The sequence below is a fragment of the Bergeyella cardium genome (assembly GCF_003614945.1).
Taxonomy (GTDB): domain Bacteria; phylum Bacteroidota; class Bacteroidia; order Flavobacteriales; family Weeksellaceae; genus Bergeyella_A; species Bergeyella_A cardium.
In genome coordinates this window covers 1579202-1809887 of record NZ_QYCZ01000001.1, presented here as the reverse complement: position 1 = coordinate 1809887, position 230686 = coordinate 1579202, and the positions used below count along the sequence as shown (strand labels likewise).

Here is a 230686-nt window from a genome sequence, read left to right as displayed (position 1 = left end):
ATTGAGGCTACCGAGAGGGATTGTTTCATTATTGACATCTGAAAACCCAGATTTGGAGTTGATATACAGATCGGTCTTATAATTAACTCCACCAATATCCTTATACTGAAAGCCATTAACGGCATAGTCTAATAATCCATCGTGGTTGAGGTCAAAGCTCTCTATATTCCCGCGAATTCTTCCATCACTTATATTATCTAATACGAAAGCATCACCAGTATTTTTCCATCTTAAAGTACGGTGTTCATCAGATGAAAGCCCCGTAGCTACGAGATCTAATAGCCCGTCATTATCAAAGTCTATAAACTTAGCATCTCCGAGGTAGGCAGAATTTTCTCTAAAAGACTGTAAGGGAGAGAATGTACCATTTGTATTTTTATAAAATGTATTAAAAGAGTAATCAGGAAGGTTGTTATTATTCTCGTCTACGGTTCCAGTAAAGAACAGATCTTTATAGCCATCATTATTAAAGTCTGCTATGGCTGCCCTTCCAAAGAAGAAGTTTTTAAATGCTGGAGGCATTACTTCTTTGAATTGCTGTGCATTTATACAAGCAAATACACTAAGGCATAGAGGAAGGTAGACTTTTCTCACTGTATATAATTTAGAATAATTAAAGTTGAATACTCGGCAAATGTATATTTTTTTTAAATAAAGAAAATAGCTTTAATCTATGATATTTATCATAAAAAAGCCACCTTTAAACTATAAAGATGGCTTAAGGATTCGTATTTCTTAGTATTTATTTCTCTAATAGGAGGCTGCACCACTCCTCTCTTTGTTGTTGGTGGGTTAGTTTGAGCCCTTGTTCGTTGCAGACTTGAAGTATATCCTCTACATCGAAGAAGCAGAGACCAGAGAGAAGCAGTTGCCCTTTATCTTTTAGTACGGATACATAGGTTGGGATATCAGAAATCAGAATATTTCGGTTGATATTTGCCAGTATAATATCATAGCTTTCTGCTCCGAGGCTTTCTGCGGTACCTTGTGAAATATTCAGCTGTACGCTGTTTCGCTCAGCGTTTTCTATGGAGTTTTCTACGGACCATTCGTCTATATCTATTGCGGTTACTTCGTTTGCGCCTCTTTGCTTGGCATAGATTGCCAGTACGGAGGTTCCACAGCCCATATCAAGGACTTTTTTATCTGTGAAGTCCATATCGAGCATTTGCTGAATCATCAGATGGGTAGTAGGGTGGTGCCCCGTACCGAAAGACATCTTTGGTTGGATGATGATTTCGTGGAGATCTGGGCGAGGCTCGTGAAATTCTGCCCGTATAAGTACTTTTTCTTCTATATTAATAGGAGAGAAGTTTTTTTCCCACTCTTCATTCCAGTTGATGTTGGGCATTTGCTGATAGGTGTAGCTTATTTTTACCTCTGGAGCACTCATTAGAGGTAGGCTTTTTAGGCTGTTTTCGTTGAAAGATTCTTCGGGTATATAGCCTAAAATCCCATCAAGCTCTTCGGTAAAGCTATCAAAACCTATTTCTATAAGCTCTGCCATTAGGATTTCGCTCCACGGCTGTAGTGGGGCTATCTTAAAACTAAATTCTAAATATGCTGTCATTATATAGCGTACTGATGAGTTTAAAAAAGAGGCTTAGTTAAAAGCCTCTATGATTTTAGAAAAATCTCCAATTTTAAGCGCTGCACCTCCTATCAGTCCGCCATCTATATCGGGTTGAGAGAAGATTTCTTTTGCATTTTCTGGTTTTACGGAGCCACCGTAGAGTATGGATATTTCATCTGCTACTGCCTTACCGTATTTCTCCGCGATGAGTTTTCTAATGTGTGCGTGTATCTCCTGTGCTTGTTCTGGTGTAGCTGTCTCTCCTGTGCCGATTGCCCAAACGGGTTCGTAGGCTATCACTACTTTCTGTATCTCCTCTGCCGAAAGCCCGAAGAGTGCAGTTTCTGTCTGCTCTTTTACTATGTCAAGGTGTTTGCCTGCTTTCCTCTGCTCCAAAGTCTCTCCATTGCAGTAGACAGGTGTAAGCCCAGCATCTAACAGCGCTTTTACTTTTTTACCTGCGCTAATGTCGGTTTCCCCGTGGTATTGTCTTCTCTCGGAGTGTGCCACAAGGCTACCATTCACTCCTATCGATTGCAGCATACCTGTGGAAATCTCTCCCGTATAAGCACCAGAAGCATGCGCAGATACATCCTGAGAATACACCTCTACTTCATTATTAGCAAAGATGCTTTTTGCTGTGGTCAGGTAAAGGCTTGGAGGAGCTATATAGACCTCACACTGGGTTTTGTGGTTCTTTTTGTAGTCTGCCAATTCTTTCATCAGGCTTTCTGCCTCTTGGAAGTTTTTGTTCATTTTCCAGTTTCCGGCTACGATATTTTTTCTCATAGTAGTGGTATTGATTATTTATTGTTTAATAGCTCACAAATTTAAAAAAATAAAAGCAGTAGGCAAGTGGCTTCTGGCTATTAGCTATTGGCGGTGTGTGGTTAGAATAATCGTATAACTCGCTATGATAGAGTTGTTAAATTGTATATTGCTATCCTCTTTGGGCGATTAGAAAAGCGAGACGACCTCGCCCACTCGGGCGAAGGTATCTCGCTCTCTCGGGCGAAGGTATCTCGCCCACCCGAGCGATACTCATTAGCTAAGCCAGCCTATTAAACTTAGATAACGAGTAAGCTCAAGAATGAGCAATAAAATCAGCGATGGATTAAATACTTCAAATGATAAAAAAGAAATAGAAACCGAGCGATATTATTATTGAGATTAAGAGATGACGATGAAGAGTGGGGCACATCGTGCCCCTACTACTAATCATTTTTTTTTAAGGAGGCCACCCTTCCTTCTTAGCAATAGGCTTTAGGCAGTAAGCGGTGCACGGTTAGTTTATGGTAAGGAGCTTCTGGCAGTTGGCTTTTAGCAGATAGCTTGTCCTATGTGCTCCCCACGCTGTGATTAAATGCCTCCCGTGCTACAGGTGTGTCCCACACAGTGGGTGCCTGCCCTGCGAAGGGTCTAAGTGCCTGCCGTGCTACGGCTGGCATAGGATTTGATAGAGGGGAGCAAAAAAAATATATAAATGAAAAAAATGATGTTGCCTTTGCTATGTGCGGGGCTTTTATTAGCGGCGTGTAAGAAATCTGAACCGGAATCTGTAGAAACTCCTGTGGAGGACAGTGCTTCTGCATCTGATGAGTTGCCGGCAGATGCAATTCCTGTAGCGAGTGAAGAGCTCGGTGCTATTGCAGGGACTTACGCAGGTGTGCTTCCGTGTGCGGATTGTGAGGGTATAGAGGAAACATTAACCCTAAATGCCGACGGAAGCTATGTGAGAGAATCTAAGTATCAGGGGGAAAAGGCAAAAGATGCCACTCCTGATAAGTTAGAAGGTAAGTTTAGCTACGACTCTGCTACCAAAAAAGTAACTTTGGAGGGAGTAAAAGAAGGCTCCTCTCTGTATGAAGTAGATGGCGATAAACTCTACTTCTTAGATACAGACGGTAAGAGAGTGGAAGGAGAGCTTGCTTCGAATTACATCCTTACGAAAAAGTAAGCGAAAGCACATTTTTAATGATTTCTATCCCTTTAATCGCATTGGTTAAAGGGATATTTCATTATCTATATCATAAAATATAAATTTGCAGTCTTTTTAGATTTATAATGATTTATCAGGAAGAAAAGCATACAGACAGCAACGGATACGCCTATACTACCGTAGCAAATGATGAAAACAAAGTACGAACTTATACCTTGAAAAATGGGCTTACGGTATTCCTTGCACAGAATTTTGATACACCAAAGATACAGACCTACATTGCCGTACGCACGGGCAGCAACCGAGACCCGAAGGATAATACAGGGCTTGCCCACTACTTGGAGCATATGATGTTTAAGGGGAGCTCCAAACTCGGAACATTAGACTGGGAGAAAGAAAAACCCCTCCTCGATACCCTCGCTCTGCTCTTTGAGGAGCATAAGGTAGAGAAAAACCCCAATAAGAAAAAGGAAATCTATAACGAGATAGACAGGCTCTCTCAGGAGGCAAGCAAGTATGCATTGGCAAATGAGTATGACAAGGCGGTCTCTTCACTCGGAGCGGTGGGAACTAATGCACATACTTGGATAGACGAAACCGTTTATAAAAACTCCATCCCTAAAAACGAACTGGAAAAGTGGCTGAGAATAGAGCGAGAGCGCTTTTCGGATTTGGTGCTAAGGCTTTTCCATACCGAGCTGGAAACGGTCTATGAGGAGTTTAACCGCAGCCAAGATAACGATGCCCGTACCGTAAATGAAGCACTGATGGAGCTCCTCTTCCCGACCCATCCTAATGGTCAGCAGACTACTCTTGGCAAGGCAGAGCACCTTAAAAATCCATCTATGAAAGCAATTTATGAGTACTTTTCTACTTATTATGTGCCCAATAATTATGCTTTTGTACTCGTGGGGGATATTGACTTTGAGGAGAGTATTAAACTCATTGACCAATATTTTGGAAGTTTGGAATACAAGGCTCTCCCCTCTCAGGAAGATATAATAGAAGAACCGATGACTCAGGTGGTCAGCAGAGTGATTAAAAGCCCTACTATCCCCAGAGTGCAGCTCGCTTGGCGCACCGATAGCTACGGCACAAGGGAGTCTATGCTGGCAGATGTAGTTGCCAATATTCTGAGCAATAGGGGAGAGGCTGGGCTTATGGATTTGAATATTAACCAAAAGCAAACGGCACTTTATGCACAGGCATATTCCGTAGGGTTTAAGAAATATGGATATCTCTCGGCAGTCATTGTTCCAAAAGATGGAGACTCGCTGGAGGCAGGTGTAGAAATGATTAAAGAGCAAATTAATCTCATTAAAAAAGGAGATTTCCCAGATTGGTTAATCCCTGCCATTATTAATGATTTTAAGTTTCAGCGATTAAAAGCCTTAGAAACCGCGAATGGACTGGCATCAAACCTCTATGATGTCTATATAAAAGGAAGGAGCTGGAAGGAAGAGCTGGAAGAGTTGAGCCTCTATGAACAGATTACTAAAGCGGAAGTAGTAGCTTTTGCTAATAGCTTCTTTCAGGAAAATTATGCCGTAGTCTATAAGGAGCAGGGAGAGAATACTCACCTTATACGGGTAGAGAATCCGAACATTACCCCTGTACAGATTAACAGAGAGGAAGAGTCTGCATTCTTAAAAGAAATCCTCAATACAGAATCTGAAGATATAGAACCAGAGTTTATAGATTATCAGAAAGCAATAAAGCAAGATGCAGTACAGGAGAGGAGTTTCAGCTTTGTACAAAATGAATATAATGATATAGCACAGGTACATTTTCTATTCCCTTTCGGCTCGGATCACGATAAAGAATGGGTGCTTGCTGTGCAGCTTTTGGAATATCTCGGTACGGAGCATTACCTTCCGCAGGAGCTCAAACAAGAATTTTATAAAATAGGTGTGAGCTATCACCTTAAAACCTCTAATGAGCAGGTGCATATTCATCTTATTGGTTTAGAGGAGAATATTCAGAAGGGCACAAAGCTCCTCTATGAGTGGTGGGAGAAAGTGAAACCTGATACAGAAATATACGCTACTCTTGTGCAATCGATATTGGAAGGGCGAGAAGCACAGAAAAACGATAAAGGGCGAATAATGAAAGCCCTAACGAACTATGCAAAGTATGGTACGCATTCCAGATTTAGGAATATTATCTCGAAGGAAAGGCTACTCAGTATCAATATTCAGGAGCTTACCGATAAAATCAAGTCTCTTCAGGACCTACCTTATGAGGTCTTCTACTATGGAAAGAATAAAGCAGGTTTTAAATCATTCATCGCTGGGTTAATGAAACCCATTACAAAGGAAATCCCCACCCAAGAAGCCTTTAACCAGCCCGATACTCAGGAAAAAGTATTCTTTACCGATTATGATATGGTACAGGTAGAGATGTGCAGAGTAGCAAAAGGGCTGGAAGTAAATAAAGACAACTTTGGGAAGATTAGCGTTTTTAATGAATACTTTGGGAGAGGGTTGTCTTCCGTAGTCTTTCAGGAGATGAGGGAGAGCAAGAGCCTTGCGTATTCTGTGTATGTTTCGTATCAATCGGCAGAGGAGCTCTATCAGTCAGATTATATTACCTCTTATATCGGTACCCAGCCAGACAAACTCTTTGTGGCAATCAGTACTTTAGATGAGCTTATGTCCAGCTTTCCGAAGTTTCAATCGCAGTTTGATACTGCAAGGAAATCAGCTCTTAAGAAAATTCAAACGGGCAGGATAAAGCGTACGAATATTTTCTTTAATTATCATCATCTCAAAAAGCTCGGCATAGATTACGATATCCGAAAAGATATGTATAATGAAATTCTTTCTCTCAATCTTGATACTTTGGAGGCTTTCTATAATGTTTATATAAAGAACCAAACCTATAATACCGCTCTGCTTGGTAATAATCATTCTACTTTTACAAGTTTTAGCTCTTTTGAGCACCTTACAAAGGAGCAAATCTTTAATTTTTAAGAAAAATAATAAAAATATTTTGTATTAAATGAAATTTATCTATATTTGCAATCGATAAAAACAAATGTAAAACAAAAAATTATTTTTTATGTCAGAGCAAAATTTAACAAACGGTCAAGAAAGTAAAAGAGTAGTAGCTGGTGTTTTAGCAATATTACTTGGTTACTTAGGGGTTCACAAATTCTATTTAGGTTATAAAAAAGAGGGTATTATCCAGCTTGTTGTAGGTCTTATTACTTGTGGGGCTTCTGGTATAGTGTCTATTATAGAAGGTGTTATATATCTTATGAAATCTGATGAAGAATTCGTAGAAACTTATCAGGTGAATCAAAAACCTTGGTTCTAAAAAGATAAAGCGAGAGTAAATAAATACTCTCGCTTTTTTTTTGATTTAAAGATAAAAATTTCCATAATTTAAAGTTTTAATAAGATTAAATCTTCCCCACTGCAAGAGTAGTGGGGCTTTTTATGGTTTAATGTGGCTCGCTTACAGCCATTATGCGGTAGGTAAAAATGATTATCTTTGCCGAAATTTTTAGAAAAATAAATGACAAAGTCAGGGAAAATAGAATTAATGTCTCCTGCGGGTGATTTTATCTCATTGCAGGCAGCATTAGATAATGGAGCAGATTCAGTATACTTTGGTGTGGAGCAGCTCAATATGAGAGCAAGAGCCTCTATGAATTTTACGATTGATGATTTACAGGAAATAAGCAGAAGATGTAAAGAAAAAGGAGTGAGAACCTATCTTACCCTAAATACAATTATCTACGACCACGACCTTTCCATCATCAAAACACTTTTGGATAAGGCGAAAGAAGCAGAACTCACCGCTGTGATTGCAATGGATCAGGCGGTAATAGCCTATGCAAGACAAATCGGTATGGAGGTGCATATCTCTACCCAGATTAATATCACGAATATAGAAACAGTGAAGTTTTATTCACTCTTTGCCGATACTATGGTAATGAGTCGAGAGCTGAGCATCAGCCAAGTAAAGAAGATTTGCCAGCAAATAGAAAAAGATCAGATTAAAGGTCCTTCGGGCAACCTTGTAGAGATAGAGCTATTCGGTCACGGAGCTCTTTGTATGGCGGTTTCTGGTAAGTGTTATCTGAGTTTGCATTCTCATAATTCATCTGCCAACAGAGGGGCTTGTAAGCAAAATTGCAGGAAGAAATACACGGTGATAGATCAGGAAAGCGGCTTTGAAATAGAGCTGGACAATGAGTATATGATGTCTCCGAAAGACCTCTGTACGATAGATTTCCTCGACCAAATAGTGGATGCCGGTGTAAAAGTACTGAAGCTGGAAGGTAGAGGTAGAGCTCCAGAATATGTGGCAACTGTAACCAAATGCTACCGCGAGGCGATAGACTCCATAGCAGACGGAACCTATACCAGAGAAAAGGTAGCCGACTGGATGAGTAGATTAGAAACAGTGTATAACAGAGGCTTTTGGTCTGGGTATTATCTCGGTCAGAAACTTGGGGAGTGGTCTCCAAATCCAGGTTCCAATGCTACACAAAAGAAAGTTTATATCGGTAAAGGGCAGCACTTCTACCCTAAATCTAATATTGCAGAGTTTCTAATTGAAGCCTTTGACCTTAATGAAGGCGATAAAATATTAGTACAAGGACCTACAACGGGCTCCCAAGAGCTGGTTGTAGAAAATATGATGGTAGATACCAAACCAGACCATAAGAAAGCAGTAAAGGGCGATGTCATTACCTTTAAAACAGATTTTAGGGTAAGACCGAGCGACAAGCTCTATAAGATTGTGAAGAATGAGCAGATGGTAAAATAACCAAAGGCTATAAATATGGTTATCATTACACTACAGCGGGATAAATGTATCGGGTGCAACTACTGTGCGGAGTTTGCACCTGAATATTTCCGTATGTCTAAAAAAGATGGTAAATCAGTCCTCTTAAAATCTGTAGAGAAGAAAGGCTTTCATACGGTAAAAACCCCTTTGCAAGATGCTTTTGAACCTTGTGATAAAGCTGCTAAAGCTTGTCCTGTAAAGATTATCAGTGTAAAAGAGATATAAAAAAATGCTTAAGTCTGAGCTGAGAGAAATTTATCTTAATAGAAGAAAATCCCTGTCGGATGATGAGGTAAAGGAGCTTTCATACCAGATATTTCAGAATTTTATTTCAGAATTTAGTCTTAAAGAGGGGCAGAGCCTACATTGTTTTCTCCCCATTCAAAAGTTTAAAGAGATAGATACTTTTTTATTTATCAACCATTTTTGGGAGATAGGGGTTAATGTATTTGTCCCTAAGGTTGCCGGAAATAGTTTGTTATCCATACCTTTTACTTCGTCTACCCTTTTAGAAAAAAACAAATGGGATATCCTTGAGCCAAAGGAGAACGAGGAGGATATTTGTCATTTTGATATGGTTCTTACACCTCTTTTATACTGCGATGAGAAGGGAAACAGGATAGGTTATGGAAAGGGATTTTATGATGCTTTCTTCAAGAAGATAAATGCCGATTGCCTAAAAGTAGGGCTGAGCTATTTCCCTCCGCTTGAGAGCATAGATGATGTTTTTTCCACAGATGTTCCTGTGGATTATCTCGTTTCTCCTTCAGGTATACTGTCATTCTTCGGTAAGAGGTCCTGATAAAACTTAAGAAAGAAAAATTTAAATTCTTTACTCTCTTTGTTGGGTGTTACAAGAATATACTGAGCACTTCTATTAAACTCACCAATTCTCCTGTTATTTCTATCAAAATATTCTACACTGAATTTTGCCATATCCAGTGTATCAGTGTCTTGTATATCTTTAAATACTTCGAGGTGATTTACTTTTGCAGATTTTACTCTATGGTCTTGCAATTCTTTGAATAAAGGCTTAAAGGTTAATGAATCAGGCTGATAGAAATAAGCCTGCATTTGCTTGAAAATAGCAGAATCTATTTGTGTATCTTGATTTCCTTCAAGGTATAAGGCAGAAAGGTCAATGATTTCCTGCACTTTTTGTTTGGTGATAGAATTAATTGCTTGTGCGCTATCCATCTGCACTGCTGGATAGCTTTTAGTGTTGGTATTGGAGCGAAGGATGTCCAAATCGCTTACCTTGTCTAATTTTTTAGAGCAGGAAGACAGAAAAATTATTCCAATAGCAAAGATTGATATTATATGATTAATTCTTTTCATTGTCAGTAATTTTAAATTTGATAGAAATGATTTTTCCTTTTTCGTTTCTTTTCATTTCTAATAGATTAAGGTTTTTAAGCGAGGTTGTTGGCGTAGTTACCAGCGTTATATATTTCTCCTTGCTGATGGTTTCTACACCATAAATATCACTGTCATATATCTGTTTTATAATGGCATCATCGCTAATTCTGTTTTCAAGTTCCTTTCTTTTTTGGCTGATGAGGTCTTCTGCTGTATTTCCAGAGATGTCTTTCCGCGAAAAATAATAGAAAGCAAACTTATAATCATCAGGTTTTAGGTCTATATTCTCCTCTTTTGGGGCATTTTCTAAATTCCTTGTTACTTTTAGATTTTCATAAAAAGGAGAAGTTATTTCCATAACTAAATTTTTATCTTTTGTATGATATATAAAACAGTCTCCAGGCTTTATTTTGTATATAAGAGGAGATTCATCTTGTTTAAAGACCTTTACTTCAATAGTAGAGAGCACGCCAGAACTTCTGTCAGCATCTGTAAAGCAGTAAGTAAAAGTTCTTCCAAAGATTAAATCTTTAAACCCTAAAAGGGTAGCACATACAGCTAATATTACGGAAAGCCCTATCCAAGCATATTCTTTTGCTCTGTGTCTTTTATTTCTATGTTGGGTTAAGCTCTCTTTTTGGTTATTTCTTTGGTTTTCAATATCTGATTTTTGTAAAACAGATTCTTGGATAAGATTTTTTTCTGGAGTATTTGGTGCTTTTTGCTCTTGTTTTGGGGAGGTTATTGCTGTGTTTTCTGTTTTGTTTTTACTACGGTTCTGAACCTCTTCGATAAAGCCTTCTGTCTCTTTGTGTTGTTTTTTAAACTCAAACCAGGAGGCATATCCCGCATACAGAGACAGTAGATTTAGCATATCTATTCTTGGCAACTTGTTTATTGTGGTGCTTTTGAAATATGTATAGAAAGATTTTTCACTTATATTGCCCTTTGCAATCTTCCTTAAATCCTCTTGGAAGTATATAATATCAATCCCCTTCCATTTAGAAATATCATCGTATGAAGGGGTGTGGTTCTTTAAATATTGAGCCTGAATTTCCTTTTTTAATTGCTCAAAATGTAAAAACTCTAAATCCACTGATTTTATAAAATATAATTAAATTATTGATTTGTAAGTGTCTTTATTTGTAAATCAACATTTGCAAATGTATTACAATTATTTTTTATGGGCAACACTACCTAAGTATAATACTTTTGCTTCGTTCAATTGAGGAACAGAGAAGACGCAGAATATTTTAAAGCTCAAATTAGGAATGATGAAGAAGTCATTATTTATAGTAGCTCTTGCGGGTTTTGCTCTTGTGGCTTGCAAAAAAGAAGCCTTTATATACGAGGATGTAACCGCCGAAGCACAAGATTCTTTATCCACAGAGGATATGATGCTTATGCAGAAAGAAGCACCTGAGGTATCAGATTCTCTAAAAGCAGAGGCAGAGCAAGAATTAGAAGAGGAGGCTCACAAAGCAGCTCACTAATTAGTAAAGAAAGTAATTTTTTAATTTTTAAATATTTTTTATATTATGAAAAAGTCATTATTCGTAGCAGCTGTAGCTGCTCTAGCTCTTGTAGCTTGCAAAAAAGAGGCATCTGCTGACGCTGATGCAAATGTTGATTCTACTGAAGTAGTTGTTGAAGAAGAAGCTCCAGCTACTGAAGAAGCTGCTCCTGCTGAGGAGGCTGCTCCTGCTGAAGAAGCTGCTCCTGCTGAAGAGGCTGCTGCTCCAGCTCAAGGTGAAGCTGCTGCTCCAGCTGAAGGTGAAGCTGCTGCAAAATAATTTTGTAAGTAGATTAAAATTAAAGGAAGGATTTCTAAATCCTTCCTTTTTTTGTTTGCAACCTACTCAGAATCTTTCTCCCGCATAATTTTATTCAGGCTTTTGAGTATGGAGAGCCCTATAATAAAGGCTACGATCAGCAGTGCAAAATTTACCAAAAAGAAATTCGCTTTATCTTCGTAGTCATACCACATACTTGCGAGTATCCCAGAGAGTTTGTTCCCGATAGACACCGCAAGGAAGTTCCCGCCCATCATAAGCGCCGTAATCCTCGGTGGTGAGAGCTTGGAGACAAGCGAAAGCCCCATAGGCGAGAGGCAGAGCTCTCCAATCGTAATTACTCCGTAAGACGCTACAAGCCAAAGCGGTGAGACTTTTACCTCCCCGTTGCCACTCGCCACTACCGCAAAGTACATCACAAGGCAGGAGAGCGACGAAATGAATATCCCCAAGATGATTTTACTCGCCGTAGTGGGTTCTTTGCCCTTTTTTCTGAGCAATGAGAAAAAACCGACCACCACTGGCGTAAGGGCGATGACCCAAAATGGGTTGATCGACTGAAACAGCTCGGGGTTGTAGAGAAAGAGTTTCGGTTCGGGTGATTTTTCAAGCTGGGCACGCTGCTCACGACCTATATTTTTAAAATAAACATCTTTTCCTGTTTCCTTTATATCGTTTTTGTTCTCATCTTTTTGGGCGCGGAACTGCTCATCATACACGGGAACTTCCTGATCCTTGTATTCCTTTACCTCTACGAGATAGATGCTCTCCAGCGGCCGTTCCAAGCTCTTCGGTACGCTCCTGTCGGTGTAATATTTCGCCCATCGGGTGAGGGCAGTTCCATTCTGCTTAAACACTGCCCAGAACATTATCCCCACAGCAAAAATCGCGAGCAGCGCACCTATGGATCGCTTGTCCTCTTTATTCGAGCGGAAGTAGAGGTTCAAGTAAAAGCCTACGATAGGCAGGCAGGCGAAGATAAAGGCATCGGTAGAGTCGCTACCAAACAAATTCCCAGGAATCATCCACCCCAATACGCCTATCGCAATTGCAGGTACGAAAACCTTCATAATGATGCTTCCCAAACCAATATCGCCCTCTTGTTTTGGCTTCAAAACATTGGCGTGTCTTATGTGTTTTAGCCCAAAACTAAACACGATGAGCCCCACATACATCCCTACGCCAGCGGTGATGAATGCCTCGCTCCAGCCGAATTTATTCCGCATAAACGCCGCGATAATGTTGCAGATAAACGCACCGAAATTGATCCCCATATAGAAGATATTATAGCCCGCGTCTTTGTATTTCTTGTAGGGCTCTTCGGTGTAGAGGTTGCCGAGAAGCGTCGAGATGCTCGGTTTGAAGAAGCCATTACCCAGAATAATCAGCGCCATAGAGAGGTAGAACATTGGCAGCTCCTGTGAGAGCCCGAGGCTGATGTACCCAAGCCCCATCAGCGCACCACCGATGTAGATCGCTTTGGTATAGCCCAAAACTCTATCTGCCAAGAACCCACCGAGGAAGGGCGTAAGGTAGGTGAGGGCAATAAAAGTCCCGAAGATATCGTCTGCAGCCTTGTCGGGGATCGCCAGACCTCCTTTGTCGGTCGGGTCTATCATATACAGCACAAAAATCCCGAGGATGAGATAGTAACCAAACCGCTCCCACATCTCTGTAAAGAAGAGAAACGGCAAACCTTTAGGATGTTTCATCATATAAAAAATATTTTTTTTGTTAAGCCTCCCAAAAATACTTTTTTTTTTATTAATTGATGGCAGATGTATTAAGGGATTGAATGATGAAGATTAAAAATCATCTGTCTGCGTGCACAGATTGCATCAAACAAAACTCATTTGCCTCATTTGCGATGGTGAAAACGCTTTTGCCTCCCAAAAATACTTTTTTTTATTAATCGGCAATAGATATGTTAAAAATCATATTGAATTAAGTTAATTTTATCATAAAGTTTTTATATATTCGCGCAATTTTAAGAACGAAAGTATTGTTTTTCTTTATGGATAAGGCTTGAAAATTTTTATAAAGGCCTCTATTTGTGATGAATTAATGAAAATACTATTTGTGATAAGAAAAATATTATAGAATTTATATATTATATAGAAATGAGAAAAGTTTTATTAGTGGGTGCGTTAGCAGCTTTTGGAGCACTAAGCGCACAACAGAAGAATTCGGTCAAGGCTAATCCGTTTGCTCTTTTAGGGGGAACAGACTTGGTAAATTATGAAAGAGCTATCGGAGAGCATTCATCTGTGGGTGGAGGTCTTGGTTTAGGTGGTTTTAAATTCGGAGGGGCTAAGTATAGCAGCTTTGGAGCTAACCTTGCATACAGATACTACTTTGAGGAGGCTCTTAGAGGCTGGTACGGTTTAGGGATTGTATTCTACCAAGGAGGGAGTGTAAAGTTAGAGACTCCTAATTTCTTTGGAGGACCTGTTCAAGAAGCAAAAAGCGACTTTAATGCTTTTGGTCTTGGAGCAAGAGGTGGTTACCAATGGATTTGGGATAGTGGATTTACTTTAGACTTAAGTTTAGGATTTACTTATTCCTCATTTAGCTATAGCGGTGATACGAATAGCCAAACTTTAGATTTGAAAGGAGGAGGTGTACTTCCTTCATTCGGAGTAGCACTGGGTTACTCTTTCTAATTAGATAGATTTATTTAATTAAACAATAGTTAAAATGGATTATGGCAAATGCTGTAATCCATTTTTTTGATAGCTTTGCCAATAAAAATAACGATGAAGTTCAAACAAAAACCACTGAAAACAGTCTTTATTGGAATAATTTTATTCTTTTTTGGGGGGGCTAATGATTGTTTTTCTCAGCTTAAGTCCTATAATCTGAGTGATATAGAGCGATTGAACCAAGAGCAGAGGAGAATTACGGTCGTTTTTCTGCATACGGACTGGTGCCAGTACTGCAAAGCGATGCAGAGGACTACTTTTAGAAACAAAACGGTGGAGGCGCTGCTCAATGAGAATTTCTACTTCGTCAGCTTTGATGCGGAGAGCAAGGATGAAGTTCAGTTTGCGGGGAAAATCCTCAAATATCGCCCAAGGGGAAGGGGGGCGGGGGAGCATCAGCTTGTGGATTTGCTGCTTGGAGATGAGGAGCGGGTGTATCCGCAGATGGTTTTCATCAACTCGAAGAACGAGGAGGTGTATCGTCTTAATGGCTTTGTGCGGGCAAAGGAATTAGAGAAAACGCTGAGGATACTTGTCCAAACGGGAAATGAATAGAAAGAGAACCCCCACTGCGGCTTTGCAATGGGGATTTTTTTGATTAAGGGATAGGATAAAATTAATTAGAATAACTGAAAAGTTCTTCTTTCTTGCTGTTGTAGAGCCTAAATTCTAAGTATTTGAACGAGTCTCTCGGAATGATGGATACCCATTTTTTGTATTTTAAAAACCAATCTACTCGTGTACTTTTTACACCTTTTGTAAGATAGGCTTCTACAAAGGGATGTACATGGAGAAAGAGTTTCCCTCTCTCGGTTTGGATGATGTTTTTTATACTCTCTTCTATTCGCTCTATAATGACAATAGGTGCTATAATCTCCCCACCTGCATTTGGATTTTCTTCCTGTGTTTTAATATTAATCTCTGGGCGCACTCTTTGTCTGGTCATTTGTATGAGCCCGAATTTACTTGGTGGGAGTATTTTATGCTTCGCCTTGTCCCGCTTCATCTCTTCGCGGAAGTGGTCGTAGAGCTGTCTTCGTTGTTCGGGGAGGGGCATATCTATAAAATCAATCACAATAATGCCTCCCATATCTCTGAGTCTTAGCTGGCGTGCGATTTCTGTAGCCGCTATTTTATTTACAGTGAGGGCATGTTCCCTATTAGTAGTGCCAGAGACTACATTGTGCCCAGAGTTCACATCGATTACATGGAGGGCTTCTGTGTGTTCAATAACCAAATAGGCTCCTTTGGAACCAGGGATGTTTACATGCTTCCCAAAGCTCTGCTTGAGCTGCTTCTCTACATTGTAATACTCCGTGAGGGGAATATGAGAGTCATAAAACTGAACGATGTTTTTCCTTTCAGGAGCAATGACTTCCAGATAATTTTTCATATCATCAACCATTTTTTCATCATCGCAAATGATATTTACGAAATCTTGGTTGAAGTTGTCCCTCAAGATAGACGATGCTAAATCATCTTCACTAAGGACTTTTGATGGTACTTTATGCCTTTGTATGTTTTTAAATACATTTTCCCACTTGGAGATGAGTGAGTACATATCATTATGGAGGTCAGCAGCTTTCTTATTTTCTGCTACGGTTCTGATGATTACTCCGAAGCCTTCGGGTTTAATACTCTCGATTAAAGTTCTGAGCCTGTGTTTCTCCTCAGAGTTCTTGATTTTTTTTGATATTGAGATTTTATCATCAAAAGGGATGAGTACCATAAATCTGCCTGTAATGGAGATTTGAGTAGAAATCCGTGGACCTTTGGTAGAAATAGGTTCTTTGGTAATTTGAAGGAGGACGATATCGTCTTTTGAAAGGACTTTGTCTACCGTACCGTGTTTGTCTATTTCTTTTTGGATTTCAAAGTTTTTAAGGCTGGAAGTGTTTTGCCTTTTAGAAAAAATATCGTTGATATACTTTTTAAAGCTCAAATAATCAGGTCCCAAATCCTGATAATGCAAGAAAGCATCTTTTTCGTATCCTATATTGACGAAAGCCGAATTGAGGTTCGGTGCCAATTTCCTTATCCTTCCCAGAAATAAATCTCCTACTACGAACTTATTTTTGCCCTGCTCTTCGTGTAGTTCAAAGAGTCTACCATCTTCTAGTAGGGCTATTTTTGTGTGTCCGTCTTCGTGAGATACGATGAGTTCTTTTTTCATCTTACTTACTGGAAATTAAAAATTATACATAAATAAATATAGTCAATGATAAAATTATCATTAACTATATTATGCTATCAAATAAAGAGCACTTATTTTTTCTTGTGTCTGTTAGCTCTTCTTCTTTTTTTTCTTTTGTGCGTCGCTACCTTGTGTCTTTTTCTTTTCTTTCCGCTTGGCATAATTTACAATTATTTATTATTAATACTCAGTTAACTCAATTACTTCACAGGGACTTTTGTTTTTACTTTCTCTACAAATGTTTTCGCTGGTTTGAAAGCTGGAATGTTGTGCGCCGGGATTTCAATCGCTATGTTTTTAGAGATATTTCTACCTGTTTTAGCTGCTCTGGTCTTTACGATGAAAGAACCGAAACCTCTTAGGTACACATTGTTTCCATTATATAGAGAAGCTCTGATTTCTTGCATAAACGCTTCAACTATTCTCTGTGTTTCGTTTTTTTCAGTCCCCAATTTGCTTGAAATTGCGGCTACTAATTCTGCCTTTGTCATTTCCTAATTTTATTTTTAATTTTGGACTGCAAATATAATATTTATTTTTGGAAACATACAAACAAAACCCTGATTTTCTTAACATTGGTAGGAAGCTATTAGATTGGTACTCGGTTTATGGTAGAGATTTGCCTTTCAGGAAAACGAAAAATCCTTATAAAATCTGGATTTGCGAGGTTGTTTTTCAGCAAACAAGAATCGCTCAGGGAATGTCTCATTACCTTAATTTTATCGAAAGATTCCCAGATATAAAAAGCCTTGCCGATGCTTCTACTGATGATGTCTTGCTCCACTGGAAGGGGCTTGGGTATTATTCCAGAGCGATGAATATCCACAAAGCAGCAAAGCAAATCGTAGAGGAGTTTAATGGCGAATTTCCTTCAGAGTACCGAGATATACTCAAACTTAAAGGTATTGGGAAGTATACCGCAGCGGCAGTTTCCAGTATTTGCTTCGGGGGGGATTATCCTGCCATAGATGGTAACTTTTACCGAGTGATTTCTCGTCTTTTTGCTGATGATTATGATATTTCTAAGTCCACCGCCTTTCAGTATTTCTCAGAAATATCAATGAAAATTATCCCTGAAAACCGTACGGGAGATTTTAACCAAGCGATGATGGATCTCGGTTCAGAGATTTGCAAGCCTAAGAATCCTGTGTGTATTATTTGCCCTGTGAATGAGGATTGCTTGGCATTCTCTACTGGAAAAACGAATCTGTTTCCCGTAAAAAAGAAAAAAACAGAGGTTAAAGACTTGTCCTTAACCTATTATTTTGTGTCGTTTGAGGATAAATTCCTTATTCGCAGGAGGGGAACTGACTTTATCTGGAAGAATCTCTATGAATTTCCCGTTTCTGTGCCAGAGGATTGGGAGCAGTATATCGCTAAGCACACAAATGTGAAGTATAAACTCACCCATAGAAACTTAAATATAGATATATACACCGTAAATCTGCCTCATCAAAATCTTTTTGAGGACTTTGCCAGTGAGGGTGATTTTATTATTTCCTCTTTTGAGGAGTCTCAGAGCAAGTCTTTCCCAAAACCATTAGAAAACTATATAAAACACAGCGCAGTTGGTGAGGCATCTTTCCATTGAGGGAGTTATTGAGCTCCCTTTTTATCAGGAAAGTATAATTTCTTTCTATGATGCACGCTCTACAGTTGCTTAATAGCAGATTTGAGTGCAAATTCTTCAGCGATGCCTCTCATCCAGATTGCGGTGTCTTCTTCATTGGTTGCTCTTTCGTAGGTATCTGCAAGAGAGAGAAGTATTTGATGATAGAAGCGTTTCATATGCTCTACCTGCATATCTTTTGTCCAGAGGTCAAGGCGTAGGGCTTCCATTTTTTCATCGTCCCATACGGAAATCATTGCTGCTTTTGTTGGTTGCTTGTCTATTCCACCATCTTGTGCGTACCAAGCCATCTTTTCAGGGATGTGGTTCTCGTCAAGCTCTACTTCTACGGTAATATTCGTTTTTCTCATTATATCTCTTTTTTAAAATTCACTTATTTTCTATTTTCCATTATACTTGGATTCTTTAAATATCTCTTCGCCTTTTATTTTCAGGAAATCTTGAAGGCTGATGTCAGGTTTTGCCTTTAAAAAAGCTCTGCATATTTCCCAACCGATAAATGTGCCTACTTGTGGTGAGGACTCATTATCTATCTCGGTATAGAATTTTGAAAATGGAGCGGGGGCTATAAACCTCTCACTGAGCCTTTGGTCATCACTGAAAACCAAGTCGTTTTCCACAAAGAAGTTCCAGATATTATTTTCATAGGTAGAGCACCAGTCGTATTGCTCCTGCGTATAATTCATTTTCAGGTAATCGGGTTCATTGGGTAAGAAGGCATCTTGTAGCGTCAGGAGCTTTCCTTCATAAATCATCCTGCTGATGAATGTCCTGTCGTTTGGCGAATAAGGCACAAAATACTCCGCAAAAGCATACGAAATTTTTGAGAGCAGATTACTCGGGTTCATAGACTTCTGGAAGTAGAGTTCTAATCCTTTGTAGTGAGCATTATCTTTACCCATAAAGCCTGATATATCTATAAAGAGCAGGTTTTCAGCAGGGATGTAAGCTATCGGGTTTGTAGCGCTTTGCAGAGCCGATGAATACAAAAATACCTTTGGCTGTTTAAAGTCTGGGAAGTAATATTTTATATGGCTAAAAAGCCCCGCAAGGTCTTTGGACAGCTTTTGAATATTGAGTTTGGATATTGCATCTTCATAGATTTTTGCTTCTTCTTTATCTTGCCTTCGTTCTTCATACTCAGCATCGGGTACTGTCCCTTGAAACCAAGGGTATTTCGCCTTAAACTCCTCTAATGGAATCTCGGTATTATAGTATTCCTTAGATATATCTATAATTTCCACTTTTGCTGAGGGTTCTTTTATTTCTACTTGCCAGCGGTTTGCTTCTTCCTTTTTGCAGGAGACTGCTAGGGTACTAAGAGCAAGGGAAATCAATATAATTCGCTGAAAATTCATCATTCTTAAAATCCAAAATAGGCTGGCAAAAATAGTATTTTTCGGTTTATCAGAGTTTGAATTCTAATTTTAGATTAAAGAACCTCCCTGTAAGCCTTACGGGTACGGCATAGATGCTGTTAGAATTCACATCGGAAATCCATTGGTTGGCTACGGTATTATTGATATTAAATGCATTAAATATCTGCACCCCGAGGCTCAGCTCCTTAAAGTGATTCCAAAATCTATTCTTTGCTTTAAAGTCTTTTTGGTCTATAAATACTTTTGTAAGGCCTATATCCACTCTCTTGTATGCGGGCAGGGTTCTCTGGTAGCTGTAGGCAGAGGTGTAGTCGGGCTGTCCATCGGTGTTGAGTTGTACTGGCGTTCCTGTGGGCAGTCCGCTGGCATAGACTAATGTCAGGCTTACTTTCATACTTGGGAATTTCGGCATATAATCTTGGTAAAACATAGAGAATCTGAATCTCTGGTCGGTGGGTCTGGGGATATAGCCTTTGTTGTTGATATTCTCGAATACCCTTGCGTAGCTTGCAGAGATAAATGAATCTACTCCAGGCACAAATTGCCCGAATAGCCTTGCATCTATACCATAAGAATAGCCTTTTGCATTGTTTTCTCCACCGTATCGGGTGCGTACATTGTCTATATAATAAGGTATAAGCCTGTCCATTTTCTTATAATAGACTTCGGTTGTGAGTTTAAAGGGGCGGCTGACCATACTGAATTCATAATCATTCCCCAGTATGAGCTGATAAGACCTTTGTGCTTTTATTTTCTCGTTAAAATCTCCACTAAGGTTCTTTATTTCCTTGTAGAAAGGTGCCTGATAATACACTCCTCCTGCCAGTCTGAAAAGAATATCGCTTTCCCAGTCTGGTTTCAGTGCCAGCTGGATTCTCGGGCTTATGAGTGTCTCTTTATTAAAGCTCCATTGCTGTGCTCTTACCCCTGCATTGATGAATACTTTATTCTCTCCCCAGAAGAATTTATGAGAGAGCTGTGCGTATGCTGATATTCTGCTTGGGCTTACTTTATTATTTCCCCAGATGTGGTAATTCATTTTCAGTGGGTCGCCGTTCAGCACTCCTGGTATTGTACTACTCGGTGGGGTAGAGTAGCCTTGATAATCTACAAACCGCCATTCATTGGTAAGGTCTTGTATCTCCTCTTTCTCGTATTTGATGCCTGTTTCTATATCGGTATTTACGCTTGGTGAGAATCTCGCTCTTAGCTGGGAGCCAAAAGTCCTTACGAAAAGGTCGTTTCTCGCGTGTTCTATTTGTCCACCGAGGTCGTAGTTCGGTATAGGGATTCCTGTATTTGGGTCAAAGGTCTGTATTTTATAGCCAGATGAGATATGGTAATACTCTCGCTCTCTGTTTTGGTAGGCAAAGTTATCGAGGATGATATTCCACTTTTTGTGGGGTTTATAGTTAAGGGAGAGTACTCCCATCATATTCCTGTATTCATCTTTTTCTTTTCCAGAATATCCTATTGAGACCTGTATGGGTTGGTATATTGTCCCAAATTCCACTGTCTTTTGTCTGGGAATCATCTCATATTTATTTTGAGAGTAGAATCCGAGGAAGGAAAGCCTTATTTTATCGCTGATATCATAGTTAATATAGCCTTGCAGGTCGGCATATTGAGGGTTAAAGTCAGTATCTTCATTCAGAGTGTTGAGGACAAGATTGGTATTCCTGTACCTTGCCGAAACTATTGCCGATAGCTTTTTGTTCTTCGTAGCAAGTGCTGTCGTTAGTCTTCCTCCGATGAGGCTTGCCTCTCCGCTGAGCTCATTTTTCGTTGGTTGGCGGTAGTAGATATTAAGTGCAGAAGACATTTTATCTCCATATTTCGCTTCAAAACCTCCTGCCGAGAAGCTCACCACATCTACCATATCAGGGTTAATGATACTCATCCCTTCCTGCTGAGAATTTCTTATCAAAAAAGGGCGATAAATCTCTATATCATTAATGTAAATCAAGTTTTCATCATAATTCCCTCCTCTTACCATATATTGAGACGAGAGTTCGGTGTTAGAGTTCACACTTGGGTGGGTTTTCAGTATTCCTTCCACTCCTCCCGATAGCGTAGATACTGCTTTTACATCGCTTGCAGATACTTTTACAGCGGTCAGGTCTGTTGGTTTCGTAAATCTCGTTTTCTTTTGGAATACCACTTCCTTTATCCTTTTTTCTCTAATCTCCGTAGAGTCTTTTTGTGCAAGGCAAAACAGCGGCACTAAGGCTATAATAAATCCAGATACTTTTCTCATTGTCTTTGGGGTAAATATACTCCTTTTTTAGTGGAGACAAATATAAACAAATACCCCACAGATAGAAAATTTATCACACCGAGCTTTGCTCCTTTCATTTTTTTGGCATAATACTCGCTAATACCCGTTCAAATTTTAATAAAATGAAAAAGTCCTTTATACTTTTATTTGCGTGTGTATCTTTTTTAGGCTTTTCTCAGGAAATCGGTTCTGCGGGTAAGCTCTTTAAAAACGAAAACCGATCCTCCGAACGCATCGAGCTAATGCCAAAAGAAAATTACAGATGGTTTATGCCGTACGACTATGGCTATGCCGAAGTCTTCGTAAGAATCCCCGAAGTCGGCAGGTTTACCGTAAGCGTCGGCGATCAGCAGATTACCAATTCCAATGGCGTTTTTCGGTTTTTCGACCTCTCCGCTCGCCCTCAGCAGCTCACCATCTCCTATTCCGGCATCGTCCTCTACCAAGTAAGCCTTCGCCCGAGAAATAATCACCGTATGGTCTTCGATTTCTTCTCCCGAAAAGGCCTCTTCCTCCTCGAAGATCTCGATTTAAGAACCGCCAACCAAGCCTACTACGGTAGCCAGTGGAATGATTTCTGGAACGGATACTACGGCGGCATCGGCAGGATGAAAAACTCCGAATTTGAGCACTTCTTCACCCTCTACAAAAAAGAAATGTTCGATAGAGAAAAGCTCAGCTTCTTCCAAATGCAGCGCGATGTTACCTCCTTCACTACCGACCAAATCGCTATGCTAATGTCCGACCTCTCCTTTGATGATTCCAAGCTCACCCTCGCCAAAGAGGCTTACGCTCTCGTTGCCGATCCGCAGAATTACTACAAGCTCCGCGAGACTTTCTCCTTCGAGAGCGGCAAAGAGCGCTTCACCCATTTCCTCACCCAAATTCGCAAAAGATAGCCCCAAATCTCAAGGCTCATAATTGTAAATTTTATATATTAAATTTTTTAGCCCTGCACTCCAAAAGCACAGGGCTAATTTTTATGGGGTAAGACAGTTTTTAATGTACTTTAATGCCATTAGCTTACTGCCTCTCGTATCCGCACAAGCTTTTCGAGCAGTGGCTCGAGCAAATCGAGCTTCAGCATATTCGCTCCATCTGATTTCGCTACGGATGGCTCAGGGTGGGTTTCTATAAAGAGGCCATCTACACCTACTGCTACTCCTGCTTTGGCTATTGTTTCTATCAGCTCAGGCTTTCCACCCGTTATCCCACTGGATTGGTTGGGCTGCTGTAGAGAATGCGTTATGTCAAGTATCGTTGGCGCATAGTTTTGCATCACTGGAATCCCACGGAAATCCACAATAAGGTCGGTATAACCGAATGAGTTCCCCCGCTCAATAATTCCTACCTTGTTATTACCAGAATCTTTCACTTTTTGTACGGCAAACTGCATTGCTTCTGGCGAAAGGAACTGCCCCTTCTTCAGTGTAACGGTTTTCCCTGTCTTTGCTGCTGCTGCCACAAGGTCTGTCTGCCTCACGAGAAAGGCTGGTATCTGTAGCACATCTACATACTCCGCTGCCAGTTCAGCATTGGCCACCTCGTGTATGTCTGTCGTCGTCGGCAGGTCATATTTATCCCCGATTCGTCTGATAATCTCCAGCGCCCTCTCATCCCCTATGCCCGTAAAAGAGTCTATCCTTGAGCGGTTTGCCTTTTTAAATGAGCCCTTAAAGATATACGGTATTTTGTATCGGTTCGAGAGCTCCAGCACCCGCTCTGCAATCTCAAAAGCTGTCTCTTCATTCTCGATCGCACAAGGTCCCGCTATCAGGAAGAAGTTTTTCGAGTCCGTGTGCTTCATTTTATCCACTGTTAATAGCATAATATATTATTTTTAATTGATTTTACTTAATGAATCTCGTATTGTCTATCGCGTCTAATGAATTTTCTTCAATAAATATAGCAAAATACTTTTCTTCTAATGATTTTTATTTAATGCATACCCCAAAATCTTTCAAATCTAATTGATTTTATTTAATGAATAAATGCCCACACAATAGCGGGCATTAATTTCCTCCGATGAATAATAAATAACGGCTCTCCGCCCATCACATTCGCCCTGCTACTCATCGCCTCAAGCCTGCGGCCTACAGCTTACTGCCTACTGCCTGCCGATTTTCTCTCATACAGGTTATAATCCGTCCCTGAGGGCTTCAGCTGATAGATTTTTTCAAGCCATTTGTTCTCACTGCTCAGGTGTTCTTTTATTCGGAACTTCCTCAGCAGCCTGTAATGTTCCTTGTAGAAGTCTGCGTGGGGCTCTTCATTCAGGTCGGTATAAGATAAAATGTATTTTGGCTCTCGTTTTCGTATCGTGTTATACTTATAGTTCTCTCGGTCATTGATGATTTCCTCCTGCACCTCCTTATCCACCAGCCCCACCTCGTCTATCGTCCTCAGGCCAGAGAAATACGGCACAAATCCTGCGGGTTCTAAGAATATCCACTCCTCTTTGTCCGTCTCGTACCCCTTTAAGTACAGCCCGATGCCTCTTCGGTAGTTCCATTCACCGTTCCCCGTCGCTACGGAGTGTATCATTTGGAAGAGGAGCATCGGCAAGATGTAGAATACACTCAAACTCGCCACCCACAGCCCTCTTTTTACCTTTTGTTCAATCACAAATATCAATACGGGAACGAAAAGTAACACCTGCGGAACCCAATAATACCAATCGAAATAGCTCCTCTGCGAGAGGAACACCACCTGCTTCACCCATCCGAACGAAAACAATGCAATGATGAAGAAATTCCTCTCTTTCCTCTCTCTGATGAGGTAGATGAAGCACAAAAGTTCAAATGCGAGAACCAATATCGTGAATGGGTTAATGCTCATCGGCAGCTTCAGCATCCCCCAGAAGTTCCCGAGGTTGATCCAAAACAAGTGCAAGTGCTCATTAAAGCTCAGGCTCTTCTCATACGCCAAGCTTTTCGCCTTTATCGTGTTGTTTATAACCTCATCAAAGTAAAGAAGGTTGAAGGATAATGCCGCGCCTACTCCTATCACTCCTCCGAGCACAAACCACCACTTGATTTTCTTCCTCCATAACACATCAGCAACGAATATAATCCCCAGGAATATCACCGTGTCTATCCGCGTAAAGAGAATAAGCGGCGGCAGTACGATTAGCGCCCAGTTTCTCGCCTTATAGAAGCCGTAGTACAGCAAACTCATCTCAAGGAAGAAGAGAATCCCATATTCCATCCCAAGAATCGATACCTTGATAGAAGGAGGCAGCATCCCGAATATCAAAATGAATAATGCCCTTTGCTTTTCACTCTCGAGGAGCATCTTCGCCAGCAGGTAAGAACCTATTGTGAAGAGTGTAGAATTAAAAATAAGAATTGGGTAAATGAAATTCTCCTTCCCCAATATCAAATTAAACAAGTAAGATACGAATACATACAAGTGGGTAGTAGATGCCGAGATTTTCGTATCACCATTAAAGCCTATCACACCATAATCGAGCAGGTTCTGAGCTACTCTCCAAGTGATGAAGGCATCTTCCTGTATGTGGTGTGTCAGTAGAAATGGCAACTTTATCAGAACGACGAAGACTACTGCGAGTACCGATAGTTTCTGTTTCATTATTGCGTTACTTTCATTATCTGGTTGGTTATTTGGTTCAGTTTTTCCTCTTGGTAGGTAGAGTCATACGGCTTCATTACCTCAAACAAGAACTGGTAGAAAGGCGCAATCTTCTGTATATTGTCCGCCTCTCTCATCGCTTTCTCTTTGCCCATCTGCTCAAGGTCTTTTATAAAGTTTTCATACCTCTTGTCTATCGGCTCTATGGATTTCACAAGGTATTGATAGCCTTTATCCTCTTTCCCCATCTTTTTATAGGCATCTACTACGGCACCCACGACTAATGAGTACTCAAATGGCTTCGAGCGGAGGGTTTTCCCTGCAAACTTCTGCTCATAGGCAGACAGACCTGCATAATAATCATATTCCTTAAAGATTTCTCCTTTCAGGCTTTCTGCCAGCTTTAGCCCTTTCCCTTCTTGACCAGAAATAATATAACCATAGACTATGGAACTCAAAGAACGAGGGTCGTTATACTTGCTCACAGGGATTTCCCTATTGGCAAGATCGAGTATTTCCACTGCTTTTGCCTTTTGCCCTTTGCTTGCGAGTGCATCGGCAGCCCGGCTGGCAGAGCTCCTGTAGCTTACGATGTTGGAGGTACAGGTTTCATCAAAATGCACACTCAAATCCTTGAAATTCCCCCAGCGATAGTTCTTCACAATGCGGTAGAGGTCGTCTGCCACTACTCTTCCCATCTCGCCAGACTCCTTTTCCTTTGTTTGTATCGGTACGAGGCGATAGGAGAAGCCATCGAACTGTAAGTAATCATTTAAGAAGAAGATATTTTCATCTTCATAAATCCCTCCAGAGGAGAAATTAATCGTTCGTTTCCAGTCAAAATGAGCGAGGATATCCATCAGCATAAGTCCGTTTTTAAACATCGTTTGTGGCTTGTAGGTAATCACAAGATTATCCACTGTATTGGGCAAATCTTCCTTGCGAATGATTCCTGCCTTTATCGCGTTTGATTTATTTACAGGAATGTACATTTTATTACAAGGGATGAAGTTAAATCTCTCGTATCTGGTATCTCCAAAGTAGAATTTAAGTATCTCGTCTTTCTCCGCAGATTTAATTTTGAGGAATCTCAAGGCATCTTTCACCGAGATAGAATCCATCGTAGCATATTTTCTAAGACTTGGGAAAGCATCTTTGTGGAAGCCATTTTCTTCAAGGTTGTCGAAGAAGTTTTTCCATCTTTCTTTTGAGAAAACCAGAATCTGGTCATTTGTCCCGTCTCTGTAATCCTCGTGCTTTAATGACGAAGGCACTGGCATTGAGTTATAGGTTCGCCTTTTAATCTGGTCAAGGTACCAAGGGGTCTGCGCAAGGGTGAAATTAACCACCTTTACATCATCTCGGAAGCCTTCGGTTTCTTGTATAGCCCAAAGTGGGTAGGTATCATTATCTCCATAGACAAAAATAATGTTGTCTTTATTCAATGATTTTAATACCGAATAGGCATAGTCATACGCTGCATATCTTTTGCTTCTGTCGTGTGGCGTATAGTTCTGGAAGCCCATCATCATTGGGATAAAGAGCAGTACCACACCCGTTAAAATGACGGATGAGTTCTTATTAAACTTCCTCTGGATAAGGTTTAAAATAGCCCCAGCTCCCAGACCTATCCAAATTGCAAAGGCGTAGAAAGAGCCTACCATTGCATAGTCTCTCTCTCTCGGTTCAAAGGGTTTTACTCCTGTGTAGAAGATAATCCCCACACTTGTTAGTACGAAGAGTGAGAGTAGGGCGTAGAACCTCCCGAAGTCTCTTTTCACTTGGAAATAGAAGCCTATAAATCCTAAGATAAGCGGTAGGAAGTAGAATTTCACGGTACTCTCATTAGAGTACATCTTTGGCATATCCTCTTGGTTGCCCAGCAGAAGATTATCAATGAAAGAGAAGCCCGAAATCCAGTTTCCTTTGGTGTTTTCCATATGCCCTTCTAAATCATTCTGCCTTCCTGCGAAGTTCCACAAAAGATATCGAAAGTTATAATACCCATTCTGAAAGCTGATAAAGTAATCGAAGTTCTGCCAGAAGGAAGGCTTTTTTACCTTAATAAGATTATATTTCTTTACTTCCAGATAGTCATCAAGGGTTATGCTCCCATCTTCGTATTTTGCTCTAAGCTCATCAAATGCCTGTTCTGCCTCCGGGCTTTCTGTTATATAAGGATTATCAAAATTAAATTCAAAATCAGGAGCTCCGTACATAGAGATGTAGTTACTCATTACATCATCACTTTCATTAAACATACGGGGCATAAAGCTGGTGTGGGCTTTAGCATATACATAATTAAACCGCTCGCCTACCTTTCGGTACTCGCCTGTGGTATAGTCGGGCTCATAGACATCTCCAAACTTCAAGAGTCCATCATCTTTTACGGTTTTATAGCTTCCGTCATCGTTTCGTTCTATGCCGTAGTTATCGAGCTGTGCGGTGTAGTTTTGTCCGTATATCGTAGGCCAGTCGCCGTATTGCTCACGGTTGTAATAGTCCAGCATCCCAATAGCAGTATTGGGGTTGTTGAGGTTCATTGGTGGGTTAGCATTCGCTCTGATGGGGATGACCAGCCAGCACAAGAAACCGATAATCATAAAGATAACCGAGAGTGCTATCGTTTGGTTCAGGCTTTTCTTTGATTGGATGGCAACCTTTAATCCAATAAGGCAAAGCATCACCAAGATAATAAAGGCAATCGCTGTTCCCGAGTTGAAAGGCAGTCCCAAGCCATTGACTGCAAAGATTTCCGTCTTCCCAAATAAAGACATAATCAATGGGAATATAAACTTAAAGACAAGGGCTAATATCAATAGCGTAACCCCATTTGCGATGAGGAAAGACTTCCAGCTAAATTCATATTTCTTAGCATAAAATATAAGGCATATCGCAGGTATTGCCAGCATACACATCATATGTACCCCTACCGAAAGCCCTATGATAAAAGAGATAAGTATCAGCCACCGCTGATGGTGTGGGGTATCAAACTCCCGCTCCCATTTTACGATGAGCCACAGCAGTAATGCGATAAACATTGATGCCATAGCATAGACCTCGCCCTCCACTGCCGAAAACCAAAAGGTATCTGAAAAGGTAAAGCTCAGTGCTCCGATAACTCCTGCAAAAAGCACAGCGATATCGCTGCTTTCAGTCGCTTCGCCATTAGATTTGATAAAGATATTCCTCACCAAATGGGTAATCGTCCAAAACAGGAAGAGTATCGTAAAAGCACTAAACAGTGCTGAAGTTGCATTAATAACCAATGAATAATACTCCCCATTCCCCAATGCAAATATCCCCATCACTGCACCTACCAACTGAAAGAGTGCGGCACCAGGGGCGTGGGTTACTTCGAGTTTCACTGCTGAGGAAATATACTCCCCACAGTCCCAAAAGCTGAAATTAGGCTCTATCGTAGAGAGATAAGTAAGGAGGGAAATTCCAAAAACTACCCACCCTGTAATCGTATTCCACTTTTTGAAAGTTTGGTTATCCATAAAACAACAAAATCTTTTTTCGCCCCCAAAAGTAAGGTTTTAAAAATAAATACACCGTAGCCGGTGGGGCACACTTAGGACAAGATAACCACGCACCCATTAAGCTAACAGCCAAAAGCCAGCAGCCAAGAGCCAACTGCTATCAGCCTCTTATTATAAGCGCTTTCTATCTTGAGAAGGATAGACTATCTATCATTATAAGAATAGACATCCTATTACGCTCGTAATAGACACTCTATTACGGTAAGGATAGACACTCTATTACGCTCGTAATAGACTCCCTATTGAGGGAGGTGCTATCCTACAACAACTTGAGAGCACACCTTAGCGGGTGAGGCACTTACCACAAACTTCCCCCCCCCACAGCCTACTGCTTATTGCTTATTGCCTTTTTTATAAACCCCATTTTTATGTATTCGTAGAGGGAGTGTCGGCTAATGAGTAGGGAGACTACAGAGGAGATAATTCCTGCGAGCATCAGATGGAAGATGAGGGAATGCCTGTCGGTCATCTCCAATACGATAATGGCAGAGGTAAAGGGTGCACGGGTAATCCCCGTGAGGAAAGCGACCATCCCAGAGAGTATCACCACATTGGTTTCGGCAGGAGAGAGGTGGATAAGGTCAGAGAATACCGCACCTATGCTTGCACCGATACTGAGGGCAGGAGCAAATATCCCCCCTGCAGCACCAGAAGTGAAGGAAAGAGCACAGCCTATCATTCGTATAAAAGGGGTGTACCAGGCTTTTTGTTTCTGTTCGGAGAAGAGAACATCTTCTATCAGACCTTTACCCGAGCCTAATATATCTGAGCTGAGAAAATAAGATATAGAGGCAATCACAAGAGCAGAAAGGATGAGAAAGAGGATGTTTGAGCGGGTGCTTTTAAGTTTGTCTTCTTTCCATCGGCTGAGTTTGAGGATGTAGATAGAGAACTGGCTGGCGAGGAGCCCTGAAATCCCAGAAACGAGAATGACAGGTAGCATTACGAAAAGGGTAATGTTTTGCGTCTTAGGATAGCCGAGGTAGAGATAGCTCCCTGCGAGGGTTTGAGAGGTGAGCCCAGCAATGATTACCGCTGTGAAGAGAGCGGTTTTAAAGTACTTAATATGGGTTTTGGCAAGCTCTTCAATAGCGAAGACGATTCCTCCCAAGGGTGTATTAAACGCTGCGGATAGCCCTGCGGCAGCACCCGTCATAATCATATTTCTTTCAGAGATTTTTACCCACCATTTGGGCAAGTATTTATTAATAGTGGTGAATACGGAGCCTGCAATCTGAATGGTAGGACCTTCACGCCCAACGATACCTCCACCCATTACCATTAGCATAGACGAGAGGATTTTAATGATGAGAACTTTGATGTTGAGCAGTCGGTGTACCTTTTTACCATTGGCAGGTGTGGCGAGGTCTATGGATGCCATTACCTGCGGAATGCCACTGCCTTTTGCATAGGGAGAGAAGCGCTTAATGAGCCACCACGAGGCAACGAAGCACACGGGCGTAAGGATAAATATCAGGAGGGGATGAATGCCGAGAATCATTTTTAGAAAATCCTCTGCCCAATGGAATGCTTTTGCATAGAATACCGCTAAAATCCCTGTGATGACTGAGCCTACCCAGAAAGGTATTGCCTGTAGTACAGATTTCTTTAGCTTGTCGTTATAGTTTCTGTCAAAGTAATATTTGAGTTTTGCCCTTATGCGCTCTGCCCATTTTTTCATTCTGCAAAAATAATAAAGCCATTGAGAATAATCACCAAATACCCACCCTAAACCCAAAGGAAGTTTAAGGTATTTTGTATTTTCGCGATTCATTAATAATAATCAGGTCAGATGAACTATATTTCGGCAGAGCATTTATCAAAATCCTATGGTGTAAAGACCTTATTTAAAGACATCAGTTTTCATATCAATGAAGGGGATAAAATAGCTATTGTAGCGAAGAATGGAAGTGGGAAATCTACTCTGCTCAAAATTTTAATGGGTAAAGAAATTGCCGATGAGGGTGAGGTGAGCATTAATAAGGATATTCAAGTGGTGTTGTTTGACCAAGAAATTAGCTTTGACCCCAGCTTAAGCGTAGAGGAGTTTATGATGAGTTTAGACTCCCCACCTATTGCAGCACTTAGGAATTATCATCGAGCATTGGCGTCTAACAGTCCCCGAGAGATGGAGCTCGCCCTTGCGGAAATGGAAAGCCAAAAGGCGTGGGACTTGGAAAATGAGATGAAGCAAATACTCTCTCAGCTCAAAATAACCGAGCTCTCAACAAAGATGGGGCAGCTCTCTGGTGGGCAGGTCAAGAGGGTCGCGCTGGCAAAGCTCCTTACGGAGACTCGAGCGGAGCACAGGCACACTTTACTTATTATGGATGAGCCGACCAACCACCTGGATGTAGAGATGGTAGAGTGGCTGGAGAACTATCTGAACAAGGCAAAACTTACTTTACTGCTGGTGACCCACGACCGATATTTCCTCGATTCAGTCTGTGATATTATCTGGGAGATGGAGGATTACACCCTCTACACTCACCAAGGGAGTTATGCCACCTACCTTGAAAATAAAATGATTCGTGAGGATAACCTCAATGCTACTATTGATAAAGCCAATAACCTCTACCGTAAGGAGCTGGAGTGGATGAGGAGGCAGCCAAAAGCACGGACGACCAAGTCTAAAAGCCGTATAGATGCCTTTTACGAAACCGAGAAAGTGGCGAAGACCAATACTAAGAAACAATCTCTGGAGCTGGACTTTGAGATGAAGAGATTAGGCAAAAAGATTCTGGAGCTCAAGCATATTGATAAGAGCTTCGGAGATAATGTTCTGCTTAAGGACTTCTCTTATCAGTTCCAACGGGGCGAGAAGGTAGGTATTGTCGGTAAGAACGGAGCGGGAAAATCCACCCTGCTCAATATTATTCAAGGACTGGAGCCTTATGACAGGGGAGAGATAGAAACAGGCGAAACCATTAGATTCGGCTATTTTTCCCAAAAGGGACTTTCATATAATGAAGATGAGCGGGTGATAGATTTCATCCGAAATATCTCTGAAAACTTTCCTTTGGCAAATGGGAAAACCATCTCTGCATCGCAGTTTTTAAGGCTTTTCCTCTTTGATGACTATACTCAGTATTCGCCCATCGTCAAGCTCTCGGGAGGGGAGAAGCGCAGGCTACACCTGATGTTTGTACTCTACCAAAACCCGAATTTCCTCATCTTTGATGAGCCTACGAACGATTTGGATCTCCCAACACTCACCGTGCTGGAGAATTTTCTTATCAACTTTCAGGGTTGCCTCATCATAGTCTCTCACGACCGCTATTTTATGGACAGGATTGTAGACCGCATACTGGCATTTGAGGGTGAGGGTAAAGTGAAAAATTTTACAGGGAACTTCTCCCAATACAGAGAGATGAAGGCACAGACTAAGCCCAAAGCAGAGCCACAGACCGAGCGCAAAACTCCTGATGAAAGAAAGCCCGAACCTCAGATATCTGCCGTAAAAAGAAAGCTCTCCTTTAAAGAACAGCGAGAGCTGGAACAGATAGAAAAGGACATTCCCGAGCTCGAAAAGCAGAGAGACCTTATCCTCCAGCAGCTAAATAATGAGACCGATTATACTAAAATATCAGTGCTCTCTGCCGATTTAGAAGCGGTATCTGAGAAATTAGAAACGGCAGAAATGCGGTGGTTAGAATTGCAGGAATAAGACGAATAAAGAATAAAAGATTACCACCCATCAGTCGATGATTTTTCTTTATGCCAATAGGAAAAAAATAGCATCAGTATCCAATCGAAAAAACATAGTGATGAAAAAAAATTTCATCACTATGAAATTAGGAAAACATAGTGATGAAATTCCAAAAACATAGTGATGAAAAAAAAAATCATCACTATGAAATTTTTTTTACATAAAAAAGAAAGATTTTTTCTAAAAGTAGGGGAGGGGAGAGGCTCTACTTTGCCCCTTTTTTCGTCTCTGGTAAAGCCCTTGAGGATTGGGTGTGAAAAAGAAAAATCCTCCCTGCTGAGGAGGGAGGAAATAGGGGTGATTTTATATTATAAATCCTTTTTGTTAAACTTAATCAAGCTGAGAAAGAGAGGGATGGCTATCCACACGCAGAGGATAAGCAGCGAGACTCCCATACCGCCTCCGCTACCGAAAATCTCCTTGAATATCGCCCCTGTTGCCCCGAGCATTGCAGCTACATCTAACTGCAAAAGCACAAAAATACGGGAAAGACCTATTGGATTGAGCGCTGTGAGAGTTGCCATTGTACCTTCGATAGGATAATCTGACAGCTGGAAAATGAGAAGAAGCAAGATGCTATCATATACCAAACTGAAAAATATCCATATAAAAATAGAAAGCCCAATACCCTTTGCTCGGTCTTTTGCGGAGATGGACATCAGCATAGCGAAAGCAGTGAAGATGACCGATAGGAAGCAGCCCGAAATAATGAGCGAGAAGCCCGTTTCCAATGATGAATAAAGGAAAATAGGCAATGCACAACCGATGAGGAATGCCGCGATAAGCGCTGTAGAAATTCCAATAAAAATTCCGAGCCAGATGCGAGTTCGTGCGACAGGCTGGCTTAGGAGCAGCTCGATGAACTGGCTACTGTTATACACATAAATCGTAGAAAAAATAACACTTACCAGTGGTACCAGCAAAATGACTACATTGAGAAGGCTGGCTGTAGCTTTGGAAGAGTTTTCTTCCAAACCGAGAAGCGCCCACGAGATGAGGAACAAAATGGCAGTATATACCAGTACGATTTTATTTTTTAGGATATCAAAAATGATAAATTTAGCTGTATTATTCATCTTTCATCTGTTTTAGGATACTCACAATAGCGTCGGAAATCTTTTCTTTACCTGTGGTTTGTTGCAATTCTTCCACTGGTTGATGCACGAGGATGCGTCCCTCATTCATAAAAACAATCTGCGTAATAATCTCATCGAGCTCACTTAAGAGGTGGGAGGTAATTATAATCAGTTTGCCCTTATCTTTTTCTTTGATGATTTTGTTCTTTAAAATCTCAGAGGCAAGAGGGTCTAAACCAGCTGTAGGCTCATCGAGAATAATGATTTTGGGGTTAAACATAAACGCAAGTACTGCACTTACTTTCTGAGTGGTACCACCGGAGAGGGTACTCATTTTCTTATGATACATTTTTTCCAGCTCGAAAGCCTCCAGAAGCTCGGTGTCTATCTGGTCTTTTGGATACTTCCTAATGTCTTGTATCATCTTGATGGTCTGCCCAATCGTCATATTTTCAGGGTATCTTCCTATTTGTGGCATATACCCGATGTGCTCGCGGTACTGGAAATCATCCCGTACATTTTTTCCATCTACTACAATACTGCCTTTTTCTATTACATTAAGCCCCAGTATACTCTTGATGAGGGTAGTTTTACCACAGCCATTGGGACCGATGAGAGCAATGGATTGGCCTTCGCTGAAATTCAGGTTAATATCGTTCAAAGCACGAAACTTCCCAAAATTTTTTATTAAGTTTTTTATCTGAATCATATTTGTCAATCTTCGTTTTTATACACTGAATAAAGGGATGTTTTCCTTTGGTTTTATTTTCTTGTATTTTTCTTCATCATTGGTTCTTTATCTACGAAATTCTCCGGCGTAAGGCTTGGAACTATTTTTTCGGTCTTTTCCAGCAGGTCTACAAAGAAGGTTTTGTAGAGTAGCATTACTGAGGGGTTCTTTTCCGTAAGTACGGAGTAGAGGCTTAGAGGGTAGAAAGGTACATCTCCTATGCCGTCTTTATTGAGGTCGTAGCCTTCGTATTTATCCCAGTAATTGTACTTAAATTCATTCATCATTGTACTGCCATTGGTACTGATATCAAAGGTATTATTGATGAAATTGTTATAAAAGAGCTTGCTGTCTCTACTGTTAGCATTAATCTTAAGCCCCCAGCCGTTGTTTACAAAGGTATTTCGTTCTATTTCCATCTCCGTAGCACCGTCTACCAATACTGCGGTGGTATTACTTCTGAAGATGTTATTTTTTATTTTGCTGTACTGTATTTCTTTTAATAGCAGTCCGTATGCGGCATCTCCCCAGTTGTCCTCAAAGATATTGTATTCCATATCTACATTTTTAGTGTACATAACGGCTACGCCAGCAGAGTTGTTTTTGAAGGTATTGCCTTTATAAACATTGTTGTGGGAGAACATAAAGTGGAGCCCATAGCGCATATTCTTATAAGAGTAATTCTTATAGATGAATGAAGAGCGCACCCGTTCTAAATAGATACCGTCTTTGTAGCCAGAGATATAGTTATTCTTGATCCAAATCTCATCGCATTGCCAAGCGTGGATACCGTTGCCACTCTGCTCTTGGTTGGTCGTTCTATTAGAAATAAAGCGGTTGTTTTTTATCAAACATCTGAAGCCTCTTTGGATATAAACTCCGAAATAATTATTCTGGAAGATATTGTCTTGAATGGTGGTAAACTTACTGTCGTATAACCTTATAGCACCGATGTTTTTAAACTCATTCTTCCCTGAGTTGATAAGTTTAAACCCTTTGAGAATAATATGATTCGCTCGGAAGGACATAATCTCGTATTTCATTTCGCCATCGAGCACAGGCCTCCCCTCGCCAATAAAGGTTAATGACTTTGTTACATTGATATTCCCTTCCTTATAATGCCCTTTTTTTACCAATATAGTGTCTCCGTTTTTAGCGGCTTCCATAGCTTTTTTAATGGTTTTGTATTCTTCGTTTGCACCGACTTTATATACTTTGGCAAAAGCAGAACTGAAAAATAAAAGCAAGAGGATTGAAAATAATAATCTCATTCGTATTAGATTAAAATGATGATAGGTCTGTACTATAAAAAATATTGCAGCCAACTGATGCCAACTGCGATATTCATTTCGAAATCAATATTTTAATGATTTCGTTTAGTGATTGTGCATACTGTGAGGGTTTTCTTCCCCTCCTTCATTGTGATGGTGATCCTCAGTAGAAGACTGCTGAGGTTCTGAACTTGCACCGAGTTTTTCTGCAAATTTTGTAGCCTTAGTCTTGTCTAAGAAAGCGGCTCTATTGCCTCCCATAGGGCTTCTAAGTTCTCCGCCATATATAAATGTTGCTTTTTCTACTGGGATAAGCTCGTGGCTCTCAAAGTCTGAAACATAATGTTTGGAGTCTTTGGTTTTATCAGAATGTTCTTCATTATAACCTTCCAAGCAGGTAATGTCGTCAAACTTATACACTCGCCCTTTAGATGTAATAAGCTCAGCACCGTATTTATTATCAGTAATGGTCATCTGGCAGTGGTCGCACTGATCTTTTCCATAATTGATAGGCTGTGGCTCATTATTAGACTGGCAAGCTGTGAAAGCGATTGCAACAATAGAAAAAGCAACTTTATTATATAACTTCATAATTCAAGTGTTTAGGAGACAAATATACTTAAATTTTGATATTGAGCAATATCTAAGGCTGTTTTAGGATTCTTTTTTTGCGCTTTTAAACTCTTTTACTGATATCAGAAAAAGTAAAACTCCTACTGCAAACATAATAGAACCTCCTAAATGTGGCCAGGATGCTGCTTTAAAATTAAGTAAATCTTTCGGTCCAATGAGTGGTGGCTGGTAGCTCATACCAGGGATTTTAATAGCGGCATCATCGGCTAAGGTATGTCCATAGTCATACTCCCAATACCAGAAGTCAGTCATAAAACCGATACCGAATAAAAGGAACAGAATCATAACAAAATACAGAAAACTTCTTTTCTTGATGAATGCTGCGAGAATACAAAGAATGCCATAAAAAGCAAGAATATAATTCATATAAGTAAATTCCCAGAAATCGCTGGCATTAATCTTTTTCATCCCGATATAGTGGTTTAGAGGATTAATTTTATCCAAATCTCCTGTTATTTGATCAGAGTAGAGATACATATTCAAGCCTTCTGGATATTGTGGTGCCCATAAATAGATCCACCATATAGGAACAAACATACAAACGAAAAGACCGATACCACTAAGGATAAGGATTGTTTTGGACAACCCACTAATTGTATTAGATTTCATTATACTTTTTTATTTAAAAAGGGCGGTTGTACCCGCCCTTTAGATGATTAATAAAAATTATTGATTCATCGGTTAGAGCTTTTATTACTTTTACCGGATTTTCAAAGTTTAGTTTTTATTATTTAAACTCCACTTAAGTTCTGGATTGCTTCCCGCAGGAGATACTCTGATGTAACCTTGCATCTCTTGGTGAAGAGCAGAACAGAAGTCTGTACAATACATAGGGAATATACCTACTCTTTCAGGGTTCCACTTGTAAGTAACTGTCTCACCTGGCATAATAAGAAGCTCAGCTTGGTTTCTCGCTCCTTTAATAGCGAATCCGTGAGGGATATCCCAGTCTTGCTCGATATTGGTTACGTGGAAGAATACTTCATCACCTACTTTAATTCCTTCAATATTGTCTGGAGCTAAGTGGGAACGAACAGTTGTTAAGTATACATGTACTTTATTGCCTTCTCTTACTACTTTAGTGTCTTTCTCACCTCTTGCTACATAAGGGTGGTTGTTCTTAGCAATGTCATAGAACTTAGGCTGATCTTTCTTGATAAGATCTGCTGGTGCAGCTTGTGCATAGTGAGGCTCACCGAAAGTAGGGAAGTCTAATAATAACTGCATTTTATCGCCAGAGATATCAAATAATTGTGCTGATTGAGTAAGCTCTGGACCTGTTGGCAGATATCTGTCTTTTGTAATTTTGTTGTATGCTACTAAGTATTTACCGATTGGTTTAGCAGTATCACCCATAATAGTCATTAAGTGACCAGTAGCATAGTAAGTAGGTTGTCTGTCTAATACTTTAAGGTCTTTGATGTTCCATTTTACAACTTCTGAAGAAAGGAACATAGAAGTATAAGCATTACCGTGTGCATCAAACTCAGTGTGAAGAGGACCAAGACCTGGTTTCTCTACTTCACCGTGAAGTACAGATTCGTATTTCAATACTGGAACACCATCATAATCTCCGATAACATCATTCTTCTCAATAGCTTTTTGAATTTTTGTAAAGCTGAATACTGGGATAAGAGCAGCAAGTTTACCAGAACCGATGATGTACTCTCCTGTAGGGTCTACATCACATCCGTGTGGAGATTTAGGGCAAGGCATAAAGTAGATGCTTCCTTTTAGATCTTCGATAGAAAGCATAGTAACTTCTTCTCTAATCTCAGATTTTCCAGTATGAGTTTCTTCATCCCATACATTGTGTGCATATTTTGTTTTAACTTTTCTTCCTTTTCCTGCTTTAGCAAGTTCAGCCGCTTTTTTCCAGTTGATTGCCATTAAGAAGTCTTTATCGTTCTGAGAAGCATTTACTTCAAGAAGGGTATTTGCTTTTTCAGAGTTGTAGCAAGAGAAGAAGAACCAGTCTTTAGAAGGACCTTTACCTGCGTGAGAAAGGTCAAAGTCAATACCAGGAAGTTGGATTTGGAAATCAATATCCATAGCTCCTGTTTTAGGGTCTACTCCGATGAAAGAGATAGCACCTTTAAAGTTTTGTCTGTAGCTATCCAATGGGATATCTCCGTTTTCATCATCAAATGGTATGGAGAAACGGGTACCTGCTACCACATACTCAGTGTTTCCAGTGATGAATGGAGAAGAGTGGTTACCCGCAGAGTTTGGAAGTTCAATAATCTCAGCAGTTTTAAATGTTTTAAGGTCTACCCTTGCCACACGAGGAGTGTTATTTTCGTTACAGAAAATCCATCTTCCATCTACTTCACTGTTGGTTTGTGAAAGTTCTACGTGGTGAAGGTCTCCCCAAGGAATAAAGCCGTGAGAAGTTTCAAGCATTGGTTTAGTTTCTTCACTATAACCATATCCATTTTCTGGATTTTGGGAAAACACAGGAACTACTTTTAGAAGTCTTCCACTTGGTAACCCATAAATGTTCAATTGTCCGTTAAAACCACCAGACACGAAGTTATAGAACTCATCGTGCTCACCTGGTTTTACATAGACTCTCTCTGCAGCGTCTCCGCTTACAGCATCTCCTGTTCCTTTCGGCTTACAGCCTGTTAAAAGGAAACCTGTCGCTAGGGCAGCCAACCCTAATTGCTTACATAGGTTTTTCATAAAACAAGTATTAAATGTTAATTAAAATTTTATTCAATTTTTTGACGATGGTAGTAAATAAGGGATACCGTATAACAACTTTTTTGTTTAGTACTATATTATAAAGGTATCCCTACTTTTTAGTTTAAAGATGATTATTATTTTTTACCATCAATTTCCCTCATATACATATAGATTGCCTTAGCTTCATCTTCTGTAAGATTTTGATTTGGCATCGGAGTGAGGTACTCTTCAAATAATGCTTTAGCCTGAGGGTCATTCTCTATCATTGGTTGAGGGTCAGAGATAAAGTTGAGAATCCAAGCAGCCGTTCTTCTATCGGTTACGCCTTTCCAGCCTGGTCCTACTTTCCTTACATCATCATAGTTGTGGCAAGAGGTACATTTTACTTCTGCAATTTCCTTTCCGTGTGCAGCTACAGCAGCATCAAAATCGCCTGCTGTGAAGTTTTCAGAGGTATACTTGCCAATACCATCTTTGGAAGCCTCTCCAGAAGCACCTCCTGCTTCGGTAGCAGTTGCATCTGCAGATTCTTCTCCACTTTTCTTGTCGTCACCACAAGAGATTGCCATTACAGCAACCATAGCCATCGCTAAAAATTTTAGTTTTTTCATTCTTTTTTAATTACAATTACGGGGTCAAAATTAACACTTTTTAGTATTCGTGCAAATGTTTTATTCTCGTAATATCTGTTTGGGTAATTTGTTTTATTTATATTGATTTGCTGGATTTTTTAAAATATTTAGCAAATATTTACCTGATTTATTGAAAGAAATTTTCATAAAAGATGTTTTAGTCTTTTAATGATTAATAGTATAGCGATGGATATATTGACAAAAATCATATCAATACTCTATATATGAAGTTTTTCTAAATAAAGGCTGTTAAGCATGATTGTAGAACACTTGTTTTACGATGAAAAGAGTAGTCAAAATGATTTCTTATAAAATAAATATAGCTTTAATCTATTGAAAATATTTTTAGTTCATTGACTTTCTCTATACATTTGCACCAATAAAAAATCGAACAAATGAAAAATTCAGTAATAATCGGGCTAAAAGAAGCCGATTGCGTAAAAATCACAGAAAAACTTCAAGTATTATTAGCAAACTACTCTGTATTTTATCAGAATACGAGAGGGGCACATTGGAATATAAAAGGAGACCAGTTCTTCACGCTTCATCCAAAATTTGAGGAGTTGTATGACAACCTTGTTCTTAAAATTGATGAAATCGCGGAGAGAATCCTTACCCTTGGCGGTACTCCGAATCATAATTATTCCGATTATCTCAAGCTCTCTACCATAAAAGAAAGCACAGAAGTAAGCGATGCTACTAAATGCGTACAAAACATCATCGATGCGTTTCAGGTGTTGCTAGGGCTTCAGAGAGACTTGCTTGACATTGCTGGTGAAGCTGGAGACGAAGGTACAAACTCCCTGATGAGCGACTATGTTACCGAACAAGAAAAAGAAGTATGGATGTATAACTCTTATTTAGGAAAATAACTTTTTTCATTGCTTAAAATATATTTAATTTAAGAAGTCGTCTTCACAATTGTGGAGACGATTTTTTATCTCGCTGCATACCGCTTACGGCTGAAAGTCTGCCACAGCTTGCCCCACAAAATACAGTGCCTTATTTTTGCGCCGTAATACGATAAAGATGAAGAAAACGATAATCATTACAGGGAGCTCATCGGGGATAGGATATTCTCTTGCGGAGTTTTTTGGCAAGAAGGGCTATTCGGTTTATGGGTTTAGCAGGAAGGAGGTGAGGTCGGCATATTTCACTACAATCCCAACCGATATTACCGATAATGAGCAGGTGAAAGCCTCAGTTGCAAAAGTTATAGAGCGCGAAGGCAGAATAGACATCCTTATAAATAATGCAGGAATGGGGATGGTAGGTGCGGTAGAGGATGCTACGAAGGACGAGATAAGCCGGCTTTTTCATCTCAACCTCATCGGGGCGGTGCAGATGATTTCTGCCGTGATGCCCTCGATGAGGGCGCAAAGGAGCGGGCAAATCATCAATATTTCAAGTATAGGTTCTGAGATGGGGCTGCCGTTTCGTGGGTTTTATTCCGCTTCTAAATCGGCATTGGATAAGGTAACCGAAGCCCTCCGCTATGAGGTAGCGCCTTGGGGCGTGCAGGTTTGCGCCCTCCATCTTGGGGACATAAAAACGAATATCGCAGACCATAGGATTAGAACATCGGTTTCGGTGCCGTATGAGAGCGTATTTTCTAAGGTCTATCCGCTGATGAACGCCGATGTAGATAAGGGCATAGCCCCAGAAGCGGTTGCCATTTATACCGAAAAGCTCCTTGCAAAGCGCAGGTGGAGGTCACATTATTACTTCGGGAAAATCGGTCAGAAAATCGGTGTGCCATTAAAGTGGCTCCTCCCTCAAAACCTCTACGAGTGGCTGATGAAAAAGTACAGCGGCTTATCATCTCATTAAAAAATTATGGCAAACTTCCTCAAAATCCTCCTTATTTTAATCTCTGTGCAAGCCTTTTCTCAGGGCAGGGGCTTTGTGCTGGTCGATCACCAAAGCAAAGCGGAATACAGTAGGAAAGACTCAATCTCTGCGGTGAAGTTTCTCGATTCTTTGGTGGAGAACAATTATTACTTTACTAAGATTGTAAAAACGGAGGATTTGGGAGGCAAAATCCGAATAACCTTTGATAAGGGGAGGAATTTCAATCGTGCGCTGGTAAGGTATGATGCCGTTTTAGCAAAGGAGATGGGGGGGGCTCAGCCGTTTTTTACCAACAATCTGGACTCTCTTCGGGCGAGTATTCATAAGGCGTATGCCGAGAAAGGTTTCGCTTTTAGCCGAGTGAAAACCCAATATCTCGGCATAAAAAACGATCTTCCGCAGGTTGAGATTTCGGTATTGAAGAACCAGCAGAGGCGCATCACAGGCATTGTTTTGAGGTCGCATACCCAAGTGCCCCGCAGGTTTGTGAGAAACATAGAAAAAGACTTTGTGGGCAAGGTGTATAGCGAAGGTGCGCTCTCCGAGCTCTATCGCAGCTTGCAAAATCATCGTTTTCTCAGCTTGGAAAAACCTCCGCAGACCCTCTTTACAAAGGATTCTACGCAGATTTTCCTCTTCTTCCAAAAGAAAAAAACCAATACTTTTGATGGCATCATCGGTTTTGGGAATGATAAAACCGAGAAATTCACCTTTAATGGGAGCTTAAACCTCGCTTTTCGGAATATGTTCAACGGCTTTGAAGACATCAGCCTCTACTGGCAGAGGAACCCCGATAGGGGGCAGACCTTTGACCTGAAAACAAGGATTCCCTACCTCTTTACAACCAATATAGGGCTGGATGCCCAGCTCAATATCTATAAACAGGATTCTACTTTTGCTACCGTAAAGGCGCAGCCCAGCCTGTTTTATAACCTCTCCGAGCGCCAGAAAATCGGGCTTAGGGCGAGTTTTGAAGTCTCCACTGTGCTCGATAGCCTCTACACCTCGGCGAAGGACTTCTCCCGCTCGGGCATCGGTCTGTGGTACGAGTACCAGCAGCCCACCGAGGTAGAGCTCTTTCTCTACGGCTCAAAAATCCGTGCGGAGGGCGATTATTTAAAGACCCTTTATCCGAAAGACGGCAGTGCCGCCCTCCTCCGATATACGCTCTATGCGGAGAAAAATTTCCACCTCTCGGGCAGGCATTACCTCAATCTAAAAGGCGAGTCGGCAATGCTCAGCACCCCCCTCCCGCTTTCGGTGAATGAGCTGCTGAGAACGGGCGGCTGGAACAGCTTTCGGGGCTTTAATGAAAACGCCCTTATTTCCGATTTCTATGCCTATACAGGCGCCGAGTACCGCTACCTCGCCAGCGATACCGCCTTCTTCGATGTCTTTGCACAATACGGCTTGCTGAGAAACAAAACCCTCGGCATCCGCCCGAAATTCTATAGCGTAGGCTTGGGCTTTAATTTCTCCCTGCCGATGGGATTAATAACTTTTCAGGTCTCTAATGGTGCGCAATCTGGCGAGCCCTTCCGCTTCAAAGAAACCAAAATCCACTGGGGAATTTTATCTAAATTCTAACACAGCTTCCAGCTGAGGGACTTAGCCACTCGCGTGGAAAGCACTGAGCTATTAGCCAAAAGCCAGAAGCTAAAAGCAAGTTAAGGCAGCTTTTTTTTATGGTTAATCAGATATAAATCTGCGAGGATAAAGGCGGTGAGGGCTTCTACTATTGGAATAGCGCGGGGAACTACACAAGGGTCGTGGCGGCCTTTACCTTCAAGGATGATGGGTTCGCCGTTTCTGGTAAAGCTCTCCTGTGGCTGGAGAAGGGTGGCAACGGGCTTAAATGCCAATCGGAAGTAGATATCCATACCGTTGGAAATCCCGCCCTGTATCCCGCCAGAGTGGTTGGTCTGGGTTGAGAAATCAGCATTGAAGAGGTCGTTGTGCTCCTTACCCGTCATTTTTGAGCCTTCAAAACCGCTTCCGTACTCAAAGCCTTTGCAGGCATTGATGGAGAGCATTGCTTTTGCCAGCTCGGCTTGTAGCTTGCTAAATACAGGCTCGCCCAGCCCCACAGGTGCATTCCTGACAACGCAGGTAACGGTGCCTCCTATGGTATTGCCTTGCTTTTTCACTTCTTTTATCCGCTCGATCATCTTTTGGGCAGTGGCTTCATCTGGGCATCGTACGATATTGCTTTCGGTTTGGGATAAATCCAAGTCGTAGTAAGGCGTGCTACAATTAATCTCACCGATGGAGGAGGTATAAGCCTGAATTTGAATATTGGGAAGGAGCTGCTTTGCAAGGGCACCCGCTACCACCCAGTTGAGGGTCTCGCGAGCGGAGGCTCTGCCCCCTCCTCTGTAATCCCTAATACCGAATTTCTGCTCATAGGTATAGTCGGCGTGGCTTGGGCGATAGGCTTGGGCAATATGGTCATAGTCCTTGCTTCGCTGGTTTTCATTTTCTATGATGAAGCCTATGGGAGTGCCCGTAGTTTTCCCCTCGAAAATACCTGAGAGGAATTGTACGGTATCGCTTTCTTTTCGTTGAGTAACGATGCTGGACTGCCCGGGTTTCCTTCGGTTGAGCTCGTGTTGTATGGCTTTGAAATCTACCTCCAAGCCCGCAGGAAAATGGGTAATAATGCCTCCGTAGGCTGCTCCGTGGCTCTCGCCAAAACTGCTAAGGCTAAGGAAATTTCCTAAATTATTCATAATTCAAAGATGATTAAAGGTGATACATTATATATAAGGCATGGAAGCTATTCCGAGAAGAATTTTAAGCCGGCAATAGAGCCAATAAGCGTAGAGACGAAGAATAATCGCCAGAAAGTAGCAGGCTCTCTGAAGATAAAAATCCCAACCAGTACTCCACCCACAGCACCAATACCCGTCCAAATAGCGTATGCAGAGCCTATGGGTAGCGCCCCAATACCAGAAACAGCTCTAAACATCAGATACATAGAGATAGCCAAACACGCGAGGAAGCCCATCCACCAATAGAGGCTCTCCCTGCCTGTGCTCTCCTGTGCCTTGCCGAGGCAGAGGGTAAAACCTGTTTCAAAAAGTCCCGCTATAATGATATAAAGCCAATTCATCGTTTATTCTTTCTCAGTTGTATTTAATGCCTGCAAAAATATCCAATTTTGGAGAAATAATTTTTTAATTGAGTTTTCCACATAGAAATCTTTGTATTGATAAACTTTGAGGGGGCGTTTATCATACTTATCCACATTCTCATTGAGGGTTTATGTTTCCGAGATTATCAAACAAAAATTATCTTTGCCGTATGGTTCAGAAAGAAGAAATAAAACCCCTTAGCAGTAGGGATTATACTCAGGAATTATCACTCGCACAAGGTAAAATACCGCCCAATGCCGTAGATGTAGAGCGATTGGTTCTCGGTGCCTTTCTGGTCGATAGAAAGGGGATAGATGAGTCTATAGACCTTATCACTCCTGAGGTTTTCTATGACCCAAGGCATCAGATTATATTTTCTGCCATTACAAAGCTCTATCATAATACTCAGCCTGTGGATCTGATGACCGTAATCCAAGAGCTGAAAAAGGAAGAGAAACTCAATATCGCAGGGGGCGATCAGTATATTATAGAGCTTACACTTTCGGTTTCTTCTGCTGCCAATATAGAATATTATGTGCGCATTATCCTCGAGAAATTCATTCTGAGGAGCCTTATCAATATCTCAGCAAATGTGATAGACAGCTCGTATAAAGAGAGTACAGATGTCTTGGAGCTCCTCGACAAAGCGGAGCAATCTTTCTTTGACATTACCAATGGAACCATAAAAAAAGGTTTTGATACCGCAAATTCCTTAGTGAGACAGGCGATAGACAGTATCGTGGCGCTCAAAGATAAGCAAGGGCTTTCGGGAATTCCTTCAGGATTTAAGGATTTGGATAGAGAGACAGGAGGCTGGCAGAATTCTGACCTTATCATCATTGCTGCTCGTCCAGCAATGGGTAAGACCGCCTTTATCCTCTCTATGGCGAGGAATATCGTGGTGGAGCACAAGATTCCATTGGCATTATTCTCTCTTGAAATGGCTTCGGTACAGCTCATCACAAGGATGATAGCTTCTGAGACTAAAATTTCATCTGAAAAACTGAGAAAAGGAACCCTCACCGATGAAGAGTGGGAAAGGCTCTTTACCAATGTATCAGAGCTGGAAAACGCACCGCTCTATATAGATGAAACACCTTCGCTTTCGGTGTTTGACTTCCGTGCTAAATGCCGTAGGCTGGTAATGCAGCACGGTGTGAAAATCATTATGGTAGATTATCTCCAACTAATGACCGCTGGGAATGCAGGAAAGGGCGCAGGAAACCGCGAGCAAGAGATAGCAACCATATCCCGATCCCTTAAAGCAATTGCTAAGGAATTGAATGTTCCCGTAATTGCGCTTTCTCAGCTTTCCAGAACGGTGGAGTCCAGACCAGGTAAGCGCCCACAGCTCTCCGACCTTAGAGAATCTGGTGCTATAGAGCAGGATGCTGATATCGTTTCCTTTATCTTCCGACCAGAATACTATAAGATTACCCATTGGGATAATGACCCTGAAGGTGAGCAGACAGCTACTGAGAATCAAGCGGAAATTATTATTGCAAAGCACAGGAATGGAGCTACTGCAGATGTTCGTCTCTCTTTCCTTAAAAACTTCGCAAGGTTTGGGGATTTAGATGCTTTAAATGCCGAGTTTGATTATAACATCACTTCTCAATCTAATGAAAACGCTTTTGATAAGATTCGTACTACAATAGACCCTTCTGCAGCATTTGGTATGCCTTCTTCTCCTGATTATTCTGGGCTTTCCGGCTCTTCTATGAATGATGAAGATTTTGATGATATGCCATTCTAATGATTAATTAGAGAAAATGACAATTGAAATTTTTACAGATGGTGCTTGCTCTGGCAACCCTGGCAGAGGAGGATATGGTATTCTTATGCGCGTACCAGATGTGGGCTATCAAAAGACATTCTCTGAGGGGTTCAGGAAGACAACCAATAATCGTATGGAACTCTTGGCAGTTATCATTGCTCTTGAAAAAATCAATTCTGAAGGGCATACAATTCATATCTATACAGATAGTAAATATGTCTCCGATGCTATTAATTTAAAGTGGCTCTTCGGCTGGAAAAAGAAAGGCTTTACGAAAATAAAAAACCCGGACTTGTGGAAAAGGTTTTATCCGCTTTATATAAAATATAATCCCCAGTTTCATTGGGTAAAAGGGCATAATGGTCATCCAGAGAATGAGCTTGTAGACCAGCTTGCCGTAAAAGCTGCTCAGCAGGCTAATCTAAATGTAGATGTCTTTTTTGAAAATCAAAATCAGGGAGGATTATTTTAAAATCAAATCCATTCGGTGGATAGTAAGTTGAAATATTTTTCTCATTAATAAATTAAAAAATTAGTTTGCAATGAGTTTTGTTGTTTCAATAAAAATATATACTTTTGCACCTCAAAAATAAAAAGCAATTAAATGCCTACTATTCAACAATTAGTAAGAAAAGGAAGAGCCACACTTGCCAAGAAGAGCAAATCGGCTGCCCTTGATGCATGTCCACAGAGACGAGGAGTATGTACGAGAGTATATACTACTACACCTAAGAAACCGAACTCTGCACTTAGAAAAGTTGCAAGGGTAAGACTTTCTAATGGTAAAGAAGTCAACGCTTATATCCCGGGCGAAGGACATAATCTTCAAGAGCACTCGATAGTATTGGTAAGAGGCGGAAGGGTGAAAGACCTACCGGGAGTTCGTTACCACATCGTAAGAGGTGCATTAGACACCGCAGGTGTAAATGGAAGAACACAAAGAAGATCCAAGTACGGTGCTAAGAGACCAAAACCAGGTCAGGCAGCAACTAAAAAGTAATCATTAAATTGTAAGAAACGAAACAATGAGAAAGACAAAAGCTAAAAAAAGAGCGTTGTTACCGGATCCGAAATTTAATGATCAATTGGTAACAAGATTTGTAAATAACCTAATGCTTGATGGTAAAAAATCTATCGCTTTTAGAATTTTTTATGATGCATTAGATGTTGTAGAAACTAAGAAAGGAGATAACGAAAAAACATCTCTTGAAATTTGGAAAGATGCCCTTACCAATGTAATGCCTCATGTAGAAGTGCGTTCAAGAAGAGTAGGTGGAGCAAACTTCCAGATTCCTATGCCTATTAGAGCAGATAGAAAAATCTCTATGGCAATGAAATGGTTAATTAAGTATGCTAAACTAAGAAATGATAAATCAATGGCGCTTAAACTCGCTGCTGAAATTATCGCTGCTTCTAAAGAAGAAGGTGCTGCTTTCAAAAAGAAAACAGATACTCATAAAATGGCAGAAGCAAACAAAGCATTCTCACACTTTAAATTTTAATTGCTAAAATGAGTAGAGATTTAAAATACACAAGAAATATCGGTATCGCTGCACACATCGATGCTGGTAAGACTACAACTACCGAGCGTATCCTTTTCTACACGGGAAAAACCCATAAGATTGGAGAAACTCACCAGGGTACATCTCAGATGGACTGGATGGAGCAAGAAGCTGAAAGAGGTATTACCATTACTTCTGCAGCTACTACTTGTAACTGGAACTTCCCAACAGAGCAAGGTCAAAACCTTCCTGATACCAAAGGATACCACTTTAATATCATCGATACACCGGGGCACGTAGACTTTACCGTAGAGGTAAACCGTTCCCTTAGAGTATTAGATGGCTTGGTATTCCTCTTCTCCGCTGTAGATGGAGTAGAGCCTCAGTCTGAAACCAACTGGAGACTTGCGGACAACTATAAAGTTGCTCGTATGGGATTCGTTAATAAGATGGACAGACAAGGTGCCGACTTCTTAGGCGTATGCCGTCAGGTAAAAGAAATGTTAGGTTCTAATGCAGTTCCTATTGTATTACCTATCGGTTCTGAGGAAGACTTCAAAGGGGTAGTTGATTTGATTAAAAACAGAGCAATTATCTGGCACGAAGAAACTCAAGGTTCTACATTTGATATCGTTCCGATTCCAGATGATATGAAAGATGAGGTTCTTCAATTCCGTCAAAATCTCGTAGAAAATGTTGCGGAATATGACGAGTCTCTAATGGAGAAATTCTTCGAAGATCCAGATTCTATCACAGAAGAAGAGATTAACGAGGCATTGAGAAAAGCTACGATAGATATGTCTATCATCCCAATGACTTGTGGTTCTTCATTCAAAAATAAAGGGGTTCAGTTTATGCTAGATGCGGTTTGCCGTTATCTGCCTTCTCCTATGGATAAAGATGATATCAAAGGAACTGACCCTAATACAGATGCTGAAATTACAAGAAAACCAGATGTAAAAGATCCTTTCGCAGCGTTGGCATTTAAGATTGCTACTGACCCATTCGTAGGTCGTTTGGCATTCTTTAGAGCTTACTCTGGTAGGTTAGATGCTGGTTCTTATGTTCTAAACACCCGTTCTGGAAACAAAGAGAGAATCTCAAGAATCTATCAAATGCACGCGAATAAGCAAAATCCTGTTGAGTACATTGAGGCAGGAGATATCGGTGCAGCAGTAGGTTTTAAAGATATCAAAACAGGGGATACTCTCTCTGATGAGAAAAACCCTATCGTTTTAGAATCTATGATTTTCCCAGACCCAGTAATCGGTATCGCAGTTGAGCCAAAAACAAAAGCTGACCAAGATAAGCTCGGTAATGCTTTGGCAAAACTTGCAGAGGAAGACCCTACTTTCCAAGTGAAAACAGATGAGGCTTCTGGTCAAACCATCATCTCCGGTATGGGAGAGCTTCACCTTGATATCATCGTAGACCGATTGAAGAGAGAGTTTAAGGTAGAAGTAAACCAAGGTCAGCCACAGGTAGAATACAAAGAAGCTCTTACCCACACTACAAGCCACAGAGAGGTGTATAAAAAACAATCGGGTGGTAGAGGTAAGTTTGCGGACATTATCTTTGAAATCGGCCCTGCTGATGAAGGTAAAACAGGTCTCGAATTCATCAACGAAATTAAAGGTGGTAACATTCCAAAAGAATTCATCCCTTCTGTAGAAAAAGGTTTCAAAGAGGCAATGAAAAATGGTCCTTTGGCTGGATTTGAAGTTGATGCAATGAAGATTACCCTTAAAGATGGTTCCTTCCACGCGGTAGACTCTGACCAATTATCCTTCGAATTGGCTGCGAAACTCGGTTTCAAAGAAGCGGGTAGAGCTGCTAAGGCTGTGATAATGGAGCCTATTATGAAACTGGAAGTAGTTACTCCTGAGGAGTATATGGGAGACATCGTAGGAGACCTCAACAGAAGAAGAGGTACTGTAAATGGTATGGATGACAGAAATAATGCAAAAGTTATCAAAGCATTCGTCCCTCTATCCGAAATGTTTGGTTATGTAACTTCACTCAGAACCCTGTCTTCTGGTAGAGCTACATCTTCTATGGAGTTCGAGAAATACGAGCCGGCTCCGCAGAATATCGCTGAAGAAGTAATCGCAAAAGCAAGAGGTTAATTTTAAAATTAGATTAAAATGTCACAAAGAATCAGAATAAAACTTAAATCTTACGATTACAATCTGGTGGATAAATCTGCTGAAAGAATCGTAAAAACAGTAAAGGCTACTGGTGCGGTTGTAAACGGACCTATCCCATTGCCTACGCATAAGAGAATCTTCACTGTGTTGAGGTCTCCACACGTAAATAAGAAGTCAAGAGAGCAATTCCAGCTATCTGCACACAAGAGATTGATGGATATCTACTCTTCATCTTCTAAAACGGTAGATGCGTTGATGAAACTTGAACTTCCAAGCGGAGTTGATGTAGAAATCAAAGTATGATAAATTAAGATTAATCATAAAAAGTTCCCTTCCAATATTTTGGAGGGGAATTTTATTAAGTGCCCTCTATAAAAAAAAAAGTAGAGGATTTTTTCAGCAAATCGTGAAATCCACTATAATAAATAGGCAGCTATTTATATTAATAAGTAAATCCTTCAGCTGATACTAAGGTAGGGATTTAGTATCTTTGGGGGCTTAAAATTCAGAATACAATGATTTATTCACTCAGGGGTAGAGTTCAGGAACTGGCACCTACTTATACCGTAGTAGAAGTGGCAGGTGTGGGTTATTATGTAGGGATTAGTCTTCAAACCTCGCAGAGGCTCGTTTTGGGCGAGGAAACGCTGCTCTACACTCAGCAAATTTTTAGAGAAGATGCCCAGCTGCTCTATGGTTTTAGCAGTCTTTTAGAAAAAGAAATCTTTAATCTCTTAATAAGTGTGAATGGTGTGGGAGCGGTTTCGGCACTAATCCTCCTCTCGTCGCTCTCGCTGGAAGAGATTCCGAATGCAATACTCTCGGGCAATGCCGCCCTCCTCCAAAAGGTGAAAGGTATAGGTGCAAAAACCGCAGAGCGCATTATTGTAGACCTTAGAGATAAGATGCAGAAATACGCTATTTCGGGCGAAAATATTTCTCCTCATTCGTATAATAAAACCAAAGAAGAGGCGTTATCTGCATTAGAAGTTTTGGGCATACCGAAACGCAGCAGCGAGAAGATTGCCGATAAGTTTTTAAAACAAAACCCAGAGCTCTCAGTAGAAGATTTGGTAAAGCAAATTTTAAAAAGTCTTTAACTTTTTCTGATGAAAATCTTCGTGCAAGAACAATTTTAAACTCATTTTTTTTGATGAAATATAGACTTTATTATCTCGTATTATGTTTCTTTTTTGCATTTAGTACTTTAAATGCTCAAGTAAAACCCTCCGACAGTTTAGATATAAGAAAAGAGTATTCCTTGCCAGACCCTACGATTTATGAGGCGTATTATGATGTCTCTCTGGGCGTCTATCTCCTCTATCCGAAGATAGGAAATGTAGTCGTGGGAGCTCCTGTGGCGATGTCTCCTAAGGAGTACGGCAGATACATTACCACCAATCAGCTTCGGGCGTATTATCGGGAGAAGTCTAATGCGGCAAACCTCGTCCATAGAAAAGATAAAACCGATGCACAGAAGAAAGGATTGCTACTCCCCTCTCTCACCATAAAGAATAAAGTATTTGAAAGTATTTTCGGCGGAAATAAAATAGAGCTCATACCTCAAGGTTTTGCTTCATTTGATGTGGGTGCGCTTTATCAGAAGATAGATAATCCGCTTATTCTTCCTCAGAATAGGAAGAATTTCAGTTTTGATATTCAGCAGAGAATACAGCTGAGTTTGCTAGCAAAAGTAGGTGAAAACCTCCAATTGAAAGCGAATTATGATACCCAAAGCGGTTTTGCCTTTGAAAATAAAATGAACCTTACTTGGCAATCAAAAGGTACTTGGCAAGACCTCCAGCAAAAGCTCCAAAAAAAAGTACAGCAAGGTAAGGAGCTCCTCAACTCCAAAACCGTAGAAGCTCCCGTAGATGGCGGTGAGGATAGAATCATTAAAAAAGTAGAATTTGGTAATGTGAATATGCCCCTTTCTACCAGCCTTATCCGTGGTTCAGAATCTCTTTTTGGTTTGAAAACGGAGTTTCAGCTCGGTAAAACTCGAGGTACGGTAGTTCTCTCCCAACAGCAGGGAGAAGCCCGAAATGTAGTGGTACAAGGGGGTGGAGCGCTTCAAACCTTTAAACTCAATGCCTACGATTATGAGGATAATCAGCACTATTTCCTCGGGCATTACTTCCTTAATCAATATGATAATGCCCTTGCGCAGTATCCGCTCATTAATTCTAAAATTAATATTACCCGATTAGAAGTTTGGGTATTGGAGCAGGGTTCTGGTAACCTTTCTGAGCAGAAAAGCATACTCGGTATCCGAGACTTAGGCGAAGGTGCCGGCTATCCTCAGAATGACCAGAATAATCTTTACAACAGTGTAAATGCGCTTGGAGCCTCTATCAGAGATGTTTCTACAGCGTATAATACCATAAAAGGTCAGTCTTTCCCCAATGCTAATGGTACGAATGAAACCTATCAGGATGGTGAGCAGTTTGTCTTCAACCGAAGAGCAAGAAGGCTTAATTCTAATGAATACACCCTACAGCCTCAGCTCGGATATATTTCATTAAACCAAAGGTTGAGCGATAATCAGCTCCTCGCGGTATCCTACTCCTACACCCTTGCAGGAGATACACAAGTATATAAGGTAGGTGAATTTTCCGAAGAGAGCCCAGTAGTGATTACCAAGCTCTTAAAACCGAATAATGTGGTGAAAACCACTTCTCCTATGTGGGATTTGATGATGAAGAATATCTATGCTCTCAATGCAAACCAGATTTCTTCAGAAAACTTTATGCTCAATATCTACTACCGAAATCCTAAAACGGGAGGTAAGATTAATTATCTTCCAGTAAATGGGATGCAAGACCAAACCCTCTTGAAATTATTTAACTGGGATAGGCTTAACCAGAATAATGATACCCAAAATGACGGCAGTGGAGGCTTGGGAGATGGGCTCTTTGACTTTGTACAAGGGATTACCATCAGCCCAGATAACGGGAAACTTATCTTTACTAAAGCTCAGCCTTTTGGTAAGTATCTCCAAAATATACTCGGTTCTAATGACCCGCAGTATGTATTCTCTGAACTCTATACCCAACTGAAAACTGTGGTAGAAAACAACTCCAACCTTGCACAACGATATACCATTGAAGGGCGATACAAAGGAAGCCAAGGCAATGGTATCTCACTTGGGGCAATCAACATCCCACCAGGTTCAGTAAAAGTTACGGCAAATGGAGTTCAGCTTACAGAGGGGCAAGACTATACAGTAGATTATATGCTTGGGCAGGTGTATATCATTAACGAGCAAGTGAAAAACTCAGGACAAGCGCTCAACATCTCCCTTGAAAATCAATTGATATTTAATACCCAAAGACGAAGGTTCTTAGGGCTCAACCTTGAAAGGAAGTTCAATGAAAACTTAATGATAGGTGCTACTGTGGTTAATTATTCCGAAAGACCACTTACCCAGAAAGTCAACTTCGGGCAAGAAGCCGTAAATAATACGATGACGGGCTTTAATATGATGTACAATAATGAGCTGCCATTCCTTACCCGAATTACCAATAAACTCCCAATGGTAAAAACCGATGCACCGTCTAATCTCAACTTTAAAGCAGAAGCGGCATACCTTATACCTGGTCAAAACAGCGGTATAGATGGGCAAGCATATATAGATGACTTTGAGCAAACCTCCTCTAAAATCTCACTGAAAGACCCAGCCTTTTGGAGCCTTGCATCTAAGCCGGAGAATAATAAACTGCCTCCTTATAATATCAATTCTGGTCTTAATGACGATATTAAAAATGGATATGGCAGAGGGCTGCTCTCTTGGTATAATATAGACCCGAGATTCTATGGTATAGGAGGGAAAGCTCCTGCGGGTATCAATCCAGAATCTGTATCTAACCACGCTTCCAGAAGGGTGAAAATGTCCGAGCTCTTCAATAACAGAGATTATGTAGCGGGAGAGCAAACCTTTACCAATACTTTTGATATTACCTATTATCCTACCGAGAGAGGCCCTTATAACCTTAATACCAATCCAGAAGCTCCTTCCAGCCGATGGGCAGGGCTTATGCGGTCTATCTCTGTAAGTAACTTCGTAAGTGCGAATATAGAATATGTAGAGTTTTGGATGATGGATCCTTATGCCGATGGCAAATCTCTCGGAGCGAGTCCTAAACTGAGATTACAGCTCGGGAATGTATCCGAAGATGTTCTAAAAGACGGAAAGCTACAGTACGAAAATGGTTTGCCTACTTCTAACCAGCCTAATTCTACTTCTACGACCAATTGGGGCTCACAGCCGAATCAGTTCCCTGTGCTCTATGCCTTCTCTACCGAAGACGAGCGCAGCCAGCAGGATGTAGGTTATGATGGTCTCAATAACGAGCAGGAAGCTCAGAAGTTTGGAACGAACTTCATCAATCCTGTTACAGGGAATTTAGACCCTGCGTCTGATGACTTTGTATTTTATCTTTCAACGGCTTTCCCGCCTCCGTTTGCTAATTCCGTTATAGACAGATACCGATATTTCAGAAACCCAGAAGGCAACTCACAGGCAAACAGTTTGGAAGTGGCTACTCAGCTCCCTGATGCAGAAGATATCAACCGGGATTATAACCTCGACCAGACGGAGCTTTATAATCAGTATACCATCGACCTCGACCGCGCGAGCCTTTCCTTAAACCAGAATTTCATCGTAGATGAAAAGGAAGTAAGCGTAAGGTTTGAAAACGGGCAAACAAGTAAAAATAAATGGTATCTTTTCCGAGTTCCTGTTTCTCAATTTGATAATAATGTAGATGGCTCATCAGAAGCTATACTTAATAATGTAAGGTATGCGAGGATACTCCTCGATGGTTTTGAGGAGACTTCCACTCTTCGTTTTGGTACTTTTGATTTGGTGCGAAGCGATTGGAGAAAGTATAACAAAACCCTCGCAGTAGCAGCTAATGATGTAGAAGGAGTAGGCAACCCGAGCAATGAAAACTTCTTCGTAGGAAGTGTAAATCTCGAAGAAAATGCCAATGGAAACCCGCCTTATGTACTCCCTCCAGGTATAGAAAGGCAAGTGCTTAGTGGCAATGCCGGGGTACAAAGACAAAATGAATCTTCACTCTATCTTAAACTCAGCACACTGCCGAAGAGAGAAGCAAGAGGTGTAGTGAAGAATACTAACCTCGATATGAGGAGATATAGAAACTTAGAGCTCTTCGTACACGCAGAAGATTTGAGAAATCTAACCAATGCAGCATTAGACCCTGAGGCGAAGTTCTTCATCCGTTTCGGTAGTGATGTTACAGACAACTATTATGAATACGAGACTTCCCTTAAATATACCCCGCAGAATGCTCGCTCTCCTATGGAGATATGGCCTTCGCAGAATACCATCAATCTTGAGGTTCAGAATTTCGTAAATGCGAAGATGAAGAGAGATGCGCTCAACCAGCCTAATATAATGCAGACCCGCTACCACTATGCAGACTTTGGAGATGCCGATAAAAAGGTATTCGTAAAAGGTCGCCCAAGTTTGGGAAGCATCACGACTATTATGATTGGGGTGAGAAATACTTCTGCTACTACCGATAAAGATATGGTCGTTTGGGTAGATGAAGTAAGGCTTTCAGGTATTGAGAATAAAGGAGGCTATGCAGCAAATGCAAGCATTGACTTTAACCTTGGAGACTTTGCTATGCTCAATGCCAATGCTTCTATCTCTACCGTAGGTTTCGGAAGTATAGACCAAAAGCCCGCAGAGAGAGCCCAAACCGAGAAGCTCGCATTTGGAATTAATACAACAATAAATGCTGATAAATTCCTCCCAGAGAAAACGGGAATGAAGATTCCTGTTAATTACTCTTATTCTCAAACGATAGAAGACCCTAAATACAACCCGCTTGATAATGATGTAGAGTTTAAAAATGCACCGAATAGAGCAGAGCTTAAACAAATAGCGCGAACTTATACTCAGCAGAGAAGTATTGGTGTGGTGAATATGCGAAAGGAAAGGGTAGATTCTAAGAAGAAACCTAAGTTCTACGATGTAGAAAACCTCTCTGTAACCGCTGTGTATAATGATGATTATTCACGAGACATTTACACAAGTAGAAACTATGCTCAGTACCTAAGGGGAAGTATAGATTATAACTTCACCTTTAAACCTTGGGTGGTAAAGCCTTTCAAGAATATCGTAAGCGATACCGCTAAGGCATATAAGTATCTGAGATGGGCAAAAGAGTTTAACTTCAATCCTGTGCCTACCAGAATCTCTTTCAGAACAGAGATAGACAGGAATTATAACGAACTCCAATACCGAAATATAGAAGCTATCCTTAGTGGTAACCCAGGCTCCGAGTTTGATGTTATCCGAAACCGAAACTTCTACTTCGGCTGGCAGTATAATTTAGGCTTCAACTTTACGAAGTCCTTGAAGATGGAAATCAATTCCGCTACCAGAACCTTAAACGACCACGCGAATGTGAATGCGATGAATTCAAATTCTATATTTAATCATCCCTTCCGAGCTGGGCGCCCCGTATTGTATAACCACAGGGTACAGCTCAATTACAAATTCCCGTTTGAGTACCTTCCGTACCTTGACTTTATGAGGGCAGAGTTTGGTTATGGTGTTCAGTACAACTGGAACTCCCGCTCATCTGCCATAAGAAACTCACCAAATGGTAACCTTGGTAATATTGCTCAGAATTCAAATAATATCACGGCTACTTCTTCCGTAGATATTCCGAAGCTCTTCAGCAAGTTTAAATACTTTGCAAAGATTAATGATGTGATGACCAAGAGACGGCAGGAGATAGACTCACTGAATAATGTCTATGAACAAGCCCTCCAAAAGAAAGGGAAGAAAGCAGGCTTCAAGGCTTATAAGTTTAAGAATAAGCTCACCTCATTGCAGAGTATAGCCTATGCGCTTACCTCCTTCAAACAGCTTGATATCAATTATAATGAGACCAATGGCTCCACACTTCCAGGCTTGCTCTCTGCACCGAATTGGTACGGTTATGGGCAAACGATTGGTGGGCCTACTGTAGGTTTCCTCTTCGGTTCGCAGGCAGATGTCAGAAGAATCGCCGTACAAAATGGCTGGATTTCTGGTTCAGACTTAATGATAGACCCTTACTTGCAATCCAATACCAAGTCTCTTGATATGAACTTGCAGGTAGCTCCTATCAATGATTTGAGAATAGATATCACGGCTAATAATAAGTACAACAGAAACTATACTCAGTCGGGCTTCAACTATGTGAATACCGCTACGAATTATGTAGGGTATAGAGATGCCTTTGCTACGGAGACCATTACCCAATCTCGCTCCGCGTGGATGATTTCTACTGCATTTAAAGACCCTGATGAGGTTTATCACAGGCTTCAGGTAAATGCCAGAATACTTTCCCAGCAGCTCGGCGACCCATCTACTACCAATGCTGCAGGATTTACAGAGGGCTATAATATTACCAATGCCTATATCCTTATCCCTGCCTTCCAAGCAGCGGTAGAGGGCGGTTCTGTAAAGGCTATGAAGAGCCCTAAGAAGATGCAAATCCCACTTCCTAACTGGAAACTTACTTATTCAGGTTTAAGGAATATACCGTTCATTAACCATCAGTTTAGCAAGTTTGATATCCTGCACGGCTATACTGCAACTTATACGGGGGGAGGCATACAGTCTAGCACCGAGTATTTCAACAACAGGTTTGATGTCTCTGCACGAGATCTTAATGGCAACAGGTACAATCCGTATTCATTCAGCCAAGTGGGCTATGTAGAGAGCTTTGCTCCGCTCATTGGTGCTGATGTAACGATGAGAAATAATATGCAGTTCAGGGCTCAGCTCAATAAAGACAGAACCTACCTGCTCGGTCTGGTAAATAATACCCTTACCGAAGACCATTCCAATGAATACATCGTAGGCTTTGGCTATATCATTAAAGATTTGAAGATGAAGCTGAACTTTAAAGGAAAATCTACCACCATTAAGAGTGATTTAAACCTAAGGGGCGACCTTTCCCTAAGAAATTCTAAGACCCTTATCAGGAATATTCTCCTTAATGATTCTCAGATTACGGGTGGGCAGACGCTACTCAGTATTAAGATTTCTGCGGACTATAATATGTCTCAAAACCTTAATCTCCGCTTCTTCTACGACCAGATGCTTACCAAGTATAAAATCTCTACGGCATTCCCACTCTCTACTATTAGGGCGGGTATCTCTGCTACGCTTACTTTTGGTGGGGCAGGAGCGGGAGCGACGGACTTCTAATTCAAAATTTTACTAAATAAGTTTGAAAAGAGAGAGAGGATGCCCTCTCTCTTGGTTTATCATAAGATTATTGTGATGCGTTTTCTACCCAAAAGAGGGTGTTTTTTTAGTGGAAATTTGGTAGTTATAAAAAAGTTTCTACCTTTGTCATTCACGACTGTGGAAATAAAATAAAGTAAAAAAACACTCAAAAATTTGCATAGATGAAAAATATTTATAAACACACATCTCCTTTTAAACACAAAGAAAATAACGCTATTGGCGTTCTATGCCCATTAGTTGAGTGTTATAGACACCTGACTAATGGGTATTTTGTATTGAATATATGATAGAGCTGGTTTTAACTGAGAAGTTGAATATACTATTAGAACAAAAGAAAATAAAAAAAATACTAAATATTAACATTAAAATAAAATCGTATGAAGCAAAAATTATTTTTTGCAATGTTGCTAACAGGAGTATTAGCAAGTGCACAAACAGATTATCAAGGGAAAGTAGGAATAAACACAGAGGAACCAAAGGCTACTTTGGATTTAAATCCTTCTAAAGAGAATGCTGCGGTAAAAGCCGATGCGAGTAATGAAGGCTTACTTATCCCAAGACTGAGCAAGGAAAGATTAGCAAAAGTAGCTCCAGCCAATCTGCAAGAATCTACGCTGGTTTATGTAAATGATGTAAGCTATACAGGAGCTGAAACCACAGTGAAAAATGTAAAAAACAAAGGTTTCTATTTTTATAATGGTACGGAATGGACAGCCGTAATAGGAGCAGGAGCATCATCTGTAAAAACCCTTTATACAGACGATGGTGAAATCTCAACAGACAGAACGGTAACGATAAAAAATGCTGGAAGCCTTGTGTTTAAACGAGAGGCAGGGAATAATAATGAAGCAGTAGATGTTCAGGGAATGCTGAAAGTAACATCTATTGATATGAATTCGGATAGGAGATTAAAGAGGGAGATACAGCCCATAACCCAGCCAAATAGCTTAGCTGCGCTTCGCCCTGTGTCTTATTACTGGAATGTAGAGGGAGAGAAAAGAGGAGGAAATAAAGATTTGCAGTACGGCTTTATTGCACAGGAAATAGAGCAGGTATATCCACACTTAGTAAATACAAGCTCCGATGGTTATAAATCTGTAAACTACATACAGGTAATACCATTACTTGTAAAAGAGTTGCAAGAATCACAAGCAAAACTAAAGGACTTAGAAGGGAGATTAGAGAAACTGGAAGGGAAAGGCTCAAAGGCAAACAAAAGCAAAAAGTAGTAAGATATGAAGAAGAGATTATATATACTACTGGGCTTATTGGTCAGTGGGCTACAGTATTTAACCTTTGCCCAGTCTACACCACAGCAATCTATAACTTGTAAGTTCGGTTCTCCACAAATCACTTTAAAAGCAGGTCAATTAAAGGTAGCGACTTGGGGAGGAACATACCTTTTTGGCTGTATTCCTAATCAATTGGATCCTAGCAGTACAAATGGGCAATATGTAGCTTTAGATGAACATGCGCAGAATGTAGCCGAAGCTCCTACTGAGAATGGAAAAATAAAATATACTCCTACCCATGGAAGTGTAATTCGTTTGGAAGATCAAAATAGACCTCTTAGGAATAGAAATTTTACTCCTGTAGGTTTTCCAAATAATCCCCATTCTCATAAGGTAGGGAAGATTATCTATTACTTAAATCACTATTGGGAAGGAGTAGAAGGAAATAAATGGCATTTATTGGATAATGCAATCATATTTGAGGTGTATCCCGAAGTTCTTACATTAGATTATAACGCAGGAAGTACTACTATTAATGTTTATTCAAATGGATCTTGGACAAGTAGCGGATTGAGTATAGCGGGAGAATCATTAACTCCAAGTTCATCAAGTGTAAATGGTCATACACCCGTTACTTATAATTATCCTGAAAATAATACAGATAGAATTTCAAATAGAACTATCTATTTTAAAAGAGAAAATTTAAATTTAACAAGAACTGTAAAGGTAGTACAGAACTATAAACCAAAATATTTATACTCAAATATTTTGGATGTATATGGTAAGGAGCTGAATGGGGATGTGCCAGCAGTCTATAAAAGTAAAGTAAATCCTGGTCCAGAGCGTTTTTTTGCTTGGGTAACTTCACCTACCAAATTTAGAATGAGGATTAAGTATAATGGAGGACCTATAGGAAGCTATACCCATCCTGACCCTGTACTTGGAGATTATGATTATGAATATGATGGGAAAGGGGATATAATAGCCTACGAATATCAGCTAAAAGAAAACCTTACCAATGCAGATCGAAAAATTGATTTAGAGATTTCTTTTCAAAAAGCAAATGGGGACTGGGAGCCTTGGGAAGATGTAGGCTTAAAGAACTCTAATAATACAGCCGTAACCCAATCTCACCTGCAGCACAAGGCAAGAAGAAGATGGAGTAAAAAATATATAGGGGCTACCGAAGATGCAAAGGATGTCTCTTATGTATATCAACGACTGGATCACTATAAGAGTCTTCCTTCATCTTATTATAAAGAACAAGCAGGAACTTGGACGACAGGCTTAAAGAATGATAATCCTTTGGTTACAGGATATACGGAAGCAGGTGTAGGCAGTGGCTGGAAAGTTCCAGATGAGGAAGATCTGAAAGATCTAAAAATAGCAGGGTTTATCCCGAACAGGCCGTTTCTCTATACATATAACAGTCCTACTCGTATACCAGCAGCAGATACTAAGTATAATAATTGGGCAATTAATAGTTCTAATACTGTACTCTTAGATTCAGAAGTATTTTCTAAACAAAAATATGGTTATGGTAATGCTTTTTATCTGTATGATAAAACAGGTTCTATGGTATGGTTTCCTATAAATGGAAGAATAGAATATTATCGTCAGAGCTTTTTCAATCTTACAGAATATAGTATAGATCACAAAATAAATCTATTAGGAACTCATATATCAAATAGTTCTTCTACGACGGAAACGACACATTATGATAGATATGCAGATTATGTAACATGTCGTAGAACTGATCAAAGTGAAGCTCAGCACTATTTAAAGTATTCCGTTGATACGAGAAATTTGGGAAATAAATTTAAATTGGGTATTATTTCTACTCAAAATGGAGTAGATATAGACGACCAATATATATCAAGTTATAGTCTTACCGAAAGCTATGGAAAGAGTAGAGAATGTACTGTTACTTCTTCTTGTTACAATAATGGTCCTGTTTTTGGTCCTGCGCCTCCGGCAATTCAATGTGGGAGTTGGAAGGATTTTTATGATTATTATTCTTTTACTAAGAATTATCAATATACCTACCGCCTCACCCACGATTAATAGAGGTGTAAGGTATCAAAAAGAATATAGAACCCCTCGTACTTATGTACAGTGTGTTTTTATAGTTGTTAGTATTTTGTTATGTTTAGCTCCCCAATTGGGGAGCTAATTTTTTGAGAAAATTGAAGTTTGTTTTTTTATAGACAGATTTTCGTATAGTAGGAGTAAAATTTCCAATCATCGGTGTGGTGGGAATATTTTTCTTCTTTTTTTATAGAATTAGGGTTATAAAAATAGCAGATAGCAATTGGCTTCTGGTAGCTGGCTTTTGGCAATTGGCGGTGTGCGGTTAGTTTGTGGTAAGTGTCTGCTGTACTAAGAGCCTCATCTGCAAGGTGTGCAAGGTGTAGCTAAAAGCTAATAGCCAGAAGCCAGCCACTTCTTAAAGCCAATAGCCAGAAGCTAACAGCCAAAAGCTAACTGTGGCTTCTTGGGTGGAAGTTGAGGATGGTTGCGTGGAGCTCTTCGGTTTGGAGGTGGGTATAGATTTCGGTTGTGGTAATGCTAGAATGCCCTAGCATTTCTTGGATAAAACGGAGGTCGGCACCGTTTTGCAAAAGGTGGGTAGCAAAGGAATGCCGAAAGGTGTGCGGGGAGATTTTCTTTTGGATGTTGGCAAGCAGGGCATATTGTTTTATAAAGGTGAAAATCATCACTCGGGTGAGGGGTTTGCCCGTTCTTTCGCTCAGGAAGAGGTAGTCGGAGCAGTGGGGTGCTATTTTTATGCTTGCTCGTATGCCGTTGATGTAGTCTTTTATCAGTTGCAGGGTATAGTCGGCTATGGGTACGAGGCGCACCTTATTGCCTTTGCCATTTACTTTTATAAAGTTTTCTTTGAAATTGATATCGGAGATTTTGAGGCTTATCATCTCCGAAACCCTTAGCCCGCACCCGTACAAGACCTCTATGATGCAGTAGTTTCGCTTGCCGAGGCTTGTGGAGGTGTCTATGGCGCTGAGCAGCTGGTCTATTTCCTCTTGTGAGAGGCTGTCGGGCAGGTAAATCCCTTGTTTGGGGGAGTCGAGCAGGGCAGAGGGGTTGTCTTCGCGGATTTCATCTTCTATCAGGTACTTAAAGTAGGCTTTTATGGAGGATACCCAGCGGGCTTGTGAGCGTTCTGACCAGTCCTGCTTAGAGAAATGGTAGAGGCATTCTTGCAATTGAGGATAGGAGAGCGTCTCGGGGGTAGAGTCTGGGAGGTAGTGCTCGGCGTAGGCTTGCAGTTTTTTAAGGTCTCTCTCGTAGGCGAGCAGGGTGTTTTGGCTTAAATTTCTTTCAAACTTTAAGTAGTGGGCAAAATCTGTTATGCTTTCCTGCCAAGTCATTATTCGGTGTGGTCTGAAATGATTTTCCAGCCGTGATTAAATTTCTGAAAGATGAGGGAGAATATCCCTTTTAGCTTTGTCTCTGCTCTCTGTATTTCCCATTTTCCTGTTACGAAGGCGTATTTCCTGCCGAGGGGTTTTACTTTAATGTTGGAAAAACTGAGGATGCCCATTGCTTCTTTTGTCGGATAGCCTTTTTGGTAGCTGGTGAGTGTGTTTTGCCAGCCGTAGCTCACCTTTCCTGCCCCGATGAACATTAGCGAATCGCTCTTGTGGTAGCCTTGCATATAGCCCTCTATGTCGGCACTGTTCCAGGATTCCTTTTGGGCATTTAGGACTTTTAGAATCTCCTTTTCCTGCCCGAAGCAGAAAGCGGTGAGGAGGATAAGGCTAAGCAATAGTATTTTTTTCATCGGGGTAAAGTTCTTGTTTTGAAATTCTCATCACCTCTATCCCTCCTCTTTTTAGCAGATTGATGCCCTCCATATCCTTGTATTCTTCTATATAGACTACCCGCGTGATGCCCGATTGCAAGATGAGTTTGCTGCACTCCTTGCACGGCGAAAGGGTGATGTAGAGCGTAGCCTCTTTTGCGGATTGGGTGGAGCTTGCGAGTTTTAGAATAGCGTTTGCCTCTGCGTGGAGTACATACCATTGGGTGTTCCCTTCGCTGTCTTCGCAGCAGTTTTCAAAGCCAGAAGGCGTACCATTAAACCCATCGGAAATAATGGTTCTGTCTTTTACGATAAGGGCACCCACTTGCCTCCTTTCGCAGTAGGAGAGTTTTGCCCATTCTAAAGCCATTTTCAGATAGGCTAAATCAAATTTATTATGCTTCATTTTTATTTTTTTTCTACCGTCGGTTAATTAACCGCTACTTATTTTTTTATTTCTGTCGGTTAAATAACCGAAACCTGCTTTTTTATTTCGGCGACCAATTCACAACTATTAATTGCTTATTTTTTTATTTCGGCAACCAATTCACAACTATTAATTGCTCATTTTTTTATTTTGGCGACCAATTCACAACTATTAATTGCTCGTTTTTTTATTTCGGCAGCCAATTCACAACTATTAATTGCTCATTTTTTTATTTTGGCGACCAATTCACAACTATAATCTATAATAAGTGCCTCGCTGGCGCCGGCGCTACTAAATAGTAATCGCCCTCTTAGTGGGTTTTAGGGTGGCTTCCGTTTGCAGAGCTCATTATACTGGCGTCTATATCTATTCCGAGACCGAGGGCTACCTTCATCCCCAGTTCTATATTTGCACGGAAGAAGTGGCAGAGTTGTCGGTTAATGATTTCCTCTCTTCTCTCTCCACTAATGCTCTTCATACTGCTTACGATGTTTTGAATGAGGATTTCCTTTTCATCTGTACTCAGAACTTTGGAGTAAAAAGTCCCCGCTTGGGTATAGTGGTCGCTATCGGTTTCATTCCTCTCAAAATGGAAGGGATTAATGCCATTGCTGTCTCCGTAAGAAGGCTCTTGTGTAAAAGGGTTTTTATTCACTTCGATCTGGTAGGCGCTGTTGCCCAGTCGGTACCTTTGAGCATCAAAATAGGTAGTGATACGCCCTTGCAGTACCCTGTCTGGCGAGAAGCTGATGCCTTCAACTACATTGCTCGGTGAGAATGCCGACTGCTCCACGCTGGTAAAATAATCTTCAGGTATTTGGTTGAGCTCTAGTACTCCCGCTTCTATTAGTGGGAACTCCTCCTGAGGCCATACTTTGGTAACATCAAATGGGTTCCATCGGAAGTCCATTGCCTGTTCATCGGTCATTACCTGTATGTAGAGCGTCCATTTAGGAAAGTTTTTGCTCTCAATAGCACGGATGAGGTCTTCTTGTGAGAAGTCCGGGTTTTGAGCTTTTATTTCTTCTGCTTCAGCATTACTGAAGTTCTTTATTCCCTGCTGAGTTTTCAGGTGAAATTTTACCCAAACCCTCTCATTATGCTGGTTAATTATAGAAAAAGTATGCCCCCCATAGCCATTCATATATCTGTAGCCATAAGGGATTCCTCGGCTGGACATCAGGATGAGAACTTGGTGCAGAGACTCTGGATTTTGAGACCAGAAATCCCACGCCAAAGCAGAGGATTTCAGATGGGTTTTAGGATTTTTTTTCTGCGAGCGAATCAGTGCAGGGAATTTTTTAGCATCCTTTATATAAAACACTGGCGAGCTACTGCCGACCAAATCCCAATTGCCCTGCTCAGTATAAAACTTTATTGAAAACCCTCTTATATCCCTTTCTATATCGCTACTGCCCGCCTCCCCAATCGTAGGAGAAAAGCGAGCAAAGACCTTACAGCTATTCCCCACCTTTGAGAAAATTTGAGCTTTGGTATACGGGCGAATATCTTGAGTAACGGTAAAAGTACCATAGGCTCCTGAACCTTTTGCATAGATGATTCTCTCGGGAATAATCTCTCTTACAAAGTGCGCCATCTTCTCATTAAGAGCAAAATCCTCAATAGAATGAGCGTTTAGAGGTTCAGAAGAGGTACTTTTATTATACATACTTTCAAAAGAGTCAATTGTTTTATCTCTTTTCATTTTTTAGACTTTAATTCCCACAAATTTAATGTAAAAAAAGGGATTGAATACAAAATCTTCTATATATTTGTGAGCTACAAAACTAAATAATATGAACATCCAACAGTTAGAATACCTTATAGCAGTAGATAAGTACAAACACTTTGGAAAGGCTGCACAAGCGTGTTTCATTACTCAACCTACCCTTAGTGCGATGATTCAGAAATTCGAGGAAGAGCTTGATGTAAAAATCTTTGACCGCACTTCTCATCCTATCAGAACTACGGATATGGGTGAGCAAATAATCAATCAGGCAAAGCAGGTAATAGATTCAGTAAATGAGCTGAAAAATAAAGCCATTCAGCTCAATAATGTTTTAGCAGGGAATCTGAATCTTGGGGTAATCCCTACCGTATCATCCTTTATTGTCCCGAATGAAGTTTTTGATTTCCTCAGAAATAATGAACGGATTACCTTTAATATTAAGGAAATGACTACTGAGAATATCATCAAGTCTCTTAAAAGTGGGGAACTGGATGCTGGGATTATTGCTACTCCATACGAAGCCGCTCGGGAATTCTACGGAGATGTTCTCTTTAATGAAGAGCTGATGCTCTATTCCTCCAATGATTTGGTAAGCGACAGGTTTGTAGCTCCTGAGGAAGTAGAAGCCGATAAAGTATGGCTACTGGAGGAGGGCAATTGCCTGCGTGTACAGTTTGAAAATATTTGTCACCTGAAAGAAAACGCTCTGAAACCAAAAAATTTGGAACTTTCTCCTTCTAATATTGGTACAGTAGTTCAGATGGTGGATAAGGTTGGGGGTATTTCCATTCTTCCAGAGCTTGCTGTAGAGCAGCTATCGGATAAGCAAAGGAAAAAAGTAAGCCGTTTCCGAAAGCCATTCCCTTATCGAGAGATGAGTATTATTTATTATAAACCCACTTATAAGCAGAAGATTATTGATGAGTTTGTGAAGTTTATTAGAGAATCTGTAGGCAATAAGCTCAATTATAATAAGATGCCACAGGATTATGTGAATATAGAACCACAATAGTAAAATATATTAAAAGATAGTTTTTGCTATTAAGAATATAGTGTTTAAATTTGCCAGAAATTTCTTGGAGGAAAAATTTGGCTGATTGCAACCTCAATAAAAAATGCTAAAACAGATTTTCTCTTTTAGCATTTTTTTATAGTGTATTTCTCCTTTTTTCTTCTTGTTTAAAAATAAAAAAATGTCGTATTTATTTACATCAGAGTCCGTTTCAGAAGGGCATCCTGATAAAATTGCAGATCAGATTTCAGATGCGTTGATAGACCATTTCTTGGCTTTTGATAAGAAGTCTAAGGTCGCTTGCGAAACCCTTGTTACCACAGGTCAGGTAGTGCTTGCAGGCGAGGTAAAGTCTCAGGCTTACCTCGATGTACAGACCATTGCAAGAGAGGTCATCAACCAGATTGGTTATACCAAAGGTGAGTATATGTTTAATGGTGATTCCTGTGGGGTAATCTCTGCTATCCACGAGCAGTCCCCTGATATAAACCAAGGGGTGGACAGGCTTACAGGAGATTCTTTTGAGGAAAGAGCCAATGCACAGGGAGCGGGCGACCAAGGGATGATGTTCGGTTATGCAACCAATGAAACCGAAAACTATATGCCTCTGGCATTAGATTTAGCCCATTCTATATTGAAGGAATTATCTGAGCTTAGGAAGTCGGGCACCATTCCATACCTACGCCCAGATGCTAAGTCTCAGGTTACGATTGAGTATTCCGATGACCATAAGCCTGTGCGGATAGATTCCATCGTTGTCTCTACTCAGCACGATGATTTTGCCAGCGATGAAGCGATGCTCGCAAAAATCCGAAAAGATATTCTGGAAATTCTCATTCCAAGAGTAAAAGAAAAGCAAAAACCAGAGATTCGAGACCTCTTTAATGAGCAGATTAAGTATCATATAAACCCTACTGGTAAGTTTGTTATCGGTGGTCCTCACGGAGATACAGGGCTTACAGGTAGGAAGATTATCGTAGATACCTATGGTGGTAAGGGGGCTCACGGTGGTGGTGCTTTCTCAGGGAAAGACCCTTCAAAAGTAGATAGAAGCGGTGCTTATGCTACTCGCCATATTGCTAAAAATTTAGTAGCTGCTGGGGTAGCAGATGAGGTTTTGGTTCAGGTTTCTTATGCTATTGGTGTAGCAGAGCCTTGCGGTTTATATATTAATACTTATGGTACTTCCAAAGTAGATTTAACTGATGGGCAGATTGCAGAGAAAGTAAAGGCTTTGTTTGATTTAAGACCTTACGCCATCGAGCAAAATCTTAAATTGAGAAATCCGATTTACCAAGAGACCGCTTCCTATGGTCATATGGGTAAGGATTATTATGTAGGCAGTAAGACTTTCCACAAGAATAATGGTGAGAAAGTTACGATAGATAACCTTGAATTTTTCACTTGGGAAAAACTCGATAGGGTGGAAGATATCAAGCGAGAATTCGGTTTATAAAATGAAATACATTAGGGAGTGGTGCTTCATCATTCCCTAATTTTAGAATTACAAACACACTTATGAAAAAGATATTTGCAATTATTGCCCTCGTTTTGGGTCTTCAGGTTTCTTTTGCTCAGCTGAGTCGGTATGAGTTTGCCAGTCTTGGCTATCAGTACCAGAATCAATCTTTTGTAGAGGTAGGAGGTAAGTTGGTTTTTTTTCACGGTAATGATGATCTGCTTTACCGCATTGGTGCTTCGGCTCTTTTGGGTTCTGTCAATTCTTCTTTCCGTGCTATTCCGAAGGTAAATGCAGATATTTTATTCAATTTTGAAAAAGATGTATATATTAATCATCCTTATTATTTCATTGGCTCTGCTGAATTTACTCCTAAATACATCGCTCCGAAATTTGGTATTAGCCTTATAGGAATTATAGATCTTACCGCAGGTTATGCTTTTTCTATTGATAAGGATGGGGTTAATGGCAAGGAATTACAAGGTTTTAATCTTAATTTTTCATTAAATATTCCTCTTTATCCTTTTTTTTCTTGTCCTTCTAGACAGTGATAGATATATTTGTCTTATTTAAGAATTTTATTTTCTTAAAAAGTATTAATTGTTTATAAAATATTATTAACTTTGTCGCCTAATTAAGATTAAAATCAAAGCTTATAGGAATAAATCTCTACTCAGTATTATTTAAATTTAATGTCTATACAGATAAAGATCCATAGGTCTTTATCAAGATTTAATGCGAAAAGTATGAGTGTAAAATGTGATAAGCTATTGATTACTGAGTATCAAAATGGCAATGAAGCAGCTCTCGCTTCTCTTATCAAAAAGTATGAATCTGAGCTTTTCTCTTTTATCTATTATAAGCTAATGGATGAAGAACTTGCTAATGATATCTTTCAGGATACTTTCGTTAAGATTATCATTACCCTAAAAGAAGGTCGTTATAATGACGAGGGCAAGTTTATCGTTTGGGCGAAAAGGATTGCTCATAATCTCATTATAGACCATTACAGGTTAAAGTCTAAAAACAAAAAAATCTCCGAGACTACTTTTGAGAATGAAGAATTCTCCATCTTTGATATTATCCGTGAGCCTTCTGATAATATAGAAGACCAGCTCGTTACTGCACAGATTTTTCAGGATCTTCATAAGATGCTCCACCTCCTTCCTGCCAATCAGCAGGAGGTCGTAAAACTCCGATTTTTTGATGGGCTTAGCTTTAAAGAAATCGCTGAACATACCGAGACCAGTATCAATACCACACTTGGCAGGGTGCGCTATGCTCTTATTAATCTTCGTAAGATAATGGACGAAAAAAATATTATACTCACTAGATAATATTTTAAAATCATCGGCGTTTTTATTATTGACTAAAAAATCATAAGCCGATGGGTAAAATTTATATTTTTAAGAAAGGAAATCTGAAAGCAAAAAAGCAAACCATTAAGTTCCTTTTGGATTTCTCTAAGAGCTTAGAAACTATAACAGTAGGAACTAAAAAGTTTAGTGTTGCTAAGAACTAATTTAGATTTGTTTTTTATGTAGGCACCTTAGAAATAAGGTGCTTTTTGTTTTAGAAATCTTTACTATAAGACTGGCTTGCTGCTCTGTAGCCTATATCATAGATTTCGTTTAGCGTTTCGGGTTTTCGTTCAAACATACCGTATCTGGAGAGTTCTTTTGAGGTGATAAACCAGTCGCAATGCTTGAATTTATACCGCTCTACTCGATAAGAGAGCAGGTCATACGAGCGGGAGACTACTGATTTTATTGTTTTCAGATCGTTGAGTTCTACATCTTGTAATGGTGAGACGAATACTCCAATCATCTTATTACAATCTCCCTTGATAATATCCGCGGGGAAGTTATTCAGAATCCCTCCATCGCTATACATTTCCTGCCCCACCACATACGGAGTAGAGACTCCAGGTACCGAGCAAGAGGCGATAATCGCATCTACCACTTGGAAATCATCATTAAAAATAATCTGCTTTCCACTTACGAGCTCCGTTGCTACTATTCGCACTTCCTTTTGCAGTTCGCCAATTTTCATATCTCCAAAAATAGGTTTCAGATAAGTTCTGAATATTTTTGAGGAAATCAATCCAGGTTGATTAAAAGCAAAATGCTTCCAATTGAAAAAGTAAATGGATTTAAAAAATTCTACAATCTCATCAGGGCTTTTCCCAATGGCATAAAGACTTCCCACGATAGACCCTGCACTGCAACAAGCGAGTATTTCGGGTGTTATTTCTTTTTCTTTTAAGAATTGAAGTACTCCCGCGTGTGCTACGCCTTTCGTTCCTCCTCCCGAGAGTACCAGACCTGTTTTTTCAGGCTTTTTTACCTTTAATTCTTTTTTTGTCATCAGTTGTTGTTTTCAGTTTGGAGGCTTTCTCAGTCTTCGCACTGTAAAAGTATCAAAATCTACTAATCTATCTGCAAGTATTTATAAAATTTAACGTTTCTTATACTCTGGCACCAATAGTGTAGGCAGTAGAATGGAGCTTTATTTAGGTAAGAGTGAGAAAAACGCACCTAACTTTTTAGAAAATTAAGCTCTGTTTTTTTAGGAAGACAGTCAGCCTCTAAAAAAACTCAGTCAGTTTTTTGAAAAACGGAGTCAGTCTTTTGAAAAACGCAGTCAGTTTTTTTGCTTTCTCTATGGTTTTGAATATCAATAACTTATAAGGGGGGGGGATTAAATAGCTTATAGCGGTTAGTTTATAGTAAGTGTGCCACCTGTAAAGTGCTCCCCACGCTAGTGGGTTTCAATGTTTAGGGAGAATGTATTGCTGAGTATAATTTTACCTTCGGTTTTGTTTTCTGGGGCTTCTGTAAAGCCTTTTAGCTTTGTAGTTTTTCCTTTTTCTATGAGGGTGAGGAGTTGTTTATCGGTAAGTTTCTTGCCAAAGATAATGAAGGGGATTTTAAATCCACAGTTCTTAAAATCGGAGCATCCGTAGGCAGTTTTCCCTTTTATGATTTTATGGGTTTCGCATTTTGGGCAGAGGATTTCATCTATATTTTTAGTCTTTTTAGGTTCTTTTTTAGTCTTTTCATCACTCTTTTCTTGGAAAGAGACTGCTTTCCCTTTGCTGTAAATCACTTTTTGAGTGAGGGCAGTAACCATCTCTATCAGTTCGTCTTTAAATGCACTTGCGGGGTAGTCTCCTCGTTCTATTTTTCTTAGTTTAAATTCCCATTCGCCTGTCAGTTCGGGGCTTTTGAGGAGTTCATCATCAATGGTATCTATTAAATCAATCCCCGTAGCGGTTGCGATGAGGTTTTTCTTTCGCTTCTCTATATATTTTCTCTTAAAAAGTGTTTCTATAATATTTGCTCTTGTCGATGGCCGACCGATTCCGTTATTTTTAAGCATTTCACGAAGTTCTTCATCTTCTACTTGCTTTCCTGCGGTTTCCATCGCTCTTAAAAGGCTGGCTTCGGTATAGAATTTAGGCGGCGTAGTCTTTCCTTTATGGATGTATGGCTGATGCTCGCCCTTTTCCCCAATCGTAAATTCAGGAATCTCCTGCTCTTCATCTTTTTTGGACTTCTCTTTCTTTTCGTGGGCATAGACTTCTTTCCATCCAGGCTTGAGGGTCTGCTTTCCACTTGCCTTAAAGGGAATAGAGCCCACCTTACCCTCTACCAGAGTATTGGAAATCTTGCATTCCGGATAAAATACCGCGATGAATCTCCTTGCTACAAGGTCATAAATCATCTTTTCTTCTTTTGGTAATGACGAGCTGGGCGCTATTTCGGTTGGGATAATGGCGTGGTGGTCGGTAACTTTTGTATCGTCGAAGACCGCCTTTGTTTTTGGGATGGGTTGGATGAGTAGGGGGGCAGTAAGCTCTGAATAGAAGTGCATACTCCTGAGGATTCCCTCAATTTTAGGGTGCAGGCTCTCGGAGAGATAGGTGGTGTCTACCCTTGGGTAGGTGGTGTGCTTTTTCTCGTATAAAGATTGGATGTAATTCAGCGTTTGCTCGGCAGAAAAGCCATATTTCTTATTTGCTTCTACTTGTAGAGCGGTGAGGTCAAAGAGGCGTGGGTTCTTTTCTTTCCCTTCCTTTATCTCAAAATTGATGATTTCAAAAGGGTGGAGTTTTAGGTAATCAAGTCCTTTCTCTGCTCTTTCCTCTGTTTTCAGTCGGTCGATATCAGCATTGAAGATAACCTCTCTATACTTGGTTTTGAGCTCCCAGTATTCCTCTGTTTTAAAGCTGTTGATTTCCTTTTGCCGCTGTACAATCATTGCGAGTGTTGGCGTTTGCACTCGCCCAATAGAGAGTACAGCTTTATTCCCGCCGAATTTCTTTGTGTATAGTCTCGTTGCATTGATACCGAGAAGCCAGTCTCCAATTGCTCTTGCATTGCCTGCCAGATAGAGATTCTGATAATCTTTCTCGGGCTTGAGGTTTTCAAACCCCTCCTTTATGGCGTCTTCCGTCAATGATGAAATCCAAAGCCGCTTTACAGGCTTGCTACATTTTGCCTTTTGGAGTACCCATCGCTGGATGAGCTCTCCTTCCTGCCCTGCATCACCACAGTTGATAACTTCTTCGCAGTCCTGCACCAGCTTTTCAATAATTTTGAACTGATTTTCCACGCCCTTATTGTCAATGAGTTTAATTCCAAAGCTCTTGGGAATAATCGGCAGACTGAAAAGGTTCCAAGCTTTCAGGTCAGGAGAATAATCGTGTGGTTCTTTAAGCGTACACAGATGCCCGAAAGTCCAAGTTACCCAATACCCATTCCCTTCCATAAAACCATTTTTGGAAGTTGTAGCACCTAGAACCTTTGCTATATCTCTTGCTACACTGGGCTTTTCGGCTATGCATAGTTTCACAGTTCTTCAATTTTGAGGAAGGCAAAAATACAAAATAAACCTGCGAAAACTTTTTATTGCTTTCAGGAAGGTGTTTTTCTTATTATATATTAAGGAGTTTTTTTTATTAAAACTTAAAAAATAATCATTGTAAGGAGAATTAATTTCCTTTCTTTTAAAATTTTTCATAGTTATAATCAGTTGTTTATATGGGGGGTGTGGGAAAGTATTTGTTAGATAAGGGTGATTGTTCTTATTTTTGCGGTCCCATTGAGGGGGGAGCAGGAGTGATATTTGATATAAGGCAGGTTTTATATACTACATAGGTGGTATTTTGGGGGCGATTTTTAGGGCTTTGGAAAAAAGTTTTAAAAAAAGTTTTGAAAAAATTTGCTAGTAAATAAAAAAGTATTATTTTTGCACTCGCAAATCTGGAACGGGATATAGTTTTTGGGATTTGTAAGGAATAGAGATCATTGATAGAAAACAGATACAACCAAGTAAGGAAAAACTAGAGCGTACATACGAATAGTATGAGAACTTTGAGTGAGTCCAGGTTAAAAAACTTTACAATGGAGAGTTTGATCCTGGCTCAGGATGAACGCTAGCGGGAGGCCTAACACATGCAAGCCGAGCGGGAGTTGTTTATTAGCTTGCTAATGAATAATGAGAGCGGCGTACGGGTGCGTAACACGTGTGCAACCTGCCTTTATCTGGGGGATAGCCTTCCGAAAGGGAGATTAATACCGCATAATATATTTCTGGGCATCTGGGGATATTGAAAGCTTTGGCGGATAGAGATGGGCACGCGCAAGATTAGCTAGTTGGTAAGGTAACGGCTTACCAAGGCGATGATCTTTAGGGGGCCTGAGAGGGTGATCCCCCACACTGGGACTGAGACACGGCCCAGACTCCTACGGGAGGCAGCAGTGAGGAATATTGGACAATGGGTGGAAGCCTGATCCAGCCATCCCGCGTGAAGGACGACGGTTCTATGGATTGTAAACTTCTTTTATATAGGGATAAACCTACTCTCGTGAGGGTAGCTGAAGGTACTATATGAATAAGCACCGGCTAACTCCCAGGAGGTCAAGGGTTCGACTCCCTTATTCTCCACAGGAGCTCAGGGATTAAGAATTTTAATTTTTGGGTTATAAGCTAGAAGTTTTAGGAAAAACAGGGACTAAGTATGAGCATACAGCCTGTTGCTTAGAATGGAAGGCGAGAATACAGATCATTGACATTTACGGTAAAGACATCACAAAGAGAAAACCGAGCACTTATAAGTGCTTGAGTAACCTTAAAAGAGGAAAGAAATCGTTAAGGGCGTATGGCGGATGCCTAGGCTTTCAGAGGCGAAGAAGGACGTGGTAAGCTGCGAAAAGCTACGGGGATTGGCACACACGAAATGATCCGTAGATATCCGAATGGGGCAACCCAATAAGTTGAAGACTTATTACACCGTAAGGTGAGCGAACCCGGAGAACTGAAACATCTAAGTACCCGGAGGAAAAGAAATCGAAGAGATTCCGTAAGTAGTGGCGAGCGAAAGCGGATTAGCCCAAAAGCATATATATGTTTAATAGAATATTCTGGAAAGGATAGCCATAGAGGGTGAAAGCCCCGTATATGAAAGGCATATATAAGTGAATAAAAGAGTAGGGCGGGACACGTGAAATCCTGTTTGAATAAGGGGGGACCATCCTCCAAGGCTAAATACTCCTGAAAGACCGATAGTGAACAAGTACTGTGAAGGAAAGGTGAAAAGCACTTCGAATAGAAGGGTGAAAGAGAACCTGAAACCGTACGCCTACAAGCGGTCGGAGCAGCATAAGCTGTGACGGCGTGCCTTTTGCATAATGAGCCTACGAGTTAATTTTACTAGCGAGGTTAAGGTATTAAGTACCGGAGCCGAAGCGAAAGCGAGTCTGAATAGGGCGAATAGTTAGTGGGATTAGACGCGAAACCTTGTGATCTACCCATGGGCAGGTTGAAGCTTTGGTAACACAAAGTGGAGGACCGAACCGGTTGACGTTGAAAAGTCTTCGGATGACCTGTGGGTAGGGGTGAAAGGCCAATCAAACTGGGAGATAGCTCGTACTCTCCGAAATGCATTTAGGTGCAGCGTCGATGATAGTTTATTAGAGGTAGAGCTACTGATTGGATGCGGGGGTTTCACCGCCTACCAATTCCTGACAAACTCCGAATGCTAATAAATGTTGGTCGGCAGTGAGGGCATGGGTGCTAAGGTCCATGTCCGAGAGGGAAAGAACCCGGACCACCAGCTAAGGTCCCCAAATATATGCTAAGTTGAAGCAACGCGGTTGAACTGCATAGACAGCTAGGATGTTGGCTTGGAAGCAGCCATTCATTTAAAGAGTGCGTAACAGCTCACTAGTCGAGCGGTTCGGCATGGATAATAATCGGGCATAAGCATATTACCGAAGCTGTGGGATGATATAAATCATCGGTAGGAGAGCATTCTATCGGCGCAGAAGCATTACTGTGAGGTAATGTGGAGCTTATAGAAAAGAAAATGTAGGCATAAGTAACGATAAAGCGGGCGAGAAACCCGCTCACCGAAAGACTAAGGTTTCCTCAGCCATGCTAATCAGCTGAGGGTTAGTCGGGGCCTAACGCGAACCCGAGAGGGGTAGTGGATGGACATAGGGTTAATATTCCCTAACTTGCTCACGGTAAAAGTGACGGTTCAGCCAGGATACTGAAGACTGACGGAATAGTTAAGACCTAGCCTACGGGCGAAGTTGTTGTATAGTAACTGGATCCAAGAAAAGCGAGTGAAGCAACCCGTACCAAAACCGACACAGGTAGTCGAGGAGAGAATCCTAAGGTGCTCGAGTGAGTCGTGGCTAAGGAACTAGGCAAAATAGTCTCGTAACTTCGGAATAAGAGACGCCCTCCTCTGGGAGGGCCGCAGTGAAGAGGCCCAGGCGACTGTTTATCAAAAACACAGGACTCTGCTAAATCGAAAGATGCTGTATAGGGTCTGACACCTGCCCGGTGCTGGAAGGTTAAGGGAGGTGCTTAGCGTAAGCGAAGGCATTGACTGAAGCCCCAGTAAACGGCGGCCGTAACTATAACGGTCCTAAGGTAGCGAAATTCCTTGTCGGGTAAGTTCCGACCTGCACGAATGGTGTAACGATCTGGGCACTGTCTCAGCCACGAGCTCGGTGAAATTGTAGTATCGGTGAAGATGCCGATTACCCGCAATGGGACGAAAAGACCCTGTGAACCTTTACTATAACTTCGTATTGACTTTGAGTAAGTAATGTGTAGGATAGGTGGGAGGCTAAGAAGCGGGCACGCAAGTGTTTGTGGAGCCGTTGTTGAAATACCACCCTTTGCTTACTTGGAGCCTAACTTCTGTATGGAAGGACATTGCGTGGTGGGTAGTTTGACTGGGGTGGTCGCCTCCAAAAGAGTAACGGAGGCTTTCAAAGGTACCCTCAGCACGCTTGGTAACCGTGCGTAGAGTGTAATGGCAAAAGGGTGCTTGACTGTGAGACCTACAAGTCGATCAGGTGCGAAAGCAGGACATAGTGATCCGGTGGTTCCGAATGGAAGGGCCATCGCTCATAGGATAAAAGGTACTCCGGGGATAACAGGCTAGTCTCCCCCAAGAGCTCACATCGACGGGGAGGTTCGGCACCTCGATGTCGGCTCGTCACATCCTGGGGCTGGAGAAGGTCCCAAGGGTTGGGCTGTTCGCCCATTAAAGTGGCACGCGAGCTGGGTTCAGAACGTCGTGAGACAGTTCGGTCTCTATCTATTGCGGGCGTTAGATGTTTGCGAGGGCTTGACACTAGTACGAGAGGACCGTGTTGAACAAACCTCTGGTGTATCAGTTGTACCGCCAGGTGCACCGCTGAGTAGCTAAGTTTGGAAAGGATAAGCACTGAAAGCATATAAGTGCGAAACCTGCCTCAAGATGAGACATCTTTTAAGGGTCGTTAGAGAAGATGACGTAGATAGGTTACAGGTGTAAAGGTGGTAACATCATAGCCGAGTAATACTAATTACCCGTAGATTTATAGCCTTGGTTGTTTGGGTATTTATAAGTGCGATAGTAGGTTTTGTCTTTGTGGTTGTTTTTACTGCTAAAATAAAGGTATTTAGGGTGGTTTTAGCAGAGGGGCTCACCTGTTCCCATTCCGAACACAGAAGTTAAGCCCTCTAGCGCCGATGGTACTGCGTAAGCGGGAGAGTAGGTCGCCGCCAGTTTTTATAATTATTTTAAGAGGTTCTTTATCGTACGATAAAGAACCTTTTTTTGTTGGTAGGGTCAGAGGGGGCATAGACCCTTTAATTATTAAATAATGGGGCTGCAGTGGTTTTCTTAGCGTTGATTTTTGGATTTTTAGCTTTTAGGATAACTACTTCACCAAAAACTGACAATAGTTTACCAAAAAGGTAAACTACTTCACTAAATACTGACAATAGTTCACCAAAAAGGTAAACTACTTCACCAAAAAGCTGAACTAATTCATCAAAAAGCTGAACTAATTCATCAAAAACTGACATTTCACATTTCAGATGGTAGAATAGTTTCGTTTAATCTTTTTGTGAAAAAGTAAGATTTTTAGTGTTTTAATTTTATACTTTTCAAGAGATAAAATGGGACTTACAAAGTCCCATTATCAATAAGTTGTAGATCGAAATCTTTCCAGTATTTTTTAGGAAGAAGTAGAGTTTTGGTATCAGCTTTTGCATAGAAAAAGACGAATAACTTTTGGGGAGTTCTCAGTGCAACGCTCATTTCTTCAGCAGAATAATAAATGCGCATCTCCTTTTCTTTGAATTTAAAGAAAGGCTTGGAGCTCTCTTTGGAGGTGTAGAGATTAAATACAGAATATTCACCCTCTTTTTTGGGTCTGATGACAGGATAATCGGAAAGACCTCCTATTGCCACAGCGGTGGGGTATTCTTCTTCGATAATCTCTATATTAAGTCGCTTCAAATAGCTTTGAATGTTTTTGAAGCCTTTAAGGGTTTTATTTATGGAGGTTATTTTATCCAAATGGTCGTCTAAAAAGAGGGTGGAGTTTCTTTGATGAACCACATAAATTCTATTGCCTTTTTTGGTTTTGAAATTTTGTATAATATCTTGGGTTTTTACAGATTTTTTTATTTCAAAATCCTTGATAGAGATGAATTCAAGATTATGATTATCCAAAAAAGCCGTTAGGTATTCGCCATCTTTTCGTACTGTTTTATATTTTTTTGGAAGGCTAATTCGCTCGTCTAAGTCAATATTATTTAGAAGAAAACCTCCTTTTTCATTGTAGGCATAGAGATATTCTTTATTATCTAAATCAACTAAATAAGTGTCTTTGAGATAATCAAATTTTTCTGTTTTCCCTGTTTGGGTATTGATGATTAAAGCGCCGTTATAATCGCTATTAAGCGAGATAAAATGAGACTCTTGCCCTAATGTATAGGATTTCCATTCGTATGTGGGAGCGATGATTTCGTTTCCTTGTTCATCTACAATTCCGTAGTGATTATTCCAGCCGAATTCGTAGTATTTTTGCTGGGCAGAGATTGAGAGAGTGAATAAAAACAGGATGAAAGTTGTGAGGTTCTTTATCATAAGAAGTGATTTTAGGGCTAATTTATAACATTCGTATTTATTCATAAAAGAGAAAAATTACAAATTCAAGTCTCGTTTTGGATTGAAAAGGTAGATGATGAAGAGGAAGAAAATAGAAACAGCCAGAAAATACTGATAGTAATGCTCGGTGTTTTGGGATTCTATGATGATGGACGAATTGCCTGCTCTGTTTTTTATATTACTGATGATTTCTGAGCTGGCAGTAGCCCTATTATTTCCATCTATATAGGAGGCATTGGTCTTCTTGGCGATATTTTTTAGGGCTTTTTCCTGTCTTTTACTGATGACGGTCTCGCCATAGAGGTCGCTTTTGTAGCCCATTAGCTGCCCGTAGAAGTATTCTGGGATTGGAGCACCTTCGGGAGTACCAATTCCTACAGTCGTAACCGAAATTCCCTCCTTCTGTGCAAGTGAGATGGCAGAATCTTCATTCCCCTCGTTGTCCTCGCCATCGCTGAGGAGGATAATATGCCTTGAACCTTTGGGAATATCGTGGAATTTAGCTGCTGCGGTCTCGATTGCCTTTAGAAAATCGGTTCCCTGTACTTTTATTATAGAGGATTGGATGCCGTTAATATAGTTTTCGGTAGCACTGAGGTCGGAAGTAAGGGGCATAATGGAGGCAGCCTCACCTGCAAAGACAACTAAGCCTATTCTACTACCAGAGAGACTTGGAAGGGTACTACTGATGATGTCTTTTGCCATTTCTAACCTGCTTGGGGGGACATCTTCAGTATTCATAGAGTTGGAAACATCTAAAACGAAGATAATATTGCTCACTTTCTGTTTGCTTTCCACCTTTTCCTCACCTGCGACCAGGTCTATGATGGAGAAAATCAGAAAAAGCAGACTAAGAAGGTAGAAATAGGGTATAATCCTACTGAACCTATGCTCTCCACCAAATATATTTTTATGAAAAGAGCTTTCAGCAAAGATGTGTTTTCGGCTTTTTTTCCACCTGATGTAGCGGATAATGATGAGCCCCATTAGTGGAAAAAGGAGAAGGAGTAAAAGATAGGTGGAGTTTCCTAATATCATTCTGAATATGGCTTTAAATAAGGTGAAATAAATATTTTTGGTTTTTTATAATGCCAAATTTAATTAATCATTTTAAAAAGTACCCAACGGAGGAGTGCATCGGTGAACAGCAGTAAGAGAGCTATCCATAAGAAGTACTGAAAGTATTCTTCGTACTGATAGAGGGTTTGGATTTTAAGCTCAGACTTTTCAAGGGTGTTAATGGACTCATAGACCTTTGCGAGGCTCTCGTTGGATGTAGCGCGGAAGTATTTACCACCTGTATTTTGGGCAATTTCTCTGAGAACAGGTTCGTCTATAGTAACCTCGGTCTCACTAAAGATAAGTTCACCGAAGATATCTACAGAAGTGGGCATCAGGGCATAGCCATTGGTACCGATACCGATGGTATAGACTTTTATATTATTATTGCGAGCGAGCTCAGCAGCTGTCATTGGAGGAACACCGTTAAAAATAGTATTAACGCCATCGGTCATTAGAATGATAACTTTGCTTTTCGCCTTGCTATCTTTTAAATGAGAAACAGCAACTGCAAGCCCATCACCAATGGAGGTGCCTGGCTCGAGTTCAGTAGGGTTGAGGGCTGCGAGTTCTTCTTTTAGAACTTTATGATCAAAGGTTACAGGGACTTTTGTAAGTGCTTCTCCAGAATAGGTGACCAGCCCAATACGGTCACTGGGCCTTTGGGAGACGAAATCAATAGCAATTTTTTTCAAGGCTTCTAATCTGTCGGGTTCTAAATCCTTCGCAAGCATAGAAAGAGAGACATCTACGGTGAGTATGATGTCTATGCCCTTAGTATCATCTCTATTTTGGGAGACAGTGAAAGTACGAGGTCTTGCCATTGCAAGAATAAGAGCGGAAAGAATAAGATATTTGCTGAACTTGAGCAGTGGAATAATGATTCTGATGCTTCGGCTGGGAGAGCTACCCGCCAAAGAGGGAATTTTCACTCCTGATGATCTCCTGCGCACTACATCCCGAATAATCAAAGGTATAAACAGGATGAAGAGGAATAAAAATACTGGTGAATGAAACTGAAAATTAGCTGTCATTGTCTTTTATGAGTCTCTTTTATTTTTAATATTCTGATCTAAACCTCTTTCCTTAGGTTCTCAAACTCTATATCACTTATTGATTTTTTTACGATATGCGTTAAGTCATTGAGGTCAATAAGCATTTGCTCTTGCTCGGGATAGGCTTTTGCAAACTTTGCAGCATCACCCCGAAAGAAGATTTGCTCTAACAACTGCTCTGTTTCGGTGGGGATGGCGTTAATTTTCTTCATCAGGAAGATAAGATCGTCGGTGAGGAGGATATTTGCGGGTATTCTGTATTGCTTTGTGAGGAAATCACGGGTGATTTCTATGAGCTCGACATAGAAGGAGCGGAAATCATTGTTTTGTATGTATTTTTTCTTGCGCAAAGTGTCTAATCTTTTGAGTGTGGTATTGGTAATTTGAGCAGGAGAGGAGTGTTTTGCTTTGCTGTATCTTATAAAATAGAGGATGGCGAGGGTGGCAGCGATAATGAGGATGCCGGCGAGGATAAAGTTCTTGTAGAGGAGCCAATAATCGGTGAGGGAGAGCTTTATTCCTTTATTTTTCATTATATCGTGGATTTGTTCGCCTTTTTGGGAGGAATTGAAGACCTCGATATCGTAGGAAATGGTTTTGAGGTTTTTTTCTCCCACCTTGATGTCGTAGGAGGGGATTTTGAAGTTGCCCTCCTCTAAGATGCTGAATTCTATAATCCTTTCGTAGATATCGGACGACTGGCTGATGCTGTCGCGAATGACCTCAAAGTGGAAAGGCAGGAGCTTATTCTTCTGTGGAATGGAGATATTTTGGGAGTTTAGCCCCTCGATTCTTAAAGTGTAAGTGGCGGGCTCGCCGAGGGAGAGCTTGCGCTTATCGAGCTGAGTGCTGAGGGTCTGAGAATGGATAGAGATGCCCGAAAAAATAAGGAGTATATGAAGGATTTTCATTCGTAATTACCTTTTGAAATAAGTTCTTAGGCTCTTTACATAGTTGTCGCCTGTGTTTAGATTGATGAGGGCTGCTGATGCGCTTTCAAAGTCGGTCTTGAGGTGGTGGAGTTTTTTCATCCTTGCCTCTCGGAAGTTGTATCGCCAGCGGGGGCTGGAGGTATTTGCCCAGATTTGCTCGCCCGTTTCGGAATCGGTGAGGAGGGCGATTCCGATGTCTGGGATTTGATTGTCTTTTTCATCGGAAATTCTTATCCCGAGTAGGGAATTTTTTTTGGCTGCGATTTTTAATGATTTGGTGGAGTATTTTGCTTCGAAATCGGACAAGATGAAGAGCAAAGCTCTCTTTTTAAAGGCATTCATTACATATTCTAGGGCATTGTCTATGCTGGTTTCGGCGGGGATATAGCTTGCCGAGAGAATGCTGGAAATTACGGCTAAGAGGTGCTTTTTGCTTTTCTTTGGAGGGATGACTTTATAGACTTTGTCGGCAAAGAGGATGAGGCCTACTTTGTCATTATTACCAACAGCGGAAAGCCCGATGCTTGCACATATTTCGGCTACGAACTCCTTTTTAAGGGAGATGTGGGTGCCGTAGTCCATAGACGCTGAAATGTCTACTAAGAAAATTATGGTGAGCTCTCGTTCTTCTTCCATCACCTTTACGAAGGGCTCTTGGAAGCGAGCGGTTTTATTCCAGTCGATTCTTCGGATTTCATCGCCGAACTGATAAGGGCGTACCTCAGAAAAGGTCATCCCCTGCCCTTTGAAGGCAGAGGAATGTAGACCTATGAGGGAAGTATTGGTCTTCCTTTTTGATCGGATTTCGATCTGTTTTACTTTTTTTATAATGTCTTTTATCATTATGAATAGTGATAATGTCTCAACTGATGCTCTTTTTGCCTTGCATTACTGAAGCAAGATACGCGTTTTAGGTAACCGATAACTCGGGTGGCGTGGTCTATATTGCTTGAGTGGCATTTGCTGCATTCGTAGAGGGTTCGCTTGTCGATATGGTTGCATTCATTGCAAATCGTGATACGAATATTGAAGCAGAAATAATTACAACCCGAGAGAGCAGTGGCGTTTAGAAGTTTGATAAAGCCATCTTTGCTCGGTGTTTCTTCTAAGTTCAGGTGGAGAGCAGAACCGCCATCTAAATATTGGATAATCTCTTTTCCGTGAAGGATGATTTTATCTAAGACATTGATTCTTTCGTCTTCCACAGGGTAGAAGTAAGAATTGTAGCAATCACGAGGAGAGAATAGGCCGTCTTTCTGATCCCAAGAAGCATTTTTTACCCCGAGGTTTTCGGCTGGGACAAATTCTGTGTTGAACATATAACCATAGAGCTGTTTTGCTTTCTTGTTCTCATCATAAATTATTTTAAGATGATGGCTTACGAAGTTTTTATAGTCATCGTTATTGCTTGCTTCTATACCGAGATATTCGGCAGCTTCTACCATTCCATTAATTCCTATGGTGAGGAACTGCTTATCTAGAGAGATAAAGCCTGCATCATAGACTGGAAGTAAGCCCGCTTCTTTGTATTCTTCTACTAATTTTCTGAAAGCAACTTGGTACTTATGTATTTTCTGAACTTCTTTTTGAAGGTCTTTTTTCTGCTGAATCAGTCGGTTTATATTTAATGTGATGACATTGATAGAGCCCGTAGCTACCCCACCTGCTCCCAAAGAATAGCTGAAGGTATTATCACTGATTTCATTGCGGAGTCGGCAGCAGGAAGCGAGGCTGTCGGCACTTTCGGACTGATAGACGAAGAATGAATTGCCTTCGCTGAGCTCTTCTGCACACATTTCGGCAAAAGTGCTATCCACAGGCTTGGTGCCATCGGTAAGCATAGCCGCGGTAACGACAGGGAAAGTAAGAACGGCTTTAGTTCGTTCTTTATTAAACCACTTCATAAAGAACCTTTGGAAGCGAGAGAAGCGCTCCCAGACAGGGCGAGACATATCAGGGAAGACGAACTCACCAAACATACTGTCAAAGTAAGGCTTATCATAAAGCGAAATATTCCAGAATACGGACTGATATCCACGCGCTGCAGCTGGTTGGTTGATGGCATAAACCACATGCTGTAGGTGATTTTCAACGGCTTTAGTATGGGTTTCTAAGTAATCTTCACCATAGTCTTTTGCAGCAAAATGATCAAAGTATAAGAGGAATTCTACCGTAGCCAAAGCCCCAGCGAACTGCGAACTAACGGCAAAAACCAAGTTTACGAACTCTCCGCAGAAGCTCTCCAAGTGCTTAGGAGCTTTACTTTCTCCACCGATTTTCAGGAGACCATCGAGTAGGAAAGGATACATACTGATAGAAACGCAATAAGGCTTGAGTGAGGTTTCGTCGTGAACATAGATTTCGTGATTTTCAATCTGACGAATGTACTCGCTTGCAGTTTCTTCATCAAAGAGGGTTGCAATCTTTCTGCGTACCAGTTCGCGGTTAATCTGGATATTGATATCCTTGTTGATTTCCGCTTCCATTGTCGCAATATTTTTGGAAGTTACATTGGCATTAGCATCTACGGATGAAGCAGATGCAGCATTTCCTGCTTTGATGTACTTGTCGATAAAATCAATCTTTTGATTGATCTGGTTAGGTGTTAAACGAATCATAGTGTTGAATTTTTATTGTTAAAATAGTAATTTAAAATCTCGTTGGTTTCTACATTAATAAATTTTTGATTGGTTTTCGGACTGTCTAATCCACCTAATTCTTCTATCCAAGGTCCTACTTTAAGCCATGTTAAATATTTTTTTATTTCATCTGATACATCATCCAAACCTGTATAAAGGCAGGTGTTTAATCCTCTATCTATCGCTATTTTTAGTTTCTCTATTAAATCTTCTTCCTCCCATTCTCCTCCCATAAAGAGGATACAGGAAATCATACTTTGATATTTGTCTATAAGGCTGATGAATAATTCATCGGTTAGCAGATTTCCGCTACCATTTTTCCACAGAAAAGGCGAGTGGCAACCTTTACAGCGCAGAGGACAGCCTGTGATACTGAAACAGAGCGTAATCTGACCAGGAACCTCTTGCAAAACAACCTGTATGTTATGGTATCGGAGCATTTTATTATTACTTTTTACACGATTAAGGTGCTTGTATCTTGTTTAAAATTTTGTCTATTATCTCTTCTGCGGTGATGTTTTCTGCCTCTGCTTCAAAGGAGAGCCCTATTCTGTGACGGAGAACATCTTTTGCTATACTTTTCACATCTTCTGGAATTACAAAAGCTCTATTTTTCAGGAATGCACAGGCGCGGGATGCAATTGCCAGATTAATGGATGCTCTTGGCGAAGCACCGAAATCGATAAAATCTTTCAGCTCTACCAGTCCGTATTTTTCTGGGTATCGGGTAGCAAAGACCATATCAAGGATGTATTTTTCTATTTTTTCATCAAGGTAAATTTGATTGATAAGCTCCTTTGCTTCCTGTATGTGTTCCAAAGATATTACCTGCTGTATTTCGGGGTGATGAGCCGTTGAGACCATTCGCATTACTTTTCTTTCATCTTCAAAATCGGGGTAGTCTATGGTGCATTTTAGCATAAAACGGTCGCTCTGTGCTTCTGGCAGTAGATAAGTACCCTCTTGATCTATTGGGTTTTGTGTAGCGAGCACGAGGAAAGGTTTAGGAAGAGGCATTGTTTCATCACCTATTGTTACCTGCTTTTCTTGCATTGCCTCTAAGAGGGCGGATTGCACTTTTGATGGAGCTCGGTTAATCTCATCTGCTAAGACAAAGTTTGCAAACACGGGGCCTCGCTTTATCAGGAAGTCGTTTTCCTTTACATTATAGACCATTGTGCCTATAACATCGGCTGGGAGCAAGTCGGGAGTGAACTGTATCCTTGAAAAAACGCCATTTACCGCTTCGGATAAAGTTTTTATTGCTAATGTTTTTGCCAAACCGGGTACGCCTTCGAGGAGGATGTGTCCATTTCCTAAAAGCCCTATCAGAAGCCTCTCCACCATATATTCCTGCCCTATAATGACCTTGTTGATTTCTTGCTTTAGTAGCGTGAAATGGTAGCTTTGAGCCTGAATCTTCTCTGTTAAAATTTTTATTTCCTCTGCTTGATGCATCTTTTGTTATAATTTTTTTAATTAAATGAAAAATATAATGTATTAATAAAAAATCCTTCAATAATTGAAGCATGTAATGATAGTTTGCAATGGTTTAATTGCAGCATTTGAACCACAAAAGTATAAATAAATCGCCTCGTAAAACCCTTGTGTGTATAAAAGTTTTCCACAGGATTAGGAAACTACGATAGACAAATACAAAAAGAGCTATAATTCTTATTTTTCCTCTGTTTTTAATTAAACAATATAGTGTAAAGTGTTTATTTTAAATGAAATATAATTAATCACTCTTGATGGCTTGGAAAAGGATTTTAATTTTTTATCATTGGAATCTTATATTTTTTGGAAGGCTTTTGTTTTTTTACTCTTCTTTGGATTTTATGCTGTGACTCTTCTCTTTTTTATGTAAAATTTTTCCTGTAATGGGAATTTTATTTCTATCTAAATCAATAAATTATTTTAAGATATCCGCAGGCAAATGATAATATAAGTTAAAATTTTAGCTATCATTATATTCTTCAGCTTTGTTTTTTGGTTTGATCCAACTAAATGAACTACTTTTGGGCGTTTAAACAAATCTGTGATGAATTATCATTTTCTAGCCCATCGGCAGGTGAGGGAAAATCTGCAGGAAATCCTCCGCAAAACTTCTCTTGAAGAGCTTACAATGATACCTGATGGCTTTAATAACAACATATTTTGGAATATTGCTCATTGTGTAGCTACTCAGCAGCTTTTACATTATTACCTCAGTGGAAATGAATTCGTCATTGATACCGTTTGGATAGAAAACTATAAAAAAGGAACGCTTCCTAACTTGGATATATCGCAGGAAGATGTGCAGAATCTGGACTTTATTCTCATTGAAACTTCAAAGGTTTTGGTAAAGAACTATGATGAGGGTATATTCTCAGACTATAGACCTTACAGCACGAGTTTTGGTTTAGATTTAAAGAAAATTCAAGATGCCATTATTTTTAATAATATGCACGAGAGCCTGCATTATGGCTATGTGATGGCACAGAAAAGAGCAATTTTAGGAGAGAAATATTAATCAGGGCTTGATAGAATGAAAGACGATTTTATATTTGGGCTTCGCCCCGTGATGGAGGCGATAGAAGCAGGAAAAACCATAGACAAAATATTTATACAGAATGGATTACAGGGAGATATTGTAGCTGAGCTTAAGAAACAACTTTCTAAGGCGGGTATTCGTCCGAATTATGTTCCAGTAGAAAAGCTCAACCGTATCACTCGAAAGAATCACCAAGGCGTAGTGGCTTTTACTACCGATATTGCTTTTTATAAGATAGAAGACCTCGTTCCTCAGCTATTTGAAGAGGGGAAGACACCTTTCCTCCTTGTTTTAGATAGGCTTACCGATGTGAGAAATTTTGGAGCGATATGCCGAACAGCGGAGTGCGTAGGTGTAGATGCTATTATTATCCCAGATAAGGGGGCGGCACCTATTAACTCAGATGCGATAAAGACCTCCGCAGGAGCGATTTATAATGTGAAAATCTGTAAAGAGAAGAATCTTGCTCATACGGTAGATTATCTTCAGCAATCGGGTATTTTGGTCTTTGCTTCCACTGAGAAAGCACAGAAGACGGTCTATGAAACCGACTTTCGAGAGCCTTGTGCAATCGTTATGGGAAATGAAGAGACGGGCATTTCCAAAGAAGTTCTGCACCATTCTGATGAGAAAATAAAGCTCCCAATAGAAGGCAAGACACAGTCCCTCAATGTATCTGTAGCCTGTGGAGCTGTACTCTATGAGGTTTTAAGACAGAGAATAATCAATTAAAAAAAATAACAGAATAAATGATAAAACTGAGGCTAAGCCTCTTTAATTGAAATAAAAAGATGAAAAAAATAAGTATTGTAGCAATCGCTGTATTAACGATGGTTTCCTGTAATAAAGATAAAGATGCAAAAACAGAGAAAGCCACAGAAAATAAAACAGAAACTACAGCCACAGAGTCCGCAGAACAAGAAAGAGAAGAGGCAGCACCCGTAAAGGAAATCCTTGCGATAGATATAGATTCCGCAGGGGCATACAAGCAGTCTTTCCTTTTGGAGAAAGGGCATACTTACCCATTCACTACTTTGCAGAAAGATATAATGAAAATCACGGCTCCGAATGGGCAATCAGAAAGCATTACGAGTGAAAGCTCCGATGAAGTAGCCTTTACCGTAGATGATATTAAGGACAATGTCTATGAAATCACCATCAATTTTGTGAGTAAAAGGTCTTCACAGTCCAATAAAGGAAAATCCGTAATCGTAGATACCAAAGCCTCTGCACCGAAAGAAGAGGGGCTTAAGAATAAATGGACGGTAGATAAAGCCCTCACAGGAAATCAGCTCAAAATGAAGATGGAAACCTCTGGGAAAATCCTTTCAATCTCTGGCTTTGAGCCTATCTATACTAAAATATCCACAACTATTGGTACATTAACCAAAGATGCAGAGGTAAAGAAGCAGCTCCTTGAGCAGACGAAAGCAGGCTTTAATGAGAAAATCCTAAAAGACCAGTTCTCCAAGAATATTTTAGTTCTCCCCGAAACAGGAGCAAAAGTAGGAGCTAAATGGACGAAGTCTGAGAACATCTCCCCTGATGGAAAAGTGAAAATCACCACTGCTTATACTTTAAAAAGTGTAGAAAATGGAGTTGTAACCATCAGCATAAGTGGAGGAATACCAAAGCAAACCGATAAGCAATCTCAGAATGGGCTTACGCATTCTCTAAGCTCGGAGCTGCAGCAGTCGGGAACGATATCATTTGACCAGAAAACAGGCTGGATAAAGAACCAAACCATCAGTGTGAAATCTACTCAAACCGAGTCTATGACCGATGGTAAGCAAACCGAGTCTATGTCCTCAGTAACCAACTCTACCATCTCCGTTAATCCTTAGTTTAATAGGGATACGGCTCAACCAACAAAATAATTTGAAGATACAATGTGGCTTTTAAAACTCATCCTCTCCACGATTATTATATTCTTTGTGTGGAACATCCTCAAAAGGTTATTCTTTAATAGCTTTTATAATAAGTATCCGCACCAGAAGAAGTGGAATGAAGCTCCGCAAACCCAGAAAAAGAACAATCCAAAAAGTGAGAACCTTAACTGGGATGCCGAGACCGTAGATTACGAAGAGATAAAAGAGGAAAAGTGATTTCCTCTTTTTGTTATAGGACTTAATATTATCATTTAAAAAGAATTAATTATGCTTGGGAAGTACAAAAACCTCATATACATCATTGCCAGTCTTGTGGTATTTATCATCATTGCTTTTGTTTATGCTCATCCTGTGCTTACGGGCAAGGAGCTGTATCAGCCAGACATTGTGCAGTACAAAGGCGGAGCAAAAGAGCTCCTCGATTATAGAGCCAGCCAAGATGAAGAGACTTACTGGTCAGATGCTATGTTTGGCGGTATGCCTACCTACCAGATGGGGGCACAGTTCAGAGGAGATATTATTAAGAAGATAGATGGCTTGTTCAATATCTTCCCAAAGCCTGTTAATTACTTATTCCTCCTCTTTTCAGGCTTCTTTCTGCTCGGTATGGTATGCTTGAAGAACAACTGGAAATACGCTCTGCTGGGTGCTTTGTTCTTTGGGTTTTCTACCTATTTCTATATCATCATCGGGGCGGGGCATAATGGTAAGGTACATACCATTGCCTACTTCGCACCGCTTGTAGCGGGCATTCTCCTGATTTATATTCGGCAGAAATATGCGCTGGGCTTTATCATTACCTCCTTGTTTATGGGCTTGCAGATTGCTGCCAACCACCCGCAGATGACTTATTACCTCTTCCTGGCGCTCGCCTTCCTTTTCATCTCCGAGCTTATTAGAGTAGTGATGAAGAGAACCCACCTTAAGCACTTCCTTATCTCCACAGGATTGGTTGGTTTAGCTTGTGTTTTAGGGGTGGGGATGAATTCCCAAAGGATAATGGCAAATTCCGAATACATAAAGGAAACCGTAAGGGGGAAGCAGCTATTAAATAATGAAAAGCATACCGCCGAGAAATCGGGGATGGATAAAGAGAGCATCCTCGCGTGGTCCTATGGAAAGGCGGAGACTTTAAACCTCTTTATCCCAAGACTAATGGGAGGGGCGAGCAATGAACAAGGCGCAGAGGAGATTACCGAAGGGCTGAAAGGGCTATTAGAGCAAAATATTACCGATGAAGAGGACTATAACCGAACGATGAAGCAAATCTCCAAAGGTCTGGGGAGCATTACCTATTGGGGGGATCAGCCGATGACTTCTGGGCCTGCCTATCAAGGGGGGGTGGTTGTCTTTCTCGCGATACTCGGGTTCTTCTTCGCACCAAAGAAATACAGGTACTGGGTACTCGGAGCATCTGCACTGAGCATAATGCTGGCGTGGGGGGCAAACTTCCTCTTTCTCTCCGATTTCTTTATAGATTTCGTGCCGTTTTATAACAAGTTCAGGGCGCCATCATCCATCCTCGTGGTGGTAGAGCTCCTCTTCCCACTGATAGGGATAATCGGCCTGTATCAAATCCTCAATAGAAAGGATGAAACCTCAGCCGAAAGCCATTCATCAGCTATAAAAAAGCTACTCTACATCACGGCTTCTGTGGTGGGGGCTACCCTCATTCTCCTCCTCTTGGGGAAATCTATTCTCGGGTTCAGTACAGCGAATGAAAACGCCTATCTCCCACCCTATATAGTAGATTTCTTGGTAGATGCCCGATACAAAATGTTCAGGGAAGATGCCATAAAGGCGATAATCTTCGTACTCCTCACCGCTGGGGCGATTTACTTTGCATTAAAGAAGAAAATCAGTACGGATGTAGCCCTGCTCATCATCGGAGTGGTGAGTGTGTTTGACCTATGGACGGTCAATAGGCGATACCTCAACAGTGATAATTTCGTAGATAAAGTCTTTGCGCAGAACCCCTTCCAAACCGAAGTTACCGACCTGCTCATAGAGAAAGCAGGGGAAAACCCTAACCTCCAGTCTATGCTCCGTGCGGCGAATCTCAACAAGACTTTGGAGACGATTGCCGAGAAGGATAAGGGGCATTACAGGATTTTTAACCAAACGCTCGGTGCATTTAGCGAGACCAATACCTCTTACTTCAAGTCCTCCATTGGGGGCTACCACGCTGTAAAGCTCCGCCGCTATGATGACCTTATCAATGAATATTTCTACTCTGAGAATAGCCTTAGGCAGCAGCAAATCCCCGAAATCCTCAATATGCTCAATGTAAAATATATAGTCGGAGGTAGCCTTGCGGAGCCACAAGTGCAGATTAACCCGCTCTCCAACGGTAATGCGTGGTTTGTCTCCGATCTTAAGTTTGCAAAAACGCCTAATGAGGAGATTGACCTGATTGGGAAGACGATTACCAAGCGCCAGGCAATCATCTCCAAAGAAGATAAAAGCTACTTCAAAGGTAAGCCCCTGAAAGCCGACAGCACCGCAAGCATCGAGCTCATCAGCTATCAGCCGAATGCTATGGAGCTAAAAACCCAATCCCAAACCCCACAGCTGGCAGTCTTCTCCGAAGTGTATTACCCTCACGGCTGGACAATGCTCCTCGACGGGAAGGAAGTGCCCTACATAAAAGCGAACTACCTCCTCCGTGCGGTCTATGTACCCGCTGGCGAGCACAGCCTGAAAATGACCTTCGCACCCAAAGTAATAGAAACAGGGAAAACCCTCTCCCTAATCTCCTTTATCCTCTTTCTTGTGCTTTCTGCGGTAGCGATAGGCATAAGCCGCAGGCTTTAGGAAGTGAGTTTGTGGCAAATGCCCCGCCAGATATGGTGCGCCTGCTCTGCTACAATTGCCTTTGCGGGTGGTTTTATATAAGCGTAGATAATGAAAATTCTTGTTTTTGATAATTATGATAGCTTTACCTATAATCTGGTTCAGATAATGGAGCAGATTACAGGAAATGGGGTTGATGTCTTTAAGAATGATGAAATCTCAATAGAAGATATCGGCAGGTATGATAAGATTGTTTTATCGCCTGGTCCTGGTGTTCCGAATGAGGCAGGAATTTTACTGGAGGTGATTAAAACTTACGCACCTATTAAGTCTATTTTGGGCGTTTGCCTTGGTCAGCAAGCCATTGCTGAGGCATTTGGAGGGAGTCTTATTCATCTTTCGGAGATTTATCACGGCGTAGCTACCCAGACTTATCAGATAGAGGAGGATTATATTTTTGATGGGCTTCCAAAGGTCTTGGAAGTGGGCAGGTATCATTCTTGGGCAGTAAATCCAGAGGGCTTTCCAGGGGAATTGGAAGTTACATCGGTAGATGATAAGGGAATTTTGATGTCTTTAAGGCATAAAGTTTATGATCTGCACGGGGTACAGTATCATCCTGAAAGCATTTTAACTCCGCGGGGAAGGGAAATCCTTTCAAATTTTTTGGTGAGATGAAAACTATAACTCCATTAGCCAAAGTCAATCCTTAAAAAGAAAGATTGACTTTTTTTTGTGTTAATACTCATCACTTATACAAGTGATTACAGGGTTATTTATACCACTGCTATTGGCAGTTTCTTTCATATTAGCATTAAATTTATTAGTTTTGCCTAACTTTTTAAATTTATAACAATGAAAAAAATACTTCTTTCCTGCTTATTGACACCTGCGGTGTTTTACAGTCAAGAGACAAAGACTGATAGCTTAAGTAAATCAAAATTTATAGATGAGGTCGTAATAACAGGTACGATGAAGTCTGTAAAAAGGTTGGATAGCCCTGTTCCCGTAGAGGTTTATCCAGCAGGATATCTCAGAAAGAACCCCACCCCCAGCTTGTTTGATGCCCTCCAGAATGTGAATGGCGTACATCCGAAACTCAACTGTGCGGTATGTAACACGGGGGATATCAGAATCAATGGTCTCGATGGCCCTAATACGATGGTGCTTATCGATGGGATGCCTATCGTAAGCTCATTGGGGGCGGTGTATGGCTTTTCGGGGATACCGAGTGCGCTTATCGACAGGGTAGAAATCGTAAAAGGTCCTGCATCATCTCTTTACGGGAGTGAGGCTATGGGCGGGCTTATTAACATCATCACTAAAAGTCCTAAGAATGCGCCTACTGTATCTGCGGATTTCAGTACGACGACTTGGCTTGAGAATACTGCCGATCTTGGCTTTAAATTCAATATAGGCAAAAAGGTAGATGTACTTACGGGGATCAATTATTTCAATTTCCAGAACAGGGTAGATAAGAATAACGATAATTTTATGGATGTAACCCTCCAAGACCGAATCTCCGTATTCCAAAAGTGGAATATCCATAGGAAAGATAACCGCCTGTTTAGCATTGCGGGAAGGTATCTTTATGAAGACAGAGTGGGGGGAGAGATGAACTGGAAGAAAGAGCACCGCGGTGGGGATGAGGTCTATGCCGAAAGCATTTATACCAATAGAGCGGAGATTCTCGGTAACTACCAGCTCCCTTTGGAAGAGAAAATGTTCCTGATGTTCTCTTTTAGTAACCACGAGCAAAACAGTTTCTATGGCGACAGACCTTATATGGCTGATCAGAAGATCGGATTTGGGCAGCTCACTTGGGATAAGAAGCTTGGTGCTCACGATTTACTCTTTGGCGCTGCGCTTAGATATACTTATTATGATGCTACTGTGCAGGCTACGGATGTACATACGGGTGATCCAATTATCGTGAATGATCATCAGAAAATATGGCTTCCGGGCGTCTTCGTTCAGGATGAAATCAGCTTTAATGACAAGCATAAACTCCTACTTGGGCTGCGGTATGACCACAATAATGTGCACGGGAATATCCTCACCCCAAGGCTCGCCTACAAATGGAAGTTTGGGGAGACCAACCTCCTCCGTTTAAATGCTGGTACGGGCTATCGCGTGGCGAGTATCTTTACTGAAGAGCACGCCGCGATGACGGGCGGTAGAAGAGTAGTCTTCAAAAATGATATAAAACCAGAGAAATCTTACAGCGCAAACCTTAACTATAATAAAAAGATTTATTTTGATTCTGGTTCTATCCTTGGGCTCGATGCTACGGCATTTTATACCTTTATCAACAACAGTATCGTTCCTAAGTTTGATGCTTCAAACAACCTTCTCATCTATGATAATGAGAATACTACCTCCCTCAGCAAAGGGCTGTCCTTTAATGTAGATCTTGCGCTTGCTAATGGGCTTCGTATGAATCTTGGCGTTACTCAAATGGAGAATACCAAAACCGAAGACGATGTAACCACCCGAATAGAATTCTCGGAGAAGTTCTCTGGAACTTGGACGGTCTCTTACGAGATAAAGCCCATCCACCTCAATATCGCTTACACGGGTAATGTATACAGCCCGATGAAGCTCGCCCTTGCTGGTGATGATGACCCACGCCCGCAATACTCTCCTTGGTTTAGTCTTCAGAACATAATGTTTACTTACGAGGGCATTAAGAACTGGGAGATCTACGCAGGGGTAAAAAACTTGCTGGATTGGACGCCTGCTAAGAACCTTCCGTTCCTTATCTCCCGCGCAGAAGACCCGTTTGATAACCGAGGCGTACCTAACCCATATGGTTTAGAGTTTAGCCCAGATTATATCTATGCCCCCAATCAAGGTATCCGAGGTATGCTCGGGTTTAGGTTTAAGTTTTAGCGGAACTTATCAAGTAGGGATGTGGAGGTAATCTACATTCCCGTGTGAGAGACTCCCACATTCCCGTGTGAGAGACTCTCACATACTCGTGTGGCGATACCTCACATTCCTTAGTCTTATTATCTTGTTTATTTTATTGGCTCGGTATTGATTGTATTGATTTTCACCGAGTCATTCGTTTTATATAATTAGGTTAAAAGAAACTACGATAGGTCTAAAATCGCCCCTACCAAGCTAGGGAGAGCTTAGTTAATATAATTCTCCTACTCTTTTGAGATAAAAAAAAACGAGCCGAAGCGAAAGCTTTGGCTCGAGGGTTTAGGCAATGCCTCTTTTAAAGATATGCTTCTATTGGATTGCAGGTGCAGATGAGGTTTCTGTCGCCATAGGCATCATCCACACGAGATACGGAAGCGAAGACTTTGTTCTCCCTCACCCATTCGAGAGGGTAGGCTGCCTTTTCTCTGCTGTAAGGCTTGTCCCAGCGGTCGGAGATGACGATCTGCTCGGTATGAGGAGCATTTTTGAGAACATTATTCTCCTTATCAGCGGTGCCGTTGGCTATTTCATCAATCTCTTTCTTAATATTGATAAGGGCTTCTGCAAATCGGTCGATTTCGGCTTTGCTTTCGGATTCGGTAGGCTCTATCATTAGGGTTCCTGCCACTGGGAAACTCACCGTAGGGGCGTGGAAACCGTAGTCCATTAGCCGTTTTGCTACATCGCCCACCTCTATTCCATAAGATTTGAACGGTCGGAAATCCACGATACACTCGTGAGCTACTCTGCCTTGCTCATTGGCATAGAGGATAGGGAAGTGCTCGGCGAGAACTTCTTTCAGGTAGTTGGCATTGAGTATTGCGTGTTCGGTAGCCTTTTTCAGCCCTGCTGTGCCCATCATTTTGATGTAAGCGTATGTGATATTGAGCACGAGAGCAGAGCCATACGGTGCTGAAGAAATGGCACTGATGGCATTTGTGCCGCCCACTTTAAGATTAGGGTTTGATGGGAGGAATGGGACGAGGTGTTTTGCTACGCAGATAGGCCCCACGCCTGGTCCACCACCACCGTGAGGTATTGCGAAGGTCTTGTGAAGGTTGAGGTGACAGACATCTGCCCCGATATATCCAGGACTTGTGTAGCCCACCTGTGCATTCATATTGGCACCGTCCATATAGACCTGTCCACCGAGCGAATGTATGAGGTTGATAATATCCTTTACATTAGAATCGAAGAAACCGTAGGTGGAAGGGTAGGTAATCATCACCGCAGAGAGGTGGTCTTTGTGCTCTTCTGCCTTTGCTTTGAGGTCTTCAAAGTCAATTTCTCCTCTTTCATTATTTTTTACTACGACGACTTTCATTCCTGCCATTATGGCGGAAGCGGGATTGGTTCCGTGCGCCGATTGTGGGATGAGAACGATATTTCTGTGCTCATTTCCTTGCGATTTATGGTATTCTCTGATGACCATTAGACCGGCATACTCGCCTTGTGCCCCAGAATTAGGCTGGAGAGAAGCACCAGCGAAGCCTGTAATTTCGGCGAGGTCTTTTTCCAACTCTTTAATGAGCTGTTGATAGCCTCCTGCCTGATCGGTAGGGACAAATGGGTGGATGTTTCCCCATTCGGACCACGAAAGAGGGAGCATTTCGGTAGCGGCATTGAGCTTCATTGTGCACGAGCCGAGGGAAATCATAGAATGCACAAGCGAGATGTCTTTCCGCTCTAATTTTTTGATGTATCTCATCAGCTCGGTTTCTGTATGGTACTTGTTGAACACCTCCTGAGTGAGGATTTCATCATTCCTTAATAGATCGGATGGGATGTTGCTCTCATTTTCTTTTAGTGCTAATTTAAACGCCTGTTTGTTGAGGTGGCTGGCCAGTACATTGAGCAGTTTTTGCATTTTATCCAAAGTGGAGGTTTCATCTAATGCAATGCTGACCACCCCTTCGGAGAAGAAGTTGAGGTTGATTTTCTGATCTCTCAATGTTTGTTGCAGGCTGAATTTATCCTCTTCGGCTATTTTGATTTTTACGGTATCAAAAGTTGGCTCATCTACCACATTATAGCCTATGGTTTTTAGAGCATCGGCAAGCGTTCTGGTTTTATAATGAATTTGGTCAGCGATGAATCTTAATCCATCAGCACCGTGATAAACCACATACATACCTGCCATTACGGCGAGGAGTACCTGCGCTGTACAGATGTTGGAAGTAGCTTTCTCTCTCTTGATGTGCTGCTCACGAGTTTGTAGTGCCATCCGAAGAGCCCTGCCACCGTAAGCATCTTGAGATATTCCGATGATTCTTCCAGGAATTTCTCTTTTATAATCTTCCTTGCAAGCGAAGTAAGCAGCGTGCGGACCTCCATATCCCATAGGAATCCCGAATCTTTGGGTGGTACCCACCGCACAGTCTGCCCCCATAGAAGCAGGGGATTTGAGTTTTACAAGGGAGAGGATATCACAAGCCATTGCCACCTGCAAATCGAGGGTTTTTAGCTTGGAAATAATCTCTGAATAATCAGCAACCACTCCATTCTTGCCTGGATTTTGGAACAGTGCACCGAAGTAGCTTTCATCAAATGTGTGCGTATGGTGGTCTCCTGTAATAATCTCTACTCCCAAGCCCTCGGCTTTGGTTTTGAGCACGGCAAGCGTCTGAGGATATACCCATTCGGAAACAAAGAATTTATTAGCATTGTTCTTCTTTTGCTCTCGGGTTCTACTACCGAGGAACATATGCATGGCTTCGGCGGCGGCTGTACCTTCGTCTAATAAAGAAGCATTTGCCAGCGGGAAGCCCGTAAGGTCGGCTACTGCAGTTTGGAAATTGAGCAATGCCTCTAATCTCCCTTGCGCTATCTCTGCCTGATAAGGGGTATAAGCCGTGTACCAGCCAGGGTTTTCAAGGATATTCCTCTGTATAGCCGATGGCAATATAGCACCGTAATACCCATAGCCGATATAAGTATCATAGCTTTGGTTTTTAGAGGCTAAATCTTTGGAGTGGAGGAGCATTTCATACTCTGAAAGCGGAGTACTAAGCTCCAAATCTTTCTGTAAGCGAATAGCTGAGGGGATGGTTTGAGAAAGGAGTTCTTCGGTATCCTTTACACCGATTTTGTTGAGCATCTCTCTTTTGTCCTGTTCATTCAAAGAGATGTGACGGTTTACAAATTCTGTTGTATTCATAAAATAATTAGATTTATTTCTTTATTTTTTCTGGTGCGTAAAAATAGGTGTTTTTACTGGAATATGGAAGAGAGAGAAATAATGTGGATATACTTGCTTTTAGGAAATAGTATCTAGCTGTTTGCTATTGAAAAGATGTAGCATAGTGTGTATGATGTTGTGCTCGTCGAATAATATTTCTCCGAAGGCTATGTATTCTGTGTGTTGGGAGACTTTTCTGTATTGTTTAGTAAAAATGGTCAGGGTGGTAGAAGAAGATGTTTTTTTCACGGATGCCATTAGGGATGAAGCCAAATCCACCTTGTGCGGTATCTGGGGGTGGCTTGTGGTCGTAGGTGTGGGAGTGTTTTTCTGTCATAATGGCAGTTGATTTTTTTAGGGAGTTTCTCTTAGGTAGGTCTTACATCGCTCTTACCTTCCTCTTACCTCTTGCTTTATAAAATTTCTTGTTTTTGTGACATAATGGCAGGGGTTTCATAGGCTCTTAGTATTTTAAAGAGTGCTGGTCTTGGGGGGTAGGGAATTGTATATATAAGTTATAGAGGGACTACAAAGTTATTTTTTGAATTTCTTTTGTACTACTATAGATATAGAGGGTATTATTTATTAGGTGGTTAGGTGAAATGGAAAGGTTTTCTTTTAATTTTTTGATTGTCCAAGTTTTTCCATAGTCTTGGCTATAGATTAAATCATATGATACAAAAGGTCCACTTATATTCCCTATAAAAGCAAGGATTAAGCCTTTATTATTTGATTGTAGATAATTTACTATAGTATAGTTATTTACTTCTTTGATGACTTTATTTCTACCTGTATTTATGTTATGGTTTATAAATTTTACTTTTGATGTATCTGACTTATCATTTCCTGCTAAAAGAATATTATCAGAGTTTATTTGGATAATATTTTCAGGATAAATAGAAAGATTTATTTCGTTTGCAAATCCTTCTTTATCAATGGTGTATAAGTGCTTGTTTCCTTTATTAGAATCTCTACTTATTGTATAGGCTGTATTATTAATTACTATTCCTTCTGAGAAATTTAGGTTAGTATTTATACTATCAATTATTTTAAAATCAGAATTATAGAGAATTATTTTATTGTTTTTGTTATTTCTGTTTGAGGTAGATGAGTAAATAGCATCCTTATCTCCTTCTAAGAAAGTGAAGAAGTCAAATTCTAATTTTTTACTGCTAATTATTTTACTCTCTTCAAAGGAAAAAATATCTATAAAATTGTCATTTCCAGTTATGTTAGTGGTGTTTATATAAAGATTGTTATGATTTATAATGGCATTATCTCCATAAAAAATTCCATCTTTGATTGAAATTTTTGCTACTTTTTTCCAATTATGCCCTCCATCTGTAGTCTTATAAACATTTCTTTCATACTTTATTTTTGAAGGGGTTTTAGGATTTTTTATAGCTTCATCAAGATTTAGATACTCTTCATAAGTTCCGAATAGATAGCCCTCATATTCATTTTTAAAATACATATAAGAGAAAGACTGGTTTGTACTGGGAATACCGTTTGTGTTGTATATCTCAATATTCTCATACGAGTAGGAACAACTTGCTACTATCAGGAAGAGAGTGTAATAAACTAATGTTTTTATGAAATTCATTTTTCTGTTGATATTGTTGGTATAAAGTCTGAAAATTTAGGGATGAGTCTTTCTAAATGAGCTCGCGTTTCATTATAAACTTTATCAAAAGTGCCTCCTCCGTTGCGTACTTGTTTTTCTACATATTCATTAATCATTATTTTTATTTTAAAAGCATTAGCTCCTAGTTCAAAAAATCTTTTAGCTCCTACTGAAGGATTAGATGTCCAGTGATCTAATAACTTTTCTCCTATTTTTACTGCTTGCTCTATACCCTTGCTACTTGCTAGGTGTTTTATATCAGGAGTTAGTCCTATATTTACTAAATCAATAATATTTAGATCCTTTAAGCCAGCATCCCAATAGGCTTTTACATGTGTATTCATAGCAAAATCTGTAAATTTACTATCATTAAATTCTATCTCTTGTCCATTTTTTGTTTGAAGTATATTTTCAATAGGATCTTGTAACTTATCTCTAGCAATAAGTAACCATTGTTGTCCTTTTTTGGATAGTTTTGAAAAAGTTTCATTAGTAAATTTTCTTATATTATAATCCCCATACTCCATATAATAAGAAGGTGCTTTTTTTCCAGGATTTCTTTTTTCAAAGTCTTGAGCTCTAAATTTATAATAATCAATAGTATGCAAATATTTTCCTGCTTTAGTAGGTGGATCCTCTCCTTCCATCCCCGTAGGGTCAATAAGCATTACGGGATTGTTATTGGCATAAGCATAAGGTTGCATAGTTTTCTCTGCCAGCGGATCTACATTGAGCCATAGGGAGGTCTTACTATCCAAATACCTTGCTCCATAGTAGTATAATCCTGTTTCTTGATCTAATTCTTTGCCATTAAAGAGGTACGGCATAGTGTGTTCACTAGAATGCTGGTCGAATAATATCTCTCCGAAGGCGATGTATTCTGTGTGCTGACTAACCTTTCCGTCTTGCCCAGTGATGTAGGAGGAGCTACCGAGGTGGTCGGGGTGGTAGAAGAAGATGTTTTTTTCACGGATGCCGTTGGGAATAAAGCCAAAGCCACCTTGTGCAGTATCTGGGGAGATAGGTTCGCCGAACGGTATGTATTTCTTTATAGTGGTTTCTGTCATAATGGCAGTTGAATTTTTTAGTGGGTTTCTCCTATGTAGCTCCTACCTTCCTCCTACCTTCCTCCTACCTCTTGTTTTATAAAATTTCTTGTAGTATATCTGGAAGGATAAAACTGTCATCATCTATTTTCCCACTATAATATAAGTCTTCTCCTTTTGGAGAAGCACTTGTAACTACCCATAAATCATCATTTGGTCTTTCCCAAGCCGATGTTTCTATTACTAATTTTAAAGCCTTCTTTTTTGGTATTTTTATGAATTTATTAGGGATTTTCCAATTTTCATAGAATAAAGATATATAGTCATTTTCTATATAAAATAGCAATACCTTCTTAGCAATACTAAGATTTATATCATATTTATCATTAATATCATTATAAATATCTGGTAAAAGGTGTAGTAACTTAGTATAATCTTCTATTGCAGCCCATAAAACAGCTTTGAATATTCTCTTTTTCATTATTATTAAAGCTCATTTATTTTTTTTTCTAATTTTTCTTTAAAATAAAGAATATTTATTGGGGATACTTCAAAGCAAAAGTTTACGGAGTTAGAATAAGTATAATCCATTAAAAAACCTTTTATAAATATTTCCCCATTGTCATTTTCAAACTTTATTTTTAAATAATCATCATTATGTTGAAAATAAAGAATTTTTAGCTTATTAGAATATAGAAGATCTAAGTTTTTTATGAGCTCTTCTAAGTCACTTAATTCAATAGTTATCTCTTCAAAAGAATTAAAAAGTACAGTTGTTATATGTACTCCCATTAGAATAGATATAGGTTCTTCATTACTAATTTTTCTTGGATTGATAAATTCAATTAGTGAAGAATTTTCTTTACTGTTTAGTTTCATAATGTTATTTTTTTTATTTGGGATAAAATTTCTATGAAAAATTTTATTTCCGTGAGTTATACCTATTTGATAAGTTCCTTTTGTCCCATTAATACTTCCTGATATCTCGTACCAATTTGCTCCATCCTTTATTCTTTGTGCCCAAGAACCATTATTTATAATGTAGTTGTCAAAGCTTAGTGGAAAATTATGAAATAAATCTATTTTTGATGATAAACTTATATCATAAGAAACAGTATTTGTAACGGGAATAGATTTAAAGCTTGTTTGTACTCCCAAGCCATTTATTCCATCGCTAGCGATTGAACTTCCTGACCAAGATAATTTTGTGGCTAATCCTATTTTTGCTAAAGCATATTCTGTTGCTATACCTGTGGTAGCTCCTTTTAATCCTTCTAATCCAGCTAAAGCGAGGCGTCCAGAAGGAGTACTCATAGCATATTCTGGAGAATTAGTATCTGGAGTTCTTCGTATTGTTGGTATCTTTGAATGGTCAATAATATGTAAATATGGATTTTCGTGATACCCAGTATATGTTAATTGCTCAATAAAGCCCATAAAATGCCACTCTCCATTGTCTCCCAGTCTCACAGGAGCTCGCTCATTGAAAGATTTCTGAGCCATATAAACATAGCCAGGTTGAGCATAATCAATATATCCAGCTTCTATAGCTTGATAACGCGCTTTAATATCTTCCCTCCAAACCCAAGATGTAGACCCATCTTCATTTTTCCTTTTTACCCAATCTTCAGGTTCTTTTCCCGTAGGGTCAATAAGCATTACAGGGTTATTATTAGCATAGGCGTAAGATTGCATAGTTTTTTCTACTAATGGGTCTACATTTACAAATATACTTACTTTAGGGTCATAGTACCTTGCGCCGTAGTAATATAATCCCGTCTCTGTATCCAGCTCTTTGCCATTAAATAAATACGGCATGGTCTTGCTTGTGCTGTGTTCCTCAAACAACACCTCCCCGAAAGCAATATACTCTGTATGCTGGGTTATTCTTCCCTCTCTATTACTCCTCGCCGTGAGCCATGCTAAAACCCCACAACTACGGCTGTGGGGTATCCGCTGCCATCTCTCACGCAACCTACTTTGTGCTCCTATTTTTATGCTTTCAATGAACTTCTATTCTTCTATTTTATTCAATCCATAGGGAGTTGTGAATTTTTAATAATGAAAACAACACTTCTTGAATGTCTATATTGTGATTTTTATATTATTATGTTAGTTCTGTTTATCAGATAGTTATATATTATTTATAATTAAAACAACACATCTGGAACATTACCCATTTGAAACATTACCTACCATTCCCAAGCAAAGGGATATGTATAGTATGGATTTTCATTATATTCTTTATCTGAAATTTTCTTTGGTTTCAGATTTCTATAAATATTAAGAATATCTTTATATTTGATTTTATTAAAGTCTATTTTATTATCATCTATCAAAGCAAATTTTATTTTTTTATTTCTAACATCATGGGTGTACTGATATATCCCTAATTCTCGTATAGCATAGAGAGGAATTAAGTTTTCATCTAAAAATATTAGTTCTTCTATTCCATAGGTAAATTGGTCTTTAGAGTTAAATATAATATCAAAATTATTGGCTTCATTAGTTTTTATGCAGAGTATGATATTTTCTCTTTTATCCACTAAAATTTTTATTTTTTCATTATAATGAAACAAGCTATAATTCTCATCATTATATTCCATCACAAAAGGTTTTCCAAAGTTATAGTGCTCATTATCACAGATTTGTTTATTAGAACTCATTATTTTTATGTCCTTAGGAAAATCCAAAATCTTTATATTTTTACATTTGTCTTTACATGCTACTAATAATATTATTATTAATAAATAATGCAGTTTCATTTTTTTACTTTTTTATATTCAATTGGGTTTTTATCTTTATTAGGGTATACAACAGGGCTTCTAAATATTCCTCCTGAGGAGTTTACTGATATATTATATAGCTCTTTACTTTTTGTTCCAGATCTATATTGGACAAAACCACCATAATTATCTCTATGTAAATTTCTGTTAAAAATAAATGCTTCTCCTCCTGATGTTATTTTTCTAGATGTAGATTTTGCCAGGTTCAAAAATAAACTTCTATTTGTACCTTTAACAAAAAAATCTGAGTAATTCCTTTCTGTTTGTTTAACTTGTTCTTCATTTCTTTTATCATTACATAAAACTATATTACAAGCTGTCATTACAACATTTGCATTATTACTTAAATGATTTTCAATAAATTTAAGACCTAAATTACTATTAGGATTAGATACTAAGCCTTGTCCTTCTGTATTATCTAAATCTGCTCCCCGACCTGTAACTCCATGACTTCTAATAACTAATCTCTCATATTCAGGAATATTTTTACCATAATGATCAGTGAGTACTTTCTGAACTTCATTTATATTGTCTACCGCTATAAAATCAAATTTTCCTGCTTCTTTTTTCATTACTTCTGCATCAGTTTTAACATTTTTTTCATTTATATAAATCAATAAGTTTTTAGATCCAGTTAATTTTTTTACAGGAGGGTCTTCACTTGCCATCCCCGTCGGGTCTATCAGATTTATCGGGTTATTATTCGTATATGCATATGGTGTCATGGTTTTTTCTGCCAGAGGATCTACATTCAAGAAAATGCTTACTCTCGGGTCGTAGTATCTCGCTCCGTAGTAGTAAAGCCCCGTCTCTGTATCCAGCTCCTTTCCATTAAACAGATACGGCATGGTCTTGCTTGTGCTGTGTTCTTCAAACAACACCTCTCCAAACGCAATATACTCTGTATGCTGGGTTATCCTTCCCTCTCGGTCTGTAATATACGAAGAACTTCCCAAATGGTCAGGATGGTAAAAATACAAATTTTTCTCTATTATTCCATTATCTATGAAGCCATACCCTGCTTTTACGGTCTGTGGCGTAATCGGGTCTCCATACTGCACAGGAGGATCTGGGACATATAGACTATTTTTTCATAAATTTTTCTAAATCATAATGTTTAAGACCTAATTCATCTAACGGAATGTTAAAAACTTCTGCTTGTTGTTTTATAATATCTAAAATATTATAACACTCCATTTGTACTCCTAAATCAAACTCTGAACATTCTTTTTTTATTGTATCTTCTAATCTTTCTTTTAATATAGTTACTAAATCTTGTAAATATAATTTATACTTTAAATTTTCCATTATTCTTTATTTTTTTTCAATTCTTTTAAAATATTTATCTGTTCTTTAGCCCTTTCAATATCCTTAGGCCATTTATTTTTTATAAGATTTTCTTTTTGTTTAGGATGAAGCTCATCCCAATTTCCTTTTCCATATTCTTTAAGATACTTTTTAGGGTCTTTTATTAAGTTTGAGTGTTCTACTATATTTTTCTCCATAGAAGAAATACTTTTTTCAATTTCTTTTTTAGAAAGTTTTTCCATATTCTTAAGCCATCCCGAATGTTTTCCACCTGATAATGCGATTGTATAAGCATTTACTTTTTTGTAGTATTTTTCATAGATAATTTGAAGTTCTTCTAGTGATATTTTTGCTACTTTTTGAGATTTATCCACTTTTACAAATACATATTCTTTTAAATCTACCATTAAAATATCAGTTATTTCATTATCAATATTTTTTTCTTTAGGAGAAATAGAAAAATCTCGAATACTTTCAATTGAAAACAACTCTGTGTTACTATCATAAGATATTAATACTAGTAGAAATAATAATTTTAATACTCTCATATTTATTCAGGATTTTTATTATTCTATTTTTTGAGTATTATTATATCTAAATTCTATATTAAATATTGATTATCTTTTTATTATATATATCTAATTATTTTTTGATATTTGTTCTGATAATCGCCTAATTAAATAGCCATATAATTTACCATCAATTGGCGGTGGTAATGTATATACTGGTAAGCGAAACTCCCCATATCTTTTTCCACATTTATCTTTTATAACAAAATATGAAGAATAGCCTCTCAGATATTCTGCATCAGGTATATTGGTTATAAATTCCGAATGATACTTTTGTAATTTAAAAGGATTTAGTTGAGACAGTTCTTTGTTTTCTCGCTTTGTTTTTTCTAAAAGGCGAACTTCTGTTATTTTACCTAAACTATCTGTTGTGAGGTAATATTCTTTATATTCCTTTTCGTCTTTAATCAAAACATAATAATTCTTATCTAAAACAGAGTATAAGAGCTTAGGAGATTTTAATGTGTCAAAATATATCAGTACTTTATCTGCCTTAGCTCTACTAAGCATAGCTAATGAGTCGGACATTTTTTTCCAACTACTTTGTGCCCAACAAAATGAAGAACACAAAACCAAAAATAATATAATAACCTTTTTCATCTTATTCAGTAATTGGTAATTTCGTAGGTTCCGTTATATGACCTTGGTCAAATCCTCCGTGGTTACTCCCATCACGCTCTGGCATACCTAATAATCGCCTAATTAAATTATCTGTTCGGATTGCATTTGCATTATTTGCTTTGGAACTAAAATTCTTAGCAGAAGGAATCCCGTGCCCAAAAAGCTCATGTCCTGATGTAACAGCTCTTTCATTTCCTGCTACTCCAGAACCAATGAAAGAATGTGAACCATTTTTTGTTGGTACATTTAGTCCACTTCCAAAACCATCAATAATACTAGCGCTTAATTTTCCCTCTGGAGTAAGCATTATATCTCCAACACCTGCTTGTGTTTTATTCATGTGGTCTTTAAAAGCCATTGCTCCTTCAGAAGATGTAAAGTCCCCACTTAAATATTCTACTTTATGTACCTCTTTTGAGTTAATAGTATTTGTTACCATATCAATATAGGCTTTTTCATCAGTACTAAGGGAAACTCCATCTAAAGCTGCACCTAATGCTTTTGCATCAATGCTTTTAAATGTTGAACCTTTTACATCTATCAATGCTCTAACACCTGCAAATTTTTCATCTGCTAAAACTCTATGAATATCCTCCTTAAAGGTCTGTGCATCTTTTTTAGTTATCCCTACTATCTGTCGCCCATTAGGGTCAATATTACCTATAGGATTATTAGCTACATAGGCATAAGGAGAGATATTAGGATATTTTTCTACTAAAGGATCTACATTTAGCCATAGGGAGGTCTTACTATCCAAATACCTTGCGCCGTAGTAGTATAGTCCTGTTTCGCTGTCTAGTTCTTTGCCATTAAAGAGGTATGGCATAGAGTGTTCACTAGAATGCTCGTCGAATAATATCTCACCGAAAGCTATGTATTCTGTGTGTTGGGAGACTTTTCCATCATTACCAGTAATGTAAGAGCTACTACCGAGGTGGTCTGGGTGGTAGAAGAAGATGTTTTTTTCGCGGATGCCATTAGGGATGAAGCCAAATCCACCTTGTGCAGTTTCAGGTTTTATAGGTTCGCCGAACGGTATGTATTTCTTTATAGTGGTTTCTGTCATAATGGCAGATGTTTTTTTTAGGGAGTTTCTCCTATGTAGCTCCTACATCGCTCCTACCTTCCTCCTACCTCTTGCTTTATAAAACTTCTTGTTTTTGTGACATAATGGCAGGGATATCGTAGGTTCTTAGTATTTTAAAGAGTGCTGGTCTTGGGGAGGGTAAAGGTAGGGAAGTATTTGATAGATATAATAAATATGATATCTGTTGATGGATGAAATTTTTTGTTATTTATTTGAAATTCACATTGGATAAAATATATTTATCATAACATATTTTTTTCTTGAATGGTCTTGTCCTACAATCTCGTTGAAAAAAAATAGTGTCACCCTTTATGTCACCTTGTTTTCTAATATAGTTTCCAGAATTTGAACAGGAAAAATATTCTGTTTTAATTTTATTTCGTTCCATCCTCCAATAACCAATTGCAGGAGCATTATTCCATGTTTTATTGATTATATCCTCGATTTTTAATGTCAGACCATCTTTTGAGTGCACATATATAATTCTTCCATCGGGATAGAAACCATAACCCATAGCATTAGTTTTATCATCAGCTATATAGATTTTATTAAATGCTAATAAGTCCGAGTCTTTAAAAGGGATTTTTGTTAATTTAAAATTAGGGTTTTTAGGACGGCATTGCCCATTAATCATTCTACCTTCATGCACAAAACAAGATGTACAAAATAATATCAAACCTATTGTTAATAATATACTTTTCATTGTCCGATAGTTGCATTTACATTCCCTTGATTATTATAGATGTATGTCCCATCATTTGAAACATTCTTATGAATCAATCTAAAGATAATCATTTTTTCGTTCCGTTCCAGTAAACTTTCCGTCTCGATGGAAAAATTTTTCCATCCCGATAGAAATTTTGCTTCGTAGAGAAGCTTAGCTATTCAAATGACATGTCTGATAATACATATCGCTCTTCTCGAACTTCTTTATAAAAGGGATGATAAAAATTTTGATAAAAAACAATAGTGTCTCCTTTTATTTCTCCTTGTTTTCTTTCATAGAAACCACTATCACCACATAAAAAATATTCTACCTTGATTTTATTGTCTTCTACTCGCCAATAGCCAATATTAGGAGCGTTTTCCCAGCTTTTATTAAAGGTATCGCTTGGCTTTATCGTGAAACCATCTTGAGAGGTAAAGAAGATTAGTCTCCCATCCGAGTAAAACTTAAGAGCAAAAGAAGTAATCGACTTTCCCAAATAAGTCTTATCAAATACAAGCAGATTGGTCTCTTTAAATGGCGTTTTGAGCAGTTTAAAATTCGGATGCTTCGGTCTGCACATTCCGTTTCCCCATGTTCCTTTGTGTATAAAAAAACATGAATTACACAGCGATAATAAACTAAATAATAATACTAACTTTTTCATTTTCCTGATGATATATTTACATTTCCTTGATTGTTATAGATGTATGTTCCATCATTTGAAACATTCTTATGAATCAATCCAAAGATAATCATTTTTTCGTCCCGTCCCAGCAAACTTTCCGTCTCGATGGAAAAATTTTTCCATCCCGATAGAAATTTTGCTTCGTAGAGAAGCTTAGCTATTCAAATGACATGTCTGATAATACATATCGCTCTTCTCGAACTTCTTTATAAAAGGGATGATAAAAATTTTCATAAAAAACAATAGTGTCTCCTTTTATTTCTCCTTGTTTTCTTTCATAGAAACCACTATCACCACATAAAAAATATTCTACCTTGATTTTATTGTCTTCTACTCTCCAATAACCTATATTAGGAGCATTTTCCCATCTTTTATTAAAGGTATCAATTGGTTTTATAGTAAAACCATCTTGAGATGTAAAGAAGATTAGTCTCCCATCCGAGTAAAACTTAAGAGCAAAAGAAGTAATCGACTTTCCCAAATAAGTCTTATCAAATACAAGCAGATTGGTCTCTTTAAATGGCGTTTTGAGCAGTTTAAAATTAGGATGCTTAGGTCTGCACATCCCATCTCCCCATCTTCCTTTGTGTATAAAAAAACATGAATTACACAGCGATAATAAACTAAATAATAATACTAACTTTTTCATTTTCCTGATGATATATTTACATTTCCTTGATTATTATAGATGTATGTCCCATCATTGGACATATTTGATAATGCAGATTATTTTAATTAATAGTATCAACTTTAATATTATATTCATATATATGTTCAGGTATTTCTATAGGATAATTATATTTCTTAGGAGTACCTAAAAATTTTATAGTAATGGTATTATTTTTTAAAGTAAAATCCTTGATATTATGAGCTTCACAAATTGTATCTATTCTATTGTTTTTTTTAATGATAATGTAATCAGGAAAATCTTGATCAAGAGTACCAATTAGATCTATCCACTCTATTTTTGTTTCATTTTGAGTAACTTCCTTTAAAATCTCTTTTTTAGGCTCAAAGCTGGGGAAACAGTTTTGTAATAGTAGCAGTGTTAATAATTTTATTTTTCTCATTTTTTTATTTATAAAATTTTCCAAAATAACCATAATAAATATAACTTCCTGAGTAAGTATGCTCTCCGTAAAAAGGATGTCCAGAATTATAGCCATTTCCATTATTTTGTCTTTGATTATATTCTCCTACTTTTTGCATAACTTGATTATAATACCATTTAGTGCCTAAGAATGCAGGTTTTGTACTTTTCATATTTGCTCCAAAAACCATATTCCCCATAGCTCTAAGAGTGGTAATGATAGGAAGCTTATCTTGTGAAGTTCCGGCTTTTATAGCTGTATAAGGATTAAGTCCTAAACTTTTTTTAAAATCTAATGGAGCACCATTTGCAGACATCTCTCTTAATATTTCTAATTTTCCATAGAATGTAGAAGGAGCTAATCTTTTAACTTCATTGTTATACAGTAATTGCCCCCAGTCTAATAATTCTTGGGCATTGGCATTTCTAATTGAAGCTTCTGTATATTTATTGAGTTTGACTTTTCCTGAAACGGTTAGATCAGTTAGTTTAAATGTAATATTTATGTGTCCATCAAAGCTACCATTACTATCATTCGTTTTCATAAAATCATATGGTGTCATTGTTTTACCAATTTTTTTACTACTATTTATATTATAATTTCCATTTTTATCCACAAGATATATACCATTATCACCATCATTTTTAGCACTTACTACAGTATAAGAACCATCTTTATTTTGCTTAACCCCCGTACTATCAGAACTCTCTCCTTCCATCCCCGTAGGGTCAATAAGCATTACAGGATTATTATTAGCATAGGCATAAGGTTGCATAGTTTTCTCTACTAATGGATCTACATTTACAAATATACTTACTTTTGGATCATAGTACCTTGCACCGTAGTAGTATAGTCCTGTTTCGCTGTCTAACTCTTTGCCATTGAAAAGGTATGGCATGGTCTTGCTCGTGCTGTGTTCCTCAAAGAGCACCTCTCCAAACGCTATATACTCCGTATGCTGGGTTTATATTTTTCTTAAAGATCTGCTTCTCTTTTTATGGATTTGATAATTTACATTCTACTCTCTCCCTTCGGTGTCCCTTCGGTAATCCTTCGGTGAAGGTTCGGTGTCCTCTCGTTTATGGCTTTTTAATTATTTTATGGTTTTATTGTGAATTTTCAATAATTAAAATAACTCATCTGGGACATTACCATATTACCTTAACATACTACAAACGAAAAGTCTAATTCTATTTCTTTCATTTCTTTTATTAAATATATAATATATGAAGGCAGTCTAAAACCTCCATGATCATAAGATGATATAATAGAACAATATATATTTCCTTTTTTAATATTAAATTTTTTACATAATTTAATAATTGTGTAAACATCTTCTTTCCGATTAATATCTATAATAATGTTTCTATACTCTTCATTAATCTCAAAGTCTAAGTCTAAACTCACAATAAAATGTTGTATCTCAATAAACTGGTCGAAATCGATATTTAACATTCTAAAAACACAATTTATCTCATCAATACCATTTTCTCTTTGTATATCCATAGTAAAATTATTTTTCGCTATATTTCTTCGCTATATCTTCTAATTCTCTCCAACTATAATTATCTGCGCCTCCTCTTCCTTCATTCTTTTTTAATTTTTCTATATATTTACCAAATTCTTTTCTATTTATTTTATATTTTCTAGCAACATCATCTATTTGTTTATTAGCTTGTGTGTTAGTCCCCATTTTATCACCTGATTTTGATTTCTTAGAACCAATACCTCCTCCTTTTTGGGAGTTAGCTTCATATAAATCTATTCCTAAATTGCCCAGCTCAACTATTGATTGAGCTAAATCTACAGATCCTGTAAGTGCTACACCCCCTCCATATGCTGCAGTTCCACCACCGACAATAACACCTACACCTGCTGTTTCTGCTCCTGTTGCCAGCGCTACACTACCACCTGTAGAGGCTATTTCTCCACCTTTTAAAATCATTGCTATATCTGCAATTGCTCTACCAGCATAATATGAAATTAAATATTCTTTGGTCATCCCTTTGGGTGGTTCAGTTAAATTAAATAGATCTCCTAGTCCCAGAGAAAATGCAGATGCAACGGCATGAGAAGCTCCTAATCCAGCAGCAGAAGAATGAGTGATTAGTTTTTCTGCTTTTTGTTTGATTGCAAAATAATTTTGCTTCCCATTAGGATCTATGTATATTATAGGATTATTATAAGTATATCCATAGGTATTATGGTTCATTGGATTAAACACCCCATTATTATGCTGTCCGTCTATATAGTGCTCAGTCTCTTGTATAGGATTATAACCACTGAGTGGGTCAGTGTTTAGCCAAAGGCTGGTTTTCATATCCAGATACCTTGCCCCAAAATAGGTTAGGTTGGTTTCTTGGTCTAGTTCTTTGCCGTTGAAAAGGTACGGCATAGAGTGCTCGGTATTGTGTTCATCAAAGAGGATTTCTCCGAAGGCTATGTACTCTGTATGTTGGGAGACTTTTCCGTCTTGTCCAGTGATGTAGGAGGAGCTACCGAGGTGGTCAGGGTGGTAGAAGAAGATATTTTTTTCACGGATGCCATTAGGGATGAAGCCAAAGCCGCCTTGTGCAGTTTCAGGTTTTATAGGTTCGCCGAACTGTATAGGAGGGCCGGGTACATCGCCAGGAGGGTTGAATTTAGGAGGTCGAGGCCATCCTTCTGGTGGTTCTTGGTTTTGTGAGATCTCTTTCCAATCGATGGAAGGGTAGGGCTGCCCAGTATATTCGGGGGTGGCGTAGATGCCGTGCTGGGTAGGCGGACCAGGGGGTACGCCAAGGCTTTGGATGTATTTATCGCGTGCTTGCTGCATAAGGGCGGACTGGCGAATGAAGTTGATACCCCCAGCATTGATTTGTGCAGGTTGGGTAAAGGTGCCCTCACCGAGTTTTGAGACAATTCTGCTGGTTCCCTCAAAATAATGTTTGGTAAACCGCCCTTTATTCACCACAAAGTAAGGGCTGATGTATGCGGTGTAGTTATCGGTATGATTGATGATAGCTGAGGTTTGCCCATTGATAACGACTTTGCTGGACTCACCGCTGCTTTTGAGTGCCCGCTCTCCTTTGTGGTCGTAGGTGTAGAAGTGCAGTCGCCCATTATCATTAATCCCGAGTAGTCTGTTTTCCTCATCCCAAGTCATAGATCGGAAGGACTTAAACTCGTCGTAGTAAGTAGGGTTACCATTTCCATCGTAGGAGTAGGAGCGAGGTTTTGGCTTGCCGAGTTCTTGGATAGAAGACGGTGCATTCGGGTGGTTTTTATCGTTATAGAGATAGCTGAGCGTATATCCTTTTGGTGTGCCATTGAGATTATGGTTTAGCGCCTTTTGTGTAATGCCACCGAGCTTGTTATAAGTCATTTGTAGGCTGTAGTCTGCCTGCTGGATTTCTCCTGAGAAAGAACCTTTTGCATTGATAAGCCTGTTGAGCTCGTCGTACTGATAGGAATATGAGCTGGCACCACCGAGCAGGTTGTGAAGAGCAGGAGCTTGATTATCAACTTTGAGGATATTGCCCACAAGGTCGTAGGAGTAAGTATTGTTTTGGAAGAGTATAGGGTTTTGCCCCTTTTGTATGCTTATAGACTTGAGAGCGGATAGCCTGCGCATTATAGGGTCATAGGTATAATGGGTTTCGGTATTATTACCAAAGAGACGATATACTTTTTGCTCAAACTCGTCATACCCCTGCTGTTTAATGTAGATGTATTCTTTGTCGGTATCTTGTGGCTGGCTACTTCCTGCTGGTGGATTTGTGCCTGCGGATTTATTCCCTGGGTCTTTAAACCCAATGAGAGACTGGAGGTTCCCCGCGCGGTTATAGTGGTAGTGGAGTACCTCGCCATCAGGATATACCATTTTCTGAATACGATTCCAGGAGTCGTATTCGTATTGAGTGATGTAGGTCTGAATATCGGTAGGCGTAATTCTTATGGTTCGGATTTCTTTGGTGATTTCTCCGAGGCTTCCATAGAAATATTCCACACCTCCGGAGGCATCTTCTACGAGCCAGAGCCTACCTCTTCGGCTTGGAGATTCGGAGGCTTTTCCGTAGTGGTATCGCACATTGTTTTCTGGGTGCTTAGGGTATTTTATTTCTTTAAGTCTGTTAAAATCATAGTGATAGGTAATGGCTGCATCTGGCATTTGCTCCCGTATTTGGGAAGTTTGTCTTTTGATGAGGTTTCCAGCAGGGTCGTATTGTAGAGTGGTAGTCCCTGCATCTGGATGGATGAGTTTGGTTCTCCTACCGAGCAGGTCATAGAAACTTTCGGTAATATTTCCGTGGGCATCGGTTACAGAGCGTAGTTCTCCGATAGCAGAGTATTTATAGAGGGTTTCGATACCCGTAGGTTGAACTTGTTTCAGGGTTCTTCCCTGTACATCGGTAAAGGAAGCAGAAGACCTGCCGAGAGCATCGGTAATAGTGGTTTTAAGCACTTTTTCATTTGCCCCTAAATGTTCTATGGTAGCGATTTGATATTGGGTTTTGATGGAAGACTGGTCAGGGAGAATTTGCTCTATAACGCGGTCTTTTTCATCATAGATATTTTTTGTTGGAGGCTGGGGAGAGGTTACACTTTCAAAGTTTTCGGATATAGGTGCAGTAGTAGGGTAGTAGGATTCTGTAACCCTTCCAAGAGCATCATAGATTTGCTTTCCAGAGATGATGTGCTTGATGTCATCAGGAGTGTCTTTAGCTTTAAATATAGAAGCAGTTTTCTTTACTTGAATTACTCTACCTAATCCATCAGAATAGGTATAAGTTTCTATATTGGCATTATGCTGAGAGTCGTAGTTTAAGGTTTTAGCATAAGGTACTTTTTCGAGAGGATAATACTCATAGGCTACAGTGTAAGGTTTCCCAGCTTTAGCTTCCTTAGGTGCGAGAATAGAAGCGGTACGCCCTTTATCATCAAGTGTATAGAGGATGCTCTCGCCATTTCTGTCGGTAGTTTTAACAGGAGTATTAAAACGATAATCATACTCTATAGAGGAGGTATAACCGAAGTGGTCAGTAATTTTAGTAATATGGCTATGGGTAGGCTCATCATACTCATAAGATAGGGTAGATTGCTCGCCTTTATAGTTTTGAGCTCCAATGATTTTTGAGAGGTTTCCATAACTGTCATACGAGAGTTCGGTAGAAGAAGTGGTACTTGCATCTGAGAACTGTGTGATACGGGTAACTTCTGCAGTTTGAGGGTTGATTTCTGCGGTTCGTTTTCTTACAGTGCCGTAGATGTCTTTTACTTCTAAAGACTTAGGGATACCGCCAAAGTAAGGAGAAGCACTTTCGTGGTACTCAATTTCTGCGGTGATTTTGGAGGTATTGGTGCCATTACCATTATCGGTATAGGAGATGATGTTCCCGTGGCTGTCGTATGATTTTTCAATGCTTGTTTCGAGGAAATCTGGACCTTCATAGACTTTAGAATATTCTTTTACAGGGGCTATAAAGAGCGATGGAGTATTAGCCATCAGCCAGGCTGAAGAATCAAGATTCGCAGCAGAGAGCGGATTTGAAGTCTCTACTTTGCCTGTGGAGGTATTCACCGGGAGGATGATGTACTCATTGTGAGCCTCGGATATGAGTTTATTGTTTTTATCAAAAGTAGATGTTTTTTTGAGTAGCCCTTTGCGGTAGAAGTCTTTATTGAAATACTCCTGTAATGAAGACCTTAGGACTTTGGATGTTTTAGGGTCTAAGACTTCTTGTTTTACGGTTTCATATCCATAGAAAGCTCTTTCCCAACGGTCGTAGTAAGGGTTTTGATAAGTATATTGAGTAATAGAGTAGTCTTCTCCATCTCCAGTATGCCCATCGAATGAAGATACTTTTGCAAGTTTCCAATGAGAGTTTGGGTTTTGATAGGTAGGGGGCGTCCAAGAGTAATCGATTTCAAAAGTACTTCCTGTAGCATTGGAAATGGACTTGAGGAAGTTGGTACGCCCGATATTGGATAGCGCCACACGCAGGTCATCTTCATTTTCAGAGATGATATAGTCTAAATGCCCATCTCCATTGATGTCCATAAAAGTAGCTTCGGAGCGGTTGGTATTTGTACCGTATGACCCTCCTGATGTAATGCTGAATCTAATAAACCACAGACTAAAAGGAATAGAGAAATCAGCACTACCACCATAACTTACAGATACGCTTTCAGTTGATTTTTCTATAGGGATGGTAATGGGGTTTTCACTCCATTTATTTCCAAGATTCGGATAGATGAGGATTGTGCTTTCCTTGTAGATAACCTTATCTACAAGCCCATCTCCTGTAAGGTCTAAGAGCTGGTTTTGCATTTGGTTATTAGATCGGGTATAGTTGAGCCCACCTTTAAAGGAACCGGCATAGGCGGAGTATCCTAATCCAGCAGAAAAATTAGATGTATATCCAGCATTAATTTTTTGAAGATTAATTTCTTTATTTTGAGAGAAGGAATACCCTAAGTTATAGCTCACATTATTTTGAGAGATACGGTCTGTAAGTCCATCGCCATTAATATCGGTGTGGGTGTATTCCGAATGGTCATTCCCTCCAGATAGCCCTCCGGATATAGAGACTGAGTTTTTTGTCTTATTGGCGTCTTGGTTACCTGAAGATTTATAATTTACAGTGATGAGAGAGGATTTGGGCTCTCCATGCTGGAAACCGCCATTAAAAGATTTACCAGTAGTAGTGGTCTTAGATGAAGCAAAGTTGCCAATATTGGTTGTTTTCGAGGAGAGATTTCCTTTTGGAGCGGTAAACTGTACATTATTTCCGCGGATAAAATCGGGAAATCTATCGCCATTGAGGTCAGCCATTGTTTGGGTAACGAAAGCATCGCCTAATGAATGAGATGCGTTTAAATTATCACTTGAGAAAGAATGACTTTTGCTTTCATTAATCATTGCGAGAGCAAGCCCCATTCCTCCTTGGATATTGGGGAGGGAGAAGTCAAGGTACTGTTCAAGGTCATTTTCTCCTAATCTGGATGGTGACATTAGCTCTGGTGCTACAAAGATGTCATCTTCAAGTCCAAAGTGTTTTTTTAGAGGATAGTTAGCCGTAGTTCTTATAAAGTAGGCTTTGGAGGTTTCCATTCCAGAGTTAGAACTTATATCAGGATTATTTTCGTCTATATTAGGTTTTCCATCATCTGTATCGTCATAGTTTCCTTTGTGGTCGGTGAGCCTTGTTCTATCGATAATCTCATTAGCCAAGGTACCATTGAGTATGAAAGAGCCCCAGTTTCGGAATTCTTTTCCAAAGAGAGTTTGGGTGTATGGTTCTTCAAAAGGCTCATAGATAGCATATTTTTTGTGTTTTTGCTCTGTAGTAATGATTTCATATTTCTCATTTGGATAACGAGGGTCGTTACTCGGGATTTTAATAGAGTCTTTAATTTGGAGATTAATAGCTATTTCATTGTTTTTAAGTATTCTGGCAATGCCTTTATCTTTGTTTTTGTTCCAAATACTTACTTCTAAAAACAAATCTTTATTTGCTACGATAGAGTCTCTGATAATTTCCTGCGGAGGTGTAATATTGGAAATGCTACCGTTATTAATAGAATATTTACGGCGAGACATTACCTTCCCGTTTTGCTTAGCGGAGAGGAGTACTTCTCCCTCAAGGCTAGAGAGTAGCGCTGTATCAGGAATATCTAAGGAAAGCCTAAGTTTTCCTTTTTGCTGAGGCGTTACAAGAACAGGGAAATAGTGCTCATCAACTTTATTAAATATACCGAAGTTAACATTAAGTTTTACTGATGTGTTTTGATTTTGATTAGATGAAGAGGAAAAAGAGATTTCTGGAGTGAAATCAATGTCTTGCCAATTGATTTCAGTAGGGCTGTCAACTCTGATTTCTATAGACTCTCCAGCCTCGAAAGAGCCTATATTAAGGGAGCTTATATCCAGAGAGCCTTCATCATCTGAAAATGTTTTTTCAAAGAGTGTAGTTTTTTGTTCAAAGGTAATATCGTATTTATTAATCCTTAGAATGACTTTATCAGTAGTTCTTTTTTTCTTGAATATTCCTTTGAGCTTAGGCTGAGAAGCTTCTGTAAATGTATAAACTTTAACGGCCGAAGAAAGGCTGTCGCTAACGGATGAGTAGTTTTTTAAGTCAAGACCATTATAGTCTTTTTGGTCGTTGATTAGTGAGTAGGATATTTGCTGCGTCCAAGAAGTCAGGTCATAATTGCCATCATATTTTGATGACAATCTGAAAAATAGAGTTTCTCCTTTTTCTATTTGGAGAGAATCTTTTCTGGTTTTTAGGGTGTAGTCATCTGCTGAGATATCTTCTTTCCAAAGAAGGGAGTCTTTGTGCTGTACAAATAATCTTACTCCATCAGCTTTTGGGGAGCCATCATTTTTCTTATATTTTTGTCTTTCTTGAGAATGGTTTTCTAAGAGTTTATATTGATGTTTAATTTTAATAAATCCAGAATGGGGAGCCGTCCAAGTTCTTACAACATCGTGTAGAGGATTGATAAGTTTCAAGCTGTCTTTATCTATCGAAGTGTGCCCACCAGATGATAGAGGAGCACTGCTTGCATTAATAGGGAAAGGAGTTCTAGTACTGCTGTTTTCAAAGTGAGGAACACCATTGATGAGTCTATTATAATAAACGATGCCATTATTCGCGAAATCTACGAGACCATCTCCATTAAAATCCATAAAGTAGCTTTCAGTTCTGCTTCTGGATATTTGCCTGTCATACCCTACATTTACCGCTATTTTTCCGTTAAGTTGAAGGCTGGCTCCGAAATTATAGGTGTTAGACTTGGTTTTCCCCAAGTGAGGGAGATTTATTTGTATGCTTTCGGTAGAGAATCCATTTTTCCCAGATGCGGATAAATTTTTATGATAATAGACTTTATCATCTTTTATAAAGATTTTATCTGGCAGATTGTCTCCATCTATGTCTTGGAGTATTACTTTGGCATCAGTCTTTCCCCAGGCACTTCCTCCGTGTCCTCCTATGGTATTTTCATTAAATTTTCCAATACCTGGTATTCCTATTCCCAGTCTAAAGTTTACACCCCCACTTTCAGATCTTGATGTTCCTGCCAAGGTAGGCTTGCCCGAAAAGCCATCAATACCCAAGAAAGTATACTTAAGGTCATCCTTTGGTGTTTCCCATTTTTGGATATCTGAGAAGAGACCTTTTTCTTTTACATCATCGTAGTAGTCGAGTTTATGGGAGTAAAAGAGGTTATTTTTAGCATCGAGAGATTTAATTTCTGTGAGGAGTGTTTTATGGAATTGCCCTTCTTTGTATACAAATTCATAAGCTCTGATGAGCTGATCTTGATATTTAATTTCAATTCTTTTCAGGAGTTTATTAAATTCCTGCTTAAATCCAAGTCTTCCAGAGATTTGTACATCTTCTCTTCCTCCTTCGGTAATAAAATGAATGGAGTATGCACCTTTATCACCAGCTTTTCCTGTGTAGTAGATGGTTTTAGGGTAGAGGGCACCGTTTTCCTCAATATATTCATAGGAGATGGTATTTCCTTTAAGATCTTCCTGTTTGGCTATAGCCCAGTAGCCGATATTTCCAGAGGCATCTTTGAGTTGTGCCCCATTTCCACCATAGGTAGTTGTAGCTCCAGATTTTGAGTTAATCAGCCAAAGATAGTTTTGGGGAGAGTTTCCTTTTCGTATGATTTTATTAAATCCTCCTTCGTGCCTTGGGAAAAATTGTTTGTCGGAGGTTCTGTCTTCCCAGTCCTGTCTATGAGCATTAGGTAGGAGTTCTTCACCAGAGAGGGTATAAGATTCAGTTTCTTTTTGAGTATCATATCTCGGCACTCCCCACCGTGTATCTATATTAATGGAAGGTAAAGAAAGATTCCAGCCTGTACCGAGCCAGGAATGTCCATTTTCGTGCCCATAAGAGAGGGTGAGTGAGGGTTGCATTCCTGCTCTCCCTTTAGGAAGGAGTATATTAAATGAGGTGCTTGCACTTCCTTCTGAGTTTGCTGTAGGTGGAGCAATAGTTTCTATACCCACGAAAGGTTCAGAGGCTTTTAGTCCGCTAATGCTTGTTGGTGTGAAGCCTGAGGTATCGGGAGACTCAGGTTGTTTAATAATCCCAGCAATAAAGTCAGAGAAACCATTAGTTTTTGCACTTACTCTGTCTGAACCTGCTTCTATTTTATCCCTTTGAAGTTTTTTCCAGTTTTTAGTTTCTTTATCAAAGATGAAAATATCAATATCTTTTTCGGTATATCCATCGGGGATTTTGGTTTTATCATAAGAGATAGCGACTTGAATCTCTTTTTGGAGTTTGATATTTTGAGGAAGAATCCGATAGCCAGCAGCCTCTTTTGTTAGATTAACAATATTAGGAGGGAGATGCAGATTACTTTCCATTAGGTTGATAATAGAAAGTCTAAGGTCTCTCTTGATAGCATATTCGGGTATGTTGATGGATAGTCCTTTGTAGTTAATAGTATTAGCAGACTTTCTAAATATTTTTTGCTGAAAATGAGTAGCAGATGGGTGCTCAATATCATTAATATCTCCAGTGTATTTTTGTTTATTATTTGGAGTTTTCTCGCCTTTGATAAGGGAGAGGAGAGTAGGGTTTTTATCAATATTGGAAAGCACAGACTTTGCCCAAGGGGTTGCGACCAGCCCGCTGGTAAAGAGGAGAAGAATGATAATATATAGAAAGGCGTTTTTTTTCATCTTTTAGTTTATGATTAGTTTTTTACTGATTTCTTGGTAAGTGGTTTTTAGTTTTATAATATATACTCCTGCGGTAGGCAGATAGCCAGAATATTGGTATTGAGACTCATTATAGAAGTCTTTGCTATAGACTATTTGCCCAGACATCGTATAGATACTTACAGAGCCACTGGTTCTTTTGGGGAACTGAGCAAGCAGAGTAAAATGCCCATCTGTACTTGGGTTAGGGTAGAGTAATATTGGGCTATCAGTAGTATCAGAATGTGTATAAGCAGTAAAATAATTTACTGAATGGCATCCGAATTCATTGGTTAATCTGAGTTCATAATCCCCCGCCTGAGAGAGTAGAAACTCTGGATTCTGAGAGATGAGATTCCCGTTATGATACCATTCATAGAAGTAATTTCCTTTTGGGAGGTCTTTCTGCGGGCTTAGGAGCAGTGGTTTTTTTATGAGATATTCTGTATTTAGTTGAGGGTTAGGAGCATCTTCATCGGTGAGATAGACCTCGTTTGAGTAGCTGTTCTTTTCAGCATCAGTAATGGTATACTGGTACTTTCCTGATGCGAGGAGAGTTTCTTTTTCTCCTTTATTTTTCAGTTCAGTCCATTGTTTTTGGAATGAAGGTTTTTCAGTATTGATAAGATGAATATGATAAGGTGCTTTACCTCCTATAAGGTTGAATTTCATTTTTCCCAAGTCTGAGGATATGCATTTTGAAGGCTCTAAGGAGAGGTGAGCAAACATTTTAGGAGCTTGCCAAATGCTAAATATTAATGGCTTGTTACTTTTCAGATTCCAATCTTCAAAAGATACAGGCTGGCTTGATGGGGTAGCGCTGGCATCTCCTAACTTGATATACCGTGTTTCCTCAGCGGAGAAATCCCCAGTTCCAGAATCATCAATAGCGAGCCAATAGAATTGAGAGTTTTCTTTTTGTTTATTTTTTTGATGAATGATTTTATGCGTGTCAAAGATAGAGAATACCTCAGGAGAAGCAGAGCTATGAGTAGATGAAGAATTTATAGGAGCATATTGGAGTTTCCATTGTCTGGAAACACCATTAGGCTGTCCTTCTTTTTGTTTTTTTATTTCTAGGCTTTGACCGTTATCACTCCAAAAAATAAAAGTTTGGTCTTGTAGATTCTCAGTTTTTTTTAAACCTAAGGAAAGGATTCCTTCATCGTTTGAGTTTTGACTTTTGATTTGGAGGAGGCTTCCTTCGCTATCTTTTCCAATAGCTGTGATATTCTGATTAAAGGCTTTGTTTTCCTCAAAATCCCAAATTTTTTGTCCTTTACTGTTATAATAATTTTTAAATTCTGTTTGTTCTAAGGATATACCGTATTTTATTGCAAGATAAGAGGCTATTCGCTGCATTTCCAGAGGGGAGAGCACCCTGTCATAGATAAGAATTTCTGCAAAGTTTCCACTAAAAAGATGAGGGGGAAGCTCAGCTGTTTTCCCACCAATATTAAAGGTATAAGAATCTTTTGGGGTGGGATTTTCACCTTGAGATTTTTGTTTTTCTATGGCTCTTTTGGAAAGAGATTTAGAATGCTGATAATAATGGATTTTAACTTTCTGATTTCTGAAATATTCAGAAAAAGAGCGATACTGATGCTCGGCAAGATTCGCTAAACGATGGGTTGTAGCGCTAATGATAGGGGAGGAAGACTGAGCATCAGATAGCGTCCAAAGGTTTTCTTCTACTGGATTTGATGAGTGTTGATGCTGAGTATTGTCTTTATAAACGATAAATAGCGAGTAGTTTTCTGCTTGGGAAAGACTTAGATTTTCATTGAGCCCATTATTACTTTTATCGTTAGATAATGAAAGCTTAAAGGAAGGATTCTCATTAATCAAATGAGCAGGCGAAAGTAAATGCTCTAAGTTTTTGTTTTTTCTAACCTCCATAATCTGAGTTTGATTATACTTGGTTTCTGCTTTAATCCAGAGATAGGGCTCGGATACTCCTGCGGGATAAATTTCTTGTGCCATAGCAATTCCACTATGCCATAAGAAGAAGAGAAATATAGATTTGTGAAATTGTTTTGGCTTTTTCATAAGTTTCAGTAGTATTAGAAGTTATTATGCCCATCAAAGGAGAATCTGTACCCTATTTGCAAAGAGAAGGCACTGACTTTATTATTGGTATTCTTAAATCGATGACCATTTTCCTGAGTTTCCAATGCATCGCTAAGCCCTAGATGATATCTAAAGCCAATATTAAGTCCATTATAAAATTCATAACCTATCGCAAATGCAGAATGGAAGTAGTCCTTACCTTCAAAAGATTCTTTGAGTGTTTTTTGAACTACAGCATCGGGTTCAAAATAAACTCCCGATTGTCTTGACAGCTCTTCAGCATTTGAAGTATAGGTTAGCGCATCTTTATCTAAGCTAAATGTGAAGAAAGGCCCTGCACCGATGTAAAATCCATCCGTAAAATAGTATTTAAGCAAGAAGCCTAAATTGAGATTATGAAATGGGAACTTTATATTGTAGTTGAGCCCATTTTTATCATTGTATTTAAAGTCTGTCGACTGTCTGCTGTAGTAGAGCTCGGGTTGTACACTGATTTTTTCAGTAGGGTATTTCCAGTTAAGGAATACACCTCCTGCAGCACCAAATTTTGCATTTTCTGAGGTAGAATAGTTCTGATAAACTCCTTGAGGAATAATCATAGGTTCCAAATTATTCATTTGAGAATAAATAGCTCCAGCCGAGACTCCGTAGGTGATTTCTCTTACCAACTGAGCATTGATGAGGCAGGTACTCAAAATAGAGGTGAATAAAAAATATTTACGCATAAGTATTACCAGTTATGAAAGCTATATCCTAAGGATAGTGCGAGGAAAGAATTACGATTGGTATTTTCTGTAAATTGAAAGGAAGTACTTCGTGTTCCTATCGCATCGCCTATTCCTAAATAATATCTTAAATCAAAATGAAAATCATTTTCAAGTTCATATCCAACATTAAAGCTCAAATTAAAGTCATCTTTTCCTATAATTCCATCTCGGTAGAACTGTCGGTAGTTGGTATCGTGTCGTCCATCAAATTCATTAGAAGAATATTCTATATTATGAGGAGTTAAGTTTTTAGCATAATGCACTCCTATACCAAAGTTTAGTCCTTCATAGGGGTATATTTTGTAAATGCTTCCTAAAATGAGGTAGGAGTATTTAAAATCAATATCATATTCCTGACCCGACTGGCTATTATGGTAATGGAGTTTCTCTCCGCCTTTTCGGTAGATTAGTTCGGGCTGTATTGCTGTTCTGGTATTGGAAAATTTATAATTGACAAAAAATCCGCCCTCTACGCTATACACTCCTTTTGTTTTCATTTGGAAGTTTGTAAGATTATGCTCTCTCCCGATGAGCATTTCTGGGATATTGGTGGTTTTAGAGTGTAGAGCCGCTACTTTCAGTCCATACGACAAGTTATCATTATATTGAGAAAAGCAGAGTGCAGATGATATAAAAGCTATGAAAGAGTAGAATTTTATCATTGAAAATAATTATTTTGGAGCTAAAACCTTATCATTGTCCGCAAAACTATTTATTTTAAAGTAATAAATTTATAAATAATGATAAATATCATATAAACACGAGGATAGCTATAGCCTCTTTCTCAATAAATCACAGATAAACCCATAAAAAAAATCTTTGCAAAAATGTATTGCAAAGATTTTTATTATTGGTAGACTCACAGGGATTTTATTTATATTATAATAAACCACCATAAAGTATCATTTTGCTCAAAATCAATGAATTATATCAAATTGTAATTGTGATAAATTATCATAAAATACCATAGACTAACCCTAAAAAAGTCCCTGTTTTTTTAATCAGGGACTCTCTCTATTTTTGAGACTTTTTATTTTTAAGTTCCCAATTCTAATTGATTTTTTATTAGATTATAATATTCTCCTTTCTTGGAAACTAACTCTTTATGATTACCTTGTTCTACTATTTGTCCTTTTTTTAGTACAATAATTTGGTCTGCATTTTTAACTGTTGATAATCTATGAGCTACTATAATTACTGTTCTACCTTTAAAAAATGATTGTAGATTATCGTGTATAATTTTTTCATTTTCAGCATCTAAAGCACTTGTTGCTTCATCAAAGAAAATATAATGGGGATTTTTATATACTGCACGAGCAATTAAAATTCGTTGTTTTTGACCTCCTGATAATCCATTGCCTGAAGCCCCTATTTTAGTTTTTAAACCAAGAGGCATTTCTTCTATAAAATTTCTAATATTTGCTATTTCAACAGCTTTATTAAGTTTATGATAATCTATTCCCTCATCTCCTGTAGCAATATTTCTTTCAATGGTATCTGAAAAAATAAAACCATCTTGCATTACCACTCCACTAATCTTTCTTAAACTTAGTGGTGATATGTTTTTTAAATCTTCATCACCATAATAAATATTTCCTATAATTGGCTCATAAAATTTCAAAAGAAGTTTTACCAATGAAGTTTTACTACTCCCACTTGATCCAACAATCGCTGTTATTTTTCCTTTTGGAATATGTAAATTTATATTTTTTAAAATATATGGTGACTTTGGTCCTTCATATTGAAAAGAAACATTTTCTATTTTTATATCTTCATTTTCCTTTAAAGGTATCATTTCTTTTTGTTCTTCTTCTTGATTGGTTTGAATCTCATTAAGCCTCATCAAACTGAGCTTGGCATCTTGCAAAGATCTAAAAAAATGAACTATTTGATTAACAGGTTGGTTTAACTGTCCTAAAATATATGATACAGATAGCAACATACCTAGTGTCATTTGATTTTTGACCACAAGTAAAGCTCCCAAAAAGGTTACCAGAATATTTTTCAATTGATTTATAAATTCAAATCCTGAAATCTGAATTTGCTCAACTTTCAAAATACGAATATTTATATCAAATAACTTATGCTGTATTTTTTCCCATTCTTTTCTTTTAAACTCTTCATATTGGTTAAGTTTCATTTCAGAAATACCATTGATTATTTCATAAATAATATCCTGGTTCTCAGTTTGTTTTTGAAACCTAAAATATTCTAAATATTTTCTTTTCTTCAACCAATATAGAGCCCAAAAAATAGAAAATACTGTTAAAAATGAGTATATTACTAATATTGTTAAATTATAGTATCCCAATACTCCAAATAAAACAGAAAATACAATAATTGAAAATATAGTTGATAAACCATCCGAAATAATAAACTTCTCTATTTTTTCATGATCCTGTATTCGCTGAGTAAAATCACCTAGCAGTTTAGTATCAAAAAAACGAATAGGTAGACTTAATAATTTTTTTAAAAAATCTGCAATAATATTGATGTTTATTTTAGCTCCAACAAAAAGTAATATTTTGTTTCTAATAACATTAAATAAGATACTTCCTGTAAAAAAAACTATTTGAGCAAGTAGTATATATATTATTAAAGATAAGTTTTTCTTGCCAACTCCTTCATCTATTAACTTTTGTGTTAATACAGGAAATACTAAGGTTGTTAAAGTTCCCAATAATAATAAGATAGTAACCCACAACATTTGGTTTTTATAAGGCATTACATATTTTAGAATATGCCTTATATTCATTTTTTCTTCTCTTTGTGATATCTGTTGAAAAAAAAACTCTGTTGGGTCTAAAAACAATGCTATACCTCCATCCTTTTGACAATACCAAGAGTACATAAAATTCTTTTCAGATAAAATGATTTTTCCATGTGCTGGATCAGCAATAGTATATCGATATTTTCCTGTGAAGAAACTTTTAGATATTTTATACAGTACTACAAAATGATTGGCATTCCAATATAGAATAGCTGGTAGAATGTCTTTATTTTCTTTAAGCTCTTCAATATTAAGTTTAACACTTACCCCCTCTATACCTAAAAAAGAAAGACCTTCTTTTATTCCTAATAAACTTGCTCCATTCTTACTAATATATGTTTTTTCTCTTAATATGGAATCTGTGAAATTTTTACCATAATAGTTAGTTATCATTTTTATACAAGCTATTCCACAATCTTTCTCATTTAGTTGAGGAAAAAAAACAAACTTCCTTTTCATTATTTCCCTGTTCTATTTAGCAAGTCATCTATGCTGGTGTCTCTTATGTCATTATCAAATTTCTTCCCTGTTTGGAATTGGTAGGAGAATTTTATAGAAATTCCGCGAGAATTATTTTTAGTGTAATTATAAGTATAAATTCCGTTGATATCCGAATATCCTTTCGTTCTGTTGGAATTGAAAACATCGGAAATATTCAGCGTTAAATTCGCTTTATTTTCAAACAATGGAATTCTCAGATTCAGGTCTGTATAAAAATTGGAATAATTATAATTAAACTTCTGTCTGCTGGGTGTAGAGTAATTCACAGAAACATCTAATTTCACTTTTTTGAACAAATCAAAACTATGAATGCTCTCCAAAGTCGCATAATAAGAGTGGGTTGAAAGATTATACTGCCCAGCTTTGAAACTGCTGTGAGAAAGGTTTATTTTATTGGTCGTATTCCAGAAATCAGCAATTTTTACAGGAATATTAATATTAAAAAGAAAGGTATTCTGATATCCTGCATTTTCAAGTTTTGAAAATAAAACTCCGTTGTTCAAGAGATTAGAAACATTGATAATATTATTTTCTGAATAAAGATAACGAAACACAAAAGAATATTTTTTCATCAAAACATATCCTGCCTGTGAGATAAAATAATCCATTGGTTTCAAGTGTTGATTTCCAGAACTCCACACATCGGTCTGCTCCACCATAATGGTAGGGTCATAGCTGAAAAAAGAAGGTCTGGTAAATCGTTTGGAAGCGTGAAGATAAAAAGTGTGGTTTTTATCGTGAGTGTATGTAACTGTTGCCGAAGGTAGAAATTTATTATAATTCACCTTGCCGTCTAATCCTTTATTCGTTTGAAAATCAGCAGCAGTATATTCATTTCTTAATCCCAAATTATACTTTAATTTTCCTTTGGACAAAGAATAATTGAGATAAGCAGAATATATATTTTCATTGAAATAAAAATTCTGTGAACGGCTGTCTATAAAAGTATCAAAACTATAATAATCAGCCGTATTTCTATTGTCACTATTGGAAAATTTTACTCCAAATGAGAGTTTGTTCTGCTCGTTGATTTTTTTAGTGTAATCTGCTGAAGCTGTAAAGATTTTATAATCTAATCTGCCGTTTTGAGTATAATTTTCTGAATTTAAAAATATACCATTTGTATAAAAATCATTATAACTCCTGAACGGATTATAAAACTTCTCCAAAGCATAGTCGGCATTGATAGTCAGCTCATCATCTTTATCTGATGAAAAGTCATACTGCAAGGAAAAAGTATGCGTTTTATCCTTGGTTTCAGAAAAATTATTAATAAAAGAAGTTCCCGAACTAGATAAAGTCTGAGTTTTGTAGTGATAAACATAGTTTTTATCCAAATCCATATCGGCTGTATAGTTGTAAAGGAAACTCAACTTATGCTTATCATTAAAATCATAATCCAAATTAAAGGTTGCATTATTCCCAAAACGCTTGGTTTTGCCTCCATATTCGCCCTCTCTGGTCAGCTGGTCAGTCCATTTTTGAAGGGAATTTCCTTTCGCTTCAGAATATTTTATAAAATAATCTCCAGATGCATAAACTCTGAGCTTCCCAAAGGTTGCCATATAGTTTGCATTGCTGTTATGCCCAAATTTATCGTTATAATAAACACCTGTTCCCAGCCCAAGAACCTGCCCTTCCACTTTTTTAGTAGTAATGATAATCTGCGCTGTATAACGACTGTCCATAGAAGCATCTGGAGTATCGTTTATCTCTATACTCTTTATGGTTTTGGCGTCGAGAGAAGACAGAAAAGTATCAAACTGGTCAGGGTTTATTTTGACTTCTTTTTTGTTAAGAATGATTTGTATTTTATCACTTCCCAAAATTTTCAGTCCGTTGGAATAACTGACATTTGGAGAAAATTTTATAATCTCAGAAACATTTTCTTTCTGCTCCAGCATTGTCCCTGAAACATTCAGTTGGTATCCTTTTAAAGTCTGTGCTACAGGCTGTTTCTTTATTATAGAAACTTCTTTTATCTCTGTAACTTTCACAGAATCTTTTTTCTCCTGTGCTAAAAACACAGCAGGAAATACCCCTAACAAAAAAACTACTCTTTTCATACTCTTATCTCTTTATTCAAAATATGTTATAAACTTTGGTGCTGGTGCTTTTGGACATTCTGGAGCAGGAAAATCCCAATTATTTTTATCATATACAGAGATGACATCACTATAACATATACCTGCACCCATTCTACATTTTTCAAAATTATAGCAAGTTTTACAAAAGCTATCATCAGAAAACATTTCCCTACTCAAATTATTAAAGTTTACTGCTTTGTCAGAGTTCCATATTTCTTCCAATGTATTGTGTATTACATTTCCCATTATAAATTGGGGATGCCAATATAGTTCTTCACACCCTGTAACTTTTCCATCAGGTAAAATACATATTTGTCTTATCCCTGCAGTACATAAAGACCTCTGCTCAAATCGTTCTTTTTTAACTTTTGGGTCTGCATAAAAATCTTCCTTTCTAGTATATCCTGCTAATTCTAATTTAAAATTAAAATTATTTCTATTTTTTATATAATACTCTTCTATTTTATTTATATCATTCAATAAAGTCTTAAAATTAGCAAATTCTTCTTCTGTTTTATAAACAGATGTTTCTCCTATGTTTATAGTTACTATCTCTATATTACCAAACTGATTCAACTTATTTAACATAAAATCTATTCCTTCTATTGTAGAATTATACTTAGTAATAACTGTATTAATTGCTACATTTAATCCCGCTTCCTCTATCTGTTTTAAAGTCTTTAAAATTTTCTCTGAATAAGAAGTTATCTTAAATTTATCTACTTTCTCTACCTCTTCATCTATAAGGCTATCTATAGAAATTTGAATATCCTTGATACCAATCTCTATCAGCCTGTTTATTATCTTTTCCCCTATCGGTATTTTAGTTGATAAATATGGGTAATATCCATTATGGATTAAATTTTCCACCAAAACATCCCAATATTTATATAGAAAAATCTCTGTTCCAGCAATATCAAAAGTTGTAACTCCCAACTTTTTAGACTCTTCTATTAACTCAACAATTCTTTCTATTGGAATTTTACAAGTATCTTTTACCCTTCTATCGACATAACAATAGATACAATCAGAAGCACACTCTGTATTCACTAATATCCTAATTTCACTAGGGCTTGTTTTTAATCGTTGTGTTTTAAAATCATAGTCTTCAGTGTCTAAATAAAAATCATAAGGATTATAATTAGGTCTTTTTTTCTCCTTATAATCATCTATTTTTACTAACATTTTCTTAGGAAATCCAAAAAAATTATTTTCATATTCAAATGTTATCTCATCCTCATTTTCTATAAACACATCCGTAATCTTCTTTATTGTTTCTATATTTTCTGAGAAATCATTCGCTATCTTCTCTATGGTTTTTTCATAACTTAATTCACCATTAAAATATGATAATATAACTGCGTATATAGGATGTATAAAAGATATTATGCCATCTTCTGCTTTTTCTTCTGGTATTTTAAATCCTGGGGAATTCATCAACAATACTCTGTCTATATCCTTTTTTAAGGTATAATATGGGTTAAATATATATATCATTATTGATCTTTATTATAAAGGCTGTTTTTTATAAAAAAACAGCCAAATTTGTTAAACTATTGTATCAACAACTATTATTGGTCCTCCTCCACTCTTTTTACCTTGCGAGCAAGCTTTCTTACAAGATTGACTACAAGATTTACAATTACCTCCTAAGAGAGTTCTCATCTCTTTATCTGTGAGAACTTTCATTTTATCTAAATTTTTAAATTTCATAATACAAACTTTTTTAAAATTACTATTACAAAACTATATATTACATTGTATATAACCTATACTATAAATTTCTAAAATATACTATAAACTTCTATTCTAATAAATCATTAGGAAGCACAATATTTTGCTGTTCAAGATATCTAATTAAATACCTGATAATCACTAAATTAACAAAATTAACCCTACATTATTTTTTACAGGTAGTGTGGGATACCCTACATTATTTTTTACAGGTCATCGGTTAACCTTACACTATTTTTTACAGGTGGTGTTGGATACCTTGTATTATTTTTTACAGGTTATGGGTTAGACCTTGCACTATTTTTTACAGGTGGTATTGGACACCTTACACTATTTTTTACAGGTTATTATTAGGCTCTACAAATACTGATGTTATAAAAATAAAAATAATAACATTTTTTATATTGATTATCAGTAGATTAATCTATTTCAATGGTTTAATGTGTTATTTTTTTTAATAAAATTAGCATTTTAATAAAAAATATTATATACATTTATTCCCACAAAGAATAAAGATGCATCAATAATTTTTTGTGAGTGTAAAAAAATAAGTATTCATTTTTTAAATCTTAAAAAAATGAATTTAAACGAATTAAAATCAACAGGTGTAGAGATTCCAAGAGAAAATCTAAAATCATTTAAAGGTGGACACTCATGTCGTGGAGAAATAAACTTAGGTATCGTTAGTATTAGAATCGGTAAAAGAGGTTGTGCAAACGGAGATGCAGTTCATTGGTTCTGGGAAGACTAACTAAAAACAAAGGCTATCTTGAAAGATAGCCTTTATAATCTTTTTCTTTAGAAATGAAAAAATATGAATATTAAATATATTACCTTATTTATTTGTGCATTTATTTCTTCTTTTTCTTTTTCGCAGGTAGGAGAAAAGAAAATAGATGAAGTTAATATCATTAAGAAAAGGACTGCAAGAAATGTAATTGATTTAGTGCAAAAAAAGTTTGTAAATAATTATAAAAAGAAAGACACATTAACCTTTTATACAGAATTTTCCAATAAGGAGGAAAAGTTAGGAACAATCTATCAATTGGAAGGGAATTTGGATTTGTTTTTTGATAAGTATTTAGAGTATATTAATCATTATTATGACTCTTTTATTTATCAAGATACAAAAATTGTTAACAATGCTGATAAACTATTGGATAGTAAAAAAGAAAATTACCCAACATCTTTTAGTAGGTATATCTCTCCTGAAATCATTTATGAGATTATTAAAAGAAAAAAACAATATTCATTTTCATTTTTGGAGACTAATCATGAAGATGTTTATACGATTAAATTTTTCCCTACAAATTCTAAATCATTTATGTATGAGGGATATTTGAATGTAGATAAAAAAACTTTTGCAATTTTAAATTTTCAGACTACTCTTATAGAACATACTGGAAATTCATTTATATCTATGTTTGGAACCAAAAATGATTCTTACAGAATAGTGTCTCATCAACTACAATGTTCATTTAAAAAAAATGAGAAGAGTTTTTATCAATTAAATGAATGTAGCACAACTTCTGATGTTCACCAAAAAGATAATTATAATAGAAAATATTATATTAGAGGTAATATAAAGAATATAATAACCCCTGAAAAAGAAGAAAAAGTATTGTTTGGAATAGATGGATTAGATAAATATAATGATAAAGTAAATAGATAAAATTTTATAGTATAAACATGTCTACTTTTTTATTCTATGAATTAATCAGATTAAATAATTATCAAATAAAAAAAGAAGATTTTGATAATGAATTTATGTCTCACCCTGACTATCCAAGTTTATCTGCGGTAAAAGATACTTTGGATAAATTTGATATAGAAAATATCATTGCGGAATTTAATAATTCTCATTTCAATAAATTGCCCAATACTTTCATTTCTTCATTAAAAGAAAATTCAGAGTTAATATTAGTAAAGAAAAAAGAAAGTAGTGTATTGATTACTAATAATTTCCAACATAAAAAGGAAATAGATATAAGTATTTTTTTAGAGAATTGGTCTGGACTAGTAATTGCGGTTGAAAAACAAAAATCAACATCAAAAATTAATATAGATATTGACAATATTATTAAAAAATCATTTATCATTGTCATAACCCCCTGTGCTAATAAAACCTGTTCCACCTCCCACACTTTCTATTAAATCTCGTTTATCAAAACTCGTTTTTGAATAGGGCGTAGGAGAAAAATTATATGTCCCTCGTGAATGTTCGGCGAAAGAATTCGCAATCGTGCTATTCCCCTGTGCGTGGGAACTTGTCCCATCTGCAATCGTATTATATCCTTCCGAATGAGAAGCCCAGCCACTTGCAGTGGTTACTTGACCCTCTGCGTGAGAGGCAAAGTTAGTGGCTTTTGTTCCTATTCCTCCAGCATAAGAATATCCCCCTGTGGCAAATGCCCTTTCTCCGTGAGCAAAAGAATAACCGCCACTTGCTATGGTATGTGTTCCAATAGCAAATGAGGCTTTACCTGTTGCCCCGTATTGTTCTCCTGTTCTACTTGTTGGGACTTGTGATAGAGAAAAATCTACTGCATACTCTCCAATAGTATCATAATTATGAGGATTATTCAACCTATAAGGAAGTCCCCAGCCGTATCTGTTCGTATTGGTTTCAATACGCACAAGTTCTCCATCTTTACCTTTTAATGGTCTCCAAGTCGTTCCATTCCAATAGTAGTATCCTTGTGTTCTGATAAACTGATTTTGATGATTGTAAATTCCCTCAGAATTAGTTGCATCAGTAATGTAAATCAATGCTCCTGTCTGATGATGATTATAATTTGTTTTTGCTGTAATTTGAGTAAAGGTAATTTTAGGAGGAATAAAGCCATCTATGACTTCTGTATCGTTAGGGCTACCTTTAACTTCCAATGTCGCATTGGGAGTTTCTGTATTGATACCTACTCTTCCGCTATAATCTTGCGAAAAACCTAATGTCGTTCCTAATAATGCAAATAATGTTATTTTGTGTTTCATTAGAATATTTATTGGCAAAAATGTCTATTTCATCATATAATCACAAGGCTTTGTATCTTTGTTAGGCTATTTTATATTCTTTTAGACTATATTTTATACTATTGCTACAAAAGATAGATTATTCTTTTCTATTTTTTTGCAACTTTATAATAAAAAATGTGTGTATGGTTCAGAAGTAAAAAATGATGATTAAAAGTAAGATATTATACCAAATGAAAGTAGAGTAGATATATTGGCTGGTATGATTAGAAAATAAAAACAGGGACTTTGACATTATCAAAGTCCCTGTTTTAGTCCCTCACACCTATAACTTACTGATTTATAGATGAAATTGTAGACCCACAGGGATTCGAACCCCAACTAAATGAACCAAAATCACTTGTGCTACCGTTACACCATGAGTCTGTTTCGTTTTTCGTGGTGCAAATATAATAGCTTTTTCGGAATATACAAGCCCCGATGATGAAAAAAGTTATATTTTTACGCAAAATAAATCAGGGGTTATGCTTATAAATAGAGTCAGTAATCTAAAAATTAGTTTTTTAGGCGTTAGTAAAGAATTCGAAAAAAAACTCTTTTCTTTTATAGATGATTGGTTTTCTTTGCAGGATACGGTAAAGGTGCAGACTTCGGGGTCAACCGGGGTGCCTAAAATATTTGATGTAGAAAAGCAAAAAATGATCAATTCAGCGGTGATGACTACCGATTTCTTACGATTAAAAAAGAATGATACCGCACTCCTTTGCCTCCCGATTGAGTATATTTCTGGGAAGATGATGTTCGTCCGAGCTCTTATAAAAGAAATGAAACTAATGGCCACCGAACCCTCCACAAAACCCCTCGAAAGGCTTGAAGAAACCATCGATTTCTGCGCAATGACGCCCCTACAAGTAGAGCATTCACTCCACAAAATACACCTCATAAGAAACCTCATCATAGGCGGTGCAGCCGTCTCCGAAAGCCTTAAAAAGAGATTACGAGAGCAGCTATCCCTCACAAAAGCGGAGAGCAGAGTTTTCGAGACCTATGGAATGTCCGAAACCCTTTCACATATCGCTTTGAAGGAGATTTATCCCCAAGAAGAGGCGTATTTCTCTGTGCTCGGCTCCATCCAAATCTCCCAAGATACAAGGGGTTGCCTTAGGATTAATGCCCCTTTGCTCAATAGCGAAATCTTACAAACCAATGATTTAGTAGCGCTCAAAACCGATAAAAAATTCAGATTTCTCGGTCGCGCAGATCATATTATCAATTCGGGCGGAGCGAAAATATTCCCAGAAGAATTAGAGTGCCTCGTAAAGAAACAAATCGATAACGAAGCTGTTTTCTTAGGCCTGGAAGATGAAGTCTTGGGGCAGAAATTAGTTCTTATCATAGAGGGCGAGCGTAGCGAGCGCCTCATCAGCAGCCTCTCGAGGGTAGAATACACAAAATCTTTCCACAAACCAAAGGAAATACGCTTCGTACGAGCCATCCCACGCACACCCAATGGAAAAGTAGACCGGAACCAACTAAAAACCCTCCTTAGCACGGATATCCATACCTAAAACAAAAGCCATCGCAAGTTTAGAATGTTATTTCATCTAATAAATTGTTATTAATTCAATAAATAAAAATAGAGATTATTAATTATTCCTTAAAATTTTTTCGTGATTAATCGAGGTAGAGGAGGTATTTCTTTCGAATTTTTTGGAATTTTTGTAGGTCGGCAGCCCAAGACTGTCGGATTTCTTCCTCTGGAGTATCATTTTGTATTTGTTTTCGCAGCTCATCGCTCCCCGCGAGTTTGTCGAAAAAGAGATTGCTCAGGAAGAAGTCCGCTTTTTGTTTGTCATCAAAGTTTTTATAAGCACTGATGAGCCATTTGAGTTCTAACTGGGTAGGGTGGAGGGCTTCGTTTTGCAGATTTTCTCCGTAGCAGCGTTCGCCGTTTAGGAATGGGCTTTTAGCACCATAGGTAGGCTTTGGGGTGAAACTAAATGCGGTGGGTTTTAGGTGCGGACTGCCATAGATCTGAAAGGGCTGGGGTGTGCCTCTTCCTACGGAGATTGCCGTGCCTTCGAAGAAGCATAGCGATGGATAGAGGCTGATGGCGAGGGCATTCGGGAGGTTAGGAGAGGGTGGTTTTAGGAGGGAGTACCTCTGCTTTTTGTGGTAATTTTTTAGTTTTATGACGGTGTATTTTGCTTTCATTTTATTTTTGAGCCAGCCCTCGCCATTTACCATCAGTCCGTACTCACCTATGGTGAGCCCATAGACTACGGGTACGGGGTGCATCCCGACGAAGCTCGCCCACTGAGGTTTTAGTACCGGGCCGTCTATGTATCCGTCGTGCGGGTTTGGTCGGTCAAGGATAATGACCTCCTTTTGGTTCTCGGCAGCTGCTTCCATTACGAGTGCGAGGGTAGATATATAGGTGTAGAAGCGGATGCCCACATCTTGTATATCAAACAGGATAATATCGAGGTCTTTCAGCTGGTCGGCGCTCGGCTTTTTATTCTTCCCATAGAGGGAGATAATGGGCAGCTGCGTTTGTGTATCGATTCCGTTTCGGACGGATTCTCCTGCGTCTGCATCACCTCGGAAACCGTGTTCTGGGGCAAAGACTTTCTTTACATTAATTGCATTTTTCAGGAGAAAGTCCACGATGCTGAGGGAGTCTGTTCTCATCGCTAATCTGCAACCAAGCCCACCGGGAGCGGCATTGTATTTCGTTTTGACCAAGACGAGCCCCGTTTGGTTTGTAACAACCCCTACTGCTTTTCCTTTGAGGAGGGGGAGGTAGATTTCTGGCTGGTCGGCTCCGGTTTTAAATTCATTAGACTGAGCAAAAAGGCAGGTGGAGAAACAAAAAATTAGGCTCAAAGAGACTAAATTTTTAATTTTGGCAGCTAAATTCATAAGGTTTGAAATTTCCATTTTATTTTTCGAGAAAAATTGCGAATTCCAAAGATAATAAAAATAATCTCTCGCGAGTGATTATCTTCATCGGAAGGCTGTCGGTAGCGCTTGGGATTATCGTTTCGCTCATCACTATTTCTACAGGGCTCGGTTCTAAAAAAGCGATTAAGCAAAGCCTTGGAGACTTTGGGGGGGAGGTGAGCATTAAATCTACCCGATCTAATGCGTCGTATAACTCCTCAGTTCTCAGCCGTGAGGGATTAGATTTGGAGCGGATAAAAGCCCTGCCTTCCGTAGCCGATGTGCAGCAATTCGTAACCATAAATGGTATCCTGCGAACCGAAAACAGCTTTGCAGGAATCGTATTTAAAGGGGTAGGAGAAGATTTTAATGCAAAGCGATTCAGTAAATTTTTGGTGGAAGGCAGCATTCCTCATTATGATAATCATCAGCTGAGTATGGATGTCATTCTCTCGAAAGAGATAGCAGATGGCCTCAATAAAAAGCTAAACGACAGCATCGTGGCGGTGTTCTCTAAGGAAGACCAGAAACCGCTCTACCGCAAGTTTAGGATTGCAGGCATCTACAAAACTGATATTAAGATGCTGGATGAGCTCTACATCATCGGGAGTATAAGTAATGCGAGGAAGGTACAAGGCATCGGTAAAGACGAAATAGGAGGTTTGGAGGTGTTTCTACACGATTTTGATGCCGTAGATACTGCTACGAATGAGATTCAGAATTTTATTGGGTACAAGAATTTCCTCCTCCCCATCACCGAACAATTCCCCGTCATCGTAGATTGGATTAATATCTTTAACATCAATGTTGCGCTTATCATTAGTATAATGCTCATTGTTGTCATTATTAATATTATAATGGTTCTTCTCATTCTGATTATCGAGCGCACGAACTCAATCGGAATTCTAAAAACAATGGGTGCGAATAATGTACAGATTCGGATGATATTCATCAATTACACCCTTTATATTATGATTCCTGGCTTGCTTATCGGTAATCTTATTGGGCTTGGTCTTTTGCTGGTGCAGAAATTTACAGGCGTGATAGAACTTAACCCCGAGAACTACTATGTAAGCCAAGTACCTGTGGAGCTCAATCCGCTTTACATCTTTATGATTTCTTTCGGTATGCTGGCAATTTCGGCAGTGGTGCTCATCCTCCCAAGCTATCTGATTAGTAAAATCTCACCAATAAAAGCGATTAAATACCATTAGAGTGGTATATTTTTTCTTGGGAAATGATGAAAAAATGATGGTGTCAATAGGCTAAAAAGCGTAATTGATTAAATCAATAGTGATGCACAATCTCTTGGGCGCGCAAATCTTTATATTTGCACATATTTTATGGAAAATCAATTTTTAGAAGAGCTGTACTCAGGCTATTGCAATAGAACATACGACCTCGATAAAAAGAAAATAGAGGAGTTTATCGATAAATTCTTCCATTTTGTTTTCTTTTTGGAAAGCCAGAGATGTACTTCAAAATCTGAAATAAATAAACGACTGGAGGGGTTTAGAAAAGAATTTGCGAGCATTCTCTTTTCAGTGCTGGGAGATAAAATGCTCTGCCGAGAGAAAAGCGCCTACTTTTTTGAGCATTTTTCAAAGATTTATCACTTGCTTACAAAGGATTTGGAAGCGATTTATGCCAATGACCCTGCCGCAAAAAACAGAGAGGAAGTGAGCTATTCCTATCCTGGTTTCTATGCTATTGCGATTTATAGATTTGCGCACGAATTGTATAAGGAAAATGTTCCGCTTATCCCCCGAATCTGGACGGAGCTTGCCCACAGCAAAACGGGGATAGACATACACCCAGGAGCAGAGATCGGTGAGCATTTTTTTATAGACCACGGTACGGGAATCGTAATCGGTGAGACGGCTGTCATCGGTGATAATGTAAAGATTTATCAAGGCGTTACACTTGGAGCATTGTCCGTATCAAAAGAGATTGCCAATGTTAAAAGGCATCCAACCATAGAAAATGGAGTAGTGATTTATGCTAATGCTACTATCTTGGGTGGTGAAACGGTTATAGGTGAGGGGAGTATTATTGGAGGAAATGTGTGGATTACTCAATCCATCGCTCGCGATTCTATCGTCTTCCACAAAGGTCAGGTTACCATTAAAAATAAAAAATCAGGTGATGAACCGATTATTTTCGTGATTTAATCAAGAAAAAACGAAGCAGAAATAGTAAAGAAATTATTAAGTTAGAACAAAAAACAAAGGAATATTATGAGATTGAATAATGTATTAGAAGCTATTGGAAATACTCCAGTGGTGAAGATTAATAAAATCTTCGGTAGTGAGGCAGAGGTTTATATAAAACTTGAAAAACAAAACCCTGGCGGGAGCCTTAAAGACCGAATAGCACTTGCGATGATTGAAAGAGCAGAGAAAGAAGGAAAAATTAATAAAGATACTGTGATTTTTGAGCCTACATCGGGGAATACGGGTGTGGGCTTAGCGATGGTTTGTGCTGTTAAGGGGTATAGATTGGTTCTTGTACTTCCAGAGAGTATGAGTGTGGAGCGTAGGAAGCTGATGTCTGCATACGGAGCGGAATTTGTCCTCACACCAAGAGAATTAGGGACTTCTGGAGCGGTGAAGAAAGCATTGGAGCTCGCAGAAAAAACACCAAACTCGTGGGTAGCTCACCAGTTTGATAACGAAGCAAACCCAGAGATACACAGGCTTACGACTGCACAGGAAATTCTCTCTGATTTCCCAGAGGGTTTGGATTATCTGATTACAGGCGTAGGCACTGGTGGGCATATTACTGCCGTTACAGAAGTTCTAAAACAGTCTTTCCCTCATTTGAAATCGTATGCAGTAGAGCCAGTGGAGTCGCAAGTTATTGCAGGAAATCCGCCAGGACCACATCCTTTGCAAGGGATAGGAGCGGGCTTTGTTCCGAATGTGCTGAATACTTCCATTCTTGATGGGACGATTGCGGTAACTAAGGAGCAAGCATTTGAATATGCAAGACGATTAGCAAGAGAAGAGGGGATACTCGCAGGCATCTCCACTGGTGCTTCTTTGGCAGCAATTGCTCAGAAATTAGAAGAGCTACCCAAAGGAGCAAGGATATTGACCTTTAATTATGATACTGGGGAGAGGTACTGGTCGGTTTCAGACTTATATCAAGAAAATCCTTCATCATTAGAATAGAAGTGATTTGCCAGATATGAAAAATAGGCGTACATTTGCCGCCGTTACATAAAAATCATTTAAAAAATATTCGAATGTACTTAACATCAGAGAAAAAAGCAGAAATTTTCGCAGAATACGGGAAATCTGCACAGGACACAGGAAGTGCTGAAGGACAAATCGCACTGTTTACTTACAGAATTAACCACCTTTCAGGGCACTTGAAAAACAATCACAAAGATTTCAATACTGAAAGATCTTTGGTGAAGTTAGTAGGTAAGAGAAAAAGATTATTAGATTATCTTAAAAATAAAGATATCGAAAGATACAGAGCAATTATTGCTAAATTAGGATTAAGAAAATAATCTCCTAAACAGAATAAAGCCTCCGATTCTAAAACAGGATTGGAGGTTTTTATTTGCCCTTTCTTTTTCATACTAAATGCTGATAAAATATTTTAACTCCATATAAAAGATGGAGGATTTACTTTTATAGCGTATTAAATTAGTATAATTGATAAATTTTGTTATTTTTGCACACCTAAAATTTCGATTAATGAACGTTACAGCTCAAAACCACGACGAAGTAAGTGCATTACTTACAGTAACACTAAACAAGTCTGACTATAAAGACAAAGTAGAAAAACAACTTCACAACTATGCAAAGACGGCACAAGTACCAGGCTTTAGAAAAGGAAAAGTTCCTTTGAGTATGGTGAGAAGGCAGTATGAAGCGCCTGTTGCTTTTGAAGAAATTAACAAACTTGTATCAGAGGCTTTGAATAATTATGTAAACGAAAATAAACTGCGATTAGTAGGGCAGCCCGTACCACAGCCAGTAGATAATTTTGACCATAATGCAGAGCAAATCACCGTAGCTTTTGAAGTGGGTTATGAGCCTGCCTTTACCGTAGATCTTTCTAAATACGAAGCTCCTCTCTATAAAGTAGAAGCATCTGAAAAAGAAATCGGTCAAAGCATAGAAAATATGCAAAAGAGATTCTCCACAAGAGAAGAACAGGATAAGTTAGGAAAAGATACTTTTGCTAGTTTATCCATTACTCAAATCGTAGAAGAAGATGCAGAAGGAGAGCACCATCATCATCCGAAATTTGCTACAGTATCCAAAGACCAGAAAGCAGCTTATGACTTAGTGAAAAAATTAAAGAAAGATGAAAGCCTAAAAATTACTAAAGAGCAGTTAGTAGAAAATGAAGAGCTTGCAAAACAGCTCGGTTTCTCAAAAGAAGAGGTAGAGCATCTTCATCATAATGAGCTTGAAGTAAAAGTAACGGATATTTACAAACTCAATCTTCACGAGCTTAATCAAGAATTGTTTGACAAGGTTTATGGAGAAGGGAAAATTAAATCAGAAGAAGAACTTAAAGAAAAAGTAAAATCTGAATTAGACGAATACTTCCAACAAAATGCTGATGTATACTTCGTAAATAAAGTATTAGAGCAGATTAATAAGAAAGAAGAAGTGCAGCTTCCAGAAACTTTCTTAGTGAAGTGGTTGGTATTCTCTAATCAAAATATCACCTCCGAAGAGCAGGCAAAAGAAATCTTAGAAGCAGAGAAAAAGCAGATAAAATATCAAATCATCGAAGGTAAATTGATGAGCGATAATGATATTAAGATTGATTATGCAGAGGTATTGGCTCAAGCAGAGCAGTTGGTAAGAAATCAGCTTGCGATTTATGGCATACACCACCTTTCCGATGAAGAAATTCAGAAGTATGCTGTAGAAATGCTAAAAGATCAAGAGCAAGTAAGACAGGTTTCTTCCGAAGTGGCGATGACTAAACTTAAAGACATCATCTTAGAAAAAGCTACTAAAAAGGAAACTAAGATTTCTCACGACGAGTTCTTAGAAGTCATTAAAAAGTAATAAATAACAAGCAATACTTAAAAATCTCCTGCAATGTGTAGGAGATTTTTTATATCTAAATTTGGAGGGAATAAATTCTCAATTGTCTTTACCAGTAAAGTAATTATAGTCTTGAAGTACTTTTCTGATGAACTGCTGCTCGGTGTATTCCTGTGTATTTCGCTTGATGGAGGTTACGCTTTCAATCTTTTCGGAGAGTTTGCGGATAACGGCAGGGTCGTAAACCTTGATTGCTTTCTGGAAGTTCTCTTTGATGATGCGAATATCATTATCCGAGAGTGCAATAACCTGTGGAAAGGCTGGAGTATAGTCTGTGCTGATGTTTTGAAAGATTGTATGAGAGATATTGATATTATTTTTTGTGGAGATAACCGCCGTACCGCTGATCATCCCTCCCAATCGCTGATTATTTTTAGAAATGATGATGGATAAGACGCCCACAATCCCGCCATTAGTATAAATATCAATGATACAGAATATCCACCGCGTGAGATAGTCTCCGAAACTCGCCTGATAGCCATCTATCTTCACAACTTTTAATCCGAGCAGCATCTTCCCGAATGTACGCCCCTCAAACATCATTTCGCAAATGAGAGAGTAGAACCAAATGGGGCTAAACAGAAGCAAAATAACTGTGATATAGACCCATTCTTCTACGATTCTTGAAAACTCATATATCATTTCGCCAAAGAAATAGAAGAATACGGTGGCATAGAGCCCTTTAATCAGTATATCTATGATGAAAGCGAGTATCCGCTCACCGATGCTTGCTGTCTTAAACTTAATATTAACATTCTGTGAGGTATTTATTTCTATCTCATTCATAGAATACTCAATTATCTGCTTATAATAGAGCACAAATATAATGCATTAAAGTATTTGTTTGATGAAATATTAAAAAAAATAGATGAAATAAAGAATATTTCCGAAAAAGCATTAATTTAGCGGGCAAGAATAAGCCAATGAGAGAGGTAGCCTTTATAAAACAAAATCTTGAGAAATGGAAAGAGGTAGAAAATCTAGTCTATAAACGAGTGAAGAAAAACCCAGATGACTTGTCCTCTATCTACATCAATCTAATCAATGATTTATCCTTCTCCCAGACTTATTACCCAAAGAGCAAAACTACGGCTTACCTTAATTTCTTAGCATCGGAAGTCTTCCAGATGATTTATAAGACGCGAAGGACGGAAAAAAGCAGAATCATCTCTTTCTTTAAGACTGAAACCCCTTTGCTGATGTACCGATACAGAAACTATCTCGTGTATTCTTTTTCTCTCTTCCTTTTATTTACGATTATCGGTGCTTTTTCAGCTCATTATGACGAAGAATTTACCAATCTTATCCTCGGTGATGAATATGTGTATATGACGATTGAGAATATAAAAAAGGGAAATGAAGTCGGCGTTTATCAAGATGAAAATGCACTCATAATGACTTTTATGATTATCATAAACAATTTAAAAGTGGGTGCTTATCACTTTGTATCAGGAGTATTTATCGGCTTGGGAACGGCTGTAGTTCTAATGCATAATGCGATAATGCTCGGTGCATTTCAGTATTTGTTCTTCCAGTATGGTGATCTAAGTACTTTGGCGAATAGTGCAAAAGGAATTTGGATACACGGCGTCTTTGAAATCTTTGCAATGATTATAGAAGCTGCAGCAGGGCTTATCCTCGGGGCTTCGGTGCTCTTCCCAAAGACTTATTCTCGTTTTAATGCCTTTAAACTTGGAGCTAAAGATGCTATAAAAATCTTTCTGAGTACTGTGCCATTCACTATTGTAGCAGGAATCTTTGAGAGCTTCGTTACAAGACACGCTCTCGTAATGCCATTATGGTTGGATATGCTGATTATATTCGGCTCTTTGGCTATTGTGATTTTTTATTATTGCATATACCCACATTTTGTCTATAAAACACTAAAAAAAGATGATACAATTCTATAAGAAAAGGACATTGGGAGAGATTGTCTCCGATACCTTCAACTTCCTGAAAATCTATGGCAAGAATTTCTTTAAAAACTATTTAGTCATTAACGGATTACTCCTTATTCTGATGATGGTTCTCTTCGTTGTAGGTTTAAGGGATATTATCGGAAGTTTTATGTTTGGAGAAGGGCCAGAAGGAAATTATATTGAGGAGTATATCACACAAAATCCAGAGCTTATAGTAGCCGTCGTAGTACTTATGTTTCTCATTTTTATGGTAGCGATGGTTATTAATTACTCTTATCCCGTGCTCTATATCAAGAGGCTTTCTGAAACAGGAGGACCGGTACAGCTTCAGGATATTTTATCGGATATTAAGAAGAATACGGGGCGTATTTTTATCTACTTTTTAGGTATCACCTTTATTGTCTTGCCCTTTGCGTTTCTTGTAATGGCAATTAGTTATATACTGATACTTATTCTGATAGGGCTATTTCTTATGATGATTGTAATGCCGTTTATTATGAATGTTATCAACCTTACGCTCTTTGATTATCTCAATACCCAAAAGGGCTTTTTCAGTAGTTTGAGCTATGGCTTGCGTTCTCAGTTCTCGTACCAGCATCATCGTGATGGCTCTCCTTTCTGGAAGTATATCGGTTCTACTTTGGTTATCTATATAATAGTGCAGATTGTTGCCTCAATATTCACTACTATTCCTATGATATTTATTTTTGGATATAAAATCATTTTTCCTACTTATGATTCCATAGAAGGTGAAGAATCAATGTTTGGATTAATGGTGTTAATCTTATATTCAATTGCTTTAATCATATCTTTTATCATTAATAATATTATATATATCGCCACAGGTTTTATTTATTACGATAGCAGGACGGATCTGCACAAGAAAATAGACCTTTCCGAAATAGAAAGCATAGGAAAAAATGAAGATTAACCTCCTTATATTCTTTTTGATACTTCTCTCCTCTCCCGTATTTGCACAGCAGGAGGAGGAAGATAATGAAATCCCTTTTGATGGCTATACAGAAGTTCTTCCAAAAAATGATTCTATTGGCGGAGTGCCTGTTTATTCTGCGGATTCTCTCCTTCAAAAGGGAATAATAACAGATACCCCTCTTAAAGAAAGAAATCTCTCCACCGATATAAAAGATAAATATAAAAGTGAAGATTTTGATTACTCTGCCAATAAACCCAAAACCTCTTTCTTAGAAAAATTAAAGAAGAAATTAAGGCGTTTATTAGATCGTCTTTTTAGTGATACCGACTTTAATAAAATCTCCAAATACGAGCATAATATTATTCGCCTTGTAGGGATTATCGTCTTGGGGATTCTGCTCTATTTCGTTATTAAATATCTGATGAGGAAAGACGGCAACTGGTTCTTCGGAAAGAAAAATCAAAAGATTAATATCCCAAGTAATGATATCGTAGAGAATATTCACGAAATCAACTTCCGAGAGATGATTTCCAAAGCCGAGAATCAGCAGGATTATCGCTTGGCAATTCGCTATCATTTCTTACGGATGCTAAAAACCCTTACAGATAAAAATCTCATAGACTGGAATCCTGAGAAAACCAACCGAGATTATATCTCCGAGATAAGTGCTTCCGAGCTCAAAGAGCAGTTCAAAGATGCCTCCCGAATATTTGATTATGTTTGGTACGGAGAGTTTAGCATAAACGAAACCGAGTATAAAACTTATAAGGATAAATTTAATTAATCGTATGAATAAGACATTTAAGATATATGGAATTATCCTTGCCGTTGTTTTAGTACTCCTTGCGCTATTAGAAGTGAATAAAACAGAGGTCGTAAGCTGGAAAAAAACTTATGGAATAAGCGATAAAAACCCTTTCGGACTTTATATTTTCTCTCAGGAGATAGACGCTCTCTTTGGCAGCAGTTTAGAAAAGGAAAGTACCGCTCCTTATATCTATTATAATAAAGAAAAAGAGCCTCATAATATTATCCTCATCCAGCAGAAACTGGATAAGGAATCTTGTAAAAAAATCCTGAAACAGGTAGAAAAAGGTTCAGATGCCCTTATCTTTTCAGATGAGGTGGATTACTTTTTAGCAGATACCCTCCATATCGGTACTTCGTGGTATGACTTTGATGGCGCTTCTTTGCACTTTACCGATAAGAAATTAAAAGATAAAGCCATCATAGACAAGCTCCCTTCAAGAGAGAGAATTAATTACATCACAAAGGAGCAGCAGATTTTAGGCTATGCTACATTTGAAGGCAAAGAAACGGGCGTCAATTTCATTAAAGTTCCTTTTGGCAAGGGGAATATCTACCTCCATACCGAGCCGCTCGTTCTTACCAATTATTCCCTCTTAAAAGGAGAGGCAAACAGACAATATGTAGAGAAAGTCTTCTCCTACCTCCCAGAGAGGAAAACCGTTTGGTTTATGGAGAGAAAGCTCTTTAATGAATCCTCTTCTCCTCTTCGTTTCATCCTTGCCAATCCGCCGCTCAGGTATGCTTGGTGGCTATTTCTCGGTGGGGTATTTCTCTTCCTTTTCTTTAATGCCAAGCGGAAGCAAAGAATTATCCCTATTATAGAACCGAAAAAGAATAAATCGGTAGAGTTTGTAAAAAGCATTGGCAATTTATACTTAAACGAAGGCGATTTTCAGGATATGATGAGCAAAAAGGCACAGTACTTCCTTAATAGAGTTCGTACCGAATTGCTAATAGACACCCATCATTTAGATGAGCATTTTGCGAAGAGGCTGCATCTGAAAACAGGAAAACCCCTACAAAAAATTACGGAGGCAATAGCCCTTATAAAGAAAGCGCAGGACGAATATGCCTATCTAACCAAAGAAGATTTAGTAAAAATGAATGAAATCTTAGACGAAATCCTAAGATAATTAATCATAAAATACAAGTATAAAATTTGAATATAATGGAACATACAGAAAACACAAATCCCGTTTCCTCTTTCCAGTCGAGGATTGATATGACCGAGCTGAGAGACGCCTTGGACAGAATAAAATCCGAAATCTCCAAAGTCATCGTAGGGCAGGAGTCTATGGTAGAGCATCTCCTCGCGGCACTCCTCTCCAATGGTCATATCATTATAGAGGGCGTACCAGGCGTAGCGAAGACCATTACCGCAAAACTCCTCGCAAAGACCATTGATGTCGGTTTTAGCAGGATACAATTCACTCCCGATCTGATGCCCTCCGATATACTCGGCACATCGGTCTTTAATATCAAAACCTCCGAGTTTGAGTTTAAAAAAGGGCCAATATTCTCCAATTTTATTCTGATAGATGAAATCAACCGCTCGCCAGCTAAAACCCAGGCAGCACTCTTCGAGGTAATGGAGGAGCGGCAGGTTACGATGGACGGCACTCGCTACGAGATGTCTTCGCCTTTCCTCGTTGTTGCTACTCAGAACCCTATCGAGCAGGAGGGTACTTACAGATTGCCAGAGGCACAGCTCGACAGGTTCCTCTTTAAGATAGAAGTGAAGTATCCGAACCTACAGCAGGAGATAGAAATCATCAGAAAACAGCACGAAAGCAAATCCGAAAATAAAACCGAGAGCATCCGTACAGTGATTACGGGCGAGCAGCTCGTCAGGTTCCAGACCCTTGTAAAAGAGGTGCTCGTAGAGCCTCATTTAATAGAGTATATCGCGAAAGTCATCATCGCCACTCGCGAAAATCAGTTCCTCTATCTGGGCGCATCGCCGAGGGCAAGTTTGGCACTCCTCAGCGCTTCCAAGTCTTTTGCAGCGCTTCGGGGCAGAGATTTCGTAACGCCAGAAGACATCAAAGAAGCCAGTTTTGCAGTCCTCAGACACAGGGTAGTTGTTTCCCCCGAGCGCGAAATGGAAGGGCTTACAGCAGATGAAATCATCCAACAGATTTTAGAGGGAATAGAGATTCCAAGGTAGTTTTAAAAATAGCTTATGCTCAAGCATCTTTATCTAAACTCCCGATTGTTCTTCATCCTTTTCATCATCGGGGTTTTATACATCCTTTCGTTTTTCTTCGGCGGGCTTATGCCTTTTGCCCACAGCTTTCTCGCGCTTTTGCTCCTCACTTTTACGGTGGATGCTATGCTCCTTTTTAATCAGAAAAAAGGCATAGAAGCACAGCGAATATTGCCCGAAAAGCTCTCCAATGGAGATGAGAACGCCATACGAATAGACCTTAAAAACAATTATTTCTTCCCGCTCAGCGTACAGGTGATTGATGAAATCCCTTTCCAATTCCAAGTGAGGGATTTTATGATTCAGAAGCGCCTCCCCGCAGGAGGTAGCCGAATGTTTGAATACAAGCTCACCCCAAAGGAGAGGGGAGAATACAGCTTCGGGGCGCTCAATATCTATGCGAGCTCCGTTTTGGGGCTTGTTGCCCGCAGATTTTCCTTCCAGAAAGATGAAAAGCTCCCCAGCTACCCTTCCTTCATCCACCTCAGAAAGTACGAGCTGATGGCGGTTCAGAATGAATTCCTCCTCGGAGGTATCAAGAAAATCCGAAGGCTAGGGCATACAATGGAATTCGAGCAGATAAAAGAATATGTACAGGGTGATGATATCCGCACCATCAACTGGAAGGCGACCAGCAAGCAGAATAAACTGATGGTAAATCAGTATCAGGACGAGAAATCCCAGCGAATCTATATGCTCATAGATAAAGGTCGCACGATGCAGATGCCTTTCAATGGGCTTAGTTTGCTCGATTACTCCATCAATGCTGCGATGGCGCTCTCCCACATTATCCTGAAAAAAGGCGACCGTGCAGGGATGATGACCTTCTCTAAGAAAACCGAAAACCGAATCTCTGCCGAGAGCAAATCTGGGCAGCTCAAGAAAATCTCCGAAGCACTTTATAAGGTGCAGACCAACTTCTTCGAGAGCGATTTCAGCCGCCTCTACCAAGATTTGAAGACCACCATCACCCAGCGCAGCCTGGTGCTCCTTTTTACCAATTTTGAAACCCTCGATGCTGTACAAAGGCAAATGAAATACCTGAGAGGCATCGCCAAGAACCACCTCCTCGTCGTTATCTTTTTTAAGAATTCGGAGCTCCAGAACCTCATTCATTCCCAGCCCGAGACCATACAATCGGTCTATGATGAGATTATCGCCGAGAAGTTTGAGTTTGAAAAAAAGCTCATCATCCAAGAGCTGAGGAAGTACGGCATCTATTCCGTTTATACCCTTCCAGAGAACCTCAGCATAGATGCCATCAACAAGTATTTAGAAATCAAAGCGAGAGGAATACTCTAAGCAGAGGATTTTTTTCGATTCGAAAAAACTTCCGAAGTCTCGCGCAAAAAGAAATACCCCTTAGCAGGGGAGGCACCCACTGCGTGGGGAGCACTTATTTTTAAGTGCCTCACTGGCTACAGTGTAAGTGCCCCTCGTGCTAACGAGTGCCTCGCCGGCTACGGCGTGATAAAAATCATGTGGGAAATAATTTGGTTTAAATACAAATTGGGATATTTTTGCACGAAATTTTTAAATAAAATAAATAATGAAGCAATTTTTATTATCGTCTTTGCTCACGGTATCGGTGGCAAGCGTTGCGTTTTCGCAGGATTATGACCCTTATTCCAATGCGGGAATTTCTCCGCAAGACCACAAGTATCTCCTCCAAAAGGAGTGGGAAGAAAATGTAGATGGAAGTAAGTATTATACAGGCTATATCTATAATGATGAGAATACGAGGCTCCTTAAAATAGAGTATTATACTCAAAATGGAGGCAAGAAATACATTTTGGAATATGCCGAATTAGAATACGATGCTAAGGGGAGAATTAAAGCTAAAATCGCCTATCAGCGAGACCCGGAATCTGAAGAAGACCCAGGCTCGGAGGCTATTCCTTTCGTACCAGAATCCAGAATTACTTATACTTATAATGAGGCTACCAACCAGCTTATCAGCCTTTATATAGAGAACTGGAAACCTGATGATGACGGCTCAGGGAAAGGCGAATACCTCCCACACAATAAGTATGAATTAGAATATTCGGAAGGTTTTTCTAAGCCTACTAAAATCAATTATTATATCAGAGTGGCCCAAGGCGGAGATGTGCAGTACCTCTACACAGATACTTATACTTATGTGGAGAAGATTGAGAAAGTACTCACCGTAAAGAGAGATGGTAATAATTTAGATGACAAAATAAAGAACAAGAGAACTTATTATTACCAGGGAGATAACCCTACCACCGGCAAATGTACCCACTATATAGATGAGAAATTTAATGGAACCGACTGGGAAGACTTCCGAAAAGTAGAATATACTTATGATGGGAATGATAATGTTAAAACCCAAGTGAATTCCATAATAAAAAGAGGTGCCTGGACGCTCAACTTCAAGTATGAGTACGACTATGATACCAATAAACTCCACGACGAGGTTTATACCTTTAAGGATTGGACATTTTATGGCGGCCTCGAGGAGGTTTATCAGTCTAAGAATGTTGCCATCAGTAAAAAGGTAAATGATAATTCTGATTACCTCAAGACTTTCTATTGGGAGCAGTCTCCGAATGCTTCTTTCCTCGCTACGACAGACTTTGTTGCTAAGCCTTCGCTTTCCGTTCAGCTGTACCCGAATCCTGTGGTAGATTATTTCAGTCTTCAAGGTTTGGATCATCAGTCTGCAAACCTCTTCATATATGATAGAGCAGGTCGTGTAGTGAAACAAACTACTACCGATTCTGAGGGTAGATACGATGTTCGCGACCTAAAAGCAGGAGTATATTTTGTGGTAGTAAAGGCAGGAGCTCTCTCTAAGAGCATTAAGCTAATTAAGAAATAATCACGGCTTAATTCAGTAGACATATCTTTATTATTAAATAGTCATAGCTTTATTTTAACCTCTGAGGAAAATCTTTCTCAGAGGTTTTTTTGATTGATGCTAAGTGCCCCACCGGCTACGGTGTAATTGCTTGCTCCCTTCTAAATAGTTATCTTTGCTGGCGTAAAAAAAACTTATGGAATTTATAGACCGTTACGAGGAAGTTATAGCACAGGCAGTGCAGAAGTATATGTTTAAAAACCAACCTTCGGAGCTTTATGAACCGATGAATTATATTATCTCCCATAGAGGGAAAAGGCTAAGACCGATAATGGTTCTTATGGCAAATGAGCTCTTTGGCGGAGAGATGAGCAAGGCGATAAAACCAGCGCTTGCCATTGAGTATTTCCATAATTTTACCCTCATCCACGATGATATAATGGATGATGCTCCCCTTAGGAGAAATGTACCTACAATCCATACTTTGCACGGGATTAATACGGCAATCCTCTCAGGAGATGGGCTTCTGCTGAAAGCGTACAGCTTCTTTGAGGACTTGGAACCTAAGCTCTTCAAGGCGTGCGTCAGAATTTTTACCCATACGGGTATCCTCCTCTGCGAGGGGCAGCAGTATGATGTAAATTTTGAAACCCAGAAAGATGTAACCTATGAGGATTATATCCGAATGATTACCTATAAGACGGGTATTCTCGCTGCGGCGGCATTTGAAATCGGAGCCATTATCGCAGGAGCAAATACCGAAGAGGCAAAGGCTATTTTCAACTTTGGGAAGCATATCGGTATTGCTTTTCAGATTAAAGATGATTACCTTGATGTCTTTGGTAATATGGAGCAGTTTGGTAAGAAGCACGCAGGCGATATCTTTGAGAATAAAAAGACCATCCTCTACCTGCTGGCAAGGGAATATGCTACCGCTGAAGAGAAAAACGAACTTGAATTTTGGTATGCCAAAAAGACCAATAATATAGACAAGATTTATGGTGTAGAAAAGATTTTCAGGCGAACGAAAATTGACCAGAAAGTACTTGCCCTTATCCAAAAGCATAATGAAATTGCACAGGGCTATCTTGATAAAATCAATGTTTCTGATGAGAAGAAAAAGCCGTTTATCGAGCTTGCAAATTATTTATTGAAAAGAGAATCTTAAAAAAAATATCAACCACCCAATGCAGTTTAGAACAGAGGTAGAAATTCCCCTCTCTGATAAGAAAATCACTCTTGGAGATTCCTCGTTTTTCATCGGTTCCTGTTTTGCTACAGAGATGGCCAACCTTATGGCAAGTGGGCAGATGAAGACCCTTTGTAATCCTTTTGGGACGATTTTTAATCCGTATTCTATCAACTATGCGCTCAAGCGCCTCCACTCGGGCGAGCCTTATACGGAAGCAGATCTGATAAATTACGGAGGGGCTTTTATCTCATTAGACCATTATTCGGGTTTTAATACGCCTTATGCCCACAAAACCCTTGCGAAAATCAATGAAAAGCTGGAAGAGGCAAACTTTTTCCTACAAAAAACGCAATGGGTTGTTATCACCTACGGCACTTCTTTTATCTACGAGTTTCTTCCGCAGGGCAAGCGGGTTGCCAATTGCCATAAAATTCCTCAAAAGTTCTTTACAAAGAGGTTGCTCACCACTCAGGAAATCATTACTTCAATAAAAGAGAGTATTGAGTTGATAAAGGATATTTGCAAAGCAGAGGTTCAGATACTCTTTTCCCTCTCGCCCGTTCGTCATACCAAAGATGGCTTTCCTGAAAACCAATGGAGCAAAGCGAGGCTGCTTAATGCTCTCCACGAGGCGATAGATGATGAGGTTAATTGCCATTATCTCCCCATTTATGAGCTGATGATGGATGAGCTCCGAGACTATCGCTTCTATAAAGAAGATATGATACACCCCACGCAGCAGGCGGTACATTACATCTTTGAAAAGTTTGGAAATGCGTATTTCTCTGATGAAGTAAAGGCTTTTATCGCTGATAATTTTAAGATTCTTCAATCTCTTAACCATCGCCCGAATGATGAGAAAAGCCCCCAATACATTGAGTTTAGAGAAAGGCTTCGCCAGAAAATTGCCGAGCAGCAGAAGAAAGTAAAGCACAGAATATTCACTCAGTATTAAACCCTAAATCTTATGATAGATACCCATACTCACCTCTATTCAGAGGACTTTGATGCCGATAGAGCAGAGGTGATCCAGAGAGCCTTAGATGCAGGCGTTACCGAGTTTTACCTCCCTGCCATCAATTCTACTACTCATCAAAAAATGCTCAGCTTAGAGGCAGAATACCCACAGGTGAAAGCAATGATAGGCATCCACCCCTGTGAAGTAAAGCCAGAAACTTGGGAGCAGGAGCTCCAAATCGTTGAGGAATATCTAAAACAGAGAGCGTTTCCTGCGATTGGTGAGATTGGGATTGACCTCTATTGGGATAAATCTACGCTGGATATTCAGGTAAAGGCATTTGAAAAGCAAATCGATTGGGCGATAGATTACGATATTCCTATCGTCATTCACGGGCGCGATAGTTTTGATGAGGTCTTTGAGGTCTTGGATAGGAAAAAACATACTAAGCTCAGAGGGATATTCCACTGTTTTGGTGGGAGCCTCGAGCAGGCAAAAAGGGCTATTGAGCTCGGTTTTATGCTGGGGATTGGCGGCGTTGTTACCTTTAAAAATGGGAAGATAGACCAGTACCTTAGCCAGATTCCTATTGAGAATATCGTCTTGGAAACCGATGCCCCCTACCTCGCTCCTGTGCCCAATAGAGGGAAAAGAAACGAAAGTGCTTATCTCAGCTTTATCGCAGGAAAATTGGTTGATATCTACGGCATCAGCTATGAGGAAGTGGATAGGATAACCACCCAAAATGCCAAGCGAATTTTTGAGCCTTCTTCGGCAAAGGTTTAGCAGCGCTTTTATGCTTTCCATTCATTGGTGAAAGAAATAAAATCCTCTACCGATAGCTCTTCCGCTCGTTTTTCGAGGAAAGGATGGCTTTTTAAATGCTCGGGTATGCCGAGTGGTTTCAGCGCATTGGAGAGTTTCTTCCTCCTTTGGTTGAAGCCCGTTTTTACAATACTTTTAAACAGCACCTCATTTCCTTCTAAGCCTTCTTTGGGGTTTCTCTCGAGCCTTATCACACCAGATTTTACTTTTGGAGGAGGGTTAAAGACATTCTCGTGAACCGTGAAGAGGTACTTCACATCGTAGTATGCCTGTACCATCACTGAGACTATTCCGTAGTCTTTCGTTCTCGGCTGTGCTGCCACTCGCTCGGCAACTTCCTTCTGAAACATCCCTACCATTTCGGGGATTTGGCGGTAATGCTCTATAATCTGAAAAAGAATCTGAGACGAAATATTATAAGGGAAATTCCCGATAACCGCTACTTGCTCATCTCCCCAAAAGCTAAAATCCATTTTCAGGAAATCGCCTTTAAAATGTGCATCCGAAAGTGTGGAATAAGTGTCTTTAAGGTAGGAGATAGACTCCTCATCAATCTCTGCAAGGAGCAATCGCTCTGGTTTTGCTAAAAGGTATTTTGTGAGTACGCCCATCCCTGGACCTACTTCCAAAACATAGGTAAATCCCTTTCCCGATAGGCCTTTTACAATCTTCTCTGCAATATTTTCATCCGTCAGAAAGTGCTGACCGAGGTGCTTCTTTGCTTTTACCATTCTCGCCGATTATTTATTTCTGCAAAAGTAAATCTTTTTGGTCAGTAAGAGGCGTCTGGCGTCTGGCTTTTGGCTATTAGCTAAAAACGGCAAACAAATTAAGAGTCTCACTGGCTACGGTGTAATTGCTCCCCACGCGAGTGGGTGCCTGCCCTACTAAGAACTCGGGGTGCCCCGACAGGATAATTGCTTGCCCTGCTAAGGGCTAATTGCTCTCCACGCGAGTGAGTGCCCCACCGGCTACGGTGTAAGTGCTTCCAATGCGAGTGGGTTTTTATTATTTTTTTGTATTTTAGCCAAAATTTTCAACCGATGGCTAAGACAGCAGATGATTTTAATAGAAAGAGGCTTCGTTCGAGCAACATTACGGTGGTTATTTCCATTGCATTGGTGCTCTTTCTTTTGGGGTTGATGGGTTTGATTCTCATCAAGGCTCAGAAGTATTCGGATTATATCAAGGAGCAGCTTGTGGTGAGTGCATATTTTGATAATGATTATGATGAAAAGGATTCTCTTAAAATCAATCAAATGGAGCAGGAGGCTTTGGAGAAGATTCAGCAGCTTCAGCCTGTGAAAAGGGCGAAATATATTAGCCGAGAGATGGCGGTTCAGGAAGCGAAAGCAGGCTTGGGAGTAGATTCGGATGCGCTGTTTGAGAAGCTCATTTATCCGTCATCTGTGGAGGTTACCCTAAAGCCAGAATATATAGACCCTGTTAAGATTAATGCTGCTATTAAGCAGATTTCTGCTGTGAAAGGTATAGTGGAGGTTAAGAACGACAGTACCCTTATGATGGAGGTTTATAATAATTTAGACCGCATTTTGAAGTGGATTTTTGGTTTTTCTCTTCTGTTTTTAGTCCTTGCCATTGTGTTAATTAATAATTCTATTCGCCTTAAAATATTCTCAAAGAGGTTTATCATCAAGACGATGCAGCTCGTAGGAGCAAAGAGGAGATTTATCTTAAAACCATTTGTAAAGGAAGCGGTGGTTTTGGGGTTTATCGGAGCTATTATCGGTACGGCAGCACTCTTTGGTGTGTGGTATTACTTCACATTGCAGATTGGCGAGAGGTATTCTGAGCAGGACATTACTCAGTATTCTTACCTCATCCTCCTTATCTTCTGTATTGGTGTTTTCATTACGGTACTCAGCACTGTAATTGCTACTTGGAGGTTCCTTAGAACGAGCGTAGATGAGCTCTACTATAACTAAAAACGATTTTAATGAGGCATAGGAACGGGTCTTATGTCTCTTTTTCTATTAATATCTTGGTAATGAAAAATGATAAAGCTATTTCCAAAGAGGCTAAGGAGAGCCAAAATCAGGGCTTCTATTTTGGGAGGGAGAATTATAAATGGATGCTGATAGGGCTGGGGCTGATTGCTCTTGGGTTTTTATTAATGCTGGGCAATGATGCCAATACACAACCCGATGGTACGCTTAATCCCAACTATTGGAATGAGGATATTTTCTCTATCAGGCGGATTAGGATTGCGCCTCTGCTCGTTATTTCAGGATTTATCGTGGAGGTTTATGCTATTCTCAAAAAGAAATAATTTATCGTAAAAACAAAAACTGATAATGGATTTACTCAAATCAATTCTCATTGCTATTGTAGAGGGGCTTACCGAATATCTTCCGATTTCTTCCACCGCGCATATGGGCTTTGCTGCAAATATGATGGGAATGGAGGAAACAGAATTTCTCAAGATGTTTCAGGTTTCTATTCAGTTTGGGGCTATTCTCTCTGTGGTAGTGGCTTATTGGAAGAAGTTTTTTGATTTAAACAATCTTCAGCTTTATGTAAAACTCACCTTTGCGGTTATCCCCGCTTTAATTCTCGGCTACCTCTTCGATGATAAAATAGAAGCTGTTTTAGGGAATCAGATTGCCATTTCATCGGCTTTGGTTTTTGGGGGAGTGGTATTGCTTTTTGCCGACTCTTGGTTTAAAAATCCGAAGATAGAAGATGAAAAGCAAATGCCCATTAAAACCGCTGTGGCGATAGGTTTCTGGCAATGTCTCGCAATGATGCCTGGTACCAGCCGCTCCGCAGCATCTATTATTGGGGGGATGGTGCAGGGCGTTACCCGAAAGGCGGCTGCAGAGTTCTCTTTCTTTTTGGCAGTTCCTACAATGCTTGCTGTTACCGTTTATTCGGTTTTTGTAAAAACTTGGGGAAAAGAAACCCCAACTCCTATGAAAGGCTATGAGATGATTCTCTCTTCTTCTGAAAATATTATGGTCTTTATCCTTGGGAATGTAGTGGCATTTGTGGTAGCGCTTATTGCGATTAAAACTTTTATCAGCCTGCTCAATAAATATGGTTTTAAACCTTGGGGCTGGTACAGAATCTTTGTTGGCATCGCTTTATACATTTATTTCTACCTGAAACAACAGGTTTAATGCTTAAAAAATCAAAATGCAGATAGAAGATATACAGGCGGGCAAGGTGCTGTTGGTAGATAAACCATTGGATTGGACGAGCTTTCAGGCAGTGAATAAGATAAAGTTCAAGCTGAAAAGGGAGTTCAAGCTGAGAAAGATAAAAGTAGGGCACGCAGGTACGCTAGACCCTAAGGCTACGGGCTTGCTTATCGTCTGTACGGGTAAAGCTACTAAGCAGATTCCCCTCATCCAAGATGCGGAGAAGGAATATCGTGCAGAGATAAAAATCGGAGTACAAACCGAGTCTTATGATACTGAAAAACCTGAAATCCTTCACCGAGATTATACTCATATTACGGAGGAGAATATCTCTGCTGCATTAGGTAAGTTTATTGGGGAGATAGATCAGCGGCCACCAGTATTCTCTGCGCTTAAAATAGATGGCGAGCGGGCGTATGACCTCGCAAGGGCAGGGCAATCCATAGAGATGAAAACGAGGAAAACAACTATACATTATATAAAGGATGTGGAGATTAGCCTTCCGCTGGTGTCTTTTACTGTTGGTTGTTCTAAGGGTACTTATATCCGCAGTTTGGCTCACGATATCGGTCAGGAGCTCGGGGTGGGGGCATATCTTACTGCTCTTAGGCGCACCAAAATTGGAGCGTATTCAGTAGAGGAAGCGTCATCGGATTATCTAACCAATGATTTCCTTTTCTCCGAAGCAGAGTAGAGCTTTACCTAATTGGGAATGATGTAGAGCTTCATTCTCTGCTCGTATTCTGGTTTTAGTTTAAGGAGTTTCCATATCTTTTTTTCGTCGTTTGTAGAGATACGGTAGTAGATGATTTTATCTGCGGAGTATTTAAAGTACGGGTGGTCTTTTAGCCAGTCTTCTGGTGCATTGAGTAGCGAATATTTCTTTACCGAAGAATCATCGAGGTAACAGGTAGAGATGAGTTTTTCGGTCAATGCTTTATCTATATTATAGGTGTCTAAGATTTGCTTTTTATCGGCAAAGCCACCGAGTTTCCTTCTAAAGCCCAAGTAAGAGCTTGCTGCTCTTTTATCAAACCCGAACTCTATAAGCTGGTCAAAGCTAATCTTATTTAAATCCACTTTTGTGAAATCGGTCTCTGAAATCTGAGCTGGAGCTATGCTTTCAGTTGTATTTTTCTGTGGTTTTAGCCGGATGAAAGGCTTTAATTCTTCAAACTTCTGTTCGGAGATAACGAAACAGTTTCTAATGTCTTCCAGTGTTTTGAAAGCACCACCGAGTTTTTTGTTTTTATAATTAATGATAACAGCAGACTGCTTTTCGGAGAAGCCAAGCTTTTGCCAGTCTTCTTGGCTCAAGTCATTTGGGTCAAAGTTTTGAAGGGTAATCTTCGGTTTTTCATTTTTAGATTTTTGGAAATTTTCGGGAGTTTTTTCGGGTAAGATGAGGTAAGGCGAGAGCTTTTGATAGTTTTCATCACTGATGATGAAACATTCTTTAAACTTCTCTTTGCTCACAAAACTGCCTCCCAAGTAGTCCTTATATTTTAAAATTGCCATTGATTGCTTTTCGGAGAAGCCCATTGCTTCCCAATCTTTTTGGCTGTAGTGGTCAGGGTTGAACCTCCCTTTGATACTCAGCTCTCTTGACCTTTTTTTGTAGGTATTATTGTTGTATTGAATTTTTTCGGGCAGGAGGATGTAGTCCTTCAGTGCGTTGTATTTCTCTTCGGAGAGGGCATAGCATTTCTTGAACTGCTCTTTGGAGCGAAACTCACCGCCCACTATTTCCTTATATTTAAGAATGGTTTGGGTTTGTTTCTCCGTAAAACCGAGCTTTATCCAATCTTCTTTATCCAATTCATTGGGATTAAATTCGGAAAGGTTTTGGGGAATATTTTCAGTCTCAGGGTTAATGAATTTCAGTGCAGGTATCTCAGTCTTTGATGAGTTTTGAAACGCCCAAAAACCAATTTGTAGTAATCCTAGAATGGTAGCAAGACTTATCAGCCAAACTAACTGTTTGAGCCTGACGGAAAGTGATAGTGGTGTTTGCATTTATTGAGGGTTTTATTCGGGTTTATCAACTAGAGATTCTTTCAGTTTGATGAGCTCTGCCCTTACAAAATTGAGCCTATCAATCATAGAGACGGTCTCGGAGAGTTTTGCATTGGTGGTGAGGGCTATCCTCGCGCCGTCGAGTGTATATTCTTTCTCCTTTACGAGGTAGTAGATCATCTTCAGGTTTTTAATGTCCTCTGGAGTAAAGTATCGGTTTCCTTTCCTATTTCTTTTGGGCTGAAGAATAGGGAATTGTTTCTCCCAATAGCGTATAAGCGAGGGATTTACATCAAAGGCTCTGGCCACCTCACCTATGGAGTAGTAGAGTTTATCGGGTAGATTGATATTGAGCATAGCGAAAAATTAACCCTCCAAAAGTAAGAAAAATCTTTTTTGATGTTATAATGAGGGTATTGCTTCTCTGCTTTTACTTTTTCTTATGATTTTTTTTGATGAAAAGCCTGACCAGAATAATACTGCCGATAAGAAAGATGATGATATTTTTCAGTAAGTTTATAGGTAAGTAGCTGAATTATTTATTTTTATCAATATGAAATTCGTAATAGATGGTGAAAGGAAATCCAATTTTAAAGCTATTAAAATCATCATTAGAATATGATGAATAAAGCCAACTGAATAGTAGGCTTAAACAAAACAGTACAATAAAAATTTACGAAAGTAGCTTCATCGCCTCTAAATCTTGTCTTAGCTGTGTGGGGGTTTTAAAGAGAATTCCTTGTAAGCCAAGTGATTTTGCTGTTTTTATATTTGCTTCATTATCATCTATGAAAAGGCTTTCGGAGGGTGATATATTAAACCGCTGAAAGAGGAGCTGAAAGATTTTTGGGTCAGGTTTGATGAGTTTTTCTCTGCCAGAAACTAAAATTCCACGAAATTCTTTGAAGAAATCAAACCGCTGGAAGGCAAAATCTATGGTCTCAGCTGACCAATTTGTAAGTCCGTAGAGGGTGTAGTGAGCCTTTAATTCGTGGAGAATCTGTACTGTGCCGTGTATTTCATCTTTTAGCATTTCTTCCCATTTGTCCCAGTATAGGGCAATTTTATCGGCATAGCTAGGGTACTGCTTTTGGAGGAGGGCTATGGCTTCTGCAAAGGGGCGGCCTCTATCTTGCTCGGCATTCCACTCATCATTACAGATATTTTTAAGGAAAAACTCCATTTCTTCCTCCGTCTGGAAGTGTTTTCTGTACATATATCGAGGGTTCCAGTCTACGAGCACTCCTCCGAAATCAAAGATAATATTCTTCATAGTTTTCTATTTTATTCTGGTAAAATTAAGAATTGCTGAGAAAAGCCTCCTCAGCACTTTTGGGTATTTTTTAGTTAATTATTAATTCGCGGGTTTGTAAGAATCTTTTAGGGTAACGGTTCGGTTAAACACCAATTTTTCTTCCGTGCTGTCCTCATCTTTGGTAAAGTAGCCTATTCGCTGAAATTGGAGCGGCTCGCCTACTTTCACTTCTTTAAGTGCTGGTTCTGCATAGGCAGTCACCACTTTCAGAGATTCAGGGTTTATAAACTCTAGGAAGTCAGTTTCCTTTTCTGCATCTGGCTGTTCGGTAGTGAAAAGTCTGTCATAGACTCTCGCTTCCACAGGCAGGGCGTGATTTGCAGAAACCCAGTGCAGTGTTCCTTTTACTTTTCTTAGACTTTCTTCTGTGCCACTTCCAGACTTGGATTTCTCGTCATAGGTAGCGTAGATGGTCGTTATATTGCCTTGCTCATCTTTCTCTACCCTTTCTGCTTTGATGATGTAGGCAGATTTAAGCCTTACCTCGCCACCGAGTTTCAATCGGAAGAATTTCTTATCGGCTTCTTCTTTAAAGTCCTCTCTTTCTATATAAATCTCTCGGGAGAAAGGTACTTGCCTTGTTCCAGCGTTCTCGTCTTCGGGGTTGTTTTCTGTTTCTACCCATTCGGCTTTTCCTTCTGGGTAGTTTTCTATGATGAGCTTGATGGGGTTCATTACGACCATCATTCTTTTTGCCACTTTGTTGAGGTCTTCCCTTACGCAGAACTCCAATAGTTGGATGTCTATCAGGTTTTCTCTTTTTGCTACACCTACCCGCTCGATAAAGTTTCGGATGGAAGCCGGTGTATAGCCCTTGCGTCTAAGTCCAGAGACGGTAGGCATTCGCGGGTCGTCCCAGCCTGTAACCACTCCTTCTGCCACCAGTCTTTGGAGCTTTCTTTTAGAAGTAATCATATAGGTTACATTCATTCGGGCAAATTCACGCTGTTTGTTTCGGACATTTCCTTCGGTATATACTTGGTCTAAGTACCAATCGTAGAGCGGACGGTGGTTTTCAAACTCCAAAGAGCAAAGCGAGTGGGAGATTTGTTCTATATAATCGCTCTCGCCGTGTGCCCAGTCGTACATAGGATAGATTTTCCAGCTTGTGCCCGTCCTGTGGTGAGGCCTCTTCAAGATACGATACATCACAGGGTCTCTCATATTCATATTGGGAGAGGTCATATCTATTTTTGCACGGAGAGACATTGCCCCTTCTTCAAACTCTCCCTTCTTCATTCGCTCAAAAAGGTCGAGAGACTCCTCGATAGGGCGGTTTCTGTACGGAGATTCTATACCAGGTTCTGTAGGGTTTTTCCTTTGTTCGGTAATGAGTTCAGAGGGTTGCTCATCTACATAGGCTTTCCCTTCTTTTATGAGCCTTACTGCCCAGTCATAAAGCTGCTGGAAGTAATCCGAAGCGTAGAGCTCCTTATCCCACTTAAAGCCGAGCCATTCTACATCTTTCTTTATGGAATCTACAAACTCCTGCTCTTCTTTTTCTGGGTTGGTATCATCGAAGCGGAGGTTTACGGGAGCGTTATATTTTTCACCCAAACCAAAGTTGATACAAATAGCCTTCGTATGCCCGATATGCAGATAGCCATTAGGTTCTGGTGGGAAACGAAAACGGATTTTATCAGGGCTAAGCCCGTTTGCTACATCTTCTTCTATGATTTGCTCAATGAAATTGAGGGATTTTTTTTCTTCGTCCATATTCTAAAAATAAGAGTACAAATATAGTAAATTAGGGGGTATTATTCTTTATCAGGTAGATGTCTTTCACTCTTATTTATAGCTTTACTAAAATTCAATATTGTACCTTTAACAGGTTAGCCAGTGTTTTGTTGAGCATAAAATATTCTTTACTTTTGCTTCCTTAAAACTGTAAAAAAGAAGGAATACCATAAATACAATTAGTCGTTTTTCATTATTTGTATTTGGCATTAATATTATGGAGAAATAAAAGAAGAAAGTCTCAAAAGCTGACCTCTATTTTGAGATGAATACTAATAAAAACTAATAACAACAAGTCCCTTTTTAGAGGTCGGGGGACGAATATTTTATTATGATAGTAAGAAATTTTTTTCAGAAATCAGGAGTATTAGCCTTTATTGGCTTTGGAGTAACATTAGCAGCGCAACAGCAGTATGAAGGTAGAGTAGGGATAAATACTGAAACACCATCCGCTACACTTAATGTAAAAGCAAAAGGTAATACGAGTAAAGTATTGGAGGTAAATAATAAAGATTCCAACAAACTTCTAACTGTAAATTCGGATGGAAAAGTTGGAATTGGAACAGATACTCCAAGAGAATCAATAACAGTAGAAGATGGTCATATGCTTCTAAAAAAAGGTTACTTTATGTCCGAAGACAAAACTAATGAAGGGGGAGCTTTATACCTTACCAATACGATTAAGAATGGTACAGCTATTAAGACTTGGGCACTTTATAATATGACCAATACTAAGCCAGGAGTAACCGATGAATATCAAAAATATTTACCAGGCTTACACTTTTGGGCTTATCAAGGAGGAGGAACAAATCAGGGAAGTCAGATGATTATTGCTGATAATGGAAATGTAGGTATAGGCAATAGATATGGTAAGACAGTCCCAAGCCATAAATTAACAGTAGATGGTGATGTTAAGATTACAGGCTTAGCAAAAAAAAACAGGGGAGTTCGCTTTGTAGTTGTAGATAGTGATGGTGTTTTAAAAGTAAGTAATGTAAAGGGGCAAGCTTCGAATAAACAAGCTGAAAATAGCGCAGTATACAAAAGTGTACGAACTACAAGTGATAGCCGTATTATAATAGAAGAAGGGGATTATATGATTAAGTATACAGGCTCTGCTTCGGCTACGCTTGGTAAGCTGCCTTCGGCTAAAGATGATAAAGGTAGAGAGCTTTGTTTCTTCTCTAAAAACGCTACTATCTCTACGGGTGCACTTGGTAAAAGCACAATAGAAGCAGGAGAAAGCAAATGTATTATCTCGGATGGGGAAGAATGGATTACTAAATAAATTTTGCTTTGTATATAAAAAGAGCTGCTGACAAAGTCGGTAGCTCTTTTTCTGTTTGATAAAATTTTATTCTTCTCAAGATAGAGTATTCATAATTTTTTAGTACTAAGCCGAGAATTTGAAGTTTATACTCATTACTAAAAGCCAACAGTCAGTTTCTGAAAAAACTCAGTCAGTTTTTGAAAAAAGGCAGTCAGTTTTTTGAAAAACTCAGTCAGTTTTTTTACCTCCTCTGTGAGTTTTGGAAATCAATAACTTACAAAGGTGAAATTTTATACTTTTTGAGGCTTGTTTTTGAGGATATCATCCTCTTTTTTTACCATCCACTGCCTACTGCACCGTAGCCAGTGGGGCAGCCACAGCATGACAGACACACCGTAGCCGGTGAGGCTTAGCCAAAAGCTAGTAGCCAATTAGCCAACAGCACAAAGCTTAGCGTTTAAACCTAAGTTTATCCCCTTTTAAAATCAATGGTGTTGGGAAGTTATTGGTGAAGAGTGAGCCCGTGCCAAGCCCTTGTGGGATTTTTGGGTACTTGGAGTAGGTGTATTGAGCTATGGCATTGAGTCCGATATTGCTTTCAAGGGCGGAGGTAATCCACCAGCCGATATTCCTTTCTTCTGCGAGGGAGATCCATTCGTCCGTTCCTGAAAATCCACCTACGAGTGAGGGTTTTAGAATGATGTATTGAGGGGATATAGTATTGAGAAGCTGAATTTTTTTGTCGAGGTCTATTATCCCGATAAGCTCTTCATCGAGGGCAATGGAAGTGGGAGTTTGCTGGCATAGCTGGCGCATTTGTTCCCAGTTTCCTGCTTTTATGGGCTGTTCTATGGAGTGTATTCCTAAGCTGTGTAGGGCATTTAGAACTTCGGTAGCTTGCTGCAGGGTGAAGGCACCATTGGCATCTACACGGAGCTCCAGAACTTCTTTAGGATAGGCTTTTCTTAGCTCAGAGAGTACAGCTTTTTCCTGCTCCCAATCAACGCCTATTTTGAGTTTTATGCAGTCAAAGTTCTGGCTGAGCTTTTCCTGTATCTGCTCTTTCATAAAATCTACACTGCCCATCCAGATAAGCCCATTAATCTTTATGGAATCAATCCCTTTGGTAAAGTCATTTTCAAAATAGCGGTCGGCACCGAGCGATAGGTTATTCATCGCTTGTTCATAGCCAAACCAGAGAGAAGGGTAGTGGAGGAGCTCGTGTTTCAGGCTTTCTCTATCTTGGTTGATGTTCTGGCAGAGCCAATTCAGTTTTTCCTCATAGTCAGGAGTATCATCATAGCTTAACCCTCGGAACAGGGCACATTCGCCTATGCCTTTTTTATCGCCATCGGATATTTCTAAGATATAGGTTTCTTTCTGTGTGAGGATACCTCTTGAGGTGCCTGCTGGGCGTTTGAAATTGAGGATATATTTAGAGAAACGGGCTTTCATCGTTTGAAATTTTAGTTAAAAAAGCATTGCAAGAGCATTCATTTTGAAGTCTTGCAATACCCAGGGTTGATTAAAATAATATTGGTTTTTTAATGCTTCTCAGCATTTTCCATAAATTCTTCGGCTTTTCTTACCATATCTATGCTTCCGCAGAAGAAAGGTACTCGTTGGTGAAGCTCGGTAGGTTCTAGTTCGAGGATTCTCGTTTTTCCGTCTGACGCTTTTCCACCAGCTTGCTCAGCGATGAAAGCCATTGGATTGCATTCATAGAGGAGGCGAAGTTTCCCTTTTGGAGATTGTGAGGTAGAAGGGTAGATATAAATACCACCTTTAATCATATTTCTATGAAAATCTGAAACCAATGAGCCAATGTATCGTGAGGTATAAGGTCTGTCCTCCTCTTCCATCTGGCAGTATTTGATATAGTCTTTTACTCCTTGTGGGAATTTGATATAGTTGCCCTCGTTAATAGAATAGATTTTTCCTTTTTTGGGGAATTGCATATTGGGGTGGGAGAGGTAGTAGGTACCGAGGCTTGGGTCTAGTGTAAAGCCATTAACGCCATTGCCTGTGGTATAGACAATCATTGTAGAAGAACCATAGACGATATAACCCGCCGCTACCTGTTCTGTACCCTTTTGCAGGAAGTCCTTCATCTCTACGGGAGAGCCGGGTTCGGTTACCCGTCTGTAAATAGAGAAGATAGTCCCTACGGATACATTTACATCTATGTTTGAAGAGCCGTCGAGTGGGTCAATCAGGACTACATATTTGGAGAGATGTCCGTTTTCGCCCGCTTTTATCTCTATAATATCGTCGTTTTCTTCGGAGGCAATTCCACAAACAACCTCTCTTTGGGAGAGTGCTGCGATGAAGATTTCATTGGCAAGCACATCGAGTTTTTGCTGTTCCTCACCTTGTACATTGGTATTACCGGCGCGCCCGATAATATCTGCTATCCCGGCTTTATTTACCTCTCTATTCACGATTTTAGAGGCAAGTCTAATCGCACTCAGGAGCCTTGAAAGCTCCCCAGTAGAATACTGGAAGTCATCTTGTTTTTCAATGATAAACTCTCCTAAAGTCTGTAATCCTTGTTCTGACATAAGTAAAAATTTATTGGTTTAATATGAGTTAAATAATTATAATTTTTAATGATTTTTTAGATGCGTTTATAGAGTTCTTCCATTGGCAGACGGTATCTATCTCCCCAGATACCTCGTTCTTCTCGGATGCCACAGCTTAGCACCATATTGATTTCAGCACCATAAGGCAGGTGCAGGAGTTTTTTGATACGGAGGCTATCAATGCCTACCATTGGACAAGTGTCGTATCCTTTTTCTGCCATTGCCAGCATAAAGGTTTGAGCTGCTAAAGCACAGCTACGGTGGACATCTATACGCATATCGTTTTCGGATGTTTGGCGATACATTGGTCGGAAGAGCCCCACGGCAAGGGATAGGGTTTTACGGAAGGCTCCGAGCAAGCCCCAAGCTCTTGCATAGAGGAGTGGCATTAGTTTATTATAATCGGCTTCCCATTTTTTGATGCGTTTTTCTACTTTTTCGGGCGGACTGTTACGTTTTACATTTTCAATTTCGTGTGCGAGCATCGCCTTGGCGCGTTTTCGGTGGAGATCTTGTCGAGTTACGAATACTACGAGTTGCTGTGCGGTAGCTACACTATCCTGATCAAGGCACGCAGGCACAAATTTTTTGAGCATTTCTTTATCAGTGATGTGATACATCTCGAAAAGTTGCATATTATAGGCAGTTGGTGCGAGCCTTGCGGTTTCCAAGCATTCCTTTACCACTTCTGGGTCGATTGGTTGATTGGAATAGTAGCGCACTGCTCTTCTGAACTCGAGTAATTCTTTTAAATTATTCATCTTTTTTAGATATTAGAGATTAGGGGTCGGTAGAGGTGATTCTCGTTATTCATATAATTCAAATTTTGTATTTAGGTATTTCTTTTCCATAGCTTTTGATTTTGTGTATTTAATTTTCTTTCTCGTTTATCCTCTTATCTTTTATTATAAGTGAATAGGAGTTTCTGAGGAGTATATTTTTCGAATTTTCTATCGGAGCTTATTACATTTAATTTCTCGGCAATTGCTTGGGAGATAATCGCGTGGTCAAAAGGGTCATTGTGTCCATCAGCTATTTCTAATTTTGAGAGAAGCTTTGTATGTTGCTTTGTAAAAGGGAGAATCTCTATATAAAAATCATCTTCAATAGCCTGTATCATTTCTCCAGCAGTTTTATACTGAGTAGATATTTTTTCTATACGATATAGTTGTAATAACTCCACAATACAAATAGAACTTGTATATAAAATATTAGAATAGTCATCTAATAAATTTAAAATATCATTAGATAATTGTTCTCTATCAGAGATGGCAAAAATAAGCGTATTTGTATCCAATAAATATCGCATATCCTTTATTTCAACACCGCTTTCATATCTAAAATTTTAATCATTCCTCCTTGCTTCCAAGACAGCCTCATAGCATATCCTGTTTTAGATATCTTTTTCCCTGTTTCAGGGTCTATAACCCATCTCACTTTTTTGTTGTCTTCTTTTTTTGTTTTTTTCTTTTCCATAATCTTTTGTTTTTGTGGTTTTAATTTTCTTTTCTCTCTTTCTCCTTTTATTATAAGTAAAGAGCTTCCTCCTTTTTTATCTCTTTGATGCCTCAAATAAGAGGTAGGCTCAGTGGCAACAAATGTAAGCAATTAAACTCAAACTATTCAAGTTGATAAGCAATGATTTTTAGGAATAAGGGTAGCATTTTATGATAAAATTTTTCATAAAAGAGTCTTTCTGCTCTGTTTATTTTATCTGAATTTTTTATTTTTGATATCCTTTTTTAAGGAAAACATTACAGCTAAGGCTGAAACAAAACAAAAAGCGATGAAAGTATTTAAGTTCGGAGGAGCTTCTGTAAAAGATGCAGATAGTGTGAGCAATGTAGCAAAAGTCTTAGAAAGCCAGACATTTGATAAATGCCTCCTCGTAGTATCGGCGATGGGGAAAACGACCAATGCACTGGAACGCGTAGTAGAAGATTATTTCCAGAATGTGGATTACAAGATAGGGGTAGAAGAAATAAAAGATTTTCATATAAAGATTGCCAGCGGACTGTTTCCAGAGCATCATAAAGTATTTGCAGAAATCGCTCTTTTCTTTGATGATATAGACGCTTTTCTGAGGAGAAATAAATCCCCGAACTATAATTTTGTTTATGACCAAGTGGTGAGCTGTGGTGAGCTGATTTCCTCCAAAATCCTAAGCGAATACCTCAATCAGAAAGGTTTTGCTAATCAGTGGCTCGATGCGAGGGACTATATAAAAACCGATAATACCTACCGCGAAGGGCAGGTAGATTGGGAAGCTACCGAAGCCCTTATCTCCACGCTCGGTTTATCGCAATCCTATGTAACGCAAGGCTTCATCGGTTCTGATGCACATAATTTCTCAGTAACCTTAGGGCGCGAGGGTTCAGATTATTCCGCAGCGATATTCGCCTTTTGTCTCAATGCAGAAACTCTAACCATCTGGAAAGATGTACCTGGAGTGATGACGGGAGACCCTCGCAAGTTCAAGGAAGCGACCTTGCTCTCCAATATTTCCTATGAGGAAGCGATAGAAATGGCATATTACGGAGCCAGTGTCATCCACCCGAAAACCCTCCAACCCTTAAAGCAGAAAAATATTCCGTTCTTCGTAAAGTCGTTTTTAGAACCAGAAAAAGCGGGGACAAAAGTAGGCTCTGGGAGTGATAACGAATACCGAGAGTCCTATATATTAAAGGAAAATCAGATACTGGTGAGGATTTCCACAAAGAATTTTTCATTCATTGCCGAAGAGCATCTCAGCTTTATCTTCTCCCTCTTGGCAAAGTATAAAATCAAAATCTCGCTGATGCAGAACTCCGCCATTTCCCTCGCACTTTGCCTTGAAGATAAGTATGCCCACATCGATGAATTTAATCGAGATTTGGGCAAGGAGTTTAAAACCGAAATTATCCCAAAGGTTTCCCTCTTCACGGTAAGGAATGCAGACACCAATAATACACTCAAGTTTTACGAAAATAAAACCGTACTTTTGGAGCAAATTTCCAAGCGAACGATTCAAATGGTAATTCAATAAAACACTCGATAAAGAAGAAGTAATGAGCCTGATTTCAACCCAAGAACTGATAAAAGCTACGGGGCTTACCAAGTTCGGTATTCTCAAAAATCCTATTGCTAAAATTTTGATGAGCACCACACAGCTTACCAAAGTAAATGCCTTGTATGACAGGATAAAAATGTACAAAGGCAAAGCGTTTTTCGATGCTTTTATCCGTGAGAGGGGGCTGAAGTATATCGTCTTTGAAGAAGACCTTGCCAAAATCCCAAAGACAGGTGCATTTATCATTGTTTCAAACCATCCCCTCGGAGCGATAGATGGCATTCTGATGTGCAAAATCATCTCCGATATTCGCCCAGATTTTAAGATAATGGGCAACTTCCTCCTCGAGAAAATAGAACCGATGAAGGAGTTTGTAATCCCCGTAAACCCGTTTGGAGGCGAGCGAAAAAGCATCCGAAGTAGTGCCACAGGAATGCGAGAAACCCTCAAACACCTTGAAGCAGGGGGATGTGTAGGTATGTTCCCCGCAGGTGAGGTCTCAAATAAAAATAATTCGTACAACGAGGTGAGAGACAAGGAGTGGGAAAAACCTGCCCTCAAGCTCATAAAATCTGCAAAAGTACCCGTAGTACCGATGTATTTCAATGCTAAGAACAGCAATTTCTTCTACAGCGTAGCCAAAATTCACCCAGACCTCCAAACGCTAATGCTCCCCTCAGAAATGATGAGAGACAGGGACTGCCCTATACGCGTACGAATCGGTAGGCCTATCTCCGCAAAGGTGATTGATGAGCAGGAGAGTACAGACGAACTCAGCGAGCACTTGCAGAATAAAATTTACCTCTTAAAGTCTTATTACGACAAGAGCAAATCTCAGATGGAGAACCTCAAACTCCCCAATCTGAAGCTCAACTTTCCTACGACTAAGACCGTTAATATCGTTCAGAACATTATAGACGAAACCCCAGAGGAAGATATCCTCAAAGAAATTCAAAACCTTAGAGAGAAGGATAAACAATTCTTCGCCAATGGAAATTACGAGGTTTTCTTCGCTGAGTATAACGACATCCCTTCCGTGATGAGGGAAATCGGGCGCCTCCGCGAGCTCACTTTCCGCGCGGTAGGCGAGGGCAGTAATCTTCCTCTTGACCTTGATAACTACGACAAGCACTACCACCATCTTTTCCTTTGGGATAATGACAAGAAGAAAATCGCAGGGGCGTATCGTATGGGGCTCGGTAAGGAAATAATGAAAAAACACGGTATCGATGGCTTCTATACCGCATCTCTCTTTGAGTTTGACCAAGAGCTGCAGCCCTTCTTCCGAAAAGTGATAGAAATGGGGCGGGCGTTCATCACCCTTGAATATCAGCAAAAGCCACTGCCACTCTTCCTTTTGTGGAGGGGCATCGTTCATGTCTGCCTCAGGAATCCAGACCATAAATTCCTGATGGGCGGTGTGAGCATCAGCAGTAAGTTCTCCGATTTCTCAAAATCATTGATGATAGAATTTATGCGCTCCAATTACTACGACTCTGCGGTGGCGCAATACATTCACCCAAAAAATGAGTACAAAGTAAAGCTCAAAGACAGAGACAAGAGCCTCTTCCTTGATGAGATGAATGCCGACCTCAACAAGCTCGATAAGATTATCGATGACCTCGAGCCCGAGCTCCGCCTCCCTGTCCTCATCAAGAAGTACATTAAGCAAAACGCAAAGGTCGTCTCCTTCAATGTAGACCCGAGCTTTAATGATGCGATAGATGGCTTGATGTACATCCGAATCAGTGAGCTGCCAGAGAGCACCATAAAGCCCGTTTTGGAGGAGCTTAGTGAGCAGCTTCGCAATGAGCAAAATGAGATACAGTAATCATTACCCTCGTTTTTGAGAGGGGCTGAAATTAGAAAAGTTGTTTTTATTCATAGATAATATGAGAGCGCCAGCCGAAATTTCGGCTGGCGCTCCAACTGTTTAGTAAAATATGGATTTATTCTTTATCTGTACAGGAAAAGAGGTGGATTTTTAGTATTGATGTGTCAGCTTGTTTAGTAGAGGATTTTGAGCATTTTTTCATTTTCTAGGAAGGTTCTATACTACGCCATATCCTCCTGTGTAGTAGATTACGCTATAATCCTCTAGTTTGATATCCTCAGGTTTTAGGGTATTGGCAAGTTTAGAATGAAAGACTTAAATTTATACTGAGAAATTAAAATCCTCAATAAATAACCACTCGTGAGGAGTGGTTGTTTTTAGATTAAGATTTAAACTTCTTTTTAATTTCATCTGCTATTTTATCTATCTCTGGAAATAAAGTAGCAGCACTTATGCCTAAGGTTTCAAGCTCTTTGAGAATTTTAATTTTTGAGCTTGCATCTATGATTATCCTTTTTTCTGAATTATCTTTTTTTCCTCTTTTAATCCAGTTAGATTCGATTATTATCATGGGTTTAGTTTTCTTATTAGTAGGAAGAGTAATAAGAGGAGTTTCTCCAATTCCAAAAATTAGAAATGCGCCATATTGTCTTATAATACGAGGATTATCTAATTTAGGGCGAATAGCCAAGGTACTACCAAGATCTTTAGGGTCTATTATTGGTAAAAAATAAGATTTGTCTTCTCTTATAAAGTGCAATAGTCTACCAAAATATTTATTATTAAGGTCTCTAATATTTTGAGGAATACATCCATTTTTAATCAAATTCTGTAATTCATTTATTAACCTGTTTTTTAGATCATACTTATAGTAATCATCGGATAATTGTCCATATTCATTTATCCAATTTTGTATCTCTTTATCAATTGTATCTTTAATCCTAAATTCTTTTTCTATTAAATATTTTTCTAAATCTTCTTTTTTGCTATTAACATAGTCAATTATTTTAGAATTGTCAGGAAAAGATCCATTATTTTCGACTATAAATTTAGCTATATCATTTTTTTCTTTTTTTCCTTCTAAAAGGGAAATAAGCTCTCTAAAATCATAAAGCAACTCTTGAGTATAATTATAATAAAACTCCTTATCACACTTAGCTAAATTAGCTAAAATAGTTACTCTATCACTGTCTGAATAGCAAACACTCTCATTAGGAATATCAAAAATGAGTACCTCGCCATTTTTTTTTGAGTTAGACTTATTATTTTCAGAGCAGGCGAAATAAAGAGCAACTAATGGATTTGTTGTTAAGTCTAATAATCTTGTAGGAATACCATAGTGTTGCATTAGAACTAAAGACTCTATTGTATTTTTTCCACTAAAATCATTAGGAGCTTTTGCTATCATTTCTCTATATATCTTGTCTTCATTATCAATATATAGATATTCTCCTGATGATTTTTTTCTGTATATAGAAGGTTCTAATTCAAATTCCTCATTAGGATGTCCTCTATAAAAGATATTATAAGAAGTCTTTATTTTACTAACTTCAGTTATATATTCTGATACTGATTTTATTTCTATTTTGTTTTCCTCTATTTTTTCGATTATATCTTCCATCTTCTCTATTGTTCTCATTTTTTCTAATTACTAGGTTTTAAATAAACCACCCATTTTATTTGGGTGGTTTAGAATATTTATATACTGTGTACAACTGTACACTAAATTAATTGCCCGTGTGGCTATGCGTTACATCATTCCTGGCATACCGCCTCCCATTGGTGGCATAGCGGGTTCTGCTTTTGGAATTTCGGTAATGACGCACTCGGTGGTGAGGAGCATACCTGCTACGGAAGCTGCGTTTTCAAGGGCTACGCGGGTTACCTTCGTAGGGTCTATGATTCCTGCTTCGAGCATATTAACGAACTCGTCGGTTTTTGCATTGTACCCGAAATCGCCTTTACCTTCTGCTACTTTTGCTACGATTACGGAGCCTTCGCCACCTGCGTTGGCTACGATTTGTCTCAGGGGCTCTTCGATTGCTCGTTTTACGATTTTGATACCTGTGCTTTCATCCTGATTACTTCCAGAGACATTGTCGAGAGAAGCTACGGCTCTTACGAGGGCTACGCCTCCTCCTGCTACGATGCCTTCTTCTACGGCAGCACGGGTAGCGTGGAGGGCGTCATCTACTCTGTCTTTTTTCTCTTTCATCTCTACTTCGGAAGCAGCACCTACATAGAGAACGGCTACACCGCCAGCCAATTTAGCGAGCCTTTCTTGTAGTTTTTCTTTATCGTAGTCGGAAGTTGTAGTCTCGATTTGTGCTTTGATTTGATTTACTCGTGCTTTGATTTGAGCATCATCTCCCGCACCATTTACAATCGTGGTATTGTCTTTATCGATAACTACTTTTTCAGCTCTACCAAGAAGCTCGATAGATGCATTCTCCATAGTGAAGCCTCTTTCTTCGGAGATAACCTGACCGCCTGTAAGGATAGCGATATCTTCGAGCATTGCTTTTCTTCTGTCTCCAAAACCTGGAGCTTTTACGGCAGCGATTTTGAGCGAGCCTCGGAGTTTATTTACTACCAGCGTAGCGAGTGCCTCGCCTTCTACCTCTTCGGAGATGATGAGGAGGGCTTTCCCTTGCTGAGCAACAGGCTCGAGAACGGGTAGTAATTCCTTCATAGAGGAGATTTTTTTCTCAACCAAAAGGATGTAAGGATTATCGAGCTCGGCAACCATTTTATCTGGATTGGTTACGAAGTAAGGGGACTGGTAGCCTCTGTCGAACTGCATACCTTCTACCACATCTACGGTAGTGTCTATACCTTTTGCTTCTTCTACGGTGATAACGCCCTCTTTGCCCACTTTTGCAAATGCTTCAGCGATGAGCCCACCGATGGTATCATCATTATTCGCGGATACGGAAGCGACTTGTTTTATCTTGTCGTTATTATCGCCCACTTGCTGAGATTGAGATTTAAGGTTCTCCACAACGGTAGCCACCGCTTTGTCGATACCTCTTTTTAAGTCCATAGGATTAGCTCCTGCGGCTACATTTTTAAGCCCTTCTCTTACGATTGCTTGAGCGAGTACGGTAGCAGTAGTAGTACCATCCCCTGCAATGTCATTGGTTTTGGAAGCTACTTCTTTCACCATCTGAGCACCGAGGTTTTCTACTTTGTCTTCTAATTCTATTTCCTTAGCTACGGAAACTCCGTCTTTGGTTACATGGGGTGCACCAAAAGATTTCTCGATAACCACATTTCTCCCCTTAGGACCTAATGTAACTTTTACTGCATTCGCCAATGCATCTACACCTCTTTTTAATGCGTCTCTTGATTCGATATCAAATTTAATTTCTTTTGCCATAATATTTTTTTTTGCTTTAAGCTATAGGCAGTAAGCAGTAGGCTTTTTTGCCTGATAGCGGGTTGTTTTTTATTCTTTTATTATTAATTTATTTCTTAAGCTCATTAATTTTTGCCTTGTTAGATTTAATTCTTCGTTTAAGTACTTATGCTTTTCTTTTGAAATAAAATCTAATTCTTTGGAGAGGAATAATAAATATTCCGTTTCATTTAATGAGCTTATACTTATTTCTATATCACTTAGAGCTTACTGCTTACAGCCTACTGCAAAACGCCTAATAAATCACTTTCTCTTACGATAAGGTAATCTTTTCCGTCGAGTTTTAGTTCTTGTCCAGCATATTTTCCGTAGAGGACTTTGTCTCCTACTTTTACGGTAAGGGGCTCGTCTTTTTTGCCATCACCTACGGCTACTACGGTTCCTTCTTGTGGTTTTTCTTTCGCTGTATCTGGGATGATAAGTCCAGAAGCGGTTTTTGTTTCGGCAGGAGCAGGCTCTACGAGCACTCTGTCTGCTAATGGTCTAAAATTTACTGACATAATAATGTTATTTTATTGTTGAAATTATTGATTCTTCTTGGTAGATTTCTTTGATTAGTCTGCAAACTGTACTAAGGATTTTTTAAAGTTCAGATACTGCTTTTTGTATTTTTTAAGGGAAGCATCATCCTTGTATTTTATTCCGAATATCCAGTTTGTACTGTGTTCTTTTGTCTCTTGGTAGCTTCTTGTGTAGCTATTATTTTTTGCAGAGATTGTCCACCACGATAGTTCTTTATCTCCGCTCTCTTTTGTTTCGGAGCTTACGAGCTTTTCGGAGGATTTTATCTCGATATCGTGGGCGGTACCGCTCCATTGTGGAGAGAAAATATAGAACTGTACTTTCCCATCGGGAGAATCGAATACAGCACTGTCAAACCCACTGCCTGAGGTTGCAGACTTTATTGAACCCTTAGCCTTGAAAGAAGCGGGATACTTTATTTCAAACCAAGCACCTTTATAGGTTTTCGTCTGAGCAATAGAAATCCCACTCAAAAGCAATGCACAAATAATGATAATATTTTTCATAGTTTCTATTTATTTTATGTTCTTGATTGAACGCACTGCCCTTTCACTAAGAATATGCCGTAGGTTTTTAATGGAAATTTTGGCAGAGTTTTGATGTTAATAGATGGAAATTTTGGCAGACTAATCTTCATACTGCTCCAAATAATAGGAAAAGCTGAAGCCTTCTACCTCCTCCTCTGTATCTTCTAAGGCGGTGAGCAAGTCCTCAAAGGTATCCAGTTGCTCTACACTCATATTTACAAACTCAATATGAAGCGGGTGCTCTACCTCCGTGCTAATGTAGTCTAATAAAGCCTCTGGGCTGTGGTTAAAAGATTCTGGAAGGATGAGCTTTTCTTTTAGCTGGGTATAGAAGTCCTCGCTGTCTCCTATATCTACGAAATCAATGTATAAATTCATTTTATGGTTTATTTTTTTAGTTCTTCAGGGATGTAGCATACGGGTATAGGCTCTATTTTGTGCTTTGCGGTGCTGTGCATTCTACGGAATATTTTATAGACTTCAAGCGCTCTGCCTGTATAGTCCTGTTCTGTTTTTGTGCTGTATTCTTTCTGTATTTTTTCCAGTTCGGGGTAGGTAGCACCTATCTGCTGTTCATCGGTGCGGTCGGTATCCCAAAGCCCATCGGTAGGGATGGCGTTTTTAATGCTTTCTGGAAGGTCGAGTGCCTTTGCCAGCTCATAAACTTCGGTTTTATAGAGGTCGGCTATCGGAGAAATATCCACTCCACCATCTCCATATTTGGTAAAAAAGCCAATCCCAAAGTCCTCAATTTTATTCCCCGTTCCGCAGACCAAAAGTCCATTAATCTGTGCGAAATGATAGAGGGTAAGCATCCTGAGACGCGAGCGGGTATTGGCAAAAGCGAGATTTTCCTGCTCGGATGCTCCCCCAATTTCTTTAAAGGTCGTAAAGATTTCCTCAAAAGCGGGGCTTAAATCTACCCTCAAGCCTTTTACATTTTTGAATTTCCTTTCGAGGAAAGCGATATGCTCCTGTGCTCTATCTATCTGGTCGGCTTTTTGGCGAATGGGCATTTCAAGCACCAAAGTATCCAGCCCCGTCATAGCACAGAGGGTAGAAACCACCCCAGAATCTACCCCGCCAGATACACCTATAATATATCCTTTTGCGTTTGCGGTTTCGGCGTAGTTTTTTAGCCAGCCTACAATATGATGTATTACTTTATCGGTTTGCATTCTACTGATTTTGCACAAAAATACGAATAAGATTGCTATTCATTAATGTAAAAAATCAAGGCTGGTACAAGACCAGCCCTGATGAAGATAACCTAAAAACAAAATATAACTTTATGAAAAATAATATTTACAAGATTAAAGGTCTATTTAACGATAAGCTTATGAGACTTACCACCTACCACTACGAAATAAACTCCCGCAGGTAGTCCTGTGATATTAATAGTATTGGTATCTGCTTTCAAGCTCAGCGTTCTGATGAGTTTACCTTCTATATTAAGGAGTGTAGCTGTCTCTGCTTTATCTGTCTTGATGAAGAATGTACCTGTAGCAGGGTTAGGATATACGCTTACGGTAGATGCTTTGCTCAAGGCTTCTTCATTGGTTTCAAGAGATGGGTCTACGGAAATCTCAAACTGATCCCACTGAGGAGCATTTCTATACTTAGCAGCAGCACCAGTAGGAACTTTTAAAGGCACTTTTCTTTCTTCATCGTCATTATAGTCAGGTTCAAATACGCCACGGAATACACCTTCGCCCAATTTAGGAGGGGTAGAAGCGTGTATTCTTACTTCACGAATTGCACTACAAGAATCAAAACTGTATTTACCTATTTCAGTTAAGTTTTTAGAGAGCTCTACATCTTCTAAAGCTTCATTATCTTGGAATACCTGAGCACCGATTTTAGTAACGCTATCAGGGATTTTTATGGCTTTAAGATTATTGCAGCCATTGAATGCAGAGTCTTCGATTTCGGTAACGCTATCAGGGATTTCTATATTCTCTAAAGCCTCACAGTTGGCAAATGTACTGTTTTGAATCTTCTGTAATTTCTGAGGGAGCTGAATATCATTTAATGCTTTACAAGTACTGAATGCGCTTGGACCAATTTCAGTAACATTAGGAGAGATACGGACGGACTCAATTTTTTCATTAAAACTGAAAGCGTGCTCCCCTATATGAACAAGAGAATCAGGGAAGTTGAATATCGTAAGATTCGGGCAGGAAGTTACCGCATAGTCCTCAATATGAGTAACAGACTCATCTAATGTAATGGTATGAAGATTTGCCTGCTCAAAAGCACTTGCGCCTATGATGGTAACTGTAGAAGGAGCGGAATACTCAGTATCCTCTTTACCAATAGGGTATTGTATTAGTTTTGTAATATCTTTATTGAAAAGAACTCCATCTACACTTGCGTAGTTTGGATTATCCGGATGTACGTTAATGCTTTTCAGTGTTTTGATATTAGTATGTTCAGTTTCATTAACCGTAAAACAGCCTTCTCCCATTTGGGTTAAGCTCTTAGGAAGATTAACGGTCTCCAAAGTACAATACCAGAAAGCATTGTTTCCTATCTCTTCAAGCCCTTCCTGGAACTCTACAGAAGTAAGCGCGTGGCAGAACTGGAAAGCTTTCTCTCCGATTTTTTTAAGAGAAGTTCCGAATTTAACAGAAGCTAAAGAACGGCAAAAGCTGAAAGCAGCATTGTCTATTTCAATCAAGCTATTGGGCATATTAATTTTTTCAAGAGCCAGACAATTGAGAAATGCTCTCTCACCAATATAGGTGATAGTTTCTGGAAGTACGAATTCTTTTACGAACTGATGACCATTAAGCGCCATCGCACGGATTTCGGTAACCGTATAAGTATTGCCTTCGTGTGTTACAGTTTCAGGGACTGTAACTTTTGTTTCCTCTTGCTTTGTAGCAAGTTTAGAGTCAATAATAGCAACTGTTTTTTGAACCTCATCTAAGATGCCGTATTTAAAACTTGCATCTTCAAAGATATCTCCATTGGCTTGTGTAGATTGAGCAGTAGCTACTCCTGTAAGTGCGAAAACTGCTGCTGTAGCAACAGCTCGATTTAAAATAATAGAATACGACATATATAAATTATTATTAATTAGTTTTATTAGTGGTATGAGCACAAAATAAATAGTTCTAAGTCTTAAATAAAGAATAAGTAGAATTAAAAAAATAGAAATATGATATATATCATAAGACTTGTTTTTAATTTATTTTTACCATAACACACAGTAATAAGATTAAATAAAAAATATATAGAAAAATAATTAGAAATATAATAATAGTAAAAGCCTACATCCTGTCATTTCCTTAGAATGAGACTAAGTAAATATCTGGTTGTTTATGGAAAATAGATGCTTTAACTTTGCAAGTGATAAAATAAAATAACTAAATAATGAGGCTTGATGGGAAGTTGTTTCTTGGGAGTATTCTGCTTATCAGCATTTCTGCAATAGCACAGAATAAAGAAAAAATCCGAGAGAGAAATATAAAAGAAGTCGTAATTACGGGGCAGATTTCCCCTCAATCAGTAAAAGAATCAATAAAAAATGTACGGGTAATTACAGCACAGGATATAAAAAATATGGGTGCTGTAAATTTAGATGACGCATTAAATCAATATATTAATATTACCGTACTCCCAGATGTAAATAGTGGCCGCTCCACTGTTTCTCTTTTTGGGCTCGACAGCTCTTATTTCAAGATATTTATAGATAATATTCCTTTTGTAAGCGAAGGTGGAGTGGGGAATAATACCGATCTTTCTCAAATCAATATCAATGATATAGAGCGGGTGGAGATTATAGAAGGCTCTATGGGCGTTACCCACGGAGCCAATGCTGTGAGCGGTATTCTCAACATTATTACCAAGAAAAAAGCACAGAGCAGATATGAGATAAGTGCCAGTGTGCAGGAAGAGAGTATGGGAAATGAATATAACCTGAAAGATAAAGGGCGGCACATACAAAGCCTTAAAGTCAATTATAATATTAATGATAATTGGATGTTCTCCACAGGCTTTAATAGAAACCAGTCTAATGGATATTTTGGAAACTATAAAGGGAAAAATTATCTGTTGCCCGATGGCAGAAGGGGATATAAATTTCTCCCGAGAGATTATACTCAGGAAAATGCTTTAATCAGCTATCGTAAAGGGAGTTTTAAATCTTTTTACAAGTTTGAGTATATGGAAACAAACTTTAATTTCTTCGATAGGAATTCTAAATCTGGATATAATGATGAAATAGGAGCGTATAGATACGGAACAGATAAAAAGTACTATTATTCAAGAAATGCTCATCACTTAAATGCTAATGGCAGGTTTAATGATTTTGCTTATAACATCTCTGCCTCCTATCAGTATCAGGAAAGGGAAATTGAGCGCTTCCGATATATTATTAATACACGACAGTCCATTAATAGAGAGCGTAAAAAAGACCAGTCTATGGATGTGATCTACTCCACAGGTACTCTCAGCAAGAGCTTTGCGGATAAGAGGTATAATATTCAGCTCGGATATGAGTTGGTGAATAACAAAGGCTTCTCCGAAGTAGATGATGCAGGGCATACCATAAAACAAATCAACAAGAAAATAGATAATTATGATGTCTTTGCTCTATCCGAAATCGGTTTTACCAAGAACTTTTCCATTCGCCCAGGTTTCAGGTATTCTTTCCAGACGCTCTTTAATAACCAATATTCCTATTCACTTGGGCTGAGGTATTTGTTAAATGACTATGAGTTTAGGGCTTCAGGAGGGAAATCTTATCGTACTCCAAGTTTTGATGAGCTCTATACCTATAATGTATTCGAAGGGCATTCTTTCCTTGGGAATGAAAACTTAATCCCCGAAAATGGTTTCTCCACAGAAGCGAGTATTAAAAAGACCACCGAACTGAATAACGGAAAATCCAGACTGCACAATCAAGTAATGTTCAGTACTAATAATATCAGTGATAAAATCTATAATGCGTTGCTCGATTTAGATGGTAATGCCCCGAAGTTCCAGTATATTAATATCAGTAAGTACAAAAGCTATCATATCTCTACCAGCAATAATTTTAAGTCGGATAACTGGGATTTTGGTTTAGGAGCTTCCTTCGCTTGGGTTTCTCAAAAAGTAGAGAGTGAGAAACATCATACAGATGACAGATTCCTGCTCAATATCAATGCGAATCTAAACCTCTCATATAATATCCCTCAGTGGGATACAAGGATTTCCGCTTACTATAAGTTTATTGGGAAATCTCAGCAGTGGACGGTGAGTACCAAAGGCTATGTCATTAGCGAGCAAGACCCTTATGGCTGGCTGGATATGTCCCTACAAAAGAAATTCTTTAAGAAGAATGTAGAGGTAGCATTCGGTGCGAGAAACTTACTTAACACTACCGATATAAAGCGAACAACCACTTCCGCTGATGGTAGTAGCAGGAATGTACAGTCTGTGGCATTGGGCTATGGAAGGTCTTTTTATTTGAAACTAACATATAATCTTAATATAAAACAATAAAATTTCATCGCTATGAGAAAGAATTTAATCATCACAACATTAGCAGCTGTTACTTTAATGTTTACTTCCTGCTCATCCACAGAAGATGGGCAAGATGGTATAGCAGAAGTGCCAAGTATACCCCCGGGTTCTTTATTGACTCTGAAACCCGAAGTAGGAGGGCATAATCAGCCCAATCAGGTTTATGTAGATTTGAGGACCAATACCACGAAAGTAGTAAGAAGAGACTCTTGGGACTTCGGTTTTTACTGTGGCGAAGATTTCAGAGTAATACTTAATGGCTCTGTAAAAATGTCTACAAAAGCCCTTAACTCTACCAATATAGATGAGGTACAGTCAATAGACAACAGTATCCTGATTTCTTCCCCAGGTCCAAATACAACTGAGGTTACAAAAGCAAGTTTGGGCTATGTAGATAATCCATCAGGGAAGCTGAAAGAAGATAATGGGCAGAAGGGTTCAGGTACAGCCATAGCAGAAATCTCTGCGAATGATTCAGAAAATAAAGTCTATCTTGTAAGTATGGGGTATGAAATAAGCAATAAAAACCCACAGCCAGGCAGCATAGACCTTACAGGTGAGCATAGAGGCTGGAAGAAAATTCGCATCCTGAAAAGGGCAAATGGATACCTCCTTCAATATGCCGACTTGGCAGATACCCAGCATAAAGAGTTCTTTATAGAAAAAGATTCGGAATACAACTTTAAATTTTTCAGTATAAAGGCTAATAATACCGTAGATGTTCAGCCTAAAAAGAAAGACTGGGATATGTGCTTTACTACAAACTATACATATACGGCATTGGTGGCAAATGCACCGTTTGATAAGCAGTTTGTTTATTTCTTCCCAGACCTTATTCAGCTCAATGTTCACGGAGATGTAAGAGCAGCAGGTCTGCAAGTAGACAGATATGAAAAAGAAAAGATTTTCCAAGCCTATACTTTGGAAAAAGCAAATAAAATAAATTTTGAAAGACTTGATAGGATTAATCAAAACTTTATGGCTACTGCCTGGAGGAAAGGAGGGCTTGGAGAGACTGCCGTAGCTGAAGACTTAATCTTTGTAGTAAAAGATAGTGAGGGAAATAAATATAAACTCATTTTCCGTGCTGTAAGTAGCGAGAGCGGAGAAAGAGGCCACCCTGTTTTCCAGTATGTATTATTAAAATAAATGTATAGGGGAGGAGCGCTTGTATGGGCTTTACTTCCCTCTTTGATATAAAGTCTAATTTTAAAACCATAAACAAATGAAATCAACGAAGTTTTTATTTCCCCTCATCCTTCTGCTGAGTTTCTTCACTTCGGTTGCAAGGGCGCAGTCATTATCAGAGGTTATTAATTCCAAAGACGCCGTCCTTGTAGATGTTCGCTCCGAAAAAGAGTTTGATGAAGGCAGTGTAAAAGGCGCTATCAATATCCCTGTCGATACCATTGATAAGCAAGCCTACCAGCTTAAAGGGAAGAAAGTCGTAGTTTTCTGCCGCTCTGGCAAGCGAGCAGAAAAGGCGTATCAAATCCTGAAAAAGCAAGGCGTGAATGTCTATAACGGCAAAACCGTAGATAATGTAAAGATGCTACAGAAGAGCAACATCATACAAAAGGTAAAGTTCCTAAAAGATAAGCCTTCGGTATTTGTAATAAAGTCTGGGAGCACCGCAAAGCAGGTGGCCGTAGCCCTCGGGAAAGATGCCGTATTGCCCAATCATACTACCTCCGAGCCTGCCCTTTTGGTAGTGCTTAGAGGCAAGGTGAAGTTCATCATCGCAGGGGAGGAAATCCTCCTCAATACCTACGATACCTATCACATCCCTGCTGATATAGAGCACGAGCTCGTAGGCTTAGACAAAGAAAACCTCTTTACTGTAACCAAAAGTAAGGACTGGTAGAGAGACTTTGATACTTTAAACTATAAAGTATAGAGTTTTGGTTAATGGTACTCAACACTCTTTTAGTTTTGGTTGAGAAAGACTATCGGTAGCATCTTTGGTGCTACCGATAGTCTTTTATAATATTTTCCAGAATAATCCCGAGGTTAATTACTCTATTCTAAGCTGTTTTTTCTATCCTCATATTATCGTTAATCGTAATGTAGCTAATGAAATCTACTTTTTACTCCAGCTTCCAGATGTGTTTCATTAGTTTATAGAATTTATGCTCGCGGTCGGTTACTTCATTATCTGCCTTGATGAGGGTTTTAGCAAAGTCAGCAAACTTGAGCCTCTCCTCTTCGGTAGAGTCGTCATAGAAGCAATGTGCGTGAAACTCAAAATGGTCTTTCCACTCCTCGGGTTGTAGCCGTGCAATAATGTCCAGCTCATTGTCAAGGTTGATTCTGAATGGAAATTCTTCTTCCAGATATTCTCGAATTTTTAATCCTTCCTCTGGTGAGAAGTGGTGATCTACAGCGGATAGAATCATCAACAGATGATAGCCAGCAATGGATTTATTAGATTTTTGTAGCATTATATTAATAGTTTTTCAGAGGTTGTTTATCTACTATTTTTCCTTTTTCTAATACAAGAACAAAAGGATTGGAGCGGGCAATCGTCTTGATAGCTGTACCGTCCATACTGAAATTCGTAAGCCCTTTAAAAGTATCCCCTTCTGGAGATACGCCATAGATTTCTGAGTTTTTCTTTTTCAGTTCGCTGATTTTTGCAGAGTAATCTTTTATTTCCTTAGGGTTATAGCTAAAAATCAAGATCACTTTTTCCTTGTTTAGGATTTCCTCTGTGGCATCATTCTCATCTTTATCGCTGAGTTTAAACTTAGAAATCTCAGATTTATATCCCTCTTTCACGAGCTTGGAAATGGTTTTATCTTCAATAATTTCCCAAGGTGTGCCTTCTTCCCAGTATTCTTGTTTATTCACATAATCGTCTTGATTTACTTCTTTTTCCTCGCCTGTTTTGTTGTTTTTCAGGGTATAATAGGTTTTGTATTCGGCAGGGTTTTTCTCTATTTTTTTTCTTTCAGCATTCAGGTCGGTACCAATTTTATAATCTCTAAAATCAATTAAAGGCTCACCATAAATCCCAGCAGAGGTTATAACGATAGTCCCCAAAAGCCCAATAAAAAAGCGGGCAAGTGCGAGTTTATTCTTTTGTTCCTTTTCTTTTCTGTATCCAATCCATAGAATCAGCAGCCCGACAAGCAGGATAATATCCTTCCAGAAGCTCTGCCAAGGGGTGAATTTAATAGCATCACCAAAGCACCCACAGTCGGTTACCTTATCAAAATAGGCTGAATAGAAAGTGAGAAAAGCAAAGAATACGCAGAGTGCGATGAGCAGTGCTAATGATTTCTTTAAACAAAGTTTTATCACCAATGCCAGCCCTAAGAGAATCTCAAAGATGGCAACGAATATTGCCAAAGGCAGTGCATAGGTTTCCAGCAACGAGAGGTTAAAGACCGATGGTGAGAAATACTCCTCCAATTTGAATGAAAAGCCTCGTGCATCAATGGTTTTCACAAATCCCGAGATAATGAAAATCACCCCAACGATGATTCTTAATGCGTCTTTCATATCTTATTTTTTAGATTCTTCGCTTGATTTTATAAGGCAGAATACCGCGTAGTTCAGCATATCAAAATAGTTGGCATCCAGACCTTCGGAGACGAGGGTTGCCCCGTTATTGTCCTCAATTTGTTTCGTCCTAAGAACTTTTTGGTAGATTAAATCGGTGATGGACGACACCCGCATCTCCCGCCACGCTTCTCCATAGTCGTGGTTTTTCTTTTCCATCAGCAGTTGTGCTTCGCTTGCGTATTTGTCATACAGGTTTAGGATTTCCTCAGGGCTTTCATTCAGATTATCGGTCAGCCCTTTTTCCATCTGTATAAGCCCGATAATCGCGTAATTAACAATCGCGATAAACTCTCCTTCTTCGCTCTCATCTATCATTCTTTTGGCAGACATTTGCAGGGTGCGTATTCGGTTCACTTTTATGTAAATCTGATCCGTAATAGAGCTCGGTCTCAGCACGCGCCAGGCGGCTCCATAGTCTTTCATTTTCTTTGAAAATAAATCACGGCACTCGGCTATGATTTTCTTAAACTGTTCAGAAGTTTTCTGCATAATCAATCTTTACGCTTCAAAGATAAGGATTTTAAAGCATTCAGATTTGTAGGTGGAGATTTAAAATAGCGCTTTATACAAAGTAATTGCACTCATTATAATAACGAGGATACTAATCGCGAGGGTCATCTTTTTTATCGGGAGGCGAGTGGTAAGCATTGCTGAGAAAGGCGCCGTAATAACCCCACCGAGCAATAGCCCGAGAATGATATTCCAATGCTGGGTTCCCAGTGTAAAGATAAAGGTAATGGCACTGGTGGTCGTGAGCAGGAATTTCAGGAATATGGAGCTCCCCACTACATATCTTGGGGTTCTGCCGTCTTTTATCAGCGAGCCTGTAACCAATGGTCCCCAGCCTCCGCCTGCAAATGAGTCAAGAAAGCCACCTACGAGCCCAAGCAATGGCAAATTACTCCTCTTGCGGTTGATATTCTGCCTCTTTCGCTGGTTCATAAGGGTACGGATGAAGATATTAACCCCGATAAACATCGTGTAGCCAGCCAGCAGAGGTTTCATTATTTTTCCGTATTCTTTATCGATAAAGTAAAGGGAGAATGAGCCCATCAGAGCGCCTAAGATGGCGTAAGGAGCAAGGGCTTTTACCAATTTCATATTGATATTTCTCAGCTTGTAATGGCTCGCTACGCCTGCAAATGTAGTAAAGGTCTGTGCAGAGTGTATGCTGGCACTGGCAACCGCTGGGCTCTGCCCGAGGAAGAGCAATATCGCGGTACAAATAGTCCCATAGCCCATTCCCATAGAACCTGCGACCATTTCCGCAAGGAAGCCCACGAGAAGCATCCAATAGAATATGCTGTGATCTCTGCCCAGAAAGTCCTTCACCTCTGGATAGAGCTCAAATTCGTAGATGGTGAGGAAGAACAATCCTGCAAAAACCATTATCCCGATAAGCGAAAGGTACATTGTAGCACGAATTTTCGCCATTTTGGTATAGGTGGTCATATATTCCAAAACCTCGTAAGGGTTCTGGTAATTTCTGGTGCCGGGTATGGTGCTTTGTACTTTATTAAGGATGAGTTTTTCCTTTGTGTTCTTATGTTTTGATGAAGGGGCAAGTTCGTCTATAATGATAATCTTATGCTTTTTTGCTAAGTGTATCAGGTTGATTTTCTCAGTCTCATCTTTCGTTAGGATGTACGCAATGTGCGCTTTCTCAAAGTCGCTATCGTTAGGTATGCCGGTGTGCAGGGTGGTATTGGGCATTTCTTCTGCGAAGTTCCTAAGGCTCTCCGTCTCTTCTGGGGCAAAGATTTGCAGGTCTTCCAAGTCTTTATCGTAGAGGAGGGGTAGCTCGTCCATAATAAGCTCTGGCTCCCCAATGATGAGCACCCTAAGGTATTCGGATTTTAATGACAAACGGATGTGTTTCCTCTGAGAATGTGGCATTATGATGTTTTAGCTTCCCCTGTATTGGGTGCGCAAATGTAGAAAATCTTTTTCATTCTTCGCACCGAGCTTTTGCCTAAAAAAAGAGAAGGCTTTTTGCCCTCTCTTTGTTGGTTTCTACCTCATCATCATCAGTGCACCTACGGTTGCATTGCTGGTTTCATCGATGAGGATGGCACTGCCCATCGTTTCATTTTCTTTAAAATCATCGTAGATAACGGGCGAGGCGGTGCGGAGCCTTATTTTAGCAATCTCGTTCAGCTTGAGGGTTCCGTCGGCAGGTACTTGCTCTAGGGTATTTACATCTATCTTGTATTCTATTTCTTTCACTATGGTTTTCAGGATTCTGCTTCGGTGCTGGAGGAGGCACTTACTGCCTTCCGAAAGCTCGCGTTTATCGAGCCAACAAACCAATGCTTCTACATCATTATTGATGAGAGGCTGGGTTTCATCGGCTTTAATGAAGAAATCTCCGCGAGAGATATCAATATCATCCTCGATGTGAAGCACCACAGGCTGATGAGCAAAGGCTTGCTCAACCTCCTCGCCCGCAGATTCTATCTTGCTGATGCGCGTCTTCTGCTCCTGCGGATAGATGATCACCTCGTCTCCCTTCGCATAAGTCCCTGAAATGATTTGCCCCGCATAACCTCTGTAATCGTGCAATTCTTCGGTTTGTGGTCTAATCACATATTGAACTTGAAACCTCGACTGCTCGTATTCCCTATGGCTGATTTCCACCGTTTCAAGGTAGTGCAGCAAGGATTCTCCCTTATACCAAGGCATCGCCTCAGAGGTATTCACGATATTATCGCCCACGAATGCCGAAATCGGGAAGAAGCTCACTTGCTGAAGTCCCAAACGATGAGCGATTTCCTGATAATCGGTTTTGATTTTTGTAAAGATATCTTCATCGTAATTCACCAGATCCATTTTATTCACTGCTACCACAACATTTTTGATGTTGAGAAGCGAGGCTATGATGGAATGTCTGCGGGTTTGCTCGGTAACGCCATTTCTGGCATCAACGAGGATGATGATGAGCTCCGAGTTTGATGCGCCCGTAATCATATTTCGGGTGTATTGGATGTGCCCAGGGGCATCGGCGATGATGAATTTTCGTTTCGGTGTAGCGAAGTATCGGTACGCGATGTCTATCGTAATCCCCTGCTCGCGCTCGGCGCGCAGCCCGTCGGTCAAGATCGCGAGGTCTATTCCCTCTGCATTTTTGTTTTTAGACTGCTGTTCGAGTGCCTCGAGCTGGTCTGCCAAGATGCTCTTGCTATCGTACAAAAGCCTACCGATCAGGGTACTTTTCCCATCGTCCACGCTTCCTGCGGTGATAAATCTAAGTATATCCATTTCTTTATTGATTCAAATTTTTAATCCTGTCTGTCATTAAAATCTCATTCCGTAGGAGAGTTTAGAAGTAGCCACCTTTCTTGCGGTCTTCCATTGCGGCTTCGGTTACCTTGTCGTCTATCCTCGTTTCTCCCCGCTCGGAGATTCGCGATGCGGAGATTTCTGCCACCACCTCGTCAAGGGTTTTGGCGGAGCTTTCTACGGCAGCGGTGCAGGTCATATCGCCAACAGTGCGGTAGCGCACTTGCTTGCGGAGGATGCGGTCGCCCTCGTCTATCTGTATATGTTCCGAAACCGCTATGAGACGGTTTTCGTGCTCGATTACTTCCCTTTCGTGGGCGAAGTATATCGAAGGCAATGAGATGCGCTCGGCTTTGATGTAGCTCCATACATCGAGCTCCGTCCAATTGCTTATCGGAAATACGCGGACATTCTCGCCTTTGTGGATTCTCCCATTGTAGATATTCCAGAGCTCTGGGCGCTGGAGTTTCGGGTCCCACTGACCGAATTCATCTCTCACCGAGAAGAATCGCTCTTTTGCTCGGGCTTTTTCTTCGTCTCTCCTCGCACCACCGATGCAGGCATCAAAGCCGAATTCTTCGATGGTATCAAGGAGGGTGTGGATTTGGAGCCAGTTTCTCGAGGCAAATTTACCTTTAGGTTCGGTGAGCCCTTTGGCTTTTATGGTGTCTTCCACATTACGGATGATGAGCTCGGCACCGATGTTTTTTGCCAGTTCATCGCGGAAGTTGAGTGCTTCGGGGAAGTTGTGCCCTGTATCGATATGGACGAGTGGGAAGGGAATCTTCATCGGTGCGAAGGCTTTCATCGCGAGATGTACGAGGGTGATAGAGTCCTTCCCGCCGCTGAAGAGGAGGGCTGGGCGCTCGAACTGCGCAGCGACTTCGCGCATTATATAGATGCTCTCTGCTTCCAGCTGTTTTAAATGGTTGAATTGATGCTTTTCCATAATTTTATTCTATAGGCAGGTGTGGTGAAATTCTGCCGTTTGTTCTCTTGTTTTGTTCTTTTGATTAATGGGTATGAAGCCCGCATTCTTTCTTAGACTCTTCCCACCACCAGCGGCCTGCTCTGGGGTTTTCGCCTTCCATTATGGGGCGAGTGCAGGGCTGGCAGCCTACGCTGATGTAACCCTTACGGTGGAGGGGGAGGTCTTGTATTTTGTGTTCGGCGATATAGCTGAGGACCTCTTGATAAGTCCAACGGATGAGTGGATTGAATTTATAGAGGGTTCTCTCCTCATCCCACTCTATTATCGGTAGATTTTCGCGGTTCTCGCTTTGCTCTGCGCGGAGCCCTGTAACCCAGACTTCGGCACCTTTGAGGGCGCGGTTGAGGGGCTTTACCTTTCGGATAAAGCAGCATTCTTTCCTGTTCTCTACGGAATGATAGAAAGCATTAATGCCTTTTTCATTCACGAAGCGTTCTACATCCTCAGGGTCTGGGAAGAAGACTTTTATTTTGCCTTTGTATTTGGCATTGTTCATCGCGAGAAGCTCGTAATGCTCATTGAAGAGTCTCCCTGTATCAAGGGTGAAAACTTCTATAGGGATATCGTTTTTGAAGATAGCATCTGTGATGATCTGATCCTCCTGCCCGAGAGATGTGGAGAAAACGACCTTTCCAGTGGTTTTAGCAGCGATGTATCGCAGTGCTTCCACGAGGGGGAGTTCTTCCAGATGCTGTATATCGTCTTTTGTTATCTGCACAGGTTTTTGTACTAAATGTGGGCAAATTTGCGAAAAAAAAATGAATTGATTCCGCTAAAACCACCTATAGCTTTGAAATCATAAAAAGCACTGCTACCTGAAAAATCAAGTAGCAGCACCAGCGTATGAAACTATAAAAAATTAAATTATTTATCGATACTTCCCATTACTCTCTTCATAAAAGAGTTGAGGGCTTCTTTCTTGTCCATTCCTTTCTTAGTCATCTTATGAACCTCCATAGCACCGTACATATTAGATATAAGCTCGCCTATTACATCAAGCTCTTCATCTTTTAGAGCTGGGGCTTCGGTTAGGTTTTCTAATACCTCTAAGGTTTCTATGATGTAGTCCTCGTCATTCTCCTCAATAAACTGAGTGAGATGCTTAATTACGGGTAATTTCATTGACTAATTCTGTTAGGTTTTCGGCTTTATTCGTTTGGAGCTCTCCTACGAGCTTACCTCCCACGAATGTAGCAAATGTGGGCAAGTTATTTACATTCGCCAGTTTGCGACTTTCTACGAACTGCTCGGCATCTACATAATAAAAGGGAATAGCTTCATTTTCGGAAGCGAGTTTTTTAAACTTTGGCTTCATAATTCGACAGTTTCCACACCAGGAAGCACCGTATTGTACGACTACTTTATCGTTTTGAGCTACGATCTGCTGGAGATTGTCTTCTGTTAATTCAATGAACATAAAATAATGAGATTTAAATGAGATTAGTGTGTTGCTAAATATTCTGCGGTAGCGTTTCTATCAGCGCTCATAGCGTCTTTACCCTCTTCCCAGTTTGCAGGGCATACTTCGCCGTGCTTCTGAGTGTGAGTATAGGCATCTATAAGTCTTAAAAACTCTTTTACATTTCTTCCGAGAGGCATATCATTTACCGCTTCGTGGAAGATTTTTCCTGTTTCATCTACGAGGTAAGTAGCGCGGTAAGTAACATTAGAGCCGGAAAGGAGCTCGTTGCCTTCTTCATCATAATCGAAGTCCTGATCTACAATCCCAAGAGCATTTGCAAGCTGCCTATGCGTGTCTGCAAGGATAGGATAGGTTACGCCTTCTATTCCGCCCTGAGCTTTTGGGGTATTGAGCCAAGCGAAGTGTACTTCATTGGTGTCGCAAGAAGCACCGATTACTTTGGTATTTCTCTTTTCAAACTCTGCTAATGCTTCCTGGAAAGCGTGTAATTCCGTAGGACATACGAAAGTGAAATCCTTAGGATACCAGAACAAAAGTACTTTTTGTTGGTTTTTTACTGCCTCATCCAAGATATTAATTCTAAGATTGTCTCCCATTTCAGACATTGCATCTACTGTGATGTTTGGGAACTGTCTTCCTACTAATGACATAATTGATATAGTTTTTCGTTGATTTTAAATTTTACGGGGCAAAAGTACTTCAATACGGCTATCGTCAAAAGCAATCTTAATACATAAAATCTATATGAAATATTTCCTTTAAGTATGAAGTCTGAGAATAGCGATTGGCATTAGGAAAGATTGAAGTTTATATAAAAAAAATCAGGCTTTATCTGCCTGATTTCGCTTCTTCTGGTATCGGTTCTCCTTTTTCTATATGATTAAAGAGTGCCTGCGAGTAATGCACTCCGTTGAGCAATCCTCGAGCACCTAAGCCATTAAATACATAGAAGTTTTTATGTTCTTTATGCTGACCGAGTATTGGTTTTCTGTCTCTTGTCGTCGGTCGGAAGGCATATTCCACCCTTACAATCTCATAATCATCCCCCACGATTTCTTTCAGTCCGCTTTCCAATTGTTCTACGGCATTGGCATCAATCTGCTCGGTTTCATTTTCTCTGTCGTAGGTGCCGCCATAATAATATTCGCCATCGCTAAGCGGGAGGAGGAAATGCTTCTTTTTAAAAGTCTTTTCCTGATTAAATCCATTGATTTTAATGCTGAGATGATGACCTTTATTTACAATAATAGGAATCTCTCGGAAGAAAGGATTGTTCCTAACGCCTATACCCTCAGCAAAAACAATCTTTGAGAAGCTAATATCTCCATATTGATTAGTTTCTGTATTGATTTTTGAGTGCTCAAACCTCTTTCTGATGAGCTGCCCTTTGCTTTCCAAATAATCAAAAAACGAAGAGAAGAAAAGAGGTACATCTATCCTAAAAGATTGTTCCACTACACCACAACCAAAAGGATTATTTACACCCTCCACTGCTACAAAACTGCGGTTGAGGAATACCGATAGATTTTCATCTTCTGATTTCTTCAGCCAGGTCTCTTTTTCTTTTTCATCGTGGAAGATGCGGTGTATAGGCTGGTCAATAAGCGTATCTTGTCCCGTGTAGGTTTTCATCTCACCTAAAACCTTTCTCAGTTCAGAGATTTGACTAAGGGCATTATCAAATGTGGTAAATTTCTTTAAGACTACGGGATTCACCATACCTGCGGAGATGTTGGAAGCCGTCTTCCCTTCCTCTGCAAAGAGTATAAAAGAAATACCCTCCTGAATAAGCCTGTGTGCAAAAAATAATGCTGCAAAACCACCTCCTACAATAATGTATTCTACTTTTTTCATTGTAAATTAAGTTATATTTTAAAATTAATAAGCCCAAAAATACTATAAATTTCCCCTGTGGTGCAAGTATTATACTGCTATTATAGGAATAAATTCGTATTTAATGAGCGATTTTTTTTGTGCTATAAATATATCGCCTTACCGAAAGGTGAGGCGATAATATTATTTTAGGAATGGTTTATATCCTTTCAACTCCCACCCAAAATTTCACATCGTCTATTTCTACTTCATTCGTGTTTGAAAGGGAGTTTGTGAGTGCTATTTTATCAGCTAAGACTTCTGAGGAGATGTAGTCTGTATTTGCTAGAATGTATTTTGCGAACGGGTTGCTTTCCTCGATGGATACAACAATCCTATCCGTAAGTTCAAAGCCTTTGTCTTTTCTAAGGTTCTGTACTCGGTTTACAAACTCTCTGGCTATGCCTTCGCCTTTTAGCTCATCGGTGATGGTGATGTCAAGGGCAATGGTGGTCTTTCCTTCGCTTGCGACAGTCCAGCCTGGGATGTCTTTCGCGGAAATCTCTACATCTTCTAATGTGATTTCATAACCTTGAACGACCGCCTTTCCTGAGCTTTCCAGCTGTGCGATTTGCTCGTTTGAGAAGCCTTGTATCTCGCCAGCTACGGCTTTCATATCCTTGCCGAGCCTTGCGCCGAGGGCTTTGAAGTTTGGTTTTATCTGTTTTACGATAAGGTGTGCGGCTTCATCAGCGTTGATGAGCTGAAGCTCTTTTACATTTACCTCTTGTTTGATTAAATCTGCGACTGCCAAGATTTGCTCTTCCGTCTTTTTGTCGAGGACAGGGAGCATCACTTTTTGGAGTGGCTGGCGAACCTTGATGTTTTCCTTCTTACGAAGTGAGAATACCATTGAAGTAATGGTCTGTGCGAGATGCGTTTTCTCTACAAGGTCGGTGTCTATTTTTGTTTCGTCTGCCACTGGGAAATCAGACAAATGTACGCTCTCGGCTTTGTCTCTACCCGTTACGGCATTGAGGTCTTGGAACAATCTGTCCATAAAGAATGGAGCGATAGGTGCAGAAAGTTTTGCCACCACATCAAGACAAGTGTAGAGGGTCTGATAAGCCGAAATCTTGTCCTCCGAATAATCTCCTTTCCAGAAACGGCGGCGGCAAAGCCTTACATACCAGTTGGAGAGGTTGTCATTCACAAAAGTATTGATGGCTCTTGCCACTTTTGTAGGTTCGTAGTCTTCGTAGAAGGATTTTACTTCCTTAATGAGGAGATTCAGCTCTGATAAAATCCAGCGGTCGATCTCAGGGCGCTTGTCATTTGGTATATCAGCCTCCTCGTACTTGAAGCCATCTACATTGGCATAGAGGGCAAAGAAGGAGTAAGTATTATACAGCGTTCCGAAGAATTTACGGCGCACCTCGTCGATTCCATCGATGTCAAATTTCAGGTTTTCCCAAGGGTTGGCATTGGAAATCATATACCAGCGCGTAGCATCTGGACCGTATTTCGCAAGCGTCTCAAAAGGATCTACGGCATTGCCCAATCTCTTAGACATTTTCTGTCCGTTTTTATCTAAAACCAATCCATTGGAAAGCACATTTTTATATGCTACCGAATCAAAAACTGTAGTGCCGATGGCGTGTAGTGTGTAGAACCAGCCGCGCGTTTGATCCACTCCCTCCGCGATGAAATCCGCAGGGTAGGCTTTGTTTTGGTCGATGAGTTCGCGGTTTTCAAAAGGATAATGAAGCTGAGCATAAGGCATAGCACCAGAATCAAACCACACATCGATAAGGTCGCTCTCTCGTTTCATCGGTTTTCCTGTTTCGGAAACCAAAATGATACTATCTACGATATTTTTATGGAGGTCGATCAGGTCATAATTCTCTTCGGACATATTTCCGATTTCAAATCCTTTGAAAGGATTTTCTGTCATTAGCCCAGCTGAGATGGATTTCTCGATTTCATTAACGAGTTCTTCCACAGAACCGATGATTTTTTCCTCTTTCAAGTCTTCACTTCGCCAGATTGGGAGCGGGATACCCCAATACCTTGAGCGGGAGAGGTTCCAGTCGTTCACATTCTCTAACCAGTTAGCGAAACGCCCTTCCCCCGTAGCTTTTGGCTTCCAGTTGATGCTCTTATTCAGTTCCACTAATCTGTCTTTCACGGCAGTCATCTTCACGAACCAAGAATCCAGCGGATAGTACAATACGGGCTTATCAGTTCGCCAGCAGTGAGGGTAGGAGTGGGTATATTTCTCTACTTTGAAGGCTTTGTTTTCGGTTTTAAGGAGGATAGCAAGCTCTACATCCCAAGATTTTTCTGGGGCAGTGCCATCGTCATAATATTCATTCTTAATGTATTTGCCAGCGAAGACTTCGGGTACATTTTCTCCCTTGATGAATCTGCCTTGAAGGTCTACAAGAGGCACGAGATTGTCGTTTTCATCTTTTACGAGCATCGGTGGTACACCTGCTTCTTTCGCTACGCGAGCATCGTCTGCCCCGAATGTGGGTGCGGTATGTACCACCCCAGTTCCGTCTTCGGTGGTTACAAAGTCGCCTGCAATTACTCGGAATGCCTTCTCTGGATTCTCCGCAGGGAGGAACCAAGGTACGAGCTGTTCGTAAGTTGTTTCCACCAAATCAGCGCCTTTAAATTCTGCTAAGATTTTGTATGGAATGACCTTAGATTCGGAGGTATAATGGGCAAAGTCCTCATCATTAGCTTCTGCAAATTTCTTCCCGAACTGTTTTGGAAGTAGCGTCTTAGCTAAAATAACATTTACAGGCTCAAAAGTATATTGATTGAAGGTTTTTACAAGTACATAGTCTATGTTTTCACCTATGGTAAGGGCGGTATTAGACGGCAATGTCCAAGGGGTAGTTGTCCAAGCGAGGATATGCACAGGCTCATTAGTGATGGAAGAGAGCTTCTCGGCTAAAACCTTTGAAAATTCCTTCACTTTAAATTGCGCCACCACAGTGGTATCGCTTACATCCCTATAAGTACCTGGCTGGTTCAGCTCGTGGGAAGAGAGCCCCGTTCCCGCTTTTGGGGAATACGGCTGTATGGTGTATCCTTTATAAAGTAAATTCTTATGATAGAGTTGCTTGAGGAGCCACCAAACCGACTCCATATATTTCGGTTTGTAGGTAATGTATGGGTTCTCGAGATCTACCCAGTATCCGATTTTCTCCGTAAGGTCGTTCCAGATGTCGGTATAGCGCATCACGGCATTTCGGCAGGCTTGGTTGTATTCTTCCACAGAGATTTTTTTACCGATATCTTCTTTTGTGATGCCGAGCTCTTTCTCTACGCCGAGTTCTACAGGTAGCCCGTGAGTATCCCAGCCTGCTTTACGGAAAACTTGCTTGCCATTCTGTGTTTGGAATCGGCAGAAGATATCTTTTATGGTTCGCGCCATTACATGGTGAATGCCCGGCAGTCCATTTGCGGAAGGAGGACCTTCGTAGAAGACGAATTCTGGGTGTCCTTCGCGTATTTCTACGGATTTTTTAAAGGTATCGTTATTTTTCCAGTATGCTGCAACATTTTCTGCAACATCTATCAGGTCAAGGCTTTTATATTCGCTAAACTTTGCCATAAGAATGTTCTATTATAAGTGCGCGAATATAATAAAAATCATTGAAAAAAGAATAAATCGCTCTGTGTCTTATCTATATTTCATCAAGGGTGAGGGAGTAGGTTCTCCTGCGTTTGTGGTTTTCGGGATTGTAGTCTTTCCACAAGAGCTGTATGCTTTTATTCTCTTCGAGTTCGGGGTTGGTTTCGAGGAATTTTACACCTCTTTTCTTGAAGACATCGTAGATTTCTTTAAAGATAATGGAGGTAATGCCCTGCCGCTGATAGTCGGGGTGTATCCCGATGAGGTAGAAATTCGCCCTATCGTTTTTCCTTCCTGCTTGCAGGAAATGCCACCATCCGAAAGGGAAGAGCTTGCCATTCGCTTTTTGCAAGGCTTTTGAGTAAGACGGCATCGTGATGGCAAACGAAATCAGCTCGCCTTTGGCGTTTTCTATGCAGATGATAAAGTCCTTATCAATAAAACTGAAGTATTTTTCTTTATAGGTTTTTATCTGCTCATCGGTGATGGGGGTATAGGTAGAGAGGTTTTTATAGGTCTCATCGAGGAGTTTAAACATCGGTTCTACGAAAGGCAGTATCTCTCTTTTGTTTTTAAATTTAAGGACGCGGAGCTTGTGCTTCTCAAGGACAAGGTCATTAAATTTGAGGATTTTCTCATTCAGCTGATCGGGGAAGGCTATTTCAAACTCCACCCATTTTTTCTCTTTGCTCAGTCCGAGCTTTTCCAGATGCTCGGGGTAGTAGCTGTGGTTATAAATACCAATCATCGTTGCCAATCGATCAAACCCTTTGGTCAGCATTCCCGCTTTATCGAGGTTTGTAAAGCCCATTGGACCTTCAATCTTTGCGATGCCCTTTTCTCTTGCATAGTTCTTTACGGTTTCAAAGAGCGCTTTGGATACTTCAATATCATCAATGAAATCGAGCCAGCCGAATCTCACCTTGTGAATCCCCAGCTCCTCCGCTTCTTTATGGTTGATGATAACGGCAACTCGCCCCACTACTTTCTCGCCTTTCAATGCGAGGAATTGCTTTGCCTCCGAGTAGGCATAGGCGGGGTTTTCCTTCGGATTCCAGATGTTCTTCTCATCATTAATGAGTGGGGGTACGAAGTACGGATTGCCCTTATATAAGTCCATTGGAAACTTAATAAATGCCATTAAATCTTTGCTATTTTTAACCTCTTTAATGGTAATTTTTTTCTCCATAACCTTTAAAACTAAGTTGCAAATATAGCATATTCTGCCATTGTTTAGGTTATCAAGGGCATTTACTGCCCTGTAATCAATAATATATCTTAATATATAATTAGGTGTGAGGAGAGGTGGAATTTCTTTTCTTTGAAAATTTAAAAAGTATTCTAAATATTTTTTTGTTAAACCAAAATAAACTGTAGTGAAAATTCTGTGTTTCAATTTATAGAAATATAACAATTCTAATTTTTTTTTCTGAAAATTGAAATCAGTTTAATTTTTCAAATTTACTTTTTGGCTAAAGAGTAGCAGCATTTTTACAAGTGAAAATCTTATGCAGAATTACAGGAATTTAGTAAAAAAAACATGAAAAACGAGGAAACTTTTTTTTTATTTTAGTTTTTTAGTTTACATTTGCAGCCTCATTATGGCAAAGAAAGATCATTTTATAGAAAAAGTCTCTCATCTTTTCATTGAATATGGAGCAAAAACCTTTACTATGGACGACATAGCGAAGGAGTTTTCTATGTCTAAAAAAACACTCTATCAGCAGTTCAAAAACAAAGACGAACTCTTAGAAGCAGTGCTGGACTTCCAGCTGGAGCAAATGTCTAAGGGACTCCTCCTCCATATAAAAAATACGGATACCAACCCCATCCAAAAATTCTTGATGCGAGAGGAAAAGCTCAACGAAATGACGGAGGCGAATAAAAATGCCTTCATCAAACAGCTGAAAAAGTACTATCCCGAGCTCTATAACAGGCAAGTGATAAAAATAACCGAAGTAATCTCTGAGATTCTGATAAACAATATAGAAAAAGGAAGGGCAGAAGGGCTGTATAGAACCGATTTTGATGCCGAACAGTATGCGAAATACTTCCTCCTGCTCGCATTCTCTTATGATGAATCCCCAATTCTGGAAAAGGAGCAGGAAGACCATAACCTCCGCAGATGTGAGTACTCAGAGAGTATTATCAACTTCTACCTCGATGCCATTATGACCGAAAAGGGAAGGGAGGTCTTCCAGAAAAGTAAAAAAGAAATTAATCTATAAACCTAATATATTAATGATAAAAGGAAATATAATCCAAATGAGCCTTGCGGCAGTGCTACTGACTACAGCGCTTTCAGCACAGAGCAGTAGGGAGCTCAGCCTCTCGGAAGCGATAAGCTATGCACTCCAGCATAAAGCCGATGCAGAGAAAGCCCAGCTTAATATTAAAAATGCCGATGCACAAATTACCGAAGCCAAGGCTGGTGCACTCCCAAAGCTCAATGCAAGCAGTACTACGACCTATAACCCTATTTTACAGGAGATGGTGATCCCGAGTTTTATAGACCCTACACAAACGCTAAAACTCACAATGGGGCAGAAATGGACCTCTTCAAATAGCCTCGCTCTGCAGCAGGCATTGTTTAATCAGGCAGTATTCGTAGGGCTTAAAGCTGCGAAATCTACCCGTGAGTTTTATATTATCAATGCTCAACTTACAGAAGAGCAGATTATAGAAAAAGTTGCCAATGCCTATTATCAGGTCTATCAAGCCGAGCAGATGCTCAGCAACTTGGATGATAACCTCGCTATCACTGAGCAGACGAATACCATCATTAAAGGATTGTATGATGCTGGGCTTGCAAAAAAGATAGACTATGATAGAACTCAAGTGGCGCTTAATAATCTGAAATCTACACGAAATCAGCTTGTGAATACGGTTTCTCTCAGTGAGAATGCCCTTAAATTTATTATCGGAATGCCAATGGAAGAAAGCGTGAAGCTACCTGCATCTGCTTTTGACCCACAGCTTATAGAGGTGGAAGAAACTCAGCTATCGGAACGCACAGAACTGAAAGTATTAGGCAAGCAGCTCGAGCTTTTAGACTGGAAAAAGAGAGCTACAGAGGCACAGTATTACCCTACGGCAAGCCTTAGTGCGAATTATACTTGGTATGGTCAGGGCTCTAAATTCCCTTGGTGGAATGGTAGTAAAAATGGAGTATACTGGTCAGATATCGCTTCTATTTCTCTAAATATTACGGTTCCTATTTTCAATGGTTTTGCGATAAAGTCTAAAGTAGAGCAGAGCAAGATAGAAATTCAGAAAGCACAGGTAGACCTCAGAGATACTCAGCTTGCTTTGGATATGAGCTTTAAGAATGCCAAGACGCAATTGGAAAATTCAGCCATCGCCATCAGTACTCAAGAGGAAAATGTAAAACTTGCAGAAGAGGTTCTCTCAAATATCAGAAACAATTATAAGTTTGGTCTGGCATCTCTCAATGATATTTTGGATGCGGAGAAAGATTTAGCAAGTGCTAAGAACAACCTCACGAAATCCAAACTCGATTATAAACTTGCAGAGATTCAATTATTAAAATCTCAAGGAAAACTCAAAACATTATCTAACTAAATATCATATCAACTAATGAAAAAAATAATCACAACAGTCTTAATTCTTACATTGGCTGCGGGCGGAGCTTATTATATCCTCCAAAAAAATAAAGAGAAGAATGCCGCTCAAGTGGCAGTAGTAGCCGAAAAAAATACCGATGTAGTTGTAAGAACCGCCAAAGTAGCTTACGAAAACATCAATGATGAATTTACAGTAGATGGAAACTTCCTCGCCAATACACAGGCTACCATCGCAGCGGAAACGGGTGGGCAAATCGTAGCCCTCTATGTAAAAGAAGGGAGTAGTGTAGGCGTAGGTCAAGTTATCGCTAAACTCAAAGGCGATAAGTATGATGTAAATGTAAATAATGCACAGGCAAATCTGGAGCAAGCAATCTCCGCCCTCAACAGGTATGAAGCGGCTTATAAAACAGGAGGGGTTACTGCATTGCAACTCGACCAGGCAAGACTGCAAGTGAAAAACGCAAGAGCACAGGTGCAATCTGCACAGCTAAGCTCGGGAGATACCGTAGTTCGCTCCAAAGTAAGGGGGATTGTCAATAAAAAGAATGTAGAGCTGGGAATGGTGATAGGTGCAGGTACTGCAATAGTAGAAGTAGTGGATATTTCTTCACTCAAACTAAAAGTAGATGTAGATGAAGCCGATATCAATAAACTCAGCCTTGGCGAAAGCGTGAAAGTGAAGCCATCGGTAGAAGATGGAACTGTAGAAGGCAGGATTACTTTCATAGCCCCAGCAGCGTCAGGTGCTTTAAAATTCCCTGTGGAGGTTACCGTTCCTAATAACTTCAATAAACTGAAAGCAGGGATGTATGGTACCGCAATCTTCGGAGGTGGCGGGCACCAAAGCAGAGAACTTATAGTACCGAGAACCGCCTTTGTAGGTAGTGTGAGCGATAATCAGATTTTTATTGTGAAGAATAATACCGCTCAGCTGGTAGAAGTGCAAAGCGGAACCAATTATGGCGATAAAGTACAGATTCTTGGTGGGCTGAAAGAAGGAGATGTAGTCATTACCAGCGGGCAAATCAACCTTAGCAATGGCTCAAAAGTGAGCATCCTTAAATAATCTCCATACAAAAGTAAAGTTACCAAGTGAGAGTGCTTATATTCTTCATATCATTAATTCCCATTTTTGGTTTTTCGCAGATAACCCCTAAAGCATCGGATTCATTAATAGCAAAAACTGATAGCTTAAGTACCAATTTTATGATTACAGGTATCAGTAATGCGATTACCAGAATATGGGAGCTCGATGAAGATTCAAAAACCAAGCTCTTCAAACCAACAGCATACAGGAGAACCTATGTACTGCCTTTCCGATGGACGGATGTATTTAACCGACAGCCTCAGAGCTTTAATCCAGAGCGACCAATCCCAGAATTTAAAGACTACCAAAATGTAGAAGTAAAGTTTCAGCTGAGTATGAAGGTGAAAATTATGGAAGGAGTTCTCTTTGGGAAAGGAAACCTCTGGCTGGGCTTTACCCAGTCTGCTTACTGGCAAATGTATAATGGGGGACTTTCCCGACCATTTCGGGAGATTAACTACGAGCCAGAGCTGATGTTTACTTATCCCATCGACCTATCGCTTGGAGATTTTAAGGTAAGAATGGCAGGACTTTCCGTAAACCATCAATCCAACGGTAAAGAGCAATCGCTTTCAAGGAGCTGGAACCGAATTATCTTTATGTCTGCCTACGAATACGGAAACTGGGGGCTGCTACACCGCGTATGGTACAGATTACCCGAAAACCCTCTGGAAGATGACAATCCTAAGATTTCAGGATATATGGGCAAGACCGATGCACATTTGTTTTATAACTCACATAGGCATATTTTTTCTCTCTATATGAGGAGTAATTTGGGAGATCCTTTTCGGGGTTTTGTAGAGTTCTCTTACATCTATCCAATCAAGGGAGACCTTAAGCTCTTGTTTCAGGCATCTCACGGCTATGGAGACTCACTTATAGAATATAATCATAAGCAAACCACTCTTGGTGTTGGGATTATATTCCTTGATTTTTAAATTGATATTAATATAAATAGTATAAAAAATAAAGAAATGAATAACGATAAATTTATAACCATATTAGGTTGGATAGCTACTGTAACTGCAGTAGGAATGTATGTGTCTTATGTTCCTCAGATTCAAGATAACTTAAACGGGAAGCCCGGCAATCCTGTGCAGCCACTCGTTGCAGCAATCAACTGTACGCTCTGGGTAATGTACGGGCTGATGAAAAAGCCCAAACGAGACTGGCCCATCGCTCTTGCGAATATGCCAGGGATATTATTTGGCTTGGTAACCTTTGCCACTGCATTGTAGCTTGATGAATGCCTATTGCAATTACAAGCCTATTATAAATTTTAAAACAAATAACAGAATGAACTTTTTAGATTTAGCTAAAAACAGATATACAACAAAAACCTATCGCAAGCAGAAAATCTCAGCAGAGCAAATCTCAGAGCTGAAAGAGATATTGAGGCTTAGCCCTTCGTCTATCAACAGCCAGCCGTGGAGATTTACTTTTGTTTCGGATGAGAAAGTGAAAAGCCAGCTCGCTGAAGCCTCATTTTTTAATGAGCAGAAAATAAAAGAAGCAAGTCATCTGGTGGTTTTCCGAGTGGTAGATAACCTCAACCTCTTTGAAGAGCAGATTACTGCTATACTTCCCGAAGGTGCCATAGCCTACTATCAGCAAATCGTAAAACCAAAAGGTGAAGAAGCCGTAAAAAACTGGTTACAGAAGCAGGTGTATATTTCTCTTGGGTATTTCCTTAGCGCTTGTGCTGCTTTGGAGATAGATTCTACTCCAATGGAGGGGATAGATACCCAAAAGTATGATGAGCTACTCCCAATCGATGGATATAAAACCCTCTTTGCTGTAGCCATTGGTTATAGAAGTGTGGAGGATAAAAATCAGCCTCACATCAGCCCTAAAACGAGATTAAAAGCCGAAGAAATCATCAATGAGATTTAAGACTATAACTTACTTAAGTCTTTTCAAATATTAAAAACAACACAACAACATCAAATGAAATTAGCAGAAATATCTATCAAGAGGCCGAGTTTGGTTATCGTACTGCTTGCCGCTCTTATCATTGGGGGGCTTTTCAGTTACAAAAGCCTTAGCTACGAGCTTATCCCAAAGTTTGAGGTAAAGGTAGTAACCATCTCCACCATATACCCAGGTGCAGGGCCTTCCGAGATAGAAAATACGGTTACTAAAAAGATAGAAGATGCCGTATCATCATTGGAGAATGTAAAGAAGATACAGTCCAGATCCTATGAGGGCGCATCTGTGGTGATTATTACCTTTAATAATAATGCGGATGTAGATTATGCACTGAATGATGCCCAGAGGAAGATTAATGCCATCCGCTCTGAATTACCAGATGATGCTAAGGAGCCATCGCTCAGTAAATTTTCCCTTTCCGACCTTCCTGTTGCGAAGATGGGGATTACGGCAAACCTCAGCTCTGCCGAGCTCTATACGCTGGTAGATGAGAAAATACAGCCTGCATTCTCCCGAATCCCTGGTGTAGCGAAGGTTAATATCGTAGGAGGGCAAGAGAGAGAGATTCGTGTGAGCTTAGACCCTGAGAAGGTAAAAGCATACAGGCTTACCATTTCTGCCGTTCAGCAGATTATACAAGCCTCTAATATGGACTTTCCTACGGGGAATTTGAAGACAAGGGATAATACTACCCTCATCCGTCTTTCAGGGAATATTACCTCTGTGGAGCAGCTTAGAAATCTTACAATAGCTTCCCAAAATGGAAGGAATATCCTCCTCTCCGAAGTGGCAGATGTACAGGACACGCAGAAAGATGCAGAGAAAATCGCTCGTATCAATAGTAAAAGCACCCTTCTTCTCGAAGTTCAGAAGCAATCTGATGCCAATGCAGTAGAGGTAAGTGAGCTCGTGCAGACAAAAATAAAGGAAGTAGAAAAGCAATACGAGCAGCAGAATATAAAGATTGACCTCGCAGATGATACCAGTGTATTTACCCTCGAGGCGGCAGATTCTGTAACTCACGACTTGTTTATCGCAGTATTTCTTGTAGCTTTTGTGATGCTGTTCTTCCTTCACTCGTTCAGGAATGCTCTTATCGTAATGGTATCCATCCCATCGTCGCTTATTGCAACCTTTATCGGTATTATGATATTAGGCTATAGCTTAAACCTGATGAGCTTGCTCGCTCTATCCCTCGTGGTAGGTATCTTGGTAGATGATGCTATTGTAGTGATAGAGAATATCCACAGACATATGGAGATGGGGAAAAACAAATACAGAGCAGCGTATGATGGTGCTTCGGAGATTGGCTTTACAGTAGCGGCTATTACGATGGTGATAGTAGTGGTATTCCTCCCGATTGCGATGAGTTCGGGGCTGGTTTCGGATATCATCCGCCAGTTTGCCGTAGTGGTGGTTATTTCTACCTTGCTCTCGCTCTTGGTATCTTTCACCGTAGTTCCTTGGCTTTTCTCTCGATTTGGTAAGCTGGAGCATATCAGCAAGAGCTCTATTTTTGGTAAGATTATCTATGCCTTCGAGAGACAGCTCGATAAATTCACCCATTGGATTAGCAACCTATTAAAATGGAGCTTAAACCATAAGGCAATTACCTCTGTTTTAGCGGTGGCAATCTTCTCTACCATTATCCTCTTAGGTAAGTTTGGGTATATTGGTAATGACTTCTTCCCCTCCACAGAGAGGAGTAAGTTTCTCATCCAGCTCGAGCTGAATAAGGATGCCTCTGTGCAGCAGACCAATCTCGCTACGCTCAAAGCTGAAGAATTCCTCAATAAAATTCCAGAGATACAATCTACCATTACTACCGTAGGGCAAGCCAGCAGTGGTATGGGAACGGCGCAGGCTACTTCCTACAAGTCTGAGATTACCGTAAAACTCATCGATAGAGACCAGATGGAAGAGAAATCTACCAAAGTCTTTGCTGCGAAGCTCAAAAGACAGCTTGAGAAAGAACTCGTAGGAGTAAAAGTAACTACTGTGCCTGTCGGTATGATGGGGGCTGAGCAGGCAGCTATACAGCTCAATATTACAGGGAATACACTGGCAGATGTAATGAAGTATGCCAAAGAAGCAGAGAAGCTCCTCAAAGGGATTAAAGGTTCTAATGAAGTAGAGCTAAGCGTAAAAGAAGGAAACCCCGAGATCGCAATAGATATAGACCGAGACAAGATGACCGCACTTGGTCTGAATGTAGCAACCGTAGGGCAAACCCTGAGAACTGCATTTAGTGGGAATACAGACTCCAAATTCCGTACGGGCAACAGTGAGTTTGACATTAATGTTATCCTTGATGAGTCTTTCAGAATGAGTATAGATGATGTTCGTAATATTTCGTTTATCAACTCTCGTGGGGAGAGCATCAGCCTTGCACAGTTTGCTACGGTGGCTAATTCCACAGGGCTTTCTTCATTAGAGAGGTACGACCGCTCACCGTCCGTAACCGTAAATGCTCAGGTAGTAGGTAGAACCGCTGGTGAAGTGGCAGACGAATGGGAAGGATTACTCAATAACACCCAGCGACCTGCTGGCGTAGAGTGGAAATGGGGGGGCAACAAAGAAAACCAGTCCGAAGGCTTCGGTACGCTCGGGGTAGCAATGCTCGCTGCATTAATGCTCGTGTATATGGTGATGGTGATTCTCTACAATGACTTCATTCGCCCGTTTGTCGTGATGTTTTCCATTCCGCTTTCCTTCATCGGGGCAATCTGGGGCTTGGCACTCACCAATCAATCCCTGAATATCTTTACCATTCTGGGGATTATTATGCTCATCGGTCTCGTGGCTAAAAACGCAATTCTCCTCGTAGATTTTGCTAACCAAAGGAAAGCTGAGGGAGAAACTACCTTTGATGCCCTTGTACAGGCAAACCACGCCCGTCTCCGCCCTATCCTGATGACGACCATTGCAATGGTCATAGGTATGCTCCCTATTGCAATGGCAAACGGTGAGGCTTCGTCTATGAACAATGGCTTGGCTATCGTTATCATCGGGGGGCTGCTCTCCTCCCTCTTCCTTACCCTTATCATTGTACCTGTAGTGTATATGATTCTCGTAGGGCTGGAAGAGCGCTTCTTCGGACACAAAGAAAAAGATATAGATGCACTGATGAAAGGCGAATAGCAACTGGCAAATAGCTCTTCTGGCTGTTAGCTATTAGCTGATAGCCAATAGATATATAGGCACTGGGCGCCCCGCAGGGGCGCCCAGTGCTGTTTTATTAGAATCTCAGCCATTCTAATGTCAGGAAATTTTGCTGGTGATGTCAAGAAATTAAATAGCTTCTAGCTACTGGCTTTTGGCTATTAGCTAACTGTCAATTATGGGCAGGCTTACATCCTCACCCCTATATACGCTTAATTTGTGCTAAGGGAGGAATAGAGCCTCCATACAGATGTTTTTAAATAATGAGTTAAGCGAATATCTAATGTGGCAATACCTCACACGAGAATGTGAGGTATTGCCACATTCCCGTGTGAGGGTGTCTCACATTCTCGTAATAGAGTGTCTATCCTTCCCGTAATAGAGTGTCTATCCTTCCCGTAATAGAGTGTCTATCCTTCTCGTGATAGACTGCTTATTATTTTTTATCAAATGAAAGAATCAAATCTTATTTCTGGCTATTAGCGGTAAGCAATAGGCTTTAGGCAGTAAGCAGTAAGCGGTGCGTGGTTAGTTTGTAATAAGTGCCTGCCGTGCTACGGCTGGGTCACCTGCAAGGTGGGGAGGACAAAAAAAAAGCCCTCAATTGTTGAGGGCTAAGTGCTTCACCGGCTACGGTGTTATGATGGGATTTCTCCTCTGTATAGGAAGGAAACGATTTCTTTATTCATTTTGTCTATCATTTCGCTGAACAGGTGGAAAGACTCCTGCTTGTAGATGATGAGCGGGTCTTTCTGCTCATATACGGCACCTTGTGAGGAGCGCCTTAGGTCGTCCATCTCGCGGAGGTGCTGTTTCCAGTTTTCATCTATAATGGCGAGGGTAATGTTCTTCTCATAGTCGCTGATGAGGCTTTCGCAATGGCTTTCGTATGCCTTTTCAAGGTTGGTAACGATGGTCATTGTCTTGTGCCCATCGGTAAATGGCACTTGAATCATCTTAAACATATTCCCTTGATTTTTGAATACATTTTCAATGATTGGGAAGGCTTTTTCCTTCATCAGGTTGAGTTTATTGTTGTAATCCTCCTGAGCTGCATTAAAGACAATATCGGTGAGCTCTTTTACGGATTTATTCTTGAAATCTTCCTCGCTTACAGGGGAGCCCATTGTGAAGTACTTGATGATTTCGTACTCAAAGTCCTTGAAGTCGCCATCTACCTTTCCTCTATTCACGATGGAGTAGGCTACATCAAAAATCATATTGGCAATATCGTATTTCAGATGGTCGCCAAAGAGTGCATTTTTTCTTCTTTTGTAGATGACATCTCTCTGCTTGTTCATTACATCATCGTATTCAAGGAGCCTTTTACGGATACCGAAGTTATTCTCCTCTACTTTCTTCTGAGCCCTTTCTATGGAGCGGGTAATCATAGAGTGCTGTATAACTTCTCCCTCCTTATGCCCAAGCCTGTCCATCATTTTGGCAATTCGTTCTGAGCCAAAGAGGCGCATCAGGTTGTCTTCAAGCGATACATAGAACTGCGAACTTCCTGGATCTCCTTGACGACCAGAACGCCCTCTAAGCTGCCTGTCGACCCTTCGGGAATCGTGTCTCTCTGTTCCGATGATGGCAAGCCCTCCTGCTTCTTTTACTTCTTTGGTGAGTTTAATGTCGGTACCACGCCCTGCCATATTGGTAGCAATAGTTACTACGCCTGCTCTACCTGCTTCGGCTACAATCTCTGCCTCTTTCTTGTGGAGTTTAGCGTTGAGAACTTGGTGAGGAATCTTCCTGAGGCTTAATGCACGGGAAAGCAATTGGGAGATCTCCACCGATGTAGTCCCTACAAGTACGGGTCTTCCTTCTGCGGTGAGTCTCTCGATTTCTTCAATTACGGCATTGTATTTCTCACGGTTGGTCTTATAGACGAGGTCGTGTCTATCGTGGCGGAGGATAGGTCTATTGGTAGGGATAACCACTACATCGAGCTTATAGATTTGCCAGAATTCGCCAGCTTCTGTTTCAGCAGTACCTGTCATCCCTGCCAGTTTGTTATACATACGGAAGTAGTTTTGCAGGGTAATGGTAGCAAAAGTCTGTGTAGCCGCTTCGATTTTTACATTCTCTTTTGCTTCAATCGCTTGGTGTAAGCCATCGGAATAGCGGCGCCCTTCCATAATACGCCCTGTTTGCTCATCTACAATCTTCACTTCACCGTCAATTACCACATATTCATCATCTTTTTCAAATAGGGTATAGGCTTTTAGCAGTTGGTTAAGCGTATGAATTCTCTCGGATTTTTCTGCAAAATCTGCAAAGAGTCTTTCTTTCTCTGCAAACTCCTGCTCTTTATCAAGGTTTTTAGCTTCGAGTTCTGCGATTTCAGTTCCTATGTCTTGAAGCACGAAGAAGTTGGCATCTGAATTCCCCTGAGACATATACTCGATACCCTTATCGGTAAGGTCTACTTGATTGTTCTTTTCATCAATAACGAAGTAGAGGTCTTGATCCACGATAGGCATATCGCGGTTATTATCCTGCATATACTGTGCTTCTACCTTTTGAAGCAATGCGCGGTTACCGCTTTCTGAAAGGAATTTAATGAGCTGTCGGTTCTTTGGAAGTCCTCTATACGCCTGTAGCAGTTTGAAGCCTCCGTCTTTTGTATTTCCTGCTGCGATGAGTTTCTTTGCTTCATTAAAGATGCTTGAAACGGTTTTCTTCTGAACCTCTACGATTCTATCAACAGAGGGTTTTAGTACATCAAACTCCTGCCTGTCGCCTTGTGGAACGGGTCCAGAGATAATAAGTGGCGTTCTGGCATCATCGATGAGAACGGAATCCACCTCATCTACAATCGCAAAGTTGAGGTCTCTCTGAACGAGCTCTTCTGGGGAGTTTACCATATTATCGCGGAGGTAATCAAATCCGAATTCATTATTCGTTCCGTAGGTAATATCTGAGTTGTATGCCTTTCTACGAGCATCGGAGTTCGGTTGGTGGTTGTCTATACAGTCAATCGTAAGTCCGTGGAACTGATAGAGCGGTCCCATCCAAGCGGAGTCCCTTTTCGCAAGATAGTCGTTTACGGTTACCACATGTACCCCTCTTCCTGGCAGTGCATTGAGGTAGATAGGAAGTGTTCCTACCAAGGTTTTACCTTCACCTGTTGCCATCTCTGCAATCTTGCCCGAGTGAAGAACAACCCCACCGATGAACTGAACATCGTAATGTACCATATCCCATTCTACTTGTGTACCTGCTGCATCCCAGTGGTTGTGCCATACGGCTTCATCTCCTTCTATGGACACGAAATCCTTTGTTGCGGCAAGTTCTCTATCTCTATCAGTAGCTTTTACGCGAATTTCCCCATTTTGTGCCCATCTTCTTGCGGTTTCTTTTACGAGGGAAAATGCCTCAGGAAGTATCTGTGTAAGGACTTTTTCTTCTAAATCGTAAGCCTCTTTTTTCAGAGTTTCAATTTTGTTGAAGAGCGCTTCTTTCTCATCTATATTGGAAGTATTGGCTATTTCCTCTTTAATCTTTTCTATCTGTGAGGTAACATTTGCGGAGGAAGCCTTTATTTTTTCTTTAAATTCTGCTGTTTTTTCTCTTAATCCTTCATCGGAAAGCTGCTGAATTTGTGGTTCTACAGCCTTAATTTTTGCAACTACTTTTCTTACTTCTTTTAAGTCATTAGCGTTTTTATCACCTAAAAAACTTTTAAGAATACTGTTTAAAAAACTCATAATATAGGTTAAATTTATGTGGTATATAGACAATAAGCAGTAAGCTATCCGTGCTCTGCTTACTGCTTTTGTTTAATATTCGTCTTCGTTCCAGAGGAAATCTTCATCGGTAGGATAATCGCTCCATACTTCTTCTATGGATTCATATACTTCCCCTTCGTCTTCAATTGCTTGCAGGTTTTCTACTACTTCCATTGGGGCTCCTGTTCTTATGGCGTAGTCTATCAGCTCTGCTTTGGTCATAGGCCAAGGTGCATCGCTCAGGTATGAGGCTAATTCTAATGTCCAGTACATATGTTTTTATTTTTTATTTAAATTTTTTGCAAAAGTTAAAAAAAATGATGACTTATCAAAGTTTTTATTTTTCATTTTTGAGTTTCGGCGTTTCTCAAAAACCATTCCACAAATTTTTTTATGCCATTGGAGAATTTTGTCGTTGGCTTATAGCTGATTAATTCTTTTGCTTTCGTTATATCTGCATTGGTTTTATTTACATCACCGGGTTGCATTGGCAGATTTTTCCTATGGGCTTTTTTATGAAGCTCGGTTTCAATAGTTGTGAGCATCTCATTGAGGCTGATGACTTCACTCTCGCCAAGGTTGATGATTTCATAGACATTGCTATGATTTTCAAGGTAGAGAATAGCTTGCTGTATACCGCTAATGATGTCATCCACAAAGGTATAATCCCTCGCCGTACTGCCGTCTCCGTAGAATGGAACTTCCTTGTTTTCAGAGATAAGCCTCGTAAATTTATGGATAGCAAGGTCGGGTCTCTGGCGCGGACCATACACGGTGAAGAACCTCAGCTGTATCATATCAATATTGTATAGGTGGTGGTAGGTATGCCCCAGTATTTCGGTGCATTTTTTTGTAGCTGCGTAGGGAGATATCGGTCTATCCACGCTGTCGGTTTCAGCAAACGGAATCTTCTCATTATTGCCGTATACGCTTGAAGATGATGCACAAATAAACTTCTTTATCCCAAAGTCTTTACAAATTTCCCAGAGGTTCATCGTCCCTTTGATATTCACATCTGCGTAGTCTAATGGTCGGTCTATTGATGGTCGCACTCCCGCCAGTGCTGCCAAGTGTATCACGCAATCAATTCTGTTCTCGGTAAAGATTTTTCTCAGTCCATCAATCTCTCTAATATCTTGATAATATAGCGTATATCTCTCAGATTGTGTCTCAGAAATAAGCCTTTCTATATCCTTTTCTTTGGCTGAAAATTCAAAATCGTCAGTCTTACCAACCGATTCTAATGTATTTCTAACTTTGATGGAATAGGGGTAGAAGTCATCAAAATTATCAATATTAATGACAGAATGTCCGCTTTTTAATAATTTTTCTGCCAAGTGTGAACCAATAAAACCACTCGCTCCTGTGATGAGGTAAGTCATTTCCCTTTTCATTTATTGCCCGCAAAAATAGAGAAAAAAGACCAAATATTTAATGAAACTCAAGGCTTCAGAGGCTTATTTATCTTTTTTAATATTTTGATACTGATGAAATGGTTTTATTTTGTAAAAAAGGGTGGGGGAGAGGATTAGTTATCCAAGAATAAAGGGGACAATGTCCCCCTTTATTATAAAATTTAAAATAGAATAATCTTTACTTTTTTTACTCGAAAAGTTCGGCTGTGTCTAATACGCTTACCTTTCCGTCCTCACAGCGGATCGCCTCACCAGGGAAGTTTTGTATCATATGGTAGTCGTGCGTTGCCATTACTACGGCGGCATTGTTTTCCAGCGCCACTCTTTTCAGCAGGCTCATAATCTCGTTGGAGGTTTCTGGGTCTAAATTCCCCGTTGGCTCATCGGCAAGGATGAGCTCTGGATGGTTGAGCAGTGCGCGTGCTATGGCTACTCTTTGCTGCTCGCCTCCAGAGAGTTCGTGAGGCATTTTGTGCTTTTTGTTTTTCATTCCCACACTGGAGAGCACCTCGTTTATACGGTCTTCGATTTTTGTTTTTTCCTTCCAGCCCGTTGCTTCTAAGACGAATCTCAGGTTTTTCTCTACACTTCTATCGGGCAATAGCTGAAAATCTTGAAAGACAATGCCCAATTTCCTTCGGAGATTAGGGATATTTGAAGTTTTGAGGGTGGAAAGGTCAAAGCCCACTACGCTACCTACCCCTCCTACCAAAGGAATGTGCCCGTATAAGGTCTTTAATAATGAGCTCTTTCCAGCACCTGTTTTGCCAATAAGATAGCAGAACTTCCCTCTTTTTACTTCTAAGTCTACATTATTTAATACAGTGAAATTCTTCTGAGCGATTTTAGCATTTGAAAGTCTGATAACCAACTCTCCCGTCTCGTTTCTATGAGGCATCTTAATATGTTTTTAATGAAAGATCTATTCTGAATAAGGTGTTCAAAAGTAGAGAAAAAGATTTCTCAGACAAAATAAATAACAATTTTTAACAATAAAAAATGCTTGAAAATAAATCTCCAAGCATATTTTATATAAGATAATTTGATGAGGAATTATCTTTTAGCTCTTGACACACTTACTGTCAATCTCTTTCTTCCCTTAGCTCTTCTTGCTGCTAATACTCTTCTACCATTTGGAGTAGACATTCTCTCTCTGAAACCGTGTTTGTTTCTCTTCTTTCTTTCTGATGGTTGAAATGTTCTTTTCATTACTTCAATTTATAAAGTGTATGTAATATTCCTTGAATTTTAGGCTGCAAATATATATGTTTTTTTATAAACCGCAAAATTTATTTCTAAACTTATACAAGGGATTAAATTTTAAAGATAATAAGGAGGGAATCTGTGATATATTGCAGTCCTATTGCCAGTACGAGGAAGCCTATGATTTTAGATACCGTAGTCATTCCAGCTACGCCTAATAGTTTCGGGATGAGATTACCACTTCTGAAAAAGATGTAAATAATCAATGAAACTGCAAAAACTGCCGCTATAATAATCGCTTTGTCTGTAAGCTCTGGGTGCTCGTTTGATTTTGCTATGAGGAGAGACATAGAGCCTGGTCCTGCTATGAGTGGTAGAGCGAGAGGCGTCATTGCGATATTGGAATTGGACTTTTCTATTTCCTCTTCTTCATCGTTTTTGGGTACTGATTTGGAGAGCAGGCTAAACCCTGCAAGGCAGATTAAAAAACCACCCGTAACCTTTAAAACAGGAATCGTAATCCCAAAAAAGCTGAGAATATACTCACCTATAAAGAAGGATATAATAAGAATTACAAAAACATTAATAGCTACCCAGAGGGCTATTCTATTCTTCGTTGCAGTGGTATCTCCGTGTGTAAGCCCGAGGAATACAGGAAGGTTCCCAATGGGGTTTAAAACCGAAAACAAAGCCGCAAATGTGATTAAAAATAAATTCATTTTATCATTAATTTTAGTCAAAAGGGTTGCAAAAATAGCTTTATTTATTGTACTAACAAATATCAACAATAAAGCACGAGTATTTGTTCCTCGTGCTTTGATAGCTTTCTTATCGTATTTCTGTTGATGCTGTTTTATTTTGTATAAAACTCTATGATTTCATTTATTGCATCTGAGCATACTGGGCAGAAGCCTTCAGGCTCGTTAGATTTCATCCTGCAGTCTTGCATAGGGCTGTACACTCCTGTTGCTACATATCCGCCTCCTTCAAATGCACCAATGGTCTTTGTATATTTTTTTGTTCTTGGGGTAGGGATGGGAGTACCTTTCTTCACTTTTTTCTTCCATTTTTTATCAAAGTCTATCAGTGTAGTGATATTCTTTTCCCAAGGCTCAATATTCAGGTTATAATACTCACTTCCGCCTATTGAAGCATTGTAATACTCATCTGCTAATCCTACTAATCCGTGCCCAAATTCGTGCACAAACACCTTATCCGAAAGCTCATTATCTACCGATACCAAGTTGATGACATTATAAAAGCCACCTCCTCCGTATCTCGGTGTATTTACTAATACATACAGCTGGTCATAAGGTACATTTGCCGCTATATCTGCGAGTTTAAAGTTGTCCATAGAAGTCAAATATCTCGCTTCTCCAAAAGTGTAGAAATTTGAGTTCAGAATCGTGTTTTTATATACGCCTTCACCGGGGATATCGGTTCCAGATTCTAACGATGGGCTCTGCACTGCATACACATTAAATTGAGCTTTGTATTTGTTAAATGGCGGTATGGTAAACATATAATCCACCAACCTCTTTGCATCGCTAATGAATTTCGGCATTTCCGCTTCTGTATATCCCTCGGCGATTATTGCGAGGTCTAATTTCTGTTTCGGGCTACCGTTATCATATATTTTCGTTACTGGGTATGGGGTTATTTTCTCTTGGGTTACAGAATAATGTTTCGGGTCTATTTCCCTTTGGAATGTACTCTGGAAGTTGCCGTAGATGTCTCTGTACTGTATATCTACTATGATTTCCCCTTTCGGGAAGGGGATGAGCATCGTATTTTCAAAGGTTTTGTTAATGCGCTTCGCTTCCTCCATCGCTTGCCATTCTTGGAATATCGGGCTAAAACCTTTCGAAAAAATCAGTTCACCAGATTTCTTATCCCTCACTTGGAACCTATAATTCCCATAATCAGGATATAGCAACTGGTTAGATGTCCCTCCGCCAAACAGCGGTTCTCTCTTCATCCGTGCTATTGATATGCTTTGTTTCTGGTAGCTTCCGTGCAGCAAAAAGTCAATCCTCAGGCTCCCATTCTCAAAATAAGTATCAAAATCCACTTTCTGTCCTGTCAGCATCGTTAATGCTAATCCAAACGTTATAAAAGCCATTTTCTTTATCATAACTCAAATATTTTTATCTCTAAAAGTCCACAAATATATATAAAACCTAATATCTAATGACTAAATTTAATCTTCATTATGAAAAATTCAATAAAACGGACTAAAAAATATCAATGCAATAGGTGAAAATACCAGTGTAATGTATAAAAATACGAATGCAACGCTCAAAAATGCTAATGCAACGGGTAAAAATGCCTCTACGACTATCTAAATCAACAAATCAACGCTAAGATTAGCGCTGCAACTAGCAAAAATGAAAGATACGCTACAAAAAATTAATCATCAACTATAAAAATTGCAAAATCCTCAATTTGTTTAATATCAATGACATAAATACCCCCCCCAACCCCATTATTTTAATAATAAAAGGGGCTATGCCCCAAAGAAAGGGTCTCTGACCCCAAAAATTGTATTTTTGCACCTTATTAAATAGTATAAGACTTTAAATATGGAACTCATACACCGCAATCTCCTTATAGGAATCCACACTGCGCTCTCAGAAACCTTTTTCGAGAAAAATAAATATGCCGACAAAGTCATCGAGCGCCTCCTCAAAGCCAATAAAAAGTGGGGCAGCCAAGACAGAGCCGTCGTCTCCGAGATTTTTTATAACATCATCCGCTGGAAAAAGCGCCTCGAGTACTATATGGGCGAGGGGGTAAAGCCCTCAAACCTCTACAAACTCATCTTAGCCTACCTCCTTTGGTCAAAAACCCACTACAAGAAGTTTGATGAGTTTTCTGGCATTAAAATCTCCGATATCCTCCGAAAATTGGAGAAAAACACCGTCCCAACTAAGGCTATTGAGTATTCCTTGCCCGAGTGGCTCGCTGAAACCCTCCAAAATCAGCTCGGCAATAGCTGGGAACGCGAGGCAAAAGCCCTCAACGAGCAAGCTCCCACCGTCCTCCGCACCAATACCCTCAAAACCTCTCCTCAAAACCTCGTCTCCATCCTTGCAGATGAGGGCGTCAAGGCTTTTACCCTAAAAAATCACCCCGATGCCGTACAGCTCGAAGAGAAAAAAAATGTCTTCCTCACCTCAGCTTTCAAAAACGGACTGTTTGAGGTTCAAGATGCCAGTTCTCAAACCATCGCTCACCTCCTTAATCCAAAAGAAGGCGAGCGCATCATCGATGCCTGTGCTGGTGCAGGTGGGAAAACCCTCCATATCTCTGCTCTGATGAAGAATAAAGGACAAATCATCGCCCTTGATATCTTCGATTGGAAACTCGCCGAGCTCAAACGAAGAGCAAAGCGTGCAGGAGCCCATAATATAGAGACCCGCCTTATTTCGGATAATAAAGTCATCAAGCGACTTCACAACACTGCCGATAAACTCCTTATAGACGCTCCCTGCTCCGGTCTCGGCGTCCTCAAAAGAAACCCCGATACCAAATGGAAAATAGACCTTGACTTTATTAATAGAATACAAAACGAGCAAAAACAAATCCTCCACCAGTACTCAAAGATGCTCAAAGTAGGGGGGCAGATGATCTATGCCACTTGCTCCATTCTCCCCTCAGAAAACAACCAGCAAGTCGAGCTTTTCCTCCAAAACAACCCCAATTTCTCCCTCCTCTCTGACCAAACCCTCTTCCCCAGCTCAGGCTACGATGGCTTCTATATGGCACTCCTCCAGCGCAACGAATAGGCGAGTATAAAGTTTTTTTTAATATTAAAACCAATGGGTTAAAATATATTTATCACCTTTTTAATAAATAAATTTTGGAGGGAAATAAGAAAATTCTATATTTGCACCGCTAAAAGCGATGGTTTCTTAGCTCAGTTGGTAGAGCAACGGACTGAAAATCCGTGTGTCCCTGGTTCGATTCCTGGAGAAACCACTGAAAAATAGCCCCAACTTCTCGAAACATCCGTTTTGGGAAGTTTTTCTTTTATATATAGACAACCTTATAATGCTTAAAATCTTAAAAAAAATGCTATACATCATCTCCGTGCTTTTATCCCTCCTTATCGTTGGGATTGTCCTCTTTCTCAACACTCCAAAATTCGGGAAACTCCCCTCTGGTGAGCGATTAAAGCGTATAGAAGCCTCACCTAACTATAAAAATGGTAAGTTCGTAAACTTGGAGCATACCCCACAGCTCACATCGGATAAATCCTTCATTCAATCCCTATACGAGTATCTTTTTAAAAAGGCTAAAAGCTCAAAACCTACCACCAAAGTACCTGCCGAAAAGACCAATCTCAGCAATATCCCCAATAATTCTATGGTCTGGTTCGGGCACTCCTCCTATTTCATTCGGTTAGATGATAAAAACCTCCTCATAGACCCTGTGTTTAATGAAGCCTCACCCCTATTCTTTATGGTAAAACCTTTTGATGCCGAATACAACTATTCCACTAATGATATTCCCAATATAGACCTTTTGATTATCACCCACGACCACTGGGATCACTTGGATTATAAAGCGATAAAGGAGCTTAAAGGCCGTATCTCCAAAATACTTTGTCCGCTCGGTGTAGGTTCCCATTTGGAGTATTGGGGTTTTAGTCCAGAGCAGATTACTGAGCTTGATTGGGATGAAGAAACCTCCCTTCTCGATATGAAAATCACTTGCTTGCCTACCAGACATTTCTCTGGTCGTGGTCTTTTACCTACCAAAACCCTCTGGGGTTCATTTATGTTGCAAGCTCAGGATAAAACCGTCTATGTAGGTGGAGATAGTGGCTACGGAAAGCATTTTTCTCGTATCGGAGCACAGTTTCCGAATATAGATTTTGCTATTTTGGAAAACGGTCAGTATGATGAAGACTGGAAGCACATCCATACGCAGCCCTATGAACTTCCAAAAGTGATGAAAGAGCTCGGTGCAAAGCTCTATTTCACTGGGCATAATTCCAAATTTGAACTCGCCAAACATTCTTGGCAGGAACCTCTTGAAACCATTAAGAAAATTCAGGAAACAGAACCGGAAATCCATCTCCTCACCCCTAAAATTGGTAGGGTAGAAGCCTTCTAATCGCTCAAAGATTTTGATATTTGTCAAAAGATTGTCCTGCTCAGCTACTATACTTTTGCACCCGCAATTAACAACAAACAAGATGAAGAATAACAAAAGCTGGTTAGGGGCTCTCCTGATGTTTCCTTTCTTAGGATTTTCTCAGGCTGTCCCTCCCACTTTGCAGGAGCTTGTAGATAAGGCTCTTGCTATTGATGGAACCCTTAATGAGCAGCAACTTCAAAACAAACTCACTGCTCTTAATGATGAAAAACTAAAAGACATCTTCCTCCCAAAGCTGGATATTTCTGGCAAAGCGGGCTATATGTATACTTCGGTAGGATATACCACTCCTGAAATCCATCTTCCCCCAATCCCGAAATTGTTCCCAGGGAAAACCATTCCCGACTATTCTAATAATCTCAATATTTCGGGTATTTCCTCGCTGGCAAAGGCAGAAGCCTCTATGGTGCTCTATTCTGGTGGTAAAGTCAAGTATTTGAAACAAGCAAATGCTGAAAAAGCTCTCTCCGAAGAGCAGATGATGGAGAAGACAAAAGATGATATCGTTACCACTATTTCAAAGGCTTACGACCAGCTTGCCCTTTTAGAGGAAGCCAGAAAAGTCTTGGAGGAAAGTAAAAAACGATTGGATATCAACCGAAAAACTGCCGATAAAGCCCTTGGATATGGACTGATTACACCTTATGACCATAAGAAAATCGAGCTTGCACAGGCGGTATTAGATTCCAAAATCGTAGAATATGAAGGGAAGAAAGCCCTCGTCATTACTCAGCTTCAAATTCTTACAGGTATAGAAAAGGAAAGGCTTATGGAGCTCTCTCCAGAGCTTCAGCCTGTGCTTTATACTTTGGAAAGTCAGGATATTAGCAATAGAGCCGAGCTGAAAGCATTGGAGCACGGCATCAAAGCCTCAGAATATAAAATCCAAGCTGAAAGAAGGTGGTGGGTTCCCAAAGTGCAGGCGCTGGCATCATTGTCCTACGCGGGACTTTATAGCAACCATATCTCCACCTCCAAAGAAACCCTCTACGGCTTAGGAAAGAAGCTGGATTTAAACCCTTCAAACCTGAATATTTTCCCCATCTTCCAAGCGGGAATAGGTTTTAAATGGGAGATTTTTGATGGAAACGAAGGTAAAACCGCTATAAAAGAAGCGAACATTAATAAAGAAATCCTAATCAATAAAAAAGCAGATGCCGAGCGAAAACTCAAACTCAATCTTGCGAATAATCAAACCAATTATGAGATTTCAAATGCGCAAATCAATCTGAAAGATAAAGCCAGAAGCATTGCACGAACGGCTCTTGAGAATGTAGAGAAAGAATTCCGCTATGGAACCAAAAAATCCTCCGATTTGATAGATGCAGAAACCGATTTCCAAAATGCAGAATTAGAATACAAAACCGCTATCTTCAACCAGAGGAGAAATGCCGTAGAGCTTATGAAATCTACCCAGAGTTTAGACTTAAATAAATTATAAAACCTCAGTATTATCATTCATTCATCATAAAATTAACAACAAACAAAATGAAAAATATCAGTAAAATGCTCATCCTTTTCGCTCTTTTGTCTTTGGTTTCCTGTGGAAAGAACCTGCAGAACAATGAAAAAGGCTTTGATGGGAAAACCAAAAAAGAAGTCATTTCCTTTGCACCGAAAGTTACGGGCAGGATACTTGAAATCTATGTAGAAGAAGGGCAAACCGTAAAAGCTGGCGATACCCTTGCGAAGATTGACATCCCTGAAGTGTCTGCAAAGATGGCTCAGGCAAAGGGAGTTTCAGAAGCTGCCCTTGCCCAAGTGAAAATGGCAAAGAATGGAGCTACAAAAGACCAACTTACCCAGCTCAGAGCCAAGCAAAAGGGTTTGCAAGAGCAGTATGATTATGCCAGAAAATCCTACCAGCGAGCACAGAATATGTTTAATGACAGCCTGATGTCTCCACAGAGCTATGATGAGATTTTTGCTAAATATCAAGGGGCAAAAGCACAGCTCGATGCGGTAAATGCCGAGCTCCACGATGTGGAAACAGGCACAAGATTCGAGAAAGTGGAAATGGCACAAGGACAAGCCGAGCAGGCACTTGGCGTGCTTCAGGAGGCGCGAACTGCCTACTCCGAGCGGTATGTCATTGCGACCAGCGATATGGAAATTGAGACCATCTCCCTTCACAAAGGCGAGCTGGCTACGGCGGGCTATCCACTCTTCAATGGCTATGTGCCCAAATCCACCTATTTCCGCTTTACCATCCCCGAAAGCAAAATGGAGAAATACAGGAACGGACAAACCGTTCAGATAAAATCAACCTACGGAAACCACCGTATCTCGGGTAAGATTGTGGCGGTTAAGCAGCTCACAAAATACGCAGATATTACCTCTGCCTTCCCAGATTTTGAGCCTCAAGATGCGGTCTATGAGCTGAAAGTGATCCCAACAGATAAGGCAAAGGCAAATACCTTATTGGTCAATTCAAGTGTGATTTTAGAATAGAGATAAGATGGGAATTTTAGCATTAATCAAAAGAGAGTTCAGGCTCTTCCTTACCAATAAAACCCTGCTTTCGGTCTTTTTCCTCGCTCCGATTGCTTATGCGCTCCTCATCGGCTTTACCTATAAGGAGGGTAAAGTAACCGAAATCCCCGTTTTGCTCGTGAATGCTGATAAAACGCCTACTGCACAGCAGGTCGTAGATATGTTGGAGGACAATTCCTCCCTAAGGCTCATCCATTACAGCCAAATACCGAAGGAGGTCTCCGCTGAGGTCATTCGCCAGAATGCCGCCGCAGTAGTCATCATCCCCGAGCGTTTTGAGGCGATGATGCTCCAAAAGAAATACCCAGAAATCAATGTATATATCAACACTTCCAATGTGCTCACGGGTAATTTTGCCTCTAAGGCAATCCAAATTACACTCGGTACATTTTCCGCAGGGGCAGAGATAAAAGCACTGCAGCGCAGGGGGATGTCTTCCGAGCAGGCAAAATCTCAGATGGAGCCCTTCAAGACGAACTACATCACCCTCTATAACACCACGAGCAACTACCTCGTATTTATGTGGCCACCGCTAATGGCGGTCGTCTTGCAACAAGTGATTCTTTTGGCTATGGCGGTCTCATTTTCAGAGGATTTCAAGCGTACGAGCTTCATCACGGACTTTAATGGAAAGCAGCGATATACCGCACTTATTATGGCGATCAAAAGCCTGCCAGTATGGATTTTCTCCATCTTTAATCTCTTGGTATTCTATGTGTTCAGCTTATTCTTTAAGCTGCCTACTCCCGAAGATCCGTTGCATTTCTTTGGGGTAACCGCAGTTTTCGTTTTAGCAGCGTGCAACCTTGGGGTCTTCGTCAGTATCCTCGTACCTGACCCGCTAAAGGCTACTCAGGTACTGATGGTGATCGCTTCGCCTGCTTTTATCGTCAGCGGATTTACTTGGCCTGTCTATTCTATGCCCACTGCGCTGAGGTATTTAACGAATATTATCCCGCTCACGCCCTACTTAGAGGCGCTGAAAATATTGCTGATACAGAAGGGCGAGAGCAGCCTTACCAATGGCTTCTATCTACAGCTCCTTGCGCAGTCGTTCATCTACTTTTTGTTGGGGTGGATTGCACTGAAAGTTAAGGTTAAAAGCCTCTTTAAGGCGGATAAAACCCACCTTGAAACATCATAGAATGATATTTTTCATCATATTGTTTGTGTTAATGAAGTCTCCCCGCACCTTGCCGGGAGGCTTCTGTTTCTAATAGGGGACAGAAACCCTTTTAATATTATTTAATGCTCAGATAAGTAGAAAAAGGTAGTGTAGAAATCGTCCATACAAAAGAAAAATATCTATTTTTGTGGAAATAATCACCAATGACGCTCCAAGAGAAATTAACTTCCATAATGTCTAACGACACTGATATAAAGGCATTTCTGGACGACTATACCCAAGAAAAATCGATTAAAAAAGGCGAGGTGCTCTCCGCTGCAGGGAGCCATCAGCAGAATGTCTATTTTGTAGAGGAAGGGCTGCTCCGCACCTTTTATTACGAGCAGGGGAAGGATATTACCGCAGGATTCTATGTGGAGGGCAGCGTGCTTAGTCCGATTATTAACTTCGCTGAGCGCGAGGCATCCATCTACGATATTGAGGCACTGGAAAACACCCGCGTGAGGTACTGCAACTATACCCAGCTTGATGAGCGCTGCAAGGTGTCTCTTACGGTGGCGAACTTCACGAGATACATCCTACAAGACATTATTTTAGAGAAAAATAAAAGGCTGGCGTACTTCCAGTATATGACTGCCAGAGATAAATACAATGCCCTCTTGGCAGAAAACCCCAGCATACTCCTCCGAGCTCCGTTGGGCGATATCGCGTCTTTCCTCGGCATTACGCAGGAAACCCTGAGCAGAATCAGAAATCAGAAATAGGCAAATGATTAAAAATATCCCCATCGAGCGCATCCTCTTCCTTGATATAGAAACCGTACCGCAGTGCGAAAACTGGGAAGACCTCCCCGAAACTACCCAAAAACTCTGGGCAAAAAAGACCCTCTCCCAAAGGCGAGAAGAAATCTCGGCGGGGGACTATTACCCTGAAAGAGCGGGCGTAATGGCAGAATTTGGCAAGATTGTCTGTATTTCCGTAGGGATGGTGGATAGAAACGAGAGGCTCAAAATCAGAAGTTTCTCCAGCAATGATGAAAAAAATCTGCTGGATGAGTTTGGTCAAATCTTCAATAGCCCAAGGCTGATGAATGTAATCCTCTGCGCACACAACGGTAAGGAGTTTGACTTCCCGTGGGTAGCCCGCCGCTTCCTCATCAATGGGATGGAACCGCCCGTACCCTTCCAAATGTTCGGGAAGAAACCTTGGGAAATCCCACACCTTGATACAATGGAGCTATGGAAATTTGGCGATTATAAGAGCTTCATCTCTCTGGAGCTGATGGCGCATATCTTCAATGTGCCCACTCCAAAGGACGATATAGACGGCTCTATGGTAGCAGAAATCTATTACAAAGAGCGAGATTTGCCAAGGATAGTAGCCTATTGTGAAAAAGATGTATTAACTTTGGCGAATATTTTCCGACGGCTTCGGCAGGAAGACCTACTGAAACGCAGCGGAGACTAAAATAATTTTTAGAAAATGAAATATACAGACGAACAAATCGCCGAGCTCGGCGAGAATATTATCAGGACACTTAAAACCGTTTATGACCCAGAAATCCCAGTAGACATCTATGAATTGGGATTAATTTATGATGTACAAATCTCCGAAGAAGGCGATGTAAAAGTCGTAATGACCCTTACCACGCCCAACTGTCCTGTGGCAGAATCCCTGCCCGCAGAGGTAAAAGAAAAAGTAGGCGAAGTAGAGGGTGTGAATGATGTAGCGCTCGACCTTACCTTCGAGCCCGCTTGGAATAAAGAAATGATGAGCGAGGAAGCGAAATTTGAACTGGGAATGCTCTAACGAATGAAAAGATATTCCACCAAAAGAAGTGTGCAGATTCTGGCACATATCCTTAAAGAATATGGAATTTCAGACGCTGTAATCTCACCAGGCTCGCGCAATGCTCCGATAGCAATACACTTCGCCGAGACCGATTTCTTTAATTGTTTCAGCATTGTAGATGAGAGGTCTGCCGCTTTCGTAGCCCTCGGAATGGCAAAAAGCACCCGAATGCCCGTAGCGGTTACCTGTACCAGTGGCTCGGCGGCGGCTAATTATTACCCCGCCGTTACAGAGGCTTTCTACCAAAACATCCCGCTCATTTTAATAACCGCTGATAGACCAAATGATTTTGTGGATATATTCGATGGGCAAACCATACGGCAGCAAAATCTCTATCAGCAGCATTCTTTTGGAGATTTTCAGCTTTTGGATGATGATGAAGATAATGCCGATGAATATAACTTCAACGCGATAAAAACCGCAGTGGAACTCTGCTTCGAGAAGCAAGGTCCAGTGCATATTAATATTCCATTAAAGGAACCTTTGTATTTGTTCTCAGAAGAAATTCCTTATTTCCCCTCAGTAGAAAATACAATCCCCAAGAGGAAATATGACCTCCCTGCGAGCCTCGTAGCCGAGTGGAACCTCGCAAAGCGAATCCTGATACTCGTAGGTACACGCCCCTATACTGAGGAGCTGGAAGCTCAGCTCGCACAGCTGGTGAAAAATCATTCGGCGGTGGTCCTCACCGAAGCGAATTCTAACCTTCATCATCCCAAGTTTTTTAGTCATACAGACCGATATATCTTCGGTTTTAATGAGGAAGATTATAAGCACTTCGCACCCGATTTGCTCATTACCGTAGGTCAGAATATCGTCTCAAAAAAGGTAAAACAGTTTCTGAGAAAGGCACAACCAGAGAAACATTGGCATATAGATGAGCATTGGCACCCTGATACTTACTTCTGCCTCACCGAGAAAGTGAAAGCAAAGCCAGAGGTATTCTTTTCAAATCTCTTGCAGAGAATCAGCCTTGAACCGAGCGCTTACTACAATCTCTGGGAATCTCTTAAAGAAAAGAAAGATGCCAAACATTTAGAATATACGGAGAAAATAGGCTTTTCGGACTATTATTTATTCAGCATCTTACCGCTAAAAGTCCCAGAGAATTATCATATTCATTTCTCAAACTCCTCGGCGATTCGCTATGCCCAGCTGTTTGATTTCCAAAACTACCGCATCAGTTGCAACAGAGGCGTGAGCGGTATAGAAGGCTGCACCTCTACGGCTATGGGATATGCTATGAAGAACCCAGAACCTACACTGCTCGTTACAGGAGATTTGGGCTTTTTCTATGACATTAATGCACTGTGGAACCAGTATATCCCACCCTTTACGAGGATTATTTTATTTAATAATTCTGAGGGGAATATCTTTAAGATTATCCCTGGTCCTACGCAGGCAAATGAAAATGTATTGGAAGAATTTATCACAACGAAGCATAATAAAACCGCTGAACATCTGGCAAAACACTTTGGTTTCAGCTATGCAAAAGCAGAAGATGAAGTAACACTTGAGCGCATTCTCGATAATTTCTTCAAGCCAGATGCCCAACCAAAAATATTAGAGGTAATGACGGGCGAACAAAACAATGCCGATATTCTGAAGCAATACTTTGAATATCTTAATTCATAGGATATATATCATATAATAAAGGACAGGCTCAAGTATATTTTTTTATACTTTTGCCGAGCATAAAAATATAAGTTTAAATTTATAAAAGATATGAAGATTATAGTGCCAATGGCAGGGCGAGGCTCCCGACTAAGACCCCATACTTTAACCGTTCCTAAGCCCCTAATCCCTATTGCAGGCAAGCCTATCGTACAAAGGTTGGTAGAAGATATTGCCAAAGTAGCGGGCGAACCCATAGAAGAAATCGCATTTATTATCGGAGATTTTGGTCAGGAAGTGGTGGATTCTCTTATCCATATTGCGGAAAGTCTCGGTGCAAAAGGCTCTGTCTATACTCAGGATGAGCCACTTGGAACGGCTCACGCGATTAAATGTGCAGAGAAATCTATGCAGGGAGATGTTATCGTAGCTTTTGCAGATACGCTTTTCCGTGCAGATTTTGTATTAGATAAAAATTCAGACGGCGTTATCTGGGTAAAAAAAGTAGAAGACCCATCTGCTTTTGGCGTAGTTAAATTAGATGATTATGGCTTTATCACCGACTTTATAGAAAAGCCTCAAGTGTTTGTTTCAGATTTGGCAATCATTGGGATTTATTATTTTAAATCCGCAGAGAACCTGATGAAAGAGATAAACTACCTTATAGATAACGATATAAAAGCAGGAGGAGAGTACCAGCTTACCGCAGCCCTTGAAAACCTTAGACAGAAAGGAGCTAAATTTTCCCTCGGAAAGGTAGATGACTGGATGGATTGCGGTAATAAAAACGCAACAGTGGAAACCAATGGGAAAATCCTTGAATATGAAAAGAACAATATGGCAAAGCACCCCGCTTCTGCGAAGATTGAGAACAGCCTTATCATTCCACCGTGCTTTATTGGCGAGAATGTAGAGATTATTAACTCTAAGATTGGTCCTTATGTCTCTCTTGGAAAGGGTACAAAGGTGATTAATTCCAATATCGAAACCTCGCTTATTCAGGAGAAGACGATAATCAATCACGGAAACCTCAGCAATTCTATGATTGGGAATAATGCCCAGTATTACGGCGTAGCAAGGGAGATTTCTTTGGGAGATTTCTCGGTTCTTGATTTCCTTTCTCAATAAAATTCAGAAAATACCGTTCAACAAAATGTTTGAGAGTTTAAATTGGTTTGAACTCTCAACTTGTTTTAAGTTTAGCAAATGAAAAAACATATCTTTTTATCCCTACTTTCAATATTCCTTATTTCGTGTAAGACAAGACAGGCTACGACTAAGGAAGCCCAGCCGAAGGTGAGCACAACTTCCTTTTTTAAGGAAATGAAGAAAGAACAAACCTTTGAGCAGCTTAAAATAAACAGCCAGATTAGTGTAGATATGGGCAGGTTTATCCCAATGATAGATGCAACCATTTATATTGAAAAAGATAAAAAGGTTTGGCTCAATGCTGCGGCAATATTCATTAATGTAGCTCGAGGAGTGGCTACAGAGGACGGGATAAAGGGCTATGAGAAGTGGAATAAAACCTATATAGAATCGGATTTTAGCTATCTGAATAACTTGCTCAATGTAGATTTTATCAATTATAAGGCTTTTCAGAGTTTACTGATTGGGCGTACCTTTGTTCCCATCAATGAAGCCGATTTTATTCTGGATGAAACTCCTTCTGGCTTTAGTTTGAAGACGAAAAAGCTTCAAAAAATTAAGGATTCTGATTATCAGATGAGCTTAGAATATAGCCCAGCACTGGATTTAAAGAAAATTGATCTGAGAGAAGTTTCTGGCAAGGGCAATCAGCTCGAAGTTTATTATGAAAATTGGGCAGATTACGGCTCATTACGCCTCCCAAAGACTGTTAAAATAATTATAAAAGGAGAAAAAAATGGTCAGATTCGTATAGAAAATACGAAATTTGACTTCAACAAGATGGAAACACCCTATTCTGTGCCTTCTAACTACACTAAAATCGAGATTAAATGATAAAAAGAATAAGTCTCCTCATCATTGCATTATTCTCCCTTTCAGCTTTTAGTCAAACTCAGAAAAGAAAGGAAGAACTTCAAAGACAAAATGCAGAGCTCAAAAAGCAAATTGCTGAAATCAATAAAAACTTAGCTGAAACTAAGAAAGAAGCGAAACTTTCGCTCACTTACCTCAATGAAGTCAATAAAAAAATTGTACTTCGGGAGAAGGTTGTGAACAATACCCAGAAAGAAAAGAAAATTTTGGAAGAGGATATCTACCTGAAACAATTAGAAATCAATCGCCAGAAAAAAGAGCTTGAGGTCATCCGAAAAAACTATGCAGATGTATTGGTAAAGGCATATAAGAACAAGGGCGTTCAGAATAAGGTAACCTTTATTCTCTCTGCGAAAAACCTCGGACAGGCATTGCGCCGCGTACAATATTTAAAGAGCTATTCAAATTATCAGGAGAACAAAGCTGCGGAGATTATGGGTGTAGCAGAGCAGCTAAGACAAACGATAGAAGCCCGTCAGAAAATCGTAAAAGATAAAGAGCAGCTCCTCACCAATCAAAAGAAAGAACTCCTAACGATAGAGGTAGAGCGAAAGCAGCGGGAGGATCTCCTTGCAGAGTTTAAGAAGAATGAAGTAAAGCTCACTGCTGAGATTCATCAGAAGCAGAGGGAATCAAAAGCGCTTGAGGCAAAGATAAGAGCGATTATTGCTGAAGAAATACGAATCGCAAAGGCTAAGGAAGAAGCGGAGCGCAAGGAGAGAGAAGAGAAAATTCGCCTTGCGAAGATTGCAGCCGAAAAAGAGAAAGCAAGAATAGAGGCAGAGAACAGAAGAAAGCTGGAAGAGGCAGCACGAGAGAAAGCAAAAGCCGAAGCTGAAGCCAAAAGGCTTGCGGAGCTTGAAAGAAAAAAACTGGAAGATGCAAAGAAGAAAGCCGAGGAAGCTGCAAAAGCAGATGCCAGCGCACGAGCAGAGGAGCGCCGTATAGCCGCTGAAAAGGAAGCAAAAGAAGCAGAAGATAGGAGAAAAGCAGCAGAAGAGAAAGCCTTGCTCGCAAGGAAAAATGAAGCTGAACTTGCTAAGAAAAACGAAGAAGCCAAAAAAGCTGCCGAAGCCAAGACAATGACCAGCTTTGGTGTGGGTGCCGTAGCGGGGAGCAACTTTGCCGAGAACCGTGGGCGTATTGGTTTCCCAGTGGATAGGGGGACGATTACCCATTACTTCGGGAAGCGTCCTCATCCTGTTTTTAAGAATATTATAGAGGAGAATATCGGGATTAAAATCTCCGTACCTCCAGGCACTTCTGCCAAATGTGTTTTCCCAGGAGAGGTGAGCAAAGTCTTCGTAGAAGGAGGTACGAAAAATGTAATGGTAAGGCACGGAAACTACTTTACCATTTATTCAAATCTGAGTTCTACTCGGGTTTCTGCAGGGCAAAAGGTTTCCGCCGGGACAGTTATTGGAACCATAGCTGAGGATTACGATGGCTCTCATACCTTAGATTTCCAGATATGGGATGGTAAAAATCCTCTTGACCCATTGGGATGGGTAGCCCGATAGTAAAAGCTGATGATATATATACCTTATACTGTCCGAGCTGAAAGGCTCGGACATATTTTTACAGGTTAGATAAAAGATAAATTAAATAAAAAGAAAGGGATAATACTATTTCCAGTCATTACGAGAGGAATAAAAAGCCCCGCAACTGTTACCAGCTGCAAGGCTCAAATTTAACACAAATGATAAAAAAGCTATTCTACTTTGGGAAGGTAACCCCTGAATACTTATTAGGATTTACTTGTGGGAGGGTAGAGTTGTACTTTGCATTAATCGCTTTTATAAATTCATTGCCGATAATGGCATAGCCCCTGCCTGTGAGGTGAACACCATCTAATGAAAACGCTCCACCAGTAATGAATTTCGCAGAGTAATTTACTCCATCCCATTTAATGCCCGAATTTTTTCCAAGCTCCACCATTTTAGCATTAGCATCTACGAAAGCGAGGTTATATTCATCAGCGAGGGACTTTATTGCGGCATTATAAGCTGTAGTTGCGGTCTTTATTTCCTCAATTTCAGCCTTTGTAAGCACATATTTGTCATCCAAAGGATAGGTTATTCCGTGTTTGTTCAGCATATTTGCATAAGTTGCGGGTATTGTGCTTGGGAGCGTTACTGGTGTGCCTATTTCTGCCTTTGTAGTGAGGAGAATTAAGTCCTCACTGGTCGCGTGCCTTGCCTGTCCGAAAGTATCCCCAAGGAAATTAGCGAGTTCAGCTGGGATTCCACTCTGTTTGAGCATAAAACTTATCGGCTTTGAAAGGTCTTTGAGAGATTCATCCTTAATCAATACAGGATTTTGCCCTTCTTTCAAGGTTTGAAGCCTGCCATCAGCTTTTAATACCTTTAATATAGGGGTCAATCTTCCAAGTCCTCCGTTAATTACCGCTGCATTTTCTTTAGTTAATGGTACTGGGTTATACGGTATCGTTGTAAAGAAAGGTATGTCCGTTACCGAAGGGATATTGGCCACCACTCCCTTGCTTGCGCCCGCTGCTCTCATTCCCTCTACTATTGCTTTTATGCTTCCTGCGAGTACTTTTGGGTCTGTGATGTCATTACTGCCGTAGGTGGCCGCATTATAATTGCCGGTTTGGTTGGTTCCTACGCCTCCACTCGTCGCATAGCTGAGGACATCGTTATTTCCAATCCAAAGCGAGAAAAATGTAGGCTTTTGTGCCACAGCATCTTTTAAAACGCTGGTAGATGCAGAAGAGGCAAAGCGAACAAAATAAGGATTTGCCTTGCCAGAAGCTACATTAGCCAAATTTCCGTAGCCCTCTGCTACTAAGTGGAAGGATTTTGCTCCTGGTACCCCCATATTTCCAAAGCCACCAGAGAGTGGAGCTGTAAGTGAGGTCGTAGGAACCGCATCTACTTTGCTAATGACAGGCGAGCCCTTGATAAACGACTGAATATAGAGTTTCGTAGGCTGGATAACATCCGCTCCAACTACAATTCCCCCGTTATTATCCGCCATTAAAGGGAGTTTAAACTCTCCTCCTCCTGCAAGTTTCATCTGTTGGGCGATGATGTTCGGGTAAGACTCGTTCTGTGCGTCTATATAGAGCGCACCGTCTCTATAACCAGAGGTTAGCGAGTTTCCGAGCGCGATATATCTGCTAAAATCTGCATCGCCGTTAGTTACTTTTATATCTGCTACATCTTGGTCAAAGTCTGTACTGTTACAGCTTTGTACAGACAGGAATACAGCTGCTATTGCCGTACTGATAATTATCTTTTTCATATCATTTTTCTTATTTGAGGTTATATCTGATGCCCAAGCCGAAGTAGTAAGCCTTCGATTTCGCTTGTCCAGAGAAGTTGTATTGTTCGTTATTAAATTTTCTGCTTTGTTGGAAGGCTCTTGCCGCTGCCAAATCGATTCCGAAGGATTTAAAGTTAAAACCTACCCCAGCGGTGAGAACATTCATATTAAATGAAGGCGTTTCGGGGATAAAATCTTTGTCCGCGTACGGAGATTCGTCCCAATACCAGCCCAATCTACCCGTGATGAGCTCATTAAATTTGTATTCCGTCCCGAGTCTAACGGTTCTCGTGCTCTTAAAGTTCTTGTCAGATACCAAAACGGTAGGGTCGCTCGGGTGGTTCCCGATTTTAGCGTTTTCAAAATCGAGGGTAAGCTTATCATAGCCGTCCCAGCCCGTATAATTGAAGTCCGCAGCCACTTTCCACTTAGGCGTTATTCTATACGAAGCGGCAAGTGTGTATTCATCCACTAATGGGAGCGTCGCTTTAAAGGAATCTTGCCCATTTGCATCGAGCCCGAGAACCGAGTAGAGGCTTGGCGCCACATTAAAGCTCACTTTTCCGTTCTCCGCCTTCATATCCACAGGACTTCTGTATGCAATACTGACATTCAGATTGTCATCAGGCTGAAAATAGAAACCCAGACCGAAGCCACTTCCACTGGCTTTCTCATCTTTTATGTTTAGACTTCCTCCGAGTAGGGTAACCGCCTTATCCCAATCTACCGAACCTTTTGCGTAGATGTAGCTACCGCCCAGCGATACCCAAGGCGCCAGTTTTACGGATACCATCGGCTGAAAAAAGAAACTTTTCAGCTGCATTTTCTGTACGATATCCTTACCACTCCATTCTTCCCCCCAATCTACCGTACTTCCGAACGGCGTAGCGAAGCTGAAGCCCACAGAGACCTCATCCACCACTTTATAAGCGACCGCAGCGTAGAGCGGCGTGCCCAGAGGGTTATTTGTCTTGTGATTCTCCAGTGTGTGCGGGTTTTGGTACTCAATAGTAGAGGTTACCCCGAAGCCTCCCGCTACTACACTCAGTTTTGAGGGGATAAATGACATCCCCGCAGGGTTAAAGAATGCAATACTGGCGTCTTCTGCGTGTGCTGAAGTGTGTGCCATCGCTAGCTGCCTTACGCCTTGCAGAGAAACCTTAAATCCTCCTGCAAAGACCACCGTACCAGCCAGTAATGATGCGCTAATAACGAGTTTTTTCATAACTAATTTTAAAAATAATCGCCCAAAGATATAATAATCATTATTCAAAACATAAGATTTATTAAACAAAATCTATAAAATATTATATCGTTTAATTCATTTAATAATGATAATTGCTTGTAAATAATATATATAATATAGAATTAAATATTTTTGTTTAATATTAAACAATATCTAATTTTCTGTTGATAAAGATTGTCTATCTCTTGTTTATTCTTTCTTCAAAGGAAGAAACTGTATTTAAATATTGAGATTTTATCATTTGAACATTGATAGCTATATTTCTATTTTACCATTTAAATGTCTCTTCTCTAAAATCTTAATTTAAATTAAGATTTTTATTCAGATTAATGATTTACCTTTGTCCTCTTATTAATAAATAGAAAATTAAAGAACCAATGAAAAGCGTACTCATCGTAAGTGGGCACCCTAATTTAGCCCAATCTAACGCCAATAAAGCGATAATAGACGAACTGAAACACCTCCTTCCCAATGCGGAAGTGAGTGATCTCGGGGCGCTCTACCCAGATTTCAAAATCGCCGTAGAAGCAGAGCAGAAGAAACTCCTAAACGCCGATGTAATCGTGTGGCAAGCGCCAGTTTACTGGTATTCAGTGCCTGCAATCCTCAAAAAATGGATAGATGATGTCTTCACCTACGGCTTTGCCTACGGAAGCACAGGCGATAAGCTCAAAGGCAAGAAGCTCATCCTCTCCTTTACTGCTGGCGCTGGCGTAGAGGACTATACCCCTGAGAACGAAGGAGAAAAACCCTTTGAAAACCTCCTGCCACCCCACAAAGAAACCGCAGCGCTCTGCCAGCTCAGCCTCCTCGACCCTGTAATTTCTTTCGGGATGATGTATCTCCCTGGTCTATCGCCAGAATCCGCCCTTACAGCGCTTCAATCTAAGGCTAAAGACCACGCACGGCAAGTATTTGACCAGATTTCTAACCTCTAAAACCACCTTATCCGTATGAAAAAAGCAATCATCATCAGCCTCTCCGCATTCTTTATCCTCTCTTGCGAGAAGCCCAACAATGCTGACCAGAAAACGGGCATAAATCACGAGAAAGCAGAGGATAATTCCCAAAGCGAGAACCTTAGCGCAGCTAAAACACCCATCAACATCATCGGTAAGAAGGCTACGATCACCTACCCCGATTTTGTTGCTGAGGTAGAATACATTAGCCCCACGAAAGTCCGCTGGAAGACTACCGATATAGATGGAAATACCTTAGAGGAAACCTCCACTGCTGGGATAAAACAAATCAGCGACACCCAATTTTTGGTTCATTGGGTGGAGGACGACGGTACTGCTGTAAGCCAGCTCATCGACACTGAAAAAGGAAGCGCCAGCGTCTTACTAAGTATTTATAATGAGGGAGAGGAGGCTTATAATGAAGGAAACGAAAGAGAAGTCCGCTCCCTCGAGGGGAAATTCAGTCTAAAACCTTAAATTTGAATCTATAACTCTAAATAATAGATTTTTAAAATAAAATTCTTCCCTCCAAATCGGAGGGATTTTATTTATACAATGGAGCGACTGTTTGTCTATTAATCTTTAATCCTTACTGAACAATAAAAAAGTGGTACATTTGCAGGTTCTTATTAGAATCTAAGCCATTAGCAAGATGAAGAAAAACAAGATTTTAGAAAATATAAAACTCTTTGCCGCAGGTGCGAAAGGAGTGGCAATAGGACGGACGGAGGAAGGGAAAACGGTACTCGTAACGGGCGCTGTACCTGGTGATAGCGTAAATGTGAGGGTGAGGAAGTCCAAATCCAAGTACATAGAAGGCGAAGTAGCGGAGATTTTGGAGTATTCGGCGGACAGAGTAGAGCCAAAATGTGAGCATTTCGGTGTTTGCGGGGGCTGTAAGTGGCAAAACCTGAGCTATGAGAAGCAACTCTACTTCAAA

199 protein-coding genes, 2 tRNA genes, 2 rRNA genes and 1 other annotated feature (2 of these 204 cut by a window edge) are annotated in these 230686 nt (G+C 39.7%); of the genes, 94 read left to right on the top strand and 109 right to left on the bottom strand.

Features of this window, described 5'->3' with window-relative positions; genetic code table 11:
• The 3 genes from D8991_RS08160 to tpiA form a co-directional block, all read right to left on the bottom strand.
• Positions 1 to 594, bottom strand: partial view of a T9SS type A sorting domain-containing protein gene (locus D8991_RS08160; RefSeq protein ID WP_162926757.1) — the 5' end (the start) only. The gene continues 1140 nt to the left of window position 1, outside the view; the window shows 594 of its 1734 coding nt (coding positions 1–594); the start codon lies at positions 592 to 594; its stop codon lies off the left edge, out of view.
• 148 nt (positions 595 to 742) lie between these two features.
• Positions 743 to 1570 carry a 50S ribosomal protein L11 methyltransferase gene (gene prmA / locus D8991_RS08155; RefSeq protein ID WP_120489630.1) on the bottom strand — a complete coding sequence of 276 codons (828 nt, stop codon included), beginning with the start codon at positions 1568 to 1570 and terminating at the stop codon, positions 743 to 745.
• A 33-nt stretch (positions 1571 to 1603) separates the two neighbouring features.
• The gene (gene tpiA / locus D8991_RS08150) at positions 1604 to 2362 is read right to left on the bottom strand and encodes a triose-phosphate isomerase (protein ID WP_120489629.1); all 759 of its coding nucleotides are present in this window, start codon (positions 2360 to 2362) and stop codon (positions 1604 to 1606) included.
• Between the two features lie 141 nt (positions 2363 to 2503).
• Between tpiA and D8991_RS09125 the strand changes: the two genes are divergently transcribed.
• From D8991_RS09125 to D8991_RS08120, 7 genes are all read left to right on the top strand, one after another.
• Positions 2504 to 2638 (top strand): hypothetical protein, encoded by a 135-nt coding sequence (locus tag D8991_RS09125; protein ID WP_262512166.1) that lies wholly within the window; start codon positions 2504 to 2506, stop codon positions 2636 to 2638.
• A gap of 418 nt (positions 2639 to 3056) precedes the next feature.
• Entirely contained in the window at positions 3057 to 3530 is a 474-nt protein-coding gene (locus D8991_RS08145; protein ID WP_120489628.1) for a copper resistance protein NlpE, read from the top strand.
• Positions 3531 to 3637: 107 nt separating this feature from the next.
• Positions 3638 to 6484, top strand: coding sequence for a M16 family metallopeptidase (locus tag D8991_RS08140; protein ID WP_120489627.1), 2847 nt, complete (start codon positions 3638 to 3640; stop codon positions 6482 to 6484).
• Between the two features lie 88 nt (positions 6485 to 6572).
• Positions 6573 to 6830 carry a TM2 domain-containing protein gene (locus D8991_RS08135; RefSeq protein ID WP_120489626.1) on the top strand — a complete coding sequence of 86 codons (258 nt, stop codon included), beginning with the start codon at positions 6573 to 6575 and terminating at the stop codon, positions 6828 to 6830.
• Positions 6831 to 7031: 201 nt separating this feature from the next.
• Positions 7032 to 8291, top strand: coding sequence for a peptidase U32 family protein (locus tag D8991_RS08130; RefSeq protein WP_120489625.1), 1260 nt, complete (start codon positions 7032 to 7034; stop codon positions 8289 to 8291).
• Between the two features lie 15 nt (positions 8292 to 8306).
• Complete coding sequence (locus D8991_RS08125) at positions 8307 to 8537, top strand: ferredoxin (RefSeq protein WP_120489624.1); 231 nt, start codon at positions 8307 to 8309, stop codon at positions 8535 to 8537.
• A gap of 4 nt (positions 8538 to 8541) precedes the next feature.
• Complete coding sequence (locus D8991_RS08120) at positions 8542 to 9114, top strand: 5-formyltetrahydrofolate cyclo-ligase (protein WP_120489623.1); 573 nt, start codon at positions 8542 to 8544, stop codon at positions 9112 to 9114.
• Here the strand turns inward: D8991_RS08120 and D8991_RS08115 are convergent.
• Both D8991_RS08115 and D8991_RS08110 read right to left on the bottom strand, forming a co-directional pair.
• A complete protein-coding gene (locus D8991_RS08115) occupies positions 9063 to 9650 on the bottom strand; it encodes a hypothetical protein (RefSeq protein ID WP_120489622.1) in 588 nt (195 codons plus the stop codon). The genes D8991_RS08120 and D8991_RS08115 overlap by 52 nt on opposite strands.
• The gene (locus D8991_RS08110; protein WP_120489621.1) at positions 9637 to 10767 is read right to left on the bottom strand and encodes a hypothetical protein; all 1131 of its coding nucleotides are present in this window, start codon (positions 10765 to 10767) and stop codon (positions 9637 to 9639) included. The genes D8991_RS08115 and D8991_RS08110 overlap by 14 nt, the downstream gene beginning before the upstream one ends.
• A 178-nt stretch (positions 10768 to 10945) precedes the next feature.
• On the opposite strand from D8991_RS08110, the gene D8991_RS08105 reads away from it, so the two are divergent.
• Both D8991_RS08105 and D8991_RS08100 read left to right on the top strand, forming a co-directional pair.
• Entirely contained in the window at positions 10946 to 11164 is a 219-nt protein-coding gene (locus D8991_RS08105; protein WP_120489620.1) for a hypothetical protein, read from the top strand.
• A 45-nt stretch (positions 11165 to 11209) separates the two neighbouring features.
• The gene (locus tag D8991_RS08100) at positions 11210 to 11464 is read left to right on the top strand and encodes a hypothetical protein (protein WP_120489619.1); all 255 of its coding nucleotides are present in this window, start codon (positions 11210 to 11212) and stop codon (positions 11462 to 11464) included.
• A gap of 62 nt (positions 11465 to 11526) precedes the next feature.
• Here the strand turns inward: D8991_RS08100 and D8991_RS08095 are convergent, their stop codons facing one another.
• Complete coding sequence (locus tag D8991_RS08095) at positions 11527 to 13179, bottom strand: peptide MFS transporter (RefSeq protein WP_120489618.1); 1653 nt, start codon at positions 13177 to 13179, stop codon at positions 11527 to 11529.
• A gap of 405 nt (positions 13180 to 13584) precedes the next feature.
• Here D8991_RS08095 and D8991_RS08090 point away from each other — a divergent pair, with 405 nt between their 5' ends.
• Positions 13585 to 14127 carry a DUF3575 domain-containing protein gene (locus D8991_RS08090; protein WP_120489617.1) on the top strand — a complete coding sequence of 181 codons (543 nt, stop codon included), beginning with the start codon at positions 13585 to 13587 and terminating at the stop codon, positions 14125 to 14127.
• Positions 14128 to 14220: 93 nt separating this feature from the next.
• Complete coding sequence (locus tag D8991_RS08085; RefSeq protein ID WP_120489616.1) at positions 14221 to 14721, top strand: thioredoxin family protein; 501 nt, start codon at positions 14221 to 14223, stop codon at positions 14719 to 14721.
• Between the two features lie 61 nt (positions 14722 to 14782).
• Here the strand turns inward: D8991_RS08085 and D8991_RS08080 are convergent, their stop codons facing one another.
• Entirely contained in the window at positions 14783 to 16339 is a 1557-nt protein-coding gene (locus D8991_RS08080) for an Rne/Rng family ribonuclease (RefSeq protein WP_120489615.1), read from the bottom strand.
• 221 nt (positions 16340 to 16560) lie between these two features.
• Entirely contained in the window at positions 16561 to 16851 is a 291-nt protein-coding gene (locus D8991_RS08075; protein ID WP_120489614.1) for an HU family DNA-binding protein, read from the bottom strand.
• Positions 16852 to 16898: 47 nt separating this feature from the next.
• Here D8991_RS08075 and mutY point away from each other — a divergent pair, with 47 nt between their 5' ends.
• Entirely contained in the window at positions 16899 to 17951 is a 1053-nt protein-coding gene (mutY, locus tag D8991_RS08070; RefSeq protein ID WP_120489613.1) for an A/G-specific adenine glycosylase, read from the top strand.
• Between the two features lie 59 nt (positions 17952 to 18010).
• On the opposite strand, the gene gldC is transcribed toward mutY, so the two are convergent.
• From gldC to D8991_RS08055, 3 genes are read right to left on the bottom strand one after another with little or no spacing between them, the layout of a single operon-like run.
• Positions 18011 to 18340, bottom strand: coding sequence for a gliding motility protein GldC (gene gldC / locus D8991_RS08065; protein ID WP_120489612.1), 330 nt, complete (start codon positions 18338 to 18340; stop codon positions 18011 to 18013).
• Between the two features lie 30 nt (positions 18341 to 18370).
• Positions 18371 to 19348 (bottom strand): gliding motility lipoprotein GldB, encoded by a 978-nt coding sequence (gldB, locus tag D8991_RS08060; RefSeq protein WP_120489744.1) that lies wholly within the window; start codon positions 19346 to 19348, stop codon positions 18371 to 18373.
• Between the two features lie 49 nt (positions 19349 to 19397).
• Complete coding sequence (locus tag D8991_RS08055) at positions 19398 to 21626, bottom strand: TonB-dependent receptor plug domain-containing protein (protein ID WP_120489611.1); 2229 nt, start codon at positions 21624 to 21626, stop codon at positions 19398 to 19400.
• 143 nt (positions 21627 to 21769) lie between these two features.
• Here D8991_RS08055 and D8991_RS08050 point away from each other — a divergent pair, with 143 nt between their 5' ends.
• Entirely contained in the window at positions 21770 to 22546 is a 777-nt protein-coding gene (locus tag D8991_RS08050) for a DUF4476 domain-containing protein (RefSeq protein ID WP_120489610.1), read from the top strand.
• 119 nt (positions 22547 to 22665) lie between these two features.
• On the opposite strand, the gene kdsA is transcribed toward D8991_RS08050, so the two are convergent.
• From kdsA to D8991_RS08030, 4 genes are all read right to left on the bottom strand, one after another.
• Complete coding sequence (kdsA, locus tag D8991_RS08045) at positions 22666 to 23475, bottom strand: 3-deoxy-8-phosphooctulonate synthase (protein WP_120489609.1); 810 nt, start codon at positions 23473 to 23475, stop codon at positions 22666 to 22668.
• Between the two features lie 272 nt (positions 23476 to 23747).
• Positions 23748 to 25238 carry an LTA synthase family protein gene (locus D8991_RS08040; RefSeq protein WP_120489608.1) on the bottom strand — a complete coding sequence of 497 codons (1491 nt, stop codon included), beginning with the start codon at positions 25236 to 25238 and terminating at the stop codon, positions 23748 to 23750.
• Positions 25238 to 28741 (bottom strand): glycosyltransferase family 117 protein, encoded by a 3504-nt coding sequence (locus tag D8991_RS08035; RefSeq protein WP_120489607.1) that lies wholly within the window; start codon positions 28739 to 28741, stop codon positions 25238 to 25240. The genes D8991_RS08040 and D8991_RS08035 overlap by 1 nt, the downstream gene beginning before the upstream one ends.
• Positions 28742 to 29108: 367 nt before the next feature.
• Positions 29109 to 30464 (bottom strand): chloride channel protein, encoded by a 1356-nt coding sequence (locus D8991_RS08030; RefSeq protein WP_120489743.1) that lies wholly within the window; start codon positions 30462 to 30464, stop codon positions 29109 to 29111.
• Positions 30465 to 30575: 111 nt separating this feature from the next.
• Here D8991_RS08030 and D8991_RS08025 point away from each other — a divergent pair, with 111 nt between their 5' ends.
• Positions 30576 to 32450: an ABC-F family ATP-binding cassette domain-containing protein gene (locus tag D8991_RS08025; RefSeq protein ID WP_120489606.1), complete on the top strand. Its 1875-nt coding sequence runs from the start codon at positions 30576 to 30578 to the stop codon at positions 32448 to 32450.
• A 350-nt stretch (positions 32451 to 32800) separates the two neighbouring features.
• Here D8991_RS08025 and D8991_RS08020 read toward each other — a convergent pair whose 3' ends face one another.
• From D8991_RS08020 to D8991_RS07990, 7 genes are all read right to left on the bottom strand, one after another.
• Entirely contained in the window at positions 32801 to 33568 is a 768-nt protein-coding gene (locus D8991_RS08020; RefSeq protein WP_120489605.1) for an ABC transporter permease subunit, read from the bottom strand.
• Positions 33561 to 34277 carry an ABC transporter ATP-binding protein gene (locus D8991_RS08015; RefSeq protein ID WP_120489604.1) on the bottom strand — a complete coding sequence of 239 codons (717 nt, stop codon included), beginning with the start codon at positions 34275 to 34277 and terminating at the stop codon, positions 33561 to 33563. Before D8991_RS08015 ends, D8991_RS08020 begins: the two co-directional genes overlap by 8 nt.
• A gap of 53 nt (positions 34278 to 34330) precedes the next feature.
• Complete coding sequence (locus D8991_RS08010; protein WP_120489603.1) at positions 34331 to 35569, bottom strand: nitrous oxide reductase family maturation protein NosD; 1239 nt, start codon at positions 35567 to 35569, stop codon at positions 34331 to 34333.
• Between the two features lie 105 nt (positions 35570 to 35674).
• The gene (locus D8991_RS08005) at positions 35675 to 36160 is read right to left on the bottom strand and encodes a nitrous oxide reductase accessory protein NosL (RefSeq protein WP_120489602.1); all 486 of its coding nucleotides are present in this window, start codon (positions 36158 to 36160) and stop codon (positions 35675 to 35677) included.
• 63 nt (positions 36161 to 36223) lie between these two features.
• Complete coding sequence (locus D8991_RS08000) at positions 36224 to 36811, bottom strand: hypothetical protein (RefSeq protein ID WP_120489601.1); 588 nt, start codon at positions 36809 to 36811, stop codon at positions 36224 to 36226.
• Positions 36812 to 36919: 108 nt separating this feature from the next.
• Positions 36920 to 38887 carry a Sec-dependent nitrous-oxide reductase gene (gene nosZ, locus D8991_RS07995; protein WP_120489600.1) on the bottom strand — a complete coding sequence of 656 codons (1968 nt, stop codon included), beginning with the start codon at positions 38885 to 38887 and terminating at the stop codon, positions 36920 to 36922.
• Positions 38888 to 39024: 137 nt separating this feature from the next.
• The gene (locus D8991_RS07990) at positions 39025 to 39501 is read right to left on the bottom strand and encodes a cytochrome c (protein ID WP_120489599.1); all 477 of its coding nucleotides are present in this window, start codon (positions 39499 to 39501) and stop codon (positions 39025 to 39027) included.
• 416 nt (positions 39502 to 39917) lie between these two features.
• Here D8991_RS07990 and D8991_RS07985 point away from each other — a divergent pair, with 416 nt between their 5' ends.
• The 3 genes from D8991_RS07985 to D8991_RS07975 all read left to right on the top strand — a co-directional run bounded on the left by D8991_RS07985 (position 39918) and on the right by D8991_RS07975 (position 42960).
• The gene (locus D8991_RS07985; RefSeq protein WP_120489598.1) at positions 39918 to 40394 is read left to right on the top strand and encodes a Dps family protein; all 477 of its coding nucleotides are present in this window, start codon (positions 39918 to 39920) and stop codon (positions 40392 to 40394) included.
• A gap of 157 nt (positions 40395 to 40551) precedes the next feature.
• Positions 40552 to 41352 carry an SDR family oxidoreductase gene (locus D8991_RS07980; protein WP_185123864.1) on the top strand — a complete coding sequence of 267 codons (801 nt, stop codon included), beginning with the start codon at positions 40552 to 40554 and terminating at the stop codon, positions 41350 to 41352.
• Positions 41353 to 41358: 6 nt separating this feature from the next.
• Positions 41359 to 42960: a BamA/TamA family outer membrane protein gene (locus D8991_RS07975; RefSeq protein WP_120489597.1), complete on the top strand. Its 1602-nt coding sequence runs from the start codon at positions 41359 to 41361 to the stop codon at positions 42958 to 42960.
• Between the two features lie 80 nt (positions 42961 to 43040).
• On the opposite strand, the gene aroC is transcribed toward D8991_RS07975, so the two are convergent.
• Together aroC and D8991_RS07965 are read right to left on the bottom strand one after the other, a co-directional pair.
• A complete protein-coding gene (gene aroC / locus D8991_RS07970; protein WP_120489596.1) occupies positions 43041 to 44105 on the bottom strand; it encodes a chorismate synthase in 1065 nt (354 codons plus the stop codon).
• Positions 44106 to 44149: 44 nt separating this feature from the next.
• On the bottom strand, positions 44150 to 44485 hold the full coding sequence (locus D8991_RS07965) for a DMT family transporter (RefSeq protein WP_120489595.1): 336 nt from the start codon (positions 44483 to 44485) through the stop codon (positions 44150 to 44152).
• A 191-nt stretch (positions 44486 to 44676) separates the two neighbouring features.
• On the opposite strand from D8991_RS07965, the gene dnaB reads away from it, so the two are divergent.
• From dnaB to D8991_RS07915, 10 genes are all read left to right on the top strand, one after another.
• The gene (gene dnaB / locus D8991_RS07960; protein ID WP_120489594.1) at positions 44677 to 46263 is read left to right on the top strand and encodes a replicative DNA helicase; all 1587 of its coding nucleotides are present in this window, start codon (positions 44677 to 44679) and stop codon (positions 46261 to 46263) included.
• Positions 46264 to 46279: 16 nt separating this feature from the next.
• The gene (gene rnhA / locus D8991_RS07955) at positions 46280 to 46756 is read left to right on the top strand and encodes a ribonuclease HI (protein WP_120489593.1); all 477 of its coding nucleotides are present in this window, start codon (positions 46280 to 46282) and stop codon (positions 46754 to 46756) included.
• Between the two features lie 132 nt (positions 46757 to 46888).
• Complete coding sequence (gene rpsL / locus D8991_RS07950) at positions 46889 to 47284, top strand: 30S ribosomal protein S12 (RefSeq protein ID WP_120489592.1); 396 nt, start codon at positions 46889 to 46891, stop codon at positions 47282 to 47284.
• A 25-nt stretch (positions 47285 to 47309) separates the two neighbouring features.
• Entirely contained in the window at positions 47310 to 47786 is a 477-nt protein-coding gene (gene rpsG / locus D8991_RS07945; protein WP_120489591.1) for a 30S ribosomal protein S7, read from the top strand.
• Positions 47787 to 47794: 8 nt separating this feature from the next.
• A complete protein-coding gene (gene fusA / locus D8991_RS07940) occupies positions 47795 to 49912 on the top strand; it encodes an elongation factor G (RefSeq protein WP_120489590.1) in 2118 nt (705 codons plus the stop codon).
• A gap of 18 nt (positions 49913 to 49930) precedes the next feature.
• Positions 49931 to 50236, top strand: coding sequence for a 30S ribosomal protein S10 (gene rpsJ, locus D8991_RS07935; protein ID WP_120489589.1), 306 nt, complete (start codon positions 49931 to 49933; stop codon positions 50234 to 50236).
• Between the two features lie 212 nt (positions 50237 to 50448).
• Positions 50449 to 51033 (top strand): Holliday junction branch migration protein RuvA, encoded by a 585-nt coding sequence (ruvA, locus tag D8991_RS07930; protein WP_120489588.1) that lies wholly within the window; start codon positions 50449 to 50451, stop codon positions 51031 to 51033.
• Positions 51034 to 51086: 53 nt separating this feature from the next.
• Positions 51087 to 58175 carry a T9SS outer membrane translocon Sov/SprA gene (gene sov / locus D8991_RS07925; protein WP_120489587.1) on the top strand — a complete coding sequence of 2363 codons (7089 nt, stop codon included), beginning with the start codon at positions 51087 to 51089 and terminating at the stop codon, positions 58173 to 58175.
• A 419-nt stretch (positions 58176 to 58594) separates the two neighbouring features.
• The gene (locus tag D8991_RS07920; RefSeq protein WP_120488473.1) at positions 58595 to 59446 is read left to right on the top strand and encodes a tail fiber domain-containing protein; all 852 of its coding nucleotides are present in this window, start codon (positions 58595 to 58597) and stop codon (positions 59444 to 59446) included.
• Between the two features lie 6 nt (positions 59447 to 59452).
• Complete coding sequence (locus D8991_RS07915; RefSeq protein WP_162926756.1) at positions 59453 to 61513, top strand: BACON domain-containing protein; 2061 nt, start codon at positions 59453 to 59455, stop codon at positions 61511 to 61513.
• Positions 61514 to 61929: 416 nt separating this feature from the next.
• Here D8991_RS07915 and xerD read toward each other — a convergent pair whose 3' ends face one another.
• From xerD to D8991_RS07895, 4 genes are all read right to left on the bottom strand, one after another.
• Positions 61930 to 62838: a site-specific tyrosine recombinase XerD gene (gene xerD / locus D8991_RS07910; RefSeq protein WP_120489585.1), complete on the bottom strand. Its 909-nt coding sequence runs from the start codon at positions 62836 to 62838 to the stop codon at positions 61930 to 61932.
• Positions 62838 to 63251 (bottom strand): YybH family protein, encoded by a 414-nt coding sequence (locus D8991_RS07905; protein ID WP_120489584.1) that lies wholly within the window; start codon positions 63249 to 63251, stop codon positions 62838 to 62840. The genes xerD and D8991_RS07905 overlap by 1 nt, the downstream gene beginning before the upstream one ends.
• A complete protein-coding gene (locus D8991_RS07900; RefSeq protein WP_120489583.1) occupies positions 63229 to 63678 on the bottom strand; it encodes a deoxycytidylate deaminase in 450 nt (149 codons plus the stop codon). Before D8991_RS07900 ends, D8991_RS07905 begins: the two co-directional genes overlap by 23 nt.
• Positions 63679 to 64009: 331 nt before the next feature.
• Positions 64010 to 65404 (bottom strand): catalase, encoded by a 1395-nt coding sequence (locus D8991_RS07895; RefSeq protein WP_120489582.1) that lies wholly within the window; start codon positions 65402 to 65404, stop codon positions 64010 to 64012.
• 91 nt (positions 65405 to 65495) lie between these two features.
• Between D8991_RS07895 and D8991_RS07890 the strand changes: the two genes are divergently transcribed.
• From D8991_RS07890 to D8991_RS09120, 5 genes are all read left to right on the top strand, one after another.
• Positions 65496 to 66440 (top strand): hydrogen peroxide-inducible genes activator, encoded by a 945-nt coding sequence (locus D8991_RS07890; RefSeq protein WP_120489581.1) that lies wholly within the window; start codon positions 65496 to 65498, stop codon positions 66438 to 66440.
• A gap of 181 nt (positions 66441 to 66621) precedes the next feature.
• Positions 66622 to 67896 carry a methionine adenosyltransferase gene (gene metK, locus D8991_RS07885; protein ID WP_120489580.1) on the top strand — a complete coding sequence of 425 codons (1275 nt, stop codon included), beginning with the start codon at positions 66622 to 66624 and terminating at the stop codon, positions 67894 to 67896.
• Positions 67897 to 67958: 62 nt separating this feature from the next.
• The gene (locus D8991_RS07880; protein WP_120489579.1) at positions 67959 to 68450 is read left to right on the top strand and encodes a hypothetical protein; all 492 of its coding nucleotides are present in this window, start codon (positions 67959 to 67961) and stop codon (positions 68448 to 68450) included.
• Positions 68451 to 68645: 195 nt separating this feature from the next.
• Complete coding sequence (locus tag D8991_RS07875) at positions 68646 to 69236, top strand: RNA polymerase sigma factor (RefSeq protein ID WP_120489578.1); 591 nt, start codon at positions 68646 to 68648, stop codon at positions 69234 to 69236.
• Between the two features lie 50 nt (positions 69237 to 69286).
• On the top strand, positions 69287 to 69421 hold the full coding sequence (locus D8991_RS09120; protein WP_260392787.1) for a hypothetical protein: 135 nt from the start codon (positions 69287 to 69289) through the stop codon (positions 69419 to 69421).
• Positions 69422 to 69471: 50 nt separating this feature from the next.
• Here D8991_RS09120 and D8991_RS07870 read toward each other — a convergent pair whose 3' ends face one another.
• Positions 69472 to 70266, bottom strand: coding sequence for a patatin-like phospholipase family protein (locus tag D8991_RS07870; RefSeq protein ID WP_120489577.1), 795 nt, complete (start codon positions 70264 to 70266; stop codon positions 69472 to 69474).
• Between the two features lie 393 nt (positions 70267 to 70659).
• Complete coding sequence (locus tag D8991_RS07865) at positions 70660 to 72756, bottom strand: type IA DNA topoisomerase (RefSeq protein ID WP_120489576.1); 2097 nt, start codon at positions 72754 to 72756, stop codon at positions 70660 to 70662.
• 556 nt (positions 72757 to 73312) lie between these two features.
• Positions 73313 to 73847: a sequence feature (16S ribosomal RNA rRNA prediction is too short), on the top strand.
• 198 nt (positions 73848 to 74045) lie between these two features.
• Here D8991_RS07865 and D8991_RS07855 point away from each other — a divergent pair.
• Both D8991_RS07855 and rrf read left to right on the top strand, forming a co-directional pair.
• Positions 74046 to 76792, top strand: a 23S ribosomal RNA gene (locus D8991_RS07855).
• Positions 76793 to 76869: 77 nt separating this feature from the next.
• Positions 76870 to 76977, top strand: a 5S ribosomal RNA gene (gene rrf / locus D8991_RS07850).
• Between the two features lie 81 nt (positions 76978 to 77058).
• On the opposite strand, the gene D8991_RS07845 is transcribed toward rrf, so the two are convergent.
• From D8991_RS07845 to D8991_RS07805, 9 genes are all read right to left on the bottom strand, one after another.
• Positions 77059 to 77277, bottom strand: coding sequence for a hypothetical protein (locus D8991_RS07845; RefSeq protein WP_120489574.1), 219 nt, complete (start codon positions 77275 to 77277; stop codon positions 77059 to 77061).
• A 100-nt stretch (positions 77278 to 77377) separates the two neighbouring features.
• Positions 77378 to 78346 (bottom strand): hypothetical protein, encoded by a 969-nt coding sequence (locus D8991_RS07840; protein WP_120489573.1) that lies wholly within the window; start codon positions 78344 to 78346, stop codon positions 77378 to 77380.
• 57 nt (positions 78347 to 78403) lie between these two features.
• Positions 78404 to 79405: a vWA domain-containing protein gene (locus D8991_RS07835; protein WP_120489572.1), complete on the bottom strand. Its 1002-nt coding sequence runs from the start codon at positions 79403 to 79405 to the stop codon at positions 78404 to 78406.
• A 59-nt stretch (positions 79406 to 79464) separates the two neighbouring features.
• Complete coding sequence (locus D8991_RS07830) at positions 79465 to 80460, bottom strand: vWA domain-containing protein (RefSeq protein ID WP_120489571.1); 996 nt, start codon at positions 80458 to 80460, stop codon at positions 79465 to 79467.
• Between the two features lie 38 nt (positions 80461 to 80498).
• Positions 80499 to 81392, bottom strand: coding sequence for a BatD family protein (locus D8991_RS07825; protein ID WP_120489570.1), 894 nt, complete (start codon positions 81390 to 81392; stop codon positions 80499 to 80501).
• 6 nt (positions 81393 to 81398) lie between these two features.
• Positions 81399 to 82259 carry a DUF58 domain-containing protein gene (locus D8991_RS07820; RefSeq protein WP_120489569.1) on the bottom strand — a complete coding sequence of 287 codons (861 nt, stop codon included), beginning with the start codon at positions 82257 to 82259 and terminating at the stop codon, positions 81399 to 81401.
• Positions 82256 to 84031, bottom strand: coding sequence for an anaerobic ribonucleoside-triphosphate reductase (nrdD, locus tag D8991_RS07815; protein WP_120489568.1), 1776 nt, complete (start codon positions 84029 to 84031; stop codon positions 82256 to 82258). Before nrdD ends, D8991_RS07820 begins: the two co-directional genes overlap by 4 nt.
• Positions 84028 to 84492 (bottom strand): anaerobic ribonucleoside-triphosphate reductase activating protein, encoded by a 465-nt coding sequence (nrdG, locus tag D8991_RS07810; protein WP_120489567.1) that lies wholly within the window; start codon positions 84490 to 84492, stop codon positions 84028 to 84030. The genes nrdD and nrdG overlap by 4 nt, the downstream gene beginning before the upstream one ends.
• Positions 84493 to 84514: 22 nt before the next feature.
• On the bottom strand, positions 84515 to 85510 hold the full coding sequence (locus D8991_RS07805; protein WP_120489566.1) for an AAA family ATPase: 996 nt from the start codon (positions 85508 to 85510) through the stop codon (positions 84515 to 84517).
• Between the two features lie 583 nt (positions 85511 to 86093).
• Here D8991_RS07805 and D8991_RS07800 point away from each other — a divergent pair.
• The 7 genes from D8991_RS07800 (at position 86094) to D8991_RS07770 (ending at position 94159) form a co-directional block, all read left to right on the top strand.
• Positions 86094 to 86564 (top strand): DinB family protein, encoded by a 471-nt coding sequence (locus D8991_RS07800; protein ID WP_120489565.1) that lies wholly within the window; start codon positions 86094 to 86096, stop codon positions 86562 to 86564.
• A gap of 15 nt (positions 86565 to 86579) precedes the next feature.
• Entirely contained in the window at positions 86580 to 87317 is a 738-nt protein-coding gene (rlmB, locus tag D8991_RS07795) for a 23S rRNA (guanosine(2251)-2'-O)-methyltransferase RlmB (RefSeq protein ID WP_120489564.1), read from the top strand.
• A gap of 59 nt (positions 87318 to 87376) precedes the next feature.
• On the top strand, positions 87377 to 88429 hold the full coding sequence (locus D8991_RS07790) for a DUF6263 family protein (RefSeq protein ID WP_120489563.1): 1053 nt from the start codon (positions 87377 to 87379) through the stop codon (positions 88427 to 88429).
• Positions 88430 to 88474: 45 nt separating this feature from the next.
• Complete coding sequence (locus D8991_RS07785) at positions 88475 to 88690, top strand: hypothetical protein (RefSeq protein ID WP_120489562.1); 216 nt, start codon at positions 88475 to 88477, stop codon at positions 88688 to 88690.
• A 51-nt stretch (positions 88691 to 88741) separates the two neighbouring features.
• Complete coding sequence (locus D8991_RS07780; protein ID WP_120489561.1) at positions 88742 to 91288, top strand: YfhO family protein; 2547 nt, start codon at positions 88742 to 88744, stop codon at positions 91286 to 91288.
• A gap of 90 nt (positions 91289 to 91378) precedes the next feature.
• Complete coding sequence (locus D8991_RS07775; protein WP_120489560.1) at positions 91379 to 91945, top strand: anthranilate synthase component II; 567 nt, start codon at positions 91379 to 91381, stop codon at positions 91943 to 91945.
• Positions 91946 to 92122: 177 nt separating this feature from the next.
• Positions 92123 to 94159, top strand: coding sequence for a TonB-dependent receptor plug domain-containing protein (locus D8991_RS07770; RefSeq protein ID WP_120489559.1), 2037 nt, complete (start codon positions 92123 to 92125; stop codon positions 94157 to 94159).
• A gap of 334 nt (positions 94160 to 94493) precedes the next feature.
• Here D8991_RS07770 and gcvP read toward each other — a convergent pair whose 3' ends face one another.
• From gcvP to D8991_RS09075, 4 genes are all read right to left on the bottom strand, one after another.
• On the bottom strand, positions 94494 to 97355 hold the full coding sequence (gcvP, locus tag D8991_RS07765) for an aminomethyl-transferring glycine dehydrogenase (protein ID WP_120489558.1): 2862 nt from the start codon (positions 97353 to 97355) through the stop codon (positions 94494 to 94496).
• Between the two features lie 226 nt (positions 97356 to 97581).
• Positions 97582 to 97713 (bottom strand): hypothetical protein, encoded by a 132-nt coding sequence (locus D8991_RS09115; protein WP_262512165.1) that lies wholly within the window; start codon positions 97711 to 97713, stop codon positions 97582 to 97584.
• A gap of 189 nt (positions 97714 to 97902) precedes the next feature.
• A complete protein-coding gene (locus D8991_RS07755) occupies positions 97903 to 98979 on the bottom strand; it encodes a hypothetical protein (protein WP_120489556.1) in 1077 nt (358 codons plus the stop codon).
• Positions 98976 to 99875, bottom strand: coding sequence for an RHS repeat domain-containing protein (locus tag D8991_RS09075; protein ID WP_262512171.1), 900 nt, complete (start codon positions 99873 to 99875; stop codon positions 98976 to 98978). Before D8991_RS09075 ends, D8991_RS07755 begins: the two co-directional genes overlap by 4 nt.
• A gap of 9 nt (positions 99876 to 99884) precedes the next feature.
• On the opposite strand from D8991_RS09075, the gene D8991_RS08970 reads away from it, so the two are divergent.
• The gene (locus tag D8991_RS08970; RefSeq protein WP_221407581.1) at positions 99885 to 100079 is read left to right on the top strand and encodes a hypothetical protein; all 195 of its coding nucleotides are present in this window, start codon (positions 99885 to 99887) and stop codon (positions 100077 to 100079) included.
• A gap of 64 nt (positions 100080 to 100143) precedes the next feature.
• Here D8991_RS08970 and D8991_RS07745 read toward each other — a convergent pair whose 3' ends face one another.
• From D8991_RS07745 to D8991_RS08965, 22 genes are all read right to left on the bottom strand, one after another.
• Positions 100144 to 100527 carry a hypothetical protein gene (locus D8991_RS07745; protein WP_120489555.1) on the bottom strand — a complete coding sequence of 128 codons (384 nt, stop codon included), beginning with the start codon at positions 100525 to 100527 and terminating at the stop codon, positions 100144 to 100146.
• 5 nt (positions 100528 to 100532) lie between these two features.
• Positions 100533 to 102020, bottom strand: coding sequence for an RHS repeat domain-containing protein (locus D8991_RS09070; RefSeq protein WP_262512164.1), 1488 nt, complete (start codon positions 102018 to 102020; stop codon positions 100533 to 100535).
• A 218-nt stretch (positions 102021 to 102238) separates the two neighbouring features.
• On the bottom strand, positions 102239 to 102811 hold the full coding sequence (locus tag D8991_RS07735; protein ID WP_162926755.1) for a hypothetical protein: 573 nt from the start codon (positions 102809 to 102811) through the stop codon (positions 102239 to 102241).
• Entirely contained in the window at positions 102808 to 103893 is a 1086-nt protein-coding gene (locus D8991_RS09065; protein WP_245957208.1) for an RHS repeat domain-containing protein, read from the bottom strand. The genes D8991_RS07735 and D8991_RS09065 overlap by 4 nt, the downstream gene beginning before the upstream one ends.
• Positions 103894 to 103915: 22 nt before the next feature.
• Positions 103916 to 104140 carry a hypothetical protein gene (locus D8991_RS07725; protein ID WP_120489553.1) on the bottom strand — a complete coding sequence of 75 codons (225 nt, stop codon included), beginning with the start codon at positions 104138 to 104140 and terminating at the stop codon, positions 103916 to 103918.
• Positions 104140 to 104688: a hypothetical protein gene (locus D8991_RS07720; RefSeq protein WP_162926754.1), complete on the bottom strand. Its 549-nt coding sequence runs from the start codon at positions 104686 to 104688 to the stop codon at positions 104140 to 104142. Before D8991_RS07720 ends, D8991_RS07725 begins: the two co-directional genes overlap by 1 nt.
• Positions 104689 to 104778: 90 nt before the next feature.
• Positions 104779 to 105309 carry a hypothetical protein gene (locus D8991_RS07715; protein WP_162926753.1) on the bottom strand — a complete coding sequence of 177 codons (531 nt, stop codon included), beginning with the start codon at positions 105307 to 105309 and terminating at the stop codon, positions 104779 to 104781.
• A gap of 1 nt (position 105310) precedes the next feature.
• Positions 105311 to 106396 (bottom strand): RHS repeat domain-containing protein, encoded by a 1086-nt coding sequence (locus D8991_RS07710; protein WP_120489550.1) that lies wholly within the window; start codon positions 106394 to 106396, stop codon positions 105311 to 105313.
• A 229-nt stretch (positions 106397 to 106625) separates the two neighbouring features.
• Positions 106626 to 107120: a hypothetical protein gene (locus tag D8991_RS07705; RefSeq protein ID WP_162926752.1), complete on the bottom strand. Its 495-nt coding sequence runs from the start codon at positions 107118 to 107120 to the stop codon at positions 106626 to 106628.
• Positions 107121 to 107298: 178 nt separating this feature from the next.
• Positions 107299 to 107790: a hypothetical protein gene (locus D8991_RS07700; RefSeq protein WP_162926751.1), complete on the bottom strand. Its 492-nt coding sequence runs from the start codon at positions 107788 to 107790 to the stop codon at positions 107299 to 107301.
• A 178-nt stretch (positions 107791 to 107968) separates the two neighbouring features.
• Positions 107969 to 108460, bottom strand: a complete 492-nt coding sequence (locus D8991_RS07695; RefSeq protein ID WP_162926750.1) for a hypothetical protein — start codon at positions 108458 to 108460, stop codon at positions 107969 to 107971.
• Positions 108461 to 108542: 82 nt separating this feature from the next.
• On the bottom strand, positions 108543 to 108881 hold the full coding sequence (locus tag D8991_RS07690; protein WP_162926749.1) for a hypothetical protein: 339 nt from the start codon (positions 108879 to 108881) through the stop codon (positions 108543 to 108545).
• A gap of 4 nt (positions 108882 to 108885) precedes the next feature.
• Complete coding sequence (locus D8991_RS09060; RefSeq protein ID WP_262512170.1) at positions 108886 to 109848, bottom strand: RHS repeat-associated core domain-containing protein; 963 nt, start codon at positions 109846 to 109848, stop codon at positions 108886 to 108888.
• 215 nt (positions 109849 to 110063) lie between these two features.
• Positions 110064 to 110408, bottom strand: coding sequence for a hypothetical protein (locus tag D8991_RS07680; protein WP_120489545.1), 345 nt, complete (start codon positions 110406 to 110408; stop codon positions 110064 to 110066).
• Positions 110409 to 110415: 7 nt separating this feature from the next.
• Positions 110416 to 119598: a SpvB/TcaC N-terminal domain-containing protein gene (locus D8991_RS07675; protein ID WP_120489544.1), complete on the bottom strand. Its 9183-nt coding sequence runs from the start codon at positions 119596 to 119598 to the stop codon at positions 110416 to 110418.
• A gap of 3 nt (positions 119599 to 119601) precedes the next feature.
• The gene (locus D8991_RS07670; protein ID WP_162926748.1) at positions 119602 to 121599 is read right to left on the bottom strand and encodes a T9SS type A sorting domain-containing protein; all 1998 of its coding nucleotides are present in this window, start codon (positions 121597 to 121599) and stop codon (positions 119602 to 119604) included.
• Positions 121600 to 121679: 80 nt separating this feature from the next.
• Positions 121680 to 122381: a porin family protein gene (locus D8991_RS07665; protein ID WP_245957206.1), complete on the bottom strand. Its 702-nt coding sequence runs from the start codon at positions 122379 to 122381 to the stop codon at positions 121680 to 121682.
• Between the two features lie 35 nt (positions 122382 to 122416).
• Positions 122417 to 123115: an outer membrane beta-barrel protein gene (locus D8991_RS07660; protein WP_120489541.1), complete on the bottom strand. Its 699-nt coding sequence runs from the start codon at positions 123113 to 123115 to the stop codon at positions 122417 to 122419.
• 374 nt (positions 123116 to 123489) lie between these two features.
• Entirely contained in the window at positions 123490 to 125682 is a 2193-nt protein-coding gene (locus tag D8991_RS07655) for a peptidase domain-containing ABC transporter (RefSeq protein WP_120489540.1), read from the bottom strand.
• Complete coding sequence (locus D8991_RS07650) at positions 125682 to 127790, bottom strand: outer membrane beta-barrel family protein (protein WP_120489539.1); 2109 nt, start codon at positions 127788 to 127790, stop codon at positions 125682 to 125684. The genes D8991_RS07655 and D8991_RS07650 overlap by 1 nt, the downstream gene beginning before the upstream one ends.
• A 12-nt stretch (positions 127791 to 127802) precedes the next feature.
• Positions 127803 to 129308 (bottom strand): radical SAM/SPASM domain-containing protein, encoded by a 1506-nt coding sequence (locus tag D8991_RS07645; RefSeq protein ID WP_120489538.1) that lies wholly within the window; start codon positions 129306 to 129308, stop codon positions 127803 to 127805.
• A 51-nt stretch (positions 129309 to 129359) separates the two neighbouring features.
• Entirely contained in the window at positions 129360 to 129524 is a 165-nt protein-coding gene (locus tag D8991_RS08965; RefSeq protein WP_120489537.1) for a TIGR04149 family rSAM-modified RiPP, read from the bottom strand.
• 598 nt (positions 129525 to 130122) lie between these two features.
• On the opposite strand from D8991_RS08965, the gene D8991_RS08935 reads away from it, so the two are divergent.
• The 3 genes from D8991_RS08935 (at position 130123) to D8991_RS07630 (ending at position 131699) form a co-directional block, all read left to right on the top strand.
• Positions 130123 to 130296: a hypothetical protein gene (locus D8991_RS08935; protein WP_160223740.1), complete on the top strand. Its 174-nt coding sequence runs from the start codon at positions 130123 to 130125 to the stop codon at positions 130294 to 130296.
• 63 nt (positions 130297 to 130359) lie between these two features.
• Positions 130360 to 131217 carry a hypothetical protein gene (locus D8991_RS07635; protein ID WP_120489536.1) on the top strand — a complete coding sequence of 286 codons (858 nt, stop codon included), beginning with the start codon at positions 130360 to 130362 and terminating at the stop codon, positions 131215 to 131217.
• A 17-nt stretch (positions 131218 to 131234) separates the two neighbouring features.
• Positions 131235 to 131699, top strand: coding sequence for a cysteine peptidase family C39 domain-containing protein (locus tag D8991_RS07630; RefSeq protein WP_120489535.1), 465 nt, complete (start codon positions 131235 to 131237; stop codon positions 131697 to 131699).
• Here D8991_RS07630 and D8991_RS07625 read toward each other — a convergent pair.
• On the bottom strand, positions 131634 to 132536 hold the full coding sequence (locus D8991_RS07625; RefSeq protein ID WP_120489534.1) for a hypothetical protein: 903 nt from the start codon (positions 132534 to 132536) through the stop codon (positions 131634 to 131636). The two genes, D8991_RS07630 and D8991_RS07625, sit on opposite strands and share 66 nt — an antisense overlap.
• Before the next feature lie 334 nt (positions 132537 to 132870).
• A tRNA-Gln gene (locus D8991_RS07620) sits at positions 132871 to 132941 on the bottom strand.
• A 98-nt stretch (positions 132942 to 133039) separates the two neighbouring features.
• Between D8991_RS07620 and D8991_RS07615 the strand changes: the two genes are divergently transcribed.
• Positions 133040 to 134083 carry an AMP-binding protein gene (locus D8991_RS07615; protein ID WP_120489533.1) on the top strand — a complete coding sequence of 348 codons (1044 nt, stop codon included), beginning with the start codon at positions 133040 to 133042 and terminating at the stop codon, positions 134081 to 134083.
• Positions 134084 to 134189: 106 nt separating this feature from the next.
• Here D8991_RS07615 and D8991_RS07610 read toward each other — a convergent pair whose 3' ends face one another.
• Complete coding sequence (locus D8991_RS07610) at positions 134190 to 135437, bottom strand: exo-beta-N-acetylmuramidase NamZ family protein (RefSeq protein WP_185123863.1); 1248 nt, start codon at positions 135435 to 135437, stop codon at positions 134190 to 134192.
• 5 nt (positions 135438 to 135442) lie between these two features.
• Between D8991_RS07610 and D8991_RS07605 the strand changes: the two genes are divergently transcribed.
• The 5 genes from D8991_RS07605 to D8991_RS07585 all read left to right on the top strand — a co-directional run bounded on the left by D8991_RS07605 (position 135443) and on the right by D8991_RS07585 (position 140500).
• On the top strand, positions 135443 to 136672 hold the full coding sequence (locus D8991_RS07605; RefSeq protein WP_120489741.1) for an ABC transporter permease: 1230 nt from the start codon (positions 135443 to 135445) through the stop codon (positions 136670 to 136672).
• A gap of 129 nt (positions 136673 to 136801) precedes the next feature.
• Complete coding sequence (gene epsC, locus D8991_RS07600) at positions 136802 to 137629, top strand: serine O-acetyltransferase EpsC (RefSeq protein ID WP_120489531.1); 828 nt, start codon at positions 136802 to 136804, stop codon at positions 137627 to 137629.
• A 66-nt stretch (positions 137630 to 137695) separates the two neighbouring features.
• The gene (gene cysK, locus D8991_RS07595) at positions 137696 to 138631 is read left to right on the top strand and encodes a cysteine synthase A (protein WP_120489530.1); all 936 of its coding nucleotides are present in this window, start codon (positions 137696 to 137698) and stop codon (positions 138629 to 138631) included.
• Positions 138632 to 138705: 74 nt separating this feature from the next.
• Positions 138706 to 138975: a 30S ribosomal protein S15 gene (rpsO, locus tag D8991_RS07590; protein ID WP_120489529.1), complete on the top strand. Its 270-nt coding sequence runs from the start codon at positions 138706 to 138708 to the stop codon at positions 138973 to 138975.
• Positions 138976 to 139165: 190 nt separating this feature from the next.
• Positions 139166 to 140500, top strand: a complete 1335-nt coding sequence (locus D8991_RS07585; RefSeq protein WP_120489528.1) for a trigger factor — start codon at positions 139166 to 139168, stop codon at positions 140498 to 140500.
• 78 nt (positions 140501 to 140578) lie between these two features.
• On the opposite strand, the gene D8991_RS07580 is transcribed toward D8991_RS07585, so the two are convergent.
• Positions 140579 to 141325: an RDD family protein gene (locus tag D8991_RS07580; RefSeq protein ID WP_120489527.1), complete on the bottom strand. Its 747-nt coding sequence runs from the start codon at positions 141323 to 141325 to the stop codon at positions 140579 to 140581.
• Between the two features lie 137 nt (positions 141326 to 141462).
• Between D8991_RS07580 and D8991_RS07575 the strand changes: the two genes are divergently transcribed.
• The 10 genes from D8991_RS07575 to D8991_RS07530 all read left to right on the top strand — a co-directional run bounded on the left by D8991_RS07575 (position 141463) and on the right by D8991_RS07530 (position 152165).
• A complete protein-coding gene (locus tag D8991_RS07575) occupies positions 141463 to 142449 on the top strand; it encodes a stage II sporulation protein M (protein WP_120489526.1) in 987 nt (328 codons plus the stop codon).
• Positions 142433 to 143389 (top strand): DUF4013 domain-containing protein, encoded by a 957-nt coding sequence (locus D8991_RS07570; protein ID WP_120489525.1) that lies wholly within the window; start codon positions 142433 to 142435, stop codon positions 143387 to 143389. Before D8991_RS07575 ends, D8991_RS07570 begins: the two co-directional genes overlap by 17 nt.
• Positions 143379 to 144176, top strand: coding sequence for a DUF4129 domain-containing protein (locus D8991_RS07565; protein WP_120489524.1), 798 nt, complete (start codon positions 143379 to 143381; stop codon positions 144174 to 144176). Before D8991_RS07570 ends, D8991_RS07565 begins: the two co-directional genes overlap by 11 nt.
• 4 nt (positions 144177 to 144180) lie before the next feature.
• Positions 144181 to 145335: a hypothetical protein gene (locus D8991_RS07560; RefSeq protein WP_120489523.1), complete on the top strand. Its 1155-nt coding sequence runs from the start codon at positions 144181 to 144183 to the stop codon at positions 145333 to 145335.
• Between the two features lie 35 nt (positions 145336 to 145370).
• A complete protein-coding gene (locus D8991_RS07555; RefSeq protein WP_120489522.1) occupies positions 145371 to 146369 on the top strand; it encodes an AAA family ATPase in 999 nt (332 codons plus the stop codon).
• 15 nt (positions 146370 to 146384) lie between these two features.
• A complete protein-coding gene (locus D8991_RS07550; RefSeq protein ID WP_120489521.1) occupies positions 146385 to 147710 on the top strand; it encodes a DUF58 domain-containing protein in 1326 nt (441 codons plus the stop codon).
• 247 nt (positions 147711 to 147957) lie between these two features.
• The gene (locus tag D8991_RS07545; protein WP_120489520.1) at positions 147958 to 149250 is read left to right on the top strand and encodes a T9SS type A sorting domain-containing protein; all 1293 of its coding nucleotides are present in this window, start codon (positions 147958 to 147960) and stop codon (positions 149248 to 149250) included.
• A gap of 175 nt (positions 149251 to 149425) precedes the next feature.
• Complete coding sequence (locus tag D8991_RS07540) at positions 149426 to 150397, top strand: polyprenyl synthetase family protein (RefSeq protein WP_120489519.1); 972 nt, start codon at positions 149426 to 149428, stop codon at positions 150395 to 150397.
• A gap of 19 nt (positions 150398 to 150416) precedes the next feature.
• Positions 150417 to 151376 carry a GSCFA domain-containing protein gene (locus D8991_RS07535; protein ID WP_120489518.1) on the top strand — a complete coding sequence of 320 codons (960 nt, stop codon included), beginning with the start codon at positions 150417 to 150419 and terminating at the stop codon, positions 151374 to 151376.
• A 12-nt stretch (positions 151377 to 151388) separates the two neighbouring features.
• Positions 151389 to 152165, top strand: a complete 777-nt coding sequence (locus tag D8991_RS07530) for a TatD family hydrolase (protein WP_120489517.1) — start codon at positions 151389 to 151391, stop codon at positions 152163 to 152165.
• An 8-nt stretch (positions 152166 to 152173) separates the two neighbouring features.
• Here D8991_RS07530 and rsmA read toward each other — a convergent pair whose 3' ends face one another.
• A complete protein-coding gene (rsmA, locus tag D8991_RS07525) occupies positions 152174 to 152935 on the bottom strand; it encodes a 16S rRNA (adenine(1518)-N(6)/adenine(1519)-N(6))-dimethyltransferase RsmA (RefSeq protein WP_120489516.1) in 762 nt (253 codons plus the stop codon).
• A 312-nt stretch (positions 152936 to 153247) separates the two neighbouring features.
• On the opposite strand from rsmA, the gene D8991_RS07520 reads away from it, so the two are divergent.
• The 4 genes from D8991_RS07520 (at position 153248) to truB (ending at position 156059) form a co-directional block, all read left to right on the top strand.
• Complete coding sequence (locus D8991_RS07520) at positions 153248 to 154150, top strand: cell division protein FtsX (protein WP_120489515.1); 903 nt, start codon at positions 153248 to 153250, stop codon at positions 154148 to 154150.
• Between the two features lie 62 nt (positions 154151 to 154212).
• Positions 154213 to 154494, top strand: a complete 282-nt coding sequence (locus D8991_RS07515) for a DUF3098 domain-containing protein (protein WP_120489514.1) — start codon at positions 154213 to 154215, stop codon at positions 154492 to 154494.
• Between the two features lie 25 nt (positions 154495 to 154519).
• The gene (locus tag D8991_RS07510) at positions 154520 to 155344 is read left to right on the top strand and encodes an undecaprenyl-diphosphate phosphatase (RefSeq protein ID WP_120489513.1); all 825 of its coding nucleotides are present in this window, start codon (positions 154520 to 154522) and stop codon (positions 155342 to 155344) included.
• Between the two features lie 16 nt (positions 155345 to 155360).
• Positions 155361 to 156059 carry a tRNA pseudouridine(55) synthase TruB gene (gene truB / locus D8991_RS07505; protein ID WP_120489512.1) on the top strand — a complete coding sequence of 233 codons (699 nt, stop codon included), beginning with the start codon at positions 155361 to 155363 and terminating at the stop codon, positions 156057 to 156059.
• Positions 156060 to 156067: 8 nt separating this feature from the next.
• Here the strand turns inward: truB and D8991_RS07500 are convergent, their stop codons facing one another.
• From D8991_RS07500 to D8991_RS07485, 4 genes are all read right to left on the bottom strand, one after another.
• Positions 156068 to 157381, bottom strand: coding sequence for a helix-hairpin-helix domain-containing protein (locus D8991_RS07500; protein ID WP_120489511.1), 1314 nt, complete (start codon positions 157379 to 157381; stop codon positions 156068 to 156070).
• Between the two features lie 12 nt (positions 157382 to 157393).
• Positions 157394 to 157738: a MerR family transcriptional regulator gene (locus tag D8991_RS07495; protein WP_120489510.1), complete on the bottom strand. Its 345-nt coding sequence runs from the start codon at positions 157736 to 157738 to the stop codon at positions 157394 to 157396.
• Positions 157739 to 158054: 316 nt separating this feature from the next.
• Positions 158055 to 158654 (bottom strand): HAD family hydrolase, encoded by a 600-nt coding sequence (locus D8991_RS07490; RefSeq protein WP_120489509.1) that lies wholly within the window; start codon positions 158652 to 158654, stop codon positions 158055 to 158057.
• A gap of 81 nt (positions 158655 to 158735) precedes the next feature.
• Positions 158736 to 160412 (bottom strand): glutamine--tRNA ligase/YqeY domain fusion protein, encoded by a 1677-nt coding sequence (locus tag D8991_RS07485; RefSeq protein WP_120489508.1) that lies wholly within the window; start codon positions 160410 to 160412, stop codon positions 158736 to 158738.
• 352 nt (positions 160413 to 160764) lie between these two features.
• On the opposite strand from D8991_RS07485, the gene D8991_RS07480 reads away from it, so the two are divergent.
• Positions 160765 to 161721, top strand: a complete 957-nt coding sequence (locus D8991_RS07480; RefSeq protein WP_120489507.1) for a hypothetical protein — start codon at positions 160765 to 160767, stop codon at positions 161719 to 161721.
• A 432-nt stretch (positions 161722 to 162153) separates the two neighbouring features.
• Here D8991_RS07480 and D8991_RS07475 read toward each other — a convergent pair whose 3' ends face one another.
• The 5 genes from D8991_RS07475 to D8991_RS08930 form a co-directional block, all read right to left on the bottom strand.
• The gene (locus D8991_RS07475) at positions 162154 to 163158 is read right to left on the bottom strand and encodes an o-succinylbenzoate synthase (protein WP_120489506.1); all 1005 of its coding nucleotides are present in this window, start codon (positions 163156 to 163158) and stop codon (positions 162154 to 162156) included.
• 89 nt (positions 163159 to 163247) lie between these two features.
• Entirely contained in the window at positions 163248 to 164264 is a 1017-nt protein-coding gene (fbp, locus tag D8991_RS07470) for a class 1 fructose-bisphosphatase (protein WP_120489505.1), read from the bottom strand.
• A gap of 56 nt (positions 164265 to 164320) precedes the next feature.
• A complete protein-coding gene (locus D8991_RS07465; protein WP_120489504.1) occupies positions 164321 to 165046 on the bottom strand; it encodes a nitroreductase family protein in 726 nt (241 codons plus the stop codon).
• 134 nt (positions 165047 to 165180) lie between these two features.
• Positions 165181 to 165582, bottom strand: a complete 402-nt coding sequence (locus D8991_RS07460) for a type II toxin-antitoxin system VapC family toxin (RefSeq protein WP_160224299.1) — start codon at positions 165580 to 165582, stop codon at positions 165181 to 165183.
• A gap of 17 nt (positions 165583 to 165599) precedes the next feature.
• Complete coding sequence (locus D8991_RS08930; RefSeq protein ID WP_160224300.1) at positions 165600 to 165761, bottom strand: hypothetical protein; 162 nt, start codon at positions 165759 to 165761, stop codon at positions 165600 to 165602.
• A gap of 310 nt (positions 165762 to 166071) precedes the next feature.
• Here D8991_RS08930 and D8991_RS07450 point away from each other — a divergent pair, with 310 nt between their 5' ends.
• Both D8991_RS07450 and D8991_RS07445 read left to right on the top strand, forming a co-directional pair.
• A complete protein-coding gene (locus D8991_RS07450) occupies positions 166072 to 167310 on the top strand; it encodes an aspartate kinase (protein ID WP_120489740.1) in 1239 nt (412 codons plus the stop codon).
• A gap of 22 nt (positions 167311 to 167332) precedes the next feature.
• Positions 167333 to 169165, top strand: a complete 1833-nt coding sequence (locus D8991_RS07445) for a lysophospholipid acyltransferase family protein (protein WP_120489501.1) — start codon at positions 167333 to 167335, stop codon at positions 169163 to 169165.
• A 385-nt stretch (positions 169166 to 169550) separates the two neighbouring features.
• Here the strand turns inward: D8991_RS07445 and D8991_RS07440 are convergent, their stop codons facing one another.
• From D8991_RS07440 to D8991_RS07405, 8 genes are all read right to left on the bottom strand, one after another.
• Positions 169551 to 170807, bottom strand: a complete 1257-nt coding sequence (locus tag D8991_RS07440; protein WP_120489500.1) for an FRG domain-containing protein — start codon at positions 170805 to 170807, stop codon at positions 169551 to 169553.
• Positions 170808 to 170918: 111 nt separating this feature from the next.
• Entirely contained in the window at positions 170919 to 172547 is a 1629-nt protein-coding gene (groL, locus tag D8991_RS07435; protein ID WP_120489499.1) for a chaperonin GroEL, read from the bottom strand.
• Positions 172548 to 172616: 69 nt separating this feature from the next.
• Complete coding sequence (locus tag D8991_RS09160) at positions 172617 to 172775, bottom strand: four helix bundle protein (protein ID WP_394364128.1); 159 nt, start codon at positions 172773 to 172775, stop codon at positions 172617 to 172619.
• A 32-nt stretch (positions 172776 to 172807) separates the two neighbouring features.
• The gene (locus D8991_RS07425) at positions 172808 to 173086 is read right to left on the bottom strand and encodes a co-chaperone GroES (protein WP_120489498.1); all 279 of its coding nucleotides are present in this window, start codon (positions 173084 to 173086) and stop codon (positions 172808 to 172810) included.
• A 54-nt stretch (positions 173087 to 173140) separates the two neighbouring features.
• Positions 173141 to 173614 carry a hypothetical protein gene (locus tag D8991_RS07420; protein WP_162926747.1) on the bottom strand — a complete coding sequence of 158 codons (474 nt, stop codon included), beginning with the start codon at positions 173612 to 173614 and terminating at the stop codon, positions 173141 to 173143.
• Between the two features lie 120 nt (positions 173615 to 173734).
• Positions 173735 to 174013, bottom strand: coding sequence for a barstar family protein (locus D8991_RS07415; protein WP_120489496.1), 279 nt, complete (start codon positions 174011 to 174013; stop codon positions 173735 to 173737).
• A gap of 8 nt (positions 174014 to 174021) precedes the next feature.
• Positions 174022 to 174813: an NAD(+) synthase gene (gene nadE, locus D8991_RS07410; RefSeq protein ID WP_120489495.1), complete on the bottom strand. Its 792-nt coding sequence runs from the start codon at positions 174811 to 174813 to the stop codon at positions 174022 to 174024.
• Between the two features lie 143 nt (positions 174814 to 174956).
• Positions 174957 to 176699, bottom strand: coding sequence for a leucine-rich repeat domain-containing protein (locus tag D8991_RS07405; RefSeq protein ID WP_120489494.1), 1743 nt, complete (start codon positions 176697 to 176699; stop codon positions 174957 to 174959).
• Between the two features lie 314 nt (positions 176700 to 177013).
• On the opposite strand from D8991_RS07405, the gene D8991_RS07400 reads away from it, so the two are divergent.
• From D8991_RS07400 to D8991_RS07390, 3 genes are all read left to right on the top strand, one after another.
• Positions 177014 to 179128 (top strand): TonB-dependent receptor plug domain-containing protein, encoded by a 2115-nt coding sequence (locus D8991_RS07400; protein ID WP_120489493.1) that lies wholly within the window; start codon positions 177014 to 177016, stop codon positions 179126 to 179128.
• Between the two features lie 12 nt (positions 179129 to 179140).
• Positions 179141 to 180298, top strand: a complete 1158-nt coding sequence (locus tag D8991_RS07395; protein ID WP_120489492.1) for an HmuY family protein — start codon at positions 179141 to 179143, stop codon at positions 180296 to 180298.
• Between the two features lie 76 nt (positions 180299 to 180374).
• Complete coding sequence (locus tag D8991_RS07390) at positions 180375 to 181013, top strand: rhodanese-like domain-containing protein (RefSeq protein ID WP_120489491.1); 639 nt, start codon at positions 180375 to 180377, stop codon at positions 181011 to 181013.
• Positions 181014 to 181236: 223 nt separating this feature from the next.
• Here the strand turns inward: D8991_RS07390 and D8991_RS07385 are convergent, their stop codons facing one another.
• The 13 genes from D8991_RS07385 to D8991_RS07325 form a co-directional block, all read right to left on the bottom strand.
• The gene (locus tag D8991_RS07385) at positions 181237 to 181590 is read right to left on the bottom strand and encodes a tellurite resistance TerB family protein (protein ID WP_120489490.1); all 354 of its coding nucleotides are present in this window, start codon (positions 181588 to 181590) and stop codon (positions 181237 to 181239) included.
• 4 nt (positions 181591 to 181594) lie between these two features.
• A complete protein-coding gene (locus D8991_RS07380) occupies positions 181595 to 182653 on the bottom strand; it encodes a BT_3928 family protein (RefSeq protein WP_120489489.1) in 1059 nt (352 codons plus the stop codon).
• A 3-nt stretch (positions 182654 to 182656) separates the two neighbouring features.
• A complete protein-coding gene (locus D8991_RS07375; RefSeq protein WP_120489488.1) occupies positions 182657 to 183205 on the bottom strand; it encodes a DUF1599 domain-containing protein in 549 nt (182 codons plus the stop codon).
• 60 nt (positions 183206 to 183265) lie between these two features.
• Positions 183266 to 184612, bottom strand: a complete 1347-nt coding sequence (locus D8991_RS07370; RefSeq protein WP_120489487.1) for a sulfite exporter TauE/SafE family protein — start codon at positions 184610 to 184612, stop codon at positions 183266 to 183268.
• 117 nt (positions 184613 to 184729) lie between these two features.
• Positions 184730 to 185974 carry a sulfate adenylyltransferase subunit 1 gene (locus D8991_RS07365; protein WP_120489486.1) on the bottom strand — a complete coding sequence of 415 codons (1245 nt, stop codon included), beginning with the start codon at positions 185972 to 185974 and terminating at the stop codon, positions 184730 to 184732.
• Positions 185975 to 186035: 61 nt separating this feature from the next.
• On the bottom strand, positions 186036 to 186944 hold the full coding sequence (gene cysD / locus D8991_RS07360) for a sulfate adenylyltransferase subunit CysD (protein ID WP_120489485.1): 909 nt from the start codon (positions 186942 to 186944) through the stop codon (positions 186036 to 186038).
• A gap of 64 nt (positions 186945 to 187008) precedes the next feature.
• Positions 187009 to 187704 carry a phosphoadenylyl-sulfate reductase gene (locus D8991_RS07355; RefSeq protein ID WP_120489484.1) on the bottom strand — a complete coding sequence of 232 codons (696 nt, stop codon included), beginning with the start codon at positions 187702 to 187704 and terminating at the stop codon, positions 187009 to 187011.
• 146 nt (positions 187705 to 187850) lie between these two features.
• Positions 187851 to 188108, bottom strand: coding sequence for a DUF6952 family protein (locus tag D8991_RS07350; protein WP_120489483.1), 258 nt, complete (start codon positions 188106 to 188108; stop codon positions 187851 to 187853).
• A complete protein-coding gene (locus D8991_RS07345; protein ID WP_120489482.1) occupies positions 188089 to 188403 on the bottom strand; it encodes a thioredoxin family protein in 315 nt (104 codons plus the stop codon). The genes D8991_RS07350 and D8991_RS07345 overlap by 20 nt, the downstream gene beginning before the upstream one ends.
• Positions 188404 to 188426: 23 nt before the next feature.
• On the bottom strand, positions 188427 to 189059 hold the full coding sequence (locus D8991_RS07340) for a peroxiredoxin (protein WP_120489481.1): 633 nt from the start codon (positions 189057 to 189059) through the stop codon (positions 188427 to 188429).
• A 178-nt stretch (positions 189060 to 189237) separates the two neighbouring features.
• Positions 189238 to 190263 carry an NAD(P)/FAD-dependent oxidoreductase gene (locus D8991_RS07335; RefSeq protein ID WP_120489480.1) on the bottom strand — a complete coding sequence of 342 codons (1026 nt, stop codon included), beginning with the start codon at positions 190261 to 190263 and terminating at the stop codon, positions 189238 to 189240.
• 178 nt (positions 190264 to 190441) lie between these two features.
• Entirely contained in the window at positions 190442 to 193849 is a 3408-nt protein-coding gene (ileS, locus tag D8991_RS07330) for an isoleucine--tRNA ligase (protein WP_120489479.1), read from the bottom strand.
• A 73-nt stretch (positions 193850 to 193922) separates the two neighbouring features.
• A complete protein-coding gene (locus tag D8991_RS07325; RefSeq protein WP_120489738.1) occupies positions 193923 to 195059 on the bottom strand; it encodes a GNAT family N-acetyltransferase in 1137 nt (378 codons plus the stop codon).
• 412 nt (positions 195060 to 195471) lie between these two features.
• On the opposite strand from D8991_RS07325, the gene D8991_RS07320 reads away from it, so the two are divergent.
• The 7 genes from D8991_RS07320 to D8991_RS07290 all read left to right on the top strand — a co-directional run bounded on the left by D8991_RS07320 (position 195472) and on the right by D8991_RS07290 (position 203614).
• Positions 195472 to 196098, top strand: a complete 627-nt coding sequence (locus tag D8991_RS07320) for a TetR/AcrR family transcriptional regulator (protein ID WP_120489478.1) — start codon at positions 195472 to 195474, stop codon at positions 196096 to 196098.
• Positions 196099 to 196111: 13 nt separating this feature from the next.
• The gene (locus D8991_RS07315; RefSeq protein WP_120489477.1) at positions 196112 to 197452 is read left to right on the top strand and encodes a TolC family protein; all 1341 of its coding nucleotides are present in this window, start codon (positions 196112 to 196114) and stop codon (positions 197450 to 197452) included.
• A 15-nt stretch (positions 197453 to 197467) separates the two neighbouring features.
• On the top strand, positions 197468 to 198523 hold the full coding sequence (locus D8991_RS07310; protein ID WP_120489476.1) for an efflux RND transporter periplasmic adaptor subunit: 1056 nt from the start codon (positions 197468 to 197470) through the stop codon (positions 198521 to 198523).
• A 140-nt stretch (positions 198524 to 198663) separates the two neighbouring features.
• Positions 198664 to 199482: a phospholipase A gene (locus tag D8991_RS07305; RefSeq protein WP_245957205.1), complete on the top strand. Its 819-nt coding sequence runs from the start codon at positions 198664 to 198666 to the stop codon at positions 199480 to 199482.
• 36 nt (positions 199483 to 199518) lie between these two features.
• Positions 199519 to 199782 carry a SemiSWEET family transporter gene (locus D8991_RS07300; RefSeq protein WP_120489474.1) on the top strand — a complete coding sequence of 88 codons (264 nt, stop codon included), beginning with the start codon at positions 199519 to 199521 and terminating at the stop codon, positions 199780 to 199782.
• 58 nt (positions 199783 to 199840) lie between these two features.
• Entirely contained in the window at positions 199841 to 200437 is a 597-nt protein-coding gene (locus D8991_RS07295; protein WP_120489737.1) for a nitroreductase family protein, read from the top strand.
• A gap of 54 nt (positions 200438 to 200491) precedes the next feature.
• Complete coding sequence (locus D8991_RS07290; protein ID WP_120489473.1) at positions 200492 to 203614, top strand: efflux RND transporter permease subunit; 3123 nt, start codon at positions 200492 to 200494, stop codon at positions 203612 to 203614.
• Between the two features lie 659 nt (positions 203615 to 204273).
• On the opposite strand, the gene secA is transcribed toward D8991_RS07290, so the two are convergent.
• The 7 genes from secA to D8991_RS07255 form a co-directional block, all read right to left on the bottom strand.
• On the bottom strand, positions 204274 to 207345 hold the full coding sequence (gene secA, locus D8991_RS07285; RefSeq protein WP_120489472.1) for a preprotein translocase subunit SecA: 3072 nt from the start codon (positions 207343 to 207345) through the stop codon (positions 204274 to 204276).
• 72 nt (positions 207346 to 207417) lie between these two features.
• Complete coding sequence (locus tag D8991_RS07280) at positions 207418 to 207639, bottom strand: DUF2795 domain-containing protein (protein WP_120489471.1); 222 nt, start codon at positions 207637 to 207639, stop codon at positions 207418 to 207420.
• A 71-nt stretch (positions 207640 to 207710) separates the two neighbouring features.
• Positions 207711 to 208748 carry a GDP-mannose 4,6-dehydratase gene (locus D8991_RS07275; RefSeq protein WP_120489470.1) on the bottom strand — a complete coding sequence of 346 codons (1038 nt, stop codon included), beginning with the start codon at positions 208746 to 208748 and terminating at the stop codon, positions 207711 to 207713.
• 220 nt (positions 208749 to 208968) lie between these two features.
• A complete protein-coding gene (locus D8991_RS07270) occupies positions 208969 to 209679 on the bottom strand; it encodes a cell division ATP-binding protein FtsE (protein WP_120489469.1) in 711 nt (236 codons plus the stop codon).
• 155 nt (positions 209680 to 209834) lie between these two features.
• Positions 209835 to 209990 (bottom strand): 50S ribosomal protein L34, encoded by a 156-nt coding sequence (gene rpmH, locus D8991_RS07265; protein ID WP_004917131.1) that lies wholly within the window; start codon positions 209988 to 209990, stop codon positions 209835 to 209837.
• A gap of 104 nt (positions 209991 to 210094) precedes the next feature.
• Positions 210095 to 210703: a MarC family protein gene (locus D8991_RS07260; RefSeq protein ID WP_120489468.1), complete on the bottom strand. Its 609-nt coding sequence runs from the start codon at positions 210701 to 210703 to the stop codon at positions 210095 to 210097.
• A 134-nt stretch (positions 210704 to 210837) separates the two neighbouring features.
• Positions 210838 to 212106 carry a M64 family metallopeptidase gene (locus D8991_RS07255; protein ID WP_245957204.1) on the bottom strand — a complete coding sequence of 423 codons (1269 nt, stop codon included), beginning with the start codon at positions 212104 to 212106 and terminating at the stop codon, positions 210838 to 210840.
• 460 nt (positions 212107 to 212566) lie between these two features.
• Between D8991_RS07255 and D8991_RS07250 the strand changes: the two genes are divergently transcribed.
• The 13 genes from D8991_RS07250 to D8991_RS07190 all read left to right on the top strand — a co-directional run bounded on the left by D8991_RS07250 (position 212567) and on the right by D8991_RS07190 (position 225773).
• Entirely contained in the window at positions 212567 to 213772 is a 1206-nt protein-coding gene (locus D8991_RS07250) for an RsmB/NOP family class I SAM-dependent RNA methyltransferase (protein WP_120489466.1), read from the top strand.
• A 120-nt stretch (positions 213773 to 213892) separates the two neighbouring features.
• A tRNA-Phe gene (locus D8991_RS07245) sits at positions 213893 to 213965 on the top strand.
• Between the two features lie 93 nt (positions 213966 to 214058).
• A complete protein-coding gene (locus tag D8991_RS07240) occupies positions 214059 to 215105 on the top strand; it encodes an MBL fold metallo-hydrolase (protein WP_120489736.1) in 1047 nt (348 codons plus the stop codon).
• A gap of 82 nt (positions 215106 to 215187) precedes the next feature.
• Positions 215188 to 216588, top strand: a complete 1401-nt coding sequence (locus D8991_RS07235) for a TolC family protein (protein WP_120489465.1) — start codon at positions 215188 to 215190, stop codon at positions 216586 to 216588.
• Between the two features lie 47 nt (positions 216589 to 216635).
• The gene (locus D8991_RS07230; RefSeq protein ID WP_120489464.1) at positions 216636 to 217598 is read left to right on the top strand and encodes an HlyD family secretion protein; all 963 of its coding nucleotides are present in this window, start codon (positions 216636 to 216638) and stop codon (positions 217596 to 217598) included.
• Positions 217599 to 217605: 7 nt separating this feature from the next.
• Positions 217606 to 218784: an ABC transporter permease gene (locus D8991_RS07225; protein ID WP_120489463.1), complete on the top strand. Its 1179-nt coding sequence runs from the start codon at positions 217606 to 217608 to the stop codon at positions 218782 to 218784.
• Positions 218785 to 218999: 215 nt separating this feature from the next.
• Positions 219000 to 219530, top strand: coding sequence for a Crp/Fnr family transcriptional regulator (locus D8991_RS07220; RefSeq protein WP_162926746.1), 531 nt, complete (start codon positions 219000 to 219002; stop codon positions 219528 to 219530).
• 4 nt (positions 219531 to 219534) lie between these two features.
• A complete protein-coding gene (locus D8991_RS07215) occupies positions 219535 to 220233 on the top strand; it encodes a 3'-5' exonuclease (RefSeq protein WP_120489461.1) in 699 nt (232 codons plus the stop codon).
• Between the two features lie 15 nt (positions 220234 to 220248).
• The gene (locus D8991_RS07210) at positions 220249 to 220575 is read left to right on the top strand and encodes an SUF system Fe-S cluster assembly protein (protein WP_120489460.1); all 327 of its coding nucleotides are present in this window, start codon (positions 220249 to 220251) and stop codon (positions 220573 to 220575) included.
• 3 nt (positions 220576 to 220578) lie between these two features.
• Positions 220579 to 222252, top strand: coding sequence for a 2-succinyl-5-enolpyruvyl-6-hydroxy-3-cyclohexene-1-carboxylic-acid synthase (menD, locus tag D8991_RS07205; protein ID WP_120489459.1), 1674 nt, complete (start codon positions 220579 to 220581; stop codon positions 222250 to 222252).
• Positions 222253 to 222342: 90 nt separating this feature from the next.
• Positions 222343 to 223359, top strand: coding sequence for a sugar phosphate nucleotidyltransferase (locus tag D8991_RS07200; RefSeq protein ID WP_120489458.1), 1017 nt, complete (start codon positions 222343 to 222345; stop codon positions 223357 to 223359).
• Positions 223360 to 223437: 78 nt separating this feature from the next.
• On the top strand, positions 223438 to 224214 hold the full coding sequence (locus D8991_RS07195) for a DUF4292 domain-containing protein (protein ID WP_120489457.1): 777 nt from the start codon (positions 223438 to 223440) through the stop codon (positions 224212 to 224214).
• Positions 224211 to 225773: a peptidoglycan DD-metalloendopeptidase family protein gene (locus D8991_RS07190; protein WP_120489456.1), complete on the top strand. Its 1563-nt coding sequence runs from the start codon at positions 224211 to 224213 to the stop codon at positions 225771 to 225773. The genes D8991_RS07195 and D8991_RS07190 overlap by 4 nt, the downstream gene beginning before the upstream one ends.
• Positions 225774 to 225969: 196 nt before the next feature.
• Here D8991_RS07190 and D8991_RS07185 read toward each other — a convergent pair whose 3' ends face one another.
• Both D8991_RS07185 and D8991_RS07180 read right to left on the bottom strand, forming a co-directional pair.
• The gene (locus D8991_RS07185; protein WP_120489455.1) at positions 225970 to 227520 is read right to left on the bottom strand and encodes an SGNH/GDSL hydrolase family protein; all 1551 of its coding nucleotides are present in this window, start codon (positions 227518 to 227520) and stop codon (positions 225970 to 225972) included.
• Between the two features lie 10 nt (positions 227521 to 227530).
• Complete coding sequence (locus D8991_RS07180) at positions 227531 to 228766, bottom strand: OmpP1/FadL family transporter (RefSeq protein WP_120489454.1); 1236 nt, start codon at positions 228764 to 228766, stop codon at positions 227531 to 227533.
• A gap of 398 nt (positions 228767 to 229164) precedes the next feature.
• On the opposite strand from D8991_RS07180, the gene D8991_RS07175 reads away from it, so the two are divergent.
• The 3 genes from D8991_RS07175 to rlmD form a co-directional block, all read left to right on the top strand.
• Positions 229165 to 229725 carry an NAD(P)H-dependent oxidoreductase gene (locus D8991_RS07175; RefSeq protein WP_120489453.1) on the top strand — a complete coding sequence of 187 codons (561 nt, stop codon included), beginning with the start codon at positions 229165 to 229167 and terminating at the stop codon, positions 229723 to 229725.
• A gap of 15 nt (positions 229726 to 229740) precedes the next feature.
• Positions 229741 to 230223 (top strand): MoaF-related domain-containing protein, encoded by a 483-nt coding sequence (locus D8991_RS07170; protein WP_120489452.1) that lies wholly within the window; start codon positions 229741 to 229743, stop codon positions 230221 to 230223.
• 175 nt (positions 230224 to 230398) lie between these two features.
• Positions 230399 to 230686 carry the start of a 23S rRNA (uracil(1939)-C(5))-methyltransferase RlmD gene (gene rlmD, locus D8991_RS07165; protein WP_394364119.1) on the top strand. Its footprint extends 1113 nt past the window's final position, so the window shows 288 of its 1401 coding nt (coding positions 1–288); the start codon lies at positions 230399 to 230401; its stop codon lies off the right edge, out of view.

Coding starts and splice junctions, on each gene's coding strand:
- D8991_RS08040 (WP_120489608.1), bottom strand. CDS start 25,238: ATGAAACAGAAACTATCGGTACTCGCAGTAGTCTTCGTCGTTCTGATA.
- D8991_RS07670 (WP_162926748.1), bottom strand. CDS start 121,599: ATGGCACAAGAAATTTATCCCGCAGGAGTATCCGAGCCCTATCTCTGG.
- D8991_RS07510 (WP_120489513.1), top strand. CDS start 154,520: ATGGATTTACTCAAATCAATTCTCATTGCTATTGTAGAGGGGCTTACC.
- D8991_RS07680 (WP_120489545.1), bottom strand. CDS start 110,408: ATGGATATACAAAGAGAAAATGGTATTGATGAGATAAATTGTGTTTTT.
- D8991_RS07770 (WP_120489559.1), top strand. CDS start 92,123: ATGAAAAAAATACTTCTTTCCTGCTTATTGACACCTGCGGTGTTTTAC.
- D8991_RS08090 (WP_120489617.1), top strand. CDS start 13,585: ATGAGAAAAGTTTTATTAGTGGGTGCGTTAGCAGCTTTTGGAGCACTA.
- D8991_RS07210 (WP_120489460.1), top strand. CDS start 220,249: ATGAAATATACAGACGAACAAATCGCCGAGCTCGGCGAGAATATTATC.
- D8991_RS07705 (WP_162926752.1), bottom strand. CDS start 107,120: ATGAAAAGTATATTATTAACAATAGGTTTGATATTATTTTGTACATCT.
- D8991_RS07260 (WP_120489468.1), bottom strand. CDS start 210,703: ATGAATTTATTTTTAATCACATTTGCGGCTTTGTTTTCGGTTTTAAAC.
- D8991_RS08085 (WP_120489616.1), top strand. CDS start 14,221: ATGAAGTTCAAACAAAAACCACTGAAAACAGTCTTTATTGGAATAATT.
- D8991_RS08025 (WP_120489606.1), top strand. CDS start 30,576: ATGAACTATATTTCGGCAGAGCATTTATCAAAATCCTATGGTGTAAAG.
- rpsJ (WP_120489589.1), top strand. CDS start 49,931: ATGTCACAAAGAATCAGAATAAAACTTAAATCTTACGATTACAATCTG.
- D8991_RS08020 (WP_120489605.1), bottom strand. CDS start 33,568: ATGAATAATACAGCTAAATTTATCATTTTTGATATCCTAAAAAATAAA.
- D8991_RS07735 (WP_162926755.1), bottom strand. CDS start 102,811: ATGAAACTGCATTATTTATTAATAATAATATTATTAGTAGCATGTAAA.
- D8991_RS07300 (WP_120489474.1), top strand. CDS start 199,519: ATGAATAACGATAAATTTATAACCATATTAGGTTGGATAGCTACTGTA.
- xerD (WP_120489585.1), bottom strand. CDS start 62,838: ATGACTTGGCAGGAAAGCATAACAGATTTTGCCCACTACTTAAAGTTT.
- D8991_RS07315 (WP_120489477.1), top strand. CDS start 196,112: ATGATAAAAGGAAATATAATCCAAATGAGCCTTGCGGCAGTGCTACTG.
- D8991_RS07560 (WP_120489523.1), top strand. CDS start 144,181: ATGAATAAGACATTTAAGATATATGGAATTATCCTTGCCGTTGTTTTA.
- D8991_RS07845 (WP_120489574.1), bottom strand. CDS start 77,277: ATGTCAGTTTTTGATGAATTAGTTCAGCTTTTTGATGAATTAGTTCAG.
- D8991_RS07400 (WP_120489493.1), top strand. CDS start 177,014: ATGAGGCTTGATGGGAAGTTGTTTCTTGGGAGTATTCTGCTTATCAGC.
- D8991_RS07450 (WP_120489740.1), top strand. CDS start 166,072: ATGAAAGTATTTAAGTTCGGAGGAGCTTCTGTAAAAGATGCAGATAGT.
- D8991_RS07370 (WP_120489487.1), bottom strand. CDS start 184,612: ATGCCACATTCTCAGAGGAAACACATCCGTTTGTCATTAAAATCCGAA.
- D8991_RS07565 (WP_120489524.1), top strand. CDS start 143,379: ATGAAGATTAACCTCCTTATATTCTTTTTGATACTTCTCTCCTCTCCC.
- D8991_RS07875 (WP_120489578.1), top strand. CDS start 68,646: ATGAGTGTAAAATGTGATAAGCTATTGATTACTGAGTATCAAAATGGC.
- D8991_RS07310 (WP_120489476.1), top strand. CDS start 197,468: ATGAAAAAAATAATCACAACAGTCTTAATTCTTACATTGGCTGCGGGC.
- D8991_RS07185 (WP_120489455.1), bottom strand. CDS start 227,520: ATGAAAAAGATAATTATCAGTACGGCAATAGCAGCTGTATTCCTGTCT.
- groL (WP_120489499.1), bottom strand. CDS start 172,547: ATGGCAAAAGAAATTAAATTTGATATCGAATCAAGAGACGCATTAAAA.
- D8991_RS07805 (WP_120489566.1), bottom strand. CDS start 85,510: ATGCATCAAGCAGAGGAAATAAAAATTTTAACAGAGAAGATTCAGGCT.
- D8991_RS08140 (WP_120489627.1), top strand. CDS start 3,638: ATGATTTATCAGGAAGAAAAGCATACAGACAGCAACGGATACGCCTAT.
- D8991_RS07530 (WP_120489517.1), top strand. CDS start 151,389: ATGATAGATACCCATACTCACCTCTATTCAGAGGACTTTGATGCCGAT.
- D8991_RS07990 (WP_120489599.1), bottom strand. CDS start 39,501: ATGAAAAAACTAAAATTTTTAGCGATGGCTATGGTTGCTGTAATGGCA.
- D8991_RS07280 (WP_120489471.1), bottom strand. CDS start 207,639: ATGTACTGGACATTAGAATTAGCCTCATACCTGAGCGATGCACCTTGG.
- D8991_RS07870 (WP_120489577.1), bottom strand. CDS start 70,266: ATGACAAAAAAAGAATTAAAGGTAAAAAAGCCTGAAAAAACAGGTCTG.
- D8991_RS07440 (WP_120489500.1), bottom strand. CDS start 170,807: ATGAGAACAATAGAGAAGATGGAAGATATAATCGAAAAAATAGAGGAA.
- D8991_RS07785 (WP_120489562.1), top strand. CDS start 88,475: ATGTGGCTTTTAAAACTCATCCTCTCCACGATTATTATATTCTTTGTG.
- D8991_RS07490 (WP_120489509.1), bottom strand. CDS start 158,654: ATGAAGAATATTATCTTTGATTTCGGAGGAGTGCTCGTAGACTGGAAC.
- D8991_RS07570 (WP_120489525.1), top strand. CDS start 142,433: ATGATACAATTCTATAAGAAAAGGACATTGGGAGAGATTGTCTCCGAT.
- fbp (WP_120489505.1), bottom strand. CDS start 164,264: ATGTCAGAACAAGGATTACAGACTTTAGGAGAGTTTATCATTGAAAAA.
- D8991_RS08105 (WP_120489620.1), top strand. CDS start 10,946: ATGAAGAAGTCATTATTTATAGTAGCTCTTGCGGGTTTTGCTCTTGTG.
- D8991_RS07270 (WP_120489469.1), bottom strand. CDS start 209,679: ATGCCTCATAGAAACGAGACGGGAGAGTTGGTTATCAGACTTTCAAAT.
- D8991_RS07575 (WP_120489526.1), top strand. CDS start 141,463: ATGAGAGAGGTAGCCTTTATAAAACAAAATCTTGAGAAATGGAAAGAG.
- D8991_RS07220 (WP_162926746.1), top strand. CDS start 219,000: ATGTCTAACGACACTGATATAAAGGCATTTCTGGACGACTATACCCAA.
- D8991_RS07190 (WP_120489456.1), top strand. CDS start 224,211: ATGATAAAAAGAATAAGTCTCCTCATCATTGCATTATTCTCCCTTTCA.
- D8991_RS07895 (WP_120489582.1), bottom strand. CDS start 65,404: ATGAAAAGAGATAAAACAATTGACTCTTTTGAAAGTATGTATAATAAA.
- D8991_RS07485 (WP_120489508.1), bottom strand. CDS start 160,412: ATGGACGAAGAAAAAAAATCCCTCAATTTCATTGAGCAAATCATAGAA.
- D8991_RS07415 (WP_120489496.1), bottom strand. CDS start 174,013: ATGAATTTATACATTGATTTCGTAGATATAGGAGACAGCGAGGACTTC.
- D8991_RS07250 (WP_120489466.1), top strand. CDS start 212,567: ATGGAACTCATACACCGCAATCTCCTTATAGGAATCCACACTGCGCTC.
- D8991_RS07480 (WP_120489507.1), top strand. CDS start 160,765: ATGATAGTAAGAAATTTTTTTCAGAAATCAGGAGTATTAGCCTTTATT.
- D8991_RS08005 (WP_120489602.1), bottom strand. CDS start 36,160: ATGAAGTTATATAATAAAGTTGCTTTTTCTATTGTTGCAATCGCTTTC.
- rnhA (WP_120489593.1), top strand. CDS start 46,280: ATGACAATTGAAATTTTTACAGATGGTGCTTGCTCTGGCAACCCTGGC.
- D8991_RS08135 (WP_120489626.1), top strand. CDS start 6,573: ATGTCAGAGCAAAATTTAACAAACGGTCAAGAAAGTAAAAGAGTAGTA.
- D8991_RS07660 (WP_120489541.1), bottom strand. CDS start 123,115: ATGATAAAATTCTACTCTTTCATAGCTTTTATATCATCTGCACTCTGC.
- D8991_RS07365 (WP_120489486.1), bottom strand. CDS start 185,974: ATGGATATACTTAGATTTATCACCGCAGGAAGCGTGGACGATGGGAAA.
- D8991_RS07545 (WP_120489520.1), top strand. CDS start 147,958: ATGAAGCAATTTTTATTATCGTCTTTGCTCACGGTATCGGTGGCAAGC.
- rpsL (WP_120489592.1), top strand. CDS start 46,889: ATGCCTACTATTCAACAATTAGTAAGAAAAGGAAGAGCCACACTTGCC.
- D8991_RS07495 (WP_120489510.1), bottom strand. CDS start 157,738: ATGCTCAATATCAATCTACCCGATAAACTCTACTACTCCATAGGTGAG.
- D8991_RS07630 (WP_120489535.1), top strand. CDS start 131,235: ATGTCTACTTTTTTATTCTATGAATTAATCAGATTAAATAATTATCAA.
- D8991_RS07900 (WP_120489583.1), bottom strand. CDS start 63,678: ATGAAGCATAATAAATTTGATTTAGCCTATCTGAAAATGGCTTTAGAA.
- nosZ (WP_120489600.1), bottom strand. CDS start 38,887: ATGAAAAACCTATGTAAGCAATTAGGGTTGGCTGCCCTAGCGACAGGT.
- D8991_RS08030 (WP_120489743.1), bottom strand. CDS start 30,464: ATGAAAAAATGGGCAGAGCGCATAAGGGCAAAACTCAAATATTACTTT.
- D8991_RS07555 (WP_120489522.1), top strand. CDS start 145,371: ATGGAACATACAGAAAACACAAATCCCGTTTCCTCTTTCCAGTCGAGG.
- D8991_RS07420 (WP_162926747.1), bottom strand. CDS start 173,614: ATGAAAAATATTATCATTATTTGTGCATTGCTTTTGAGTGGGATTTCT.
- D8991_RS07655 (WP_120489540.1), bottom strand. CDS start 125,682: ATGAAAAGGAAGTTTGTTTTTTTTCCTCAACTAAATGAGAAAGATTGT.
- D8991_RS07340 (WP_120489481.1), bottom strand. CDS start 189,059: ATGTCATTAGTAGGAAGACAGTTCCCAAACATCACAGTAGATGCAATG.
- D8991_RS07425 (WP_120489498.1), bottom strand. CDS start 173,086: ATGTCAGTAAATTTTAGACCATTAGCAGACAGAGTGCTCGTAGAGCCT.
- nadE (WP_120489495.1), bottom strand. CDS start 174,813: ATGCAAACCGATAAAGTAATACATCATATTGTAGGCTGGCTAAAAAAC.
- metK (WP_120489580.1), top strand. CDS start 66,622: ATGTCGTATTTATTTACATCAGAGTCCGTTTCAGAAGGGCATCCTGAT.
- D8991_RS07170 (WP_120489452.1), top strand. CDS start 229,741: ATGAAAAAAGCAATCATCATCAGCCTCTCCGCATTCTTTATCCTCTCT.
- rpmH (WP_004917131.1), bottom strand. CDS start 209,990: ATGAAAAGAACATTTCAACCATCAGAAAGAAAGAAGAGAAACAAACAC.
- D8991_RS07905 (WP_120489584.1), bottom strand. CDS start 63,251: ATGAAAAAAATACTATTGCTTAGCCTTATCCTCCTCACCGCTTTCTGC.
- D8991_RS08095 (WP_120489618.1), bottom strand. CDS start 13,179: ATGATGAAACATCCTAAAGGTTTGCCGTTTCTCTTCTTTACAGAGATG.
- rlmB (WP_120489564.1), top strand. CDS start 86,580: ATGAAAGACGATTTTATATTTGGGCTTCGCCCCGTGATGGAGGCGATA.
- D8991_RS07445 (WP_120489501.1), top strand. CDS start 167,333: ATGAGCCTGATTTCAACCCAAGAACTGATAAAAGCTACGGGGCTTACC.
- menD (WP_120489459.1), top strand. CDS start 220,579: ATGAAAAGATATTCCACCAAAAGAAGTGTGCAGATTCTGGCACATATC.
- D8991_RS07275 (WP_120489470.1), bottom strand. CDS start 208,748: ATGACTTACCTCATCACAGGAGCGAGTGGTTTTATTGGTTCACACTTG.
- D8991_RS07475 (WP_120489506.1), bottom strand. CDS start 163,158: ATGAAAGCCCGTTTCTCTAAATATATCCTCAATTTCAAACGCCCAGCA.
- D8991_RS08100 (WP_120489619.1), top strand. CDS start 11,210: ATGAAAAAGTCATTATTCGTAGCAGCTGTAGCTGCTCTAGCTCTTGTA.
- D8991_RS07240 (WP_120489736.1), top strand. CDS start 214,059: ATGCTATACATCATCTCCGTGCTTTTATCCCTCCTTATCGTTGGGATT.
- cysD (WP_120489485.1), bottom strand. CDS start 186,944: ATGGAAAAGCATCAATTCAACCATTTAAAACAGCTGGAAGCAGAGAGC.
- D8991_RS08120 (WP_120489623.1), top strand. CDS start 8,542: ATGCTTAAGTCTGAGCTGAGAGAAATTTATCTTAATAGAAGAAAATCC.
- D8991_RS07695 (WP_162926750.1), bottom strand. CDS start 108,460: ATGAAAAAGTTAGTATTATTATTTAGTTTATTATCGCTGTGTAATTCA.
- D8991_RS07550 (WP_120489521.1), top strand. CDS start 146,385: ATGCTCAAGCATCTTTATCTAAACTCCCGATTGTTCTTCATCCTTTTC.
- nrdD (WP_120489568.1), bottom strand. CDS start 84,031: ATGATTCGTTTAACACCTAACCAGATCAATCAAAAGATTGATTTTATC.
- D8991_RS08035 (WP_120489607.1), bottom strand. CDS start 28,741: ATGGATAACCAAACTTTCAAAAAGTGGAATACGATTACAGGGTGGGTA.
- D8991_RS07980 (WP_185123864.1), top strand. CDS start 40,552: ATGAAGAAAACGATAATCATTACAGGGAGCTCATCGGGGATAGGATAT.
- D8991_RS07175 (WP_120489453.1), top strand. CDS start 229,165: ATGAAAAGCGTACTCATCGTAAGTGGGCACCCTAATTTAGCCCAATCT.
- ileS (WP_120489479.1), bottom strand. CDS start 193,849: ATGGCAAAGTTTAGCGAATATAAAAGCCTTGACCTGATAGATGTTGCA.
- nrdG (WP_120489567.1), bottom strand. CDS start 84,492: ATGCTCCGATACCATAACATACAGGTTGTTTTGCAAGAGGTTCCTGGT.
- D8991_RS07255 (WP_245957204.1), bottom strand. CDS start 212,106: ATGGCTTTTATAACGTTTGGATTAGCATTAACGATGCTGACAGGACAG.
- D8991_RS07635 (WP_120489536.1), top strand. CDS start 130,360: ATGAATATTAAATATATTACCTTATTTATTTGTGCATTTATTTCTTCT.
- D8991_RS07325 (WP_120489738.1), bottom strand. CDS start 195,059: ATGGAGAAAAAAATTACCATTAAAGAGGTTAAAAATAGCAAAGATTTA.
- kdsA (WP_120489609.1), bottom strand. CDS start 23,475: ATGCTATTAACAGTGGATAAAATGAAGCACACGGACTCGAAAAACTTC.
- gldB (WP_120489744.1), bottom strand. CDS start 19,348: ATGAATTTTCAGCGAATTATATTGATTTCCCTTGCTCTTAGTACCCTA.
- D8991_RS07225 (WP_120489463.1), top strand. CDS start 217,606: ATGGGAATTTTAGCATTAATCAAAAGAGAGTTCAGGCTCTTCCTTACC.
- D8991_RS07830 (WP_120489571.1), bottom strand. CDS start 80,460: ATGACAGCTAATTTTCAGTTTCATTCACCAGTATTTTTATTCCTCTTC.
- D8991_RS07350 (WP_120489483.1), bottom strand. CDS start 188,108: ATGAAATTACCCGTAATTAAGCATCTCACTCAGTTTATTGAGGAGAAT.
- D8991_RS08115 (WP_120489622.1), bottom strand. CDS start 9,650: ATGAAAAGAATTAATCATATAATATCAATCTTTGCTATTGGAATAATT.
- truB (WP_120489512.1), top strand. CDS start 155,361: ATGCAGATAGAAGATATACAGGCGGGCAAGGTGCTGTTGGTAGATAAA.
- D8991_RS07835 (WP_120489572.1), bottom strand. CDS start 79,405: ATGATATTAGGAAACTCCACCTATCTTTTACTCCTTCTCCTTTTTCCA.
- tpiA (WP_120489629.1), bottom strand. CDS start 2,362: ATGAGAAAAAATATCGTAGCCGGAAACTGGAAAATGAACAAAAACTTC.
- D8991_RS07985 (WP_120489598.1), top strand. CDS start 39,918: ATGAAAAATTCAGTAATAATCGGGCTAAAAGAAGCCGATTGCGTAAAA.
- D8991_RS07540 (WP_120489519.1), top strand. CDS start 149,426: ATGGAATTTATAGACCGTTACGAGGAAGTTATAGCACAGGCAGTGCAG.
- D8991_RS07610 (WP_185123863.1), bottom strand. CDS start 135,437: ATGAATTTAGCTGCCAAAATTAAAAATTTAGTCTCTTTGAGCCTAATT.
- D8991_RS08055 (WP_120489611.1), bottom strand. CDS start 21,626: ATGAGAAAAGTATCTGGATTTATTATAGCCTTAGTGCCGCTGTTTTGC.
- D8991_RS07465 (WP_120489504.1), bottom strand. CDS start 165,046: ATGAATAATTTAAAAGAATTACTCGAGTTCAGAAGAGCAGTGCGCTAC.
- D8991_RS07615 (WP_120489533.1), top strand. CDS start 133,040: ATGCTTATAAATAGAGTCAGTAATCTAAAAATTAGTTTTTTAGGCGTT.
- D8991_RS07405 (WP_120489494.1), bottom strand. CDS start 176,699: ATGTCGTATTCTATTATTTTAAATCGAGCTGTTGCTACAGCAGCAGTT.
- D8991_RS07195 (WP_120489457.1), top strand. CDS start 223,438: ATGAAAAAACATATCTTTTTATCCCTACTTTCAATATTCCTTATTTCG.
- D8991_RS07290 (WP_120489473.1), top strand. CDS start 200,492: ATGAAATTAGCAGAAATATCTATCAAGAGGCCGAGTTTGGTTATCGTA.
- D8991_RS08125 (WP_120489624.1), top strand. CDS start 8,307: ATGGTTATCATTACACTACAGCGGGATAAATGTATCGGGTGCAACTAC.
- D8991_RS07320 (WP_120489478.1), top strand. CDS start 195,472: ATGGCAAAGAAAGATCATTTTATAGAAAAAGTCTCTCATCTTTTCATT.
- D8991_RS08930 (WP_160224300.1), bottom strand. CDS start 165,761: ATGGAAAAGAAAAAAACAAAAAAAGAAGACAACAAAAAAGTGAGATGG.
- D8991_RS08000 (WP_120489601.1), bottom strand. CDS start 36,811: ATGAAATCTAATACAATTAGTGGGTTGTCCAAAACAATCCTTATCCTT.
- dnaB (WP_120489594.1), top strand. CDS start 44,677: ATGGTTCAGAAAGAAGAAATAAAACCCCTTAGCAGTAGGGATTATACT.
- D8991_RS08075 (WP_120489614.1), bottom strand. CDS start 16,851: ATGACAAAGGCAGAATTAGTAGCCGCAATTTCAAGCAAATTGGGGACT.
- D8991_RS07200 (WP_120489458.1), top strand. CDS start 222,343: ATGAAGATTATAGTGCCAATGGCAGGGCGAGGCTCCCGACTAAGACCC.
- D8991_RS08130 (WP_120489625.1), top strand. CDS start 7,032: ATGACAAAGTCAGGGAAAATAGAATTAATGTCTCCTGCGGGTGATTTT.
- rpsG (WP_120489591.1), top strand. CDS start 47,310: ATGAGAAAGACAAAAGCTAAAAAAAGAGCGTTGTTACCGGATCCGAAA.
- D8991_RS07230 (WP_120489464.1), top strand. CDS start 216,636: ATGAAAAATATCAGTAAAATGCTCATCCTTTTCGCTCTTTTGTCTTTG.
- D8991_RS07675 (WP_120489544.1), bottom strand. CDS start 119,598: ATGAAAAAAAACGCCTTTCTATATATTATCATTCTTCTCCTCTTTACC.
- D8991_RS08965 (WP_120489537.1), bottom strand. CDS start 129,524: ATGAAATTTAAAAATTTAGATAAAATGAAAGTTCTCACAGATAAAGAG.
- D8991_RS07650 (WP_120489539.1), bottom strand. CDS start 127,790: ATGAAAAGAGTAGTTTTTTTGTTAGGGGTATTTCCTGCTGTGTTTTTA.
- D8991_RS09120 (WP_260392787.1), top strand. CDS start 69,287: ATGGGTAAAATTTATATTTTTAAGAAAGGAAATCTGAAAGCAAAAAAG.
- D8991_RS07180 (WP_120489454.1), bottom strand. CDS start 228,766: ATGAAAAAACTCGTTATTAGCGCATCATTACTGGCTGGTACGGTGGTC.
- epsC (WP_120489531.1), top strand. CDS start 136,802: ATGGAAAATCAATTTTTAGAAGAGCTGTACTCAGGCTATTGCAATAGA.
- D8991_RS07825 (WP_120489570.1), bottom strand. CDS start 81,392: ATGAAAATCCTTCATATACTCCTTATTTTTTCGGGCATCTCTATCCAT.
- D8991_RS07380 (WP_120489489.1), bottom strand. CDS start 182,653: ATGAAAGACGCATTAAGAATCATCGTTGGGGTGATTTTCATTATCTCG.
- D8991_RS09115 (WP_262512165.1), bottom strand. CDS start 97,713: ATGACAGAAAAACACTCCCACACCTACGACCACAAGCCACCCCCAGAT.
- D8991_RS07725 (WP_120489553.1), bottom strand. CDS start 104,140: ATGGAAAATTTAAAGTATAAATTATATTTACAAGATTTAGTAACTATA.
- D8991_RS08145 (WP_120489628.1), top strand. CDS start 3,057: ATGAAAAAAATGATGTTGCCTTTGCTATGTGCGGGGCTTTTATTAGCG.
- gldC (WP_120489612.1), bottom strand. CDS start 18,340: ATGAGAAAAACGAATATTACCGTAGAAGTAGAGCTTGACGAGAACCAC.
- D8991_RS07920 (WP_120488473.1), top strand. CDS start 58,595: ATGAAGCAAAAATTATTTTTTGCAATGTTGCTAACAGGAGTATTAGCA.
- D8991_RS07690 (WP_162926749.1), bottom strand. CDS start 108,881: ATGAGAAAAATAAAATTATTAACACTGCTACTATTACAAAACTGTTTC.
- cysK (WP_120489530.1), top strand. CDS start 137,696: ATGAGATTGAATAATGTATTAGAAGCTATTGGAAATACTCCAGTGGTG.
- D8991_RS07915 (WP_162926756.1), top strand. CDS start 59,453: ATGAAGAAGAGATTATATATACTACTGGGCTTATTGGTCAGTGGGCTA.
- sov (WP_120489587.1), top strand. CDS start 51,087: ATGAAATATAGACTTTATTATCTCGTATTATGTTTCTTTTTTGCATTT.
- D8991_RS07385 (WP_120489490.1), bottom strand. CDS start 181,590: ATGCTACAAAAATCTAATAAATCCATTGCTGGCTATCATCTGTTGATG.
- D8991_RS07295 (WP_120489737.1), top strand. CDS start 199,841: ATGAACTTTTTAGATTTAGCTAAAAACAGATATACAACAAAAACCTAT.
- D8991_RS07395 (WP_120489492.1), top strand. CDS start 179,141: ATGAGAAAGAATTTAATCATCACAACATTAGCAGCTGTTACTTTAATG.
- D8991_RS07585 (WP_120489528.1), top strand. CDS start 139,166: ATGAACGTTACAGCTCAAAACCACGACGAAGTAAGTGCATTACTTACA.
- D8991_RS07800 (WP_120489565.1), top strand. CDS start 86,094: ATGAATTATCATTTTCTAGCCCATCGGCAGGTGAGGGAAAATCTGCAG.
- D8991_RS07775 (WP_120489560.1), top strand. CDS start 91,379: ATGAAAATTCTTGTTTTTGATAATTATGATAGCTTTACCTATAATCTG.
- D8991_RS07390 (WP_120489491.1), top strand. CDS start 180,375: ATGAAATCAACGAAGTTTTTATTTCCCCTCATCCTTCTGCTGAGTTTC.
- D8991_RS07645 (WP_120489538.1), bottom strand. CDS start 129,308: ATGATATATATATTTAACCCATATTATACCTTAAAAAAGGATATAGAC.
- D8991_RS07515 (WP_120489514.1), top strand. CDS start 154,213: ATGAAAAATGATAAAGCTATTTCCAAAGAGGCTAAGGAGAGCCAAAAT.
- D8991_RS07375 (WP_120489488.1), bottom strand. CDS start 183,205: ATGCAGAAAACTTCTGAACAGTTTAAGAAAATCATAGCCGAGTGCCGT.
- fusA (WP_120489590.1), top strand. CDS start 47,795: ATGAGTAGAGATTTAAAATACACAAGAAATATCGGTATCGCTGCACAC.
- D8991_RS07975 (WP_120489597.1), top strand. CDS start 41,359: ATGGCAAACTTCCTCAAAATCCTCCTTATTTTAATCTCTGTGCAAGCC.
- D8991_RS07700 (WP_162926751.1), bottom strand. CDS start 107,790: ATGAAAAAGTTAGTATTATTATTTAGTTTATTATCGCTGTGTAATTCA.
- D8991_RS07710 (WP_120489550.1), bottom strand. CDS start 106,396: ATGACAGAAACCACTATAAAGAAATACATACCGTTCGGCGAACCTATA.
- D8991_RS07305 (WP_245957205.1), top strand. CDS start 198,664: ATGATTACAGGTATCAGTAATGCGATTACCAGAATATGGGAGCTCGAT.
- D8991_RS07790 (WP_120489563.1), top strand. CDS start 87,377: ATGAAAAAAATAAGTATTGTAGCAATCGCTGTATTAACGATGGTTTCC.
- rpsO (WP_120489529.1), top strand. CDS start 138,706: ATGTACTTAACATCAGAGAAAAAAGCAGAAATTTTCGCAGAATACGGG.
- D8991_RS08010 (WP_120489603.1), bottom strand. CDS start 35,569: ATGAGATTATTATTTTCAATCCTCTTGCTTTTATTTTTCAGTTCTGCT.
- secA (WP_120489472.1), bottom strand. CDS start 207,345: ATGAGTTTTTTAAACAGTATTCTTAAAAGTTTTTTAGGTGATAAAAAC.
- D8991_RS08935 (WP_160223740.1), top strand. CDS start 130,123: ATGAATTTAAACGAATTAAAATCAACAGGTGTAGAGATTCCAAGAGAA.
- prmA (WP_120489630.1), bottom strand. CDS start 1,570: ATGACAGCATATTTAGAATTTAGTTTTAAGATAGCCCCACTACAGCCG.
- D8991_RS07520 (WP_120489515.1), top strand. CDS start 153,248: ATGGCTAAGACAGCAGATGATTTTAATAGAAAGAGGCTTCGTTCGAGC.
- gcvP (WP_120489558.1), bottom strand. CDS start 97,355: ATGAATACAACAGAATTTGTAAACCGTCACATCTCTTTGAATGAACAG.
- ruvA (WP_120489588.1), top strand. CDS start 50,449: ATGATTTATTCACTCAGGGGTAGAGTTCAGGAACTGGCACCTACTTAT.
- D8991_RS08080 (WP_120489615.1), bottom strand. CDS start 16,339: ATGAAAAAAGAACTCATCGTATCTCACGAAGACGGACACACAAAAATA.
- D8991_RS07965 (WP_120489595.1), bottom strand. CDS start 44,485: ATGAATTGGCTTTATATCATTATAGCGGGACTTTTTGAAACAGGTTTT.
- D8991_RS08015 (WP_120489604.1), bottom strand. CDS start 34,277: ATGATTCAGATAAAAAACTTAATAAAAAATTTTGGGAAGTTTCGTGCT.
- D8991_RS07580 (WP_120489527.1), bottom strand. CDS start 141,325: ATGAATGAGATAGAAATAAATACCTCACAGAATGTTAATATTAAGTTT.
- D8991_RS07745 (WP_120489555.1), bottom strand. CDS start 100,527: ATGAAAAAGAGAATATTCAAAGCTGTTTTATGGGCTGCAATAGAAGAT.
- D8991_RS07715 (WP_162926753.1), bottom strand. CDS start 105,309: ATGAAAAAGGTTATTATATTATTTTTGGTTTTGTGTTCTTCATTTTGT.
- D8991_RS07720 (WP_162926754.1), bottom strand. CDS start 104,688: ATGAGAGTATTAAAATTATTATTTCTACTAGTATTAATATCTTATGAT.
- D8991_RS07840 (WP_120489573.1), bottom strand. CDS start 78,346: ATGATAAAGAACCTCACAACTTTCATCCTGTTTTTATTCACTCTCTCA.
- D8991_RS07215 (WP_120489461.1), top strand. CDS start 219,535: ATGATTAAAAATATCCCCATCGAGCGCATCCTCTTCCTTGATATAGAA.
- D8991_RS08050 (WP_120489610.1), top strand. CDS start 21,770: ATGAAAAAGTCCTTTATACTTTTATTTGCGTGTGTATCTTTTTTAGGC.
- D8991_RS07500 (WP_120489511.1), bottom strand. CDS start 157,381: ATGCAAACACCACTATCACTTTCCGTCAGGCTCAAACAGTTAGTTTGG.
- D8991_RS07235 (WP_120489465.1), top strand. CDS start 215,188: ATGAAGAATAACAAAAGCTGGTTAGGGGCTCTCCTGATGTTTCCTTTC.
- D8991_RS07880 (WP_120489579.1), top strand. CDS start 67,959: ATGAAAAAGATATTTGCAATTATTGCCCTCGTTTTGGGTCTTCAGGTT.
- D8991_RS07535 (WP_120489518.1), top strand. CDS start 150,417: ATGCAGTTTAGAACAGAGGTAGAAATTCCCCTCTCTGATAAGAAAATC.
- D8991_RS07625 (WP_120489534.1), bottom strand. CDS start 132,536: ATGAAACACAAAATAACATTATTTGCATTATTAGGAACGACATTAGGT.
- D8991_RS07890 (WP_120489581.1), top strand. CDS start 65,496: ATGAACATCCAACAGTTAGAATACCTTATAGCAGTAGATAAGTACAAA.
- D8991_RS07755 (WP_120489556.1), bottom strand. CDS start 98,979: ATGAATTTCATAAAAACATTAGTTTATTACACTCTCTTCCTGATAGTA.
- D8991_RS07345 (WP_120489482.1), bottom strand. CDS start 188,403: ATGTTCATTGAATTAACAGAAGACAATCTCCAGCAGATCGTAGCTCAA.
- D8991_RS07780 (WP_120489561.1), top strand. CDS start 88,742: ATGCTTGGGAAGTACAAAAACCTCATATACATCATTGCCAGTCTTGTG.
- D8991_RS07335 (WP_120489480.1), bottom strand. CDS start 190,263: ATGAAAAAAGTAGAATACATTATTGTAGGAGGTGGTTTTGCAGCATTA.
- rsmA (WP_120489516.1), bottom strand. CDS start 152,935: ATGGTAAAAGCAAAGAAGCACCTCGGTCAGCACTTTCTGACGGATGAA.